The sequence below is a fragment of the Deinococcus sp. QL22 genome (genome assembly GCF_023370075.1).
Taxonomy (GTDB): Bacteria; Deinococcota; Deinococci; order Deinococcales; family Deinococcaceae; genus Deinococcus.
Genome location: NZ_CP097151.1, coordinates 342,259 through 561,215 on the forward strand (window position 1 = coordinate 342,259; position 218,957 = coordinate 561,215).

181 protein-coding genes, 15 pseudogenes and 1 riboswitch (1 of these 197 running past the window's edge) are annotated in these 218,957 nt (G+C 61.6%); of the genes and pseudogenes, 91 read left to right on the forward strand and 105 right to left on the reverse strand.

All coding sequences use genetic code 11. The features are described from left to right. Window positions 1-305, forward strand: partial view of a GGDEF domain-containing protein gene (locus M1R55_RS21045; RefSeq protein WP_249394923.1) — the 3' portion only. The gene continues 889 nt to the left of window position 1, outside the view; the window shows 305 of its 1,194 coding nt (coding positions 890-1,194); its start codon lies off the left edge, out of view; it ends in the stop codon at window positions 303-305. A gap of 8 nt (window positions 306-313) precedes the next feature. On the opposite strand, the gene M1R55_RS21050 is transcribed toward M1R55_RS21045, so the two are convergent. Both M1R55_RS21050 and M1R55_RS21055 read right to left on the reverse strand, forming a co-directional pair. After that, entirely contained in the window at window positions 314-616 is a 303-nt protein-coding gene (locus M1R55_RS21050) for a RusA family crossover junction endodeoxyribonuclease (RefSeq protein WP_249394924.1), read from the reverse strand. Next, window positions 609-908, reverse strand: coding sequence for a hypothetical protein (locus tag M1R55_RS21055; RefSeq protein ID WP_249394925.1), 300 nt, complete (start codon window positions 906-908; stop codon window positions 609-611). Before M1R55_RS21055 ends, M1R55_RS21050 begins: the two co-directional genes overlap by 8 nt. Before the next feature lie 80 nt (window positions 909-988). Between M1R55_RS21055 and M1R55_RS21060 the strand changes: the two genes are divergently transcribed. From M1R55_RS21060 to M1R55_RS21070, 3 genes are read left to right on the forward strand one after another with little or no spacing between them, the layout of a single operon-like run. Then, window positions 989-1,225 (forward strand): hypothetical protein, encoded by a 237-nt coding sequence (locus M1R55_RS21060; RefSeq protein ID WP_249394926.1) that lies wholly within the window; start codon window positions 989-991, stop codon window positions 1,223-1,225. A 31-nt stretch (window positions 1,226-1,256) separates the two neighbouring features. Beyond that, complete coding sequence (locus M1R55_RS21065) at window positions 1,257-1,730, forward strand: helix-turn-helix domain-containing protein (protein WP_249394927.1); 474 nt, start codon at window positions 1,257-1,259, stop codon at window positions 1,728-1,730. Further along, window positions 1,718-2,221: an IS630 family transposase gene (locus M1R55_RS21070; protein WP_249395313.1), complete on the forward strand. Its 504-nt coding sequence runs from the start codon at window positions 1,718-1,720 to the stop codon at window positions 2,219-2,221. The genes M1R55_RS21065 and M1R55_RS21070 overlap by 13 nt, the downstream gene beginning before the upstream one ends. A gap of 170 nt (window positions 2,222-2,391) precedes the next feature. On the opposite strand, the gene M1R55_RS21075 is transcribed toward M1R55_RS21070, so the two are convergent. Beyond that, window positions 2,392-3,219, reverse strand: coding sequence for a hypothetical protein (locus tag M1R55_RS21075; protein WP_249394928.1), 828 nt, complete (start codon window positions 3,217-3,219; stop codon window positions 2,392-2,394). Window positions 3,220-3,425: 206 nt separating this feature from the next. Here M1R55_RS21075 and M1R55_RS21080 point away from each other — a divergent pair, with 206 nt between their 5' ends. The 9 genes from M1R55_RS21080 (at window position 3,426) to M1R55_RS21120 (ending at window position 10,124) form a co-directional block, all read left to right on the forward strand. Next, window positions 3,426-4,196: a glycoside hydrolase family 19 protein gene (locus M1R55_RS21080; RefSeq protein ID WP_249394929.1), complete on the forward strand. Its 771-nt coding sequence runs from the start codon at window positions 3,426-3,428 to the stop codon at window positions 4,194-4,196. Between the two features lie 86 nt (window positions 4,197-4,282). Then, window positions 4,283-4,468, forward strand: coding sequence for a hypothetical protein (locus M1R55_RS21085; protein WP_249394930.1), 186 nt, complete (start codon window positions 4,283-4,285; stop codon window positions 4,466-4,468). 144 nt (window positions 4,469-4,612) lie between these two features. After that, the gene (locus M1R55_RS21090) at window positions 4,613-4,993 is read left to right on the forward strand and encodes a hypothetical protein (protein ID WP_249394931.1); all 381 of its coding nucleotides are present in this window, start codon (window positions 4,613-4,615) and stop codon (window positions 4,991-4,993) included. A 125-nt stretch (window positions 4,994-5,118) separates the two neighbouring features. Then, a complete protein-coding gene (locus M1R55_RS21095; RefSeq protein WP_249394932.1) occupies window positions 5,119-5,295 on the forward strand; it encodes a hypothetical protein in 177 nt (58 codons plus the stop codon). Between the two features lie 346 nt (window positions 5,296-5,641). After that, window positions 5,642-5,824 carry a hypothetical protein gene (locus tag M1R55_RS21100; protein WP_249394933.1) on the forward strand — a complete coding sequence of 61 codons (183 nt, stop codon included), beginning with the start codon at window positions 5,642-5,644 and terminating at the stop codon, window positions 5,822-5,824. Between the two features lie 418 nt (window positions 5,825-6,242). Next, entirely contained in the window at window positions 6,243-6,746 is a 504-nt protein-coding gene (locus tag M1R55_RS21105; protein ID WP_249394934.1) for a response regulator, read from the forward strand. 360 nt (window positions 6,747-7,106) lie between these two features. Next, complete coding sequence (locus M1R55_RS21110; protein ID WP_249394935.1) at window positions 7,107-7,277, forward strand: hypothetical protein; 171 nt, start codon at window positions 7,107-7,109, stop codon at window positions 7,275-7,277. Window positions 7,278-7,319: 42 nt separating this feature from the next. Next, complete coding sequence (locus tag M1R55_RS21115; RefSeq protein WP_249394936.1) at window positions 7,320-7,778, forward strand: response regulator; 459 nt, start codon at window positions 7,320-7,322, stop codon at window positions 7,776-7,778. A 480-nt stretch (window positions 7,779-8,258) separates the two neighbouring features. Next, on the forward strand, window positions 8,259-10,124 hold the full coding sequence (locus M1R55_RS21120; RefSeq protein ID WP_249394937.1) for an HD domain-containing phosphohydrolase: 1,866 nt from the start codon (window positions 8,259-8,261) through the stop codon (window positions 10,122-10,124). A 423-nt stretch (window positions 10,125-10,547) separates the two neighbouring features. Here the strand turns inward: M1R55_RS21120 and M1R55_RS21125 are convergent. Continuing rightward, window positions 10,548-11,320 (reverse strand): IS5 family transposase gene (locus tag M1R55_RS21125; RefSeq protein WP_249394938.1). Its coding sequence is split into 2 segments (ribosomal slippage): window positions 10,548-10,984 and window positions 10,984-11,320, totalling 774 coding nucleotides; the frame shifts between segments, so codons are not numbered across the junction. 114 nt (window positions 11,321-11,434) lie between these two features. On the opposite strand from M1R55_RS21125, the gene M1R55_RS21130 reads away from it, so the two are divergent. The 4 genes from M1R55_RS21130 (at window position 11,435) to M1R55_RS32310 (ending at window position 13,587) form a co-directional block, all read left to right on the forward strand. After that, entirely contained in the window at window positions 11,435-11,896 is a 462-nt protein-coding gene (locus M1R55_RS21130; RefSeq protein WP_249394939.1) for a hypothetical protein, read from the forward strand. An 80-nt stretch (window positions 11,897-11,976) separates the two neighbouring features. Continuing rightward, on the forward strand, window positions 11,977-12,147 hold the full coding sequence (locus M1R55_RS21135) for a hypothetical protein (RefSeq protein WP_249394940.1): 171 nt from the start codon (window positions 11,977-11,979) through the stop codon (window positions 12,145-12,147). A gap of 567 nt (window positions 12,148-12,714) precedes the next feature. Continuing rightward, window positions 12,715-13,263 carry a nucleotidyltransferase domain-containing protein gene (locus M1R55_RS21140; protein WP_249394941.1) on the forward strand — a complete coding sequence of 183 codons (549 nt, stop codon included), beginning with the start codon at window positions 12,715-12,717 and terminating at the stop codon, window positions 13,261-13,263. 78 nt (window positions 13,264-13,341) lie between these two features. Beyond that, complete coding sequence (locus M1R55_RS32310) at window positions 13,342-13,587, forward strand: transposase (protein WP_371827271.1); 246 nt, start codon at window positions 13,342-13,344, stop codon at window positions 13,585-13,587. A 615-nt stretch (window positions 13,588-14,202) separates the two neighbouring features. On the opposite strand, the gene M1R55_RS21145 is transcribed toward M1R55_RS32310, so the two are convergent. Continuing rightward, window positions 14,203-15,075 (reverse strand): alpha/beta fold hydrolase, encoded by an 873-nt coding sequence (locus tag M1R55_RS21145; RefSeq protein WP_249394942.1) that lies wholly within the window; start codon window positions 15,073-15,075, stop codon window positions 14,203-14,205. Between the two features lie 1,033 nt (window positions 15,076-16,108). Between M1R55_RS21145 and M1R55_RS21150 the strand changes: the two are divergent. After that, window positions 16,109-16,339, forward strand: a pseudogene (locus M1R55_RS21150) (EAL domain-containing protein); the annotation flags it as partial. A 256-nt stretch (window positions 16,340-16,595) separates the two neighbouring features. On the opposite strand, the gene M1R55_RS21155 reads toward M1R55_RS21150, so the two are convergent. The 5 genes from M1R55_RS21155 to M1R55_RS21175 form a co-directional block, all read right to left on the reverse strand. Next, window positions 16,596-19,214 carry an EAL domain-containing protein gene (locus tag M1R55_RS21155; protein WP_249394943.1) on the reverse strand — a complete coding sequence of 873 codons (2,619 nt, stop codon included), beginning with the start codon at window positions 19,212-19,214 and terminating at the stop codon, window positions 16,596-16,598. Window position 19,215: 1 nt separating this feature from the next. Next, window positions 19,216-20,484 (reverse strand): S8 family serine peptidase, encoded by a 1,269-nt coding sequence (locus tag M1R55_RS21160; RefSeq protein WP_249394944.1) that lies wholly within the window; start codon window positions 20,482-20,484, stop codon window positions 19,216-19,218. Window positions 20,485-20,889: 405 nt separating this feature from the next. Further along, window positions 20,890-21,159: a hypothetical protein gene (locus M1R55_RS21165; protein ID WP_249394945.1), complete on the reverse strand. Its 270-nt coding sequence runs from the start codon at window positions 21,157-21,159 to the stop codon at window positions 20,890-20,892. A gap of 500 nt (window positions 21,160-21,659) precedes the next feature. Then, the gene (locus tag M1R55_RS21170) at window positions 21,660-22,169 is read right to left on the reverse strand and encodes a DinB family protein (RefSeq protein WP_249394946.1); all 510 of its coding nucleotides are present in this window, start codon (window positions 22,167-22,169) and stop codon (window positions 21,660-21,662) included. A gap of 69 nt (window positions 22,170-22,238) precedes the next feature. Next, window positions 22,239-22,718: a DinB family protein gene (locus M1R55_RS21175; protein ID WP_249394947.1), complete on the reverse strand. Its 480-nt coding sequence runs from the start codon at window positions 22,716-22,718 to the stop codon at window positions 22,239-22,241. A 110-nt stretch (window positions 22,719-22,828) separates the two neighbouring features. Here M1R55_RS21175 and M1R55_RS21180 point away from each other — a divergent pair, with 110 nt between their 5' ends. The 9 genes from M1R55_RS21180 (at window position 22,829) to M1R55_RS21220 (ending at window position 31,310) form a co-directional block, all read left to right on the forward strand. After that, complete coding sequence (locus M1R55_RS21180; RefSeq protein ID WP_249394948.1) at window positions 22,829-23,791, forward strand: YafY family protein; 963 nt, start codon at window positions 22,829-22,831, stop codon at window positions 23,789-23,791. 661 nt (window positions 23,792-24,452) lie between these two features. Continuing rightward, the gene (locus tag M1R55_RS21185) at window positions 24,453-24,818 is read left to right on the forward strand and encodes a hypothetical protein (RefSeq protein WP_249394949.1); all 366 of its coding nucleotides are present in this window, start codon (window positions 24,453-24,455) and stop codon (window positions 24,816-24,818) included. A 78-nt stretch (window positions 24,819-24,896) separates the two neighbouring features. Further along, a complete protein-coding gene (locus M1R55_RS21190; RefSeq protein WP_249394950.1) occupies window positions 24,897-25,238 on the forward strand; it encodes a hypothetical protein in 342 nt (113 codons plus the stop codon). A 176-nt stretch (window positions 25,239-25,414) separates the two neighbouring features. Beyond that, window positions 25,415-26,650 (forward strand): 3-dehydroquinate synthase, encoded by a 1,236-nt coding sequence (locus M1R55_RS21195; protein ID WP_249394951.1) that lies wholly within the window; start codon window positions 25,415-25,417, stop codon window positions 26,648-26,650. Further along, window positions 26,620-26,958: a hypothetical protein gene (locus tag M1R55_RS21200; RefSeq protein WP_249394952.1), complete on the forward strand. Its 339-nt coding sequence runs from the start codon at window positions 26,620-26,622 to the stop codon at window positions 26,956-26,958. Before M1R55_RS21195 ends, M1R55_RS21200 begins: the two co-directional genes overlap by 31 nt. Beyond that, window positions 26,955-27,785: a TatD family hydrolase gene (locus tag M1R55_RS21205; RefSeq protein ID WP_249394953.1), complete on the forward strand. Its 831-nt coding sequence runs from the start codon at window positions 26,955-26,957 to the stop codon at window positions 27,783-27,785. Before M1R55_RS21200 ends, M1R55_RS21205 begins: the two co-directional genes overlap by 4 nt. Window positions 27,786-27,787: 2 nt before the next feature. Next, on the forward strand, window positions 27,788-28,999 hold the full coding sequence (eboE, locus tag M1R55_RS21210) for a metabolite traffic protein EboE (RefSeq protein ID WP_249394954.1): 1,212 nt from the start codon (window positions 27,788-27,790) through the stop codon (window positions 28,997-28,999). Continuing rightward, window positions 28,989-29,882 (forward strand): UbiA family prenyltransferase, encoded by an 894-nt coding sequence (locus M1R55_RS21215; RefSeq protein ID WP_249394955.1) that lies wholly within the window; start codon window positions 28,989-28,991, stop codon window positions 29,880-29,882. Before eboE ends, M1R55_RS21215 begins: the two co-directional genes overlap by 11 nt. 3 nt (window positions 29,883-29,885) lie before the next feature. Continuing rightward, window positions 29,886-31,310 (forward strand): alkaline phosphatase family protein, encoded by a 1,425-nt coding sequence (locus M1R55_RS21220; protein WP_249394956.1) that lies wholly within the window; start codon window positions 29,886-29,888, stop codon window positions 31,308-31,310. Window positions 31,311-31,557: 247 nt separating this feature from the next. Here the strand turns inward: M1R55_RS21220 and M1R55_RS21225 are convergent, their stop codons facing one another. The 3 genes from M1R55_RS21225 to M1R55_RS21235 form a co-directional block, all read right to left on the reverse strand. After that, window positions 31,558-32,958 carry a TldD/PmbA family protein gene (locus M1R55_RS21225; protein ID WP_249394957.1) on the reverse strand — a complete coding sequence of 467 codons (1,401 nt, stop codon included), beginning with the start codon at window positions 32,956-32,958 and terminating at the stop codon, window positions 31,558-31,560. Beyond that, the gene (locus M1R55_RS21230; RefSeq protein ID WP_249394958.1) at window positions 32,958-34,346 is read right to left on the reverse strand and encodes a TldD/PmbA family protein; all 1,389 of its coding nucleotides are present in this window, start codon (window positions 34,344-34,346) and stop codon (window positions 32,958-32,960) included. The genes M1R55_RS21225 and M1R55_RS21230 overlap by 1 nt, the downstream gene beginning before the upstream one ends. A gap of 1,030 nt (window positions 34,347-35,376) precedes the next feature. Then, on the reverse strand, window positions 35,377-35,883 hold the full coding sequence (locus tag M1R55_RS21235) for a hypothetical protein (protein WP_249394959.1): 507 nt from the start codon (window positions 35,881-35,883) through the stop codon (window positions 35,377-35,379). 441 nt (window positions 35,884-36,324) lie between these two features. Here M1R55_RS21235 and M1R55_RS31815 point away from each other — a divergent pair, with 441 nt between their 5' ends. Further along, entirely contained in the window at window positions 36,325-36,447 is a 123-nt protein-coding gene (locus tag M1R55_RS31815) for a hypothetical protein (RefSeq protein WP_256566024.1), read from the forward strand. 252 nt (window positions 36,448-36,699) lie between these two features. Here M1R55_RS31815 and M1R55_RS21240 read toward each other — a convergent pair whose 3' ends face one another. Further along, on the reverse strand, window positions 36,700-37,878 hold the full coding sequence (locus M1R55_RS21240; RefSeq protein ID WP_249394960.1) for a branched-chain amino acid ABC transporter substrate-binding protein: 1,179 nt from the start codon (window positions 37,876-37,878) through the stop codon (window positions 36,700-36,702). 401 nt (window positions 37,879-38,279) lie between these two features. On the opposite strand from M1R55_RS21240, the pseudogene M1R55_RS32315 reads away from it, so the two are divergent. Further along, window positions 38,280-38,600: pseudogene (locus M1R55_RS32315) on the forward strand (DDE-type integrase/transposase/recombinase); the annotation flags it as partial. 470 nt (window positions 38,601-39,070) lie between these two features. Here the strand turns inward: M1R55_RS32315 and M1R55_RS21245 are convergent. From M1R55_RS21245 to M1R55_RS21265, 5 genes are all read right to left on the reverse strand, one after another. After that, on the reverse strand, window positions 39,071-39,379 hold the full coding sequence (locus M1R55_RS21245) for a hypothetical protein (protein WP_249394961.1): 309 nt from the start codon (window positions 39,377-39,379) through the stop codon (window positions 39,071-39,073). Then, entirely contained in the window at window positions 39,379-39,744 is a 366-nt protein-coding gene (locus M1R55_RS21250) for a hypothetical protein (protein ID WP_249394962.1), read from the reverse strand. Before M1R55_RS21250 ends, M1R55_RS21245 begins: the two co-directional genes overlap by 1 nt. Before the next feature lie 281 nt (window positions 39,745-40,025). Beyond that, a complete protein-coding gene (locus M1R55_RS21255) occupies window positions 40,026-40,460 on the reverse strand; it encodes a hypothetical protein (protein ID WP_249391324.1) in 435 nt (144 codons plus the stop codon). After that, window positions 40,450-40,680 carry a hypothetical protein gene (locus tag M1R55_RS21260; protein ID WP_249394963.1) on the reverse strand — a complete coding sequence of 77 codons (231 nt, stop codon included), beginning with the start codon at window positions 40,678-40,680 and terminating at the stop codon, window positions 40,450-40,452. Before M1R55_RS21260 ends, M1R55_RS21255 begins: the two co-directional genes overlap by 11 nt. Window positions 40,681-40,911: 231 nt before the next feature. Next, window positions 40,912-41,214, reverse strand: a complete 303-nt coding sequence (locus M1R55_RS21265) for a hypothetical protein (protein ID WP_249394964.1) — start codon at window positions 41,212-41,214, stop codon at window positions 40,912-40,914. A 247-nt stretch (window positions 41,215-41,461) separates the two neighbouring features. Here M1R55_RS21265 and M1R55_RS21270 point away from each other — a divergent pair, with 247 nt between their 5' ends. After that, window positions 41,462-43,780, forward strand: coding sequence for a bifunctional diguanylate cyclase/phosphodiesterase (locus tag M1R55_RS21270; RefSeq protein WP_249394965.1), 2,319 nt, complete (start codon window positions 41,462-41,464; stop codon window positions 43,778-43,780). A gap of 190 nt (window positions 43,781-43,970) precedes the next feature. On the opposite strand, the gene M1R55_RS21275 is transcribed toward M1R55_RS21270, so the two are convergent. Further along, window positions 43,971-44,114 (reverse strand): hypothetical protein, encoded by a 144-nt coding sequence (locus M1R55_RS21275; protein WP_249394966.1) that lies wholly within the window; start codon window positions 44,112-44,114, stop codon window positions 43,971-43,973. Between the two features lie 614 nt (window positions 44,115-44,728). Between M1R55_RS21275 and M1R55_RS21280 the strand changes: the two genes are divergently transcribed. Continuing rightward, on the forward strand, window positions 44,729-47,716 hold the full coding sequence (locus tag M1R55_RS21280; RefSeq protein ID WP_249394967.1) for an EAL domain-containing protein: 2,988 nt from the start codon (window positions 44,729-44,731) through the stop codon (window positions 47,714-47,716). 34 nt (window positions 47,717-47,750) lie between these two features. Here the strand turns inward: M1R55_RS21280 and M1R55_RS32320 are convergent, their stop codons facing one another. Both M1R55_RS32320 and M1R55_RS32325 read right to left on the reverse strand, forming a co-directional pair. Continuing rightward, complete coding sequence (locus M1R55_RS32320; RefSeq protein ID WP_371827252.1) at window positions 47,751-47,924, reverse strand: hypothetical protein; 174 nt, start codon at window positions 47,922-47,924, stop codon at window positions 47,751-47,753. A gap of 28 nt (window positions 47,925-47,952) precedes the next feature. Further along, window positions 47,953-48,507 carry a DDE-type integrase/transposase/recombinase gene (locus M1R55_RS32325; RefSeq protein WP_371827272.1) on the reverse strand — a complete coding sequence of 185 codons (555 nt, stop codon included), beginning with the start codon at window positions 48,505-48,507 and terminating at the stop codon, window positions 47,953-47,955. A 309-nt stretch (window positions 48,508-48,816) separates the two neighbouring features. Here M1R55_RS32325 and M1R55_RS21285 point away from each other — a divergent pair, with 309 nt between their 5' ends. Continuing rightward, window positions 48,817-49,197 (forward strand): IS110 family transposase, encoded by a 381-nt coding sequence (locus M1R55_RS21285; protein ID WP_249394968.1) that lies wholly within the window; start codon window positions 48,817-48,819, stop codon window positions 49,195-49,197. 6 nt (window positions 49,198-49,203) lie between these two features. Further along, window positions 49,204-49,845: a transposase gene (locus M1R55_RS21290; protein WP_249394969.1), complete on the forward strand. Its 642-nt coding sequence runs from the start codon at window positions 49,204-49,206 to the stop codon at window positions 49,843-49,845. A gap of 17 nt (window positions 49,846-49,862) precedes the next feature. Here M1R55_RS21290 and M1R55_RS21295 read toward each other — a convergent pair. After that, window positions 49,863-50,115: pseudogene (locus M1R55_RS21295) on the reverse strand (transposase); the annotation flags it as partial. Between the two features lie 311 nt (window positions 50,116-50,426). Here M1R55_RS21295 and M1R55_RS21300 point away from each other — a divergent pair. After that, a complete protein-coding gene (locus M1R55_RS21300) occupies window positions 50,427-52,217 on the forward strand; it encodes a GON domain-containing protein (RefSeq protein ID WP_249395315.1) in 1,791 nt (596 codons plus the stop codon). Window positions 52,218-52,779: 562 nt separating this feature from the next. On the opposite strand, the gene M1R55_RS32330 is transcribed toward M1R55_RS21300, so the two are convergent. Further along, window positions 52,780-52,926, reverse strand: a complete 147-nt coding sequence (locus M1R55_RS32330; RefSeq protein ID WP_371827253.1) for a hypothetical protein — start codon at window positions 52,924-52,926, stop codon at window positions 52,780-52,782. 808 nt (window positions 52,927-53,734) lie between these two features. On the opposite strand from M1R55_RS32330, the gene M1R55_RS31820 reads away from it, so the two are divergent. Together M1R55_RS31820 and M1R55_RS21310 are read left to right on the forward strand one after the other, a co-directional pair. Continuing rightward, the gene (locus M1R55_RS31820) at window positions 53,735-53,863 is read left to right on the forward strand and encodes a hypothetical protein (RefSeq protein ID WP_256566026.1); all 129 of its coding nucleotides are present in this window, start codon (window positions 53,735-53,737) and stop codon (window positions 53,861-53,863) included. A 48-nt stretch (window positions 53,864-53,911) separates the two neighbouring features. After that, complete coding sequence (locus M1R55_RS21310) at window positions 53,912-54,817, forward strand: GGDEF domain-containing protein (RefSeq protein WP_371827273.1); 906 nt, start codon at window positions 53,912-53,914, stop codon at window positions 54,815-54,817. A 110-nt stretch (window positions 54,818-54,927) separates the two neighbouring features. On the opposite strand, the gene M1R55_RS21315 is transcribed toward M1R55_RS21310, so the two are convergent. The 4 genes from M1R55_RS21315 to M1R55_RS21330 all read right to left on the reverse strand — a co-directional run bounded on the left by M1R55_RS21315 (window position 54,928) and on the right by M1R55_RS21330 (window position 58,556). Further along, a complete protein-coding gene (locus tag M1R55_RS21315) occupies window positions 54,928-55,380 on the reverse strand; it encodes a DinB family protein (RefSeq protein ID WP_249394971.1) in 453 nt (150 codons plus the stop codon). 237 nt (window positions 55,381-55,617) lie between these two features. Continuing rightward, window positions 55,618-55,830 (reverse strand): DUF4326 domain-containing protein, encoded by a 213-nt coding sequence (locus M1R55_RS21320; RefSeq protein ID WP_249394972.1) that lies wholly within the window; start codon window positions 55,828-55,830, stop codon window positions 55,618-55,620. A gap of 53 nt (window positions 55,831-55,883) precedes the next feature. Continuing rightward, the gene (locus M1R55_RS21325) at window positions 55,884-57,038 is read right to left on the reverse strand and encodes a glycosyltransferase (protein WP_249394973.1); all 1,155 of its coding nucleotides are present in this window, start codon (window positions 57,036-57,038) and stop codon (window positions 55,884-55,886) included. Between the two features lie 1,077 nt (window positions 57,039-58,115). Beyond that, complete coding sequence (locus M1R55_RS21330) at window positions 58,116-58,556, reverse strand: response regulator (RefSeq protein ID WP_256566027.1); 441 nt, start codon at window positions 58,554-58,556, stop codon at window positions 58,116-58,118. Window positions 58,557-58,966: 410 nt separating this feature from the next. On the opposite strand from M1R55_RS21330, the gene M1R55_RS21335 reads away from it, so the two are divergent. Genes M1R55_RS21335 through M1R55_RS21345 form a run of 3 tightly spaced genes read left to right on the forward strand, consistent with a single transcriptional unit; the run spans window position 58,967 to window position 62,186 of the window. Further along, on the forward strand, window positions 58,967-59,512 hold the full coding sequence (locus M1R55_RS21335) for a biliverdin-producing heme oxygenase (protein ID WP_249394975.1): 546 nt from the start codon (window positions 58,967-58,969) through the stop codon (window positions 59,510-59,512). Beyond that, window positions 59,509-61,755 (forward strand): ATP-binding protein, encoded by a 2,247-nt coding sequence (locus M1R55_RS21340; protein ID WP_249394976.1) that lies wholly within the window; start codon window positions 59,509-59,511, stop codon window positions 61,753-61,755. The genes M1R55_RS21335 and M1R55_RS21340 overlap by 4 nt, the downstream gene beginning before the upstream one ends. Then, the gene (locus tag M1R55_RS21345; RefSeq protein WP_249394977.1) at window positions 61,752-62,186 is read left to right on the forward strand and encodes a response regulator; all 435 of its coding nucleotides are present in this window, start codon (window positions 61,752-61,754) and stop codon (window positions 62,184-62,186) included. The genes M1R55_RS21340 and M1R55_RS21345 overlap by 4 nt, the downstream gene beginning before the upstream one ends. Window positions 62,187-62,472: 286 nt before the next feature. Here the strand turns inward: M1R55_RS21345 and M1R55_RS21350 are convergent, their stop codons facing one another. Further along, window positions 62,473-63,858: a serine hydrolase gene (locus tag M1R55_RS21350; RefSeq protein ID WP_249394978.1), complete on the reverse strand. Its 1,386-nt coding sequence runs from the start codon at window positions 63,856-63,858 to the stop codon at window positions 62,473-62,475. 336 nt (window positions 63,859-64,194) lie between these two features. Here M1R55_RS21350 and M1R55_RS31825 point away from each other — a divergent pair. Next, a pseudogene (locus M1R55_RS31825) lies at window positions 64,195-64,359 on the forward strand (transposase); the annotation flags it as partial. Between the two features lie 20 nt (window positions 64,360-64,379). Here the strand turns inward: M1R55_RS31825 and M1R55_RS21360 are convergent. Next, window positions 64,380-65,073, reverse strand: a pseudogene (locus M1R55_RS21360) (chemotaxis protein CheB). A 316-nt stretch (window positions 65,074-65,389) separates the two neighbouring features. On the opposite strand from M1R55_RS21360, the gene M1R55_RS21365 reads away from it, so the two are divergent. Further along, window positions 65,390-65,614 (forward strand): hypothetical protein, encoded by a 225-nt coding sequence (locus M1R55_RS21365; protein WP_249394979.1) that lies wholly within the window; start codon window positions 65,390-65,392, stop codon window positions 65,612-65,614. A 143-nt stretch (window positions 65,615-65,757) separates the two neighbouring features. Here M1R55_RS21365 and M1R55_RS21370 read toward each other — a convergent pair whose 3' ends face one another. The 9 genes and pseudogenes from M1R55_RS21370 to M1R55_RS21410 form a co-directional block, all read right to left on the reverse strand. Next, window positions 65,758-66,804, reverse strand: a complete 1,047-nt coding sequence (locus tag M1R55_RS21370) for an Atu2307/SP_0267 family LLM class monooxygenase (RefSeq protein WP_249394980.1) — start codon at window positions 66,802-66,804, stop codon at window positions 65,758-65,760. A gap of 19 nt (window positions 66,805-66,823) precedes the next feature. Then, window positions 66,824-67,153: a recombinase family protein gene (locus M1R55_RS21375; RefSeq protein ID WP_249394981.1), complete on the reverse strand. Its 330-nt coding sequence runs from the start codon at window positions 67,151-67,153 to the stop codon at window positions 66,824-66,826. Window positions 67,154-67,234: 81 nt separating this feature from the next. Then, entirely contained in the window at window positions 67,235-67,549 is a 315-nt protein-coding gene (locus tag M1R55_RS21380) for a hypothetical protein (RefSeq protein ID WP_371827254.1), read from the reverse strand. 1,048 nt (window positions 67,550-68,597) lie between these two features. After that, window positions 68,598-69,827 carry a tail fiber domain-containing protein gene (locus tag M1R55_RS21385; RefSeq protein WP_249394982.1) on the reverse strand — a complete coding sequence of 410 codons (1,230 nt, stop codon included), beginning with the start codon at window positions 69,825-69,827 and terminating at the stop codon, window positions 68,598-68,600. Window positions 69,828-69,868: 41 nt separating this feature from the next. After that, a complete protein-coding gene (locus M1R55_RS21390) occupies window positions 69,869-70,945 on the reverse strand; it encodes a hypothetical protein (protein WP_249394983.1) in 1,077 nt (358 codons plus the stop codon). Window positions 70,946-71,351: 406 nt separating this feature from the next. Then, window positions 71,352-71,984 carry a hypothetical protein gene (locus M1R55_RS21395; RefSeq protein ID WP_249394984.1) on the reverse strand — a complete coding sequence of 211 codons (633 nt, stop codon included), beginning with the start codon at window positions 71,982-71,984 and terminating at the stop codon, window positions 71,352-71,354. Window positions 71,985-72,025: 41 nt separating this feature from the next. Next, a complete protein-coding gene (locus M1R55_RS21400; RefSeq protein ID WP_249394985.1) occupies window positions 72,026-72,529 on the reverse strand; it encodes a hypothetical protein in 504 nt (167 codons plus the stop codon). A gap of 963 nt (window positions 72,530-73,492) precedes the next feature. After that, window positions 73,493-73,722 (reverse strand): annotated as a pseudogene (locus tag M1R55_RS21405) (IS6 family transposase); the annotation flags it as partial. Between the two features lie 1,085 nt (window positions 73,723-74,807). Beyond that, the gene (locus M1R55_RS21410) at window positions 74,808-77,789 is read right to left on the reverse strand and encodes a helix-turn-helix transcriptional regulator (protein WP_249394986.1); all 2,982 of its coding nucleotides are present in this window, start codon (window positions 77,787-77,789) and stop codon (window positions 74,808-74,810) included. Between the two features lie 187 nt (window positions 77,790-77,976). Here M1R55_RS21410 and M1R55_RS21415 point away from each other — a divergent pair, with 187 nt between their 5' ends. Then, window positions 77,977-78,849, forward strand: coding sequence for a class I SAM-dependent methyltransferase (locus M1R55_RS21415; protein ID WP_249394987.1), 873 nt, complete (start codon window positions 77,977-77,979; stop codon window positions 78,847-78,849). A gap of 387 nt (window positions 78,850-79,236) precedes the next feature. Here the strand turns inward: M1R55_RS21415 and M1R55_RS21420 are convergent, their stop codons facing one another. After that, entirely contained in the window at window positions 79,237-79,515 is a 279-nt protein-coding gene (locus M1R55_RS21420) for a hypothetical protein (protein ID WP_249394988.1), read from the reverse strand. Window positions 79,516-79,828: 313 nt separating this feature from the next. Continuing rightward, on the reverse strand, window positions 79,829-80,188 hold the full coding sequence (locus M1R55_RS21425) for a hypothetical protein (protein ID WP_249394989.1): 360 nt from the start codon (window positions 80,186-80,188) through the stop codon (window positions 79,829-79,831). 745 nt (window positions 80,189-80,933) lie between these two features. Here M1R55_RS21425 and M1R55_RS21430 point away from each other — a divergent pair. Next, window positions 80,934-83,138, forward strand: coding sequence for a family 1 glycosylhydrolase (locus M1R55_RS21430; RefSeq protein WP_249394990.1), 2,205 nt, complete (start codon window positions 80,934-80,936; stop codon window positions 83,136-83,138). A 189-nt stretch (window positions 83,139-83,327) separates the two neighbouring features. Here M1R55_RS21430 and M1R55_RS21435 read toward each other — a convergent pair whose 3' ends face one another. The 6 genes from M1R55_RS21435 to M1R55_RS21460 all read right to left on the reverse strand — a co-directional run bounded on the left by M1R55_RS21435 (window position 83,328) and on the right by M1R55_RS21460 (window position 89,772). Next, window positions 83,328-84,374, reverse strand: a complete 1,047-nt coding sequence (locus M1R55_RS21435) for a Gfo/Idh/MocA family protein (RefSeq protein ID WP_249394991.1) — start codon at window positions 84,372-84,374, stop codon at window positions 83,328-83,330. Beyond that, window positions 84,371-85,348 carry a Gfo/Idh/MocA family protein gene (locus M1R55_RS21440; RefSeq protein WP_249394992.1) on the reverse strand — a complete coding sequence of 326 codons (978 nt, stop codon included), beginning with the start codon at window positions 85,346-85,348 and terminating at the stop codon, window positions 84,371-84,373. Before M1R55_RS21440 ends, M1R55_RS21435 begins: the two co-directional genes overlap by 4 nt. Before the next feature lie 10 nt (window positions 85,349-85,358). Then, entirely contained in the window at window positions 85,359-86,102 is a 744-nt protein-coding gene (locus M1R55_RS21445; protein ID WP_249395316.1) for a carbohydrate ABC transporter permease, read from the reverse strand. A 211-nt stretch (window positions 86,103-86,313) separates the two neighbouring features. Continuing rightward, window positions 86,314-87,222 (reverse strand): carbohydrate ABC transporter permease, encoded by a 909-nt coding sequence (locus M1R55_RS21450; protein WP_249394993.1) that lies wholly within the window; start codon window positions 87,220-87,222, stop codon window positions 86,314-86,316. Between the two features lie 41 nt (window positions 87,223-87,263). Then, window positions 87,264-88,499 carry an ABC transporter substrate-binding protein gene (locus tag M1R55_RS21455; RefSeq protein ID WP_371827255.1) on the reverse strand — a complete coding sequence of 412 codons (1,236 nt, stop codon included), beginning with the start codon at window positions 88,497-88,499 and terminating at the stop codon, window positions 87,264-87,266. Between the two features lie 124 nt (window positions 88,500-88,623). After that, a complete protein-coding gene (locus tag M1R55_RS21460) occupies window positions 88,624-89,772 on the reverse strand; it encodes an ROK family transcriptional regulator (protein WP_249394995.1) in 1,149 nt (382 codons plus the stop codon). A gap of 255 nt (window positions 89,773-90,027) precedes the next feature. On the opposite strand from M1R55_RS21460, the pseudogene M1R55_RS21465 reads away from it, so the two are divergent. After that, window positions 90,028-90,730, forward strand: a pseudogene (locus tag M1R55_RS21465) (IS6 family transposase). A 168-nt stretch (window positions 90,731-90,898) separates the two neighbouring features. Next, entirely contained in the window at window positions 90,899-91,759 is an 861-nt protein-coding gene (locus M1R55_RS21470; RefSeq protein ID WP_249394996.1) for an SDR family NAD(P)-dependent oxidoreductase, read from the forward strand. A 1,263-nt stretch (window positions 91,760-93,022) separates the two neighbouring features. Here M1R55_RS21470 and M1R55_RS21475 read toward each other — a convergent pair. From M1R55_RS21475 to M1R55_RS21490, 4 genes are all read right to left on the reverse strand, one after another. Next, complete coding sequence (locus M1R55_RS21475; protein WP_249394997.1) at window positions 93,023-93,718, reverse strand: hypothetical protein; 696 nt, start codon at window positions 93,716-93,718, stop codon at window positions 93,023-93,025. Between the two features lie 173 nt (window positions 93,719-93,891). Beyond that, window positions 93,892-94,146, reverse strand: a complete 255-nt coding sequence (locus M1R55_RS21480; RefSeq protein ID WP_249394998.1) for a zinc ribbon domain-containing protein — start codon at window positions 94,144-94,146, stop codon at window positions 93,892-93,894. Window positions 94,147-94,179: 33 nt separating this feature from the next. Beyond that, window positions 94,180-94,686, reverse strand: coding sequence for an RICIN domain-containing protein (locus M1R55_RS21485; protein WP_249394999.1), 507 nt, complete (start codon window positions 94,684-94,686; stop codon window positions 94,180-94,182). Between the two features lie 197 nt (window positions 94,687-94,883). Then, complete coding sequence (locus M1R55_RS21490) at window positions 94,884-98,033, reverse strand: AAA family ATPase (protein WP_249395000.1); 3,150 nt, start codon at window positions 98,031-98,033, stop codon at window positions 94,884-94,886. A gap of 767 nt (window positions 98,034-98,800) precedes the next feature. On the opposite strand from M1R55_RS21490, the gene M1R55_RS21495 reads away from it, so the two are divergent. Then, window positions 98,801-100,498: a C1 family peptidase gene (locus tag M1R55_RS21495; RefSeq protein ID WP_249395001.1), complete on the forward strand. Its 1,698-nt coding sequence runs from the start codon at window positions 98,801-98,803 to the stop codon at window positions 100,496-100,498. A gap of 184 nt (window positions 100,499-100,682) precedes the next feature. Here the strand turns inward: M1R55_RS21495 and M1R55_RS21500 are convergent, their stop codons facing one another. Together M1R55_RS21500 and M1R55_RS21505 are read right to left on the reverse strand one after the other, a co-directional pair. Further along, window positions 100,683-101,534, reverse strand: a complete 852-nt coding sequence (locus M1R55_RS21500) for an NADP-dependent oxidoreductase (protein WP_249395002.1) — start codon at window positions 101,532-101,534, stop codon at window positions 100,683-100,685. 131 nt (window positions 101,535-101,665) lie between these two features. Next, window positions 101,666-102,526: an SDR family oxidoreductase gene (locus M1R55_RS21505; protein ID WP_249395003.1), complete on the reverse strand. Its 861-nt coding sequence runs from the start codon at window positions 102,524-102,526 to the stop codon at window positions 101,666-101,668. Window positions 102,527-102,821: 295 nt separating this feature from the next. Here M1R55_RS21505 and M1R55_RS21510 point away from each other — a divergent pair, with 295 nt between their 5' ends. From M1R55_RS21510 to M1R55_RS21525, 4 genes and pseudogenes are all read left to right on the forward strand, one after another. Then, on the forward strand, window positions 102,822-103,535 hold the full coding sequence (locus M1R55_RS21510) for a TetR/AcrR family transcriptional regulator (RefSeq protein WP_249395004.1): 714 nt from the start codon (window positions 102,822-102,824) through the stop codon (window positions 103,533-103,535). 183 nt (window positions 103,536-103,718) lie between these two features. Next, on the forward strand, window positions 103,719-104,195 hold the full coding sequence (locus tag M1R55_RS21515; protein WP_249395005.1) for an Rrf2 family transcriptional regulator: 477 nt from the start codon (window positions 103,719-103,721) through the stop codon (window positions 104,193-104,195). Continuing rightward, window positions 104,185-105,156: an NAD(P)/FAD-dependent oxidoreductase gene (locus M1R55_RS21520; protein WP_249395006.1), complete on the forward strand. Its 972-nt coding sequence runs from the start codon at window positions 104,185-104,187 to the stop codon at window positions 105,154-105,156. The genes M1R55_RS21515 and M1R55_RS21520 overlap by 11 nt, the downstream gene beginning before the upstream one ends. 127 nt (window positions 105,157-105,283) lie before the next feature. Next, window positions 105,284-105,868, forward strand: a pseudogene (locus M1R55_RS21525) (class I SAM-dependent methyltransferase); the annotation flags it as partial. 92 nt (window positions 105,869-105,960) lie between these two features. On the opposite strand, the gene M1R55_RS21530 reads toward M1R55_RS21525, so the two are convergent. Continuing rightward, complete coding sequence (locus M1R55_RS21530) at window positions 105,961-106,683, reverse strand: SDR family oxidoreductase (protein ID WP_249395007.1); 723 nt, start codon at window positions 106,681-106,683, stop codon at window positions 105,961-105,963. Window positions 106,684-106,925: 242 nt separating this feature from the next. On the opposite strand from M1R55_RS21530, the gene M1R55_RS21535 reads away from it, so the two are divergent. Beyond that, the gene (locus M1R55_RS21535; RefSeq protein ID WP_249395008.1) at window positions 106,926-107,516 is read left to right on the forward strand and encodes a TetR/AcrR family transcriptional regulator; all 591 of its coding nucleotides are present in this window, start codon (window positions 106,926-106,928) and stop codon (window positions 107,514-107,516) included. 115 nt (window positions 107,517-107,631) lie between these two features. Here the strand turns inward: M1R55_RS21535 and M1R55_RS21540 are convergent, their stop codons facing one another. Then, window positions 107,632-108,153, reverse strand: coding sequence for a serine hydrolase domain-containing protein (locus tag M1R55_RS21540; protein WP_249395009.1), 522 nt, complete (start codon window positions 108,151-108,153; stop codon window positions 107,632-107,634). A 23-nt stretch (window positions 108,154-108,176) separates the two neighbouring features. Between M1R55_RS21540 and M1R55_RS21545 the strand changes: the two genes are divergently transcribed. Beyond that, on the forward strand, window positions 108,177-108,635 hold the full coding sequence (locus tag M1R55_RS21545) for an IS110 family transposase (protein ID WP_249395010.1): 459 nt from the start codon (window positions 108,177-108,179) through the stop codon (window positions 108,633-108,635). On the opposite strand, the gene budA is transcribed toward M1R55_RS21545, so the two are convergent. After that, window positions 108,636-109,379, reverse strand: coding sequence for an acetolactate decarboxylase (gene budA / locus M1R55_RS21550; protein WP_249395011.1), 744 nt, complete (start codon window positions 109,377-109,379; stop codon window positions 108,636-108,638). A gap of 614 nt (window positions 109,380-109,993) precedes the next feature. Next, window positions 109,994-111,058: a spore photoproduct lyase family protein gene (locus tag M1R55_RS21555; RefSeq protein WP_249395012.1), complete on the reverse strand. Its 1,065-nt coding sequence runs from the start codon at window positions 111,056-111,058 to the stop codon at window positions 109,994-109,996. Between the two features lie 87 nt (window positions 111,059-111,145). Between M1R55_RS21555 and dinB the strand changes: the two genes are divergently transcribed. Beyond that, window positions 111,146-112,198: a DNA polymerase IV gene (gene dinB / locus M1R55_RS21560; RefSeq protein WP_249395013.1), complete on the forward strand. Its 1,053-nt coding sequence runs from the start codon at window positions 111,146-111,148 to the stop codon at window positions 112,196-112,198. A 16-nt stretch (window positions 112,199-112,214) separates the two neighbouring features. Here the strand turns inward: dinB and M1R55_RS21565 are convergent, their stop codons facing one another. Beyond that, window positions 112,215-114,494, reverse strand: coding sequence for a uracil-DNA glycosylase (locus M1R55_RS21565; RefSeq protein ID WP_249395014.1), 2,280 nt, complete (start codon window positions 114,492-114,494; stop codon window positions 112,215-112,217). A gap of 276 nt (window positions 114,495-114,770) precedes the next feature. Here M1R55_RS21565 and M1R55_RS21570 point away from each other — a divergent pair. Next, window positions 114,771-115,429, forward strand: a pseudogene (locus tag M1R55_RS21570) (IS6 family transposase). 183 nt (window positions 115,430-115,612) lie between these two features. Here the strand turns inward: M1R55_RS21570 and M1R55_RS21575 are convergent. Further along, a complete protein-coding gene (locus tag M1R55_RS21575) occupies window positions 115,613-116,866 on the reverse strand; it encodes an AAA family ATPase (RefSeq protein ID WP_249395015.1) in 1,254 nt (417 codons plus the stop codon). Then, window positions 116,863-117,504: an RNA ligase family protein gene (locus M1R55_RS21580; RefSeq protein WP_249395016.1), complete on the reverse strand. Its 642-nt coding sequence runs from the start codon at window positions 117,502-117,504 to the stop codon at window positions 116,863-116,865. The genes M1R55_RS21575 and M1R55_RS21580 overlap by 4 nt, the downstream gene beginning before the upstream one ends. 118 nt (window positions 117,505-117,622) lie before the next feature. On the opposite strand from M1R55_RS21580, the gene M1R55_RS21585 reads away from it, so the two are divergent. Both M1R55_RS21585 and M1R55_RS21590 read left to right on the forward strand, forming a co-directional pair. Further along, entirely contained in the window at window positions 117,623-118,303 is a 681-nt protein-coding gene (locus M1R55_RS21585; RefSeq protein WP_249395017.1) for a hypothetical protein, read from the forward strand. 80 nt (window positions 118,304-118,383) lie between these two features. Then, complete coding sequence (locus M1R55_RS21590) at window positions 118,384-121,689, forward strand: hypothetical protein (protein WP_249395018.1); 3,306 nt, start codon at window positions 118,384-118,386, stop codon at window positions 121,687-121,689. Between the two features lie 399 nt (window positions 121,690-122,088). On the opposite strand, the gene M1R55_RS21595 is transcribed toward M1R55_RS21590, so the two are convergent. The 5 genes and pseudogenes from M1R55_RS21595 to M1R55_RS21615 all read right to left on the reverse strand — a co-directional run bounded on the left by M1R55_RS21595 (window position 122,089) and on the right by M1R55_RS21615 (window position 126,529). Continuing rightward, window positions 122,089-123,435 carry a hypothetical protein gene (locus tag M1R55_RS21595; protein ID WP_249395019.1) on the reverse strand — a complete coding sequence of 449 codons (1,347 nt, stop codon included), beginning with the start codon at window positions 123,433-123,435 and terminating at the stop codon, window positions 122,089-122,091. Between the two features lie 109 nt (window positions 123,436-123,544). Further along, window positions 123,545-123,700, reverse strand: coding sequence for a hypothetical protein (locus tag M1R55_RS21600; protein ID WP_249395020.1), 156 nt, complete (start codon window positions 123,698-123,700; stop codon window positions 123,545-123,547). Between the two features lie 16 nt (window positions 123,701-123,716). Then, window positions 123,717-124,214 (reverse strand): annotated as a pseudogene (locus M1R55_RS21605) (WYL domain-containing protein). A 60-nt stretch (window positions 124,215-124,274) separates the two neighbouring features. Then, a pseudogene (locus M1R55_RS21610) lies at window positions 124,275-124,522 on the reverse strand (transposase); the annotation flags it as partial. Between the two features lie 102 nt (window positions 124,523-124,624). After that, window positions 124,625-126,529: a potassium transporter TrkA gene (locus M1R55_RS21615; protein WP_249395021.1), complete on the reverse strand. Its 1,905-nt coding sequence runs from the start codon at window positions 126,527-126,529 to the stop codon at window positions 124,625-124,627. A gap of 682 nt (window positions 126,530-127,211) precedes the next feature. On the opposite strand from M1R55_RS21615, the gene M1R55_RS21620 reads away from it, so the two are divergent. Beyond that, the gene (locus M1R55_RS21620; protein ID WP_249395022.1) at window positions 127,212-129,083 is read left to right on the forward strand and encodes an NPCBM/NEW2 domain-containing protein; all 1,872 of its coding nucleotides are present in this window, start codon (window positions 127,212-127,214) and stop codon (window positions 129,081-129,083) included. A gap of 435 nt (window positions 129,084-129,518) precedes the next feature. Here M1R55_RS21620 and M1R55_RS21625 read toward each other — a convergent pair whose 3' ends face one another. Continuing rightward, on the reverse strand, window positions 129,519-129,710 hold the full coding sequence (locus tag M1R55_RS21625) for a type II toxin-antitoxin system VapC family toxin (RefSeq protein WP_249395023.1): 192 nt from the start codon (window positions 129,708-129,710) through the stop codon (window positions 129,519-129,521). 202 nt (window positions 129,711-129,912) lie between these two features. Here M1R55_RS21625 and M1R55_RS21630 point away from each other — a divergent pair, with 202 nt between their 5' ends. Continuing rightward, the gene (locus M1R55_RS21630; RefSeq protein WP_249395024.1) at window positions 129,913-130,755 is read left to right on the forward strand and encodes a GNAT family N-acetyltransferase; all 843 of its coding nucleotides are present in this window, start codon (window positions 129,913-129,915) and stop codon (window positions 130,753-130,755) included. Window positions 130,756-130,864: 109 nt separating this feature from the next. Here the strand turns inward: M1R55_RS21630 and M1R55_RS21635 are convergent. Then, window positions 130,865-130,996, reverse strand: a pseudogene (locus M1R55_RS21635) (tyrosine-type recombinase/integrase); the annotation flags it as partial. Between the two features lie 615 nt (window positions 130,997-131,611). Between M1R55_RS21635 and M1R55_RS21640 the strand changes: the two are divergent. The 7 genes from M1R55_RS21640 to M1R55_RS21665 all read left to right on the forward strand — a co-directional run bounded on the left by M1R55_RS21640 (window position 131,612) and on the right by M1R55_RS21665 (window position 138,436). Further along, window positions 131,612-133,120 (forward strand): family 10 glycosylhydrolase, encoded by a 1,509-nt coding sequence (locus M1R55_RS21640; protein ID WP_249395025.1) that lies wholly within the window; start codon window positions 131,612-131,614, stop codon window positions 133,118-133,120. Window positions 133,121-133,302: 182 nt separating this feature from the next. Continuing rightward, the gene (locus M1R55_RS32335) at window positions 133,303-133,710 is read left to right on the forward strand and encodes a DDE-type integrase/transposase/recombinase (protein WP_371827274.1); all 408 of its coding nucleotides are present in this window, start codon (window positions 133,303-133,305) and stop codon (window positions 133,708-133,710) included. A gap of 424 nt (window positions 133,711-134,134) precedes the next feature. Next, a complete protein-coding gene (locus tag M1R55_RS21645; RefSeq protein ID WP_249395026.1) occupies window positions 134,135-134,671 on the forward strand; it encodes a helix-turn-helix domain-containing protein in 537 nt (178 codons plus the stop codon). 58 nt (window positions 134,672-134,729) lie between these two features. Beyond that, window positions 134,730-135,014 carry a cupin domain-containing protein gene (locus M1R55_RS21650; protein WP_249395027.1) on the forward strand — a complete coding sequence of 95 codons (285 nt, stop codon included), beginning with the start codon at window positions 134,730-134,732 and terminating at the stop codon, window positions 135,012-135,014. Continuing rightward, the gene (locus tag M1R55_RS21655; RefSeq protein ID WP_249395028.1) at window positions 135,011-135,964 is read left to right on the forward strand and encodes an ABC transporter permease; all 954 of its coding nucleotides are present in this window, start codon (window positions 135,011-135,013) and stop codon (window positions 135,962-135,964) included. The genes M1R55_RS21650 and M1R55_RS21655 overlap by 4 nt, the downstream gene beginning before the upstream one ends. Beyond that, entirely contained in the window at window positions 135,961-136,839 is an 879-nt protein-coding gene (locus tag M1R55_RS21660; protein WP_249395029.1) for an ABC transporter permease, read from the forward strand. Before M1R55_RS21655 ends, M1R55_RS21660 begins: the two co-directional genes overlap by 4 nt. Window positions 136,840-136,891: 52 nt before the next feature. Next, window positions 136,892-138,436 (forward strand): ABC transporter substrate-binding protein, encoded by a 1,545-nt coding sequence (locus M1R55_RS21665; RefSeq protein ID WP_249395030.1) that lies wholly within the window; start codon window positions 136,892-136,894, stop codon window positions 138,434-138,436. 222 nt (window positions 138,437-138,658) lie between these two features. On the opposite strand, the gene M1R55_RS21670 is transcribed toward M1R55_RS21665, so the two are convergent. Then, window positions 138,659-138,796 carry a hypothetical protein gene (locus M1R55_RS21670; RefSeq protein WP_249395031.1) on the reverse strand — a complete coding sequence of 46 codons (138 nt, stop codon included), beginning with the start codon at window positions 138,794-138,796 and terminating at the stop codon, window positions 138,659-138,661. 55 nt (window positions 138,797-138,851) lie between these two features. Between M1R55_RS21670 and M1R55_RS21675 the strand changes: the two genes are divergently transcribed. Beyond that, window positions 138,852-139,196: a helix-turn-helix domain-containing protein gene (locus tag M1R55_RS21675; RefSeq protein ID WP_249395032.1), complete on the forward strand. Its 345-nt coding sequence runs from the start codon at window positions 138,852-138,854 to the stop codon at window positions 139,194-139,196. A gap of 41 nt (window positions 139,197-139,237) precedes the next feature. Here M1R55_RS21675 and dnaE read toward each other — a convergent pair whose 3' ends face one another. The 5 genes from dnaE to M1R55_RS21700 form a co-directional block, all read right to left on the reverse strand. Continuing rightward, window positions 139,238-142,402: a DNA polymerase III subunit alpha gene (gene dnaE, locus M1R55_RS21680; RefSeq protein WP_249395033.1), complete on the reverse strand. Its 3,165-nt coding sequence runs from the start codon at window positions 142,400-142,402 to the stop codon at window positions 139,238-139,240. Further along, complete coding sequence (locus tag M1R55_RS21685) at window positions 142,378-142,623, reverse strand: DUF6504 family protein (protein WP_249395034.1); 246 nt, start codon at window positions 142,621-142,623, stop codon at window positions 142,378-142,380. Before M1R55_RS21685 ends, dnaE begins: the two co-directional genes overlap by 25 nt. Continuing rightward, window positions 142,620-143,855, reverse strand: a complete 1,236-nt coding sequence (locus M1R55_RS21690; RefSeq protein WP_249395035.1) for a Y-family DNA polymerase — start codon at window positions 143,853-143,855, stop codon at window positions 142,620-142,622. The genes M1R55_RS21685 and M1R55_RS21690 overlap by 4 nt, the downstream gene beginning before the upstream one ends. 2 nt (window positions 143,856-143,857) lie before the next feature. After that, on the reverse strand, window positions 143,858-144,496 hold the full coding sequence (gene lexA, locus M1R55_RS21695) for a transcriptional repressor LexA (protein ID WP_249395036.1): 639 nt from the start codon (window positions 144,494-144,496) through the stop codon (window positions 143,858-143,860). Window positions 144,497-144,641: 145 nt separating this feature from the next. Beyond that, entirely contained in the window at window positions 144,642-145,625 is a 984-nt protein-coding gene (locus M1R55_RS21700; RefSeq protein WP_249395037.1) for an NAD-dependent epimerase/dehydratase family protein, read from the reverse strand. A 167-nt stretch (window positions 145,626-145,792) separates the two neighbouring features. Here M1R55_RS21700 and M1R55_RS21705 point away from each other — a divergent pair, with 167 nt between their 5' ends. Further along, window positions 145,793-146,137, forward strand: coding sequence for a hypothetical protein (locus M1R55_RS21705; protein ID WP_249395038.1), 345 nt, complete (start codon window positions 145,793-145,795; stop codon window positions 146,135-146,137). Further along, complete coding sequence (locus M1R55_RS21710) at window positions 146,134-146,619, forward strand: hypothetical protein (RefSeq protein WP_249395039.1); 486 nt, start codon at window positions 146,134-146,136, stop codon at window positions 146,617-146,619. The genes M1R55_RS21705 and M1R55_RS21710 overlap by 4 nt, the downstream gene beginning before the upstream one ends. A 792-nt stretch (window positions 146,620-147,411) precedes the next feature. Here the strand turns inward: M1R55_RS21710 and M1R55_RS21715 are convergent. The 4 genes from M1R55_RS21715 to M1R55_RS21730 form a co-directional block, all read right to left on the reverse strand. Then, a complete protein-coding gene (locus tag M1R55_RS21715) occupies window positions 147,412-148,449 on the reverse strand; it encodes a Gfo/Idh/MocA family protein (protein WP_249395040.1) in 1,038 nt (345 codons plus the stop codon). Next, window positions 148,446-149,192, reverse strand: coding sequence for a ThuA domain-containing protein (locus tag M1R55_RS21720; RefSeq protein WP_249395041.1), 747 nt, complete (start codon window positions 149,190-149,192; stop codon window positions 148,446-148,448). Before M1R55_RS21720 ends, M1R55_RS21715 begins: the two co-directional genes overlap by 4 nt. Window positions 149,193-149,360: 168 nt before the next feature. Further along, window positions 149,361-150,170 carry a 2,5-didehydrogluconate reductase DkgB gene (dkgB, locus tag M1R55_RS21725; protein WP_249395042.1) on the reverse strand — a complete coding sequence of 270 codons (810 nt, stop codon included), beginning with the start codon at window positions 150,168-150,170 and terminating at the stop codon, window positions 149,361-149,363. Window positions 150,171-150,596: 426 nt separating this feature from the next. Next, entirely contained in the window at window positions 150,597-151,049 is a 453-nt protein-coding gene (locus M1R55_RS21730; RefSeq protein ID WP_249395043.1) for a helix-turn-helix domain-containing protein, read from the reverse strand. A gap of 138 nt (window positions 151,050-151,187) precedes the next feature. Here M1R55_RS21730 and M1R55_RS21735 point away from each other — a divergent pair, with 138 nt between their 5' ends. Next, window positions 151,188-151,997: an SDR family NAD(P)-dependent oxidoreductase gene (locus tag M1R55_RS21735; RefSeq protein ID WP_249395044.1), complete on the forward strand. Its 810-nt coding sequence runs from the start codon at window positions 151,188-151,190 to the stop codon at window positions 151,995-151,997. Window positions 151,998-152,025: 28 nt separating this feature from the next. Here M1R55_RS21735 and M1R55_RS32340 read toward each other — a convergent pair whose 3' ends face one another. From M1R55_RS32340 to M1R55_RS21760, 6 genes are all read right to left on the reverse strand, one after another. After that, window positions 152,026-152,439, reverse strand: coding sequence for an IS3 family transposase (locus tag M1R55_RS32340; protein ID WP_371827256.1), 414 nt, complete (start codon window positions 152,437-152,439; stop codon window positions 152,026-152,028). A 337-nt stretch (window positions 152,440-152,776) separates the two neighbouring features. Then, window positions 152,777-153,823, reverse strand: coding sequence for a LacI family DNA-binding transcriptional regulator (locus tag M1R55_RS21740; protein WP_371827257.1), 1,047 nt, complete (start codon window positions 153,821-153,823; stop codon window positions 152,777-152,779). Between the two features lie 62 nt (window positions 153,824-153,885). Next, complete coding sequence (locus tag M1R55_RS21745; protein ID WP_249395046.1) at window positions 153,886-155,493, reverse strand: FAD-dependent oxidoreductase; 1,608 nt, start codon at window positions 155,491-155,493, stop codon at window positions 153,886-153,888. A 1-nt stretch (window position 155,494) separates the two neighbouring features. Then, on the reverse strand, window positions 155,495-156,385 hold the full coding sequence (locus tag M1R55_RS21750) for a carbohydrate ABC transporter permease (protein ID WP_249395047.1): 891 nt from the start codon (window positions 156,383-156,385) through the stop codon (window positions 155,495-155,497). After that, entirely contained in the window at window positions 156,375-157,298 is a 924-nt protein-coding gene (locus tag M1R55_RS21755) for a carbohydrate ABC transporter permease (RefSeq protein WP_249395048.1), read from the reverse strand. Before M1R55_RS21755 ends, M1R55_RS21750 begins: the two co-directional genes overlap by 11 nt. Further along, window positions 157,295-158,527, reverse strand: coding sequence for a sugar ABC transporter substrate-binding protein (locus M1R55_RS21760; RefSeq protein ID WP_249395049.1), 1,233 nt, complete (start codon window positions 158,525-158,527; stop codon window positions 157,295-157,297). The genes M1R55_RS21755 and M1R55_RS21760 overlap by 4 nt, the downstream gene beginning before the upstream one ends. Before the next feature lie 91 nt (window positions 158,528-158,618). Here M1R55_RS21760 and M1R55_RS21765 point away from each other — a divergent pair, with 91 nt between their 5' ends. Continuing rightward, window positions 158,619-159,341, forward strand: coding sequence for a hypothetical protein (locus M1R55_RS21765; protein WP_249395050.1), 723 nt, complete (start codon window positions 158,619-158,621; stop codon window positions 159,339-159,341). Window positions 159,342-160,044: 703 nt separating this feature from the next. On the opposite strand, the gene M1R55_RS21770 is transcribed toward M1R55_RS21765, so the two are convergent. Further along, window positions 160,045-160,776, reverse strand: a complete 732-nt coding sequence (locus tag M1R55_RS21770; protein WP_249395051.1) for an IclR family transcriptional regulator — start codon at window positions 160,774-160,776, stop codon at window positions 160,045-160,047. Window positions 160,777-160,928: 152 nt separating this feature from the next. On the opposite strand from M1R55_RS21770, the gene M1R55_RS21775 reads away from it, so the two are divergent. Genes M1R55_RS21775 through M1R55_RS21795 form a run of 5 tightly spaced genes read left to right on the forward strand, consistent with a single transcriptional unit; the run spans window position 160,929 to window position 167,277 of the window. After that, the gene (locus tag M1R55_RS21775) at window positions 160,929-162,686 is read left to right on the forward strand and encodes a M28 family peptidase (RefSeq protein ID WP_249395052.1); all 1,758 of its coding nucleotides are present in this window, start codon (window positions 160,929-160,931) and stop codon (window positions 162,684-162,686) included. 11 nt (window positions 162,687-162,697) lie between these two features. Continuing rightward, the gene (locus M1R55_RS21780) at window positions 162,698-164,236 is read left to right on the forward strand and encodes an ABC transporter substrate-binding protein (protein WP_249395053.1); all 1,539 of its coding nucleotides are present in this window, start codon (window positions 162,698-162,700) and stop codon (window positions 164,234-164,236) included. Next, on the forward strand, window positions 164,236-165,192 hold the full coding sequence (locus M1R55_RS21785) for an ABC transporter permease (protein WP_249395054.1): 957 nt from the start codon (window positions 164,236-164,238) through the stop codon (window positions 165,190-165,192). Before M1R55_RS21780 ends, M1R55_RS21785 begins: the two co-directional genes overlap by 1 nt. Before the next feature lies 1 nt (window position 165,193). Further along, a complete protein-coding gene (locus M1R55_RS21790) occupies window positions 165,194-166,054 on the forward strand; it encodes an ABC transporter permease (protein WP_249395055.1) in 861 nt (286 codons plus the stop codon). A gap of 20 nt (window positions 166,055-166,074) precedes the next feature. Continuing rightward, the gene (locus tag M1R55_RS21795) at window positions 166,075-167,277 is read left to right on the forward strand and encodes a dipeptidase (protein ID WP_249395056.1); all 1,203 of its coding nucleotides are present in this window, start codon (window positions 166,075-166,077) and stop codon (window positions 167,275-167,277) included. Window positions 167,278-167,774: 497 nt separating this feature from the next. Here M1R55_RS21795 and M1R55_RS21800 read toward each other — a convergent pair whose 3' ends face one another. Then, entirely contained in the window at window positions 167,775-168,122 is a 348-nt protein-coding gene (locus tag M1R55_RS21800) for a type II toxin-antitoxin system PemK/MazF family toxin (protein ID WP_249395057.1), read from the reverse strand. Between the two features lie 146 nt (window positions 168,123-168,268). Between M1R55_RS21800 and M1R55_RS21805 the strand changes: the two genes are divergently transcribed. Then, window positions 168,269-169,408: an NADH-dependent flavin oxidoreductase gene (locus M1R55_RS21805; RefSeq protein ID WP_249395058.1), complete on the forward strand. Its 1,140-nt coding sequence runs from the start codon at window positions 168,269-168,271 to the stop codon at window positions 169,406-169,408. A 315-nt stretch (window positions 169,409-169,723) separates the two neighbouring features. Here M1R55_RS21805 and M1R55_RS21810 read toward each other — a convergent pair whose 3' ends face one another. Beyond that, on the reverse strand, window positions 169,724-169,903 hold the full coding sequence (locus tag M1R55_RS21810) for a hypothetical protein (RefSeq protein WP_249395059.1): 180 nt from the start codon (window positions 169,901-169,903) through the stop codon (window positions 169,724-169,726). Window positions 169,904-170,807: 904 nt separating this feature from the next. Here M1R55_RS21810 and ligA point away from each other — a divergent pair. Beyond that, entirely contained in the window at window positions 170,808-172,859 is a 2,052-nt protein-coding gene (ligA, locus tag M1R55_RS21815; RefSeq protein ID WP_249395060.1) for an NAD-dependent DNA ligase LigA, read from the forward strand. Window positions 172,860-173,337: 478 nt separating this feature from the next. Here the strand turns inward: ligA and M1R55_RS31835 are convergent, their stop codons facing one another. From M1R55_RS31835 to M1R55_RS21825, 3 genes and pseudogenes are all read right to left on the reverse strand, one after another. Then, entirely contained in the window at window positions 173,338-173,763 is a 426-nt protein-coding gene (locus tag M1R55_RS31835; RefSeq protein ID WP_371827258.1) for a DUF429 domain-containing protein, read from the reverse strand. 50 nt (window positions 173,764-173,813) lie between these two features. Next, a pseudogene (locus tag M1R55_RS32345) lies at window positions 173,814-174,110 on the reverse strand (hypothetical protein); the annotation flags it as partial. 562 nt (window positions 174,111-174,672) lie between these two features. Beyond that, entirely contained in the window at window positions 174,673-175,095 is a 423-nt protein-coding gene (locus M1R55_RS21825; protein ID WP_249395061.1) for a hypothetical protein, read from the reverse strand. A gap of 986 nt (window positions 175,096-176,081) precedes the next feature. After that, window positions 176,082-176,165: riboswitch (cyclic di-GMP riboswitch) on the forward strand. Between the two features lie 68 nt (window positions 176,166-176,233). On the opposite strand from M1R55_RS21825, the gene M1R55_RS21830 reads away from it, so the two are divergent. Together M1R55_RS21830 and M1R55_RS21835 are read left to right on the forward strand one after the other, a co-directional pair. Next, on the forward strand, window positions 176,234-176,725 hold the full coding sequence (locus tag M1R55_RS21830) for a hypothetical protein (protein WP_249395062.1): 492 nt from the start codon (window positions 176,234-176,236) through the stop codon (window positions 176,723-176,725). Window positions 176,726-176,781: 56 nt separating this feature from the next. Next, window positions 176,782-177,369, forward strand: coding sequence for a hypothetical protein (locus M1R55_RS21835; protein WP_249395063.1), 588 nt, complete (start codon window positions 176,782-176,784; stop codon window positions 177,367-177,369). A gap of 83 nt (window positions 177,370-177,452) precedes the next feature. Here M1R55_RS21835 and M1R55_RS21840 read toward each other — a convergent pair. Together M1R55_RS21840 and M1R55_RS21845 are read right to left on the reverse strand one after the other, a co-directional pair. Continuing rightward, a pseudogene (locus tag M1R55_RS21840) lies at window positions 177,453-178,362 on the reverse strand (transposase); the annotation flags it as partial. Between the two features lie 324 nt (window positions 178,363-178,686). Next, on the reverse strand, window positions 178,687-181,461 hold the full coding sequence (locus M1R55_RS21845; protein WP_249395064.1) for a VIT domain-containing protein: 2,775 nt from the start codon (window positions 181,459-181,461) through the stop codon (window positions 178,687-178,689). A gap of 728 nt (window positions 181,462-182,189) precedes the next feature. Here M1R55_RS21845 and M1R55_RS21850 point away from each other — a divergent pair. Next, window positions 182,190-183,182, forward strand: a complete 993-nt coding sequence (locus M1R55_RS21850; protein WP_249395065.1) for a GGDEF domain-containing protein — start codon at window positions 182,190-182,192, stop codon at window positions 183,180-183,182. A 280-nt stretch (window positions 183,183-183,462) separates the two neighbouring features. On the opposite strand, the gene M1R55_RS21855 is transcribed toward M1R55_RS21850, so the two are convergent. After that, window positions 183,463-183,825, reverse strand: a complete 363-nt coding sequence (locus tag M1R55_RS21855; RefSeq protein WP_249395066.1) for a hypothetical protein — start codon at window positions 183,823-183,825, stop codon at window positions 183,463-183,465. 91 nt (window positions 183,826-183,916) lie between these two features. Further along, window positions 183,917-184,594: a DUF4291 domain-containing protein gene (locus tag M1R55_RS21860; protein ID WP_249395067.1), complete on the reverse strand. Its 678-nt coding sequence runs from the start codon at window positions 184,592-184,594 to the stop codon at window positions 183,917-183,919. A 382-nt stretch (window positions 184,595-184,976) separates the two neighbouring features. Between M1R55_RS21860 and M1R55_RS21865 the strand changes: the two genes are divergently transcribed. The 3 genes from M1R55_RS21865 (at window position 184,977) to M1R55_RS21870 (ending at window position 187,338) form a co-directional block, all read left to right on the forward strand. After that, window positions 184,977-185,645, forward strand: a complete 669-nt coding sequence (locus M1R55_RS21865) for a hypothetical protein (protein ID WP_249395068.1) — start codon at window positions 184,977-184,979, stop codon at window positions 185,643-185,645. Between the two features lie 848 nt (window positions 185,646-186,493). Next, entirely contained in the window at window positions 186,494-186,616 is a 123-nt protein-coding gene (locus tag M1R55_RS31840; protein WP_256566031.1) for a hypothetical protein, read from the forward strand. Between the two features lie 104 nt (window positions 186,617-186,720). Further along, on the forward strand, window positions 186,721-187,338 hold the full coding sequence (locus M1R55_RS21870) for a hypothetical protein (protein WP_249395069.1): 618 nt from the start codon (window positions 186,721-186,723) through the stop codon (window positions 187,336-187,338). 263 nt (window positions 187,339-187,601) lie between these two features. Here M1R55_RS21870 and M1R55_RS21875 read toward each other — a convergent pair whose 3' ends face one another. Next, on the reverse strand, window positions 187,602-189,929 hold the full coding sequence (locus M1R55_RS21875; protein WP_249395070.1) for a PAS domain S-box protein: 2,328 nt from the start codon (window positions 189,927-189,929) through the stop codon (window positions 187,602-187,604). A 1,031-nt stretch (window positions 189,930-190,960) separates the two neighbouring features. Between M1R55_RS21875 and M1R55_RS21880 the strand changes: the two genes are divergently transcribed. The 6 genes from M1R55_RS21880 (at window position 190,961) to M1R55_RS21905 (ending at window position 195,783) form a co-directional block, all read left to right on the forward strand. Next, window positions 190,961-191,239: a hypothetical protein gene (locus tag M1R55_RS21880; protein ID WP_249395071.1), complete on the forward strand. Its 279-nt coding sequence runs from the start codon at window positions 190,961-190,963 to the stop codon at window positions 191,237-191,239. 293 nt (window positions 191,240-191,532) lie between these two features. Further along, a complete protein-coding gene (locus M1R55_RS21885; protein ID WP_249395072.1) occupies window positions 191,533-192,057 on the forward strand; it encodes a hypothetical protein in 525 nt (174 codons plus the stop codon). A gap of 636 nt (window positions 192,058-192,693) precedes the next feature. After that, entirely contained in the window at window positions 192,694-193,314 is a 621-nt protein-coding gene (locus M1R55_RS21890; RefSeq protein WP_249395073.1) for a hypothetical protein, read from the forward strand. A gap of 89 nt (window positions 193,315-193,403) precedes the next feature. After that, complete coding sequence (locus M1R55_RS21895) at window positions 193,404-193,967, forward strand: hypothetical protein (RefSeq protein ID WP_249395074.1); 564 nt, start codon at window positions 193,404-193,406, stop codon at window positions 193,965-193,967. Between the two features lie 711 nt (window positions 193,968-194,678). Beyond that, window positions 194,679-194,975: a hypothetical protein gene (locus M1R55_RS21900; RefSeq protein ID WP_249395075.1), complete on the forward strand. Its 297-nt coding sequence runs from the start codon at window positions 194,679-194,681 to the stop codon at window positions 194,973-194,975. 358 nt (window positions 194,976-195,333) lie between these two features. Further along, a complete protein-coding gene (locus tag M1R55_RS21905) occupies window positions 195,334-195,783 on the forward strand; it encodes a DUF2384 domain-containing protein (RefSeq protein ID WP_249395076.1) in 450 nt (149 codons plus the stop codon). Between the two features lie 961 nt (window positions 195,784-196,744). Here M1R55_RS21905 and M1R55_RS21910 read toward each other — a convergent pair. Together M1R55_RS21910 and M1R55_RS21915 are read right to left on the reverse strand one after the other, a co-directional pair. Then, window positions 196,745-197,035 carry a hypothetical protein gene (locus M1R55_RS21910; protein ID WP_249394270.1) on the reverse strand — a complete coding sequence of 97 codons (291 nt, stop codon included), beginning with the start codon at window positions 197,033-197,035 and terminating at the stop codon, window positions 196,745-196,747. A 77-nt stretch (window positions 197,036-197,112) separates the two neighbouring features. Continuing rightward, window positions 197,113-198,484: pseudogene (locus tag M1R55_RS21915) on the reverse strand (IS66 family transposase). Between the two features lie 315 nt (window positions 198,485-198,799). Between M1R55_RS21915 and M1R55_RS21920 the strand changes: the two are divergent. Next, window positions 198,800-199,153, forward strand: a complete 354-nt coding sequence (locus M1R55_RS21920; protein WP_249395077.1) for a hypothetical protein — start codon at window positions 198,800-198,802, stop codon at window positions 199,151-199,153. A 207-nt stretch (window positions 199,154-199,360) separates the two neighbouring features. After that, a complete protein-coding gene (locus tag M1R55_RS21925) occupies window positions 199,361-200,455 on the forward strand; it encodes a transposase (RefSeq protein ID WP_249395078.1) in 1,095 nt (364 codons plus the stop codon). 479 nt (window positions 200,456-200,934) lie between these two features. Here the strand turns inward: M1R55_RS21925 and M1R55_RS21930 are convergent, their stop codons facing one another. From M1R55_RS21930 to M1R55_RS21970, 9 genes are all read right to left on the reverse strand, one after another. Beyond that, a complete protein-coding gene (locus tag M1R55_RS21930) occupies window positions 200,935-203,637 on the reverse strand; it encodes a right-handed parallel beta-helix repeat-containing protein (protein ID WP_249395079.1) in 2,703 nt (900 codons plus the stop codon). Further along, window positions 203,634-206,276: a DUF2336 domain-containing protein gene (locus tag M1R55_RS21935; RefSeq protein WP_249395080.1), complete on the reverse strand. Its 2,643-nt coding sequence runs from the start codon at window positions 206,274-206,276 to the stop codon at window positions 203,634-203,636. Before M1R55_RS21935 ends, M1R55_RS21930 begins: the two co-directional genes overlap by 4 nt. Before the next feature lies 1 nt (window position 206,277). Continuing rightward, window positions 206,278-206,883 (reverse strand): OmpA family protein, encoded by a 606-nt coding sequence (locus M1R55_RS21940; RefSeq protein WP_249395081.1) that lies wholly within the window; start codon window positions 206,881-206,883, stop codon window positions 206,278-206,280. 34 nt (window positions 206,884-206,917) lie between these two features. After that, window positions 206,918-208,129 (reverse strand): MotA/TolQ/ExbB proton channel family protein, encoded by a 1,212-nt coding sequence (locus M1R55_RS21945; RefSeq protein WP_249395082.1) that lies wholly within the window; start codon window positions 208,127-208,129, stop codon window positions 206,918-206,920. A gap of 51 nt (window positions 208,130-208,180) precedes the next feature. Next, complete coding sequence (locus tag M1R55_RS21950; RefSeq protein ID WP_249395083.1) at window positions 208,181-211,393, reverse strand: tubulin-like doman-containing protein; 3,213 nt, start codon at window positions 211,391-211,393, stop codon at window positions 208,181-208,183. 3 nt (window positions 211,394-211,396) lie between these two features. Further along, window positions 211,397-211,726, reverse strand: coding sequence for a hypothetical protein (locus tag M1R55_RS21955; RefSeq protein ID WP_249395084.1), 330 nt, complete (start codon window positions 211,724-211,726; stop codon window positions 211,397-211,399). Next, the gene (locus M1R55_RS21960) at window positions 211,726-213,075 is read right to left on the reverse strand and encodes a hypothetical protein (protein ID WP_249395318.1); all 1,350 of its coding nucleotides are present in this window, start codon (window positions 213,073-213,075) and stop codon (window positions 211,726-211,728) included. The genes M1R55_RS21955 and M1R55_RS21960 overlap by 1 nt, the downstream gene beginning before the upstream one ends. Before the next feature lie 373 nt (window positions 213,076-213,448). After that, complete coding sequence (locus M1R55_RS21965) at window positions 213,449-215,110, reverse strand: DUF2357 domain-containing protein (RefSeq protein ID WP_249395085.1); 1,662 nt, start codon at window positions 215,108-215,110, stop codon at window positions 213,449-213,451. Continuing rightward, window positions 215,088-218,615, reverse strand: coding sequence for an AAA family ATPase (locus M1R55_RS21970; protein ID WP_249395086.1), 3,528 nt, complete (start codon window positions 218,613-218,615; stop codon window positions 215,088-215,090). The genes M1R55_RS21965 and M1R55_RS21970 overlap by 23 nt, the downstream gene beginning before the upstream one ends. Window positions 218,616-218,957: the final 342 nt, after the last annotated feature.

A 218,957-nucleotide genomic window follows, 5' to 3' on the forward strand; every position in this document is an offset into this window, starting at 1 on the left:
AGTTGGCTGGGACACTGCGAACCATTGCTCAGCCGGGGGATCTGGCCAGTCGGGTGGGCGGGGATGAATTTGCATTGCTGCTCACTGGGCCTGAAGAACAGCGCATACAGCAAATCAAAGCGCTGGAAGTGCACCTGGCCAAAGACCAGCAAGGCACGTTGGGCTTCACGGTGAGTTTCGGAAGCACCGAGGTCGTTGCCGGAGAAGACTTGGCGAAAGCCATGAACCGAGCGGATCAGGGGATGTACCGGGCTAAGGCGCGTGGCATGCATGTGCAACAGCCCAGGCAGACCAACAACCCTTAGAGTAGATTTCAAGGCACACCTCCAAACAGCGTCTCAGTCAATGGCATGATCTGCACGACAACCTGCCCGCCGGGATGCACCGGGGCACGGCGCACGGTCAGCACATCGATCAGCGAGTCATCCGCCCAGCCCCCCGCATGGGTCAGGGCATCTTCCAGCGCCTTAGGAATATTGCTGAGGTCGCGTTTCCGTAGGTTCGGCGGCGAGACGATCAGCAGGGCCAGCCGTGCACCGCGTGGGGTTTTCGGTTGGCCGTAGGTCTGGATGCACGAGATGACGGCCCTGCGGTAGTTGCGCCACTCTTCACTCAACAGGACTTTGACCTGGTACGGGATGGTCTTCGGTTTCTTCGGCGTAAAGCACACCAGGATTGAGCGCCAGATGCTGTTCAGCGACGGCGGTAAAGGTCAGGGTTCCGGGTGGACTCGTTTTGGCTTCCAGCGGCTCAGTAGACCACTCGGGCTGGTTTTCCTGTACTAGGCGCGGCTGCACAGGTGGACTCGTTTCGACTATTGCCTGTGGCGCTTCTACCAGGCCCAATCTCTGCCGGGTGTCGGCCCGCACGTCAGGGTCAGCAATCGTGGTCCAAATACCGCTCAACATGCGCGAGGCTCGGAAAGGGTGCCAGCCAGGCATGAGAGGGAGTACAGTTACTAGCCCACCCGCTGAATCAAACTGTGCAGATGACCTGCCGCGATGAAATCCTGGCGACCGTCAACGCGTTGGTAAAAGACCGTACGCCCAAAACGTTTCATCTCAGTGAATTGCTGGATGCGGTGCACGCCAAGAATACGAGATATTTGGATTCGACCATTCGGACACATGTGGCTTCGCGGATGTGTCAGAACACTCCCAAAATTCACCAGACAACCTACGACGATTTTGAACGGATAGGCCTGGCTCTCTACCGCCTGCTCTAGTACAGCGTTTTGCAATTTAGTAGAGTTAGTTATGCCTCGCCCTCTGCTGTACAAAGTGGAATTGAGCCCTGAGCAGGAACAGACTCTCAAAGCCATCACAACGAAAGGGACCCACAAGGCGCGGGTCATGACCCGCGCTCAGATCTTGCTGATGGCCCATCGGCAGATGGGTGATCTCGCGATCAAGGAAGCCCTGGGGATCAGTGTGCAGATGGCGCAGTCGATCCGAAAACACTTCGTGCTCGGAGGGCTGGACGCGGCGCTCTATGATGCCCCACATACGGGTCGACCCGCGAAATTCACTGGCCAGGATCGGGCGGCGATCACGGCACTGGCGTGCCGTGAGGCTCCCACAGGCCATGCCCAGTGGAGCGTTCGCCTGCTCGCCGAAAAAGCCGTGGAATTGAACGTGGTAGACGGCATTGCGCCGTCCACGGTGTTCTACATCCTGAAAAAAACGCGCTCCAGCCGCACCGCAAAAGGCAGTGGTGCATCGCGCAACTGACGGCAAAGTTCCTGTGTGAGATGGAGCGTGTCCTGGACGTGTATGCCCGGCCCTATGATGAACGCTTCCCCGTGTTGTGCTTCGATGAGCAGCCTTGTTTCCTGATCGGCGACGTGATGGCCCCGGTTCCGATGGAACCGGGACGAGTCGCCAAGCAAGACTATGAATACGAGCGATTTGGAAGTGGCGCGGTGCTGCTCGCGGTTGAACCCCAGACTGGTCGTCGGTTTGTGAACGTGTGTGCCCGACGAACGGCCGAGGAATACACGGCATTCATGGAGGAGCTGGAACGGGCCTACCCAGCAGCGGTACAGATCACCCTGGTGCAGGACAACCTCAATACCCATCATGGGGGCAGCTTCTACAAGTGGATGTCCCCAGAACAGGCCCACCGGTTGGTGGGCCGATTCGAGTGGATCTACACGCCGAAACACGCCTCTTGGTTAAACATGGCGGAGTTGGAATTCAGCGCTCTTCAGCGGCAGTGTTGACATCGGCGGATTCCTTCGCTGGAACGACTTCGTTCCGAAGTCGAGGCCTGGGTGGCCGCGCGTTCACGCGCGGCCATCACACTCAACTGGCAGTTCTCGACTCAGGCCGCCCGACGAACCCTCGGACGCCACTATGAAACCATTCGTATTAATTGAACGCTGTACTAGCCTCACCCCTTGACCTCTTCGACCAATTTCATCACGGCTTTATTGAGGTAAGGGGCGGTGTCACCGTAAGCCACCGTGGCATGTGATTCCGAATCAACGATCAAGCCCTGCACCTGGGCGTTGCCGCTGGCATCCCGCTTCACCACGATCCGAAGCTCTTGGGTGTCTGTCAGCTGCTGCTGGGCATAGTTCAGGCACCAATCCGCCCAGCCTCCTTTCCCGGTGCTGTTCTGCTGAATTCTGGTCTGGATGTGGTGCTCTTGCCGCTTCAGCCGCTCATAGGTTCCGGTGGTGACGTTCTCAGCCAACGCTGTCGCCCGCTGCTCACCGGTCAAGGCATGGAAGGGCACTTCGGTTCCCGTATCTGGGTGTGCCACCGTGCCGTGCGCATCGATGGCCGCTGCTACCTCTGCCGCCGCTTTCACTTGACTTGTGCTGGGCCGCTCACTGCCGGTGGCCGTCTTCAAGTATGTGGCGACAGCAACTTGCATTTCCGGTTCCAGAGTCGCCATCACTTTGGCGGCCTCTTTGTACTTGCGGGCTTGCCGTTCGTTCTCTGGATGTAAACCAATGGTTGTCAGCGTGTGGCTGGTTTCCACCGCGTCTATCAACTGCTGCGCCCGCTGGCGAGACCAACCCCACACGCGCTCGCAGTAGTCACCAAAGGTTTTGTGGGCTTCGCGGTAGAGGCGAGCATCCCGGATGCTCAGCAGGGCTTCTCCGACACTGACAAACCCTGCCCAGCCGTGCCGCATGACAGCTTCAAGCCGCATGAGGGTCTCTTGTTCTTCCGGGGCCAGTGGCGTCACGCCTTGCTCAGTCATCGTCATAGGGATCTCCAACAGGGCAAGCCCGAAGGCCCGCCCCGGTTTGTTCAAGCGCTAGGTCGGGGGCCGAAGTCGTCGCCGGCGTCCGTTGGGAAAGGCATGTCGTCATCCAGATCCGGGCCAAGCGGGATATTTGGGACTGACGTCGGCTCAACCTTTTTGCCACTTACAAACAACTCCGCCCTGACCAATCCCCACAGAAAGCAGCGGTGGCCGCTGAGAAACTGGCGTGGGCCTTGCCGAAGTATCAAATTGATACATCGCTGCGGGTGGCGCACATGCTCGCGCAACTGGCTCACGAATCGGGCTTCATACCGATTGCGGAGAATCTGAACTACAGCGCCAAGCGGCTGCCTCAGGTGTGGCCGACCCGCTTCCCGACGCTGGCCAGTGCCCAGCGCTGCGCCAACAACCCGGAAGCACTGAGCAATACGGTCTACGCGGGCCGCTTGGGCAACGGTAGCCCGGAGTCTGGCGACGGCTACTGCTACCGGGGCCGGGGCATGATCCAACTCACAGGCCGCGAGCACTACCGCACTTACGGCAAGGTCATCGGCCATGACCTGGAGCGCGATCCAGACTTGCTCTTGCAATACGGCGTGTCTTCGCTGGCGGCGGGGGCGTTCTGGAAGGCACGCGGCCTGAACCGTTGGGCGGACATCAATGACGTGACCAGCGTGACCCGGATCATCAACGGTGAGTTGAATGGCCTGCAAGAGCGTATCGAGTACCTGCACCGGGCGAAACGCGCTCTGGGCATCTCGACCCATGGACTCACGAATGATAAAAACGGCCAGATGCAATCGTATAAAACTTGGCAAGGGTTTGTCGTCGGTGTTGGCACTGCGGTGGCCTCTATTTTCGTTGGCTGTGGCCTGTTTGTCCAAGGCGCGTCTGTGGATTGGGCCTTTGGCGGCGGCATCGTCGCAGGCTTGTTGATCTTTGAGCTGTTGTGGCACTTGGGTTTGACCTATGAGTGACTATCGTCGCAAGAGAACCACGTACTGACAATCCGCTTTTTTCCGGCCCTGCCTTCACAGTGGGGCTGCGCCCTTGGAGACCCACCATGAGTAATGCACTGAAGCGCCACCTGAAGCTGCTCGCCCTACGTGTCATTCCCGAGATGGAGCGCAAAGCCATCGAGTGGTACCTCAAGACCGGTGGGAAAATTGTTGGCAAGGCCAAAGACGGCCAGGCTCTTGATGCGACCATGGCGGCCTACAAACTGGCCACCAGCAGCATCCCGGTTTGAACGCGACAACCATTGACGACAGCTGATACGCAAGGCCGCCCGCGAGGCGCTGGACTGGACGTGGGGCGAGATTGGTAACAGTATTAATGACGCCACCCAACCGCCCATCATCGACGACGCCACCCTACCCGCTGGAGGTGTGCAGTGAACAAGATTCTCTTTCTCACGGCCTTGGCCCTGACCGCCTGTACACCGACCGTCCAAGGGTTCAGCAGTGTCGGTCGGTCGATCAATCCTTCCGACTCAGGACAAGCGACATTGACCCTGACCGACGTGGAAGGCTTCAAGACGGTTGCCTTTGCAGCGGGCAAGCAAGCTGCCGACCAGGTCGTGCTGACCCTCACCGGCCTCAATCTTGCGGTGAATGATCCAACGTGCTTTTCCAATGCCTCGGCGCAACTGGTGTGCGCCGTCGGGGGGTTGCCTGAGGGCCGCACGTATGTCCTGCCTGCGCGGGGCGTGCTGATGGTAGAGGCGGAGTACCGCAGGCAGGACGGGAAGACGTACACCCTCGCTACCGACTGATTCCCGGACAACTCAAGCAATGTAAAACCCTTGCCCCGTGCCTCAACTCTCAAGACCGCTTTACGGGGTTTGCACCGTTTGACGAGGTGAACAGAGGACATTCGAAGTCTCAGAGGAGGTCACAGATGACGCGTCATGACGAAGAAGAGCAGCGCACAAAGACCAGTCAGCCTCAAGCCGTGCCCGAAGAGCACGGTCAACCTGAGCCCACAGATCACCAGGGTCAGGAACGCCCGAATCCCAGCACAGGGACAGGCATGCATGGTCGGCCTTCGGACGATGCAGATCCCGGCCACAGCTGAGGAGCGCTTCCCTCCTGCGAATGTACCCCTGCCCCAGCTTCGGCTGTGGGCGGGGCCGTCTCCCGTTGACCCCTACCTCAATTCAATTTGGTAATTGATCACACATAAACTCGACCTTTGACGAATCTGCACGGAGCAGGTGTCTGGCAGTGTTGAACTAAACTGTGGAACGGCCCTATCTCACTTACTCCAATGAAGGTTTGTACCGCTATGCCCAGCGAGCTCAGATCCAGCACGCCTCTCTGCGTCAACGCCTCATCGACTTCGCTTCACAGGAACTCGAGCGGGAGGCAGTGCGAGCTGAACACCGTTGGCGAGAATATCGGCGCCAACAAGAAGCAACAGCGTGGGTAAATCTATGACTGGAGACGAAGTGTTGCGCACCGCTCAAGAATTGCTCGAACGTTCTGAGGTTCTTCAACGAGAGTTGGAACTGTTTTACCTGCAGCAAGCCGAGCAAGGCCTCGAGCCTCTCTCAAGCGTCGATCACGCCCCCGAAAACGCGGTCACCGGAGACGACGGATCATAAAGGTATTGAATGCGGCGCGGAGTCAACAAACGCGGGCGATCCAAGAGGTCGTCTTCAGTGATGTGCTCCAAGGCAAGTGGAATCTCAACTTAAAGAGACACCACGACTGGAACGGATCTGCGCTCGACAGCGTAAAATGTCCCGCTCTAAAGCCACCCAGAGAGGGGCTGCCTGCACCGCCGAAACCCGCCCGACATTCACGGCTACCTATAAGTTAATAAACGTGCGTCGAAGACAAGCCATCTCCGCTTCCCCTTCCGGCGTGGGGTGCTGCCTGAGGTCGTAGGTGGTTAGGGCCATCAAGCGACACCATCGGCCGGCAGGTTCCGCAGCCATACCAAGCTCAACCGTACTGCACAGAGCGAGCCACGGATGTTCTGGATTCTTACAGTTGGCGAAGGTGGGATGATCTGTGCCTGTGTCGGATCAGGGAAAAGAGCAGAATAGAGGCGATGAGACAGCGATGACCCGGCTTTTGCAGATCTCTGTGGTGGATGACAATATCTCTGATTTGATGCTGGCTGAAGAGGTCTTTACGAGCTTCAGCGACCAAGTGACGATCACGACCTATCAGAGCGGCAAAGCGGTCCTACAAGCCATGCGGCCTGCGGATGCCATCCTTCCGGATGTGCTCTTGCTGGATATCAACATGCCTCAGATGAACGGCTTTGACGTGCTCAAAGCAATGAAAGCGGATGAGCGACTCAAACTCATTCCAGTAGTGATGCTGACCAGTTCAGCCGTGGCTCAAGACGTGACGCAGGCGTATTCGCTGTTTGCCAGTTCGTATGTGGTCAAGTCGGTGGATTTTGAAAACTTCATTGAACAGATTGAGAGTTTGGTGGCGTTCTGGACGAAAAACCGGTTATTGAATTGGCCCACGCCGATTGAGGTCACCTCCGCTGTGAGGCTCAGCGATTAAGTTCAAACTGGTGTGTTGAGTCGTCTTGTTCGAGCACAAACAAGGCCCCCGCTCCAGCTTCGACTGGAGAGTGGGGACCTTGTTTGTGCTGCCTTCCTGTGCTTCGCGAAGGTACCCACGCTTTACAACTGCCGCTTTCGTTGCAGTCATCCCAGAGTGAAGTGAGGCGGGAGTCCCTGAGTCCCCTCTGGTCAACCCAAGAAAAGTGGCAACCGTTTGAGCTGCCCTTAATGTTGTCGCTTTCTCTGGATCAAGAATTGACAGTCACTGCTGTCTCAATCTTGTTGAAAATAAAGGTAAGCTTCAGATCAATTCTCATCCTGCAACAGTTGCCGCCTTCCCCCTCCCCTAGGTTGGCGTATGAATTCCCATGAAGATGTCCTGCTCAGGGCGCACCGCCTCTTGGCAGAGTCTGTTGAACTCGGACGGCAATGTGCCGAGTTTTATGAACGGGAGCATAAACCAGACGGCCTGATGGACGAGGCCACTGCACATGCTGCTCTGTTCGTCGCCCAACTGGCCACCGAGTGAGCGGAGCGGGCAAGAGCGCAGGGTGGACGCCATGAGACCTCAATGACCCCTCTCCTCCAATTCGTTGTGATTGATGACAATCTCGCCGAACTCTTCTTAATCACAGAGGTGTTTGCCACCTTCAGCACTCAAGTGACGCTGGTCACCTATCAGAGCGGTGAAGCGGCTCTGAAGGCGATGCAAATGCCACGAGCGGTCTGCCCAGATATCTTACTGCTCGATATCAATATGCCGGGTATAAGCGGCTTCGAGGTTCTGAAAACCATAAAAGCCGATGAGCACCTGAAGCTTATTCCAGTGGTGATGCTGACGACCTCTGTGGCCGCGGAGGACATTGTGCAGGCCTACTCGCTATTGGCTAATTCGTATCTGGTGAAGTCCACCCATTTTTCCAGCTTCGTCCAGCAAATAGAGAGCTTGGTAAATTACTGGACAACGACCCGGTTGCCTACTTGGCCTGCGCCAGTGGAGGTCACGACCACCCTGAGCATCAAAGATTAACTCTGGGGCGCTGGCCAGAGACCCAAAGAGGAAAGGCGACCCTCCTGGGTCGCCTTTGATGTTGAACATGATTGCACGGGATGCAGGCGGCGTCTAATGCACGACCACAGGCATGTCTGGGCCTACTATTTATGAATGATGAGAGTAATCAGTGTCATTTCAGGAGCGAGAGATCCGCAGCCGGCGGAGATGATTTTTCATCAGACACGCCTGTGGCTGCCCACGGGTTGGCGACTGGCTTAAGAAAAGCTGTTCAGGACTTGCAACACGCAACTGCGCTGGATCGATACCAGTTTCTTTCAGAATTTGGTGAGTGACTGGTCCAAACTCTGTCTAGCAGTACTGGGGTTGAACTCGGCGCTGTCAACCTTGTGGTGGGTCGGTGTCCACTGTAGGTCGTGTGAATTCTATTCCCCTGCACTGATGCAAAGCCACGTGCACCGTGAGACTTCTGTGAGTACCAAGGGCTTAAGATGTCGTATGAGTCTGAGCTTCCTGCAGGGCAGCATGCACCCCTTTGACCGGGTGCAAGACCTCATCTATGCCCTTGACGCTAACGAATGTTTCACGTTTGCAAATGCTTTCGCCCTGACTGCCTGGAACAAACACCTTCACGAACTGGTCGGCAAAAATTTTCAGGAAACGTTCCCGTTCAAGGCCAAGCCCGAGCTCATGACTGCCTTCAAGCAAGTCTTGGACACCCAAGAGCGGATAGAACTCGAAATGTTCGGTGATCGCCACCAAGGATGGATTGGTGTCATCGTCTACCCGGATCACGGCGGCCTGATCGTCCACGTCCGGCGACTCTCCATGAGTGCTGGAAGGAGTGCATCCACAGAACACGACGCACTCACCGGCTGCCTGACGCGCGCATCCTTTCTGGAAACGCAACCCGCTCTTAGCTTCCCTCAGGTGCTGGCCATCGTTGACCTGAACCTCCTGAAAAGCGTCAATGCTCTCCGTGGGCACAGCGGAGGCGACGGCCACATTCGCACCACCGCATACGCCCTACGAGAAGCTCTTCCGCCCGAGGGACTGATCTGCCGGTGGGGTGGAGATGAATTTGTGATTCTCGTGTCTGGCTACGACCCGAGTCCGCTCCACGCGCTCCTCAGTGAGGTCAACCGGGCCCTGCCGGGTCCACTGGCAGGCATTGATACGTTCACTATCGGCATGGCTGTTCGGGGCGCCGAGACCCCATTTGAACGCGCGTTTGCCATCGCTGACGAGCAGTTGCAACTTCGCAAGGAAGAGCTCAGGGAGACCATCCCGGGCCAACACGAAGCCGACTCCTTCGTAACGTTTTCTCAGGAACTCCAAGCCCTCCGGAACCCTCCCGACTTGGTTCAGCATGCCCTGAACCGACTCCTGAGGGTACTCGACTTCGATCATGCGGCCTACGCCACCATTGATGGCGATGAAGCCTTCTTCTCCTATCAAGCACTCCGCGAGGGCGTCCCGCCTCCACAACCCGCCCTGAACGTTCGGGTAGCCCTCCCGGAGACTGGCCTGGTCAATACGGTTCACCGCACGCGGACGACAGCGTGGAGTACCGATTATCCGAGTACCCCGGACCTGATGCCTCTGATGGTTCAACAGGGCGTCAAGAGCGCCATTGTTACCCCAGTCTTCAGTCAGGGTCAGGTGGCCGCTGCCATTGTGCTGCGAGTGGTGAACCGCTGGCAGACCATTACCCCTCAGATGCGTAAGGTGGTAGAACTGACCGCGCTGCGCTTAGAGCATGCCCTCGAGCTGCGCCGCACGGTGGATGAAGTCCGGTCAACCTTTGAGGCAGGCATGCTCACGCTCGGCATCGTGCTTGAGGCGCGCGATTTTGAGACGCACGGCCACACCACGCGCACGGCCACCATGGCCGTGCGGTTGGGCGAGCAGCTCGGACTGATGACCACCGACCTGCATCACTTGCGGCAAGGCGCCTATCTGCACGACCTTGGGAAGCTCTGCATTCCGGATGAAATCCTCAGGAAACCGGGCCGTTTCACTTCAGAGGAATGGGCCGTCATGCAGGGCCACGTCCTGCAAGGGTATGACCTTGCTACTCGGATCCCCGGACTCTCTGCGGAAACGCTTGAGGTTATCCGCTCACACCATGAACACTGGAACGGGCGCGGCTACCCAGATGGACTCGCCGGAACTGACATTCCCCTCAACGCGCGCATCTTCGCGGTCTGTGATGTATACGACGCGTTAATCAGTGAGCGGCCGTATAAGAAAGCCTGGACTCACGAGGCCGCACTTCTGGAAATTGAGCAAGAGGCTGGGCAGCACTTTGATCCGGATGTGGTGCGCGCCTTTTTGACCCTGATGGGGCCAATTCAGGATTGATGCAAGGAGTCCCACGAGAATCAGCAACCAGCGCACCCCTGAGACAAATTGGGCATCAACCCTCCCTTCTGAAGCAGCGGGCGTTGCGATCCTCCAAGCGAGCCCTGAACCGTAGCCTATGTTCAGCCACCTTCCTTGAGCTGCGTGCCTCTCTACCAGTGGGGAAAAGCTCTCCCTGCGTGCCTCCTTCCCTCTTCGGGTTTACCTTGCCCAAGAACAGTTGGCCCAGAACAGAGTTGCCCCAGCAGTTGTAGAAGGCGTCACTGTTGGATGAGTCCTAAGTACATCGGCTGTCATCCCGAGGTACAGGCTCAAGCGTGGGCGGCTCGACAAGAACTTATAGTCGAAGGCGGTGACATCAAGGAAGATGAAGCAAGCTACTGGTTGGACGTGGACTCCGTGGAGCCGTGTCATCAGTAGAGATCATCCGGAAATTCGGCGCAGCAGGATGAGGATGCAGGCCAGCTGGACGAAGCTGGGGAAGTTCTGGGCTTTGCGCTCGTCGCGAGTTCGGACACGGCGGAACGATGGCAACCAAGCGATGGTTCGCTCAACTTTCCAGCGCCGCTTATAGCGGCGCAGCGGTCGTCCATCTTGCGTTTTGTGTTTCCGGTTCTTGCGATTCGGCGCAATCATCTCCATTTTCAGCGTGGCCAGTTCTGCATCCAGAGGGTCGCTGTCGTACGCCTTGTCTCCAATCAAGTGCGCTGGGAAGTCCAGGCCGAAGGACGCCTCTAAGGTGTCGTGAACCAGCGTCACTTCAGCGGGGCTGGCTGACACGGTGTGGACAGCGAGCGGTCTGCCGCTCGCGTCCACCATCAGCATGATTTTGGTGCCTTTGCCCTTCTTGGTGGGACCGACATCCGAGCCCCCTTTTTTGCGGCACTGAACGTGCCGTCAATGAAGGCTTCCCGGAGATCCAGCAATTCCTGTTCCTCCAGCAGCGCGTAGAGCTGCCCCAAAACATGCGGAAACACAGCGTGCTCATTCCACTCTTGAAAACGCTCGAAACAGGTGGACTTGGGCGGATAGTCCGGCCGCGGGAGTCGCTCCCACTGCGCACCAGTACGCAGCACCCACAGGATGCCTTCAAGCAGCTCTTTGTCACCCCGCCGCGGACGTCCGCGGCGGGTCTGCTTCTGAGGGGGAGGAAGGAGGGGGGCGAGGATGGCCCATTGCTCGTCCGTCAACCGCATTCATTCAGGATGCCAGTCGTCCTGGCCCCGCTACCGTAACCAATTTCCGGATGATCTCTAGGAGTGACGAACTCTCCTTCTGGTAAAAAAGCAGAACAAATGTAACTATGGGATATGAAAAAACTGTTGGTCTGTTTGTTGCTGGTGAGTTCTCCCGCTCTTGCAGGCAACTCTGGGCCTGACAATCTGAGGAACATCAATCTATGTTTTGGCCCTGATTCTGTGCAGATTGCCCCAGTGCTAAAGACAGCAGCTCCAGGCCTGAATGCCGCTATCTACGAAAAAATAAATACGAAATTACGCGCTCACCGAATTCCCTTCTTAGCTTGTCAGGGAACGTCAACAGAGCTCTATATTCAAATGGACAGTTTTGAAGCGTTCTCCGGAAACCATGTCTACATGATTGCTCTTGAAATTACTGCCTACGACATTCTGCCTCAAGTGGTTGTCACGTGGTCAGCAGGTCATTTGGGTTCAAGCGGTCAACGAGGGAAGAAGCTGACAACTGATTTCACAACTATTGTTTCTGGACTGCTAGATCAATTTGCAGCCGATTACGCGACAGCGAATCCCTAAACGGCAATAAAACCCCGCCCTGTTCAGAGCGGGGCGCCGCAGCTGGTGGGGAGATCTACTCCCGCCGAAGCGTAAGCAAAGTGTATCGGAGCTGGACGCCGCTGGAGTCCCAGACAGGTGAGGCGTTGTCAGGAACCTATTACAAGATCAGGCGCACGCTGGGCCATGACCCCACCGCCCAAGCCGCCACCACCGCCGCCCCGACCCCCGCCTACAGTCATTTACCCGAGCCCGTCAACTTAAGCGAATGACAAGCCCTTACCTGCGCTGATGCGTGGGCAAGGGCTTTTTTGCGTATTACCCTCCGCGCACATCGCTATTCTTTTCGAATGAACGATGTCTCCTGTCCTTGTAGCCGAGTCTGGCGGTTTCGTGCCTCCCCTCGCGGTCTAATCGTGTATCAGAAAAAAGGCGAGAGTTGGTCGCCATGGCCGTCTAATCCGTGGTCATCGACCATTGAAAAATTCTGCTGTCAGTGCGGCAAAAATCTTCGTTTGGAGACTTTGAGCTGACCAAGAGGCAACCGCCAACCCCTTATTGGTACTCCGTTGACTTCTGGGAAGAAAGTGCCCTACACGTGGTTCTGGGGTATTCAGATGGGGGCTGTGCTTGCGTGCTGGACATCTTTTTGTACAAGAGTCAACGGAGTACCATTATTGAGGACGGCAAAAGTAGGAGTTGGCTTCAGAGGTGGGCCGGATGCCGGGGTTAGCCCCATACTTTGAGGATCAAGCGAACAGGTGAATGGGGACAGAATGACGCCAGCCGGACTCCAGCGTTCTGATCGCCCATCGCCGTGATGACGAGAAGGAGCCCCCGTGAACCAAGCCCACCTGAACCTGATGAGCCAAGTGGTTTTTGCTGCAGCCCGCCTGGATCTGCCTGTCTGGATTGGTGGCGGATGGGCGATCGACGCTCGCTTAGGACGAATCACTCGCGAGCATGACGACATTGATCTGACGTTTCCTGTTGAACGTCGGGGTGAGTTTGAAACGCTCATCGTCGACCTCCAGGGACGGATCACGGCAGAACTGGACTACGGCTTTCTCGCTGAGGCGCAGGGTGTCCTGCTGGACTGCGAACCTGCTCACTGGAACGGCGTTTCATACGAAATAGACGATGCACCTCCGGGCTCTTGCCCGGAGCAGATTGAAGGGCATCTTGAGGGCCTCGCGCTGAGGTGTAACAGCTGGGAAGCCCTCATGTGGGATTACTTCTTCTACGCTGACGAGGTGCCCAGACTACAGTGGCCCGCAAAGCATACGCACTCGTATGCGTTGGCTCGCTCAGCGTTAGGCGAGGAAGCCATGCACCGCCTACGCGCCGCGTTCAAGCTCCGGCACTGCGGAATGGGGCGACTGATGTGATCAGCGAACCTTAGGTTCGCTGTAAAATGCCGCAGATGGGCGCACTCCAAGCATTTGCATCCTGTAGCCGAGAACATCTTGGATCGTGATGTTCGTGCGTCCGAACCAAACCAGAAATGGGTCACGGACCTCACCTCTTTGCCGTGTCCTGACGGCTGGCTGCGCCTGGCGACAGTCATGGATCTCTATTCGCGGAGCATTGTGGGGTGGGCGATGCATGATCGTCTGGAAACTCTCCTGGTCGTGGAGGCTCTGCAGATGGCCCTGAATCAACGTCAACCAAGAGCAGGGCTGGTGCACCACTCGGACAGGAGCAGCCAGTAGGCCAGTGCGGGGTACCGGCAGGTCTTGCAGCGCTTAGAGGCTGTGCAGCGCATGAGCAGGAAAGGAGAGTGCTGGGACAACAGCGTACAGGAAAGCTTTTCCGCGACACTGAAGACGAAACTGGAATGGAGTGAGGCGCGGTTTCTTCGTGCCCAGACGAGACCAGAGGTGTTTGAAGTGAAGTGTTTGATAACCGCCAACGCTGTCACTCATTCCTGGGCTATCGGTCGCCTTTGAGGAGCAAGCCCCCCCATCCAGAAGGAACCTTCCACCGAAGTGTTGCAATTTCACTTGTAGACCGAATGCTGGTCTAGAAGTGTGGTTGCCTGACTGTCTAAGAACGGGGAAAGGTTAGAGGCTGCGGCCCAGACCGAGTCTCGACTCGAAGTCGTCCAAACATTGGGGCCAGCCCAGTACCAAACTGTCAACCCTGGACGCATCCAGACTGGCGCAAAGCTCAACCTCGCCTTTTCCACCCCCGGTCTCGTCTATGAAGAGGGCCGCACCGTTCAGGGCATCGGGGACGAATTGATCCCAACAGACTCAAGGCAACACGGCCGATTGGGGCTCTTCCTTCTCGCCTCAGGCGCTGCAGTGCATGGCCCAGCAGACCGTTCAGGACGAGAAAAAATCGATGATGAACTTGTTGACCCGGAGTGGATCGTCGCGCATGATCCAGTGGCTCGCCTGTGCAAAGCGCACCACCCGCAGATCGGGCACCCAGCGTTCCAGTCCGTCGGCCATTTCCGGCAGCAGTGCTGCGTCCAGGTTCCCCCACAGCACCAGGGTGGGTACCCTCACCTGAAGTGACTCGTCACGCACTTCCTCCCGCTTTTGGAACGGCTTTAATGCGCGGTAGTAGTTGATCATCGCCGTCGCTGCGCCCGGCTGATTCCACGCCTGACGGTAGAGGTTGCGGTTGTTCTCGGTATAGGCGTCAGGATTGACGCCACGCAGCACCTTCTCCGCGAAGCGGAGAAGGACGCGCTCAGGCAACCAGGGCAACTGGAAGAAGAAGATGTACCATGACCGCTTCCATTGGGCCGGCTTCCGAAAGGCTCGGCGACTCGCGCCTGGATGAGGTGCATTCAGAATAACGAGTTTCTGGACGATCTCCGGCTGTCGGATCGCCAGTGCCCAGGCGATAATGCCGCCCCAGTCATGACCGACCACATGCGCCCGTTCGTATCCGAGCGCCCGGATCAGGTTGGAGACGTCTTGCTGTAAAGTTTGAAGGCGGTACGCTTCGACGCCCAGGGGCTTTTCGCTGAGATTGTAGCCGCGCAGATCGGGCGCGATGACCCGGAAGCCGGCATCTGCCAGTGGCCCGATCTGGCGCTCCCAGGCCCGCCAGAATTCAGGAAAGCCGTGAAGGAGGACAACAAGGGAACCCTGTGCTGGTCCCGCGGCCACGTAGTGAAGCCGCACGCCACCTGCGGCGATCTGGTGGTGGGTGACCGTGGCATCTTCCTGGGATGGTGTGTTCATCTCGTCTCCTATGCACGTGCATGAAAGGCGTGTTCCTGATGCAGAGTGTGAAGGGAGGGCCCTGTGAGGTCTGATCCATTTCTGGCGGTCTTCCCCTGAAAAAGACCTGGATATTGCGGCGCTCGCGCGCTTTCGCTGCCAGCAGAGCCCACTTCCCTTCTGGGTGCTCACTGACCGCACACTGATTGGGTGAGAACCGGCTCGTCTCTCCCTTCCGGAATAGAGGTGCGTCTCACCCGCAGACAGTGTACGCATTGAGGGTCGTTGTGACCGGCTAAAAAGTAGGCTCCAGACCTTGCAGCTTGGGGCTACCTGAGGTGAGCTGTGCTGGGAAGCAGCTGCGAGAGCCGCAGGCTTCCTCATGATTTTCCATCCTGAGCGACGGTAGATGGGATTTCCGGCGGTGCCAACCAGACGTGGAGTGCGCTCCAGACCCGAGCACAGGCATCCTTATCCTTGACGCCCAAACGGTGCGCTGTGCCCCTCAAGTGGGAAGTTAAGAGCCAAGGACACCGACGGCTGCAAGCGGCGCGTCTAGGTGGGTTCTTTGGGCCTGTGCCCTGGTCTGATCAGCTGACCCGCAATGGGAACCAGACGCGGCCGGTACCTCGGTGATTATCACCGGTTGCGCCGTCTTGACTCCCCCCTCTAACGACGCTCCGACAAGACCCCCTTGCTCACAGGCGGACAAATCCGTGAGGGCGTGAAAATTCAAGCGCTGCACACGTTCATCCCCTCCATCTGCCACAACTGCCGGGGCCCGAGAGACTTCTGTCAGACGGCAAAGCGCTGGATCTCCTTGACAACCGAGTCACTGTCCCAACCCGATGGGCTTCAGCCATGCACTGGAGTGCAAGTCTTTCAGGTGGTGGGGTTGGCCGCGCCCCTGCCCTGCACGGCCACCCGTTGATGGTCTCGACCAGTGTAGGTGGCCCGCGCCCAGGGCAGGGAGGCCCGCGCTGCTCAAGCATGCTGATCTGGCCATATACGCGGCCAGAGCTGAACGGGCGGGCGTGCGGTTCTACGCGCCGCCGTCCAAATCGGCGGACTTGAGGTGCACGATCAGCCGATCGTGGCGTTGCAGTCCGGGGAGGTGGTGGGACCCGAGGCCTCGTCGCGCGGGGTTCATCCGGTATGGGATCAGGTGTCGCCCCTCAAATGGATGGCGCTGGCCGAAGAGGGCGACCTGATGACGCAGCTGGACGCCGGCGTGGTGCACGCCCGGCGGGCCGGCGCGCACCACGTCATTACGGTTCAGCTCTGAGCAAGGTTTTTGTTTGGGGCCGCCCAGGCCCGGCCCGAGCGGGTTCGCGCCGCCCACTGAAGAAACGAACCCGTGCGGGCCCGGCAAACCGCTGCTGGGCTGACCGCCGGCAGGCCGACGCCTCCCGCCAGGTCCGCGCCGTGGAAGAGGGGGCTGGCTACTCCTGGCACACGATCCTGTCTGCCTCTAAAGGGACGCCCGGTGACCACTCCTGCCGCAACAGGGGAGACCTCGCTTTTGCGCTTTTTGCCGGGGGTCAGTCGGGAGACGTCCAGCCCACCGGCGTCCAGTCGGCGCTGGGGCGGGCGTAGTGGTAACCCTGCAAGAGGTTGACGCCGAGGTGGCGCAGCACGGCGCCCTCATCGGCGTGTTCGACGCCTTCAGCCACCACATCCAGGTCGAGCGCCTGACTGAGGCCCACCACCGAGCGGATGATGGCCTGCGCCTTGAGGTTGCCCCCGCGCTCCAGGGCCGCCACAAAGGAGCGGTCAAGCTTGATGCCGGACACCGCTAGCGTGCGCAGAATGCTCAGGCTGGAATAGCCGGTGCCGAAGTCGTCGAGCATCACCCGCACGCCCAGGGTGTTCAGGGCCGTTAGCAGGTGGGTGACCCGCTCCGGTGACTGAATCAGCATGCTCTCCGTAATTTCGAGTTCCAAGCGCTCTGGAGGCAAACCGCTCAGTGCGAGGGCCTGCAGCACGTCGGCCATCAGGTCACCTTCTTGAAATTGCCGTGCCGAGAGGTTGACCGCCACCCGCACACCGTTCCAGGTGGCGGCCCGCTTGCAGGCTTCTTTGAGCACCCAGGCGCCGAGCGCGATGATGCCGCCGCTGCGCTCCAGGGCAGGAATAAATTCGGCCGGACTCTTGCGCCCCAGCGTGGCGCTGTTCCAGCGCACGAGGGCTTCCGCGCACACCGGGAGGCGCGAGTGGGCGTCGATCAGCGGTTGAAAGTGCAGTTCAAACTCGCCCAATTCCAGCGCCCTGGACAGGGCCGCGTCGAGCGCGACGGCTTGGACACGCAGTTGGTCTCCGCCGCTGTAGACCCGCAGGCGCCGGCCGTCTCTGCGGGCGTCGTCCAGCGCTATATGGGCGGCACGGTGCAGGTCTTCAGCCTCTAAACCGTGCTCAGGATGATGAGCCAAGCCCGCGCTGGCCGAAACGTAGAGGTCTTGTCCCATCACCGAGAAATTGCGCTGCAAACCGCGCAGCAAAGCGTCGGCCTGCGCTTCCCGGTCTTTCGGGGTCTGACCGAACAGCACCATCAAAAATTCGTTGCTGCCAGCGCGGGCGAGAATGTCGTGTGGCTTGAGGCTCTCTTTGAAGCGGCTGGCCACCTCGCGCAGCACCTGGTCGCCGCCGGCTGAACCCAGCGCGTCGTTGAACTGCTTGAAGCGGTCGAGGTCGACCACCAACAGGCTCAGGTCGCCGTCGTACGGCCCGCCCGTGCTTAGGGCGTTGGTCAACAGGGCGTGCAGCATCACCCGGTTGGGCAGGCCCGTCAGGTCGTCGGACAACTTGCCGTTCTCCAACGCAGTCAGGGCTTCGGTGCGGGCGGCGTCAGCCGTGCGGCGCAGGTCACGTTCATACTGAATTTCGCGCCGAGTGGAGTGGAGTTCGGCTTCGCGGGTCAGGTCACGGGCCTGTTGACTGAGCGCCACGTCCCGCAGCGTGTTGCTCAGCGCCGCCGCCTGCTTGAGATGCCTGATGGCCCGGCGAGGATCGTCCCCCTCATACAGGCGGGCCAGTAGATTGTGAATGGTGAGGGCCTGGGCGGGCCGCACCGCCTGTTCGCTGAGCGTCAGGGCGCGGTGCAAGAGGGGTGCGGCCCGCTGGGGGGCGGGGGAGCCGAGGTACTGCTCTGCAGTCACCTGCAGCAGCTCCAGTTGGGTGTCGATGTCGCTGCTGTGCTCACTGAGCGCGGCGGCGTCTGCAAAGGCGCGATCCGCCGCCTCCGGATGGCCTGTCTCCGCATAGAGCAGGCCCAAGCTCTGCAGGGCGGCAGTGAGAACTTGGGTGTTGCTCAGGGCACGGGCGACGTGAAGCGCATCGCCGAGCAGCACCCCCGCCTCTATAAACTTGCCGCATTGCCGGGCCATTTCGCCGCTGTTCAGGGTCATCAAGCATTCTGCGGCCTGGTTGCCGGCGCGGGCCGCCACGTCTTTGGCCCGCATAAATTGTTCATAGGCCTCCTCATACTGGTGGGTGGTTTCATGCACCAAGCCCAAGCCGGAAGACACGTGCAGGGCGGATTCGAGCGGCTCTGCGCAGCGCGGCAACAGCAATTGGGCCTGGGTCAGTGCCTCGACCGCTTCGGGGAGCCGCGCCTGCGCGTTAAAAATCAGCGCGGTGTTGCACAGCGCCCGGATCTCGCCGTCCACGTCGCCAAGCTGCTGGCGCAGCAGGAGCGCCTGGGCGATCAGGCCCAGCGCCTCCTCACTGTTCCCAGTGCGGTGGCGAACTTGGGCCAGAAATGATGTGGCGGCGGCCTGATGTGCAGTGAGCTGCGCAGTCGCCGCTTCGCCCAAGGCCACCCGGAAATGACGTTCGGCCTCGTGCAGCCGCCCAGTGCGGGTGTCGGCTTGGCCGAGCAGCAGCGCGTGACGGACACGCTGCTCGGCGGTCTGAGGTGAGCAGGCGTCAAGCTGCACCTGAAGCCGATCCAGCGCACCGACTTGCAGCAGGATGTCGGCGGCCATCAGCCGCAGTTCCGGCCGGCACGTCGGGTCGGGCCAGTGCTCTTCGATCAGCGCGGCCAAGCGCTCGAGGGCCTGTTCGGGGTGTGCCGTGCTCAACGTCCGCAGCTCGCTCTGGGCAGCGGCATGCAGGCAACCCCGTTCGTCTCCGCTGGCGGGAACTGGAACAGGCCTGGTCACGCTAGCGGGTCAAGGCATCGAGATCGATGCGCCCCACCCCCAGTTTTCCAGTGTAGTTGGCATTGCCGCTCACACCGCCCATATTTTGCGCGGTGCCTTTGAGGCGCTCCGCGCTGTCGGCTGCCGAGCGGGCCAACCCGTGGGTCATCGCCAGCGCGACGCTGCCAGCCACCAAGGGGGTGCTCATCGAGGTACCGCTCCAGGCCGCGGCCTGATTCTGGGGCGCCGGGCCGACCAAGCCCTCGCCGGGGGCCAGCAGGGTCAGGGGGCCGTACTGCGAGAACGCACTCTTGCTTCCGGCGTGATTGACGCTGCCCACCGCGAGATTGTTCGAGGTCAGCCCAAATTCGGCGGCAGGGTAATCCAGCCCCTCATGGCCCCCGTTGCCCGCGCTGGCCACCACCACCGCGCCCAGCGAGTTGGCGTAGGCAATGGCCTGCGTGACTGCTTCGACTGCCTCTCCTGCGCCCAGCGAGAGGTTGATAATGTTTGCGCCGTGGTCGGCGGCCCAGACGATGGCCTGCGTCAGGTCATCGACGTCGCCCCCACCCTGCTCGTCGAGCACCCGCAGCGGCATGACCCGTGCGCCGGGCGCCACGGTCAAGCTCAGGCCCGCCACTTCAGAGCCGTGCCCGACCGCGCCGGTGCCCATCTGGCCCTGATCCTGCGGCAGAGCGTCGTTGTCCACGAAGTCTTTCCAGGTGTTGGCGGGACTGAGGCGTCCGGCAAAGGCCGGATGGTTGAGATCCACTCCAGTGTCGATCACGGCAAGGGTCACGCCCGCGCCGGGTGTGCGGTTCTGCGCCGTGATGCGGGCCTGCGCGGCATCCAGTCCAATGGAGGTGTACTCCGCATAGTTGGCCGTATTTGCCGCAGACGCGCCGCTGCCACTGCCCCACAGTCCGACTGTCCCGCTGCCCCACAGGCCGACGGTTCCACTGCCCCACAACCCCACCGTACCGCTGCTGCTGAAGTTGGGCACCCGGAAGACGTCTGTATTGCGCTCCACCGTGACGTCCGGGGCGCGTTCAAGCGCCGCGCTCCTCAGGGGTCTACCGGTGACCCGCAGCAAGGCAAAGCGGGGAGTACGGATCACCAGTGCTCCGCCGTAACGCGCAGACAGTTGAGCGTCACTGAGAGCGGGGTCAGGAGTCCCTACCGTCATGACGTACTCGCCGGAGGCCGCAGGCGCCTGCGGCGCCGTTGGGGCAGCGCAACCGGCCAAAAGTAGAGCGGTAAATAGGGGAAAAGCAGAGCGGGTGAGGCGCATCAGACACTCCTTGAGGACAGTGAGAAGTTGAACGGGGGATGAAAATCCCCATCAAAGGAAGGAGGCGTGCATCCCTGCTGTTCGGAGAAGACACCGTGGAGTCGCTTTATCGTAGCCTGTGACAGGGTGAAGGAGCGTGAAGTGTGCTGCTCATCCTCGACTCAACTGACGAATATCCCTCGGCAGGGCCTGAGCACAGCCTCATGCATGGGGGGGGTTCCCCCCCCATGCATGAGGCTGTGAACCACGGCCTCATTCTGTCAGCTTGTTCCAATCTGCCTCAAGTTGGGCGAGGCAGGTTTGGAGCGTTCGCCGAAACTGTGACTGCAGCCGACGGGTTTCCTGACGGCGTTGCAGTTCTTGACGGACTGCACGCTACTGCTCCACCCTCGTCGGCTGAAGGTCTTACGGACAAATCATGCTCTTGCCGGTCGCAGCGGCGGCCAGGCGCACCTGTCCACGAATAACCAGACTCGGTGAAGCTGATTTCTGGCCGCTGATACAGCATTTATACCGCTTGGCCGAGCCAAAATACTGCTCCAGTGCATTGTCGGTTTGGGGCAACCCTGGAACACGGTAGCAGTGGAAGAGCCAGACCTGCTGAGCCGTCAACACCTTGATGAAGTGCGCCGGCGCAGTCGAGACCTTAGGCAGACTCTGCTGCTGACGTTCCACGTGGAAGAACAGGCGTTGAAACCGCTGCTAGACGATGTGCGACACCACACGAGTTCGAGCGCCAAGTTTGGCTGGCCTGATCAGGCGTCCGCAAGACCGACTCAAGCCCACCTTCACCATCATGCCCGAACGAGCGTTTCCGCCTTGACCAGAAGAAAACATCAGAAGCAAGCGTCCAGACGTGGTCAGCCGCCGCGGGAGGGGTGGCCTGAAGCTCAGGCCACCCCTCCGCCCCCCATACCCAGCCCCGAATTAAGGCAATACAACCCCCTCGACTCCTCTTTGTCGACCACAACTTGCTAGAACCCATGACGGGATTCAACTCGAGCGGAGCGAGTAGGAAAAAGTACGGACTGAAGGGAGACGGACGAACAGGCGGGGCTTTCCCACCAGTCCGGGAATCAAACGGAATTCGTGTCCGTCGATTCTTTGCCGCTCGATTGTCGGCAGAGCTTTTGCAGTCCGCCCTTGATCAGGCTACGACGTAATGCCAGTGGGAATTACTCGCGCCAGATGGCCCAATGATTGTCTAGGGCGTCCATCTGTTCAGGCGTATGGCCCCCCAAACGCAGGAGTGCCATGATCTGCCCCCGGTGGTGGCTGTCATGCACCACCGTATGCATCAGGAAATGCACCGGATTCGACTGGTAGGTGCTCTCATTCCACGGATCCGCGAAAGGCTGGTTCTTTTCCAGAGCGCCCTGCACGGCCCTGAGCGCCGCCTCGTCACTGAGGGCGAAGGCTTCCCCGAGGTCGGCAGGGTCTTGACCTTCCCAGCGCCACACGAACGTATCGTCTACCACTCGGAACAGCGGCTCGGCGTGCGCCGGAGAGATGTTTGAGAGCCAATCGGCGCGGAATCCAGCCATATGGGCCAGGTGCTTGCCTACCGTCCAGCCGCCGCGCTCATCGCTGAGGCCAAAATCCGTGGGGGTCAGGGCGGTCAGGAGGACTGCGTTCACGCGGGCGTTGCGGCGAAAAGTTTCCAGTGGCAGGGTCAGATCGGGCATACATTCATTCTCCGGATGTGGGGCAGTTCTGGGCGGGTGGCGGGCCAGGCGAAGATCGCCCGCAGGCACTCAGCGCTCGTAGAAAGCGGGCGGCTCGGTGCCCAGGGCCCGCAGATACACATAGGCCTGAGCGCGGTGATGAATCTCGTTGTCAATGGCATAGATGGCCGCGACCCAGCCAGTCATTTCTCCCCAGGGAAGCTGATGGAGGCGCATAAAGAACGCCAAATCAGCAGTCGGAGCCTCGGCAGCGATGCGCCCACTCAGGGCGTCCCAGGTACTCAGCAATTCAGATTTGCTGCGGGGGCCAGCAGTCCAGTCTGGTTCGCTCCAGTCGCTCCCGGTCAGGCCGCCGAGCGTCATCTCGCTGACCATGTGAATCTCGGTAGCCATCACGCCGAAGGGACGCATGGGCGGGGCCGCAGTGAAGGTGAACAGCTGGTCTTCCGGAAAGGCCTCGATCACGCGGCGGGTGAGGGCGCGGTGGCCCTGCCAGTGGCTTACGAAGTCTTCCAGAGACAGGATGGACGGGCGGGTGGTGGTCGTCATGTTTGAGCCTCCTGAGATGAACAGCCTGGGGCTGAATCTGTCCTCAGCGTAATGCCAATTCCCGTCAGAACGTGTCGCTTTTCACGGTCTGTTCGAATTAGACTCAGGCCATGTACGATCCGTCGATGCGCGTGCTGACTGTGCTGGAACTGCTTCAGTCCCGCGAGGAAGTCAGCGGCGCGGAGTTGGCCCGCCGCCTGGAAGTCAGTCCCCGCACTGTGCAGCGCTATGTGGCCCGGCTGCAGGACCTGGGAATTCCTGTCGAGGGTCGCCGGGGCGTGGGGGGAGCGTACCGCCTGAAACCCGGATTCCGCCTGCCACCCCTGATGTTTACGCCCGAGGAAGCGCTGGCCGCCGCACTGGGCCTGAGAACGCTCCGGCACCTGGGGCTGCACGCGCTGGCCCCCGCCGCCGAGGCCGCCAGCGCCAAACTGGCCCGCACGCTGCCAGCTGCCCTTAAAGATGACGTGCAGGCGCTAGAAGACAGTGTCCAACTGGACGCCTCGCCCTGGGTCGTCACCACCGACGCGCGGCTGTTGGCGACATTGCTGCAAGCGGTGCATACGACCTGCCGTGTGGCGTTTATGTACGCCGCTCCCGCCACCCCGCCGATTCTCCGCCAGGCCGACGTGTACCGCGTCGTCCACCTGGATGGGCGCTGGTACGCGGTAGGCCACTGTCATCTGCGTGCCGCGCTCCGCTCCTTTCGACTTGACCGCATGAGTGATCTGAGCGTCCTGAGGGATCCGTTCACGCCCCCACCCGGTTTTGACGCTGCCGCCTACCTCCGCTCCACCCTACACGCCGCACCGACCGCCTTCGAAGTCAGTGTGTGGCTAGACTGCCCTCTGGAAGACCTGCGGGGCCGAGTGGCCGTCTGGGGCACTGACCTGACCGCAGAAGGCGCCGGCACACGCCTGCGCGCCCAGCGCGAGAATCTGGGCAGTTTCGCGGCATTCTTGTTGGGTGTGGGCTGCGCCTTTCGGGTCGAGAGTCCCCCAGAACTGCACGCAGAGTTCCGGGCACTGGCCGAAAGATGTGCGGCGCAACTGCAGGCCTACCGACAAGCGTAAGCCGGGGCGAGCGCGTGTCGACGCGGTTCTGGCAAGTCGTTGTCGGTAAAGAGGAGGAGAGGGGCACCTGCTGCCCACCTGTCAGGGCGCAGGCCCCAGCGGTCACCATCCAGCAGTACGCTTCGGACACACGCATCTGCTTGACGTTCTGGAGGATGCGGGCGAAAGGCAGCTTGAGCGGGTCGCCCACCCAGCCCCGTGCGGCCTGATCGGCGGCGCTGCGCTGGAAGGGAGGGTAGACCGCCGAAGTGCCTCGCTGCCGGATCGAGGCGGCTTCAGGCAACAGGGTCGAACTGACTCAGGAAGTGCGCCGCGTGCGGGTGGATTTTGCTGCCTTTGGTGACCGCTCGCTAGCTTACGCTACAGATATTCAGCCGGAAAATTGAGAGATTCGGGGCCTCATCGCCGTGGACGCCGTGCGGTTTGCCCAAGCCCTTCAGCACGCCATGGCCACCCACACCTCGCGCAAGCTCGGGGCAGTGCTGGGGGACGAGTCGTATCTGCTGGCGCCGATTGAATGGCACGTCACCCACAGCCAGGGCGATTCGTGGTCGTAGGCCTGTACCGCTCACCACCTCACCCGAAAGTTCGCCGCCAGATGGGCAAACGGTGTACAGAGCCCTGGGTGTTTTTCAGAACGGAGAGCACTACCGTAGCCCGCATGTACCGCATCCACCGCACGGACTTCCCCAAAGGCCAAACCGTTGAGTTGCCCCGCTACCGGATCGACGTCTTCAACGACCACTCCGTGGAGTTGAGTCCAGACCAATCTTTCCTCGAGGTGGATTTGGCGGCGTTCGATTCCCGTTCTCTGATCGCTGCTATGGGAGTGCAGCGTGAGGGGCGAGAGGTTCGGGGCTTGATCGCTGTGAATGCGGTGCCCTTTGCGAACGCCCGCCGACAAGCTTTGGCGCAGGGGCAGGAGTTTGGTGCTGTTTTAGAAGACGTCTGGTATGTGTTGGCTCCCATAAACTTGTACTTCACCCCCCGCGCAGGTGAAGACGTGGTCGTGGGTCTGTACCGCTAGACGAGTGCTGCCGCACCCTGCCAACGGAAGAGGTCGGTGTGCGTTCGTCTCGCAGAGGAACGCGCGAGCGTAGGCCGCATGCTGTCCACCATCCGCACCACGTTCCCCAAGGGTCTGAAAGTCAACGTGCCCTGCTACCACATGGATCACTTCAACGGCAAGAACTTGGAACTGACGCCTGAAGGACAGCAGCTTGAGGTTGATTTTGCTCGCTTCAATGCACTTTCCATCGCCAACGCGACCGCCATCTACCGCAACGGCTGGGAGATTCGGGGCTTGATCTCCGTGGAGTCTTGGCCGTTCGCCCACGCCCTCCACGCAGCCTCGATGGACGGCAACACCCACCGCTTCGGAAGCGTCTTTAACGACGTGTGGTATCAGGCAGCTCCGATCGACCCACGATTCACCCTGAGTGCGTGACTCCACCCAGAATGCACTGGGTTGAGGGTTACTTTAATCAATAAATAATGATTCGCAGTTCTGGGCTGGGGTTACGAAGCTGTAACGGGACAAGCCCTAGGGTGGCCAAGTCTTTGCGGCGGGCCCGGTTGAGTTGGGCTCCCCCGTTCTGTTTTTTGTGCTGTCTAGGAGGTTCTATGGCCCGTACGCTTGAGCAGTCGTTTCAGGTGCGCTTTCACTATGCTGTTGAGTTCACTTCACACCTTTTCGACACGTCCAATGCCGTCTTCGCAACAACGGTCGGCCAACAACGTTCGGCCTGCAAAGTTCTGGTGGTGATGGACGATGGACTGGTCGCTCACCATCCAGAGCTTCCGCTCGCTGTTACCGAGTACTGTCAGGTTCACCGCCTCAACCTGGTGGCCCCCGTCATGATTCTTCCGGGGGGCGAGGCCGTGAAACAAGATCCGGTTAACGTCACTCTGGTGCAGGACGCGATCAATATGTACGGCATCGACCGGCACTCTTTTGTGGTCGTGGTCGGTGGGGGGGCGCTGATCGATCTGGTCGGCTACGCTGCGGCGACCGCCCACCGGGGCGTACGTCTGATCCGGGTTCCAACCACCGTGCTGTCTCAAAACGACAGCGCCGTCGGCGTGAAGAACAGCGTCAACGCTTACGGGAAGAAAAACTGGCTGGGAACGTTTGCGCCGCCTTTTGCCGTCCTGAACGATCTTCATCTGATCGAAACCCTGGAGAACCGCGACTGGCTGGGCGGTCTTTCGGAGGCGGTCAAGGTCGCCCTGCTCAAAGACGAAGAGTTCTTCGCCTTCCTGGAAGCCCATGCTGACGCGCTGCGTACCCGCAACCTCCAGTCGATGGAACATGCCATTTACCGCTGCGCGCAGCTCCATCTCGACCACATTGCCACCAGTGGCGACGCCTTCGAACAGGGTTCGTCCCGGCCGTTGGATTTTGGTCACTGGGCCGCCCACAAGCTGGAGGCCCTGACAGGCTATACGTTGCGGCACGGTGAGGCAGTGGCCATGGGAATCGCGCTCGACAGCACCTACGCCCACCTGCAGGGATGGTTGCCCGAGAACGACTGGCAGCGAATTCTCACTCTCTTTGAGCGGCTGGGCTTGGCTGCATTCCATCCGCTGATGCTGCAGTCGCTTGACGATGCCAGCGATCCCCACAGTCTGCTGCACGGCCTGCAGGAATTCCGTGAACACCTGGGAGGGCAGCTGACCATCATGTTGCTTGACAGCATCGGAAGAGGGCGGGAAGTCCATGAGATGGATCTCGATCTGGTGGCCCGCAGCGTGCAGATCCTGGCCACCCGTTCGCCCTACTCCAGCTCAGGCCCGAACCCATCCGCTCAATCTCCGGAGGAACCCGCATGGACGACTACCGCAATACCTGCCCCCTAAGTCAGACGCAGCTTCTTGATGACTCTTTTATGGATCACCGTGCCCAGCTCCTGGCACTGGCCGCCTTCCTAGACCGTTTCGAGCGCTCTGCCCTGCGAAACGCTGAGACTGATTTCCGAATGGAGGCCTTTAAAGAAGCGCTTCAGCTCTTGGTGGAGCCTGGGCCTGAGCGGGCCCGCCGCGTGCAGCTGGTCATGAGTGACCACAACTCGGCGCTGCTGGACGTTCGGGATGGCCAAAGCGCTTACGGCGCCTCGGTTCACCCGGCTCAGATGAGTCCTCACGACGACCAGGGGGCGGCCCAGTGAAGTACATCGATTTGCACGCCCACATGATTTCTCGAACCACCGACGATTATCACCGGATGGCGCTGACAGGCTGTGTGGCGGTGACCGAACCTGCCTTCTGGTCTGGCCGTGACCGTCTTGGGCCGCTGGCCTTTGCCGATTATTTCGATCATCTCACGTCCTTTGAGCCAGCCCGGGCCGAGCAGTACGGTATCGCGCACTACACTTGGCTGTGCCTCAATCCTAAAGAAGGAGAAGACCGGGAACTGGCCCGGCAGGTTCTGGCCCTGATTCCTGACTTTCTGGATCGCCCGAATGTGCTGGGGATCGGCGAGATTGGACTCAACCGCGTGACCCGCAATGAGATGGCCACGTTCCTTGACCACGTCGAACTGGCCCTTGAGCATCACCAGTTGATTCACATCCACACGCCGCACCTGGAAGACAAGTACAAGGGAACCAAAGCGATTGTCGAGGCGCTGGCACGAGATCCACGCATTGACCCAGCCCGCGTGATGGTCGATCATGCCGAAGAGCACACCGCACCCATGATCCTGGAGCACGGCTTCTGGACGGGATTTACGCTCTACCCCCGAACCAAAGCCTCGCCGGCCCGGGCACTCGACATGATCGAAATGTACGGTGCTGAGCGCCTGTGCGTCGCCTCTGCTTGCGACTGGGGTGAAAGCGACCCCCTTGCCATTCCTGAATTCATCTTGCAGGCCCGCCGCCGTGGACACGGTGAGCGGCTCATCGAGCAGATGGTGTACGGCAATCCTACCCTGTTCCTCAGCCAATCGCCCAAATTCAAGCTGCTCCAGTCCGGCGTGACTGTGTCTACGGACTAAAGATGGTCATTCCGGGACGAACCCTGCAGCTGACGTATTGCACCAACATTCATCCTTCCAACACCCTGCGTGAGGTGATGGAGAATCTGGATCGGTACGCTGTGCCGTTGCGGGCCCAACTTTCGCCTCAGCAGCCTTTCGGAATTGGGCTCCGGCTGTCAGGGAACGAGAGCCGCGAACTTGCTGAGCCCCACCGACTGCGCGCCTTCCGAGAGTTTCTGGATCAACGTGGGCTGTACGTGTTCACCATGAACGGCTTTCCGTATGGCCCTTTCCACCACCAGGCAGTGAAGGCGCAGGTGCATGCCCCAGACTGGCTCGATCCAGAACGGGTGGCCTACACCCTTCGGCTGATCGACATCCTGAGCGCCTTGTTACCGGAAGGTCTGGACGGCGGCATCTCCACCAGCCCACTGACCTACCGGGCCTGGGTCAATGAACAAGATGCCGGCCTCTGGACACAGCTGACCCTCCATGTCACCGAGGTGGTGGCCGCGCTCGTTCGCCTGCGAGAACGAACTGGGCAGCTTATTCACCTTGATATCGAGCCGGAGCCAGACGGACTCCTGGAGCGAAGTGAGCAACTTGCCGCCTTCTTTACGGATCACCTGATGACGGCGGGCGCCTCACACCTGGCCGCTGAACTCGGCCTGACGCTGGCACAGGCAAAAGCTGCCTTTCAGGATCATCTTCAGGTGTGCTTTGACACCTGTCACCTCGCCGTCGCCTATGAGTCGCCGCGCACTGCCCTGGAATGTTACCAGCGGGCGGGGATGCGGATCGGGAAGGTGCAGCTCAGTTCAGCTCTTCGGCTGATGCTGCCCTCCTCGCCCCAGGAGCGGCGGCACGCGCTTGCCCTGCTGCGCCCTTTTGTCGACTCGACCTACCTTCATCAAGTCATTGCCCGGGGCGTCGACGGCCAACTCCAGCAGTTTCCGGATCTCCCAGAGGCGCTTTCCGCTCTAGAAGACCCCACCTTCACCGAAGCCCGGATTCATTTTCACGTTCCCGTGTTCCTGGATGAGTTTGCACAGTCCACGCTCGGTTCGACTCAGGCTGAAATCATCGAGACCCTTCAAGTGCTGCGGGAGCAGTCCTTTACCACTCACCTTGAGATCGAAACCTACACCTGGGACGTCTTGCCACCCGCTTTGAAACGGCCTCTTCTGGACATGGTTGAACGGGAATTTCGCTGGGTGCAAGATGTCCTCTGACGCTGTTGGCACGCCGGTGGTGATCCGGCGCCTGCGCGGCCACCTGCAACTGGCACGCATTTCGAACAGCCCTACTGTGGCGTCCAATGTCTTGGCCGGAGCCGCGCTGGGAGGATCATTGACTCTCGGTGGCGCGACAGGGTTTGTGGTGCTGGCCATGGTGCTGCTCTACACCGCTGGGATGTACCTCAACGACATCCTTGATTACACCCTTGATGTTCGGGAGCGCCCTGGACGGCCCTTGCCCTCTGGAGTGGTTCCACGCGCCGAGGCCGCGGTCGTCACGACGCTGCTGTTCGCGGCAGGCCTGGGCCTGTTGGCCACCGTGTCCAGCGCTGCCCTGCTGGGAGGAACAGCACTGGCGATCTTAATCGTGGTCTATGATCTGTGGCACAAAACCAACCCCATCAGTCCATTGCTGATGGCTGGAACCCGGATGTTGGTGTATCTGATCGCCAGCTGGGCGTTTGCACCTGCCGTGGGAAATGCGCTGCTGGTCTGGACGGTGTTGCTGGGGGCTTACATCGTGGGCCTCACGTATATCGCAAAAACCGAGCGCCAAACCCACCTTGCACGGTACTGGCCCGTGGCCCTGTTGGCGCTGCCGGCGATCTATTTTGCCTTGACGCTGAGCGCCGCACCGAGCCTGCCTGGATACGGTTTGCTGGCAGGCTTCCTGCTGTGGGTGGCCTACAGTCTCACCTCGCTCTACAACCCCAGACACCGAAATGTGGGCCGAACCGTCGGCAATCTGATCGCTGGCGTGTCTTTACTGGACGCCCTGGTGCTGTTTCATCAGCGCGCTCCATATGAACTGCTCCTCCTCGCACTCAGCGCGTTCGTCCTGACTCTGTTCTGGCAGCGCTTTATCAAAGGAACTTGACCCATGGCGGACACCACGCACACCCCCACCCTCCACCGCACAGTCGTCCTGAATGTCGTGGGCTTGAGCCCTGATTTGATTGGGCCGAACACGCCGCATCTGAAGCGGTTCGCCGATAAGGGGAAGTTGGTTCCCGTCGAAGCCCTTCTCCCTGCCGTCACGTGTAGCGTCCAAGCCACCTACCTGACGGGAACCTGGCCGTCTCAGCACGGCGTGGTTGGTAACGGGTGGTATTTCCGCGACGAGTGTGAAGTCAAATTCTGGCGGCAATCGAACCGGCTGGTTCAACAACCTAAGCTGTGGGAAGAGGCCCGTACGTTGGATCCTGACTTTACCTGTGCGAACTTATTTTGGTGGTACAACATGTATTCCAGCGTGGATTACGCGGTGACGCCCAGGCCGATGTATCCGGCCGATGGACTAAAGTTGCCCGACATCTACACCCAGCCCGCCACATGGCGGGCAACCCTAAACGCTGATCTGGGGGAGTTTCCGCTCTTCGAGTACTGGGGGCCGAACGCTTCTATTCGTTCGAGTCAGTGGATTTCCAAAAGCGCCCGCTGGACGGAAGAGCACCACGCGCCCACCCTGTCTCTGGTGTACCTGCCCCACCTGGATTACGGCTTGCAAAAATACGGACCGGACGCGCCGGAGATGGCAGCTGAATTGCAAGCGATCGATGCCGTGGTCGGGGAACTGATTGACTTTTACGAAGCGCGGGACGTCCGGGTCGTCGTGCTGTCCGAATACGGCATCGATCGAGCTTGGCGGCCGGTGCACATCAACCGGACGCTGCGTGCCGCTGGCCTCATTGCCGTGCGCGAAGAACGCGGCCTGGAACTTCTGGATGCAGGAATGAGCGCCGCGTTTGCCGTGGCAGACCATCAAGTCGCTCACGTGTATATCAGTGATCCGGGGCGGATCGCACAGGTCAAAGCACTCCTGGAAGCCCTGCCGGGGGTGGCGGAAGTGTTGGATACCGCTGGAAAGCAACGACACCACTTGGATCACGACCGCAGCGGAGAGTTGGTGGTCATCGCGGAACCGGGCGCCTGGTTTACCTACTATTACTGGCTGGATGATGCCAAAGCGCCGGACTTCGCGCGCACTGTCGATATCCACCGCAAGCCCGGGTACGATCCTGCAGAGCTGTTTATGGATCCGCATTCCCCAGCCAAGCTCAAGGCTGTACGTGCACTGGCCAAGAAGAAGCTCGGGTTCCGTTATCTCATGGACGTCATCGGTCTGGATCCCACTGTGGTTCGTGGCTCGCATGGTCGAGCCGACTCTTCGCCTGCACGTGGGCCGCTGTTGATGGTGGGCCATGCCGAACTGCTGCCTGAAGTCAGGCTCCAACCTACGGAGGTTTACGCCGTTTTACTGCGGCATTTGACGCAGCTGAGTCCGGCCGCGCGCCCTTCGAGCTGAGTCCACTCTGCCCAGTGGGGATGGCCGACGGCCCGGTGACGCCGTATAGAACCGCCCAAGGTGCTGGCAAGTTGTTGCTGGCCAGGGGTAACCGAGGAGCAACGGTAGCAGGTGACCTTAACTTCAAGCCACCTGCTGCACGGCGGCCTTCCAACGACGCAAGGCGATACTCAGACGAGATCGCCGGTCATTTGCAAGGGTGGTCGAGCGGGTAGAGCCGTGAAGATGGGTGATTCTGTCGTGGAGGTCAAGAACCCCCAGTGCCCGTTTGACCTGCACGCTGTGCGGGGTCAGCCGATCCCCCGACCGAGAGGCCGTCGATGAGGACGCTCGGCGCGCCGGCCGCATAGGCCGAGAAGGTCAGGTCGTCGGCCACGGCCTGCACACCTGAGAGCACCTCCACCAGATTGCCCGCGACCGTGAAGACTTCCAGCGGATACGCCACCACGCCGTTCTCGATCCAAAATCCCTCGGCCTGAAGGCTGAAATCACCCGTGATCAGGTTGGCTCCGGCGTGTGCCCCCTTGACATCGGTCAGCAGCAGGCCCCGGCCCAGCCGGGCCAGCAGATCGGCGCGGCTGCCCTGTCCAGCAAGCATATAGAGGTTGCTGGGCGCCACCGACAGCACGCCTTGATAAGACCACCGGCTGGCATGCCCCGTGCTGTGAACGCCGTCCTGCGCGGCCGTTTGGCTGTTGTGCAAGAAGCTCTGGAGGACGCCGCCCCGAATCAGGGTCAGCGGCGCACTCGGACAGCCTTCCGCATCAAAGGGGCGCGAGTCCATGCCGGTGGGCAGCGTGGCATCGTCGATCAGCGTGACCAGCGAACTGCCAATCGACTGGCCCAAGCGTCCGGCCAGCGTGCTTTTGCCCTCCTGCACCTGCCGGGCACTGAACGCCCCCGCATAGACCGCGAGCAGAAGCGCCATGCACTCCGCGTCAATCACAACGGGAAACTGCCCCGTCGGTGCCGGTCGCGCGCCCAGCAGGGCCAGCGCCTTGCGGGTGGCCTCCAGCGCCGTCTGACCGGGATCAAGTTGGGTAAATTCGCGGGTGAATTGAAAGGCGCTCTTCATCTGGCTCTGCCCGTCCTCGGTCACCAGGGGCGCGGCGTACACAAAGGCTCCCAACGTCTGATAGCTGCGCTCGAGGCCCCCAGTGTGCTCCACGCTGATCTGGCCCTCGCTGTCATTGTAGGCACTGTAGGGAACGCTTTGAACGCGGGGATCGGCGTCCCGCGCGGCTTGGTCAAGGCCCAGCGCCAGGCCCACTTTCTGTTCCACCGTGACCCCGCTCAGGCCCTCACCGTGCAGGTCAAGGGTAGGCGGCGTACCCCAAGCGTGCAGCGCGGCATGCGGGACGGGCGCACTCAGGCCCGCGTTTTCAAGGGCGTTGTCCAGGGCCCGGTCAAGGGCAGGCGGGGCCAGATTCTCGGTAAATGAGGCACCCCAGGCGCCGTTCACCAGCGCCCGCAGGCCCAGTCCTTGGCGGCTGGACAGCTTGAAGTCGCTGACGGCTCCGCCGAAGGCCTGAATGGTGGTGGCCGTGCTGCGCTCGGCATAGACTTCCAGCGCCACGCCGCGTTTCCGGGCCTGCGCCATCAGGTACGCCCGCGCCGATTCTAAGGTCAGGTGCTCTGGCCGGTTCATCATCGCCCTCCCACCGTCAACTCTGAAATAAGGAGATGCGGCTGCCCCACATCGGTGGGAATACTGCCGGAAATACTGCCGCACATCCCCTGCCCACAGGCCAAGTCGCCCGCGACCCCGGTGATGTTCAGCAGGTCTTGTGCGCCGTTCCCCACCAACGCTGCCCCGCGCACCGGCTCCATGATCTGTCCGTTGCGGATCAGGTAGCCCTCGTTGACCGTGAAGTTGTAGTCGCCCGTGCCGGGGGTCACGCTGCCGCCGCCCATCGTGCGGGCATACAGCCCGAATTCGACCTGTGAAATCAGGTGTTCCGGCGTATCCTCTCCGGCCAAAATGAAGGTATTGCGCATTCGGCTGGCCGGGGCGAAGGTGTAATTCTGACGGCGGCCACTGCCCGTGCGGCGGTACCCGGTTTGCCGTTCGCCCACCCGGTCGACCATAAACGAGGTCAGCACGCCCCGGTCGATCAGGAGGGTGCGCTCACTGGGCGTAGCCTCGTCATCGGTATGAAGACTGCCCCAGGCCCCCGGTACGGTGCCGTCGTCGACGGCGGACACACACGTCCCCGCGATCTTTTGGCCCAGCTTGTCAGCGAAGACGCTGGCATTTTTGGCAACAGCGGTCGTTTCTAGAATATGGCCGCAGGCTTCGTGGAAAATGACGCCGCCAAACCCGTTGCCGATGACCACCGGCATCTTTCCAGCCGGGGCATATCCGGCGTGCAGCATGGCGTTGGCGAGCCGGGCCGCTTCCGCGCCGGTGTGTTCTGGCAGCTCACCCTCAAAAAATTCGAGGCCTTGCGACGCGCCCGGCCCCGCATAGCCGTCGGCGCGGGCGGTGCCGTCTTCAGCAATGGCCCGCACCATCAGCCGCGAACGCACGCGCTCATCTTCAGCCCAATCGCCATCGGTGTTGGCCACTAGCACGCGCTGGCTCACGTCCAAGTAGGTCACGTCGGTGGTCTTGACATGGCCCGTTTGCGCCGCAGCGTGGGCACGCCGGGCAATGTCGAGCTTGCGCGACTTGCTGACCTGTTCGGGGTGATCCCGCACAGCCCAGAGCCGCTGGGCTTCTGGGCGGCGGAAATTCAGCCCGCCGCTGCCGTCTGCGCCGGTGACGCCCGCCGTGCCCTGCGACTTGGCCAACGCCTGTGCCACGTCAAGCAGGCTCCGGCGCGAAGTGTCGTTGGTGTAGCCGTACACGACTTTGGTTCCGTACAGCAGCCGGAGACCCGCGCCGTACAGATTGCCGCCGCCTGCCTCCTTGACCGAGCCTTGCAGCAGCGTCAGGTTGGTCTGCCACGTGTCTTCGACAAAGAGCTCGGCCCATTCCGCGCCACCTGACCGCGCCGCATGCAGCACGTCCGCCACCAGTTCAGGTTCCAACATGCTGAAGAGTAGATCAGAAATTCACAGGCCACCGTGCCGGAATTGCCGGGGGCGCAGACCAGAGGGGGAGACCTTGCCTGATCTTGACCTGCGCCTCCAGTGCTCTACTGTAGGAATAACACTGGCTGTACTGCAGGTGACCCACAACAAGACACTTCAGCACCCACTTGTGGCAGCACATCCGCCAATGGGAGAACCACACTCGCCACCGTAGGCTGGTGTACTTCAGCCTGTCCCTCTGCTTCGACAGAGGAAGGGAAGACGGAGCACGCACCCTAGTCTGAAGGGTGCACAGCGGAGAGAACAGGCCTTTAAGCCGAGGTAAAGGTGGACTCAGGGGGAGTTGGGGGATACGTCAGCCACGAGACTTTCTGCAAGTGGTATGTCAAGTTCGGCTCGCCGCTCGTTAAAGGATTGCGAGAGCGAGAAACGCCTTGGGGGTTCTCGCTGGTTTCTGGACGAGTTTTGTACGAGCAGCAACGGCATCCGGCCCTGACTGTGACGGGCGGTGGACGGGCATGGCTCCGTACAGGTGTGTTCTTCTGATGTCACCCACGCGCCACAGGTGCCGAGGGCTGGCTTGATGCGGCGCTTGGGTGGTCATGACGTCTCAGAGGTCATCTCCATGGATCAACTGCGGAGTTACGCCTCCGCTCTTCTTGACCTGTTCAGTCTGGATGGGTCTGACCACCAGTAGGTGAGTCCTCCTGAGGGCTGCAGCACGACCGTCGAGCTCTCCTCGCGACCCACACGGCGTCAAGGGAGACAACAGCAGGGAAGCGGATGCAAGAGGAGAAAAGGAACGCAGGCCTTTCTAAGCCTGCATTCCCAAGATCCGCATCCTTACAACTGAACCAGCGTCTCTGCGACGATCAGAATGAGCATTCACAAACAAGGGTTCCAGATGTGGTCGACGGTCAACCCTCCCCTTGGCCGACCAGGACGGCAGGTGAGGCGACGCGACCCTGTTAACAGATGCCGCCCTATCCTGGCCGTCGTGTCCTCAAGCCTGAGTCGGTTCTGTCAGACCTTACGGTCGAGGCAGCCGGGTATTCACAATCTGCTGGATCAAATTCTTCAGCGACGTGTTAATCGCGGGGCCAGATTGTCCAAGTTCAGCAAAAACTCTGGTGTCCTGGATGGTCGTGAGGTAGACCTGTGTCCGGAGATCCGTCTTATAAGCGTTCCCAGAGTAGGTTGCTGCCTGCGTGACGCGAGCATTTGGAATAACCACGTGCAGCATGGTTGTCAAGACATTCACGTTCCCAGCGCGCACGTGGGTTCCCTGGATGTGCGTCACGAGCTTACAGCCGCGGGGGTCAATAGGACGCAAGTTCAAAGCCTGAGCCAGCTGGACAAACGATTCCCTTCCGTATTGAGTGGCCACCTGATCCGCCCTTCCCGCACTGAAATAGCTCACAATTGGGGTCAGGCATAAGCCTTGCAGGGTTGCTGCGCTGTACGCGGGCGCCAGACTCTGAGCCCCAGCCACACCCAGAATCGTGAGTGAGGCAAATAAGTGTCCTTTCCAGTTCATAGTCAACCTCCGGCCCGCAGCTTAGCTGTCTTGGCTGGGCATCCGGCTCCAGCTAAGTATCCTCATAAGGGGGAGTGAGTTGTGGAAGGCATCAACTCAACAGTTTCTCCGGTCGACCTCGCCAAACCCATAGCGTGGCGTCTCGATGGTATAGATCAGATTGCGCGGTGATCACGCCATTTCCACTGCTGCTATGCCCCGGCCTCCTTTGCCGCTGCTCGGGTGGAAGGGCCCAGACAACAATCCGGCTCCCACTGCACAGGCCCATGAAGTGCTGCTGCAGTGGCCCGCCGTCCCGGGTGGCTGCCTTTCACCCCAGTACCGCCCTGCTGGACGGATACTGCGGTGAACACCGGGGAGTGATTCCACTTGACCTGGCCCAGCACGACCTGCAGATCTGTTTAGACGCTTCCTCTGTGGAAGTGCTTGCGGTGGGGGCGCTTGGTCATCAGCGATTTGCTGTTTCCTGCTGAGCCGATTCAGGAAGTGACCATACGGGCCAGTGGCTTTGACGCTGCGTCCATTCGGGCCGAGAACTGGGCCTTGACCTCCAGCTCGCTGTGAACAGGAGTCCGGCAGACTGCATTCTCAAGTGCGGCGAACCAGAAGTGCGCTTTCATTGGAACCGAGTGAGCTTGACCTCACCCGTGGTCATGGGGGTTCAACAACCCTGTTCCTTGGCTGCGCAAAAGCCTTGACTCTCCAACTGACCTGAGTCTCCACCGTTGGCAGAATGCGCCCGACCTAGATGTTGCCCTGTGATTGGTCCCCTGCTTGGCAGCAACCAAACCCCTCCCCAAGAGGTCTGACACATTGTTACTTCAGGTCGTTGGCATCAATGGCCTGGAACTTCGTCAGCTTGGTCTGCAGCATCTCGTCGTACTTCATCACCAGCACGGCCGATTTCTGCCGCTCTCCGGTCGCGCTAAAGGCCAACGCCCCTGTGATGGTCTGGCAGCCCGTCCGCTCCGCCGTAAAGCAAGACGGCAGATTGACCTTTCGTACCGCTGCACTGATTTGGGCACGCGTCGGGACGCTGCCTGCTTCTACCACGGCGGCTTTCAATCCGGCCAGCAGCGCTTCGGTCGCGTCGTAAGCATAGGCGGCCAGGCCGCTGGCAGGCGCTTTGTAAGTCGCCTTGTATTTTTCTGCAAAGCTGTTGCTGTTCGTAAACAAGCTGACGGGACCAAACACGGTGGTGTAGGTAATGTTTTCGGCCAGACCCGTGACCTGACGAATAAAATTCGGAGAATCGATACCGTCGCTGCCCACCAAGCCGACCTTCACCTGAGCTGCATTGAAGGCTTTGACCAAGCGGCCGCCCACATCATCCGTTCCCCCGAAATACACCATCGTTGCTCCGCTGGCCTTCACCTTCTGGATCATGCGGCTGATCTCTGGATCCGTGCTGACTCCACCGTAGCCCACCACCTTGACGGCGCTGCTCTTAAGCTGGCTCAGCACACTTCTGGTCAGGCCGTTGCCATAGGTAGTGTTGTCAGAGATGACATACACCGCTTTGGGCCGCGCGTTGATGACGTACCGGCCAGCCGCCACACTCTGAGCGCCGTCAGGCGCCACCACCCGGTTAAAATGCGACCAGCTGTTTTTGGTGAGTTGGTCGTTGGTGCTGACGGAAACGATGGCCAACTTGGTGGGTGCAAACGCCCCGGCCAGCACGTTGGATACGCTGGAGTTGTATGCACCCACGACGCCGAGAATGCTCTTGTCGGCAGCCAACCGTTGGGCCAAGGGCTTGGCCGCGACAGGCGAACCCTGATCGTCAAAAGACGCCAGGCTGAGCTCGTACCCCAGTGCTTTGAACTCTTGGAGGTGCAGGCTCACGGACAGCTCTGCGCCGCGTTTGAGTTCGGTGCCGCTGCCCGTCAGACCGCCGCTCAGGGGACTCACCGAAGCGATCTTGAGGGGCACTGCGGCGGCCACGCTCAGGAGGGTAAGGGTCAGTAGGGCAGCACTGCGGTTGCGAAGCGACATACCACAGTCTGCATCGTTTCCTATCACATGCTCCTGACAAGTCTTTTCGTCTTTTCCCTTTCATATAACAAGGCAGGTGGACTCTTTCAAGTCAAGTGCACTGCTGGAGAGTAGGGTGCCAGGTTGGCCTGAACTTTTGGAAGGGTTTTGGTTAGTCGGTAGGGTGGGGACAGGACTTGCCCCAACGCCCTACCGCCATCGCTTCCCAATCATCATCCAGCATGCAGTTTGGCCTTCCCGCTCGGTGACCAGGAGGTGCAAGAACTCCGCCAAGAGCGCGGCATTGCGGTCAGCTCGGCACGCTGCGCAAGGAAAACTTCAGATCCTCGCCACTCATCGCTGAAGAGCTGCGTCACTGGGAACCTCGTCGGTGTGCCCGGTGACGCAGAGACGAGGGGTGTACAACCGTCGGCAGTGCCCTCCACGGGTTGTGGCGGGCCGTAGACGAGCACGGAAGTGTGCCCGATGTTTGGCTGCAACACCACCAAGATACCGAAGCGGCGAGAACGTCCTTGACTCGGCTGATGGATGAATTCCACGTTCCAGAGACGATTTGTACCGGCGAGTTGGCCAGTTATGGTGCCGTGGCGTCTGCTGTCGGCCCTGCCGCAGCTTATCTTGCCGCTCTGGTGTCTGCCGGCCCTGGTCGGCCCCTTCGTGAACCGCTGCGGTGGTCAGGTCAGAGTTCAGTGGCTGGAGCGCGGCCTAAGCCAACGGCTTAGGCCCCCTATCGATAACGGTAGAAATTGAGGTTCGTTACAGATGAAGGCGCTACGGTAGGACACGTGGAGTACAAGGCCCGCTTTTGTCCTCCCACTCAGATTTACGCCGTTATCAATAGACTCTGAAGCAGTCCGAGTGAGGGAAGACGTCGCGGGTCAGTGGTCGCTGTGCTGGCCGAATGGCCGAGGGATGAGAGCAAGCAGTCCGACCGTACAAACGCTGAGGCAGGCTGGACTGCTCCATTCGGCTTGACCTGCGGCACAGGGCTGGAGACGGGGCCGTGCGCACTCACAGGGCGGCGCGTAACGCCTCGGCTCCTCCGCCAACTTTCCCTCCTCCATTCCTTTGTGGAAAGACTCCTCCCAAGACCTACAGAATGATCCGCCAGAAGAAGCGGCCAGCAGCTGGACAGTCACACCACTTGACCGCTCACCGCGTTTCATTCAGAAGTTGGACACGGCGGAGTCGGTTAGGTGATGCTGATATTTTTGGTCAGCGCTTTGATTTTGTAGTGCGACAACGCCAGGTTGGTCTTGTCTTTGGCCAGCGCCAAGTACAAAAACAGCGGCAGATGGGGCACGGTGTAGATGATGTGATACTGGGTTTGCAGGGTGATCAGGATGTCTTCGATCTCGCCCTGAATGCCCAACATCTTCATGGTCTTCATCTTGGCCCGCACCACATCGCTGTTCTCAGCGGCGGCCAATTCGAGATCCACGCCGGAACCGACGGTGCCGAGGGCCATGCCACTGCCGTAATCCACCAGGGCGGCGGCCATCAATCTCTTTCATCGCGGCATTGCAAGGTGTCTTTCCCATTAGTCATCAGAGTTTCCTGGTGTGCCCACGACGGAGCAAAGAGAGTAAAGGCGGAACCAGGTGAGGGCGGTGCCCCCCGGGTTTGTTCAGCTGTGTGGTGGAGTGTTTGGGCCGGGCGGAACATCAGGGTCTTCTCAAGTTCGTTGGAGGGCTGTGGTGTGGGTCGTGCGGGTTGTGCCTGAAGGGCTTCACCCTTGCGCTGCATCGCTTCCATCAGCAGAATGGTCAGGGGGCGCTGAATCACGGCGGCGTTGTGATAGGAGCGTTCCAGACTGAGTTCAGGTCCGTCCCAGCCCATGATTTCGAGCGCGGCGGCCTCGCCCACTGCACCCGAAGGCTGGGCGTCCTCCGTAAAGCGAGACGCCGGGGCTGCTTACACCTGTATTTCGTGGTGGGTGCGAAGGCTGGAGGAGTGGCAGTGGTGCAGTGACGCCCAGGGGTGAGGCACGAGCACTGCAATCTCGTTGAGCAACGCCGTTCTCAACGGGAGCGGCAGGCGAGCCGGGTGCGCAATGCAGCAACCACAGCCTGACCGTTGCCCTGGTAGAGCGCCACATCCCTCGGCCAAGTGATTCTGTGTCCACAGCCCTGACGGCCTGACACAATTTATGAGGGAGAGCGAAATCTGAGCACCCAGCCGCCTTCTAAAGCGTCCACAGAACTGACATGCGATTTCTTGCGACGTCCGGGAGGCGCCGGATCGGCGCCTCCTTGGAGCGTCAGGCGGTTGAGTACTGCCTGCCCCCGGCTCAGCGCGAAGTGGACGCCGCGTAAACCAAGTTTCAAATAGCTCAGGGCGCGGTTCCAATGGGGATCAATGGTTCTGCGCACACCCTGCTGCACGAGCTGGAGTCCTTCGGAGACGAGCAGGAGCGTGGCCACAGAGATCACCAGGATCAGGCGTTCGAGGCTGGCGGCATCACGCAGTTTGGAGTCCTCCAGACCGAAGAGGCCACTCTTATCATCCAAGAATCCTTCCTCTATTTGGAAGCGCTCGCCGTACTCAGCAAACGTTGCACGACTGGTGGGTTCATCGCTCACCACTGCCACTGCTCTGGGCCGTCCGTGGACGGCCCAGAGCCACATGCACCGGCCCAAATCGGTGTCCGGTGATCGTGACGTTGTGGAAGCAGCGCGTTTCGCGCGCTGCGAGTTTGATTTCCCCGATGGTGCAGACCCGTTGCCCGTCTGGAGCGGCCAGAATCAGGCTCGATTTGATGCGGATGCGGAAGTGCCATCCGCAGACGCGGAGCCAGCCCATCAAGGCCGTGTCGCAAAACCCCGATCCGCCAGGAGTCGAACATCGTGCAGCCCAAGAAAATCCAGCAGGCCTTTGACCTCGGCGAGGACAGGCAGGAGTTGTTCGGTGCCGACCTGAGCACTGGCATGCTCTAGGACGCGGAGACGAGCGGTACCGCGCGTCCCCGGTAGAGGACGGCCACCCGGATCAGACAGAAGCGTCCGAACAGGATGCTGGTGTCCAGCGCCAGCGTCAGGAATGCGGGCCCCAATCCCGCAAGGCTCGGGTAATCAGGGGCCATACACTGCCAGGGGCGATGGCTGGATTCTCCAGCCACCGTCGGCAGCGACGTTCGGTGCTCTGGGCGACCGTGGCCTGGGAGTGGATGTGCGGCAGCCAGGAGGGAATGGAAACGCTCTGGGACAGCACCAAGCCGCTGACCATCCAGGCCAGCGTACGGGCGTTGCGGACGTCGTTCCACAGGGCGGGGTGGAGGTGGGGCAGGATCGCTTGGTACAGTCGGGGGGCGTCCCCGGTGGCATTTTCGGTCTTCACAAACAGAAAGTGTCCCCTACCGGGGACGCTTTCTCATAAATTGTGTCAGGCCATCAGGTCCACAGCCTCTGCGCCCTCAGCAACATCATTTCCCAGAACGGGAAGGGGCTCCTGTGACATCGTTCAGAAGGGGTGCCGTTAAGCCGGAGTTCGGTTGTCAGGCTAATGTTAGACCGAGTCCTTTAGCCTGCACGAACCCGCTGGTAACAAACTTCTTCCCAGCTGATTGGTGTGGGGTTCTTTCTTGATGTCCAGCCTGGTTTTTACATTCATGCGCCGCTTTGGGGGGTTGATCGCCTTGCTGGGTGCGGCCCTTGTTCAGTTGGCCGGGCTGATCTGGCCCTGGGGCACGCCAGCGCAGGCCGTGTGGTACGCCGACCTGACCTATCTCTCGGTGATTTATCTGAGTACCGCGCTCAGTATGACGGTCTGGCGCAGTGCGCCCAACGACCGTAAGGGTGCGCTTTGGTTGCTGATGATGGGCCTCGTCGCCCTCAGCGTCGGGGAAAGTATCTGGGTGTACTTCGAGTTGTTCACCACGACCCCCCCGAATGTCTCCCCCGCCGATTTAAGTTATTACGCCTTCTATAGTTTGCTCGGCCTGGCTTTGCTCCGGCAATCCCAGATCGCTCTACATTCTCTGAAAACGCTCGGCCTTCTCCTGGACAGCGCCATCATTGTCGGCATGGTCGGCCTCTATGCCTGGTGGCTCTTTTTGGCAGAGGTGGCCCTCGATTCTGGGAGCGCGCTCATGAACAGAGCCGTCACGCTGTCGTATCCGGCGCTTGACCTGGGTCTCCTGGCCTTGGTGCTGCTCGCCCTCCAGGGCAAAGGGCTGCGTCTTCCAACGGTTCTGTTCTCGTGCGGGTTGCTGATGTACATTGCCGCTGATCTCCGGTACGTCTTTTTAAGCAGTCAAGAAGCTTATGTCTCCGGCTCGTGGATTGACTGTTTGTGGAGTTGGGGCACGGTCTCCCTCGCCCTGGCGGGTTGGAGCGATCAGCATGCCAAAGGGTCAAGCACCGTTGTGCCAACGCCCCGAACGGTTCAGCGTGGGCTATCGGTGCTGCCTTATGTGGCGGTGCTGATGTCCTGTGTCTTGCTTATCTTTCTCCAACAGCACCCCACCCCCGCCACGCCTGGCGTGCTCTGGGGCACCGTGGGCTTGTTCGGCATCGTGATGCTCAGACAAGCGCTGACGTTTACTGAGAATGCACGTCTGACACGGACACTGCTCCTGTTCACTGAGCAACTTGAGCAGGGCCGCACCTTGCTGACCCATCAGGCCTTCCATGATGGGCTGACCGGGTTGCCCAACCGCGCGCTCTTCTTTGATCGCCTGGGGCAGACTCTGGCGCTCTCGGAGCGTCAGGGCCATGCCATCGGCGTGATGTTCATCGATTTGGACGGCTTCAAACAGATCAATGACCGCTTTGGACACGCCGCTGGAGACCGCCTGCTCATCCAAGCGGCCGAGCGAATGAGGACGACGCTTCGTGAGGGCGACACCCTGGCCCGTGTGGGTGGAGACGAGTTCAATGTCATCCTGACCAATCTCTTTGCTTCAGAACAAGCGGAACAGGTTGCCCACCGACTCAACCTCGCTTTCGCTGCGCCGTTCTTCATCGCAGAAGAAGCGGTTCACGTCACAGCATCTATCGGGATCAGCACGCTCACGCACGTCGGCGAGAACGCCGACGTGTTGCAACGTCAAGCGGATCTGGCGCTCTATCAGGCCAAGTTCAAAGGCAGAAATACCTTCCATACCTTTACAGAAGATCTTTTGCTGAGCGTTCACGCCCGGGAACACACCAAACAGGCACTTCAGTTTGCCCTAGAGCACGACGAATTTGAGTTGTATTACCAACCCCAGCTCCAGGGCGACCAGCTGGTGGGGGTCGAAGCACTCCTGCGGTGGCACAGCGCTTCCCTTGGGCTGGTGCGTCCGGACGAATTTATCGCTGTGGCCGAAGATACCGGCTTCATCTTGCCAATTGGGCACTGGGTGCTCAAGCAGGCTTGTCGGCAAGCGGCCCTCTGGAGAGACGCGGGCAGACCGCTGCGGATTGCGGTCAATATTTCCCCCCGTCAATTTGCGCACCCTGACTTCCTCCCTCAGGTGCTGAACTGCTTGAAGACGAACCAGTTGCCGGGCAGCTTGCTGGAGATCGAACTCACAGAGCGGCTGGTCATTCAAGACCTCCCAAGTGCCGCAGTGAAGATGGAACAGCTGCGGCACCTGGGGGTGCAGGTTTCATTGGACGACTTTGGAGCGGGCCATTCGTCCATCAGCTACCTGATGACGCTTCCGGTCAGTGCGCTGAAGCTCGACCGAAATTTCGTGCGCAATGCCGAGCGCAGCGTGAGTGGCCAGCAGATGATTCAGGCCATCGCGTCCATTGCCCAGGCGATGAACGTTCATGTGGTGGCCGAAGGGGTCGAAACGCAGGCGCAATGGGCGCTGGTTTCATCCCTGGGCTGCGAAGTCGTGCAGGGATTTTTATTGAGTGAGCCTCTGCCGGTGGAGCAGTTCGAACGGTGGAGACTGCAGAACGCCCAATGGTAAGGCCAGAACTCGCCTCCTCTTCAAGGGTTGAGACGCGGGCGCAGCAAGTCTTGAGTGTTGCGCCCGCTCAGGGAACGTAAGGGCACGGCCGTCTGGGCGGAGTGGAGGAGGGTCACCGTGGATCGGTGGCAGTGGCCTGGAGGTCAGTCACGGACGGTCAGCTTACCCTGAGCGCGTCAAAGCCACCAGATCAGGAGTCTGGAACGAGTGAGGGGGCCACTGGAGTGGGTTCTGGCACGTTGTTCTTGCCCACCTGTTTGGCACGGTACATCGCCACGTCGGCCTGCTTTTGCAGGGTCATGACGTCCTCGCCGTCCCGCGGAGCGACGGCCACGCCGATGGACGTTCATCTGAACCCACACAAGCCCGGGCTGATCCAATTCTCGGAGCATGACCGGATCATCGTCTTGTCGGAGAGCTGAGCCCCACTCTTCGTAAACTCCTCAGCACTGAACAGTCTAATTGTCGTGCGGCGCTGCTCTGGAAGATCAAGATGACTGTTTCAGCTCCGCCGCTCTGCCCCCCCCCGGCCCTGTGACCGCACAGCCACAGCCGGTGCTTGCCGTTTTGCGCGCTTTGCTCCTGACCAAGCTGTTTCCGGCCGTGTTGCTGACCCGGCAAGCCAGCGCGCTCCGCACTCAGCCTCCACAGCGGCTTCGTTTTGCGGCCGCCGGAGTGCCGACGGCAATGGTCAAAATGCTCGATCGAGGCGAGGGAAAAGCTCTCAAAATACAGGTATAGAGATATCAGTTACTCATTACTGAGTTCAACAGGACTGTTGGGGGCATTGCCTCACCTGCCTGCCCCTACGCCGATAGACGTTCACACACTGTTCCCGCCATGACGCTCAACAGGAGTGGGCGGCTTATGTACCGCCAACCCTCATCATGTCTGAACGGCATTCCGTGGTAAGAGGCCTGAAAGAGCCGATTCCGCACCATAGAATAAATGTCTGAAACGCCGCTGCTCCCGCTCCACTCTGTGCCCGTCAACCAGCAGAGTTTGGAGAGCAGGCCACAAGGCCCACTGGCCTCTTCGGTGGCCGATCATCCCCTCGAGCGCATTCGCGCAGTGGTGGAACAGCTCGCAGATGCACTCGTCGTCTACGATCCCGCGTGGCGCTGCGTGTATGTCAATCCGGCCGCCAAGCGGGCGTTTCAAATCGTTGGACTACCTGCTGACCTGTGGGGCAAAACCGTGTGGGACATGTTCCCGGACTTGGTCGGGAGCACCTTGGAGCAGCGTCTTCTTGAAGGGGTGCAGCAGCAAGAGTACCGGTCTTGTGAAATGCTCTTTGCTGCCCTTGGTGTCTGGGTGCAGGTCGATGTGTACCCTTCTGCACAGGGGGCTTCCGTGTTTTTCCGCACGATCACCCAGCGTCACACCGCGCAGCAGCAGTTGCAGGCCAGCGAGGAGCGGTACCGTCACCTGATTGAAACCATGCGCGAAGGGATGGCGCTGGTCACGGCAGACTTCCGGATTGAATACCTCAACCCGCAATTGGTGCGTCTGCTGGGGTACCAGGAACCGGGCGAAGTGTTGGGGCGCTCGGCCCTGGACTTCATTGATCCGGCCTACCAGGCCGAAGCGCGCCGGCAGATGGAGGGGCGCCGGCAGGGGGTCGTCGAGCCATTGGAACTGCCCTTGACCCGCCAGGATGGAACAACCCTGTGGGTTGAAGTTTCCGCGACCTCCCTGATTGATCAGCGGAGGGAGGTCACGGGCATCATCGGTCTGTTGACCGATATCACGGAACGCAAACGCGTCGAACGTGCGCTTCTGGAACGGCAGACGTTCGCGCACGAACTCTTGGAGAGCATCACGGACGCGTTCTGTGCCTGTGATGCGGACTGGAACTTTATCTACGTCAATGCTCAAGCCGCCCGGCTGCTGGGCTGCCGGGCAACAGACCTGCTTGGACGTCGGGGCTGGGACGTTTTTCCAGAAGCGTGGGGCGGCGTGATGGAGCACAATCTCAAGGTCACCATGGATGAGCGCCGCAGCATGGAATTTGAAGTGTACTCCGCCCAGCACGGCGTATGGTTTCAACTGCATTCCTATCCGTCGGGGGACGGGATTGCCGTGTGTTTCCGCGACGTCAGTGTCCGCAAAGCAGCCGAGCAGCTTGAGCAAGCCCGCAACCAAATTCTGGAGCGCACGCTTCGCAATGAACCGCTCGGCACCATCCTGAGCGAGATTGCCCTTCTGGTAGAAGGCCACAACCCTGGACTGCTGAGTTACGTCATGCTGCGTCAAGGAGACGTGTTGTACAACGCTGCCGCGCCGAGCCTGCCCGCCGGGTTCACGGACGCCGTCAGCAGCGTCCGAATTGAACCAGAGGCCGGTCCTTGCGGCGCGGCGGCGTTCTTGGGCGTTTCCATCACCGTCGAGAGCTTTTTCTCAAATTCGAGCTGGGGAGAACTTCGGGAACTGGCGTTGGTGCATGGCCTGCGTGCCTGTCTGTCCGCGCCGATCCTTAGCGGAACCGGCGAGGTGTTGGGCACCTTGTGCGCCTACAGCCGGAGCACCGGTACATTTCCAGCGGTGACGGTTGACCTGCTGCAGCAGGCCCGTCACCTCGCGGCGGTCGCTATCGAGCATCACCGCCTTAGGGACAGCCTCGCGTATCAGACGCAGCATGACGCCCTCACGGGTCTGCCCAACCGCACCCTCTTCAACACCCGGCTCGAAGGTGCCGCGCAACAGGCCAAGGCCCACCAGACTCCCGTCGCTCTGGCGCACATCGACCTCGACGATTTCAAGAGCATCAACGATGTCCACGGGAACCAAGTGGGGGACGAGGTGCTGCGGGAGATCACGCGCCGCCTCCTGCAGCTCACCCGCTTCGGCGATACCCTGGCGCGGGTAGGCGGGGACGAGTTCACGGTCGTCTTGCCGCACACCACACAGGAAGCAGCCGAAACAATCATGCGGCAGATACTGCGGAGCCTCACGGCGCCGATTCTTGTGGGTGAACAGGAGCTGCTGATCAGTGCTTCGATCGGCATCTCTATGCTCACGAACGGCGTTGACGTCACGCACCTGCAACGGCACGCGGATTTGGCGATGCAGTCCGCCAAAATCCACAAGGCAGGGATCGCTTTCTATCAGCCAGAAATGAACCGCCGCGCGGCAGAGCGCATGCACCTCGCGCAGTACCTGCGCCGCGCGGTTGAACTCGATGAACTCGAACTTCACTATCAACCGCAAGTCAATTTGATCGACGGCACGCTCACCGGTATGGAGGCGCTGCTGCGCTGGCGGCATCCCCTCTTGGGCCACGTTGCACCGCTCCGCTTCATTCCGGTGGCGGAAGAGACTGGGCTGATTGTTCCCATTGGGGAATGGGTGCTCCGGGAGGCTTGCCGGCAAACCGCAGTTTGGAGACGCCAGGGGTATGAGGCCCTGCGCATAGCCGTCAACGTCTCAGTGCTGCAGTTTGAACGGGACGGCTTCGTTCAGATGGTCGCGCAGGTGCTGGAGGACACTGGGCTGTGTCCTGAAGCGCTCGAGCTGGAGCTGACGGAAAGTGCGGTGATGCGGAACGTCGAGGAATCTGCGCGGCGGATGAACCAGTTGCGGGCCCTCGGCGTCTCCCTGGCCGTCGACGATTTTGGGACGGGGTATTCCAGCCTGAGTTACCTCTCGCGCCTGCCCCTCAACGTCTTGAAGATTGACCGTTCTTTTGTGACCCATCTTCACCAGGATTCGTTCGCCTTGCCCGTGGTTCGGGCCATCACGAGTCTGGCCCACAACTTGGGCCTGACCACCATTGCGGAAGGAATCGAAACGCAGCAGGAATGCGACCTGCTCCGTGAACTGGGCTGCCACCAAGGCCAAGGGTATCTGATCGCCCGGCCTCTGCCGGCCTCAGAAGCGTTGCCCGCTCAAAAGGGGCTGTTTGGGCTTGAGTCGGTGTTGCGCACGTCTGGTTAAGCCACCCCTGCTTGGCGCTCGAACTCGTGTGGTGTCAAGTCAGCCAATGTCGAATGACGGCGTTGTCGGTTGTATCAATGTATTCGAAGATGGCCTGCCGAGCTACAACTCGGCTTTCGAAGAGAACGGTGTCCAGCAGCCGCCGTTTCAGGGAGCTGCAGAAGCTCTCCAGAACGCTGTTGTCCCAGCAATGTGCCGTGCGGCTCATGCTCCCTTGTGCACCTATGCGCGTTAATTCAGCCTGAACAATTTTGCTGACCTATTGATTGCCTCGGCCCTGCGTGATGGAGGAGGCCGGGAAGCGGGTTTCGTGGGTTCACCGTCATTTTCGAGGTTCCGAGCGGTAGGGTGGCCGCCATCTGGGCTTCCATGGCATATCCCACGACGGCTTGTGAATGCAGGTCGAGGGTGACCGCCAAATACAACCAGCCCTCTTCGGCCTTGATAAACGTCAGATCAGAGTCCCATACCGTATTGGCGTGTTGGACGGTGGATTCTCGGTTGAGTACGTTGGGACAGACCGCACCGCCATGGTCACTGTCGGTCGTACGCACGAATCGTCGCTTTCCTTTGGCCCGGAGGCCACTCACCCGCCAAGGGCGCGAAATCCGCTCGCGGGAAATGTGTTGTCCCTCAGCCCGCAGGTCAGCTTGAAGACGCGGTGCACCGTAGCGCCTCCTGCTTAGCTTGTGATGAGGTAGGCTTTCTATGCCAGCTGTAGAACGCACTGGTGGACACGTCCAGCACAAGACTTTCAACGAGTACTGACTGCGCCACTGTTGGATAAACACGTATCTCAACGCGGGGTCTCTCTGGCAAAGAAGCGGGCAGGCCCCATACGGGTGCCGCTCTGCCCAAGACAGGCCACGGCTTTTTTTGTGTGTTGGGCCAGATCCGTCATACTCCGGATGGTCAGGTCTATCCCAGGTCAACAAGCCAGTGCTTTTTTCCAGCCTTCCAAGGCCGCATTCTACATCTGGCCGACCTGGGCTCTTTCTCGGCAACGCTGAACCCTATCCGAGGCCCCAGAGCCTGTACCACAAGAACAGTGCCGAGAAAGACTGTCCCTGACACGCTTAGCCCACCTCAGGAGGTGCAGCATGTTAGTGCTGGGCATTGATATCGGAAAACGAGAGTTCTTCGTTCACGTGCAGGACACCGCCGGACACTCGCTCGGTCAACGTGGCCCTCTGGCCAACACACCCGCCGGACTTCAACAGTTGAGCGACTGGGTTCGCACGTGGACTGAACCTGCAGAGCTTCACGTGGTGATGGAGGCGACCAATGTCTACTGGGAGCGTTTTGCACACTATTTTCAATCTTTAGGCTGCGTCGTGAGTGTGGTCAACCCGGCACAAATCAAGTATTTTGCTCGTTCTATCCTGCGCCGGGGGAAAACCGACGCGATGGATGCGGAGCTGATCGCGCGGTACGGGGTGGTGATGCATCCGAGCAGCTGGACGCCGCCCAGCACCGCGTAGAGCGACTTGAAACAGCTCACTCGAGAACGGGAAGCCGTTCTCGTGCGCCGAACTCAGGAACAGAACCACCTGCAAGCCTTGCAAGACGCCCATCGTGCTTCGGAGACCGTCGTGAAGCTCACCCAGCAGCGGTTAACCCTCATGGTTGGGCAAGTCGTGGAGATTGAGGCCGCGATGCGTGCGCTGATCGAGGCCGATGAGACGTTGTCGCAGCAACTGAAGTTGCTGCTGAGTGTGCCAGGGTTTGCCTTCGTGTCTGCGGCGACGATCGTGGCCGAAACCGTAGGATTTGCCCATCTGGACACCGGACGGGAGATTTCTGCGGCTGCAGGCATGGCGCCCTCCCCGCACCAATCGGGCGCCAAGCGCGGTCAAGGACGGATTTCAAAGACCGGCAATGCCCGCCTGCGGCGGATCGCGTATCTCTCGGCCTTGGGCGCGTCAAAATCACACAGCCGAATGCGAACGTACTACCGCCATTTACGGGACACGGGCAAGCCAGCCAAAGTAGCGTTAGTCGCGCTGGAACGTAAATTATTAACCACCGGATTGGCGGTGGTGAAATCCGGGCAACCCTACCAAGATGATTTTTGTCGTGCTCAAGACGGAGCTGGCCCAACACCGACAACCGCCCAGCCAAAGACTTGACAACCCATCAGCGACACCCTATCTAGAATTCCACGCTCCTCACGCAAGATTTGTTTTCTTTCCGCAGGCGTTTGATCGGGTGTCAAGAGCTGACGGCCCTGACCAGGAAAGGCCAAATCCCCGTTGTGCTGGTCGGCTTTCATCCACGTTCTCAAGGCTGAAAGTCCAATGCCGAGGTCGCGAGCGGTGCCCGCGCTAGTTTCGGTGGACTGCGCGAGTTGAACAGCCGTAACGCTTGAATTCGGCGGTGTAGGTTTTGCGCTGGGTCATGGGGTGCCTCCGCGTAAATCGGGGCTTAACTCCATGTGTGCAAAAGCGACTCACCCTCAGTCGGGAGGTGACATGGTTCACCAGATGGCCTGCGTGCACTGAAACCAATGCGCTTTCGCCCAGCGGCGGCCCTTGAGCTGGCGCGGTGACGGCGCCGCCGAGTTGACGGAAAGGCTAAACCTCCCCACGTGTGATGAGAATGTTAGAGAAAGATGTCCAAAATGAGCACTGCTTCACTAGAGGGGGATCAGATGACGAAGAGTCTAAGAGGAAGTTCGGCCACAGCCGTCCTGAGCACGCTGTTGTTGAGTGTGGTGCTCTCGGCGTGCGGGGATCAACCGCAGCAGCCCGTTCTCCCGCCGGCCCCGGTTACTCCTAAGCCGCACCTGGGGGCGGCGCCGCCTTTGGTGGTTGACTGGTACAGTCCCTCGGGCATGACGTTCGGCAAAGGGTACAGCTCTTTGTCCGGAGAACTGGAAGGCACCTGCGTGAAAGGTACCGTCGATGCGAAGTCGATTGGAACGCTTTCTGCAAATTACGACATCAAAATCGTCTCAAGCACGCAGGCGCTGGCGTCTTCACTCGGAATCACTGCCGAGGCGTCTGTGGGTTTTGGGCTGTTCTCGGCCTCTGCCAAGTCAAGTTACCTGCAGAGCCAGGCCTCCAATTCGTACTCGGTGTACGTCATCGTGTACTCCGAGATCGTGGGGCCATCCATCGTGCTCTCGGGGGCCCACATCATGAAGGGCGACGAAGACCCCGGTGGGCAGGACAACTACGCAGACTTCATCAACAATTACCTTAATTTCTACGCCAAGTGCGGCGACAAGTATCTCGCGGCGGCCACCACCGGGGCGACGTACCGCGGCATCATCCGGCTCGACACGGCCAGCAGCTCCGAAAAGACTGAGCTCGAGAATGAATTGAAGGTGAAGTACGGATCGGCTTCCGGTTCAGTGGACGTCAAGCAGGCCGTCAGCCAGATTTCAAGTCAGTACAACGTTCACATCAATGAATTTTACGACGGCGTCATCCCGACAAAATTTGCGACGGACTACCAGACACTGCTCGACAATTCACAGAATTTCCCGGCACTCTTTACCGCCCAGTGCTCTGGGCAGGCGGTGGGCAGCGCTCAGCTCGTCTGCTTGAAGTCGGCCAATTTCCAGGATTATCAGACCCTGGCGCTGGAAAAGGCCAACACCACTGTGCTGGATCAGGCGCGGAGCAACGCCGAGACATTGACCAGCTACGCCATCGGCTACCAGAACAAGCTCAACGACTCCTTGACAGCGCAGCTCAATCCCTTCCTCTTCACGGACACGCAGAGCGCCATCAACGCGCTGGTCAGCCGCAACTCCCAGCTGCTGGCTACGGCCAAGGGCGTCATCAAGCAATGTGCCCGAGACGCCCGTGACTGCGTCGCGCCCTCAACCGTCAACCCGCCCCTCACCGATCCCAGCACCCTGCCGTCTCCGCACCAGATTGATCTGGGCAAACCCACCACCTGTTTGGATTATAAAAATAAATACATGGCCTTCGGAGACATTCAGAAAAATCATCCTCTGCAAGACGCCAATTACAGACTGTATGTGGGCAATCAAACCGCCCGGGTCGCCAACATCTGGTGTGCCGACATGAATTCCGCCGCGCCCCAGGAATACATTTCCCTGGCGCAGCCAAACAACTCGCGAACTCGCTTTGGGACGCCCGCGAGCGCGTCCACCACGCTCTGGAGCAAGATCAAGCTTGATCCGGCGACGCTGAACATTTTCCCATTTGATTTCCGCTATGCCCTGGTCACCGCAGGCAATGCGCAGTCGCCCTTCGGTTATGCCAGCGATACGCCGGGCGGCGGCGTCAAGTTCAATGACGACATCGTGGCCAACAGTGATCTTCGCGGCACCAACTTCCAGTTTCCCAACAGCTTGTACGTGTGGCAGGCATTTATGCCCGGCGCGACGGGTGGAGGGATTTCGCGTCCGAATACCCAGCAGGTTGACATGGTCGCGCCGCACAACGGCATGACTGCGTTTTCGGTCAATTCCACCAGTGGGATTCAGGAAAAAATTCAGCTGGAGTTTCTGAACCCCAACAACTGAGCACCCGTGTGCACAGCGCCCAGGACCTTCCTGGGCGCTCTTGCTGTAACCGGATGAACGTGCGTGTCAGGCGGCGTGCGGGGGCTGAATGATGCAGAGCAAGAAGCGCTGGACAGCTGGCTCAAGAAGATGTCGCCCCTGCTTGCAGAGCGGCTCAAAGAACTCGACTCGATGTCTCTCCCCCTGAAACAGCTCGGTCAACCCTGAGGCCGGGCGCAGGATCGGGCTGCCTACCGAGTGTGAGCTGCTCTGCGGGCCGATAATCCTCGTGCCGCTGCCGGAGGGCCAAGACAACCGCGCCGAGCGCGAGCACCAGCGGCAGTTTTCGAGATGCTGGACGTCTTAGCCGTAGGCTTTTGTACGGCGGCAAAGGCAGGCATCGGGGTGCTGATCCGGGTGGCGGCGGCCTAGCGCCACACAGTGCCGCAGGGGGGGGCCGAGAGGCTCCCTTTTACCGTGGGCACGGCTCCACAAACTCTACGTTCAGCCAGTACTGGGCTTTGTCTTCTTCCACGTCGCCACCGTCGGCCATCAACTCTTGCCGGGCCGCCCACGCTCCGGCCTACATGTCCGGATGGCAGCCGAGGAAGTCGGCTGGCTCCATCCGCAACTCCAGATCCGGCCCTTCGCGGGTGAGGCCCCGATCTTGGCGGTAGGCGGCATCGAGCAGGTCAGCGAGTTCGACAGGCGTCAGGTCACGCGGATGCATGGGACGAGGGTAAAGCATCAATGCCCCACCCACAGCCGAAGCTGGAGCAGGGGCGTTTCGCCGGAGTAGTCCGGTACTCAGGGAAAGAGACGCTTGAACGCCATCCCGAGCAGTCACAGCGCCCCGTCCTTCAGTGGACGGGTTGTTATTGGCGGCACAAAACCTTGCCAATGAAGGCAAGGGCGGGGCTTCGTGGATGAGGTGATTAGGTCGCCGGGCCCGGATAGATACGCACTTCGGGCGGTCGGGGCGGCCTAGGCGGTGGGGCCATGGCCCCACCGCGTGCGCCGGATCTTGTGACAGCTTCCTGACAACGCCTCACGTGTCCAGGACTTGGGCGGTGTCCAGCTCCGTTACACTTTGCCCACGCTTCGGGGGGAGCAGGCCTCCCCAACTGCCACGGCGCCCCGCTCTGAATAGGGCGTGTTTTTGATGGCGAAAGAAAATCCACCGTCCCGAGTGGACTCTTATTGGTACTCCGTTGACTTCTGGGAAGAAAGTGCCCTACACGTGGTTCTGGGGTATTCAGATGGGGGCTGTGCTTGCGTGCTGGACATCTTTTTGTACAAGAGTCAACGGAGTACCATTATTGATAACGGCGTAAATCTGAGTGGAAGGACAACAGTGGGCCTTGCACTCCGCGTGTCCTACCGTAGCGCCTTTATCTGTAACCAACCTCAATTTCTACCGTTATCAATAGGGATTGAAACAGCGAGACCTGGCAACGCGTGTTGAAGCAGGGACACTCGCTTCAACAGCCTGGCTTGCGCGCAGAGTCCTGGCAGACGCCCCGCGCACAATAGAGGGTATGATTCTGACCCTCCTCGACAACGTGCTGGTGAATCTGGCTGTCTTGATCGCGGGGTTGTTCCTGGTCAGCCTGACCTACTTCCACTTTGGTGCCGTCGACCACTGGCCGGCCCTGGTGGCCCGGTAGCTGGCTCTGGTCGGCACGTCTTTTTTTGCGCTGGCCCACACCGCTCCGCTGACCCCAGGCATCCTGTTCGACTTCCGGATGGTGCCGGTTGCACTCGCCGCCCAACGTCACGGCCGTCTCGCCGGGCTCGCTGTCGCCCTCCCGGTTGGGATCTACCGCTATTCCCTAGGTGGCGTCGGGGCGATTCCTTCCCTCATACAAATGGTTGTAGTGACGTGGTTTGCCGCTCCATCTGGCATCTGGCTACACCTGCCGACCAAGCAAGGTCTGCCACTGAACCGCGTCCCTGGGTTGGCCTTGCGGTTGTTCGCGTTAGCCAACGTGGCTCTGTTCGTGAGTTTTGCCCTGACCAACGCACCTTGGACGACTGCCGTGAGTGCGTACATTGCTCTGACTGTGCTGAGTGCTGTCGGGATGCTGCTCGGGCATATCGCCGTGCAGACTCGTCTGACCAACTTGGCCCGCACGCAGCATTACCAGGGCCTCGCGTTCACCGACGCCCTGACAGGCGCGTACAATCGGCGGCAATTTGAGGCGGACTTGAAAACAGCACTGCCCAGCACGCATCTGCTGCTGTTGGATCTGGATCATTTCAAGCGTGTCAATGATACGTACGGCCATGACATGGGCGACCAGGTGTTGCAGACGTTCGTGATCGTGGCACAGCGCTGCGTGCGCCCAAGTGACCGCCTTTACCGACTGGGCGGCGAAGAGTTTGGGGTGCTGCTGCCCGTCTGCCCGCCAGACATCCTGAACAACGTCGCCGAGCGCATCCGCGCTCAGGTGGAGCGTTCACTCGCGGCAGAGGCGGGCCTCAGTGGAGGGGCGCTGACCGTTTCAGGCGGCCTGGCCCTCATGGGTGACGACGTCATGGCCCGCGCTGATGAAAAGCTCTACTTAGCCAAAGCCCAGGGCCGTAACCGGATCGAATCGGATCTGCTTTTGGATAAATAAGCGATTGAGATCGAAAAAGAGAAACGCCCGCGCTGAGGCGGGCAGAGGGGCGGGAGATCAGTGACAGGATCGTTGAAGAGGAGCGGGCTGACCACGGAGACGGGCAGAGGTCACACCATGTGAGTAAAGAACGGAGGCTCAATCCCCATGACCCGTGCCATCACCCACAGCTGGCCTTTGTGGTGAATCTCGTGCTCGCGGTGGAAATCTACGAGGCGGTAGGCGGGCCACCGTGCTCCACCAAAGACCGTCAATTCATGATTCAACTCTTCATCACTGAGTGCAGATAACTTGTCAATTACCAGCTCTGTGCTCGCGCCGAGGCGAGCCGTCGCCTCTGGTAAAGCGGCTGAGGGAACTTGATCGCCCCAACTGCCCCCAGAGAGCATATCCACCACCCCAACGCCAGCACTGAGCAGATGATCGACCGTCTGGGTGATGCTCCTTCCTCCTTCCCAAATGGTGGTGTCGCCGTGTTCAGGCGGGATCCGGTCAAGCAGTTCCAGCAGGGCAGCGCGGTGCTGTTGAAAGGACTGGACGTAAACATGGGCAGGATAGGCCATGAAGTACACCTCCAAGACCTACCTTAAACCTCTGATAGACTGAATTCCACAGTGTCAGCAGACAGGTGAACTCCGAAGCACGTTTTGGGCGATTCACTCGTCCGGTGAGCTTGTGATCAACCGTTCCAGTTCCTCTTTGATCACGTCGGCATAGCAGTCCAGTGGCGCACACCAGCAGATGAGCAGCAGGCTCTCTCCTGCCCGCACGCGTTCAACTAGACCCTGCAAAGCACGGGCTTAAGGGGTGTTCGCTTGAAGGCGGGTCGGAAGCCACTGGCGGTAGAGGATGACCGTTTCCCTTCGGGCGGCCCGTTGATTGATGACAAACGGGTTGCCGAGGATGCTGAAGTCTGCGCCAAATCCCGGTTGATAGGTGGTCTTGCGGGCCACATAGATCGGCGTATACCCCTCTGGAAGGGGCTTACGGGCGTTGTGAGTAGTGATGGTCATGGGATGACCTTACACGGGCAGCTGTCAGCAGAGTGCGGCCCAGAGAATCAGCTTCACACTCGCTGCAGGCGGCGCAGGATTTCGCCCGCTACCCGGTCAGCGGCGTCGGGCACACTCAGCGCCCGGGCATTGGCTGACAAGCGGGCGTGTGCACCAGGATCCAACGCCCGCAGGATCGCGGGGCGCAGTTCTCTCAGTTCGCGCGCCCACAGCGCTGCCCCGCCGCGCTCCAAGTATGAGGCGTTGTACTCCTCCTGGCCCGGAATGGGAGCGTGGACGATCATGGGCACGCCGAGCGCAGATGATTCGGCCACGGTGAGTCCGCCCGCTTTGCCCACCACCAGATCAGCCGCAGCCATAAGTTCTGGGAAAGCCGTGGTAAAGCCGAAACGATATACAGTCGCGCCCCCCAGCTGCTCTACGCCCGGTTCGGCGGCACCCGCCAGCATCAACACCTGCACGGGCCGCCCCAAATTGCCCAGTTCATGGAGTACCCGCGTTTGAGCCAGGTAACTGCCGGTGCCTCCGGTCGACAGCAAGATCAGGGGCTGATCGGTTCTCAGGCCGTGCTTGCGCCGCAGCGCCGCGCGGTCAGCACCGAGGAGGTCACGGTACCTGCGGGCAATTGGAATGCCCGTGACGACAAGGGTGTCAGGGTCAGCGCCGCGCTCCAGCATCTGGTTTGCCGTTTCCTGCGAGGCTACCATAATCAATTCCGCCTCTGGCCGGATCCAGTGCCGATGTGCGCGGTAATCCGTGACAATCAGGGCGTTGAGGAACGTTTGCTTGCGGCGGCGCACCGTGTGGGCCAGCGGTACCGACGACCAGTAGGAGTGAACCACCACCTCTGGCTGCACCTGCGCCAGATCCCGCCGCATGCCGCCCAGGCCCACCCAACGGCAGCACGTGCCGATGATGCTGAAGGGCCGGTCGTGGTCTGTCGTGCGGTAGAACCAAGCGTACAGCCAGGGCGCGTAACGAAGTTCGAACGCATACAGGCCCACCGTCCACCAGCGGTCTGCTGGCGTCAGGTACTCCGTGGCATCGCTCTCGCGCGACTGGATGGGCACCCCACGAGCTAGTAAGGCTTCCTGAACCGCCAGTTGCACCTGATGGTGCCCGGAGCCGATAGAGGCCGTCACAAACAGCACCTGAACAGGGGGGCGTTCGCCGGAGTGCACTGGCACCAGTGCGCGCTTGGTATCCATGCGGCCAAAGACTACCACTGCCAAGAGCGGCACCTCGATCGTAGTGCTGGAGATCTGAACGGCAAACGGCGCCCTGGCCCACCCACACCTCTCTTTCCGCTGAGCGTGCGGATCATCTATAATAAGCTGCTCCTGCCTGCAGCTTCAGCCAGGAGCGGCGGCGCTATTCTTATGGCCTATCCACCTTTGCCGCCACTGTGGTCTGGTTGAGGCACTGGGAACGGCGGGATCGGTTTCTCTGCCTTGGACATGCTGCAGACAGCGCCTGAGGACATGTCAAGAACCTGACGGCAGCTCACGGCAAAGCGACTGAACAGAACAAGACTCAGCCTGTTAAGGCACTTTCCTGGCGGAGCTTTTCATGTTCTGGGGGTAGACCAAACTCCCTATAGACTTGCGCCCGTCTGGACGGGCATGGTGATTTCACCTAGGCCGGTTGGGTGGAACCACTCTCCTGGGCAAGCCCCCCGTGGTGGGGGTTTTTTCTTGCCTCCGGTGGAGGAAACGAACGTGTTGGTTCTCCCTGAGAGCACGGCGCCACACATTCTACATCCAGCCAGGAGCCTGCCTCGTCATCGTCCACGTCGCCGCCTTCAGCCAGGAGGGTTGACCACGCGGCCCAGGCTTCGGCGGCACAAGCGGTGAGGCGTCCCGAAGGAATACCCCTGGGCAGGACAGACTGGGAACAGCGCTTTCGCCAAGACACGTCCTCAAGGCTTGCCGAGCTGTGATACGGACTCCGCTTCATTCCGCCACAACCTTAAACCCCAGCGCTTGCGGCTCCATATCGCGTAGCCCGTCCTCTTTCTTACTCGCTCACTTCGTGCTGTGCCAGTCCGCTCGGATTGAATCCTAAAAAGAGCAGGATTCAATCGGAATCCGTATGACTCGATTTTGCACACACCAAGTCGAGTTCTAATGATGAGGAAGCACCCCATAGCCCTGTGAAGAACACACCCCGCCGAATTCAAGCGGGCCGCTGCTGGGCTCCCAACTGGCCGAAAATAGTGCGGGCACCGCCTACGACCTTAGAATTGGCCACTTCGCCTTGAGATAGAGCGTTAGGGTCGATCGACACTACGGGGAACAGGCGTTCGCTGGTGAACTCAGGGCAGGCCAAGTGAGCAACCGGGTGCTGATCCAGAACGTCACCAAACTCTCGACCTCCTGGAGAAAGGTGGAGAAATCCACCGATTTCACCAGATACGAACTGGCAGACATCGAGTAGGCCTCTTGAATATCTGCCGCCGCCACCGAGGTCGTCAGCATCACCACCGGAATAAGCGTCAGTCGGGCGTCGGCCTTCAGGAGTTTCAAGACGTCAAAGCCGTTCATTTGCGGCGTGTTGATCTCGAGCAGCAGGACATCGGGGCAGACCGAATCGGGAAGCTGCAGGGCGTCTAACACGGCTTGACCGGTCTGATACAGGGTGACAGTCACCTGGTCACTGAATTTGGCAAACACCGCTTGAGTCAGAAAGAGATCTGAGAGATTGTCGTCAAGTACAAAGATTTGCAATGGACGAGTTATTGGGGTCTTATGACGACTACTGTGCTCCTTTTCGGAGGCTCATACAGGTCTGACGCTTCTTTAGTAGCCTGTTAAGGCTTAATGAATTACAAGTCCATTTTTGGCCCACCTCCCCTGGAGGGCAAGCTGAGCTACTGCACACTGGCGACCGCCTGGAGGTTAAGCAGAAAGCCGTTTAGCTTGTTTCGACCTGAGGCAGGAAGGATGCGGGGATGGCAGATGTTTTCTATGCTGCGCCCGGTTTATACCCAGAGCAAAGCCGAGCGGCAAGCGGCGAAGTATCTACCCGAGCTTCATGACCAGAGTCTCCAGCAGCTCACGCCGGTTCTAAGCTCAATAGTTCTGTTTGCCTGCCCGCCAGCACAGGGGCATGCTACGTTCACGGCCGAGTCATGATCATGCTCCAGCTCAGACAGGCGACACTTCAGCACCATCAAGAGGTTGAAGCCTTCATGCCGGTGATGCAGCCTCATCTGCGCCTCGAGACTTATCAGCACCTGCTGGGCCAGCTCTATACGGTGGTTGCTCCCCTGGAAGGCCAACTGCTGGCACTCCCCCTGCCAGAGCAGTTTGAAGTGGGGGCCCGCCAAAAAGCCGGCCTTCTGCGCCGCGATCTCAGCGTGCTCGGTGTGACCTCACTTCCTCTGGGCCTCTCTTTGCCCCCTCTCAGTCTGCCTCAGGCCCTGGGAGCCCTGTACGTGCTGGAAGGGGCCACACTCGGCGGCCAGATGATTGAGCGGCATCTGCACGCCTGTTTAGGTCTCACGGCAGCCCGTGGCAGTGCCTATTTCACTGCATATGGGCCAGCCACCGGGCAGATGTGGCGGCGATTTGGGGCGGCCATGGCCTGTAGCGTGTTGCCCGAGGATGAGCCTGCTGTGATTGCGGGCGCGCAGACCACCTTCGCCGCTTTTCGGAGCGCCCTGGCACCGTGTCCAGTGTGACCACCGATGCTGGCCTCCTGCTTCCCACCTCCTTAGGGGGGCCAGTGATCACCTCAGACAACTGCGCGCGCGAACCCATTCAGATTCCAGGGAGCATCCAGCCCCACGGCGCGCTGTTGACGGTGGACGCCCGGACGCTTGAGATTTTGCAGGTCAGCGCCAACAGTGAAGCGTTTTTAGGCGCTCCTCCTGCGGCGCTCCGAGGAACTCTGGTGGGAGCGCTGTTGCCGGACAGCGTTCTTGCACCCCTGTTCACTGCCCTCCCCGAAGGCTCGCCTGATCACTTGCAGTACCGTACCCTGTTGCCCCTGCTCGGGACTCACACCGCCCTGACCGCCCACCGGGTTGCGGACTTGTTGGTGTTGGAATTCGAGGCCAGTCAGGGCCATGACCCCACCGGATCACAGGAGCTGCGAAACGCGGTCTTCGCGCTGGAGAGTGCGCCCTCGCTGGCCCGCCTGACCCAGGTCGCGGCAGAGTCAGTGCGCCAACTGACGGGCTTTGACCGAGTGATGGTGTACCGCTTTGCGGAGGACGCCAGTGGTGAGGTGGTGGCTGAGGCCCGCCGAGTCACCCTGCCCGCCTTCTTGGGGCACCGTTTTCCAGAATCGGATATTCCCTCGCAGGCCCGGGCACTCTACGTGCGCCATCTGCTGCGTCTGACCGCAGATACCGAAGCGGAGTCCAGTCCACTGGAACCCCGTCTCAATCCCCAAACGGGCCAGCCGACACCCCTGGGCGGCGCGGTGCTGCGCGTCACCTCTCCCATGCATCTCCAGTACCTGCGCAACATGGGTGTGACCTCCAGCCTGTCGGTCTCGATTGTGGTAGACGGACAGCTCTGGGGACTGATGGCCTGCCATCACGAAACCGCGCTGGTGGTGCCGCCGGACACACGTACCGCGCTGGAATATTTGGGCCGTCTGCTCAACCTTCAGGTGCAGCTGAAGGCCCGCGCCGATACTGACGCGTTTCGGGCCAGGGTGCAGCAGCAGCACGCCCATATCCTGGAGGCCACCGCGCACTCGGTAGCGCCGCTGGAGACCTTCGCCGATGAGCGCCTGGATCTGGAAGGCCTCATGCGGGCCACCGGGGTGATCATGTTTTTCGAGGGGCGCTGGCAAGCCCGGGGACGCACCCCTACGCCCGGTCAGGTGGAGGCCTTGCTCGCCTGGCTGCGCACTCAGGAGGGCACGATCTTTCAAACGGACTCGCTGCTGACCCACTGGCCGCCCGCCGCAGACTGCACAGCCGTAGCCAGCGGCCTGCTGGCCATCAGTGTGGGGCGTGGCTGGGCAGAGGGCATCATCTGGCTTCGCCCGGCCATCTCAGTCCCAATAGTGTGGGGCGGCGCTACACCGGAACAGGCCAAAGATGGCTTGGGGCCGCGCCGCTCGTTTGAGACGTATATACAGACAGTGCAGGGGCGGGCCGAAGCTTGGCACGCTGGAGAGCGGCAAGAAGCGCACGACCTGCAGGTGGCGTTGACCACCGCCCTGGGTGCCCGCCTAAGTGTGGTGCGTGGGCTGAATGCGGCACTAGAACGCTCCAACGCAGAGTGGCGGCAATACGCATTTGTCATTGCGCACGACATGCAAGAACCGGTGCGCCTGATCTCGCAATTCGTGGAATTGTTCCACCTGCGGTACCACGGTCAAGTCGACGCCCACGCCGAACAAATCTTTCACTTCCTGATAACCGAAACGGCACGCCTGCGGAGTCTGACCCACGATTTGCACCGCTACACGGCACTGCTCTCGGCACCGCCTCTCATCCGCAAAGATGTGGAGCTTGGACAGGTCGTCCAGAGCGTGCTGGGCACTTTGGCTCCCCAGATTCTAATGAGCGGCGCACAGATGAGCGTGGCCGAGCCCCTCCCCGTGTTGTTCGCCGATCCCGTCACGCTCCGTGACCTGTTGCAGCAACTGGTACACAACGCCCTTGTCTTTGGAGGGCCAAACCCTCAAGTGCGGATTGAAGCAGTGCGCGTGCTCCAGGCTTGGGAGATCACGGTACGCGATCAGGGAGTGGGCATTGCCCCGGAATATCAGGAGAAGATCTTTGGGCTGTTCCAACGTTTAGGCCGCCGAGAAGACTCGCCGGGCAACGGCATTGGGTTGGCCTTGGGCCGTAAGATCGCCGAGCACCACGGCGGAACGCTGCGGCTGACGTCTACGCTTGGCCTAGGCAGCATCCTGACCTTCCATCTCCCCGATGTCCCTGTCTTGCAGGAGCGGTCATGAAGGCGGATCCTGTGCGGCTGATGCTGGTAGAGGACAATCCGGCTGACGTGTTTTTGATTCAGACTGCACTGGAACTCTCAGACGTGGCGATTCAGTTGTCAGTGGCGTGGAACGGCCAGGACGCCTTAGAGCAGCTTTGGAAGTTGCCTGAGGAACAGCAACCGAACCTGATCTTGTTGGATCTGAATATGCCGCGGATGAACGGCTTTGAACTGTTGGCAGCGGTGCGGGCCGATCCGGCGCTCGCGCACCTGGCGGTGGTGATGCTGACCACCTCGAATGCCGCCGCCGATGTTGAACGGGCCTACGCTTTACAGGTCAACTCCTACATCAGCAAACCAGCCAATTTAGAGGAATTTTTGCAGTTGATTGAGTTGCTCAAAGTCTACTGGTTCAAAGCGGTCAGCCTTCCCGTGACTTACGTTCCCTGACAGTGGCGGAGCGCAGACCGCCTGCCGTTGTTTGCCTGTTCAGGTGGAGGGTTCTGGCAAGCTAATCAGCGAAGGGACAAGTCGGGCGTCTCAGATGATGCTCAGCGGAAATCGGTGGCGGTCGGGCTCGGTGTCAGACACAGACGATCAGCCCACCGCGATTGGCAGACCAGAACCTTGGGAGGACAGTTGACCATGGATGCTGCGTCCGTCAAATTGCGCCTCCTATGTCTAGCGATTTATTCCCCCATCGCGACCTACACAACCGGTTCATTCACCTGACGGCTCAGGACAGTGAATCGAGGCCCACTCGCTGCCGGTAGGCCGCAATGGGCCAGGCCCGCCCACCGCCCTGGCGCACCCACTCGATGTCGCCTCCCGCTGTACGCCGAACCTGAAACGGCTCACCGACCGCACCAAAACCAGCCTCCGGTTTGGGTCTCAGGGTGTTGCCGTCTACCACAGTCAATTCCGTGACACTCAGCGCTGGGTCGCCCTGTGGGATCAGGGACACCAGGCGGCCTCCCAGATTGACCAGGTCGAACACGCCCCAGTCGGTGGCAAAGCGGCCGGTATAGGTGTCCAGATTGAGGCCCGGCGCGTCGGTGGTCTTCTTCTCGGGTACCTTCATCGCCAGATCGATCAGCTTGATGAGATTCGTCGCCCATTCGGTTGCGGGGCCGCCCAGGCAGTTGGTGAGGACGGACACCGCCAGCCCCAATTCCGGATCGAGCCACGACTGCGTGATGTGCCCAGGAAAGCCGCCCGAATGACCGACGACCGTGCGGTTCCCAATCTTCTCCACGATGAAGCCCAGCCCGTACCAACGCCTGACCGGTCGACTGATCTCGGATTCCTGGCGTTGCATCAGGCGCTTGGACGCGTCCGTGAGCAGTTCGGCACGTCCCAAAGCGTGCGCGCCCAGGTAAGCCGTGACATCTTCAGCCGTGCCGTAAAACCCTGTGGCAGCCGCCATCGCCCGCGTGTTCGAAGACGGCAGAACCCGCCGGGTATCGTTGCCTGCCAGCCGCCCGCTGTGCCCGGCCGCCAACTCGGACTCGCGAGCTTGCGGCAGTTCCGGCCCCAGGTTGCTCAGCGCGAGCGGCCCGGTCATGTGGGCCGCGACATAGTCCTCATAGGTTTGGCCGCTGGCTGCCTCAATGATCAGCCCCAGCAGTGAGTAGCCCATGTTCGAGTACTTGAAGAACTGATCCGGTGGGAACACGGCCTCGGCCCGGCACAGTGCGATCAGAGCGTCGCGGCCCGGGAAATCGTGGAGCTGCTGCCAGTAGTCGCTGTCGGCCCCATCGCGGTTGATGCCGGACTGGTGCCCCAGCAGGGCCCGCACCGTCAGCCCCGCTGCGGGCGATCCGGCCAGTTCGGGCAGCCAGCGGCCCGCCAGATCGTCCAGACGCAGCCTTCCGGTCTCGGCCAGTTGGAACAGAGCGGTGGCGGTGAAGGTCTTGGAGTGTGAGGCGATCCGGAAGAGGTGGCGTGGGGTGAGCGGCTGCCCGGTGGCCTCACTCGCCACGCCCAGAGCAAACGAAGCCGCCAACTCACCGTTCACCCGAACCGCCACCTGTACGCCCGGCACCCGCGCCAGATCCCGCTGGTATTCCAGCCAGGACTGCAGGTAGGGGGCCAGGCGGCGTACGGTGTCGGCAAGGGGCATGAAGACAGGGTAGCGCCTGGAATACCAGCCGGTGATGCAGGCCGGTGTCCGGGAGTGATGCGTGGTTTGGCAGACTTCAACAGGAGGATGAGGCCTTACTTTCAGCAGGGAGTCTGTTGCCGCTTGGCCCTCAGACGGATGCCCGTGAAAAGCGCCAGAATCAGCGCGGCGATCAGGAGCAAAAGCCTCACTGTCAGGCTGTCTTGGGCGCTGTCCTCCCCCTGGCATGTGCCACGACTGCGCATAGGGTTTCTGTTCCTCGGCAAATCCCGGTAATGCTCCAGCAATGACTTCCAGACCCTGTTGAAGCGAGGGACGAGCACACTGGAGAGCATCATGGGGAAACAACGGAAAACCTGGACGACCGACGTCAAAGAAGCCATGGTCTTGAGCGTTTTGCGCGGAGAACTGGGCGTGGCAGAAGCCGCCCGACAGCATGATGTCAATGAAAGCCTGATCCACAGTTGGAAAGCCCAGTTCCTGGAGGCGGGCCGTGCTCGCCTCGACGGAGATCGTCCAGATCAGGGCGTGAGTCTGTTGGAGTCATCGGCGAAGGCTCGCAACGCCGCTTGGAGAATTTCTTGGAGCATTACCAGTAGGGCGGCCAGGCCAGCGCCCGTTACGGTGTGTTCCACTTTCACCTGGGTGGCGGCACTCAGGGGCATCGAACCGTATTCCGCATCCTCTTGGGCCTGCACGATGGCCGTGCCCCCAAACCGCCCAATCGTCCAGAAGCCCGGTGTGCCGTCATCCAGCAGCCCCGACAGCACCACACCGATCACGTTTGGCTCCTCGCTGTAAGCCGCCGACCGAAACAGCGTATCGATGGCAGGGCGCATCCGGTTTTCTTTGGGGCCCTGGGTCACGCTGAACTGCCCGTTCTCGACCAGCAGATGAGGGTCAGGAGAGGCGCAGTAGATGTGGCCCGGCAAGATCGCTTCACCGTCTACCGGATGCGAGGCGGGCCGCCCGGTTCAGAATCTCGGCGAGGTGGCTGGGCATGGAGGCTGGGATGTGCGTGACAATGCAGATGGCGGCGGGAAAATCAGCAGGCAAACCTGCGGCCAAGAGAAGCAGGGGGGGCCAGGCCACCGGCAGAAGGAGCCGATAATCACCAGGGGGTGCAGGGGCGTAGGGTATTGTCTCGTGGCTCCAGGTGCTGAGCGGGTGCGCCGCTCTGGAGTACAGGACGGCGCAGCGTTCATCTGGGCCCACTTTGAATGGCGCAGGCCAAACGCCCCTCCATCCCGGCGCTCCTGATCGTGCCCCCTTTCAGTGGAAAAGACTGCAGGCGAGAGGAAGCAGAAGAACCCGTCCGTCTTGGGGGCTACTGGATGTCGCGGCGGCTTCCAGAATTCACTTGAGGAAAAAGCCTTTCCTTTCGCGTGACCCTGGGAAGGCTCCACCGGGCTGGCGCATCTACCGCTCGTTTTACCTTTTAGCGCAGGCCTGTGCTTATCCTCACTTCGGCCTGTCCACCCCTGGTCTGCCTTCTTAAGATTGACCCTGCAGAGGAATTTGTTAATTCCCTATGTACATTCCTAAAGCCGTTCAGGACTATGCCGAGCGGGGGTTGAAGCGGCGCAAAGAACACGGTTCCGGCGGCACCAAAGTCGGCGAAACGGTCGCCAAACTGCTGGCCGCAGGCGGCACCGTTACGGCCCGCAAAGCACGGCACATGGCCCGCTACTTTCCACGTCATGCCCACGGCAACTTAAATCAGACCAGCAGGCCCTCACGCGGCTGCATTGCTTGACTCCTGTGAGGAGACCGTATCGGTGGCAGGTCATGGCCCAACTCGTCACCACAGTTCAAGGGAGGGCAGCGCTTCGTCAAGCCGCTCACGGCTGAGCGAGGCTTGGTGCTGTGCGCCCCACTGAGCGAACCCAGCGTTTCACCTCAGCGTCCGAGCTGCGCCAACCGCTCGCGAACACGGGGCGCCACCTCGCCTCCAAGCAGGTCGATGGCCCGCAGCATACGGTCATGCGCCAGCGCCACATTCGTCATCTGAAAAGTCAGGCGCGACACTCCTCCCAACACCTCGTGCACATGCACGGCTTTGTCGACTACCTCCTGCACGCTCCCGATCAGGTACGCCCCAGACGGGCCACACTCGGCCTCGAACTGGGCGCGTGAGGCCGGCGGCCAGCCGCGCTCACGGCCAATCGTGTCGACCATGCGTGCGTAGCCCGGGTAAAACGCGGCGCGGGCCGCCTGTGACGTCTGCGCCACGAAACCGAACGCGTGCACGCTCACCCGCAGCGCCTCTTCGGGGTGTCCCGCCGCCGCACCCGCACGGCGGTACAAGTCCACCAGAGGCCGGAACCGCCGGAACTCACCGCCAATGATGGCCACCATCAGCGGCAGACCGAGCGTTCCCGCACGAATGAACGACGCGGGCGTGCCGCCGACCCCGACCCAGATGGGCAGCCGCTCCTGGTGCGGGCGTGGATACACGCCCTGTCCGGTCAGCGGCGCGCGGAATCGCCCCTGCCACCGCACGTGCGTCTGATCGCGCAGTTGCAGGAGCAGGTCAAGCTTTTCGGCAAACAGCGCGTCGTAGTCTTCCAGGTGCAGGCCGAACAGCGGGTAAGCTTCCACAAACGAACCTCGTCCCACCACGATCTCCGCGCGGCCACGGGACAGCAGGTCGAGGGTGGCGTACTGCTGGAACACCCGCACCGGATCGTCGGCGCTGAGGACGGTCACGGCGCTGTTGAGACGAATGCGTGTGGTGCGGGCAGCGGCGGCGGCGAGGATGATGGCGGGCGCGGCATCGAGATATTCGCGGCGGTGGTGTTCACCGACCCCAAAGGAATCGAGGCCCGCCTCGTCGGCACGTTCAATTTCTTCGATCAGATGGTTGAGGCGGTCGGCACCCGGGAGCGTGATTCCGGTGTCCGGGTCAGTGATGGTGGCGGCGAAACTATCGATGCCTATCTGCATGCGGGTCTCCTTGGGCGGTTCACGGTGGGGGAGACCGTGTGGCCGACCCCCGCACCAGAACGAGTTCGTCTTCAAAGCTCAGGACATTCAGGCTGGCGTGACGCTCTTCCAGGCGCCGCAAGACGATTTTGAGGTGCAGTGGATTGCTGCTCAGCCGGTCTAGATCCTCAACCACCAACACGTCGCCGGAGCGTAAGAGGTCGATGGTGCGGTGCAGAACCGGTCGGCTGAGGTGATCCCCGCCGCTGATTTCCACAAAGAGAGCCTGGCAGCCTGCGGCGATCAGCCGGGCGGCTTGGGGGAAGGGTGAATCGAGGACATGGCCGGAGCGAACATAACCTATCAACATGGCATCTCCCTCATGAGCAACAAGGGCACAGGGAGGACGAAAGCCTCTGCCCCCTGCGAACCATTCTAGAGACGGATCTCCTCAGCAGCGGAAAGGTATAGCCGTGCTTGGAACATCGCGAGTCCGCTTACAACTGGTCAGAAGGCAGAGCGGATCGTGCAATAGGGCAGTTCCCGCCGCAACCGTGCCGTGAAGCGCTCCACCGCTTACTCCCTCAACCCCCAGTGGTGGCGCAGATTGATCTCCCCTATACAGCAACCCCACTGCTTTGGGATGCCAGCCGAGATCGACCTCATGCAGGCCCGCGTTGTGGGTCAGGAGAGTCGCTTTCGCCACCAGCTGAGCTTTGGCCTGCGGCGAGAAATTCAGCTGCACCTCGTACGGGTAACAACCCATTTCGCCGGGAACGTCCGTTGAGGAGGAATTGCCGTCTGGACCAAATTAAGCCCTTTGCACACACTGCGAACTCTCCCCTCTGAACTACTCCGCAATCCCGCCCAAATCAACGCGCCAATCAGCTGAAGTCCGTGATCAGTCCCTGAATCTCCCAACAGTGTCGGTTGCATGGCACCGCCCCCTTGCTGAGCGCGGGTTCCCTCCTGACCGCTGACCACGCCTCTTTACCGCCGATATTAGGTGTTGACGAAAGCTATCCCTTAGACTTCTCTAATGAAGTCTGAAACGACTCCTGCGCCTACGGATCAGTCACCAGCGCCGCACGCCCCGTACACTCCACCCCATATTCAGGATTTAGGACGCTGGGAGGTCATCACCCTACAGAAGAGTGTCGTCGTCAACGGCCTTGGCCTTTTTAACCCCTCCCACGACCAGAACTACTCAAGCGCCCTGCAGCCGCATGGGTTGTGTTGCCTGAGCCGGTTCGGGTGGGCTGACCGTCCGTGACCGACGCCAAAGCCTAGTGCCACCGTTTCCCGATGACAATGATCCGACATGCGATCTGGCTGAACCAGCACGTCCCGCTTAGCGTCTCAGATGTCCAAGACCTGTTGTACGGCGCGGCCTACAGGTCAGCCGTGAAACGCTCCGAGAATGGCGTATCAAGTTCGTGACCCTCTTCACCGAAAAGGTTCGCCACCGGGAACCCTGCCCCTATTCCCGTTGGCATCAGGCACGGGTTCTGGAGATCAGTGGACGAACACGGCTTCGTGCTTTGCGGTGCCGCGTCTGTACATCAGGTATGGGTCGCTTGTTTTTTATTTTCTCTTCTGGTTGGCCAGAAACGCTGGTCTGGGAGCAATGCTAGAAGTCAGGGCCTGGGCGTGCATGCCCAACAACACTGGAGCGGTTTGAGGCAAGTTTGTACTGAACTGAGTCATGGATTGCTCGGTTCAGTACAAACTTGCCGCACTTTTGGGCCCTGGCACCAGTACAAAGGTGCGAATTCAGAAGGCTGTCCAGAGTATTGCGGTCAATGTCAGCCGCTTCAGTTCGCCTGCAGTTGATCCAGCCGCTTGAGAATCTCTGCCTGCTGCGCCTTCAGCGTGGCGACTTCTTTCTTCAACTGCTCGGTTTCTGCCGTCTTCTCATCCAATTTCTGATTCAGGCCCTGAATGGCCGCCAGTGCCACGCCACCTTCATCCAGAACGCCTATGGACGTGTCCCCTGTTCCCAGGCCGAAGGCGGCCTTAAAGTCTTGTGACATCGGCCCCAGGTGCCGGACGCCGGTGGTTTCCTCTTTGTACTTCCAGGTGGTGATGGGCAGCCCGGCCACCTTGTTCAGGATGGCCACGGGATCCACGGCCTTGAAGTCCTGCTTCTCGTCCCGGCTGCTCGTACAGTTGAGACTGGCACCACCAGCAGCGATATCGCAGCCAGTGCTCAGCGTGGCATTCGTCCGGAAGCGGAAGCCCCCTCTCGCGCGGGCCACAAACTGATTGGTGCCGGTGCTCCTGACAAAGTCGGTGGTGCTGGCATCGCCCCACACGAACGACCCCGTATAACCGTCTACGTCTGCCCTTTGGCCCAGCGCCAGGCCGTAGTCCGCATCGGCCGTGTTGCGGTACCCGATGGCAGTTGCCCCCTGACCGTCCACCACATTGAAGTACCCAATGGAGGTGCAGACGAACCCGGCGCAGCTGTTCTGCGAGCCAGCCGAGAAGCCGAAGTTGCCGTCCACCGTGTTGTTGGCGCCGAACCCGGTAGCGCTGGCACCCGTGACCGTGACCTGATCTCCGAAGGCAAAGGAGGCATAGTCGTTGGCAATCGTGCGGTTGCCGCCCGCCCAGGAATAAAAGCCGATGTTACCTTCGTTGAATTCACCCGCAGCTGAAGCCTGACCCGCACGGAACGCGCCCTTGTAGGGGTGCCACATCATACGCAGACCTTCTCCACTGGCGGGAATCTGACCGTACCCTATGACTCCGCCAGCCACGACGCCACCCCCCCGCTGCACCCGGAACGCCGTGATCGGAATGGGTGGTGTGCTTGTTTCGATAGAAGGATGCGTGAGGGAGTTGCCGTTGCTCCCCGGATCACTCACACCGAGTTTGCCGTTCATGGCGTCAATCATGGCCTGAAAGTTCGCCGTGAGTTCTGAAGCTCTGGCCGGTGCGCCAGAGACGAATGGGTAGGGCAGGCTCAGGGTCTGGGCCAGAGCGGCCGTACTTCCCAGAGCAACGAGTCCAATAACAACGTTCAGGTGGGGACGTTTCATAACAACCTCAAGGACAGCTCTATAGAGATGGCGGACGCGCGTTACTGCCAGTGGAATTCGTCTAACAAGCTGACGTCGTACAGACTCTTGCAGCGGTTCGAGGTCGTCTCGTATCCCAGAAAGACGGACGGGGCATCCACCGGCCCAGCCACACGCCAGCCACACTGGTAGGTGATGGTGGTGGCGCCACTTCCATACGTGCTGTCGCCGAAGGTCACGACCTGACTTGCACCCAGGGCCAGCGCACGGGTGGTGACGGCCGCGTTGTCCTGCTGCTCATCGAGGCTCTGCGTGACGCGGGTTTCACTGTCGAGTACCACCTCAAACAGCATGCTGAAGGTGTAGGGCTCCTCCCGGTTCTCTACCGGCTTCGGGAAGCGCAGCGCCACAGTGACCTGACCGTCGTACTGATCCGGCGCCGGATTGGCACTCAGTGTCCGCGAACCAGCCACGCAGTTCGTCACGCACTGCACCACAAAACCGTACGGCAGCAGGTTCAAATCAGGATGGGTCAGGGTCGTCTGCAGGTCGGCGACTTCTGTTTCCGGCAGGATCTGAAAGTCCATCTGGCTGGCGTTAATCACGACTTTCGAGCCCTGCAGGCTGCGGCCATGAAGGGGCATCACGCTCTGTGCGAGCGCCGCCGGGTCTGCCAGCGGGCTGCCGTCAAAGCGTTTCATGTCTCGCACAGCCGTGCCGCTGTAGGTTGGGTGACCCGAAGCGGCGCCCCCGGCCACAGCGAGCAAGGTGATGTTCTGCTGCGCCGTGCTGTAGGGCGTGCCGTCCAACTGGGCATTTCGGATGTTGAACGTGGCCCAGAGGTGGCGTGTCCCTCGGCCCAAGCCCACCGGCGTGGGAACGTCGAAGCTGCCGTTGACGGCGGGCTTCATCTGAAGGCCCGCGGTGCGGTCTGTCAGGGCTTGACCCTCCAGGCCCGGGGGCAGCGCCCGTACCGCAACACTCTGCGGCTGTGCGGTACCAACGCCGACGAAGGTAATTTCGACCAGGCCCAGGGATCTGGGGCCAGCAGGACGGGTGGGGCCAGGAACCGGTTCAGGCAACGGGGCGGGTGTGGGGGCGGTGCAGCCCACCAGCACGGCGCAGAGCGACCACAGCATCCAGGGCAATCTCACGCGAACCGTCGGCTCGAGCGGGAAAAGAAGGGAATGTAGGGTACGGCAGAGCGCCTCTCGGGGCAATTCGGCATTGATGAGCCTCCTGAGAAAAGTATAAAGGCTGGAATGTCAAGAAACTGCACGCGCTGAGGATATCAATCGCTGACGGCGCCTTCTAAGCTCATGATTGGTTAATATCAAATGTTGATTCGGTTAAGTTTTACATACCAGGAGGGTTGTGTTGCTTTAACCGAGTCAGGGGAGACTGACCCGCCGTAACCGGCGCCAAACCCCACCGCCACCACGATCATCCAGCACACCCAGACGGCTGTACCACCGTTCTCCCTGAGCTCTGGGCGAGCGGCTCAACCTGCTCGGATTGTTTCTGATGTTCCCTAGTGCAGTCACTCTAATGATTCTGGTGGCCGGAGAACTGGGGATGCAGATTCAAGTTTGCCCGGAGGATGACTACTGCAGCGGATTGCATGGGCAGGCTTACAGGCCGTATCAACGGAGGTGTGACCTTAACTGGCCCCAAAGCAGACAGAGGGTGGGGTGGCCTGAATCTCAGATCACCCCCGCTGCGACCGCCGACCATGTCTAAAACGCTGGTCTCTGATGGTTTCTTCTGGTCAAGGCGGAAACGCTGGTACGGGAATGATGAAGAGGCTTCAGGGTTCAGGCCTGCAGATTCAGCAACTCCTGCGCTCGTTTCCGCCGTTTGAACCCCTGTTGTTGCCGTCTGTGCCGTAGCCGTTGGGTTGGGCTGTGGTGTTGCTGGCACGGGATCGGCAACGACCAGAGCAGTGGCGTTGGCGGTACCGCTGTTCAGGTAACTCACCCGGTATTCCAGCACGTCCCCAGGTTTGCCCAGGCCGCTCAAGCTCCAGACTGCCGATCCGGGGCAGATCGCTGCAGGTAGGATCAGCCCACAGCTGCGCACCTCTTTGGTCAGGATCAGATTGATCACCCGGGTCGTGGCGGCGGCTGCATTGTTACTGCCGTTCAACTCTGGCAGCGTGTTCGGAACAGTGATGGTCACGCCGTTGACGATGGTGCCCGTGCCCCCAGTGCCGGTCACGGTCAGCAGCAGGGAAGGTCAGGGTACTGATTGATGGTCAAGCTCGCTGGGCAGGCCGCACCTCCAGTCGCCGTGCAGGTGATGCCCATGGGTGTGAAGTTAGCCACCGACGGATCACGCAGCGTGGCCCCATTCGCGCCCCGCAGACCTGCGTTGGTGACGGTGAGCGTGTAGGAGATAGACCGGCCCGCCGACGCGAACTGCGGGCCGGTTTTGGTGATGACCAGATCGGTGCTGATGCCCGTGGTTGCCGGGGGAGTGTTCAGGCCGCCGGACGGGCCGCCGCTGTAGGTGGCGGTAGCGGTGTTGCTCACGCCCGCCGCCCCGTCTGGATACGGCGTGTAGACTCTGACCTGAAAGGTGACGGTGACGGCTGTGCCCGCACCCACCGTGATCACACTGGGAAAGCTGCCGGCACTGCCGATGGGGGCACCGGCGGCGTACGGCATGGTGCTGCCCGTAGCGTCGGGGATTGCCACGCCATTGGTGGTGGTGCTGCCCGCCACGTACGTGGTGTTGGGAATCAGGCTCAGGCTGAAGCTGAAGTGGCTCGGTGCTTCTTCAGCCTGAGCAAACGGTCAGTCAGGCAACTGGTTCAGGAGAATATTCACGCTCCTGGCCCCCGCCGAACAGGGGGTAGTAAAGGCAGGGGGACGGCCTCGCAGGGGTCTTCTCGTGGCTCCTGTGGCGCCACCGGTTTTTCACTGTGCCAGACACCTCTTTTGGGAAGAGATTTATAGCTTTGACCGATCAGGTGAGCGTATTCTGTTCTGAACGTAATGACGAGCTGAGTCCAGATCAGGATTTTTCTACCGACCGCACGAGTAGGGGAGCCTGTTTCGATTTTTCGTACTAACTACGATTAGTGCGAAAAATGAGTCACTCAAATCCACTGTCACGTTCCTCTCCCTCCGCCTTTCACTTTCAGGCGCAGACTCTTCGCTGTGAGGCTCACGACGTGAGCCTTGGCACACCAGCAGGGAACGCCCCTGAGCCGCGTGCCTTGAGGGAAAAACAGATCACGCCGCGGGTCAAGCCCGAACGGCTTGTTTCTTGGTGGGTCTTCCTCAACTCTCATGGCACAACGGGACTGAACGGATGTTGGGGGAACCTCACCAACAACACGCCCCCGCTGAACAGGCGAACCAGAGGCGGTGGTGGAGTCTGTCTGGTGCCGAAACTGACTCGTCGTTTGTCGTGCCAGCCGTGGCGATGTGCAGGAGCCATTCCCGGCCTAAACGACTGAACTTACATCACGATGAAGTATCGCCGACTCACCCCAGCTGACTGTTAATAAAGAGGGGGAAACTCTGGATACCCATAGCGGCTCGCTTCAAGCGTTAACCAACTTTTTCGCGTCCAACATGAGCTTCACTGAAGGTTCAAAGGCTCATCCTCTTTGCCCTGTATTTCCTTGCGCACGACTGTGATAACCCTTTGATCTCTTGAAAGGGTTGTGTTGCCTTCGGGTGCCACCGGGAACCCCGACGGGGTTCCCGGTGGCACAGTTCCTCAGTGAAGGGGGCGCTGAATGGGATACACCATTCGCGGAGGGTCTCGTGGCTGACCTATTGGGCCGCGCTGGTGCAGTCATTCTTGGACATCCCGGCCACTCAGGGGAAAGTGGCGGTACAGCCAGATGGCGTGCTGGATGATGGTCACGGGGAAACGGTGGCCGCAGCGGTTTCGGGTCGGTCACGGCGGGTCAGCTGACAGTTGAGGCTGGGAGTGCTGATGAAGCCCCGGACAAGTGAGGTGTTGTCAGGTTCCTGTCACAGGATCAGGCGCACGCTGGCGTATGCCCAAAGCAGACAAGCCGACACCTCCGCCACCAGCCCCTAAACCAGACTCGGCAGGCGGTGCAGCCGGGTAATCCAGAGAGCACCAGGCCTGGCCCTCCCCTGTGCTGATGCGTGGGCGAGGGGTTTTTGGGTTTTCCCTCACCGGCTGGATCGTTCGCGTGTCCCGGCTTCTGGCGTTTCACCGACCCGGTGACCAAGCACGCGCACCCGACCAGGAATCCCAGTGGGAGCGTCACTAAGCCGAACCAGCCCATCATGGCCAGGGTATTGAGCTGCAGCGCAGGTGTCCCACCCTAGGATCAGGCAGGCTTGAACGCCTGCGCTGCTGAGCAGGCAACCGGGGGCGCTGACGGCGAGTCATGCGCTCCTCTTCTGCGCTCAGGCGTGGGCAGGCGCTTGGGTCGTCAACCAAATCCACGGGCGCAGTATCCATTTCGGAGGGGCGGACGAACACTGGTCAGTTACAGCCCACGGCGGCAGGTCTTGAAAACGGCGGTACAGCAACAAGAGGGTGGCGGGAAACAGAGAGGAAGGGGTCCAACGCTGGTTTATTGAAGGAATAACAGTGCTAGGATTAGGATAGAGAGTACAAAACCTGAGCAGCGTTTCTACCTCAGCACTCAGGTTCTCGGGCAAACCAGGCAATGACCTCTAAACTGGTCTGAAAGCTGGACAGCACAACTCATCCCTTTGCCTCAGCCCAGGCCTCTGCCGGTAATGCGTAAGCGGAACAGAGCAGGGGTTGAACTGGGAGGAAGCGCTAAGCGTGTATCCTAAGAGAACAGTGTTCACTATTCCTAGACTCCCAGTCTCTTGAACTGTTATTCCTATATAATTCCTAGAGTCTAACTGCGTCTGTCTCTCCCGTCAAAAGCGGCTTTGGTCGCTGCGCCATAAACAGCATCAGCCCACGACCAAGACCGGTGGCACTGATGACCACAAAAGGACGGGCAGCCAATGGATACCGAGCAGCAACGCGCCTTTACGTGCGGATGGACTGCTCCCCGCGGCGCAGCAGTCCCATCTCAGCGGCTTTCCCCACTGCTTCGGCCCGCGAATGGCTGTCCAGGCTTGCCAAGATACGGCCCACATGCATTTCTACAGTTCTGGGGCTCAACATCAAGACTTGGGCAATGGCCTTGTCGGTGCGGCCCAGCGCCACCAACCGCAGCACTTCCAGTTGCCGCTGCGTCAGTCCGGCGACCAGCTGATCTGCTGGAGTCCGGGCACCGCGGCGCTCTGGCCGTTGGCCCAATTCCTGAAGGGTGTGGGCGGCGCGGCCCACCAACGCCACCGCATTCAGGTTCCGCGCAGTGCGGTGTGCGGCCACAACGTGGGCCACTGCTGCACCATGCTGTCCCAGCGCCGCCAGAACCTGCCCAGCCCGCAGGCGGGTCGACGCTTCCTCAAAGGGCGTCCGGGCATCGTTGAGCAGTTGCGCCGCAATCCCGAACTGGTTGGCCGCAAGGTCTGGCTGGCCTTCTGCCCACGCCACCTCTGCCAGCGCGTGTGCCAAGGCCGAATATCCGGTGGGGCCGCCGCTCAGATGGGCGGCGCGGCCCAGCGCATCGGCGGCGCGCCGCAGGTCGTCGGTGCCTCCAGTAGACGCAAATAAAGTTGAGGCCCAGCGCATGGGAAACAGAATGTGATAATGGTCTTCTATTCCCTCCCAAACGTCCAGCAGATCGCGTGCCCAGCCCGCCGCCGCCATTGGACGCCCCGCCACCTCGTCAGCCAGTGCCAGCCCCCACAGCGCACGCATCTGCACGGGCGAACTGCCCGTTTGCCTGCCCAATGCCAGTGCTTCCAGGAGCAGGGGCCGGGCACGGCTGGGCTGACCCCGGTGCGCCAGTACCGTACCTAACATGGCCCCGGCGACGGCGCGTGGCCCCAGCGGAGCCGCCACCGAATCCAGCACCAGGCGGCATTCGGTTGCCGCTCTGTCCCACGCGCCCGTCTGGTACAGAGGCACGGCGACGCACGCCCGGCAGGCATAGGCCGCCGCAGAGCCGCTCGCCTCACACAGTTCCAGCGCCTCGGCGTAGGTGTCGCGGGCCGCCGCGTAATCTCCGGCATGTTCTAATGCATCGGCCATGCGGTGAAGCACCTCCGCGGTGGCATGCACAAAACCGCCGTGCAGCGCGAGGTTCAGAGCGTCACGGGTCACTTGCAGGCCAAGTTCAATCTTCCCGGTGCGGGCCAGAGCATTCCCCTGCTGACCCAGAATACGGGCCTCCAGGTCAGGGCGATTGGCTGTGCGGGCTTCCTCCAGAGCGCGGGCCAGGCTGGCCAGGGCGGCGGTGCAGCTTCCGCCCGCCCGCAGAGCCGCGCCCACGGCCAGGCGTTCCTCGGCGGCCTGCCCCAGCCAGCCGCCCGTACAGAAGGCGTCGGCAGCCACGCGGCGGGCCTCCAGGGCCTGTTCCCATAACCCCTGAAGTTCCAGCGACCCGGCCAGGTGCCGTTGAGACTCGGCCCAGCCGTGCAGGTCGCCCGCGTCTCGGCGTGCCCCAGCCGCCTCCCGCCACGCCCGGCTGGCTTCGGGCAACAGGCCGCAGGTCTGGGCGCAGTGTCCCAGCTGATCCAGCACTTCCAGGCGGCGGGCTTCTTCCACTCCGGCAGGCCACAGTTCCAGGGCGCGGCCTGCGGCTTCGGCGGCGTCCCGGTAGGCATGCAGGCGGCACGAGGCCTGTGCCGAGGCCACCAACGCGGCCCGCGCCCGCTCTGGTTCGTGCCCGGCCAGCCAGTGTTCTGCGGTGTGGCTGGGCGGCGCACCCGCGGCTTCCAGCTGTGCGGCCACCTGCCGGTGCAGGGTGCGGCGGCGTGCCCACGGAATGCCCGCGCAGATCGCGTCTCGGATCAGGGCGTGCCGAAACGCAGCCTGTTCTCCTTCCCAGACCAGCAGGCCGCGTTCAGTCAGCGTGTCGAACGTCGAATCGTCGGCCAGCAAGTCCCGCAGCACATTGGCCTCAAACGAGAGACCCAGGACAGCAGCAGTTTCGGCGGCGGCGCGGGCTTCGGGCGGAAAACGGTCGAGGCCCAGCAAGATGGCGTCGCGCAGGGTCTGGGGCACAAGGGTCTGGGGCACAGCCGCGATGCCCGCAGCCGTTCCTGGGGCAAGGAGGCCCAGTTGCCCAGTCTGGTCGGGCGCCAACCGCCCGCCCGACCACAGCGCCCCCACCAGTTCGCGCACAAACAGCGGCACGCCTTCGGTGCGCTGATACAGCAGTTCGGCCAACGGTGGGGCCAGCGGTGCGCCCAGAACGGCGCTCGCCAAGTCCGCCGTTTCCACCCTTCCCAGCGGCTCCAGGCCCAGTTCTTCCAAGCGGCCCGTGCGCCGAAGCTCCAACCGGGCGCGCCGAAGTGGGTGAGCGCGGGGCAATTCTTCAGTGCGGAACGTGCCGATCAGCAGCGCGGGGCTGTCCGTCAGCCACTCGGCCACCAGGGGCAGCAACTGCAGGGTGGCGTGGTCGGCCCACTGCAAATCTTCTAGCACCAGGGCCAGCGGCCCAGCCTGCATCAATGCTTCCAGTGCGCTGCGGACGGCCTGCTGCAAGGCCAGTGGGGTCGTCTGAGCCTTAGCTCCCTTGCTGGCCAGAGCTGGGCTGACTGGAGGTGGGTTGCCAGAAAGGGTCGCGCCGAGTTCGGGCAACAGGAGGGCCAGATGCTCTCGCAGCGGCAGTTGGTCAAGGACACCCGGAACCAGCGCCATTCCGGCACGCAACAGAGCCGCGATGGGTGAAAAGGGCGCAGCCGTGCGGGTTTGCCGCGACGAACCCCGCAAGGCCGGAAGGCGTTCGGCCAGCAATACTGTTTCCAGCAACTGGGTTTTGCCGATCCCCGCCTCACCCGAAATCAGCAGGACACCGCCGCGACCCTCACGGCAACGCCTGACGGCGTGGGCCAGGGCTGCCTGCTCCGGAACGCGGCCGATCAGAACCAACGTGCTTGCGGGCAATGGGTTCATCGCCCCATGAGCGTACTCCCTGCCAGTGCTGTACTGGCCCAAGCTGCACTCACTCAAGCTGCGCTGGCCCATTACCGTAGAACCCCGTACCACTGCTGATCGGCGGCCGCTTAGGCTGCGGGCAGGTCGCCCACCTGGAACGGAAGAGGCAGGAATAAGTGCCAGCGGGCGGCCAAGGAGCGACCCTATGACCGCAACCGATTCGGTGCCGGGTTCACAGCAGACTTCACACGCCCAGGCTTCAGAGGCTCCGACCCCAGAAATGCAGGCCTTCAAAGCCCGCCTGAAGGCCACCTGGGAAAGTGGAGACTACGGCGTGTTCGCGCAGTACCTCGAACCCGGCGCACTGGTGTTCCTGCGCGGCCTGAACCTGAAGGCTCCAGAACGCCTGCTGGATGTGGCGTGTGGCGCGGGCCAACTTGTCATTCCGGCGTCGCGGGAAGGGATAGACGCGGTGGGGGTAGACATCGCCTCGAACCTGATCGCGCAGGCCCGCCACCGTGCCGAAGCCGAGGGCCTGAGCGCCCGGTTCGATGAGGGCGACGCTGAAGACTTGCCGTATCCAGACGCGAGTTTCGAGGTGATCAGCAGTTTATTCGGCGCGATGTTCGCCCCCCGTCCGAATCTGGTGGCCGCCGAACTGGTGCGGGTCTGCACTCACGGCGGGCGAATCGTGCTGGGCAACTGGACACCTGCCAGCTTTATCGGCGGCATGTTCAAGGTCATGGGCCGCCACGTTCCGCCCCCCACGCTGATGCCGTCGCCCATGCTGTGGGGAGACGAATCGGTGGTGCGCGAGCGCCTCAGCAGTGGGCTGCGGGAACTCAGCGTAGAGCGCACGCCCTATCCCTTCGCCTACCCATTTGACCCGGCCAGAGTCGTGGAATTCTTCCGCACCTTCTATGGCCCCACCAACCGGGCCTTCGCGGCGCTGGATGACGCCGGGCAAGCGGCGCTGCGGGCCGACCTCGAAGCCCACTGGACAGAACACAATCAGGCCACCGACGGCACGACCCGCCTGGAATCCGAACTGTTGGTGGTGCGGGGCGTTCGCGCTTAAGCTGTGCCTCACAGGCCTCCGGTCCAGGGCAACTTGCAAAGCTACGCACTAGAGCAAGGGCAGAAAGGAACGAACTCTGTATGACACTGCACTCGCCGCGTCCCTGGAGGAGGTCACCAAGAATAGAAATACACCGGCCACAACAGCTGCAGTGGGGCCTGTCCGGTTGACATGGATGGTATAAGGTGCTTGACCTCTCCCCTGCGGTGACGGAGAAGACATTGGCGATTCCCGGCTAAATTGAAATTGTGATTGTAGGCCAGAGATGAGTGCCGCCCCAGCGCCGCAATGAGCTGGGGTAGCGGGCGCGTGAGCTGAGACCGTGAGCTGAGGCGACGAGGTGCTGTCCGTTCTGGTTTCGCTGCCTTCCGTGACACGCTCACCCGGTCAGGCGCGGCGCTGTCGGCTGGCCCCCGCCAGTCCCGCCAACCCGGCCAGTCCGGCCAGACCTAAAATGCTCCAGGGAAACGGGTTACCGGTCATACCAGGCGGCACGGTGGACGCTTCCGGATCAAGGCTGGGGCCTTCCCCTGTGCCAGTCACACCTGTATCTGCGGCAGCAGTGTCTGTAGAAACGGCGGCATCCACCATGAGGGCAGAGGTCTTGGGTGCCTGTGCAGCAGCGACGGGGAACACAAGCATCCAGACGAGCAAGAGGGTTTTCATGGGGTTACCTTCCTGTGTTGGGGTATTGAGAGTGGCGTGGCCCCTGAGATGAAGGGCAGGTCAATCTGCGGTGGAGGGAAATGAGCGGCTGCCCTCTCTGGTCGGGGCGGGGTTCATTCTGCCCACTTGCAAGGTCTACAGCTTTGTTCCCCGGGATTCAGCCCCTCTGACTGGGTATGACCAAGGTGGCCGCCGCACCTCCGCCTGCACTGAGGGAAAACCCTTTTGCCACACGGCGACTTGCCCAGTGACTGAAGGGACTTGTAGAGCTGCTCAACAGGGCCGACTGTACGGGAATCCTACGGAAGCCGTATCACTGGCGATTGGCCGCGGAGATCCTGGCCGCGCGCCCTCCCCACTGAAGCAGGTGGTTCATGTATCTGTGGGAGAGACCTTGAACGAGCAGTTCGGCCACCTGCCTGTGGTCTGTTCCCACAGGATGCGTGAAAGATTCGGGGACATTGAACTCATTGATCTGCGCGCCTTGCAAGAGCAGGATATTGCTGTAAGTCACGACGAGTGGAAGCTGCACCTTGAAGCTGGGATTTTTCAATCCATCCAGCGGGAGTTGCATCAGAATCAGCAGGGTGACAGCTCCCGCGACCTCTGAACCCGGTGAGAGGGCGCAGAGCCGTTGAAAGCGGATATTTTGATATCCCTGCTGTTCCAGCACCCTCTGGATCTGGCTCTGCAGTTCAGCCAGGTATGCTTGGGCGCGTTGTTCTACCTCCTCCCGCGCTTGAAGAATCTGGGCGAAATCGAAGGCGCAGGGTGTTGGCTCGGTCAGAGAAGGCGTAGGAACGTTCTTGCTGTCGGCACTGAACAGGTGTGAGGTCGGCATGGTATGCCCAGCATGCCCGAGGTGGGAACGGCGCGTCGTGCTGACGGCTTGAAGGTGGATTGGCAGGTTTTGAAGAGTGTTCCCCAGTTGTCTCAACGTGCCTTTAAGAAAACCAGGAATGAAGGAACGTGTCCTGGGCGGAAAGCTGGTTCAAGCCCGTAACAATGGGTCTCAGAACGTCTTGATCAGGAGCTGAGGAAGTGCCCGAACGAACGGCTTGAGCGGAGCAGTCCGTTCGCCTTGCCCGTCCGAATCAACCGCACTGCCCGTGCTGACGTTGGGGGGGGCTTCATCCGACTCACACCCCTCTGCAAAGAGATGAAAAATTTGCTTCATAGAAGCGAGGGCCAAACGGCTTGTTCCTTGGCCAGACTTCCAGGCATGCTCCTTCTCCGCCATCTACGCCATCTACGCCAAGTCCTGAAGCACCTGAATCATTGGTTTGAACGTCAGTCTATTCTTGGACAACCCGCAGTTCTTCAGCCCTGCTTCGCGGTTGTCCGTGTCTCCGGGTGTGGACGAGTCACGCCCCCCCGTGTGGACAGAAACAACGAACTTCATTCGGCCTGGAGGCGTGATGAGTGACCTCTCGTCTGCCGCCGGGCATCCTTTCCCCCGCCCTCTGGAACTGTGGATTGGGGTGGAATGCACGCTGAACCGGGTGGGCGACACCTTCCTTGACCAGCTCAGCGTCAATGGTCACGCCGAGCGGCCCCAGGACCTCGATCTGCTTGCGGGGCTGGGTGCCCGGCGCATCCGCTACCCGGTGCTGTGGGAGGCGGTGGCTCCCGAGGATCCGCAGATCTTGGATTGGCGCTGGACTGACGAACGGCTCTCACGGCTGCGCGAGCTGGACTTGATGCCCATTGCCACGCTGCTGCACCACGGCAGTGGCCCCCACTACACCAACCTGCTTGATCCAGAATTTCCGGAGAAGCTGGCGGCCTACGCCCGACAGGTCGCCGAACGTTACCCCTGGCTGCGGGCCTATACCCCCGTCAACGAGCCGCTGACCACCGCGCGTTTCAGCGCCCTGTACGGCATCTGGTATCCCCACCACACCTCGGATACGAGTTTCGTGCGGGCGCTGCTGAACGAGTGCCGGGGGACGGTTCTCGCCATGCAGGCGATCCGGGAGGTTCGGCCAGACGCCGAGCTGATCCAGACCGACGACCTGGGCAAGGCGCACGCCACGCCAGCAATGCAGCCCGAGGCAGACTTCCAGAACGAGCGGCGCTGGCTGGCCTACGACCTGCTGTGCGGACGAGTGGACGAGGGGCACGCCCTCTGGGACTACCTGCTGTCTTCCGGCGCGGGGGTGGCGGAACTGCGCTGGTTGGCCGAGCATCCCTGCCCGCCCGACGTGATCGGGGTGGACTACTACGTGACGAGCGAGCGCTTCCTCGACGAGCGGCGCGAGCGGTACGGGGAGCGTCACTGCAATGCCACCCACGCGGACATCGAGGCCGTGCGGGTGTACCACGAGACGGCGGGTATCAGCGAGCTTCTGCGCGAGACCTGGGAGCGTTACCACCTGCCCGTCGCGATCACCGAGACGCACCTGGGAAGCACCCGCGAGGAACAGATTCGCTGGTTCGAGGAGTTCTGGCAGGCGGCTGAGGGGGCGCGGGCCCAGGGGGCGGACATCCGGGCCGTGACCTCGTGGGCGATTCTGGGAAGCTTCGACTGGAACCAGCTGCACACGGGCTTTCACGGCCACTACGAGCCGGGGGCCTTTGACGTGCGCTCGCCCACCCCTCGCCCCACGGCACTCGCGGGCGTGCTGCGCGCCCGGGCGACAGGGGCAGTTCCGGCTCACCCTACACTGTTGTCCCCCGGCTTCTGGAACCGGCCCGACCGCTTCCACTACCCGCCCGTAGGCACCGCCTCACGGGGAACCGTGCTGCGGCGCAGAGCCCGGCCCCTGCTGATTCTCGGTGTGGGAGAACTGGGGCAAGCTGTGGTGCGGCTATGCCAGGAGCGCGGGCTTGACTACCGCCTCCTGTCCTCAGCACTGGATGCCGCCACGTTGGACGGAGCCTTGGGCCTCCTGGAGGCCGAGCAGCCCTGGGCGATCGTCAATACTGCCGGGTACGGCTGCATCGACGAGGCCGAGCGCCACCGCCAGCAGTTCCGGCAGACGCACCTGGACGGCCTGGCAACGTGGGCCAGGGCGTGTGCGGCCCGGGGAACCGGATTCCTGACCTACTCGTCGGATCAGGTTTTCGCCGGGGAAGGTCAGACTCCCTTTCAGGAACACGACCTGCCCTCACCCATCAACGCCTACGGCCAGGCGCGGCTGGAGGCCGAGCAGCAGGTGCTGGCCGCTCATCCAGGCGCGCTGATCGTCCGCAGCGCCGCCCTTTTCGGCTCCGGCACGACCAAGGATCCCCTGAGCAGCGCCCTGCACAGGCTCCACGCGGGAAACACCGTCTCTCTTGACCAGGATCACCGCTTTTCCCCCACCTACCTGCCGGATCTGGTGCACACCAGCCTCGACCTCCTGATCGACGGCGAACAGGGGGTCTGGCACCTCGTCAACCGGGGGGAAAGCACCTGGGCCGAAATGGTTCGCACGCTTGCAGGAGTGGTGGGCCTGCCAGAATCCCGTGTCCGATCTGTTCCCGGCCATGAGCTGGGGTGGGTCGCGCTCCGTCCCCGCTACAGCACCCTGGGCAGCCACCGCGCCCAACTGCTGCCCAGCCTGGAAAACGCCCTTGAACGCTACCTCGCTGATTCGGCAGTTCGGCGGGCCAGCTGGTTAGAACAGAGCGCCTCCTGACCTCTGGAATGAATCCAACGTGCCGAACCAGCAAGTGGGATTGACCTGGTATGGCGCGGGTAGAGATCATCCTCACTCTGGGAAGTAGGCTCATGACCACACGCAAGGTTCAGAGGAGGACGTTCAGCCCGTTCAGGCCGCTCGTCCCGGCCATCAGAACGTCCCTGACTGAGCCTGCTGGGTGGGACGTCACGACCCCTGCCCGTCTCCCGGATCCTCGGTGGACTCACAACGTGCAGGGCGGAGCCGGACAGGTCGACCCTGCTGAGCAGAAGTGTAGGCCGCGAGCACAACCCGCGTGGCTTCGTAACCGTCCTGCCAGGACACGGGTGGGGGTTGCCGCCTTTGGACAGCATCCAGGAAGGCCGTGAGCATGGCCTGATTCGGGTCGACCCCAAACCCAAGCCACTGCACCGGGCGGGTGAGGTCAGGGGGATAAACGGTCAGGTGGTCTGCAAAGGCATCAATGACCATCAGGCTGTCCGTGCCGATCACGTCCAACTTCAAGTGCCCCCATCTGGGGTACGTCGCTGGGCGACTCCAGCTGCAGTCAATGCTCGCCTGAACACCATTTGTCAGGGTCAGCAGCACGATGCCCGCCGTGTCGAGCGCCGTCCCGTTTTCCCCGGCGCCGTCAGTCCACTGAAGCGCCGCGTACACTTCCGCCACCTCGCAGGCAAAACACCACCGCAGCAGGTCTGTCAGGTGAACCACATGATCCATGACCGCGCCGCCACCAGACAGCGCAGGATTTGCGAACCATGACCGGTGAACCGACGGGTTCTCACTATGGTTGACGCCGTTGACTCCCAGGATGCTGCCCAGCTGTCCGCTGTGCACCGCCTGACGCAACTCGCCGCAGGAGGGGTCAAACCGCATGGGAAAAGCAGTCATAAAGGTGACGCCGTGCTGCGCACAGACGTCGCGCATGGCCTCAGCATCCTCAAGGGTACAAGCGATGGGCTTTTCACACAGGACATGAACGCCTGCCCGGGCACTGAGTTCCACAACTTCGCGGTGCCTGGAGGTTTCCGAACAGACGATGACAGCGTCCAGGGCCTGAGCGAGCAGCAGCTGCGGCGTGAGGTACTGCTTCAGGGCGTACCGCTCCGCGTAGCTCTGCGCGTGAACGCTGTCATCCCAAAAGCCCACCAGTTCCACACCCGGCATGGAGCGGAGAAGAGCCTGGTAGTGTTCGGCGTGCACGTGAGCAAAGCTCAGAAGACCTATTCTCATGTCGCCGCCTCCAGGGTGACGGCCCGGCCACTGCGCGCAGAATCGCGCACCGCCAGCGCCACCCGCAGGGCGCCGAGGGCTTCTCCTGGAGTGACGTCGAATGGTACTTCACGCTGCAGCGCGTCCAGCACGTGATTGAACTGCAGAACAAAGGGATCGGCAGCTGCGGAGATCACGGGCAGGCTCACTCCTGGCGTGGCGTGCCGCTGTTTGCCGTGAACTATTCGAATGGTCGGAGCGGCATCGGAGTTCCATTCGATCAGGCCTGACGATCCAGCCAGGTCGATCGCCGTGCGGAACAGGCCGTCTGGATACGCCCAGCCCGATTCAATCAGGCTGAGCGCGCCGGAGACGTGCGTCAGGGCCGCCTGAGCGTAGTGCCGGGTTCCGACCCTGGTCTCCCGTGCGTACACCTGCTGCACGTCCCCTGCCGTCCATAGGGCGTAGTCGATGTCATGCAGCATCAGGTCAAGGATCATCCCGCCTGATTTTGTTTCGTCCGCGAACCAGGAATGCCCGCCGTAGGGAGGAGAGGAGACGCGCCTGAGCCGCAGCACCCGCGGCGTGCCAATTCGGCCCGCCTGCACGAGGTCACGCGCAAAACGGTACTGCGGAAAGAAGCGCACGACCATGGCAACGAACAGGCGCACGCCTGCCGCCTCGCACGCGGCGACCATGGCCGCCGCGTCCTCATTGCTCAGTGCCAGGGGTTTTTCGCAAACGACGTGACGGCCTGCTCTGGCGGCCGCCTCGACAGTCTCGCGGTGCAGAAAGGTCGGAAGGCAGACGTCTGCGAGCGTCACGTCTGCGAGGAGCGTGCCGAGATCAGGATAGGTGTCCCCGCCATGCTCCGCAGCGAGTTGAGCGGCCCGCGGCGCGTCGCGGCTGTAGATGCCGAAGTCAACGCCGAGGGCCCGCCAGGCACGGGCGTGCGCGTGGCCCATGCTCCCCGAGCCGATTATGCCGACGCGCATGCCTGCCCCTTCACTTGATGGCTCCTTCGGTGATGCCGCTGATCAGTTGACGGGAAAACAGGACGTACAGCACCACGGCGGGCAAAATGGCCAGGGTCAGGGCAGCCAGAACAGCGCTGTAGTCGTTGACGTATTGACCCAGGAATACAGAGGCGCCCAGCACAATGGTCTTGGTGCCTTCGCCCGGCGCCAGAATCAGGGGAAACCACAGATCATTCCACACAGGAATGAGGGAGATGGCCATGACGGCGCCGACAGCTGGGCGGATCAGGGGCAGCGTCATGCCGTAAACCCGGTATTCACTGGCCCCGTCTAGGCGGGCGGCCTCTTTGAGGTCTTTGGGAAGTTGCCGCATGAACGACGTCAGCACGAACACCGCCAGCGGAAGCCCCTGAGCGGTATAGACGAAGATCAGGGCCCAGAGGGTGTTCACGAGGTTGAGGTTCACGGCCAGGCTGAGAATGCCGATCGTCCCCAGGCGGATCGGCACCATGATGCCCAGCGACAGGTAGAGGGCCGTCAGTGCATTGAGCCGGAACCGGTACTCCGAAAGTGCAAAAGCAGCCATTGAACCGGTGATCAGGATCAGGGCCAGCGACGTCACGGTCACGGTGAGACTGTTGATCACGTACCCGCCGAAGTTTGACCCTTCAAACAGGGTTTTGTAGCCGTCCAGGGTGAAGGTTTCAGCGTTTGGAAGGGCAAAGGGCGCGCTAAAGATCGAAAGTTGGTCTTTAAAGGAATTGATGATCATCAGCACGATGGGAAACAGCGCCAACGCACAGTAAAGAATCAGAAAGGTGTGGCTGGCCAGGAGGGCCGGCCAGGTTCGTCGCCGTGGGAGACGCGGCGCGGCCCGGGAGAAGGCGGAACGATGTTGCACAGTAGTCCTCCAGGAAGCAGGCACAATTGGGCGGACACGTGATGGGCCGAAAGCAGAGCGTACGCCCCAGGGAAACTGCTCCCTAGTACTGCACGTCCTGCAGACGGCGTTGCCACAGGCCGAAAAGCAACACGCCCACCAGAATAATCAGCAGCATGACGCCTGCCACAGCTGAACCCATATACGGATCACCAGGTTGCAGCTGATAGCCGAAGAAGGTGCGGTAGAAGAAGGTGCCGAGGATATCGGAGGCGAAATTCGGGCCGGCGAGGGCACCTTGCGTCGCGTACACCAGGTCGAACGTGTTGAAGTTTCCAACGAAGGTCAACACCGCGACGATGCCGAGCGTCGGAAGGATCAACGGGAACTGAATGCGCCAGAAAATCGTCCAGGCGCTCGCGCCGTCCACGCGGGCCGCTTCGAACAGTTCTGTGGGAACGCGCAGCAGCGCCGCCGTGAACAGCATCATCGGAATGCCGATGTTCTGCCACACCGAGATCAGGGCCAGGGTCACCAGGGCGGTGCTCTCGAGCCCCAACCACGGCTGGTACAGCCCTTCGAGGTGCAGGGCCCGCAGCAGGCCAGGAGCAATGCCCCAGGAGGGGTTGAGAATCAGCTTCCAGATGAAGCCGATGATGACGACGGACAGGATGGTGGGTGTGAAGATGATCGCGCGGTAGACAGCTGTTCCGGCCAACTTGCGGGTGAGCAGGACGGCCAACAGCAACCCGATGGGGTTTTGCAGCACCATGTGGATCAGGAAAAAGATGATGTTGTTCTTCACTGCGTTCCACAGGGGGCCGGCAAATTCTGGTGCGGTGAACAGCCGGACGTAGTTGGCCAACCCCACGAACACCGGACTGTCCGCCGCAGACTTGTTGCTCAGAGACATCCACAGGGAGCTCAGCAGCGGGTAGATCATAAAGAGCGTGTAGATGGCGACGGCCGGCAGCAAGAACACCAGAATGTGAACCGGAAAACGCCTCTTCATAACGGGAAGCAGGTTGTGGGCCTGAACAAGCCGCTCACCGCCTATTTGCCTTTCTGCGGTGCGTACCAGGACGCCAGATTCTTCTGCACGAAGTCAGCGGCCTGCTTCGGGGTCATCTTGCCGTTGAGCAGTTGGGAGGAGGCGTTCCAGAGATCATTTTCGTTGTTCGGATTGGCATTGCGCGACAGCAGCTGGTACGAGGAACGGAATGAAGCGCTGCAGGTTTTGCGCCAATCGAGGAACTGCTGCGCCACCGGATCCTGCACCTTATAGTTGACGTTCGCCAGCGGATAGAAGCCTGGGAGGGCGTTGGCATACAGCCGCGCGAACTCAGGGCCGGCCATCCAGCTCAGGAAGGTTTTGGCTGCAGCCTGGTTTTTGCTGGCGGCATTGAGACCGAAGCCGATGTCGGGATGATCGTCAATGACGCACTTCTGGCCTGAAGTGAAGGTGTACGGGGCAAAAGCCCCCAGATCCAGCTTGGGATTCATGGTGCGGAACGTTGCAATATCCCAGGATCCCGCCGGGTAGATCGCTCCTCGCCCCTGCGCGAAGGTGTTCTGCGCATCCGGGTAGGCCAGGGCCTGATACCCGGACTGCAGGTAGGGCTTCCAGCGGCCGAGCGCCTCAAAGGCCTGCAGGAAGCCTCCTTTGTTGTATTGGGCGGTTCCTTTGAGCAGGCCGAGACGGCCCTTCTCACCGCCCCAGAGGGTGGGGCCGATGTTCTGGTAGCCCATGGTGGCCGACTCCCACTGATCCTTGGTGCCCATGACCAGGGGGACATATTTGCGCCCGGCCTTAAACTTCTCCAGAACAGCCAGAAATTCCTTTTCCGTTTTTGGAACGCTGACGCCCGCTTCCTTGAAGGCCGCCTTGTTGTAGAGGAAGCCGTGAATCACCGCGGCGGTCGGGATACAGAAGGTGACTTTGCCGTCGTCCGTACTCCAGGCTGCTTTGGCCACCGAACTGAAGTTCTTCAGCCCGGCCAGGCCGTTCAGGGACGTGAGGTACTTGGCCTTGTACAGCGACAGGCTGGCGTCGAATGGGCGGCAGGCCAGGATGTCTCCGGCGGTGCCCCCCTTGAGCTTGGCTTCGACCACCGCGTTGTACTCGGTGGGCGCCGTCGGAGAAAACACGACGTGAATATTGGGGTACTGCTTTTCGAAGGTGGGAATGATGCTGTCGCGCCAGATTTTGAGGTCGTCGTTGCGCCAGCTCTCGATGGTGAGCGTTACCTTCTGGGCCTGGGCCTGTCCGGTGGCGAGTGCAGCAAGCATGTAGAGTCCTGCGGTCAGGCGTCCTATGTTTGTCATGTCTCTTCTCTCTTTTGGGTCAAACCCTGGCGCGACTGGCGTGCAGGGCGGCGAGGACGGGGCAGGGAGACGCGGCGCGGCAAGTCATTCAGGGTGGTCTGGCCACGTCACCTCCAGTGGTCTGCACGGCAGAAGCGAAGAAGCGTTCAATGGCGACGCTCGCCGCGCCGCGGGCCCACATGTCTTCCGATTCATTCAGGAAGCGCAGGGTAGTCGCCGTGCGGCACAGCGGCATCACTGCTGACTGGAAGGCGGTTGCGGCGGCCAGCTGGAAAGCAGGCAGGTTGATGTGGTGTTCAGGGGCGACGTAGAGGGCGTCAGGGTCAAAAACGGTCGCGAGGACAGCCAGCACGGCGCCGAGCCGCGTCCCAGCGTGATCCAGTACCTCCTGGGCGATGTCTGGCTCGTTGTGAAGCGTCTCCCGCAGGTGTTCAAGCGCAATGGGCACACCAAGCCGTTCACTCACCGCGCAGGCAATGGCCCTGCTGGAAGCGGTGGCCTCCAGACAGTCGGTTTTCCCGCAGGAGCAGGTGTAGCTTGAAGGAGCCGAGACGCTGATATGCCCGATCTCACCCGCGATGCCGTTGCGGCCGCGGTAGAGTTTGCGGTCAATGATGATGCCGGCACCGATCCCTGTGCCCAGCGTCACAACAATGAACGAGTTGTCGTGCTTGGCCGCGCCGAAGAGCAGTTCCGCCAGGGCGAGGGCGTTCGCATCGTTCTCGACAGACGTAGGGATACCGGTGCGTTCCGCGACGACCGGCCCGATGGGCACGTCCTGCCAGCCCACTGTGGTCGCAGAATCCAGACAGACGCCGCGTTCCGCGTCGATGATCCCGGACACGGCCAGGCCAATTCCCACAATCCGGTGTCCGCCGACCTCAGCGATAAAGCGCGCCACATCCTCGGCGATCTGGGTGGGGATGTGGCTGGAATGGCTGAACTGGGCCCTGTGAACGACTTTTCCGCAGAGGTTGGACAAGACGATGTGGCTCTGCTGGACGTTGAGCTGGACGCCGACGGTGTACGCATAGTCGGCATTGAGGCTGAGCAGGGTGCGGGGTCGGCCCATGGCTTCCTGAAGACTTCCCACCTCCTGTATCAGGCCTATGCTCTGCACGCGCCTCACTGCACTGGAAATAGCTGAAGCGCTCAGACCGGTCTGGATCCGGAGTTCAGATTGACTGATCTCATGCTGCTGGCGAATATGCTGCAGCACTCTGGCCTGGATGGACATAGTTCTCCTGGCACGCGACTTATTTTCTTCAGAGTAAAAAGTAGGGCAAGCTTAGGGTCGGAGTATTCTTTTGTCAAGGTGAGTGTTGGGATCAAGAGTTTCCGATCAGGGAAAAATCGCTACAGCAACGAAGGCCCGTGACTTGGGGGGTGAACTTCCCTGGCCTCATGGGCCTTTATGCGGAGGACCTCTGCCCCGCTCCTCCAGCTCCCGCTCAGGGGTTCTGGCCAGTGAAGCGCGGTAGCCTGAACGTCCGTGTCTGATCGCAAGCCCTACCGCCACCGTTTTGCCCTGAGCATCGTCCAGTACGCTCTGTGGCTCTGTCACCGCTTCTCCTTGAGCCAACGTGACGTTCAAGAATTGCTTCAGAAGCGCGGCACCCTGGTCAGTCACGAGACCCTGCGCCAGTGGAACATCCCGTTCGCACCGCTCCTGACTGAAAACCTGCGTCACCGGGAACCCCGGCGGGATTCCCGGTGGTTCTTGGCCGAAGTGTGCATCGAGATCGGTGGCAGGAAACACAGGTTGTGGCGGGCCATCGACGAATCCGGTGCTGTTCTCAACCTCCTTGTCCAAGCTCGGCGAGCTACCCCGGCAGCAAAGGCCTCCCTCCGAAGACTCTTGATGAATGACGACGTGCCAGACGTGATCCACACTGACAAGCTCCGGAGCAGCACTCAAGGAACTCCCGGTGCTCCACGCTGTGGAGCACGTCCAAGTCATCTCGACGGCGCGCGGCAACAATCTGACCCTGCAATCCCATCGCCCGACCCGACAACAGGAACGAAGCCAGATCGGCTTCAAGAACCCAGGGCGAGTACCGGAATTCTTGGCCCTTCACGCCCGTGTTTCAAACCTCCACCAGCACACCCGAACCCCTGTTCGCACCAACCTTCGAAGATCAAACCAGAACCAGGCTCATTTGGCATGGCGAGCTGCAGTCGAAGTGGCCATCTGAAGTTCAGATGGCCACTGACCTCATTCGGCCCTTCCCTGATGAACTTGCCAGAACCCGTTTCAGAGAGGGGGCTGTGCTGCTGGCCTGTGGTGCCCGCCGCCTTCGTCCCCTCACTCGCTGCGCGCTGGTTGGGCAAGATCCACTCTTACCCATCCACTATCTTGACGTATGACACCCGCTCTTCAGGATCACGTGGCTCTGGTCACCGGCGCTTCACGGGGCATTGGCCGGGGCATTGCCCTCGGACTCGGGGAAGCGGGCGCGACCGTGTACGTGACAGGCCGCACGCTGTCCGGACGCCCGGCCCACTTGCCCTCGCTGGCGGGAAACTTAGAAGACACAGCGCGTGAAGTCACCCGGCTGGGCGGGGTCGGCATTCCGGTGCACTGTGACCACACCGACGATGCCCAAACGCAGGGCGTGATTGACCGGATTGAGGCGGAGGCCGGACGGCTTGATGTTCTGGTGAACAATGTCTGGGGCGGCTATGAGGGCCTGCATCTGTGGGACGAGCGCGGGGCGGCGTGGAGCGCGCCATTCTGGGAGCAACCGACCTCCATTTGGGACGACATGTTCGCGGCGGGCGTGCGCGCCCACTACGTCACCAGCCAACGGGCCGCGCCGCTCCTGATCCGGTCGCGGGGCCTGCTGGTGGGGATCTCGTTCTTTGCGGCGACGCGCCACCAGAACACGGACAACCTGCCGTACTTTCTGGCGAAGGGGGCCACCGACCGCATGGCCCTGGCGATGGCAAACCACCTGCGGCCACACGGGGTCACGAGCCTGAGCCTGTATCCAGGCCTTGTGCGAACCGAAGCGGTCTTGCAAGCGCCAGCGGGCACCTTCGACTTCTCGAATTCAGAGTCACCTCAGTTCATCGGACGCGCGGTGGCGGCCCTGGCGAGCGACCCCGCCATCTTTGCCCACACCGGCCAAGTGCTGGTGGCGGCTGAACTGGGTGAGAAGTACGGCTTCACAGACATTGACGGCACTCGGCCCAGGTCCCTGCGTGCCGCGTGGGCAGGCTGACAAAACAGGAAGACGCGGCCACGCCCGGAAGCAGCCAGCCATGATGACTGCGGCATTTGCCCCCATCGTGCGGGGAAGCCAGAATCAGGGTGGGAACGTCGCTGCCCTGGAGATCCCGCTTCATCGCGCCTGCTCACCGTGCTGGTGGCCCTGGAAAGACAGCACCCGCTAGCACTGGGACCGGGTGGGTGACCGTTAAGCGAGTGTGTGAGCGGTTGGGTGGCCACGTGTGGGCGGAAGGAAAGGTCGATCAGGGGGCGACGTTCCGGTTTGCTTGGCCGAAACAGCCCACCCTACTGTCATGAAAACCGTGCTGCCATGAGAGGGCACAGAAAGGGGGAAGTCTCCAAGACATTCTTCCAGCGGCGTGGCGAGCCCTGGCCGATGAGGTGAGTGCAGAACATTACGCTGTGCAGGGCATTCTCCTTCAGCGGCATCGGGACTGAACGGCTGCGAAAACCTTTTGAACAGGCTGTTCACGCAATACGATGTTCTAGAGATCATTCAGACTGACCGCCTCCGGAGCTGCGGCGTTGTCATCCGGCAGATCCCGAGCCTGGCGGACGGTGACCACCAGGCTCGGGATCTCCACATCGCGCTGTCACAACATTGTCGAGCAGTCCCACCGTTCCAGACGTGGGCGGCGGTTGCAGCAGAGCTGGCCTGAGGATCAGGTTGCCTCTGCAGTCAGGCTGCGGTGACACCAGTTCAGGCGACACCCAAGGAAAGAGCGGTGAGACAAGGACCAGTCCCACGCCTCTCTATAAGGTCAGAGCGGGTTCAGACAACCTCTTCTGAAGGAAAGATATGAAAGAACAAGGAAACAAACATTCAGCGTGCAGGACGGCATATCCTGCCTCTTTTCCACAACGGTATCGCTCGTTTTGAACCCTATCCCGCAAAGGTATGGCTGGTGGGGTGAAATCGGCGCTTTTGAGGCCAAAAATTGGGACGGAGCTGTGTGGGTCATCTGTTGAGCCAGCATCCTACACTCCTATTTTGTTTCCGAGGTGCGTCGCCAAGCACTCCTCCCCGAATTGGCTGCCCTCGATGCCTTCCAGCACGCAGAAACCCGCCTTAAAATTTGAGGTGCAGAAAGTCAGTTGAGCCCTGGAGGTGATGTTGCGCCAGTCGGGCGTGACCGTGGCGCGTCTGGTCTCGCCTGCTGGAAGGCGTCCAGACCGGGTGTCGCAAGGTCTGCGGTTCCCCGGATACCGCCGAGTGACGACGGGTGGGGCTCTTGGCAATCTCAGGGAGGCGGGATTACCGCTGACAGGTCAGCCCCACGCGGAAACTGGGGTTCGGCGTGGTATAGGCGACTTTGGCCGCTATCAGGTAGCCAGCCGTCAGGCGCTTGGGGTTCAGTTGCACGATCAGTTTGGCCGGGCGCGGTACCTCGCTGGCGGGTGTCCGGGCATTGGGGGTATGGAAGCGCAGCTGATAGGTCACGCCGCCTGCCTGCGAGATCTCTTTGTACAGCAGGCGTTCCTCGGCTTCACGAACCTCGAAGGCCAGGGTATTGCCGTCGGGCTGCACAAGCTCCACCGATTCCAGCCCGGTGTCGTGCAACGAGGTGCGCGTGGTGGTGCCATTGCGGAGTTCCACGGTCACGCCCCAGCCGGGGCCAAGGCCCACATCCGGCCCAATCGCCTCCACCTTTTTCACGGTCATCCGCCAGATGCCGTTAAAGAGCGTGTCGCCCACGCACCCTTCCAGCGAGACGCGCTGGTTGGCTCCTCCGGGGGCAGCGGCGGTCTGCGCGCCGAGATTCAGGGTCGTTCCCTGAAGCGTGGCGGGAACGCCCAGGGTTTTGAGGGCCGAGAGCGGCACATAGGTCTTGCCGTTGACCACGATGGCCGGATCGGGGGTAGGCCGCCCATTGACCGACACGTTGTATTTCAGGTCTGCGGCGAGGGCGAACGAGGCCAGCAGGGTCAGGCCGAGAACAATCCGTTTCATAGAAGACTCCCAAGTGAGACCGAGGAATGAGACAGGGGGAATGAGACAGAGGAAGAGGGGCAAGGCGGCTGGAACGGACTTCAGGGCACGCTGAGGTGGGGCCGGGTGGGAGGGGCCAAAGCCGCTGCTGGACAACTGACCCACATTCACTCTGGCCTGCGGGCGGGGCGGCTTCATGGCGCGGCAGAAAACGGGTGGCCGCATCCCGCGCAAAAGAGGGCGTAGGGCGAGAGGATGGCGGCCTGACAGACTGGACAGGCGCTGAGCAGCTTGGTGCCGTCGTTGACGCAGTAGTGCTCGGGTGAGTGCCCTGGCACGGCCCGCAGACAGCGGGGGCACAGCCGGTAGGTCAGCGGCCTGAAGTCCTGCTCGCGCCGGTCTGCCGCCCCTGTGTTCTGGCCTCCTTTCCAGTTCAGGTCATGGTTCACTGGGAACGCTCCTTGAGACGGCCAAAGCGGGGTTCAGGGCTGAACGGCCACCAACCGCCACAGTTGGCAAGCGCCGCCCGCGTAGGTCGAGCCGGGATTCAGGCCCAGGGTCGCGGTGCAGTTCACGGCGTCCAGATAGCGCCCGTCTGATTTCAGTTGCAAGCGGCTCCAGCCGTCGCCTGCCGGAACGAGTCGCCACAGTTGGCAGGCCCCGCCCGCATAGGTCGAGCCGGGATTCAGGCGAATGGGGGCGGAGCAGTAACTGGCATCCAGAAACTGTCCGCCCGACTTGAGCTGAATGCGGTACCAGCCGCCCCCCGCCCGCAGAAAGCGCCACGCCTGGCAGGCCCCGTCCGCGTAGCTGGAACCCGGATTGAGGGTCACGTTGGCCGTGCAGTTGGCGGCGTCGAGATACTGACCGTCCGATTTGAGTTGCAGCCGGTAATAGCTCGGCGTCTGGGCACTGGCCGACGTGGCGCTGGTCAAGAGGGCGGCAAGGAGGGCAGTGCGGCTGACGGTGCGGTGTGAGGTGAGGCTCATGGCTGCTCCCGGTTTCCCTGAGGCAAAGGGCCGCAGGCTCAGGGAAAGCGCCCGCAGCAGGGAGCGGCGTTGCCGTCTGGCCCGCAGGCAACCTCCCTGTTCTGTACAGTGCGCCCAGCCCAGTTACGCGCCGATCAGGAAAACGCCAGATTGTGCCGATCCTGTCTGACCAGCGGGCCTGGGTGTGGGGGCCGCCTTCAAATGGGCTGCGCCAAGAAGTCAGCCCAGCGTGGGGGCAAGCGCTCGCCCACGTCACGCAGGCGGGCACAGGCCTCGGCGTACACCCGGCCCAGACTGCGGTGGTTGCCCGAGGCCCGCAACGCCTGCAAGGTCAGGCGCAGCGCCGCGAGGTCGTAAGGCTCGGCCTCCAGCAACAGGCGGGCGCTTCGGGCCGCTTCGTGCGGGTCGGTGGGCAGGGCTGCCTCGATCCGGGCACGCAGGGCCAGGCACAGCGCCTCGGCAACCGTCTCGTCCTGGCGTTCGGGGGCCGCGTCCTGAAGGTAGACCCCGCGCCACAGCTGGGTGCCCGCGCCTGTCAAGAAAGCGTGCGCATCGGACGCGACATTGCCCAGGGCGTAGCCCGATGAGGTGGTCTGAATGACGCCGCTGCCCAACGCAGTTCGGGTGGTGTGTACCAGTTCCCGCAGGGCGGCGGCGGCCTGAAGCTCATCGGTGGTGGGATACAGCAGGTCGAGGAGATCGGTGCGGGCGAGGTCGGGCCGGCCCCGCAATCGGGCGTCAAGGAGCGCGGCGAGGAGTTCGCGGCGTTTGCGGCCTTTCACGGGCGTCACCTGACCCGGCGGGCCGCAGCGCATCGGCCCCAGTACCTCTAACCGCAGTCCCTCCGATTGCAGCCCATCTAACCCCAGTCCATCTGACCGCTGTACCGCGCCGGACTCAGGCGGGTCGGCGGGCTGCCGCTGGAGCCCTGGAAAATAGCGGCCTGCCACGCTCGCCAAATTGAGCATTTCGTGCTGCCGGAACCAGGCCACCCGTTCGGCGGCCCGGTCTGCCCGTCCCGCCACCCGGTCGGCTTCCAGTCCCACTTCCTGCGCGGCGTCGGTGATGCCCTGCGCGTTCAGGTCGGCTTCCAGCTGTTCGAAGGCCTGCAAAGCGGCCCCGCGTGCGCCAGCGGCTTCCAGAGCGTGGGCCTGAGCAAAGCGGGCCATGCCCAGCACGCCGGGCGACCCCAGGCGCTGCCCCAGGGCCAACGCTTCTGTGGCCAGCGCTTCCGCCTGCTGGGCGCGGCCCATTCCCGCCTCTGCCAGCGACGCGTAGGCCAGGCTCCAGGCCTCTTTGCGCGGGTTGGCCAACGAACGGGCATAGGCCAGCGCCGCCTGCGCGTGCTTGACCGACAGCAGCCCGCCGTGTGGCGGTGCCCAGTGGCGGTACAGCACACTCAGGCGGTATTCACACTCGATCAGGTGATCGGAGGCCGGCAGCCGCGAGAGCGCGGCGCGGCATTCCAGCAGCACTTCTTCGGCCTGCTCGTACTGCGCCAGATCGAGGTAGGCATCGGCCACCGCGACCTGGGTACGGCTGAACGCCAGCAGGTGTCCGGACGCGGCGTGCAGCCGCAAACTGGCTTCCAAATCCAGCATGCGCTCGTGGTGGCGGCCCAACTCCCCCAGGGCCAGGGCACGGTTAGAGAGAAACAGGGCCTCCAACCGGACATTGCCGACCTCCTGCGCTGCCAGCACGGCGCGGCGGTGGTGTTCGGCTGCACCCACAAAATCGTTGACGGCGTAACACGCGACGCCCAACACATTGATCAACTCGCAGCGCGTCGCCGCCTCAAGTTTCGGGTGCCCGAGGGTCTGGAGGGCCAGCAGGGAAGCGGCGCGGGGTTCGCCCTGCACGGCCAACGCAAAAGCCACTGCACAGGCCAGCTTGGGTTCAGGATCGGTGTGCAGCTCTGGGGTTGTGTGCCAGAGCGTCAGGACGCCCGTGGTGTCCCGCGCAGAGGCACGCAGGCGAATCAGGTGGCCCGCTCCACCTGTGCCGGTGCGCTGCACAGCAGGCAGCCGCTCCATCACCCGTTCGGCCTCCGCCAGGCGGCCCTGTTCAGCCAGGAGTTCCGCCCAGAACCAGAGCATGCCGGCATCCTGAGGCACCGCCGCACAGGCGATTTCGGCCAACTGGAGCGCGGAAGCCGGGTCGACATCCCGCAGTCCACGGGCCGCCGCCTGAGCCAGGGCCGCCCGCTGCGCTCCCTGGGCGTACTGCGTCGCCTGCGCCGTCAAGCGGGCCGCCTGACCCGTGTTCTCGGCGGCAGCGGCGGCGCGCATACACCAGGCCAGAGCCTCGGCGGGGGCCAGATCAGCGCTTTCGACGAGGGCCGCCGTCCGCTGTGGATCGCCGTGCAGGGCCACCAAGGCCCGGCGGGCCAGCCCTTGCCGCTCCGGAGCCACCAGGCGGCGCAGGGCCACCTCACGGTACAGCGGGTGCGAAAACCGTTGCCCCGACCATACCCTCACGCTTTCCAGGGCTGCTTTTGCCTGTGCAAGTTCGGCAGCCGACAGCCCCGCGACTTCGGCCCACACCTCGTCAGTGAGCGGCTCGCCCAGCAGAGCAGCGGTGTTGAGGGCAGGCGGCACCGCAGGCACATGGGCCGCCGCAAACAGGAGTTGTTCTATGACCGCCTCGACCGTCAGCGGCATGACTTCCGGCAGAGGGGGCCGCCAGTGCCAGCGCTGGGTGTTGTTCCACAGGTGACCTTGGCGCGCCAACAGGCGGAAGTATTCCAGGGAAAAAAGGGGATTTCCCGCCGCCCGCTCAAAGATCCACGCGAGCGCCGGTTCAGGCAGGGCGGAGCCTGCTTCGGCTTCCAGCAACCGCGCAGCAGCCAGCGGAAGAAGGGGCCGGAGTTGAACGCCTTCAAACTCCTCCAGAGGCGGGGTGCGGCTGGTGGCCAGCAGGCCGACGCCCCGCGTGCGCCCCACCAGCTGAGCCAGCGCCGCTGCCTGTTCACGCCCGTGTGGGTCAGCCTCGTGCAGATCTTCGAGGTGCAGCACAAAAGGGGCCAGTCCAGCCAGCACTGCGCCGAGGGTCTTGAGACTGGTGGCCGCGTCTACCCCTGCTCCAGCCTGAAGCCGCGCCAGTACCTGGGCCGCCCAGGTGGGCAAGGGGAGGGGGCGCGGCTCGGCCTGCACCAAGACCTGAATCCAAGCCGCCCCGGTCAGGCGGGCCGAAACGCTGAGGCTGCGGCAGGGGGTGGCCCGCAGCAGTGCGTGAACGGCGTGGCTCTTGCCGATGCCCGCTTCCCCCCACACGCAGACGGCCAGGCCAGTTCGGCGCGCCGTGAGGGCGCGGAGCCGAAGCGCCAGTGCTTCAAGCGGCTCGCTCATTCGCACCCTTGCTGAACGTCTCGGGACACAGCGTCACCCTGACCCGGAGGAAACCCGTCCATCCGTACAGGCCACGGGCTGCAGACACAGACCGGCGCCGGGCCAGAGGCCCGGGGGGTGTGGCGGAGTCCTGTTCATCCTGCCTATGGTAGACCGTCGCCACGGCCCACACCAAGCGTTCAGCTTCCCGCCGTCACCGCGCCGACATTGACTCTGGGGCAGGCCCGGCGTGGGCTCGGAGCGGTGGTGCGCACAACTGATTCGGCCTCCTGCTTGGTACCCGAACTCGTGTGATGTGGGGAAGCAGAGCGCCGAATGACAGCCACCAAACGGCGCAATCGCCCCTTTTCCTGACCGCCACGTAACCGGGGGCGCTTCAGTCTAGGGGAACGGAGAGGGCCAGACGAGCGGCCCCACCGCAGAAAGGTCGGTTCCGCGTTCACCCACCCCGCCTTACCGGGAAGAAGGCCGTCCCTGCCCTCTTCAGCGGCAATGAGCCACAGGGACAGGAGAAGCATGGTCAGGAAGCTCTGGCAGTCCATGCCGGAACCAGTTCGCATCGACTGAGCCGGCCCTGCGGCACCGTTCAGGCCAGCGGCACTGCGGGACACTGGCCCGACGACAGCACGCGGGCGCTGGAGGTCTGCCCAAAAAGTGCCGCGCCTCTCGGTGACGCGCCTCTGGCATCGGACTACACCCGCTCCATCCTGCCGTACCCCCGCCCCCTCACGGCTGATCCCAGCCCGCCGATCCGCAGGGAGACCCTCATGTCCACACTGCTCATGTCCAAGCTGAATCCCCTTTTGCTCCTGCTTACCCTCACGCTGGCCGCCTGCGGATCATCCGGCGGGGGCGGCACTCCTCCACCCGGTGGCGACCCGGCGCAGGCTGCCTTCTTCAGTGCACAGCCGGAATTCGGCGGGGACGCGCCTGCGGGCAGCGACATGGTGACGCCCGCGAAGTTCATGGAGGCGGTCAGGAACGGCGGCAAAATCGTCACGGCCCAGAATCTTGCCGACGAACAGGCCATTCAGGAGCGGCAGGACGCCCAGGACGACGCCGACGCCCGCGCCTACATCAACACGCACCCGCAGTTCAGCACCATCCTCCAGCCTTCCCCGGCAGACGCCATCAATGCCGACGGCGACCATCTGGCGAGTGTGCCGACGGCCAGCGGTGGCAAGAGCGTCGTGCTGATGGGCAATACCTTCGGCAAGGCCGTCCTGGCCAATCACGCCCGCACTTTTCCCAGTCAGGCCAACCAATACAGCCTCTACAGCACGCTGTATACCGATCTGGACATCACACTCAGGAAACTGAACAACAGTGTCCAGCAGTTTGGTCTGCCCGCCCCGGCGGAGGTCAGGAATTACAGCGCCGAACGCCTGATCGTCCTGAACAGGCGGGCCAGCGACGTGATCCGCGAGTACGGAGCCGAGATCCTGAACCTCGTCTTCTTGCTGGATCCGGCCAGCTTGGAGACAGGCGCGAAAGACCAGCTTGACCGCACCCAAAAGGGAGCCTGCAAGCCGCCCGCCGCCGGGGGCATCGCCCAGAACTTCGACTGGCCGCTGAAGAATCTGACCACCACCGTTAAGGATCAGGGGCAGCGCGGCACCTGCTGGGCTTTTGCCACCGTGGCCGTCCTGGAGGCCGAAATCGCGCGGCGTGATCACAAGGCGGTCAACCTGTCCGAGGAGGATTACGCGGGCCACCGCTTCCTGGAATGGGCACCCCGGCGGTTTGGAGAGGGAGGCGATCCCATCGGCATTGCTCAGAAGGCGAGTGCGGCGGGTTACACCTTCGCCTACGAATCGCAGTGGCAATACAACAAGAGCCTCAGCCGCATAGACAATAGAAGTACACAGACCTACACCCAGTCGTGCAACAGCTATCAGGACGGCAGCGTCAATTACGGCCCCTGCTCCAATACCACCGACCAGAGCGACTGGTACGTCACGCTGGTGGGCGGCAAGCTGTACATGATGAGAAGGCTGCCCGACACCGGAGCAGGCAGCGGCTACCGCATGGGATCGCCAACCGACTTCTGGAACCAAGCCGACCTGGATCAGAGCATGGTGATCTTGCTGCTGCGCTCGGTGCTGGGCCACCCCACCACCCTCACCATGGACGCCCGGTACATGAAGCCCACCGCGAACGCCGCTCCGTCTATGGCCAATATGACGCCGGATGCCAACGGCTTTGTCGCCGCCCAGACCAAAACGACTTTGCCCAACGGACAGGCGGACTGGGAACTGAATCACGTCATGACCGTCACGGGCTTTATTTCCAGCCAGAACCTGCAGAAGAAACTGCCGAATCAGCCTGTGGCCGACGACTTCGGGTACTTCATCGTGAAGAACTCCTGGGGCGACTGCTGGGGCGATCAGGGCTACGTCTACCTGCCCTGGACGTGGGTCAAGTCCTTCACGGGTCAGGCCAGTACCGGCCTGCTGCCCCAATAGCCAGCTCGGGCGCTGGCCGCACTCGCCTCAGCAGCACAGCAACCCTGCACATTGCTCTAAGGGACCGGGTCAAGCGAATGGTGGTCACTGGCTGGAGGCTTCCTTTAGCGCCGCAGTGACGCGACCTGTCTCGGCTTGGTGCTCAGGGAATCAGCACAATTTTGCCGTGGGTGTGCCGTTTTTCTCACTCGGGGTAGGCCTCACACACCGGTGCCAGCGGAGAGGACGCAGGCACGGGAATCACGACCTCCCCGCTCGCCACCATCTCGGCGATCTCAGACACGGTGGGCGAGCTGCTCGCCTGAGCACTGGCCTCGGCCTTGACCCCAAGCTTCTGGGCTGCTGCAAAGTCAGCAACGGTGTTGATGCGCTGCGGACTGATCCCCAGGTCGACGGCCAACTGGCAGTAGCCGTCACCGAAACAGTTGATAAATGCGTCCATGCCCTGCGGCGCAGTCTCACGCAGCCGCCCTTCCAGGCCCTTGCCATGCAGGACGGGTGTGGCCCCCACGGAGCGCAGCCAGGCGTGATTGGCTTCCGAGGCAATCCCGATTACATGCGCTCCGAGTCGCCGCAGCACCTGCACCACCACGCTGCCTGCTGCTGCCGAGACGGCCACGGTGTCACCCGCCTGAACGGCGGCGTAGGCGGTCGTGCCCACGAGGTACAACGGGCCGGCCACCTCCCAGGGCACGGCAGGCGGCCGGCGAACCACCTGTCCAGCACTCAGCGCGACCTGTTCGGCCTGACTGGCATGTTGGGGGCCCCAGCACGCCACCTGGTCACCCACAGCCACGCTGTCCACGCCTGGGCCAAGAGCCGAGACGACCCCCGCAGCGTCCCAGCCCTGGCCAGACGGAAAGGTCAGCGGAAACCTTGCCTTCAGCGCGCCGCTGCGAATGGAGGACCCGCCCCTGTTGATGCCCGCCGCGCGAACATCCACGGCGACCTGGCCCGCACCAGCGCTTGGCGCTGGAAGCTCGCCGAGATAGAGCACGTCAAGGTCGCCGTACTGATCAAATTGGACTGCCTTCATGGTGCACTCCTCTGCTACGGAACCCTCGCCACTCAGCTTGGGGGAAGACAAAGATGATGACGGTCAATTTTTGCATGAGCAGCGGCGACGCTCTCCCCTCCCCGTGACGTGGCCTCTGCGGAGCGCGCGTTCTAGAGCTTGAACAGCACTTTCAGACCTTCTGTGAGTGACGCTGGCGTGCGCCCCAGGAAATGCGCCAGGTCGGTGCTCACGTGGTCTTCCTGGCCGTTTTTGATATCGGTCAGGAAGCCAGCGATCCTCTCTGCCAGAAAGGCCGGCACGCCGCGCCCCGTGAGCTGCGCCCCGAACACTGATTTTTCTGTAGCAGTGTAACGAACCTCCTGGCCTGACAGTTGGGTCAAAGCCGAGGCGACGTCCGCGAAGGAATAAGACTGACTGCCCGTGAAGTGGTATGTCCTGTTGTTCCAATCGCTGTCTACGAGCGCACGGGCCATCGCCTCGGCCAGCTCGCTGCGAAGGGCGTAGGCGACTCTGCCCTCACCGGCGGGGAGGTGAATGCCTGTCTCAACAACGTTTTCGCCCACGACACCCGCAATAAAGTCCATGTACAGGATGTTGCGGAAGATGATGTAGTTCAGTCCGCTCTCTTTGATCAGGTCTTCTGTCTGAAAGTGACCCAGCATGAGCTGATTGACCAGGGTGTCCCGGTTCTTCAGATCCCGGCTGGTATAGGCGATACACCGGACTCCCGCCTTTTTCGCAGCGTCCACGACATTCTGGTGCTGCTGAACCCGTTTGTGCTCATCTGTCCCAGCGATCAGCAGCACCTTCTCGACGCCCTGCATCGCTCTCTCGAGTGCGGCTGAATCATCATAGTCACCGATCCGAATGTCGATGCCCTGTACTTTCAATGGGGCGGCTTTGTCCTCGTCGCGCGCTAACCCGGCCACCTGGTCGACCGGAATCTTTTTGAGCAAGCTCTGGATGATCAATGTGCCCATCTGTCCGGTGGCCCCTGTAATCAGCATCATAATTCGTCTCCTTAAAGCAGGCTCGACGCTTTCGCCAGCATCGTCGAAGCAAGTTGTTGGCGGTCAGGCGGCCCATGCAGGGCTGGGCAACGCCTGTGCTCCTGCTGTGTGCCTCAAGAACCGTCCAGGCGATCAGCGGATCGACGCCCCGCGGGGAGCAGAGCGGCCTCCCCGGTAGGCTTCAGTCGTGTGAAAGTGCTGGCCGCGCTGGGGGGCCGCCGTGTTCACAGTGATAACATAGACTGGTAATCACCGCTAAGTCAAGCTGATAACGCCAATCTGCTATCGTTGATACGTGACCACAGATGCCGTTTCTCTCCCTCAGGAACGCATTCTTCAGGCGGCCCTCAAGCTGCTGGAGGCTGGGGGCGTAGAAGCCGTGTCCACCCGTGCGGTCAGCGCCGCCGCTGATGTTCAGCCCCCGACCATCTACCGCCATTTCGGCGATATGCAGGGCCTGCTGGACGCTGTGGCCGTAGCCGGGTTCACGGCATACCTGCAGGTCAAGGGGGCGCGGGCCAGCCTGAGCGACCCGGTAGAAGAGTTGCGGGCGGGCTGGAACCTGCACCTGGAGTTCGGTCTGACGCACCCGCACCTGTACACGGCGATGCACCGCACGCCCGAGCTCAGCGCGGCGTCGCCTGCTGCCCTGGAGGGAGCCGCCATGCTGCGGAGTCTGATGCAGCGCGTAGCGGAGGTGGGCCGGCTCGGCGTGAGCGTAGACCGCGCCGCCGCCATGTTCCATGCAGCCTGCAAAGGAGTGACGCTGAGTTTGCTGGGCAGTACAGAACAAGACCACGGGCTCTCTGAACAGATGCGCGAGGCGGTACTCAAGGCCGTACTCGTCCCTGAGGTGGATTCAGAACCTACTTCTGGCAGTTCCAGTTCTGCCCGGCAGCAAGCAGCGGCCCACGCCGTTTCTCTCGTTGCCCTGTTGCCAAGCGTCCCGTCTCCCCTCAGTGAGGCGGAACAGGCGCTCCTGATCGAGTGGCTGGGGCGGCTGACCTAGGCGGCAGGACGGCGCTCGGCTCTGACTGAGGAGCGCGGTCATCTCAGCGACGGGGACGGCGAATCCTGGTCTGTCTCAGGAGTGGTTCAGAGGGAATCTGGGATCTGACCAGAGCCAGTTTTCCTTCACACTCCTGTTGATCGGCTTGACAGCGCCGCCCCATCATGTAACAGTGCAGGTGTCATGAGTCTCGACAGCCGACTTTCCAGTGTGCTTCATCTGCTCCTTCATCTGATGGAGGCCCAACAGGCCATTCCCTCTGATCGCCTTGCCACCGCCCTGAACAGCAACCCGGTGGTCGTCCGCCGCACGATGGCCGGGCTGCGGGGCGCGGGACTCGTTTCCTCTGAAAAGGGGCACGGAGGCGGCTGGCGGCTGGCCTGTGATCCGGCCCACACGACCCTGCTCGACGTGTACCTGGCGCTGGGTTCCCCCACGCTCTTTGCTATCGGCAACCGCTCCGAACGCCCGACCTGTCTGGTCGAACAGGCGGTCAATGCCGCGCTGGACGACACCTTGCAGCAGGCCGAGGCGCTGATGACCTCGCGGCTCCAGACCCTGACCCTGACAGCCCTGGCGAGCGACTTCCAGTTCCGATTTCAGCAGGCGCAGTCTCAACAGGCGCTTTGCGCTCCACAGGAGACCAATCATGCTCTATGACGCCCTGATCATTGGCGGCAGCTACGCTGGACTGTCCGGCGCAGTGCAGATCGCCCGCAGTGGCCGCCCCATCTGTGTTCTCGACGGCGGCCAGCCCCGCAACCGCTTTGCCACCCACTCACACGGCTTTTTTGGTCAGGATGGTCAGACTCCACGCGCGATGATTGCCCAGGCCCGCGCTGATCTGGCCGCGTATCCCAACGTGACCTTTATAGCTACTCCGGCAACACAGGCGCGGCGGGAAGGAGACCACTTCAGCATCACGCTTGCGTCGGGCGACACCCTGCACGCTCAGAAACTGCTGCTGGCTTACGGCGTCATAGACTTGCTGCCGGAGACCCCCGGCGTGGCCGAGCGCTGGGGGCAAACGGTGTTGCACTGCCCGTACTGCCACGGCTACGAGGTGCGGGGCAAACGCCTGGGCGTGCTGAGCGCCCTGCCGCACTCCACCCACCAGGCGCTCCTGATTTCAGACTGGGGCCGCGTGACCTTTTTCCTGAATGGGCAGCCGCTGCCGGACGCGACGATGCTGGCAAAATTCGCCGAACGTGGGATTGAGGTAGAGCCTGAAACGGTGGTCGGGCTGGAAGGCGAGGCTCCGGGTTTAGACGGCGTTCGCTTGGCCGATGGTCGCTTCTTTCCACTGGACGCCCTGTTCGTGGCCTCGCGCATCCGTCCGGCGAGTGACCTGGCCGAGCAACTGGGATGCGCCTCCGAGGAAGGCCCGCAGGGGCAACTGCTGCACACCGACGCGACCAAACAGACCAGCGTGCCGGGCGTCTACGCGGCGGGCGATCTGACGGCGCGGGGTGGGAACGCTTCTCTGGCTGCCGCCGATGGGGTCTGGGCGGGCGTCTCGCTGCACCAATCCCTGATCTTCGGGCCCCTCTCGAAGCTGGAGCAGGTCATTCCAGCCCCAGTGCAGGCCGCAGCGCCCAGCAGCGTTCCCCTGAGAACCTGATCGAAGCTGCGTTGCCCTGTCCACCACCTCGGCACATCAGCCCGGAGAAACCAAAATGAATCAGCGAACAGATGACCCATCCCATTCATCCACTGCCCAGCAGTACTGAGAGGAGCGCTATCAGAACAACCCACGGCCCTGGACGGGGCGGCCCAACGCCATCCTGGCACGGTGGGCGGAACCGCTGACGCCGGGGAGCGCTCTGGATCTCGGTTGTAGCGAGGGCAACAGCGCCGTCTGGATGGCCCAGCGGGGCTGGCAGGTCACTGGCGCCGATATCTCGGCCACCGCCCTGGAACGCGCTGCACAGCACGCCGCCGATGCGGGCGTCAGCACACGCACCCGCTTTGAACAGCACGATCTGGAAAAAAGCTTCCCAGTGGGGCAGTTTGATCTGGTGTACGCGCTCTATCTGCAGTCCCCAGTGGCATTTCCCCGCGACCTGGTGCTGCGGCAAGCTGCTGACGCCGTCGCTGTCGGCGGCCTGCTGCTGGTGATCGAGCACGCCTCGGCCCCTTCCTGGGTAAAAGACTCGGAGGTTCAGTACCCCAGCGCCCAGGAAGCGCTTGGCACGGTTGGCCTGAACCTTGACCAGTGGGAGACTGTTTTTGTGGGAACCCCGGAACGCGAAGTGACTGAAACGTCCAGCCCCGACGGTCAGGTCGGCACCATCAAGGACAACATCCTTGCGCTGAGGCGGCTGAACTCATGACAGCTGAAAGGGCATAAGTCCAGCCGCGTTTCGCTGCCCGGCTTTGCTGCACGTCAAGCTCCCGGATCGTCCAGTTCCATCGCGTCAAAGCCTCAGCTCCGCGGCATCTCCAGTTCGGCGGGTTCGGTGCGGGCGGCTTCCAAAATGGTGTGGGCCACCGCTTCTGCCGAGTCGGGTGCCGGCATCGGCTGATTGCCGCCGGGACGCCAGTTGCCCATATCCGCCGGGCGCAGGGCATTTTTGCCAAAGTTGGTGATGGTCTGACCCGGATGGAACAGCACGACCCGGATGTTGTCGGCTGCCAGCTCAGCGCGGGCCGTGAGGCTCAGCCCGTTCAGGGCGTATTTGGTGGAGGCATACGCGCCAATGCCCGGAATCGCCATTTTGCTCACGCTCGAACTGATGTTGATGATCACGCCCCCACCCTGCGCCCTCATTTTCGGGACGACGGCCTGAAGGGCGTGGAGCGGCCCGAATATGTTGAGTTCAATGATCTGGCGGTAGACCTCAGGATCAATGGTGGAGACTGGACCAATCGCCGATTGCCCGGCATTGTTGATCAGGATGTCAATCCGCCCAAAACGCTCATGGGCTTTCTCGATGAGGGCTTTGACCTGCACGGGATCAGTCATGTCGGTTGGAACGATCAGTGTCTCGGCCCCGCTGGGCAGACTCTGGGCGACGGCGGCCAATTTGTCGGCAGACCGGGCGGCAAGAACGAGTTTCGCGCCTGCCCCTGCAAAAGCGCGTGCGGTGGCCTCGCCGATGCCCATCGAAGCTCCAGTGATGATGACTACGCTGCCTTGTACATTCATGTTTTTTCCTCCCAGGGAAGTGGTGGGGTGACCTGCCTGCCTGAACATCGACATCCGGGTTCAAGACCAGTGACTTGACTCACCCAGAGGGCAACCAAGCGGCCGTGCCGCAGTTGAGGATCGAGACGGCCCACGGTTGCCTCGCCACCAGACGTCCAATCCGCTAGACTCTCTAAACGGAACGCTGTTCCCATATCATACGGAACATGATTCCGTTTGTCAACACAGCAGGAGGCAGGAGGATGAACGCACAGAATGAAGCGGGCAAAACAACCGCCTTACCCAAGCGAACCGACGCACGGCGCAACGAGCAGACGTTGCTGGACACTGCCGCCGCCCTCTTCGTCACGTCCGGCGTCGAGGTGCCCGTGCGTGACATCGCGGTCAAAGCAGGCGTCGGGGTCGGCACGATTTACCGCCACTTTCCGACGCGGGCGGATCTGATCATTGCGGTGTACCGTCATCAGATCGACACCTGTGCCGAGGCGGGGCCTGTACTGCTGGCCAGCAGCGTCAGTCCGTCCGCGGCGTTGGGACAGTGGATCGATCTGTTCGTGGACTTCCTGACCACCAAGCATGGCCTCGCTGCGGTGCTGCGGCCCGACAACGCCGACTTCAAGGCGCTGCACGCCGCCTTTCTTGACCGCCTGGTGCCCGTATGTGCGGGCCTGCTCACCGCCGCTGCCGAAGCCGGGGAGATTCGCCCAGACATCGAGGCCCGCGAATTGATGCGGGGCATTGGCAATCTCTGCATCGGGACCAACGACCCTCAGTACAACGCCCGCCGCTTGATCAAGCTGCTGATGGCCGGACTGCGCCACACTTCAAGGTGACGGACCAGAGTGGAGTCCAGAGTTTACGCACTGACCGGAGCGGCCCGCTTGCGCTTCCCTCTTAGCAATTGCAAGCGTCAGAGGGTCATTTCGTCATCTCGTGTGACTCGGCCCGTCAGCGCAGCCACAACGCACACAGCCCCAGTCCCACTATTCCCAGCGCCATACCCGCCACCCGCAGGAAAATTACACTGTCCCAGCGGGTTTGCAGGGCACGCGCCGCCGGAGGAGTGATCCCCTGCCGGGCCGCCGCAGTCTGGGCACGGTTGACGGGCTGCGCCGCCCTCAGGTGAGCCGTCAGTCGGGTGGCCAGCCCAATCAGGGCAGGTCCAGCGAACAGGCTGGGGGGCGACCCAAATCCAGTTGTGGGCTCGCGCATCTGAGCGGTCGCCACGCTGTGGGTGTCTTTCAGGCCCAGCGGGGCAAGGATGTTCTCACGTAGGAGGGTTGCGAGGGACTTGCCCGTGATCTTCTCGAGTGCTTGGCCGAGGATCACGTAGTTCGTGTGCGAGTAGGCCCAGTTGGTGCCGGGCGCGAAGACTCGAGGTTGGCTCGTGCCGATGGCGATGAGTTCTCGGGAGGTCCACTGCCGGAACGTGTCGGCGAAGAACGCACTGACAAGTCGCTCGTCGGGCACATAGTCGAGGTAACCCGGCCGTCATGTTGGCGTTGCGGGGGATCGGCGTGGTGCTCGCAGGCACCGTAGGGGCTGAAATCGGTGATATCAAGCGGTTTGAGAATGTTGATCACTTCGCCAGTTATTGCGGTGCTGCACCAATAGAACGGGGCAGTGGGAAGAACACGCGTTGGTGCGTGAACGGGAGTGGCAACCGGCAACAGAGCAGGGTGCTTCACCTGATGGCACTCACCCGACTGCGTTGCGAAGAGCGCCCGAGGACATTTGTAGCGAAGAAGGAGCGCGAGGGAAAAACGAAACGGGCGGCACTCCGCACGCTCAAGTCCCACCTGGTTCGGAAGTTGTACCCAGCGTTGCAGGCCAGTCACGTTGACGGCCGCCGCCCAGCCCCCTCTGAGGGTTTTTTTCTCAGCCGACTTGACATACCAGGTTCAGGCCGTCAGGCGATGAACCTCAATTCAACCGCAGTACCGATTAAATAGTCACTTGGTGAACGGAGGAAGTGACGTTTTTTGAAAGGAGGAAGTGTGCGGCAGTTCCAGCGTGGCTCGCCGGATTTCCTGAATCTGCAGCGTGGCTTGGTCGACGTGGAGATCTAGAGCATGCCCACCAAAGGTCAGGTCCTCAGAAATGAAGTGGTAGTGATTGCCCGCGACATTAAGATTCGACACGTACTGCGGCGAGCGCAGGACGACGGCCGTTCCCGGAAAATCAGCGCGGTTGAACGTCACCTGCTGTTGCACTGCCTGTGCGAGCGTGGGGTAAGGCAGGCTGAGCTTGGCAATGGCGCGGTTCGTGACGGAGAAGAAGGTGCCCTGAATACGGATGGCATAAAAGTAATTTTCGCTGGAGATCAGCGACGCGATATACGCGTCGAGCTGCTTCATGGTCATGTTGCGAATGCTGTATTGCCGCTCAGGAATAAAGTCGACGACCGCAGCGAAGGAAGCAAGCTCGTCATCCCGAGATTCGGTGACTGAGCCGTCGGCACGGGCATGGTACACGTGTCCGTCGAGAACGATCATTTCTCCGTCGATGCCATCATAGGTACCGAGGCCGAAATTCCCTTCACGCTTGAGCAGCCCGATGGGGAGCGCACCTTGGAACAGCCCCACGGACAGGGCGTTTAAGCTTGACACCTGATAGAGCGTCGCGCTTTTGTCTGCAGATGCCGTCGAGAGGAGGAGGGTTGCTGTCAATGCGAAGTAGAGGGTTTTCTTTACCATAAAGCTCCTTCAATAAGGCTGAGGGGCGTCAATAAACAGAGGTCAGTGCCCCTGCGCCGACCTCGCGCCACAGCTGAACTGCCCAATGTTGGTGGCTTCTTCTGATGTGGACGGGAATTGTCGTTCTCGTCTGGCGGTGAAGGTGGGTGATCCGGGCGTGGAGATTGGGGAACTCCTGGGTTCGCTTGATCTTCCTGAAGCCAAGTTGGCTACGCTCTTGTTGCCGTGTGGGACGGTGGGACTGTAGGGTCAGATGGTGACAACGTGCAGTCGAGATGACTTGCTGGTGGTCGACCGCCTGTCGGGCTGAGAGGGCCGCACCGTAACTGGCCAGTTTGTCGGTGCAGAACCGGTCGGCTGAGGTGATCGCCGCCGCTGATTTCGGCAAAGAAAGCCTGACAGCCTGCAGCGATCAGTCGGGAGGCCTGGGGGAAGGGTGAATCGAAAACGTGACCGGAGCGAACATAACCTACCAACATGGCATCTCCCACATGAGCAACAAGGGCACAGGGTCGAGTCCTCCCTGTGCCCCCTGCGAACCATTCTAGACCCGGATCTTTTCAGCAGCTGAAGTATGGCCATGCTTGGAACATTGCGAGTCCGCTTACGACCGATCAGAACGCATACCGGATCCGGCAATACGGCAGCTCCTTCTGAAGCAAGGCCGTGAAGCGCTCCACTGCCTTCCCCTTCAGTCCCCGGCGGTAGCGCAGATTGATCCCTCCATACTCCGACCGTTTGGTCTCCTGCCACTGCGGTGTCCACAGCAGCCCCTCCGCTTTGGGATGCCAGCCGAGGTTGACCTCATGCAGGCCCGCGTTGTGGGTCAGGAAGATCACTTCCGCCGCCAGCTGCGCTTTGGCCTGCGGCGATAAGACCGCGTCCACCTGCCGGAACAGCTCGGTGTACCCCGCCGTCCAGCCTTCAAAGATGATCACCGGCGAGAAGTTCAGATGCACCTCGTAGCCGGCTTCTACAAAGTCGTTGATGGCCGCCAGGCGCTCCGGAATGGAAGACGTGCCAAGATCCACCACCCGCGCCACCGACGCAGGCATCAGGGAAAAGCGCAGCCGGGTGCGCCCCTGCGGGTCATAGGTCAGCAGGTGACGGTTGACGTATTTGGTGGCAAACGAGGCCTTGGCGTTCGGCAGCTCCCGGAACAGCGTGATCTGATCTCGCACGTTGTCTGAAATCAGGGCATCGACACTGAGGTCACTGTTTTCTCCTACATCGTAGACCCAGGCGTGCGGGTCGACCGAGTTGGCTTCTCGCTTTGGGCCGAGCCCCTGAGCATGCTTCCGGAGCGCCTTGAGGACGTCGTCAATGTTGGCGAAGGTCGTGATGGGGTTGGCATAGCCCTTGTGGCGGGGGACATAACAGTAGGCACATGAGAGGGCGCAGCCGTTGGCCATGCCTGGGGCAATGAAGTCAGCACTGCGGCCATTGGGCCGCAGCGTCAGGGTTTTGCGGGTACCCAGCACCAAGACTTGGCGCTTGATGCGCAGCCAGTCTTTGACCAGTCCGGCATTGCCATGTAGGCCAGGAATGTTCCAGTGCGAGGCAACCTCGATGCGTTCGGCGTCGGGGAAGCGGTTCAGGATGTCTTGACCGCGGGGCAGCTGGGCAGCACGGGGCTCGACATAGATCTGCCGGAGATCGAGAGGAAAGCGCGCAGCCATGCCTCAGTAAAACGCTTGTGGCGTCCACAGAAGGCAACGAGGAAGACGATGAGCACGGTGCCTTTGACAATGCGGCAGACTGCAGGTATGACCCGGTTGATCGTGCATGTGGATATGGACGCCTTCTACGCCTCCATTGAGATTCGCGACCAACCTGATTTGGCGGCCTTCCCTGTGGCCGTCATCGCCACCGCACGCAGAGGCGCGGTGATGACCGCCAACTACGTGGCCAGGCGCTTCGGTGTGCGCAGCGCGATGCCGGTGCATGTCGCCCTGCAGCGCTGTCCCGACCTGGTACTGATTCCCCAGCGTATGGAAGTCTACCGCGCCGTTTCCGTCCAGCTTCAGGAGGTGTGCTCCAGATACACCGATCTCGTCGAACCCCTCGCCCTGGACGAGGCCTACCTCGATGTAACACAGCAAAGCCGCACCCTCATCGACGCCGAGCAGCTCGCCCGCGCCATTCAAACCGACATTTTGACCGAGACGCGCCTGACCTCTTCTGCGGGCGTCTCGGTTAATAAATTCCTGGCCAAACTCGCCAGCGGACTCCACAAGCCCAGTGGACTGACCGTGATTCCACCCGAAGAGGTAAACACGCTGCTCGCTCGTTTGGCCATTGAGGACTTCTACGGGATCGGCCCGGTGATCGCGGGCAAGTTGCGTGCCCAAGGCATCCAGACCGGAGCCCAGTTGCGCTCGCAGTCCTTGGCTGGGCTGCAAGCTGTGCTGGGGGCGGGCAAGCTGGCTCCCCGCCTGTACGGTCTGGCACGAGGGGTGGATGAGCGGGCCGTCGAGGCCCACCGGGAGGCGCAGTCCGTTGGGGTAGAACGCACTTTCGATCAGGATCTGACGACCCGGGAAGCGCTGTTGGCCGAGCTGCCGGGGATCACTGCGGAGGTGGTTGCCCGGCTGACGCAACGGGGGTATATGGGGCGGACGGTGGTCGTGAAGCTGCGGTATGCCGACTGGCGGCCCGTGACGCGCCGCCACACTTGGACACAACCTTTAACGACAGCAGAGGAATTGACAGAGGCCGCAGCGGGCTTACTGAGCCCGGAGCTATCGGTGGAGCAGGGCGTGCGCCTGTTGGGGGTCAGTGTGGTCAACCTCAGCCGGCAGGAAACCTCTCAGTTGTAGAGAGATTCGTCCCTGTTCAGGGACTGGCTGGCAACTGCCAGTCGATAGGCGCAATGCCCGCGTCCTCTAAGGCCGTATTCACCCGCGAGAACGGCCGAGTCCCAGCGAAGTGGGCCACGCTCAGCGGCGAGGGATGCCCGGACTGAATGACCACATGCTGCGGCCCGGTGATCAGCCGAGCCTTCTTGCGGGCATAGGCACCCCAGAGCACGAACACCACCCGCTCGGGCTTGGCATTGACCGCACGGATCACCGCGTCGGTCAGAGGTTCCCAGCCCAGCCCAGCATGACTGTTCGGTTGCCCCGCCCGCACCGTTAGCACCGCATTGAGGAGCAATACGCCCTGCTGCGCCCAGGTGCTCAGGTCGCCGTGCCGGGGAGGAATAAATCCCGGCAGATCGGTCTGCAATTCCTGAAAGATGTTCTGTAAGCTGGGTGGAATCCGTACCCCGGGCCGCACGCTGAACGATAGGCCCTGTGCTTGCCCGGCGCCGTGGTAGGGGTCTTGTCCGAGGATCAGGACCTTGACTCCCTCCAGCGGCGTCCAGCGCAGGGCACTAAACACATCTGGTGCGGGCGGGTAAATCTGGTGGTTGCGGCGCTCCTCAACCAGGAAGTCTTTGAGCCGATGAAATGAAGGCGCGGCGAACTCACTGGCCAGGGCTTGACACCAGGACTCCGGCAGACCGGCAGGCACGATGGGGGACAAGGGGGCAGCGCCGCTTTCAAACAGGGTGGGGTGTCCAGCCATCGCGAGAACAGCCTGGACGCGCCGTGCAGGTCGCTGCACCTTCTCTGGAAGCCCCTGTGCCCGCCGTTCCGCCCGCATCACCGCCTTCTTCCGGCTGCCATGCACCTCATACACCCGCCGGGCTTCCTCCTCAAAGAATCCCGTCTGGCGCACCGCCATGATTTTGGCTTTGGCTGCCCGCATGGCCTGCTCTGCATTCACGATCGGGGCCGCATACTTCAGGCGGCCCGCTCCACTCCACATCCAGGGTGCGTGAATAAAGTCCGTGGGCACCTCAGCCAGTTCCGGCACCCAGCGCCGAATAAATTCCCCAGTGGGATCCTGATCGCGGGCCTGTTTGGTCGGGTTGTAGATCCGCACCTGATTGATGCCCACCGTGCTGCTCTGCATCTGCACCTGCGCCCAGTGGATGCCCGGTTCGTTGTCCAGCCAGTGGTGGGCCAGGTATTCACCCGGAACGCGCCAGTGCAGCCACAGCAGTTGGCTGGAAAACGAGATGGTCATGGCCCGCATCCGGAAGTTCAGCCAGCCGGTTTCATTCAGCATGCGCATGCAGGCGTCCTGCAGGGGATAGCCGGTCTGGCCGGCGGCCCAGCGGTCAAAGGCATCTTGAGACCACTCCGGGCGCAGATCGTCGAAGGCACGGTTGAGGTTGCGAAACTCCATGGCCGGTTCGGTTTCCAGACGCTGCATGAAGTGGCAGTGCCAGTGCAGCCGGCTCTCGAAAGAACGCAGGGAGCGCACCCAGCGCGGGTCGGCGTCCGGGTCGCCTTTCACTGCCGCGAGCCGCTGGCGGGTGGCCTGCACGACTTCGCGCAAACTGACCGTTCCGAACGCCAGGGGCGCACTGAGGCGGGAGCAGCTGTCCTCGGCGGTGAGGGGACTGCTCATTTCCCGCATGTAATCCACGCCGCGAACGGTCAGGAAGCTGTCGAGGGTACGCTCGGCAACTGATCGACCACCGGGCGGCAGGTGTTTGCGGTTGGGGGCCACCGGCGCGTCGGCGTGACCCAGCAGACCTATACCTATGGACGGAGCAGCGCTTCCGGTGAGCTGCACGGGGGGCTTCAGTGTGTCGGCCCCCATCCGTTCTTCCCACAGCTCAGCCCACCCGTCTCGGCTGTGCAGGCGGCGAACGACTCCGTGTTGCGGCAATTCGGTGAACTGGACGCCCTGAGCGCTGCACCACGCACGGACGCGGCGATCACGGTCATAACTCACGCCGTTGCCGGTCTCCTCGTGTGCCCAGAGGGCACCGACACCCACCTCAGCCTGAAGCGCGCTCAGCACCTCTACGGCTTCCCCAACGCGGCAGACCAGCGGCGTTCCCAGGCCCGACACAGCCGTGTTCAGTTCTTTCAGGCACTCATTCAGGTACTGAAGGTGGTGGCCACCGAAGTCAGGGTGGTGAAGTTGCTCGGGTTCATAGATGTACAGGGGCAACACCGGGCCACGGGCGGCGGCCTCCAGGAGGGGCTGGTGGTCGTGGACGCGCAGGTCTTTCTTGAACCAGACCACCTGCAGCGGAGCGTGGGAGGCGGACATCAGCAGCCACTTTAGGGTGCAGCCTGCTGACGGACTGGATGATGGGTTAGAGAAGAACAGAATGGCCTTTGCCAACTCCCGTGCCATCCGGTCTGGCCACATCCGCTTACGAACAGATTCAGTTTCAGACAACATCTAGCTGACTGCCGACAACTGTGATGGACAGGAGAGTGAGGCCCTGCTTCAAAACTTGATGCAGGGTTGTGTTGCCTTCACTGGGTTGGAGTTGGCTGACTCTCCAGGACTGACCCAAAACCGTATCGTCATCGGTTCCGGGTGGCCATCATCGGGTACGCGGTTTGGCGCTCCCGCCGCGTTCCGCTCAGTGACCGGGACGTTCAAGAATTGATCCACCACCGTGGCCCAACAGGTCAGTCATGAGACCCTCCGCGAGTGGTGCATCAAGTTCGGCCCCCTCTTTGCAAAGGAACTGCGTCACCCCGAACCCCGTCGGGGTTCGGGGTGGCCTCTGGATGAGGTCTGTACCACCGTTGATGGGATTTGCCCCTGGCTCTGGAGGGCCGTGGACGAGCACGGCTTCGTGCAGGCTTCCCTCCATTCAACGCCACCGCGCTCCCGACGCTGCACAAACCGTTCTGACGAGGTTGCGGGGTGAAGACGCTGTCTCGGAGGTCATTCATACGGATGGGCTGCGGAGCGAGGGAGCCGCAATTCAAGAGGTTCCGAGCCGGGTGAACGTTGACCACCACCCGGGGATTCGTGACGCCGGATGCAACCACATGACCTGGCAAGACCATCGTTGAACACGGCGACACGAGCGACGTCAGCAAGGAGTGGGGCGGCAAAAACGCGCGCAGGACTGTCTGAGTCTGCACGCCCGAATTGAGAATCGTCACCCTCCCTCCCCCACCAGAAGAAACCATCAGCAGCACGCCTTCCAGACAGGGGGAAGGGTTGCGGTAGGGGTGGCCTGATCCTCAGGCCACCCCTGTGCCGTACGCCAAGTGAAGGCAACACCGCCGTTGAGGCTCCTGACACCAGACGAGAGACCTCCGTCATGAGTCCTTGGCCGTAGGCTCGGGCATTACCGGGGCTTCACTCGCAGCCCGCCCTTTGCCTGTGGTGTCGATGCCACCAACTGGCCACCTCAATTCTCCTCATTCCGTCCATCCTGCACGCCCAGTCTCTCTGTGAAACTCGTCCAGCCAGAGGGTGCGGTGGGCTTCGGGGAGGTACGGAAACTCGGCGTTTTCGATCTGCTGGGCCAGCACCGAGGCGGGCACCGTGTGTTGGCGGGCCGGGTTGCGCCCGAACACCGTGCTGACGGGCGGCTGAAAGACCACCAGTGTGGTCAACGCGCCATAATCGAGGCCCAAGCCCAACGGCACGCGCCTAAAATCGCGGCGGGTGTTGGTGGCGTCCCAGACGACTTTTCCATTCCGTCGCAGCGCCACCCGCAGCCGCTCTTTGGCCGCTTGCAGCACCTGACCGTTCAGCGATTGGTCGGCCCGCTTGCCCGCCAGTTCGTCGCGGATGGCGTCCAGCGACACCACCTGATGATCCGGCAACCGCTCGGCAATCCAACTGCTCTTGCCCGACCCGCTGGGGCCGCAAGTTACGACCAAGTGCGGAAATCCGGCGCGGGCGGCATATGAACGCGACACGGCTTCCTGCGGCACCTGAATGAGGCCCGCTTCGTGATCGAGGATGCCGCCCTGCACGGTCAAGTCGAGGAAATCCGGAGGAAATCCAGCCAGCGTGCTGCTGATCTCGGCCTGCCATTCGCCGTAAGAATCGGTGTTCCACACGCCGTACTCCTGCGCTTGCAGGCGGAAATACTCCAGATCATCGAGCCGCGCGGCCTGATCTGCCGTGACGCGCCCGCGCACATCGGCCACCTCCAGCAGATACAGCAGCGGCAGATTCACCTGACGGGCCAAGCGGCGATAAGCGGCCAGCGTGCCCGTTTGAAGCGTGCGGGCGAGGTCATGATGGTGGCCTACCAACGCCAGAACACCGTGCAGAACGGCGGCAGGCAACCCCAATTCCGGCAATCGGTAGGCCAGATACGAGCGGCCCCGGTCGGCGTGGCGGGGCGAGATCACGCGCTGATGTTCATTGTCATCTCGGGCGCGGCGGGTGGTCAGTGCTTTGCCAAGGTCGTGCAGAGCGGCGGCGAGGATCAGTATCTGACGCAGGTCGTCTGCAAGTCCCTCCTGATCGGCCAACCTGTACGCTTCGTTCAGTACCAACCCGGTATGCGCTCCCACATCCCCCTCGGCATGCCACTCCGGGTCTTGCTCGGTGGCGGGCAAACTGTCCAGCAGCGGGAACACGTGGCCTAAATTCTGTTGGAAGGCCCGGAAATCCGGGGTTCCACTCTCCCTCAAGCTGTTCAGGAAAGCCTTCATGACTCCCGCTCCGCCTGCCTCAGTCCATTCGGCGTGACCGCCCCATGCATCCAGTGGGTGTCCGTCTGAACGTGCCCCCGGCGCACATATTTGGCGACATGTTCTTGAAACTGGGTGGAGGAGAAGCCCTGCACGGTTCGCACCACATAACCCTCGGTCTGGTCAGGATCAACCTCAAGGGCGCGAATGTGGGCTTCATTCCACAGGCCCCGCGCCAGTTGCCGGGGCGTCGGCACACCCAACGTTTCGGCCCAGCTCAGGGTGTCGTCCCAGCTCAAACAGGTATTGGTCTCGTCCCAGACGCTGAACAGGTAAAAGTAGCTCTCCAGGTTCGCGTAGGCCAGCGAATGCCGGGCAAACAGGTTCTCGCCGCAGACGCGCCACCCTTCCGGAATCAGGTAGCCCACGCGCCCTTGCAGGCCCTTGACCCAGTCACGGGACGGGTGGGGCCGGGAATCGAGTGAGCGGGCGTGCAGGCCCGTGCGGTACAGCGTTGTGTTTTCGCCGTCCAGCTTTTCGGTGACCACGACCTCTTGCCCCACGAACCTCTGGGCGTGGCTCCAGACCGCGTCGTCTTGCCCGGCCCCCGGAGACCAGGGCAGGTGGGGCGTGCAGGGGTATTTTCGGCGGTCACTCATGGCGAATCTTGCCGCAGACTAGCGGGTTTTCTCCCGATTGGGCAGGGCTGTATGGCGCACTCTGCCTGAGCCAGATCACCTATAGGGCAGGCCGATCAAGCCCGCTAAGCTCGGTGCTATGACGGCGCAGCAGCCCATCCTGGAAGCCCTCTTCTCACAGGCCAGAGCGCGGCTGTTGGCCCAATCGGTGCTGCCCCAGGTATTCGCCGGGCGCGGGTTCACGCCGGACGCTCTACGGCAGTTGGAACTGGGGCTGGACGCCGCCGAAAACGCCGTGATCGCCCGACGGAATCTGGCGGGCGAGTTGATCGGCCTAAAAATTCGTTTGTTGCACCCGGATCGCCGCAACTACCTGGAGATTCCGCAGGACACTGGCAATCCGCCCTGGTTCGCGCCGGGATCGGGGCAGGTATCGGCGGCCACGCACCGGGGCGTGCTGTGCGTGGCCGCCGAATTCAATGCCATGCTGACCCATTTGGCGCTGTCTGGAACGGATGCACGGCATGAACGCTGGGCTGTCGTCGGCCTCGGCAGCACCTTCGGGCCGGTGCCGTGGGCGTGGCTGGCATCGCTCGGTCTGCCCGTGGTCTTTTCCCTCGATCCGGGGCGTTTGGCCGACAAGCAGTTCCCGCTTGGGCAGGCGCAGGCGCAGAGGCTGGGTTTGAAGATCCACCGTGCCGCGCCGCTCCTGGGCGACTGGGCGCGGGTGAGTATGCCGAGGCGTGCGGTTTGGAAGCATTGCGGGCACGCTGGCTTGGGGTCTTGCGCTTCGTTGAGAGGGTCTGCATGGCAGCTCTAGAGAGCTGCCGTGCCAAGCTGAGCGTCGGTTTCACGGCACCTCCCACCCTTCCCACCTCGCTGCGATACAGGAGCCACACCATGACCGCTGCCCCACTGCTCGCTGAATTTGAAGCCTTGACCCACCGCGCCCGGATGCGGCGCATGGTGGAGCTCGGCCGCCTGCCCGAAGCGCAACGCGAACCCGTCCTGGAGAGTCTCCGCAGCGGCAGCGTGTACGAACGCCGTTTGGCGCTGTGGGCCTGTCACGGGAGCCGGGACGGAGAGCAGGCGTACCGGGCGGCCCTCGATCCATCCGGGCACGTGGCTGGCCCGGCGCTGCGGTTGGTGGCCTTGCTGTGCAGTGAGGCGCAGCTCCTCGGCCTCCTGGAAGCCTTGCCCACGTCGCGGCATTTCGCGCTGGTGGGGCGCTGGAAGATCGCGGGCCGCCCCGCAACGCCTGTAGACGCCTGGATAGAGCAGCTGCTGTCTACGGGCCGCCGGGGCGAAGTCTGGGCGTTGCTGTCGTTTGCTCATTCCGAATTGGCCAGAACACTCCTATTGGCCGCGCTGGATGAGGGCAATGAACGAGACTGGAAACGTTTGGCCCGCCGTTTTCCCCGGCTGGTGGCAGAGGAATTGCAGCGGCGGGCCACAGCAGCCACTGAACTCGATTACCGTCTGACGTCGCAGGCTATGGGGGTACGCGCAGAGTTGCTGGCGCAGGAACGCGGCCCCGCACTGGCCTTGACCCAGGAACTGGAGCGCACGGCCCCGCTGGGCCACCTGAATTTGTGGTCACTGGTGCGCGCCGCGCCTGAGCAAGTATCCGCCCTGCTGCTGAATTCACCGGATCCGGTGTACCTCGACCTGACTCCTGCGCTGCGCCGCCTCTCTGCAGAAGACATAGAGCGGCTCTTGCTTCAGCGCCCCGCTAATTTTCCCGGAGCGGAAGGGGCTTTTGGTCGCCTGAGTCCCCAGCGCCGCCGCACATTGGCTCCAGCTTTTCTGGCCGCGTTCACCTCGCCGCAGGGCGTCGTTCCGCTGGGATTGGCCGCCCACTTGCCCTCTGAACTGCGCGCACCAGAGGCGCGGCGTCACTTGGCCCTGCCCGCCCTGCAAACCCAGCCCCTCCAGCGCTTGCCATATGCAGGCCTGTTGCCCTGGGAAGAAGCCCGCGCCGCTGTGGACGCCGCGTTGCGGCATCCCGACGCCGAGTTGCGCGGTCAGGCCGTCGCCAGCCTGCTGTCTGCACTGCGCTACGAGCGGACGCGGCAGGCCCAGGCACTGCAACTGGTCACCGCCCGGCGCCATGAGCAAGACCCGGTGCGCGGCCAGATGCTGGGGGCGTTGGCCGACCTGCCGCCCGGATTGTGGCAGGCGGGCAGCTTGGCCGCGCTGGGGCAGGTCATTCAGGACGCCCTGAACGCCGCCGACCTGTCCTACGTCACGGCGCAGTCGGCAGAGCGGCTCTTGGTGGGTCTGCTGCCGTTCCATCCGAATTGGGGCGCAGAGTGGCTGGGCAAGCTGGTGCAGGCGCGGGGTCAGGTCAATTTGGGACACCTGGAACAGCGGCTCACATCTGCCACGGCGTCGGTGCTGATCGCGGCCCTGCTCCCCGTGCTGCGCGGCTGGGAAACGCGGGAACGAGAAGGCCAATTGCTGGGGGGCATCCGCAGCTTCGGGCGGTACGTGGGCCAGTCGCCGGACTTGCAAGACCTTCTGGAACGCCTGGTTCAGCAGTCGGCAGAGGCGTGGACTTCAGTGGGCGCACTGGGTGTGTTGGCCGAACACAGCTGGGAACGCTTCGCGGCGCTGGTGCCCCGCTTGCTGGCCCGCGACGCCAGTTGGGGCACGCAGCCCCTGGTCTACAGCTACGTGCACCGTCACCGTCAAGACCTGCTCACGCCGCTCCTGGGGCGGCAAGCCTACCGGGGGCGTTTTAGCACCGGCAAGACGCGCTTCGTGTTGCCGCTGTCGGCGGGCTCCTACCGCTGGACACTCACGCAGCAGCACCTGTTTGCTCAGACACTGTTGGAAGTGTCTCAGGACACGGGCCGCGATCTGCCCGGCGTGATCCGGGCGATGCACCACCTGGCCGCGCTGCCCTCACCCGTGCGCCCGCCGGCCCGCACCTCCCTGCTGTCCCGCCTGACTGGAGTGCCCCGCCCCGCCGAAGACCTCCCGCTGCGCCGCCTGACCGAGTTGGCCCGCCTTGACCATCCCCATCTGGCCCTGCGAGACACCGCCGTGCGGATGCTGGGCCGCCTGGACGCTGGGCGCGGCTTGCCTGCGCTCCTGGACACTCTGGAGGATGACCGCGCCCGCACCGCCATCTATACCCTGCGCCGCCCGCTGCTGAACTTGCCGCCTGCCGACGCCCTGAAGCTGCTGGGGCAAGTGCCGCGTGAGCGGGTCACGGTGGTCAAGGAAGTGCTGCGCCTGATCGGAGACTTGCCCGGAGAGGCTGCCTATCAAGCCTTGTTGAATTTTGGCCGTGACGATCTGCACCGCGACGCGCGGGTGGCGCTGCTGCGGGGACTCTGGAATCACCTGAATCGCCCAGAAACGTGGCCGCTGCTGCTCTCGGCGGCCCAGTCTGGCGACGCGGGCCTGTCGAGCGGCCTGGTGCGGCTGCCCGCGCAACAGGTCACCGCCGCCTACAGGCCGCAGTATTTGACCCTGTTGTCGGCCCTGCTCCGTCATGCTGATGCGGTGGTGCGCCTCGAAACGTTACGCTTTCACGCTGCCGTGACTGACCCCGAACGCCAACTGTTGGGCGTCCTGCTAGCAACGATGGCCTCGCCGCACACAGAAGAAGCGCAGGCATCGGCCCGCTTGGTGTTCGCCTCCTATTCGGGCCGGGACGTACCCGCACTGTCAGCTGCTTTTACAGACCTGCTGCCCCGGCGCCGCGCCCTCGTACAGGCCACCCACGCGCTGCTCGGGGCCGCCAGCGCCGCCCCGCAGAAGGCCGCAGCTACCGTGGAAGCCGTACTGGAGGCTTTGGCCGCCGATCCCCTCACGCTGCACCTGCAGGTGCGGCTGGCGGTGGCCACGCTGCTTTGGCCCGATTTGGCCGCACGCCTGCTGCGCTGGGCTGAGGCCGGGCAGCTTCACCCGGAAGTCTTGATGGACGCTGTGAATGCTGTGCTGGGCGCAGGGGCACGCACTGACCTTTCACAGATCAGCACGTTAGAAGAACTGTTGGCAGGCGGCCCACCCGAAACCCGCCGCATTGCACTGGCTGCGCTGACCGTGGCGGCGCAGGCTCCGGGAGCTTGGACTCCACAGCGGCTGGAGCGGTTGCGAACCTACCGGGCCGACCCTTCAGCCCTGGTGGCGAGCGCCGCCCAGTTCACCCTGCCAGCCACGGAGGTCGTGACAGAAGCCAACGAAGAACACTGACACGGATTCTGGATGAGTACAGCGTTCGACTAGCTCTTATCGCCTTACGCCTTGTGGGACTCCCAGAGCTGCCGAGCAGATGGGGCTATGAAGCAAACTCAGGCTTGAAAACGTACGAAACGCTGTAATGATTCCTAAACTGTCGGCCCTTTAAGTGAGTACAGCCACCACTGAGCTTGCCTCGCTTTTGCGTAAAAATGAGGGATCCCCAAAATGATGATGGTGACAAAGTCCATTGGGCTGCAGTATCTCCTCTCATCGGCGAAGGCGGGACAGATGGTTGCCAGGTGTGGCCTGGTGATGCCGCTGCCTCAGGCAGGTCAATTTCAGGCCTGTAGATCGCCACTGAGCGGCTGACACTTCAGCAGATGCCCCTTCCCGGGCCCAACATCCCCCTGCTTACGGACTAGAACAGGCCGGCACACTGCTGAAGGTCAGCCCGTCTGCGCCGAGGGCCAGCAGGGTTCCCTTCTTCACCGTCAACTGGGCTTCAGGGGTCAGGGTCTTGTCCCCCACCTTCCAGCGCAGCACCTGCATTGCTGTTCCCCCGTCTGGCGCAGACGAGGAGATCAGGGCCAGCACCTCATCGGGATGCGGGCTGGGAAGCAGTTGGGCACTGGCAGCACTGCCCAGGCTGATGCTGAACGCGCCCTTTTGACTGAAGCCCGGCGCGTTCCCGGTGGTGCGGAACGCTTCGAGGACGCCTCTGGTGCTGAACGTTACCAACCACTCGCCGCTGGAAGTCAGGAGATGATCGGCAACCCCGATGGAATACACCGTCAGTGTGGTTTTGCCGGTGCGGGCATCGATCACCTTGATCGGCGAGGTAAAGCCGCTGGCCTCACTGAACAGGTCTGCCCCTCCACCCTGCAAGCGGGCGGCTGGGCGAGATCCACTGCTCCAGTGAAAGAGGGCTTGACCGCTGGCGAGGTCAAAGCGGGTATACACGCCTGCTGCGTCCTGCACCAGCAGGGTGCGCCCGTCTCCAGAGAACGCGGTGATGTGGACGCCCCGGCCCAGCGGCAAGCGCTGAAGCACCTGGCCCGTTTGGGCGTCGATCACCTTCACCGCCGGGGCCGCGTCCCAACCGGCGACCGCCAGCAGCCGTCCATCGAGGGACAGACGGAGATCGAGTGCGCTGCCTGTAAAGAGCCGCATGGGACGCTCAGTCCCTGCGGCCGTGCACCAGCGCAGGCGCCCAGCGGTATCCGCCATGGGGCGGGTCAGAACCAGCCCCACCGAGGGAGCAGTACTCCCCACAAACCAGGTGGCGCGGGCCGGCGTGCGGGTGGCCTCGCAGGTGCTCAGAGCGATCACGCCGCTGCTGTAGTTCAGCCGAGCAAACGTGCCCTGACCGGCGAAGGTGAGCTGCCAGCGCTCGTCGCTCAGGCCAAACACACCGGGCAGGGCCAGGAGCCGCGCCCGCAGACTCAGGGCGTCGTCTTCGGTGCCGGGCAGCAAAATTCGCTCCAAGTCGCTGCAGCTGTAGCCGAAGACGGCTGGGGTGTCTTCAAAGGCCCGCTGGAGGTCGGCGGAACGTTGGCTGGCGAGCGGGCGCAGACGCAGGCTGGCCGGAGGCAGGGGCAACGGCAAGCGCACCGAGGTGAGCGCCGGTTCGTACGCCGAGGGAACCAACTTCAGAGACTCGGCGAAACGGGTCGCCGCAGCCTCAGGGGGCAGCGCTTGGGACTGTGCGCCGCAGAACACACCAGTGAGCAGCAGGAGGGCCGTGAACAGACGCTTCATCTCGCCGCACTCTGCCAGACCGCGTCTTCCACCGTTCTGTCGTGTGTGGTGCGAATGCTGCTCGTCCGCCCTCGCCGCAGGGCCGCGCGGTGTGTTTGCTCTCCCATTGCTAGGGGCTTCTGGGGAACACCGGGGAGGCGAATGGACTGATCAGCACCGCCGCGTTGAGGTCAATAGTGCTGAGGTGCAGGGTCGCTCCGCCTTCTAGGGCGATGGGCGGCAGGCGAGGCTGTTCCTCAGGAGTGAGGGGGCAGAAAGGATGCACGGCGGCTCTTGGGCACTCAGGTTTGCTCAGAGGCCCACAGGGACAAGGGATCTGGTGCAGAAGCCATCACTTGCCCCTTTCCGTGTGCCTGTGCCACGTGAGAACGCAACTCCGGTGGCCTCAGGACTTCGACCTCGCCGCCCCAGCCCAGAATCCAGGGCACGAGTTCCTTCCACCCGCCCGCCCACCTGCAGGCACACCCGCGTGTGACCGCTGCTCAGCACGGCGACTTCGGCGGCTGGCCCCAGATCTCGCGCACCAGGTCGCCGGCCATGATGCCCCATGCGCCTGACAGATAGTTCAAGGGATGGAAGTCTTCCGGGATCTGACAGTCCTTGTCCAGCAGCGTGACGCTGTGCATCCGGGCCACCCGGAACACGGAGGGCCGGTCTCCACCTTTCAGACGATTTACGCCGATGGCATAGGCCTGACGGTTCTGCGGATTGAGTTCGATGAAATAAATTACCAGCTCGACCTGCGACGCTTTGGTGGGTGAGTGATAGGTACTTTTCAGGACTCACCCTTCCAGCCACGGGCGTGGCACCAACTCGAAGGTGCGCGTCGTCGCCGGATCGCTGGAGGCTTTTTCTAGTATTTCACTCTCCTGACGCAGAGTTCCGTTCTCGCTGCGGAGTCATCGGATTTTCTGCTGCTCGAGGGTCAGGCTCTGCTTGCCTTTATCTGCTCAGCGTTCATCCATTGGCGCAGCAGAGACACGTTGATGCCCAGATCGCGGGCGGTGCTCGAAAGGTTGCCGCTGGTTCGGGCGAGGTGTAGAACATCTCGCTTGAACTCAGCGGTCTGGATTCTGCGGTTGATCATGATGGTGCCTCCTCGCTTCGAGGCCTATCTCCCCCTTCGCCATATCGGGTCACCCTTAAAGGCGGGCAACCCCAACCCTGAGGAGTCCAGGAAGAGTGGGGCTCAGCTCTCCGACAAGACGATGATGCGGTCATGCTCCGAGAACTGGATCAGCCCGGGCTTGTGTGGATTCAGATGAACGCCGTAGGAGAAGTTCGGGCTGTCCGCTTCGCTTTTCAGGCGGTAGCCGATGGCGACCTCCTGGCGTCGCCGCGCCGCTTCCAGCACGGTGTAAAAGGTCAGGGGTTGGCCCAGGGCCACATAGTCGCCCGCAGGTTTCAGGTAGATTTCAGACCCTTCTGCCCGGAACAGGTCGTCGAACACGGCTTTTAACCCCGCGTTTTCGGAAATTTGCGACATCAGCAGGCTCACCAGTCGGTCGGACACGATAAAATCGTCGGCCTGCGTGACCTGGGCCAGCTCGCGGTTGCGCACGTCCAGCATCTCCGACACGATCGAAAAGTCCTGCCCGGAACGGCTGGCCATGTCGCGCAGGTGCAGCAGCGTGACGAGGGTGCGCCCATCGGCCTGCTGAATGTCAGGCGCGTCGGACGAAGACAGCGTGATGATGTGGTCGTAGCGGCCCGGCTCAAGGGCTTCCAGAATGCGGCGGTCGGTGGCGTCGCCTGCGGACAGCTCAAGGGTCTGATGGATCAGGGTCGGCCTGATGTCGTTCAGGGTTTCCTCTGCCCCCGGCACAGTGGTCACGACGGTCAGGCTGGAACCAGGCGCGACATAGTGGTCGAGTTCGCTGATGACCGTCCGAATGCGGTCGTTCCAGCCCAGCACCAGCGTGCGCTCAGGCCGTTGGGCTCGGGGCACGGTTTGCCGAAGAGCCGCCTCGTCAATGTCGGGCTGGATGGGCATGGCCCGCACGGTGTCGTCATCGGCAGAAATCGCAATGACCTGTGTGCCTGCCGCAATCGGTGTCTCCATCGGCGGATTCAGCAGGATGCGGCCATCCGGCAGGCGCAGCCCCATCAGGCTGGAATGCTCGAAGGCCGCCAGCGCGTCACCGAACTGCAGGCCCACCAGAGCGGGCAGGTCTGCAAAATAAATCTCGTCGCCGCCAAAGTCGAGCAGTTCGGTGTACACCACCGACAGCCCGGACTGCCGACACGTTTGCACCATGATCCGGGAAATCAGGTCGTCCACCAACACGAGGCTCGCCTCTTCCCGGCCCACCAGACGCGCCGCCTCGATGTTCTGCGAATCTCGGATTTCGGCCACGATGTGGTAAGGCTCGGCCCGCCGGTTGGGGTTGTTGGTGATCGCCAAAATGGCCTTGATCACAGTCGAATCGGCATTGTCGTCTTCTGGGGCCAGCACAATGATCGAGCGGGCAGCGTGGGGATTGGCGATCTCCAGATCGGCCAGATCAATCGGGTTTCCGGTGCGGCACACGATGCGGGTGCGGCCCGTAGAACCGAGCCGGGCCCGCAGTTCGTCGTCCATTTCGACCTTATCTTTGTCGGCCAAAATCACGATGCAGGGGCGGCGCTGGTTGGCGTTGGCCAGCATCAGCTCAGACAGGATCGTGAAAACGTGGGGCGACCAGCCCAGAATCAGGGTATGGCCTTCCTCGGCCACAAACGAGCGGCCCTTGCGCAGTTCTTCTAACCGGGCTTCGATGCCGCTGGTGACCACACCGATCAGCATACTGACGACGAAAATACCGCCAAGGGTCATGGCAAACATGGTGCCCAGAAACAGCGGTGTGCCGCTGTCGCCGCCCACGGCCCCGGAATCGAGGGCACGCATCAGGTTCCACCACAGCAGACTGCCGAAGCCGAGAGGCTTTTCATCGGTTCCCGCGGGCACTTGTTGGGTCACCTGCACAAATACGCTGATCATGAGAATCAGCAGGGCTGAAATCACGAAGAGCCACCCGATCATGGCCGCTGGTCCCCGAGACATGGAATTGTCGAAGCGGTACCGAAGATGCTCACCAAATGTTGCTTTTCTCATGGATAATTGCCTTTCGGGAGCTGAGCCCGCATGGCTCCAACCGCAGCCAATGGAAAAAGAGGGTTGAAGGCAGCATCTTTGCGCGTTGCTTAATCGTTCGGACGAAAAATCAAAATCCCAATCATGTTTCAAAATGAGAATATGGTTTGTTTTCTTTAATTTATCTTACGGGCGCAGCGGATGGCTGGACGACGACCTGAGCGGCGATTTGACCGGCACTTGTAAAGAGGTGTTTCTCGGTCCCCCCTCTGAATCCAGTCAGGGAAGCCATCGGTACAGCGCTGAAGGTAGCGGGCCTCAGGCAGGCCGAATTAGACCGCCGGATCGGCACCAGCCGGAGCGCCGTCAACCGCAGGGTGAACCCGTTCTACTGTGGGGCACAGTGGCAGAGGCCGTGGGGCGAGACCTGAACGTGTCTCTTACGGCTCAAACTTCGTAACTCCATGCAAGAACAAGGGAGCGCCCCGGCCTGCCCGCCCAAGCTGGGGCGGGGACGTCTCGCCGGAGGGGCAGACTCAGCTTTACCCTACGAACCACACACGCTCTCGGTGTCCTTTCTGCCCTTCTCTACAACTAAGTTTTCATGAACTGAAGTTGAAGAAAACTAAAGCTAGTGGGGGTACCCTTTGAGCAGCCGCCCCTCACAACCCTCACATCTCACCGTGGCTAGAGGCTCTTCGGAATGCATCCACGACTCACCCGTTCCCTGCTGGTCGGAAGCGCCCTCATCCTCTGGCTGACCGCCTGCGGTCAGTCTCCCTCATCTGGTACCGCCAATCCGTATGCAGGTGGAGCGAGTTACCCCTGGTCATACACCGCCTCTCCACACCAGCTCACGCCACTGAGCCTGACCGCAGGAGAAAACAACCTGTACTACGAGCCGATCCTCGCTGCCCACAATAGTTGGGGCCCCATCGAGATCGACCGCTCCAACGGCGAGCAACAGGCTGGAGACGGCAAGACGCTCACCCTCAACGAGGTCACCTACGCCCGTGGATACGGCACCCACGCGGGCAGCGAGTTGCGCTTCAGCCTCAAAGGCACAGACGCGACCTGTACCCGCTTCACCAGCCAGATCGGCCTAGACGATGAGGTGGGCAGCAAAGGCAGCGTGGTGTTCCAAGTCTATTTGGATGGCCAGCAAGCGTATGACAGCGGCACCATGACCGGAGCGAGCGTGACCAAAACGGTGAGCCTCGATATTACGGGGAAACAGGAATTGCGCCTGGTGGTCACCGATGCGGGCGACGGCATCGACTACGACCACGCCGACTGGGCCAAACCCCTGATCTTTTGCGTGGCCACCACGCCCCCCAACCCCACGCCTGGCAATGGCAGCCTCGACGTGAGCTTTCAGCGCCTTCCAGATTACCCCTATGGATTCGACGGCGCCTTAGCACCGGATGGCAAGATCCTGATCCGGGGCAGTGACCGGACAACCCGGCAAAACCCCGATGGCACTCTCAGCTTCGGGAGTGACGAGGTGACACGGTACACCTCCGATGGCACTGTTGACGCCACCTTTGGGCAGGGTGGACGCATCGTGTTGGAGCCGCGTTACGAGACTTTCAGTGACCAAAAACTGCTGGTTCAGCCTGATGGCAAAGTGCTGATCAACGTCAGGCCAGCCAGCCAGAACAGCCAGGTCAGCTTTGTCGAGATCAAACGCTACCGGGCCGATGGCTCACTTGATCCAGGCTATGGACAACAGGGTACCGTCGCGACGAACTTTTTTGTGCGCACAATGGCCCTCCAAGCCGACGGAAAGTTGATCATCGCCGGGTCTGAACTCGGAGGTGGATGGCTCGTCCAGCGCTTGAACACCAACGGCACGCTGGACACCGGCTTTGGCGTGAACGGACGCGTCACCTCGGTCTTCCCCGACACCAGTGGACGCCTTTCCTACGGTGCAACACCTTGGGAAAGTGTGGTGCAGGCAAACGGCAAGATCCTCGTGGTGGGAGACGCCGCCTTCGAGCAGGTCAGCGGCGGCCGCAACACTTTCAGTCAAAGAGAGCTTGCTCTGGCGCGCTACAACCCGGACGGCACGCCGGACGTGACCTTCAGTGGCGACGGCCTGCTCAGGGACGCGTTCATTCGGTCGAGCGAGAACTACCTGAATCACCCGTACGCCGTGGCCATCCAAGCGAACGGAAACATTCTGGTCGGCGGTCTGGCACTTGTGGAAAGCAGTGTGGAACAGGAACGCTTCTTCGGCGGTGCGCTCGTCCGCTACACGCCGGGCGGCACGCGCGACTCCGCCTTTGCCTCTGGGGGAGTGGCACTGTTCCTCAATGACGGGCCGGCGCCCTGCCGCACCATTGAGGCGGTCGCCCTTCAGCAGGATGGCAAGATCCTGGTCACTGGACCCTATTCCAGTGGCACACCCAATAACTCGTATCAAGCGTGTGCAAAACGTCTGCAGCCCACCGGGGCGCAGGACACCAGCTTTGATCCGACGGCTGCTCAGACCAGTAGTGGACAGGCCACTCTGGTGCAGCCTGACGGCCGCGTCCTGTTCGGCCTGCACAACATGGTTCGTGTTTGGCCCTGAAGACCGGTCTCCGCGGGTCTGGAGACACTGGGCTGGGTGATGCTGCCTGAACTTGACCCACGGCAAGTCCAGGCTCAGGCGGACTGGAAGCTGAGGTCAGCCCTGCTGCAACTGTTGACCAAGGAAAGCTGCGGGTTCCTGCCAGGAGGCAAGCGCAAGAAAGCGCCCCCGCCATCCGGCCAAAGCTGAGGTGGGGGCTGTTTTTGGGGTGAGGAAAATAGGAAGAAGAGGTCGTCAGAGCAAGTCTTCTCTCCACTCTCCTGCTCCCATTTGCGCACGCTTCGGCGGGAGTAGCGCTCTCCAACATCTGCCGCGCCCCGCTCTTGATGGGGGTTGTCGGGAAGAGAAAGCAAGTTCGATGGTTGTGTTGCCTTAAGTGAACCGAGGTACGCTGACCGTCCGTGACTGCCGCCAAGCCCTATGGCAGGACGCGTTTCAGACGTGGTGTGCGGTTGCCCTCAGCTTGCTGTGACGCCAATTCAGGCAACACAACCGTTTGCCCTCCAACTCGGTGAAGGTCACGCTGCTGACGAAACACGGACGGCTGGCGATCACCTGCAGACTCTGGTCTCGCCCGTCCTCATTGAGCAGATAAGCCATCAGGGCACTGGCATCGAAGAGCAGCACTCTTTACCAACCCTTCTGTGCCGGTTCGGTTGGCCGGTCGGAGGGCAGTTCGGCAGTGAGGTCAGTTGCCTTCGTCTCTTCCTTTTGCAATGAACCAAGCAATGCAGGCAGAAGGATCGTTTAATCCTCGCCAGGATGGGATTCGTCCGGGATCATGGCCCAGAAGAATTGCAGCCTGTAGACCATGTGGATAAGATGGACTATGACGCACTTCTCCACATCCGAGTGGCCGACTCCACAGGCTCTGGAATTGCTGGAACGGCAAATCCTGACTGAGTTGGCTGAGGGATTATCTGTCGCTGACCGGGATGAATTGGGCGTGGGAGTCTACGATTTGCCTGGCGCGTCTCTGGTGACGCTCACCCGGTATCCGCAAGTGCTGGATTTCAACCGCACGATCAACTTGGGCGTAACCGAGCCGGCGACAGATGAGACCTTGAAGAGCTTGCGGGCTCGGGCACGGGCCCTCGGACTGCCGAATGTCATGGTCGGGGTGGTGCCAGGCGCGCAGCCGGACGATTTGAAAGACCGGCTTCTGGCGCTCGGAGCACAACCAGCTCGCGCGTGGATGCAGGTCTGGAGGGAGGCGGTGGAAGTGCCGCAGGACACTCCAGAGGTAGAGGTTCGGCCAGTCATGCCGGATGAATACGGCACATTCGGGACGGTCATGTTGCGCGGGTTCTCCATGCCACCTGACCTTGAGCCAATGACCCGTGCCCTCAATGGGCGACCGGGATGGACAAACTATCTGGCGAGGCTTGGCGGGCAGGCGGTGGCCTGTGGCAGCCTCTATGTGAAGGGAGGGTACGGCTGGCTTGGCAACGCCACCACGCTGCCTGAGTTCCGGCGGCACGGAGCCCAGGCAGCGCTGATCGCCCGCCGGATTACGGATGCAGCGCGTCAGGGTGCCCATACGGTGTTCACGCAAGTGGCCGAGGATTTGCCCGATAAGCCCAATCCGAGCGAGCACAACATGCGCAAGGCCCGATTCCTGACGGCATACCGACGGGAACATCTGGTTCTACCCACCGACATATCCGACTGACAAAGCAAATTTTCCTCAGTTCAACGCCACAGGAACGCCTACCGGGGCTGGCGGCACCGTACCGAAGAGTGTCAACCACCAGCGACCGCCGCTCACTGTCCAGCACATGCCGGTACACGTCTAGGGTGATCGACACCCGCGCATGTCCCGGCGTCTTGGACACCACTTCCGCCGGCACTCCCCGCCGCAGGGCCAGCGTGGCAGAGGTGTGCCGCAGGTCGTGGGGAGAGATGCCGGGCAGCCTGTCTCCGGCTCAGCTGCCTGCGGGTGGGGGGAGGGCAAGAAGAAACCAAGCCGGGTCCGGATCTTGGCTCATGGCCGGAAAGCCATGAGCCTGGTGCGGTACGGATGGGAACACTGGTGCAACGTCCTACGATGGGTTCCAGACAAACGAACTGAGATCATTCGGGTGCTGGTGAGGCCTTTTTCCTCGCTGGGATGGCCAGAAAGTGAAGTTGTCGGCTACTGAGCTTGGCCACAATCCCTCATGTTCTCTCTCCATTATCCGCAAGCTTAAATGACCGACTCATTCGCTCGGTGGCGGAGGAGGACGTTGAAGAGCGTGACAGTCAGACGTACGCTGCCGACCCTCTGACTGGCTGCCTGCAGAATGCTGTCAAGTTCCCCGGGAATCATGTGAAACTGAGGTTCAAGGGTACAGATTAGCTGGATACCACCGAGGACGTCAGCCCGAGCAAGCCCAGTGTTACGCACAACCGCAAATCTCATGCACAGTGTTTACTGTGCAGCTGTACACAGACAGTGACGTCGCCTCTCAACACTCCACCTGACAGAACCAGCGCTGCGCAGATTCCGACTGACGCCGCCTTTTTGCATCCACCTGGGAGTCCGATACATGACCCACAAGCTCACCGCTGCTCTGCTGACTTCTCTCCTCCTTGCCGCCTGTAGCCCCACTTCTGAGCCGACTGAACCTTCACAGCCGCAGGAATTGCGCGGGCTGTGGATCGATGCCTTCGGGCCCGGAATTAAAACCTCGGCGGAAATCGACTCGCTGGTCTCTACCGCCAAGGCCATGAAGGTTAACGTGCTGTTCGCGCAGATTGGCCGCCGGGGCGACTGCTACTGCAACAACGCTGCCATGCCCCGCACCGACGATCCTGCCGTTCCAGCCGAGTTTGATCCCCTGGCCGACCTGATTACCAAGGCCCATGCCCAGGGCATTCAGGTTCATGCCTGGATCATCACCACTGCCATCTGGAACAGCACGACGCCGCCGTCCGATCCGGCTCACGCCTTCAACGCCCACGGCCTGGGAACAACTGGCCGGGATAACTGGCTGATGGTCAAAAACGACGGCACGACACGCGGCGGCAACGACTGGCTGCTGGATCCCGGGCACCCGGACGCGGCGGAATACATCCGCAACATGTACGTTTCTGTGGTCAATAACTATGACGTGGACGGCATTCAGTTCGACCGCGTCCGCTACACCGACTTCAACCCGGTGGGCGGTCCCAGCACCTGGGGCTACAACCTCACCGCGCTGGAGCGCTACCGTGCCGAGACCGGTGCAACTGGCACGCCGCTGCCAGAAGACGCGGGTTGGAGTGCCTGGCGCATGCAGCAGGTGACCAACTTGGTGCGCGAAACAGCCCTGGCCGTCAAGGCTGTCAAGCCCGATGTCAGCGTGAACGCCGCGACCATTACCTATGGTGCCGGGCCTGCCAGCCAGGCCGAGTGGCTCGAAAGCCGCCCCTACACCGAGGTGCTGCAGGACTGGGTCACCTGGGTCAAGGAAGGGTACCTGGACGTGAACGTCATGATGAACTACAAGCGTGATTTTGTCGCAGACCAGGCCCTGTGGTACGACCAGTGGAACCAATTCGCTGCCTCACTCAAGCCGGAAGCGCCGGAAGTTCATCAGGTCAGCGGCACCGCCATCTACCTCAACGATCAGGCCAGCACAGTCAGCCAGATCAACAAGGCACGTCTGGCCGGGCTGAGCGGATGGGCCGGGTACTCCTACCGTACCCCGGACAAGGACGTGAATGCTGGAACCCGAACCAAAGAAGAGGTGCTGCCGGAACTGACGGCCAGGCTGTCTGGCGCAGGTGGGCCCTTCGAGCGTGAGGCCCACTGGAACCGTCCCAGTGCAGCAAAACTCCGTGCAGTCAGCGGACAGGTGACGGTCGCCAGCGGCCCACTGGGTGGCCGGGTGGTGCGGTTGCTCGACGAGAGTGGTCAGGAAGTGGCCCGAACGCAGACCGACGGGCAGGGCCGCTACGGATTCATGCGGCTGCCGCTGGGTGTGGTTCAGATCGAAGTTGACGGCGTCACTGGCCTGAAGGTCACGCCCCCGTCCGGAAAGGTCACCCTGCTCTCTCCCACCGCTTTGCCCTGAGTTCCTCCTGTCTCGGCTTCTCCTGTTCGCACGCCTCGGTTTGCAGTCACGGGTTGTAATGTGCACACGGAATTCGGGGGCCAGACAGTGGTGGTGTTGCCTTCACTCGCCACTGGCAGACATGAGGCAGGGGAGGCTGACTCGCCGTGGCCAATCTGAAACCGCGCCGCCACCGCCTCCCCATGAGTGTCATTCAGCATGCGGTTTGGCTGTCGTACCGCTTTCCTCTCCGTGATTGGAACGGTCAAGACCTGCTCCGTCCGCGCGGCACACTGGTCAGCCACCAAACCCTGTGCGAGTGGTGCATCACTCAGTTCTTCTCTCAAGGACGCCGCCAACGGGAACCCCGACGTGGTTGCCGATGGCCCGTGGACGAACTCTGCATAACGGTGGAAGGCAGTAGGACACTGGCGTGGCGAGCTGTTGACGAGCAGGGCTTCATCCTCGATAGCTTGCTGCAACGGCACCGCGATACTGACGCCGCAATACCCGTTCTGACCAAGCTCCTGGGTGAATATTCTGTTCCAGAGGTCATTCATACTGATCACCTGCGGAGCGACGGAGCCGCGATTCGAAAAGGTTCAAGTTGAGCGCGCATCAACTGCCAGCAGGTGCTTTCCACCATGCGCTGCACCAAGAGTATTGAACAATCCCAATGTCCTACACGGCGTCAGGAACGAAGGCGGCAACGCGGCGCGCTGAAGAATTTCTGAGTCTGCACGCCCGCATTGAGAACCGTCACCACCGCTTCCGAAGGGGCGTTCCCCCGCATCATAAAAAGCAACCGGAAGCAGGCCTTCCACACGTATTGAACAGTCGCGGCAACATAACCCTTGGAGACCGTGCGGCCGCGACAAGCTGTGAAAGCGCCCGCTGGGTAGGCGTTGATCAGGCCCTTCTTTGGGCTGCTCCAGCGGCCCTGAACCGGCTTCCAATGGCCACGCCGAATGATCAGAATAGTTTTGACATATCAGAATAATTCTGATAAGGTTTGATCACACGGGAGGCGAAAACATGCAGTTGGGATCGCGAATCCGTGCGCGTCGGCGACACCTCGGGTTGACCCTCAAGGCTGTCAGTGAAACCAGTGGGCTGTCTGTCCCCTACCTCTCGCAGATCGAGCGGCATCAAGCCAACCCTACCGTCACGTCGCTCGCCAGTATTGCCCGCGCTCTGGGCGTGAATCTGACTTTTTTCGTGCCAGAAGAGCGGCATGAAACCGTCGTGACCCGCCGCGACGCGCACACGTTTCTGCACTTGCAGGAGCTGCCCTACCGGGTCAGCAGCTTGGCTGGCCGGGGCACCGATCTTCAGTTAGAGCCGCTGCTGATTCATATTCAGCCCCGCTTCGAATCGCCGCCCAACAGCCATCTTGGCGAAGAGTTTTTGCATGTGTTGCAGGGCCATCTGATCCTCACGGTTGGAGCAGAGCGCTTTGAACTCGGCCCTGGCGACAGCGCTCACCATCCCAGCACCACGCCCCACGCCTGGGCCAATCCCAGTGAGATCCAAACGCTTCTCCTCTGGATTGGAACGCCCCGGTTGTTTTAGGCGTTCCGCTGCGCCCCGTCTTCACAGTCTTCAATCTTCCCGGCGTTTGGAGGTTCTCATGGAACGGCTCACCCTTACGGCTCAGGCGTCCACCGGCACGTTCCAACGCCTGCCTGCCCACACCGGCCAGTTGTTCTTGCCTGCGGGCACCGTGCTGCCGCCCACAAGCCACCCACAAGACGAGATCTCGTTCATCCTCTCCGGCTCGCTGCGGGCGGTCAGCGGCGATCACGACTATCTGCTGCGCGGCGGCGACGTGACCCTGATCCCGGCGGGCGAGGTGCATTCGGGCGAAGTACTTGAAGACCTGACGCTCTGTTACGTCCTCTTGGAACGACCATGAGCCTGGGCTGGCTGATCCGGCGCATTCTGCTGGCTCTCCTGGCTGCACTGGGGGTCAGTGTGCTGGTGTTTACCCTGTTGCGGCTGGTGCCCGGCGACGTGGTCACGCAGCTGATCGGCCTTGAGGGAAATGTCAGTGCCGAACAGCAAACAGAAATGCGGCGCATGTTTGGGCTGGATCAGCCGATCTGGATGCAGTTCGGGACGTGGTTTGCCGCCCTGCTGCAGGGAGATCTGGGCGTCAGCCTGCGAACTGACCGACCTGTATTTCAAGACCTGTTGCTGCGCTTTCCCGTGACCCTGCAACTTACGGCGATGGCCCTGTTCTTCGCCGTGCTCGTGGGGTTGCCGCTGGGCATTCTCGCGGCGCTGCGGCGTGGTCAGGCGGCTGACCTGCTGTCCAGCGGCTTTGTCCTGATCGGCCTGGCCGCTCCCGAATTCTGGTTGGCCATTCTGATGATTCTCCTGTTCAGCCTGAATCTGGGCTGGTTTCCGCCCAACGGCTACGTGTCGCCCACCGAATCCGTGGGGGGCAATCTCCGCAGCATGTTCTTGCCTGCGCTGGCCCTCAGTTTCAGTTTGGCTGCCGCCACCACCCGGATCGTGCGTGCCAGTCTGCTGGACGTGCTGTCGCAGGACTACATCCGAACAGCCCGGGCCAAGGGGCTGCGGGCGGGTACGGTCATCATGCGCCACGCCCTGCGCAATGCCATGATTCCCGTCGTCACGGTCATCGGCTTGCAGGTCGGCAATTTGTTGGGCGGCGCAGTCATCATCGAACAACTGTTCGGGCTGCCCGGCGTGGGGCGGTTTGCCCTTGAGGGCATCAATCTGCGCGACTATCCGGTGGTGCAGGGCGCGGTGCTGTGGATCGCCATGAGCTTCGTGTTGGTGAATGTGGTCGTGGATCTGCTGTACAGCGTCATAGACCGCCGGGTGGTGTATTCGTGACAGTTGTGGCTGGATCCGGCGCGGGACTGGCTCCCCTCTCCCCCACTCGGCGGGCCGTGCGGCTCTTTTTCCGCACGCCCAGCGGAGTGGCAGGGCTGGTGTTGGTCTTGATCGTCGTGGCCGCCGCCCTCTTGGCCCCTGTGCTGGCCCCCTATGACCCGGTTCAGTACGCGCCCATTGACCGGATGCAGGGGCCATCGCTGCGGCACCTGCTGGGCACCGACCTGTATGGCCGCGATCTCCTTTCGCGGGTCATCTTCGGCAGCCGCATTAGCCTCTCGGTCAGCCTGATCAGCGTCACGCTGGCCTTGTTGGTCGGCGGGTTGTTGGGGGCGCTGGCAGGGTATTACCTGCGCTGGGTCGACACCCTGATCATGCGCGTGACCGATGTGCTGCTGGCCTTTCCCGCGATCTTGCTGGCGATCGCGCTGCTGGCCTTTTTGGGAGGTGGATTCTGGAACTTGACCCTCGCCATCGCGGTGGCCTACATCGCGCCCTTTGCCCGAGTCGTGCGGGCCGCCGTGCTGCGAACCCGCGACACGATGTATGTCGAAGCCAGCACGGCGCTGGGCGCTTCCGACCCCCGGCTGCTGTGGCGGCACGTGCTCCCCAATTCAACGGGGCCGGTACTGGTCGAAGTGAGCTTGCGGCTCGCCTACGCCATTCTCGGCGAAGCGGCACTCAGCTTTCTGGGCCTGGGCACCCAACCGCCTGCTCCCGCTTGGGGCCAGATGATTGCCGATGGCCGCCCTTTTCTGGAGACCAACCCCTGGATTTCTATCGCGCCCGGCCTCGCCATCATGGTCACGGTCCTGGGCTTCAATCTGCTGGGCGACGCGCTGCGTGACGCCCTCGACCCCCGGCTAAGCCGTTAACCCCACCTTTCCGTTCTGACCCCACTGCCCGTTGCCCCTACAGGAGGGAGCCATGCCTATCCAACACCGAGCTGTCCGTCCCCTGACCGTCACACTGCTCTTGGCCCTCTCTGGCGCGGTGGTCAGCACAGCCCACGCCCAAACCTCCGGCGGGATTCTGCGGGCAGGCATGCAGGCCGATCCAGTGGGCTTAGACCCGCACGTCACCGAGGCCACGTCCACCCGCAACCAATTGGAAAACGTCTATGACACCCTGGTGGCCTTTGATGCCAGCGGAAAAATTGTGCCGTCGCTGGCGACCCGCTGGACAGCCAGCAAAGATGGCCTGACCTGGACGTTTACCCTCCGAAGTGGGGTCAAGTTTCACAACGGACGGGCGCTGGAGGCCAGCGACGTGGCCTACTCCATCAACCGGATCAAGAATCCGGCCACCAAGTCCCCCCGCATCGGAGACTTTGAACTGGTCAAGAGCGTGACGGCCCCGAGCAAATCCAGCGTCGTGATCACCCTGAGCAAGCCGTTCTCACCGTTGCTGAGCAAGTTGGCCTTTACGCTGAATGTCATTGTGCCCCGTGAGGCCGCCGCAACACTCAACACTCGCCCCATTGGGACTGGGCCCTTCCGTTTTATGGAGTATGTGCCCCAGACCCGCATGGTGCTCCGGAAAAACCCAGATTTTTGGGGCAAAGACGCCAAGGGCAACAAGCTGCCGTACCTCGACGGCATTACCTATAGCTATCTGCCTGATCCCACGGCCCGCGTCACGGCGCTGCGCACCGGGACGGTGGACTGGATCGAGTACGTGCCGTCCACGGATATCACCAGCCTGAAGGCCAATGCGGCCGTCAATGTGCTGGGTGGCCCCGCCGCCAACTACCGCGCGCTGTTCTTAAATGTGAACGAAAAGCCGCTGAACGATCCCCGCGTGCGGCGGGCCATCGCGTATGCCATCAACAACCAGGAGATCGTGGACGTGGCCCTGTTGGGCGTGGGCGGCATCGCTTCGGCGGGTACCACGTTCCCCACAGGCAGCTATTACGCCAAGCCCGACCCCAGCTACGGCAAGCCCAATCTGGACAGAGCCCGCGCCCTCCTCAAAGAAGCAGGACTTCCGAACGGTTTTACCCTCAACCTCAAGGTGACCAGCACCTACGATTTCCTCCGGATCCCCGCCGAAATCTTGCAGGCGCAGTTGGCCCCTATCGGCATCAAGGTCAACATTACGGCTCTGGAGTGGAGCGTGTACTTGCCCGATATTCTGAAGAAGAACTACATGGCCACCATTTTGGGCGAGAGTGGGCAAGGCGATCCTGACGACTACCTGTATACGCCCTTCGCTTCAGACAGCGGCGGCAACCTGACCAATTTCAAGGACGCCACCATCGACGGCTGGCTGGATCAGGGCCGTCAGATTGCGGACGCGGCGGCACGCAAGGCGCTGTATGCCAAGGTGCAGCAACGCCTCGTAACGCTGAGTCCGATGGTGTTCCTCTATTCTAGCACCCAGTACGAAGCGGCCAGGAAAACTGTGCAGGGCTACCAGCACTTCCCCAATACCAGTTATATCGGCCTGCGCAGCGCTTGGCTGAGGCGCTGAGGAAATTCAGGTAACAGCAGCATGGGCGGCTGAAAGGCCGCCCTGTCCTGTGTGGTGTGAACGCAGGGACGGCAAATAGCTTGGACAGTCCCCTTAAACGGGGAGAAGTTCCCACAGCCCTCTGGCTGCTCTCCGCTTGGACAGTCCCCGCAGCAGATCTAGGCGGTGTTTGCTCTGACACGGGCGCGCCTGATGAGCGGTGGCGGAAACGCTCAGGGTCATTCAAGCCAAGGTGACGCCGTCAAAGGCGGCCCGGACTTCACTGCCGTCCAGTTCGGCATAGCTGGCGGCGGTGTCGAGCTGGGCATGGTGCAAGTATTGGGCAACGGCCCGCAGGTTCTTGGTGCGGGGGTACATCAAAGTACCGGCGGTGTGCCGCAGTCCGTGGACTTCCCGGCCCTCGTGGCGGATGCTTATGCGGTCACACAGCGCCTTCAGCCGCCCAAGTCGGAACCACCGTGACCGTGGGATTGATGAGCTGTCCGTCGAGGCCAGTGGCCAGCAGCAAATCAGGCGGCAGAAGGCCAGAAAACCCAGCCGGGCCGCCAGCACCCTCAGGACGGTGTTCGGGGCCAACTTGCGGGCGGTGCGGCATGCCCAGGCACTGTCTATTTTCGACGTGTCGCAGGCCACCCAGGTGAACCCGTCGTCTCTGGCACAGATTGAGCGCAGCGTGGGTTTGGACGTGCTGCATGCGCTGGCACAGGTGGTCGAGACGCCTCATACATGGCTTGCTCAATCCTGCCGTACAGTTCCCTGAGGACGAACACACGAGAGAGACGGGCTAGGGGAAAGGCCCCCTCAATCTGCCGCCGTCGCCCAACTTCCTAGAGGCAATTCACTGAGCCTCGCTACCTTCACCGTCACCGCTTGCCCAGTCACGGTGGCCTGTCCCTGCACGATCAGGGCGCGGGCGTCTCGGAGTAAGACTCGGTGCGCTTCCCACAGGTCTGGAGGGATGATGGCCTGAATACGGGCGCTGGCGTCTTCCAGCACGTAGAAGGCGAATCCTTTGGCCGTGGGCGGGCGCTGCTTGGCGACGATCAGCCCTGCTGTCCAGACTTGTTGGCCGTGTTTTAAGTGGCCCAGCGACACACAGCCCATGTCGCGTAGGCGGGTGCGGTGGGCGTCAAGGGGATGGCGGCCACTGGCAGACAGGCCGGTGGTGTGCAGATCCAGAAACAGCAGTTGGTCTTCGGTCATCCCGGATAACTCCGGCGGTTCGGTGATGAGTCCCAGCAGGGCGCGGGTTCCAGAAGGGCGAGCATGAGCCAAAGTGCTCAGTTGATACGTCGCCTCACGTCGGTGCTGACCAAGACTGTCAAGCGCTCCCGCTTGAATCAGCGTCTCCAAGGTGTCCCGCTTGACCTGCACGCGGTCATAAAAATCTTCAGCACTTTGAAACTTGCCCCCCGTGAGGCGTTCTTGCACGATCTGGCGGGCAGTCTCCAGACTCAGGCCATCGACAGCAGTGAGGGGGATGCGGACGGTTTGGGTGGATTCGGCCCGGTACGACACACCTGAGCGATTCATGCACACCGGAGCCAAGTGAACGCCCCAACGCCTGGCCTCGGTGCTGATCGTACTGGCAGGCCACATGCCCGGCGCTTCGGTGAGCACTCCAGCCAAAAATGCGGCGGGATGGTGCTGGCGCATCCAGGCTGAAGCGTAGGAATGTTGAGCAAAAGCGTGAGCATGTGATTCCGCAAATCCATAGCCCCGGAAGGCTGCACAGGTGTCGAACAGAGACTCGGCTTCCCACGGAAAGGCCCCAGTCGTCAGCGCAGCCCCGTCCAAGAAAGCGGTCTTGAGTTGTGCGAGTTCTGCTGCATCCTCGGTTTTGCTGAGTCTGCTCCTAAAGCGATCTGCATCCGGCCAAGAAAATCCCGCGTACTGCACCGCGATCCTCAGAATCTGCTCCTGAAACATCAGCGTGCCGTGCGTTGGGGCCAGAATCGTTTTCAAGGGTTCGGGGAAATCAGGGACAGCTTCTTCCCCTCTGGCCCGCCGCACATAGGGATGCACGGTGCCGCTCTGAATCGGCCCCGGCCTGACGAGTGCGATCTGATGGGCAAGTTGGGTCATGGTCTTCGGTTGCAACCGAGCCGTCATCTGCACCTGCGCCGGGCTTTCGATCTGGAACAGGGCCATCGTGTCACCGCTGGCAATACGCTTCCAGACTTGTGCATCGTCGGGCAAGTCGCCGTAGTTGATCCATTCCCCGGTGAGGCGCAGGACTTCTTCTCTGGCCCGTTCGAGTGCGGCTAACATTCGCAATCCTAGGAGATCAAGCTTGATCAGGCCCAGCTTTTCCACATCGTCCTTGTCGAAGGTCAACATGCGAATGCCGCCCGAACTGCGGGTGAGCGGGCTAAAGTGGGTTAAAGGCTGGCTGCTCAGCACCACGCCGCCGGAGTGTGGGGCCAGGTGCCGGACAAAGCGGGGTTCGATCCGGTCAAGCAGTCTGAGCAACGCCTCTTTGACTGGGGCATCGCCGAGCACTTCAGTGAACACGACTTCAGCTTCCCTCGCCCGGTGGGGACGGTGATGGCGGAAATCGCGGCCCAGTGCCCGACTCAATCTGTCCCGCAACTCTGGTGGCAGCCCTAAAGCGCGGCCCAAATCCTGTACGGCTGAGGGCAACCGATACGTGATGCGGTTGGCGACCATCGCTTCCCCTGCTCCCCCGTTGCCCCAGCGTTCTTCCACCCAACTCAAGACTTGATCCCGTCTGCTGCTCGCAATATCGATGTCCACATCCGGCATGGAGGCCCGCCCAGTGTGGAGGAAGCGTTCAAAGAGCAGATTGTGTTTGATGGGATCAGACAGGGTGATGCCAAGCAGATAGCACAGGACTGATCCTGCTGCCGAACCCCTTCCGGCGGCTAAAATCCCGTGACTGCGGCAGTAGTCGGTGACTTCAGCAGCGGTGAGGAAGAATCCAGCCATCTCCAAGGTAGCGACAGTCGCGAGTTCGGAAGTCAGGCGTTCTTGAGCTTGGGGCCGGGTGTCTGCCGGGTAACGGGAGAGGGCCGCACACGCCCGGTCTTCCAAAGCAGCTTGTGGCGTTTGTCCGGGTGGAAGCCGTGTCTCCGGTGAAGCCAAACGTTCGGGGAGCAGGTCAAAGGTGCAAGCATCGGCGAGTTTGCCAGAATTGAGGAGTGCGTCTGGGAAAGGCAACGACACCGCCCAACTCTCTGGTGTCCCGACATGCCGGGCATCATTGCGGGGCCGCTCGGCGTGCGGCGTGTCCACATCTATACCCAGTCGCGCACAGCTCAGGGCGTCCAGCAGAGGATAATCGGCGGCTTCGGCCATACACACTTCCGGGGCAGCAACGGTGGGCAAGTTCAAATCCCGCGCCAAGCCACGCAAGTAATCCAAGCGGCGGCGTTCATTAGGGGCGTGTTGGTGGCCCAGTTGCAGGTAGAGATCAAAAGGGAAACTGGCGCGGAACAGCCGCAGGAATTCAGTGGCCCTAGCGATCTCTTTGCGCTCGCCCAGCACGGTGGGAAATCCGTTTCTGCCCCCGGTCAAGCAGGCCAGGTGTTCGCGGCCCCGTTCAGCAGTCGCTTGCAAGGCAGAGAGGGGCAAGCCATCTGGTGTGTTGAGCTTGATCTCCGTCACGAGTTCGCAGAGCAGGCCATATCCAGCACGCGATTTAGCAAGCAGCACCAGAGGGAAGACTTCGTGGGGCTGGGCTGATCGGGGCACACTGGGAAACAGGACGGGTAAGGTCACGCCGATGACGGCCTTGATCCCTTTTTCTTTTGCCGTCTCGAACAGTTCCACCGCCCCGGCCACGCTGCACCAATCGGCCAGGCCCACCGCCCCAAAGCTCCGTTCCGCCGCCACTTCTACTAATCTGGCCGGACTGACCGTGCTGCGGCCCTCGGAGAAGTAGCTCTGGCAGGCAAGCAGAGCAGGCAACGTCTTGGGCGTCAGTCCTGAAGGCGGGCCAGCCACCAGCGCCCCCCCGGTATGTCCTCATGGTGCAGTTCGGCCACGAGGTTGCCTGCTTGAACGAGGTAGCAGTCACGGGGTTGCTCGTCCAACCACCAGCGCCCTCCAAATCGCCACTGATCCAAGAGGATGCTCACGGGATAGGTGCGGCCCTGCCAGTACAGCAAATGCGGGCAGCCCCCCTCGCGGATTGTGACCCCAATCTCTTGCTGCACGGCTTTCATGGGGCCATCCCCTCAAAAAAGGCCAGCACTTGTTGTATGGCTGTTTCCCGGCGTTGACTGCGCGTGACCGGACTTTGCTGGGGCGTCATCATCGTCTGCCGCAGCGTCCCGGTTTGCCAATCCACCCATTGGTATTGCGCATCGGTGGAATAGGCCCACGGATCAAGCCACTGCACGCGCACCAACGCCTCTGGGAAGCGGTCAAGCAGCGTCTTCGTCACTTCCAGTTCAGCAATGCCTGCCCAGAGGCCCACCATCCGGGCGGGTTGTTGAAGGCCCGACAATTGGGCAGTCATGGCATCTACACCCAGCGGCAAAGCGTCCGTGTCTTGCAGGGTCAGCAGGGCCATTCTGAGCAGTCCAGCGTCATCCAGCGGCCATTTCAGCGGACGGGTGGCACTGAGTCTGCCGCCCACCGTATCGGCATGGAGGGTCAGGTAGGCAGCGGTGCGGCCCCGCAATTCAGGCAGGAGGGAAGAGAGCAGGTCCGTCAACGCGGCTTCGGCTTCTCCCAGTTCTAGCAGAGGCGCGTCCACACTCAGGTGCGCCTCAATGCTCTGTCCTGGCACATATTTTGCCACTCCCCCACTGCGTTCGCCCTTCAGAAAACGGTTGACTTTCTTCCCGACATCCACGCCCAAAAACGCTTCCCGCTGCGCCGCGCTCCACTTGACCAGGTCGGCCAAGCCCCGAAGCCCCAGAAACGCTAATTTCTGGAGTTGGGCATCCGGCACACCCAAGACCTGCAAATGCTCAATGGGCATCAAGCTCAGGAAGGATTTCTCTTGCCCGCCTGTGACGTCTCGTACTTCCCCTGACCTGGTCCGCAAAGCCGCCAAATGCGCCACTTCTCGACTGTCTGCCAGCCCAACGGGAGCGTGCAAAGCTGCGGCGAGGTCACGGGCCGCGTTCAGGCTGACTTTCAAGAAGGCAATTCCCGCCTGCCGTCCCTCTACTCGGTCGCTGTAGCGGGCGTACAAGGCTTCCAAGAGTTCTGCCCACGCTGCACTCGCTGCCGGGCCAGCAACGACTTCGGCGTGCAGATCAGGGCAACGGCTCAGCGCCGCCATCTCCCGCATACCCGTCTGTACGCCCTGAAGTTGGGCCTCTGGACAGGGAAAGAGGACTCTTCGGCTCTCGCTCAGCACGGCGACAGGCACGCCGGGACGTGAGCGGCTCAGCAGGGTCAACGGCCACGGCGCAAGGAGGACACAAGCGACGTGGGCGGCCATGCTCAGTCCCGCCCCTTGCTCACCCTCGGCCCCGCCACACCCAGGCGGGCCACCATCCGGCCCTGCACCCGCACCTGATCAGCCGGAAAGGTCATGCGCGGATGGTGGGGGTTTTCACTCATCAGCGTCACTTCGTCGCCAAAGTGGTACAGGCGTTTGAGGGTGGCCGCGTTGTCGCCCGGAATCAGCACCACCGCCACTTCGCCGTCCAGCACTTCAGCCGCAGGCCGCACCAACACATAATCGCCGTCCATCACGCCGATACCAGTCATCGAGTCGCCCCGGATCTGAAGCAGGAAATCGCCTTCCCGCACGCCCAAGAGGGCATCGACACTCGGCGTGGTCTGTTCCGGCACCTGTTCGGCCAGAATCGGCGGCCCAGCGGCGATCTGGCCGTAGATGGGCAGTCCCATGCCAATCAAGGCGCGGGTCTTCTCCGTCAGATTCAGTCGGCCACGCGCCCCGCTGCGCCCGATATAGCCCAAGTCCCGCAGGGTCTTGAGATGAAACGAGATGGTGCCTTCGGTCAGGCCGCACGCACGGGCCAAGTCGGCCGCGCTGGGCGGGCCGTCGTTCTCGGCGGTCAGGCGGGCAATCGTCCGCAGCAATTGAATCCGCAGGGGGGTGAGGCGCGGGGGCAAGAGAATCTCCTTTAACTATCAAAGGATTCTTTGATAGCTGAGGCCATAGTGAGGCACGTTGCCTTTGCGCGTCAATCCCCCAACTCTTCAGGTCGCTTCAGAGGTCAAGGATTCGATGATCTCCTTTGGTGGCGCTGTTCAGAGATCAGGTGGCCGGCGTCCGGTGAAAGGTGGCCATGTCTTCGGCCACTGCCTGCCGAACCGCCGTATAGACCAGCCCCAGGTCCCGCTCCGCCTTATCACTGCCGAACCGGAAGCCAGCCGCCAGATGGTTCATGCTGCTGCGGGACACGTCCCAGAGCGGGGAAGTGCGGGTCAGCCCGGCAAAAGTGCCCAGCACCACGCCGCTGACCTGCGCCAGCACGTCCGGCAGCACCAGCACTGGGCGCGGCACACCGGACAAGGTCGACACCAGCGCCACGAACTCTCCGTTGGTCAGGTATTCCCGGCCGATCAGATACCGCTCTCCCTCGTTGCCCTTCGTCTCCGCCGCCCGCACGATGGCTTCGGCGACATCGTCGACGGCAACCCAGGTGAAGCCGCGAGACTCGAAGGCCCGCACCGGTTGTTGGCGGCGCACCAGACGCCGAATCCACTGGCCCGTGGCATTGGGGTCACCGGCTCCCACAACGGCCCCGGGATACACCACCACCACCGGGAGGCCTTGCTGGGCCAACTGCCACACCACCTGGTCTCCGGCATGTTTGGTGCGCCAGTACGCGGTGGGGTGCGGGCCCACCCGGCTGCCCTCCTGCAGGGGCTGATCCGGAGACGCGCCATAACTCACGCCTGAGCTGACGTGAACGACCTTGCGTACCCCCGCGCCGAGGGCCGCCTGCATGACGTGGCGGTTGCCTTCCACATTGACCCGCTCGTACACCCGCTCATCGTGCTCGTGGAGCGAGTAATGGTTGGCCAGATGCAGCAGCCACTCGGTGCCGCGCAGCGCGTCCTGCAGGCCCTCGGGGCGGGTGACGTCACCGGGCACCAGCTTGACACCAAGGGCCTGCAGATGAAAGGCCCGCTCTGGACGGCGAACGAGCGCCGTGACCGTGTGACCCCGCTGCAGCAGCTTGGGAACGAGGCGACGGCCAATGAATCCGCTGGCTCCAGTCACAAAGACACGCATGTCCCAGTGTAAACAGTTCACGGCGGTGCGAAATCAGGCTGTTATGGGGCGTGGAGAGACCTGAGAACCGTCTGTGTGTGCCAGTACGCCTTTCGGCAGTGAGGCACGGCCCAGATCCACGGGTGTGCCATCTGGAAAGTTCCACGCGGGCCACCTGACCCCGCCGCGTGCAGGGCGCGTTGCAGGCGCTGGCAGTGGGTCTCCTGGAACCCGCTGAATCCGCACACCCGGCCGCTCCTGTCCCCGCCACCTCTGGTCCCTGCCCGCACGTTCTGGATCAGAGCCTCTCCGGACTCCCCGGAGGCGATACTCTGGTCGAAGTCCGGCGCGGCTTGGCCCAGCGCGCCGAGGTTCACGACCTGCGCTGGCGGGTCGACAGCCTGCCGATCCGGTCTGAGCGAAAAGCCCTGGCGGCCGATGAAGCACACCCTCCGGCCCCTACCGGACGTGCGCCCGCTTCTCGCTTCTACATCCCCTTTTTCCTGCCTGACCTCCAGAGGAGACCTCCATGAACTTAGACACCCTAAAAGCCCAGCACCTCAGCGCCCGCAAGCAAAAAGACGCGGCCCACACCGCCGTACTGGGCCGCGTGATCGGAGACGTGGAAACGCTGGCCAAGAACAAGCCCGGCACCGACCCAGCCGTACTGATTGCGGGCGTGCTGACGGATCAACTGACTGCCCTGGTTCGGGAGCGCGAGCAGTTGGCCGGGCTGGGCCGCGACACCGCCTCCATTGATCTGGAACTGCCTGTGTTGCAGCAGTTGCACGCACAGGCCACCGAAGCCCAGCGTCAGGCACAGGCCGACCTGAGTGCGCGGCAGCTTTCCCCGGAGGCGTTGGAAACAGCCATTCGAATCGCCGTGACGCAGGGGGCCGGGAGTATCGGCGCGGTCATGCAGTTCCTCAAAACGCAGCATGAGGGAGCCTACGACGGCAAGCTCGCCAGCGACACGACCCGGCGCGTGCTGGCGGAAGCGAACGCCGCTGAATAAGGCTCAACAAGGACAGCAAGGGCTTTGGGTCACTGGCAAGAGCTTGACCCACCTCCCCTGCCCCTCCACCTGACCCTGGCCAGACGCTGTGAGCTTCAGCGCAGGCGGGCCGATTCCATCCCAACACAGGTGATCAGGCCCGCTTCTGGTGTGACTTCGGCGTCAATGCTGTTGGTCAGGGCAAAGGAGCCGGCTTGTTTGGATGTGACCGACACTCGCCAGGAGAAACCAACGGCCATCCCGCTTTTCCCAGGCCTGCACAGCGTACCCCTGCTTTTGCAGTGCGGTGCGCCACAGTGCACGCACCTGAGCATGGTTGATCAGAGAAGGCAGAACAGCGCGCCAACGGCCGGCTGCCGGGCCGCGACTTCATCAGATCCGGAAACATCCATTGCCGGGCCAAAGGGGCAACCCAGGGTTCACAGTCTTGGCCCCGCTCCACCGTGAATTGAGTGTGCAGGGCCTGCTGATCAGCAGACAACGTTCTCGCTGCCGTGAGTCCCTACACCAGCGTAACCAACACCAGACCAAAGCTGAAGGATGGGTTCATAGCTCTTCTTCAAGCCTGCACGAACCCGTGCTCGTTCACCGCGCGCCAGACCCCATGCCAGACACCATCTACCGCCGTACAGACCTCATCCAGGAACCACTGGGAACAAGGCACTGGACTTGATGCACCATTCGCAAAGGGTCTCGTGGCTGACCTCAAAGCTGCACTTGTGGGGTTTACTTTCGATCACCTACGGTCACCATCCCGCGACCGAGTAAAGGCAACACAACCGCCGGAATAGATCAGACGTTCACTGGAAGTTTGGTGCGGGCGCTTTCATATCCGCCCAGAACCAGGCGAACGCTCTCGCGGCCATCTTCACCGCTGCATACGACGGGCAGGCCCTGGGTAATCGACGCCAGGAAGTGCTGGATGCTCCGGACGTGTCCATTGGCCGGCGTCGCAAAGTCGTACCACGTCTCGTCGCCCTTGTCCCAGGTGCCGAAGCCGTATTCGCGCGTCAGCAGCCGCAGCCGAGGCGGCCCCAGCCGGTTGCTGCATTCCAGCGACCCGAGCGTGCCGTACACGGCGAAACTCTCCTCCCAGCCGGTCGCACTCCAACTGTTTTCCACACTGCCCTGAGCGCCGCTTTCAAATTCCAGGCTCGCCAGACTCACGTCTTCTACTTCTATGTCGAACTTGAGAGTACTGACCCGGGCGAAAATACTGCTCACATCGCCGCCAAAGTGCCGGGCCAGGTCCATCATGTGACAGCCGTTGTCGAGCAGGGTTCCGCCGCCGCTGGCCGATTTGCTGCCGAACACGCCACGCACCGCGGCCGCGCCGCCCCAGTCGTGCGCCTGCCGCAGGCGCATAAAAGTCACCTGCCCAATGCGCCCCTCATCGATCAGGCGTTTGGCCGTCTCGACCTGTGGGCTGGAGCGCAGGTGATGTCCAGTTTGCAGCACTGCCCCGCTCAGCCGCGCCGCCTCAATCATCTCGCCGCAGGCGGTCAGGTCAAGGGACAACGGTTTTTCGCACAGCACATGAATGCCCCGGCGCAGGCACTCTATAGCGGCGGGCGCATGAAAGGCGTTCGGTGAGCAGATACTGACCGCTTGCAGCGATTCGCGGTCGAGCATGTCCCCCAAGCTGGCGTAGCCCCGAGCCTGCCACTCCTGTTCACGCTGCTTGCGGGTGCTCTCGCTGACATCCGCAAATGCGGCTACGGTGGCCCCGCCCAGCCTGTACCCCTCAAAATGGCGCTGAGAGATGCCGCCTGCACCGATGATGCCCACATTCAGCGGCTGGCTCAGGGGCTGGCTGGTGGGCTGACTCACGAACGGCGCTCCGGCAAAGCTTCCAGCGGCTGGCGGTTGCCGAAAGACCGGGGCGCGCCCAAAGTCGGGGCGGCCCAGCGTGCGGCGTTGGCAATAATTCTCTGAATGCCCTCGTGGTGGTAGGTCGGGTAGGTTTCGTGGCCAGGACGGAAATAAAAGATTTTGCCGCTGCCCCGGGTATACGTACACCCGCTGCGGAACACCTCGCCGCCGCTGAACCAGCTGACGAAAATCAGTTCGTCAGGCGCGGGAATATCAAAATGCTCGCCGTACATTTCTTCCGCCTCAAGTTCCAGGTACTCACCGACCCCCGCGCTGATCGGGTGGCCGGGCTGCACGACCCACAGCCGCTCGCGGTCATTGGCCTCGCGCCATTTCAGGTCGCAACTGGTGCCCATCAGGCGTTTAAACACTTTGCTGAAGTGGCCCGAATGAAGCACGATCAGGCCCATGCCGTCCAGCACCCGCTCCACCACCCGGTTCACAATTTCGTCGGACACCTCGTCATGGGCTTTGTGCCCCCACCACAGCAGTACGTCCGTGTTGTCCAACACTTCAGTGCTCAGCCCATGCTCAGGCTCATCCAGAGTCGCCAGTTGCAGCTCTGTCAGGCCCTGGTTCCGCAGGCCAGCGGCAATGGCCTGATGGATTCCGTCCGGATAGACAGCGCGCACCTTGGGATTTTCTAGTTCGTGGCGAAATTCATTCCAGATGGTCAGACGAGGCGCGCTTGGCTGGGTCATGTTTCTCCATAACAACAGGGTGAGCTGCAAAAAATCGGTGCAGAGGAGAGCGTGGGGGAGGAACCTCTTCCGGTACTCTATCGATCAATCCTATATCGATATAGTACCGGGGCGAGGGCTGGGAAGAGTGAGTTTGGATCTGCAGCTCTAAAGGGCTGTCTCCGGTTCTTAATCCCAGTCGGGGGCTGCTGTGGCGGGACTGGCAATGCGCTCTGCGCCGCCCCGGTCTAGCGCAGCGATGCGGGCCATGTCCTCTTCGGTCAGGGTCAGGTTCTGGGCCTCGAGATTGCTTCCGAGATTCGCCCGCTTCGTGGAAGACGGAATCACCGAAAAGCCCTGCTGCATCGCCCAGGCCAGGGCCACCTGTGCGGGGGTGGCTCCGTGGATGTGGGCGATGTCTTGCAGTACCTCGTCGCCCATGACCTTCCCGACCGCCAACGTCATGTAGGACGTCAGGTGAAGTCCTTCCTTGTGGGCAAACTCGACCAACTTGCGGTTTTGCAGGTAAGGGTGAATTTCGACCTGGTTGGTCGCAATGGGAGTGTCGCCCAGAATTTCGCGGGCCTCACGAAGTCCGGCAATGTTGAAGTTCGATACGCCTATCTGCTTGGTCAGCCCCCGCGACTGGGCTTCTTTCAGGGCGCTGAGATACTCCTCAGGCTTTACCTCGCCGTTCGGGACGGGCCAATGAATCAACGTCAGATCAACCTGATCGACCCGCAGCCTGTCCACGCTCTCCTGAAGGCTGGAGAGCAGCGCCTCACGGCGGAAATGTGCGGGTTTGATCTTGGTCGTGAGAAAAACCTCGGCTCTGGGCAGCCCGGACTCCTGCAAGACATCGCCGATCTCTGCTTCGTTCTCGTACCCCTGCGCGGTGTCGATGGCGCGGTAGCCCAGTTCCAGACTTATGCGGACAACGTCGCGGACGACGTCACCCTTGAGACGGAAGGTGCCCAAACCAAATCGTGGAACGGTCATATCAAGATCCTCCTGTGGTTGCCGCACTGCAGAGTAGCGCCGCCGGCAGCCGGGCACCAGCCGGGCCTCAGCGCCGAAGCGGGTGCTTTCACTGAGCCGCAGACCACCGTAGGAAGAGTGTGAAGTTCACGCACTACAGCAGCCCCAGTCACCGACCAGGAACCACCGACCAAGCCAACTGGGGGAGGCACTCTGGGCTGTCAGTCACTGCTTCCAGAGGCCCTTGGCCGATTCTCCCGACTGCCGTTTGACGGTGCGCACTGGGTGCTCAAAGGAACCTCATCTTGCTTTCCCCGAGGCGGAATCCGGGATGCAATGAGGGGAATTCGGGCCGGGAGGGCGCAGAGAAGGGAACGTGTCCTGGCTTCGGCCAAAGCCGACCTAGGCGGACGGTCGTGCGGCTTTCGTGTGCGGTGTCAATGCTGTTCAGGAGCGGGCAGTGTGTTCACCGGGACGCTCCACTGCCAGAGAATCTGGGGTCAAGTGCGCTGCACGCACCTTCGCCATCTCCTGCGCCCAAGCCGCCGGAAGCTGCGGCTCAGGAGGGGGGCTGGCCGGACGGTACGCCTCACCGACGGGACGGTAGCGGTGACTCCACTCGCTGATCGCCATCAGCACCGGCAGCAAGGCAATGCCCTTCTCGGTCAAGCTGTAGACCACTTTTTGCTGATGACTGGGGTCTTCCGATTTCCGGATGATGCCCTCGGCCAGCAGCATTTTCAACCGGTCGGCCAGAATGTTGGAGGAAATATGCTCGTCCGAGGCCAGCATTTCGCGGTAATGACGCTTGCCGCTGAACATCAGGTCGCGGACGATCAACAGCGTCCAGCGATCCCCAAAAATGTCCAATCCGAGACTGACTGGACAGCCGGATCTCACAGCCTCTGATTCACGTGGATGGTTCAATGCGGCTTTCACTGGTTGCATTATCGTACCAGTTCGGTTAACGTGCAACTGGTTGCAAAATGCAACCGCTTTGAGCAGACGGCGTGTCGTCTGTTCCCAGGAGGATTCACCATGCACACCTTACAAACCAATTCAGCACTCCTCGCGTCTCTGCCCACTGACCGCCGTCTCACGGGCAAAACTGCCCTGGTCACTGGTTCCACCAGCGGTATCGGCGAGGCCATTGCCCTGGTTCTGGCGGCTTCAGGGGCAGCAGTGGTCGTCAGTGGACGCGACACTGCCCGCGCCCAGCAGGTGGTGGACACCATCGTTCAGGCTGGTGGGCAGGCATTCGCGGTGGCCGCCGATCTGGTGGGTTCGCCGGACAGTATCCGCACCTTTGCGCAGAAAGCCACGGCGGCCCTTGGCGGCCAGGTCGATATCGTGGTCAACAATGCTGGCGTCTATCCAGTTACGGCCACCGAGGATCTGCCCGACGCCGATCTGGAGGCGATGCTCAACATCAACATCCGTGCCCCGCACGTGCTGGTCGGTGCTCTTGCGCCGGGAATGGTCGAACGCGGCACGGGTCACATCGTCAATATCGGCTCGTGGATGGGCCGGATCGGCACGTCCAGCGGCGCCATGTACACCGCCTCGAAAGCCGCCATCGAACAGCTGACCCGCAACTGGGCGGCGGAATACGGCCCGCGTGGCGTCCGCGTGAATACGGTCGCTCCTGGCGCCACCCTGACGCCCGGCAACGCCGCCTACAGCTCGGCCCTGGACGCGATGACCGCTGGAACCGTGGCCGGTCGCCCGGTTCGCCCGGTTGACATTGCCTATGCGGTACGCTTTCTGGTCTCCGATGAGGCCGCCTTCGTGCACGGCAGCATCATTGATGTCGATGGCGGCATGGACAGCACCCGCCTGAAGTTCTAGGGAGGGCGCACTGGCAATGGCGAGGTTCTTAACCCAACGGAGTGAGCTTGCCTCGATCTTGCCTATTTGCAGTTACGCCACGGCGTGAACGCTGATGGAATTCTAGCGGGGTTTTATCACTCAGAGTCGAATGCCGCCGCTGGCGGTTATAGAAGACCTCCAGATGCTCGAAACCCTGGCTGCGTCCCTCCTGGCGCGTGTGAAACACCTCGCCTAACGGCAACTCCCGTTTCAAGGTCGAAAAAAACGATTCCACCACCGCGTTGTCACAGCAGTCTCCTTTCTTCCCCATGCTGGGCACGGCACCACCCACCTGGACGCAGGCCACTCGTGTATGGCGACCCGCGATCCGAATGATGAATGACTCCTGGGGGTGGATTCCCTCCCGCAAAGGCCATCTGTTGAAGTACCCACTTCTTGTGACGTCCAACACGCGGTACATCACCTCCAGGCGGAACTTCTGTCGGTGCGCTTGGGTACAACGGAAAGCGCATCGATGTTCCTTTCGCCAAGCAGCGGGCAGGCGTGCTCGTGCGGAGGAGCGGCGTTCTCATGGGCGTATCGAGCTCAACGGACGCCCACGGCTCCCTGAGCACGTTCCGCTCCTGGCGGGCGATGTCCAATTCGCGCTGGAGGCGGAGGCGTTTAATCTCCAATGACTCCGGGGGCAGGCCTGCTTTTTCATGACCAGGAAATGCTGCCGCGCCTTGGGCACCCAGCTCGCGGGCCCAGCGGTACAACACCTAAGCGCTGATCCCCAAGATCTCGGCGCCTGAAGGTCAAGCCCATTCCAGCGCACCTACACTCCGTCCCTCCACCCATTCGCAGGGCAGGCTGACGGATGCGGGCGGCTGTCCAGCCAACAAAGCAGTTAACAGGCTCACCGACGCACGGCCCATAGCGAGCCGGGGAATCCGGAAGTGTGCCCACTCTGCCGGCAACTCGCCCGAATAGATCGGATCGCCCAACACAGCAAAGCTGTACTGCGCTGGCCAGTGGTGACCCTGCGCCGCTGCGGCTTCGATCCATGCTTTGGCAAGCCGCTCGTTTTCCATCAGCAGGCCAGTCACGCCTGCAGCCAACTGCTGGGCCACAAAGGAGCTATTGATTTCGGCAGGCCGCGCCACCTCGCCCCCCGTTCCCGAAGCCTCCAGCCCTTCCCGGTAACCTTGCTCCCGGTCGAGGGCCGATTCGTGCCCCACCGGTGCGCCCAGATACAGCGTGCGGCGGTGGCCCCTGGCGACCAGGTCGGCCAATACCTGCCCCGTGGCCGCCGCGTAATCGGCGGTAACGTAGCTCAGCTGCGCGCCCGGCACATTTCGGCGGCCGATAAAGACCACTGGGTGCCCTTCGCCCAGCAGCCGGAGCAGGTCGTCTCGCCGGGCGCTGTCCAACTGACCCAGCATCACGGTGCCGTCGGCCAGGCGCAGGCGGCTGGTGCCTCCCCGGTAGAGCGGGCGGGGGCCGCCAGACGCGGCTGGCCGGGTGTGCAGCAGCAGGTCGTAATCCTGTTCAGCCGCCGTTTCCTCGATGCCCTGCAAAAAGGGTGTAAAAAAATCGCGGGTGCTGGACGGAAAGACCGGTTCATAGGTAAACACGCCCAGAATGCGGTTGTGCCCCCCGGCCAGGCGGCGGGCGGCCACGTTGGGCACGTAACCGAGATCGGCCATGACCTGCAAGACGCGCTGCCGGGTAGAGTCGGGAATCCGCACCTGCCCGCCGCCCCCATTGAGCACCTGCGACACAGCCGCTTGAGAGACCCCTGCTCGCTCGGCGACCTCGCGCTGGGTGGGACGTTTGCGGCGGGCCGGAGTCACGGAAGCCATTCTAGAGAAGAAAGGCGTCCACAGAGGCCTGTGCCCCGTGCCGTCCCCTGTGCACCATGGCCCTAAAAGCCCGGTGAGGGCGTCAGTCGCTGGGCTTCGGGCCACTGCAGCTCGACCCCCAACGAATCGGCCAGCAACGCCTGAAAGTCGGCCAGCAATGACGGAGTGCCGCGTACCTGCCGGGGCGTGCGGCCCGTGTTCAGGGCGTGCGCGGCCAACGCGCCCGCGACCTCACCAATGTTCCACTCCACCGGATGGAGGCGGTAGCACCCGTTGGTGATGTGCGTGACGCCCAGGTTTTTGGCGGCAGGCAGCAGATTTTCCATGCGCACGGGGATCAGCGCTCCCAGGGGAATCTGAAACGGCCAAGACGCGATGTCGACGTAATTGCGTCCCCGTGTGGAGGGATGCAGGTCGATGCGGTACTGGCCGATGCCCACCGAATCGGCAAAGGTCTGTGCGCCTTGCAGCGGCCCCCGTGCCTCGACGCCCACCATCTGTTCGAGCACCGTGAATTCCGCCTGAATGCGCCGAGATTCCCGCACGTAGATGGCTTTGGCCAGCCCATGCCGGGTGCCGGTCACGTCGCCGCGCAGCCGCAGACCGGGGTAGCCGTGGCCAGGGCCGTCGTGCCGGGGCGCTTCGGTTTGCATCCAGTACAGCAGGCTCAGGCTCAAGTCCCGCGCTCCGGCCAAGTGCCGCTCGCGCTCGGCGGGGTCGACTCCCAGGACTGGCCCCAACCAGTAGTCGATCTGCGGCCAGTTCACCAGCGTCACGTCGCTGCGGTAGCGCCCCTCCGGGTAATGGCGGCGGGCCAGAATGCGCCGGAAGTGCCACAGGTCTCCGCCGTGCGGGGTCTCGTCGGGGTTGCCGAACAGGTCGCGGAAGACCGCCCGGTGCGTGATCGGATGGCACAGCGTCCAGCTGAGCTGTTTTCCGGGCCAGAAATCGGCCTGATAGCTGCGCCAGAAGTCGTAGCCCGCAGGCCGGTCGATGGTGTGGTCTTCGCCCCCGAGGTGATCCATGGCAAAGCACCAGCTGATGGCCTGCTGGTTCAGGGGATCGGCCTGAGCCAAGGCGTGCGGCTCGCCGGTCTGGTCTTGCCCTTCGGCGCCGATGACGCTCTCCACGCCGCCCAGTTCCAGCAGTTCCCCCAGTTCCGTGGCGTCCAGCACGTACTGGGCGGTCACCACCTGCTGCTCACCAGACGGGCCATGTTCGACCGTGACGGCGGTCACGCGGTCGCCGTCCACTTCTACGGCCACAGGGCGGGTATCGAGCCAGATCTCCAGCTGACGGTTGGCGCGGTAGGGGGCCAGCAATCCCTCCAGCACCGCCAGCGCCACCCGTGGTTCGTGGCACAGACGGCTCACTGTGCCTGCTCCAGGATTGAGGTGCACTTCGGCCCGCGATTCAGGGCGCAGGGGATAGTGCTCGTGGTAATAGGCCCGCACGCCGTTGCGGAAGGCCCGGTAACTGGCGGTGCACCCGACCTCTTCAATCCAGACGCCCTCATCAGGCGGCACGGCCTGAGAGGTGAGTTGCCCACCGATCCAGTCGGTTTCTTCGGTCAGGAGGACGCGGCGGCCCAGGCGCAGGGCCGCGAGCGCGGCAGCGACCCCGCCTGTGCCGCCGCCCACGATCAGGATGTCGTAAGAGTGTTCTTGCATATCAGCCTTTGGTACCGCTGGCCGCCAGGCTCTCGATGAACTGCCGCTGCGCCAGCATAAAAGCCAGCAGCACCGGCAGCGCCACCAGGACGCCCGCCGCGAGAGTGAGATTCCAGTACACGCCGCCGAGGGGGTCAGTAAATCGCTGAAGGGCCAGGGGCAGGGTCAGCAGGCCCTCCCGGCTCAGGTAGATCAAGGGATTGAAGTAGTCGTTCCAGGAGTTCAGCACGGCAAAAATGGCGGCAGTCGCCAGCGCCGGACGCGACAGCGGCAGCAGGATAAACCAGAACACGCCGAGGGTGCCCAGGCCGTCGACCCGGCCCGCGTCTTCAAGCTCGCGCGGCAGGGTAATAAAATGCTGGCGCATCAAGAACACCGCAAATGCCCCGGTGGCACTGAAGATTTGCAGGACGATCACCGGCAGGTGGCTGTTGGTCAGGCCGAGGCGACTGAACAACACGAACTGCGGCACGGCGGTGAGTTCGCTGGGCACCATCATCGCCAGCAGACTGAGGATAAAGACCAGGTCGCGTCCCGGAAACTGCAACCGGGCAAAGGCGTATCCGGCCGTGGCCGCCATCGCTGCCGTGAGCGGCACCACCAGCGCGGCGATATAGAGGCTGTTGAAATACTGCCGGGCAAAGGGGTAGTCCGCGAACACCTGCGCAAAATTGGTCATGGTCAGGGCCGACACCTTCAGGTCAAAGGGGCTGCCAAAAATGGCCGAGGTGGACTTGAAGGCCGAGACGAAGAGCCACAGCAGCGGCAGAAGAAAGGGCAACGAAACCAGGGCCAGCACGAGGTACAGCAGCCAACTCCACCGAACCGGACGACGTGCAGGGGCCGCTTCAGGGGCCGTCCACCGGCCTGCACCCACTCCCTCAGTCTTCATAAAACACCAGCCGCCGGCGCAGCGCCCACTGGGCCAAGGTCAGCCCCAACACCGCCACAAACAGCACCGTGGCGACGGCACTGGCATACCCAAATTCAAAAAACTGGAAGCCCTGCTTGAACATATACAGGATCAGGGTAGTCGTGGCGTCGGCGGGGCCACCACCTGTCAGCACATACACGGGCGTAAAGAGCTTAAGCGCCCCGATCAGCGTGACGATAAACACCAGAAAGAAGGTGGGAGAGATCAGCGGCAGCGTGATGCGCCAAAACGCCTGCCAGGGGGACGCGCCGTCGAGCCGGGCCGCCTCGTGCAGTTCGGGAGGCACGCCCTGTAAGGCACTCAAGAAGATGACGGTGTTGAGGCCCACCGCCTTGAGCACCTCGATCAGGATAACCGCCCACAGCGCCGTGGCCGGGTCAAACAGCAGGTTGGCCCCGCCAAAGCCCAGGCCGGCCAGACCGCTGTTCACCGGGCCTTCCGGTTGCAGCAAGAACTTCCAGATCAGGGCCCAGGCCACCACTGGCATGACCACCGGAGAAAAAATCAGGGTGCGGAACAGGCCGATGCCGCGCAGCCGCACATTGAGCAGCGAGGCCAGGGCCAGGGCCACGCTGATGTTGATCGCCAGAATACCCAGCGTAAAGACTCCGGTCACGGCGGCGCTGCGCCCAAAAGCGGGGTCGGTGGCCAGGCGGGCGTAGTTGCCGAGGCCCACCCAGCGTGGCGCGTCCAGCAGCGACCACTGCGTCAGCGACACGCCCAACACCGCCACCAATGGCCCGATCACGAAGATCAGCATGCCCAGCACGTAGGGCGCGACCAGCAGCCACCCAGCCCAGCCTTCGCGCCCGCGCCGGTTCAGGACGCGCCGACCCAGTCCAGGCCGGGGAGGGCGCGTACCCGACGTCACAGCCCGTCCACCTGCTTGCACAGGTCATTCAGAACGGCACTGACATTGGCCCCCGGCTGGTAGAGGCGCTCGATCCCGCCGGCGATCACGTCGTTGGCCCGGAGGAAATTGTCTCCGGTGCGGAAGACGCGGGCACTGGGGAGCTGATTCACGAGCGCGGTTTTGAGGTCGGCGGCAGGAATGGCGGGGTTGCTGGTGAGGTAGGCCCGGCTGGTCAGGACACTCTTGCGGGGCGGCGGGAAGAATTTGGCCGTCCGGGCCATAACCGTGGGCGAGGCCAGGTACTGCAAGAACGCCTGCGCTTCCCTGGGATAGGCCGAGCGAGCAAAGACCACGTATCCGGCCTGGCCCAGCTGCGTCACGCGGCCAGCCGGGCCTTTGGGCAGCGGCGCGATGCCCCACTTGAAGGGCGCGTCTTTGAGTTGGGCGCTGAAGCTGACGTTGTCGATGTACATGCCGAGCCGCCCGCCCTGAAAGGTCGTCTGATCGCCGGGGCGTGGGAGCGACTGGTCTTTGAAGGTCATATCGTGCATCAGCTGAAACGCCCGCACGCTGCCGGGCGAGTTCAGCGCGCACTTGAGGGTGCTGTCAAAGGCGTTGCCGCCGTGTGACCACAGCACACCGAGGGTGCCGCTGTTCCAGGCCTTGACGTCGAGGCGCATGATCCGGCCCCCGAAGGCGTCGGTCTTGTCGGTGATGGCTTTGGCAGCGGCGCGGAAGGCGGCGTAGTCCCACGTTCCTTTGCTGTACTGCTGAAGGGGAGTGACCACTGCAGCGGTTTTGAACAGGTCTTTGTTGTAAAACAGCACCTGCGGCGAGTTGGAAAACGGCACGCCGTACACGCCCTTCCCCTGCTTCCAGAGGCTCAGGGCACTCACCGGAAAGTCAGCCACATTAAACGCGCGGTTTGCCGTGAGGCTGCTGAGGTCGAGCAGGGAGCGGCTGGCCAGGAAGGTCGGCACGCTCTGTTCCGCCAGCCAACCCACATCTGGACTGTCGCCGGAAGCGATCTGCACCGCGACTTTGCGGGCGTAGTCGGCAAAAGGCGTGACCTCTACGCTGACCTGAACGCCTGCATTCTGCGCGGCGTACTCCTGCGCCAACTGCTGCAGGAGGGCCAGGCCGTCTCCGCCGGCCCAGGTGGAGAAGCGCAGGTTGACCTTCTGCGCTCCTGCAAACGAAGTGGCGAGCAGGGCGGACACACTGAGGATCAGACCGAATCGGTTCATATGCAACCTCCGGAGAACTTTGATTATGCGTATTATCATTATTGGAGTCGGCGCCCCCTCTGTCAATGCCGCGCTCTCCCAGGAGGATGAAATGCCTACCCGTTCGGTTTCGTCTCAGCGTCTCAGCGCGGTGATCTTGGCCGCCAAAGCGCGGCAGGAACTGGCCCTGATCGCCAGCTTGCCCGTCAACGACCTGGCTTACGCGCAGGCGGCCCTGCGGGGCGGGGCACATGCCCTTAAGCTGCACTTTGGCCTGACGCACCGTGCCAGTCAGCAGGTAGCGCCGACCCTGGCAGACCAACCCGGGCTCATCGCCCGGCTTCGCGACCTGGCCCCGGACGTGCCGCTGGGGGCGGTGCTGGGAGATCAGCCCGGTACTGTAGACGCGGCACTCGACCTGGCTGCCGAGTGCGGGCTGGACTTTATCAGCGGTTACGCGCACGCCCTCCCCGCGCGGGCGTTTGAGGCTGGCCCTGAACTCCTGGTGGCGTTGGACGACCGCTCGCCCCCGAATTGGGCTGGACTGCTGCCGCCCGGCGCACTGCTGGAAGCATCGGTCATTCAGCACACCGAATACGGCGGGCCGCTGACGGTGGCCGACCTGCTCAAGTACGCCGATTTGCGCCGCCGCACAGGGGCGCTGCTGATTGTGCCGACCCAAAAGCACATCCGGCCTGCCGACCTGGCAGCGCTGCGGGCGGCGGGCGCGGACGCCCTGATGTACGGCGTGATCGTTACTGGCCCGGACGCCGCCGGGTTTGAAACAGCAGCGGCTCAGTACCGGGCCGGGGAGAGGCTGACCGACCGTCCGTGAACGACGCCAGACCCCATCCTTTCCCGGTGAGGCTCATCGGGCAGGCCCAGGGGGCTATACCCCCGCTTCCTACTGAGTGATCGGGAGGTCCAGGGAATGCTCCACCAACGTGGGCACTGAGGTTAACCACGGAACCCTCCGCGAATAGCGCATTTCAAGCGCTTGTCTCTTGGCTCAGCAACCCCGTCCCTGTCGCCCCTGGCATTTGATTGACGTCTGTACGGCCCTGAATGGGAGTTGTCACTGACCCCGGACGACCGTAGACAAGCCACGGGTTCGTGCAGCGCCTCCTGGTCAAGACGACGTTCCAGAGGTTATTTCTACTGATCACCTGGGAGCTCTGGAGCCGCGATTCGGGAGATTCCAGGTGAACGCTGATCACGTGCTGGTGATCCAGGCTGCCCGCTGTCGCACCGTCACCGGGCAAAAATACCGCTTAACACGGTGACACGGGCGAAGCGGGCAACGATTGGGGCGGCGGAAACGCGCTCAAGACTGCCTAAGCCGACATGCCCGCAGAGAGACCCTTCATCATGACGCCACACAAGCGTTTCCGCTTCCCCTAGAACAAGCAATCAGAAGCATGCGTTCCGGAGGTCAACACTCACGGGAGGGACGGCCTGAGGTTCGGTTTGCTGCGGGCCAGGTCAAGGAAAACCCGGCCGCCAGCGATGATGGAACGACCTACGACGTGGCCGCTGGTTTAGAAACGGTCCTGCCTGTCTGAAGTCATTCCCAGCTTCATGGAGAGCTGCCGGCTGGCCTCCTGCACGCCGTCCAGATACTGCCTCTGCTTTTCTGCGTTGAGCCGCATCAGGGGGCCAGCCACGCTGAGTGAGGCGACCACCTGGCCCTGGAAATCGAAGATCGGGGCGGCGATCGAGAAGGTCTCTTCTTCGAGATCCGAGATGGCGACGTGGGCGCCGTCCTCCCGGATCTGCCGCAACTCCTGTTCCAGAGTCGCTGGCTCCGTGATGGTGCGGGCGGTGAACCGCTCGAGCGGCGTACGGAGCAGGGCAGCGAGCACCTCGCTTGGTGCATACGCCAGCAGCACCTTGGACGAGCCCCCAGCGTGCAGGGGCCCGATCCGGCCGACCCGGGCGAACATCCGGACAGGATGAGGGGAGGTGCGGACATCGATCACCAGGGAATGGTGCCCCTCGCGCACCACGAGGTGGACATTCTCACCTGTCTGCTGCGCCAATTCATCGAGCACCGGTCGCGCGGTCTGGGTCAGCGAGTGCTGCTCCTGAGCTTGCTGACCCAGGATCAACGCGGCAGAGCCCAAGTGGGCGGCGTGGTCGTCGTCGAGCCTCACGTAGCCCAGATGAACCAGTGTCTGAAGAATGCGGTAGACCTTACTTTTGGTCATGCCGGCTTGGGCGGCAAGCTGCGGAATTTTGAGTTCCGGAACCTGTCCAACCAGTTCAAGCACCCGGAGGCCGTCCTCCAATGCAGAAATGGTGTACTCGGGCGGTGAATCGGGTGCTGGACTTGACTTTCCCATACGCTGACCTCACACTATACGCTAACTGAATTCCATTGAGTGAACCGATAATTCATCTGGTGAATCATAGGGAGAAAGGTATGCTGCTCGCTGAAGAACGTCAGCTTCTCGATGCCGTCACACTCGACCGACCGTGGGAACTGATCACGGCGTTCTCCACTCTCAAGCGGGAACATCCGAACGACGTGCGGCGCGCCGCAGAGCACATTGAACGTCACCTGCGTGAATTGGGCATTCCCGTCGAAGTGCATGTCCCGGAATTGTTCCTGAGCCTGCCTGGTCAGGCCCGCGTGTCTGCCGGCGGCTTGACCTTCGCGGCCAAACCCATGGCCATGAGCGCGGTCTTCCCGGAGGGACTGACGGCCCCGCTGGTGTATCAGCCCAGCCAGTACGCGGCGAACGCCGATGACATGTTTTCCAGCGCCCTGCTGGACGGCGAGGTCGATGTGGCCGGAAAAATCGTGGTCACCGAGGGCTTTGGGATGCCCGGCAAGATTCGGGAGCTGGAACGGCGCGGCGCACTTGGGGTGATCGCCATCAATCCCGGCGCCCGCGCGCACTGGGGGATCTGCACCAGCATCTGGGGAACGCCTGACCTGCACGATCTGCCGCGTAAACCCCGGGTGGCCGTCGCCAATGTCAACCGGGCCGATGGCGACCAACTGATCGAGTTGGCCCGCTCGGGCGCCCAGGCGGTCCTGGTCACCGAACTCGAGGAGGGCTGGTTTGCGTCGCCAGTGCCGGTGGTGACCATTCCTGGGAGCGAGGATCCCGAGGCCTTCGTGCTGCTGCATGGCCACTACGACTCTTGGGATTACGGCGTCGGAGACAACGCGGTGGGCGACGCCACCCTGCTGGAGGTGGCCCGGAACCTGTGGAACAACCGCGCCGGTCTGCGCCGGTCGGTGCGTATCGCCTGGTGGCCTGGGCATTCGACCGGCCGCTACGCCGGCAGCACCTGGTATGCCGATCACTTTGCCCTGGAACTGTACCGAAACTGCGTTGCCCAGATCAACTGCGACTCGCCGGGCTGCCGCTGGGCCACCGAGTACAAGGACGTCAGCGTGATGGCCGAGGCCACCGCCTGGGCGGCCGATATCATCCGCGACGTGACCGGCCAGGAGATGCAGGCCGAGCGGCCCGTGCGGGCGGGTGATTACTCGTTTAACAACATCGGCCTCAGCGGTTTTTTCATGCTGCTCTCCACCATGCCGGATGATCTGCGTGCCGAAAAAGGGTACTACGCCGTCGGTGGCTGCGGCGGCAACATCGCCTGGCATACCGAGGACGACACGCTGGACGTCGCCGACCGCGACATTCTCCTCAAAGACATCAAAATCTACTTGCTGTCGGCCTACCGCACGGCAAACCAGACCATCATCCCGTTCGATTACGTCCAGATCCTCAACGAGTTCGATCAGACGCTCGCGGAGTATGGTGCGGGGGTGGGGACAGCCTTCGACCTCAGCCGGGCGCAGGACGCCGTCGAGGCGCTCAGATCCGATCTGCGTGAATTGATGCGGGCGGCAGGAAGCCTCACGGGCGAGTCCCTGACCTCCCCGCAGGTACGGCGCGTGAATGCCGCGCTGATCACCCTGGCCCGTCACCTCGTTCAGGCCAACTACACGCAGTCACCGGCCTTCTTCCACGACCCGGCTGAGCATGTGCCCCCACTGCCCGATCTCGCCGTACTCCAGACCCTGCTGGACGCAGACGTCTCTCAGCGCGGCTTCATCCTGACCCACGCCACCCGGGGACTCAACCGGCTGCTCGCGCACCTCGGTGACGCCCAGATCGCTGTCCGGGACGCCCTGAACCACCTCAAGCTTTCGGTTTAAGGAGGAACGTCATGAAACGTACGCTGATGACTCTGGGCCTCGCTCTCGCCGGTGGGCTGGCCGGCGCGCAGAGCAACATCTTGCAGTTGCCGCTGATCAACGACCCGATCCTGAACCCGTTGATCGCGCCGGATCTGGGCAGCATCCTGGTCAACAAGGTGCTCTTCCCTGGACTGGTTCGGCCCGACGAGAACCTCCAGCCGGTGCCGGATCTGGCCAAGAGCTGGACGGTCACGAACGGCGGCTTGGTCTATACCTTCGCCCTGCGCGACGACGTTCGCTGGCACGACGGCAAGCCGTTTACGGCCGATGACGTCGTCTACACCTTCAAGACGGCCGCCGATCCCAAGAGCGGTTCCCGGCTGGCGTCCGACTTCAGCAGCATCAAATCTGTAGAAGCCCGGGGCAAGTACACCGTGAGATTTACCCTCTCCCGCCCCTTCGCGCCGTTCCTGATTCTCCTCGGACACAACGCCGGGATTTTGCCGAAACACCTGCTGGACGGCAAAGATCTCAATGCCAATACGGCCTTCAACCGTCAGCTGCCCATCGGCACCGGCCCCTTCAAGGTTTCGCGCGTCGTTCCGGGCGCCAGCGTGACACTCGAGGTGAACAAGGACTACTACGGGGCGGCTCCGAAGCTCGCCGGCATCACCTTCAAGGTCGTCCCGGACCTGAACACGCAGGTGGCCCAGCTCCGCTCGGGTCAGCTGGACTGGGTCACCCTGGAACCGAGCAACCTGGCCAGCGTGCAGAACGTTCCGAATATTGCCATCAAGCAGGCCAACGCCGTCCAGCACTTCCTGGTGTTCTTTAACCTGAAAAATCCCCTGTTCACGGCGCCCAAGGTGCGTGAGGCCATGCAGTATGCGGTCAACCGCAAGGCCATCATCGACGGCATCCTGAAGGGCTACGCGGATTACCCTACTGGAACCATCCCCACCGCGCTGCGCACCTACTACGACAAATCCATCAAGCCCATCACCTACAATCCGGCGCAGGCCCTCAAGCTGCTCGCTCAGGCCGGCTGGAAGCCCAATGCGCGGGGCACGCTGGTGAACTCGAAAGGGGAACCTTTCAAATTTACACTGATCGTCGACAAGGGCAACGCGACCCGTGAGCAGTCGGCGCTGGCCGTGCAGCAAGATCTCAAGAAGATCGGGATGGACGTGACCCTGCAGACCCTGGAATTCGGCACCCTGGTGCGCGATTACCTGATCCCTGGCAAATACGACGCCAACCTGATCTGGTGGACGACGCCGCCCGATCCCGACCAATATTCCTTCTACGCCACTGGGCAGGACAACAACGAAGCGGCCTGGAGCAACGCGCGGGCCGACTCATTGCTCAGGCGCGGGCGTGAGACGGTGGATCCGGTGGCCCGCAAGAATATCTACAACGCCTACCAGCGCCTCACCATGCAGGATCCACCGGTGCTGGTCTTGTACTATCCCAAAGAACTCCAGGCGATCAGCAAGGACTTGACCGGCGTTCCAGATCTGGGCATCCGCGACGCCCTCCGCTACACCGAGCGCTTCCAGCTGCGCTGATGCTCAGCCCCGGGTACGTTGCCCGCCGCGTCCTCCACGCGCTGGTCGTTCTCGCTGTGGTGGCGGTCGTGACGTTTTTCATCGTCCGGCTCGCCCCCGGCGGGCCAGCCGCCCTGGCCGACCCGGCCCTGCGGGACGCCGAACGGGCGGTCATCGAGGCGCGGCTGGGACTCAACGACCCCCTGCCGATTCAGTTTCTGAAATTTGTGGGCAACGCCGTCCGCGGCGACCTCGGCCAGAGCTTTTTGTTTGGGACACCCACCACCCAGGTCATCGCCTCGCGCCTCGGCAATACGCTGATTCTGGCAGGCGCTGCCCTCACGCTCACGCTGCTCGTCGCCGTTCCCCTGGGGACACTGAGCGGTCTCCGGCCCCATTCCTGGCTCGACCGAATTGTCAGTTTCGTCAGTGTGGTGGTGCTGGCCGTTCCCGTGTTCTGGTTGGGACTGATCCTGATCATTGCCCTCGCCGTTTTGCGTCCAGTGCTGCCCGCGGGCGGCATGTACACCACGGGCATGGAGGGCAATCTGCTGGACTTGCTGCGGCATCTCCTGCTGCCGGCCGTCGTGCTGGCGAGCGCGTCCATCGCAGAACTGCTGCGCTACACCCGGTCCAGCGTCCGCAGCGCCGCCAAGTTGGATCATGTCCGGACGGCCCGGGCCAAGGGGCTTCCGCAGCGAACTGTTCACGTGCGCCACGTCCTCAAAAACGCCCTGATTCCCGTGGTCACCGTGATCGGCCTTCAGTTGCCGCGTCTGGTCGGGGGAGCCGCCGTCACAGAGACGATCTTCGCCTGGCCCGGCATGGGCCGCCTGAGTGTCGAGGCCGCCCTGGGGCGGGATTACCCCCTGATCCTGGGCGTGACCCTGGTGGTCGCCGCCGCCGTCGTGCTCTTCAATCTGCTGATTGACCTCGTGTACCCCCTCATCGATCCCCGGATTCGCACCGATGGCTGAGATGGCGTCCACGCGCACTTATCTGGCTCAGGCTCCTGCTCAGCGCTCCTGGCGGCGGCTGCGCCGCGATCCAGTCGCTTTGGGCTCCGCTGCCACCCTGATCCTGGTGGTGCTCTTCGCCTTCGTGGGACCGGTCGTGCGGCCCGTTGACCCAGACGTTCTTGATCTCGCTCGCCCGCTGGCCCCCAGCACCCTGGCCCAGCCCCTCGGCACCGACGAGAGCGGCCGGGACGTCCTCGTGCGGTTGATGCTGGGCGGGCGGGTCAGTTTGATGGTCGGCCTGTTCGCCGTGCTCGTCTCCGTCAGTGTCGGAACGCTGGTGGGCGCGCTGGCGGGCTTTTATGGGGGCTGGCTCGCGGGCCTGCTGATGCGGGTCACCGACGGCATCTTGGCCCTCCCCGCCTTTTTCCTCAGCGTCTTGACCCTCACCTTTTTTGGCCCTGGACTCGTCCCCCTGGTGCTGGTCATCGGACTGACGTCCTGGATGGGTCTAGCCCGGCTCGTGCGCGGGGAAGTGCTGAAGTACCGCGAGGAGCAGTACGTCGAGGCGGCCCGGGCCCTGGGCAGTCACGATAGCCGGGTGCTCTTCCGGCACGTGCTTCCGCAGATCCTGCCCACCCTGATCGTCAATGCCAGTGTGGGGATCAGCACCGCGATTTTGGCAGAGTCGGCCCTGTCTTTCCTGGGCCTGGGCATCCAGCCTCCCAATGCCAGTTGGGGCAACATGCTCAGCGGCGCACAAAATTACTTCTACACGGCGCCCCGCCTGGCCCTGTATCCCGGTGTCCTGATCCTCATCACGGTGCTCGCCACGAACCTGTTGGGCGACGCTGTCCGGGACGCCACTGACCCCACCGACTGACCAGATCGCCTGGAGGCCCTATGCAACCGAAACGCTACAGCGGCTACAAGTCTTTTTCCTACCTCACGCCCGGCGAGGACTACAAAGAGTTCCGGCTCAGCCCTGAGCTTCAGCGGGTCGACAGCCGTCCGGTGGCGGTGACTGGGGAGCAGGAGGAGCGGGTCAAGCGGATTTTTCAGGAGAGGCTGATCATTTCGCTCCACGATCACTGCTTCATCGCGCCTGAAAACCTGGACGAATTTATGGAATTCCGTCGCTGGGGGCGTGATTTTACTGGGTACGAGGGCCTGAGTCTGTCCGGGCTGGACGCGGTCTTCGACAACCTGATGAACGGCACGGCGATGATCACCTCGCGCGGCGGATGGAAGTGGACGGACATCATCCACGACCTGGGGATCCGGCTGTCAGACATCGACCATCAGGACATGGTGGTGCTCTGCCGCACCACCGAGGACATTGTCAACGCCAAGAACAATGGGCAGATCGCCTTCGTCGTCTCACTCGAAGGTGCGGCGATGATCGAGAACGAACTCGACCGCATCGACGTTCTCTACGGCTTGGGCGTGCGGTGCCTGGGCATTGCCTACAGCGAGGGCAACCAACTCGGAGGCGGTCTCAAGGAGCCGCGTGATGGTGGGCTCACGACCTTCGGACGGCAGGCAGTCAGGAGGATGAACCGCCTGGGCATGGCGATCGACGTGAGCCACTCCGGCGACCAGACCTCTCTGGATACCATCGAGGTCAGTGACCAGCCCATCTTCATTACCCATGCCGGTGCCCGGCAACTGTGGAATTCCAACCGCCTGAAACCCGACGACGTGATCCGTGCCTGCGCCGAGAAAGGCGGCGTCATCGGGATCGAGGCGGCCCCGCACACGACCATCACCGCGCGGCATCCACGCCACACCATCGAGTCATTTATGGAGCACTACGAGTACTGCGTGGATCTGGTCGGCATTGACCACGTGGCCTTCGGGCCAGACGTCTTGTTTGGAGACCACGTGGGCCTGCATACCGCGCTGAGTGACGCTCTGTCCATTGGCGCGTCGCGCGGTCACCTGGAGTATGAGAAGGTGCCGTTCGTGGATGGACTTGAAAGCCCTGCAGAGGCGTTTCCGAATATCGTGCGCTGGCTGGTGACTCACGGATACAGCGACGATGACATCGCCAAGGCCGTTGGAGGCAATGTCATGCGGGTATTGAAAGAGGTCTGGTGCCGGTAAAGCCGAGCTTCGCGGTGGTGCCGGGCCTCAGCTTTCTCCCCCTTGATGTCGCGGTTTAAGCCCTCAGGCCGTGCGCGAGATCGGCGGGCGGCCTCTGTGCCGAACCACCGGCTTTCGCACCTGAGGTCTGCTGCTTTCGCCTGAGCTGCCGCAAGGTGTTCCCAAGTGGTAAACGCCAGCATTGAGCTAGTCCACTTGGCCCGCCCGTATTCCCGTGCCGAACTGACCCGGGGATGCGGTGGCTTGAGCCACCGTGACGGAGGCTCCTGCTGAAGGGCAGCACAGGTGAGCTTGGGTACAAGGGTCACCACAGCAGACGTACCGTGTTCCAAAGTGGAGGACTGAAGGGAAGGCTTCCCTCGAGTTTGGAACAAGAAAACGAGGGTTCACCAAAGCTCCTCCGATCAGAAATCGACTCCTCATACAAGTTGGGTACCTCCGCAGCACCAAGGGAAAAGATGAGATGGCCTCAGCCTATGCTTCAAGCCGAACCGCCCTCAGAGGGCCAGGTGCAGGCGCAACGCGGCATCCAGCTTCTGCATCAGCGCTGCCGGCAGGTGGCCGAGGGGTTCCCGTCCCAGCCGGCTGAAACTGACCATGCGAATCTGTTCGGCTTGGGCCTTGCTGTCTTCCTCCAGCCCCGTCTCTGCCGCAGGCAGCAGCACCTGAAAATCGAAGACCCGGCTGACATTGCTGGTGAGCGGCACGGCAATGATGGCCCCCCCACCGAGGCGGTTCACCGTCCGGTTCAGACTGTCCGCACTGACCATGGCTGCCGGGCGGCGTGTGTTGGCTTCACTGGAGCGGGCCGGATTCAGAGGCGTAAACAATGCAACGCGTCCCACGCGTGTGACGCCGGTCGTCTGGTCTGACCGCTTGCTTCCATAGCGCGGCTCTCGCCCCTGTCCAAGACGACCCACCTCTCCATGGATGAATGCTTTAAAAAACAATTTGCTTTACTTCCTCAAAAAAGGCGCTTAAGCTCTCTGGTATGTCTGATGTCTCTCCTCTCTTTGAGCCTTACACGTTCCGCAGCGGCGTACAGGTCAGCAACCGTTTGGTGCTGGCTCCTATGACCACCTGGTCCGCTGACCCGGATGACTCCGTCTCTCTGGCCGAATTGGATTATGTTGCCCGGCGCTCTACGGGCGTGGGACTGGGCCTGACCGCCGTGGCGTACGTCACCACTGGGGGCAAAGGCTTTCATGGTCAGTTCGGCGCCGAGCATGATGGCCGCCTGGAGAGCTTGCGTTCCTTGGCGCACGCCATCAAGGGTGGAGGGGCGAGAGCGGTGCTGCAGATCTTCCACGCTGGGCATCAGGCGCCACCTGAACTGGTCAACCATGACGTCACCTCGGCGAGTGACGTGCCCCCGCCCTCCCGGCCCGGGCGGCCGAACGATGTTCAGGTGCGGGCCTTGACCTCAAAAGAAGTCGAGTCCATCGTGCTGGACTTCGGCCAGGCAACCCGGCGGGCCATTGAGGCTGGCTTCGATGGAGTAGAAATTCACGGCGCCAACGGCTACCTGATTCAGCAATTCGTGTCCGGTCACAGCAACCGGCGCACCGACGACTGGGGCGGCAGCCTGGAGCGCCGCCTGCGCTTTCCCCTGGCGATCATCGATGAGGTCAAGCGCGTTGTGGCCCACCATGCCCAGGGGCCGTTTCTGGTCGGGTACCGCTTCTCCCCTGAGGAACCCCACGAGCAGGGCCTGACCATGCACGATACCTTTGGCCTGATCGATGCTCTGAGGGACAAAGAGCTGGACTACGTGCACGTGTCGCTGATGGAGTATGCCGGGAACCCTCGCCGGGGCGGGGATGAAGACCGCAGCCGCCTGGAACAGATTGCCGAGCGGCTGAGCGCGCGGACGCCGCTGATTGGCGTGGGCAATGTCTGGACCCCTGAGGACGCCGTGCGGGTGCTGGACCTCGGAGCGACGTTCGTGGCGCTGGGCCGGGCACTGCTGCTTGAGCCGGAATGGGTGCAGAAAGTGCAGTCCGGCCGCAGCAACGAGCTCCGGAGTACGCTCTCGATTCATGACCGCGAGGCGTTGACCTTGCCGCAACCACTGTGGCAGATGCTCACGGACTTCATGGTCAAAGACCGCCTGACGGACGCCGCAGATTGACGCCTGAGTCTGAACGCTCCTGAGGAGACTCATAGGAAAAAGCCCAGGGACCTTCGCACACAGGACCCACGGCGTTTGGTCTCGTCCTGGAGCACAGGAGGGGCACGGCAAGCGGCGTACCCTCGGCGCAGCCAGCGGTCGGAACGATCTCTAGCAAACCCGTCGTCATTTACTCAGACGCCGGTGAAGCAACGACCCTGTGACTCCCAGAGCGCGGTGACGGTCCGGTAAGCACCACAACAGGTGACCTCTGATGGATCACGGCGCAGCTGTCCCATCATGTCTGCAACGTCACCGCGTTCCCCGCCCTTGCGTTCATTCCTCACCGCGCCCCTGAAGAGCTTTCGACTTCGTTCGCAGCCACACGGCCAGAGCCAGTGCCAGCACGGCCAGGGCAAGCATGGCATTGGGGATCACGCGCTCACCGAAGGCCCCCACAGCCTGACCGATCAGTGCCGGAAACAGGGTGCCGCCCAGCAGTGCACCGGCGATCATCAGCGCCGTTGCACCTCGGGCTGCAGGCAACGTCCGCGCCAGCCAGGTAAAGGTGTTGGGGAAGTTGATTCGGATTTGTCTGTTGCAAGGGCAGCCGAAGATCGTGTCGTCTTATCTGACCAATTTTGACCGAACCTTTGCTTACAGCGGTGGTGAGAATGTGGGCGAGACGCTGCCAGACCCGTGTTAAGCGCATTTTCCGCAATACCGCATCAACATATGCGCGGATAGTTGTAGCTGTTCAGGGGCGCAGACATCGTCCCGACTAAACGGCCCTGCGCAGAAAGTACAGAAATTAGGGAGTGACTCAAGTCGCGTCGACGCCGTAGATCTCGTGCTGCGCTTCCAGTCGCCGGTTATGCCGGCTCTATTGCTGGGGAGTTTGTCTCTTCTCCGCTGAGATGCCTGATCGCACAGCCACTTGACCGTGCTGCTATCGCTCCAATGCTGTGTGGAATGATGCGGTTGCTCAACTCCACGGTGGCGGTGCGCTGTAGAGATGATCGACTGGCAATCTAAGCCCCGCTGGCACGCGCCTCTGTCACTCCAGAACCCACAGGTAGGAATGACATCCAGGACGTGAGATTCACTCAGGAGCTGGGTCCGTCAGTCCGGTGACGTCCCTGAAAACTATTCACTTGGGGTTTCGTGGCTGACCCTTTACCGCGCTGGTGCGGCAAATCCTGCACGTCCCGGTTGCTCTAAGGGAACCGAACCAGGTCACATGCCCAATGATGACCCTTGGGAATCCGGAGCATTAGGGACGCGCTAAGCAGCATCCTGCCAAGCCGATCTTTGAAGTTGGTCCCCCTAAGCTCTACCCTGAGCCTCGCTCGTGCTCTGCACCTGACCACAGGGGCTTTGCGCTGCCGCCCACCTTCTCCTGCTCACCGAGGTTCGCCCCATGACACTTCCTTCGGACCGTTATGTCCGCCTCACCACCGAAGTCGCTGCCCATAATCAGGCGTATTACGAACAGGACGCGCCCACCATCTCCGATGCGGAATACGACGCGCTCGTCCGAGAATTACGTGCGCTCGAAGCTCAGTTCCCGGAGTGGGCCACCTCTGATTCGCCTGCGCAGACGGTGGGCGGCCGACCCAGCACCCTTTTCGAGAAGATCCGTCACCCTACGCCGATGACCAGCCTCGACAACGCCTTCACCGATGAGGAACTCGCCCACTTCGATGACAAGGTGGCCCGTGCGCTGAACCTCCCTGTAGGCAGCCAGACGTTCACCTATACCTGCGAACTGAAAATCGACGGCTTGAGTATCAATCTGTATTACGTCGACGGTGTGCTGCAATGGGCCGCCACCCGGGGAGACGGAGAAGTCGGAGAGAAGGTCACGGCCAATATCGCCAGCATTCCGGGCATTCCTGTGCGTCTGGAAGGTCTGTCTGGGGAATTGGAAGTGAGGGGCGAGGTCTACATGAGCAAGGCCGCCTTCCTGGCGTACAACACACGCGCTGAAGAGGAAGGGCGCGCACTGCTCAAGAACCCGCGGAACGGTGCCGCGGGCGCACTGCGACAAAAAGACCCAGAGGAAACCCGGCGACGCGAGCTGAGCGTCATCCTGTACAGCCTGGGCAAACGCGACGGGGTACCCGCACGCACGCAATGGGAAGTCCTGGCCTGGTTGCAGGCTCAGGGGTTTGCGACCAGTTCCTATACCCGGCGGGTGGAAGGAAGTGCGGCGGCAGCGGCCTATCACGCGGAGATGACGGCGCAGCGGGCGGCCCTGCCCTTCGATGCGGACGGGAGTGTGGTCAAGCTCAATGACCTGCACCTGCAGGGAGAGGCAGGCTTCACGAGCCGGGCGCCGAAGTGGGCAGTGGCGTACAAGTTCCCGGCCGACATCGCGCAGACGGTGATCGAGGCCATCACGATTCAGACGGGCCGGACGGGAAAACTCACGCCAGTCGCAGAACTGCGGGCGGTCCAACTGGAAGGCACGACGGTGAGCCGGGCCACCCTGCACAATGAGGACTTCATTCGGGGGCTTGATCTTCGGGTGGGCGATACCGTGCGGGTGCACAAGTCGGGAGGCATCATCCCGGAAGTCTTGAGCGTCGTGCTCGAGCAGCGTCCAGACCACAGCGCGCCGTATGCGTTTCCGACGCACTGTCCGGTGTGTGGGCACTCGGCCGTGCGGCAGGAGGGGACGGCGGGCACGTTCTGTACGAATCCTCTGTGTGCAGCTAAGGCGACCCTCCGGGTGCGGTACTTCGCCTCGCGGGACGTAATGGATATCAAGGGGCTCGGGGAACGTCTGGTGGAGCAGCTCGTCGCGAGTGGGCTCGTGAAAGACCCCGCGGATCTGTATACCCTGACGGCGGAGCAACTGGAACACTTGGAGATGGGAGAAACCAGCACTGGTGGGACGCGCAAGGTGGGACGCAAGAATGCCGAGAAGCTGATTGCGGAGTTGGACGCCAGCCGGTCACGGGAGCTGTGGCGGGTGATTCGGGCGCTGGGCTTGCCCTTCGTTGGAGAGGGCACAGCGACCCGAATCGCGCGCGTGTACGGGACGTTGGCAGAGGTACAAGCCGCGTCGGTAGACGATCTGGCGAAGATTCCGGATGTGGGCCGGCCGACCGCGCAGAGCATCGTAGCGGGCTTAGCTGAGCCGGAGATGCAGGCCTTCATCGGCCGGTTGATGGTAGCTGGTCTCCAGCCGACTCCGAGTACGGGAGTACAGGTTGGCACGCAACTGGCGGGATTGACCTTCGTCATCACCGGGACGCTGAGTCGATCTCGGGACGAAATCAAGGCACATCTGGAGGCCTATGGGGCGCGGGTCAGTGGCGGAGTGACAAAGAAGACGAGTTACCTGGTGGCGGGAGAGGACGCGGGCGGAAAATTGGAGAAGGCGCAGGAGCTGAAGGTGGCCGTGCTGGGTGAGGGAGAATTGCAGGCACTGTTGTTGGAGCGAGGTGCTCCGCCCCTGACGTGAAGCGGGACCGGGCCCGCTTGTGCAGGCATGCAAATCATCAGGTCGGGGGGGTTGAGCAAGTGGACCGCAGTCAGCGGAGGGTCCATGATTGACCTCAATGCTGCCCTTTCCGTGTAGAGGAGCATCTCTGGGAAGCTCTGTGGCTCTCCCAGCCTGCGTCCCTCAGCGAGCGTGATGTTCAAAAAAGATGGCCTCCTTGCAGCATGGCCGTCAGGCACAACACTTTCCGGCAGTAGAACGTCAAGTTTGGGTCGTTGTGTAGCTTTAAACGGGTCGAATTGAGCTGACCGTTCGTGATCAACCTCAACTCTGCTAGCCCCGCTTTCCAATGGCTAGCATTCAACATGCCCAAACAACCGTACTACTGCTTCTCGTTAACCTGCTCAAAAAGAAGGCAACGCCCCAAATGTTCCGGGGCTGAATAGCCTTCGCGTGGCACGCCTCCAGCTTAAGTACAAGTGGGTGACCTACCAACAGATCAATTCGTTGACTCTTGGGACTGTCGTGGGGCGAGTCCTTCCGTCAGGGCGTCTCCCAGCGGGCGGATGATCCAGCCTTCCACTCGTGCCAGGTCCTGCATCTCCAGCGGGATAGGATCCACCAGGCCGCGGGCGGCAGCCAAGCCCGTGAGGGCGGAGATCAGGGCGTCGAGCAGGTGATCGCTGGCCACCAGAAGGTCCTGCTGCTCAGACGAGCATCGTAGCCAGGGAGCCTGAAGCTTCAGGGCGTCCAGGATGTGTTGCCGAGCTTCGGCGTCCGCCTTATAACTTTTTCCCCCGGCCTTACCACTGGCGTCCACCAGCCCCCACCGGCGTAGACTTGCCTGTGGATAGACCTCGATGACGCCCTGCGCCCCACTGCGGTCCGTGACGCCCAGTGCCTGCAACAACCCCGCGCAGCGCATCGTGGGCAGGGCAATCTTGTCGGTGGACGCAGACCATCTTGGATCAGGTGTCGCTCAGTCTGCCGGTACATCAGCTGGTCCCGGAGGGCATTCGGCCACCCGGGAGGATGCGGCCAGGCGAAGGTCGCCGCCCCTCTCACTGCGTCCACGAAGGCGAGCGGCCAGCCGAATGGCGCGTCAATCGCCACCACCTGCGCCTGCCGGGCAAGCGGAAGCAGTGAAGCGTCGCTCATGTTGGCCGTCAACAGCTGAAGCTCGCTGCCCCCCTCGGTCCACTCTAGGAGTGCCGCGGCGGTATTCAGGGGTTGTGAGGCCAGGTCCACACCCAGGCTGAGGAGGGCAGTCATCCACGCAGTTTAGGGTTCCCGGTCCAGGACAGTCGGGCGTCCTGGACACGCCAACAGCTCAGGAGTCGGATTCTCGCCGCACGCCTGACGCCATCGGCGACGTCGAGCAGCAAAAGGTCTGCCCGGAATCCATGTGGATCACCTGGCTGGCCGTCAGAACTGATCTGAACCATCATCCTCTGCCCACCGAACGAGAGCGGTTTGCAAGACCCGCTCCGTGGTCACTGGATCAAACCCCTCCAAGACCAACGAGGCCTGTACCTCAGCCTGAAGTTGGGCAACTCGTGCCGGGCCCACAGTGGTCAATATTCCACGCATGGACACCTTGAGAGGGTGAGCAGGAGGCAGGGGCGGGGTAAGGCGTTTGGCCATAGAACAACCTCGAAGCAGAAGGCAGGGGACCGGAACAGAGATAGAGGCGAAGTGATGCGGCCCAGAACACCGGAGATAGGTGACGCACTGTGGTTGTAGCAGCAGTACTGTTAGACAGCACCCTTCTATCTATCGATTTCTGCTCTGTCTCTCCTGAGCATAGGGAAGGCCACATCGCATTCCGACGAGCTCATCCGCTCCCGTGCACAGGCTGGCGCTCTCTATCACGCATCCGGGTGTACAAGTCGAGGAGTGCTCGTGCAGCCGGCATCAATTCAGCGCGCTCAGCCAGCTTCAGCTCGTTCGGCTTCAGTTTGTCTGCAACACGCAACCCTTCCGCGAGAATCAGGTAATCCAGCTTTTCCCGCGTGAGGGGGCGCAGGCAGAAACTCCCCGTCTCGAACTGAGGCTGTCCTGTGGCCAGGTCATAGATATACCCGCCTCCCGTGGTCACTGAAGTCGGTGTGACCTCAATCAGGGCCTCAATGCGCCAGGGCCGGCCCCGACGCTCCACGCAGACCAGGCCACCCACGAAAGCCCCCGCGACTTCTTCGAGGTTCGCCGCCACCGCAAGGAGATCGTATTCTCGGGAAAGGGCTACTTTACTGGGCATGAACACGTCCTCTGATGCGGATTCTGCAAAAGGCTGAGTTGTGGCCTGAGGCGCTGGAGAATTGAGCTCGCCACCATCATCCAAGGTTACGTTATGCACGACTGGATGAACGGCAACGTTCAGAACAAGCTTTTATCCGCTGTGCACCTCAAGGATAGCCAGCCCTTTGGCTATCTCTGCGTTCACGATCTTACCGGCAGCATCCACCAGTTGAAAATTGTACACGCAGGGAGAGAGCTCTGGAAGAGCAAATTTACAGCACCACCGTGCGGGCCTGAATGATCGCCAAGACCAAAGCACAGCCAAAAGGCGGGCGTCCAGCACAAACGCAGACCGTAGAACGGTCTGTAGGCTATCGTGAGGCGGTCGGCTCTGGGTGCTTTCATCGCAGAAACACCCTATAGAAGCTACCTCTTCCGTCCATTTCGCCTGTTTTGAGGAGTAGCTGGCCTCTGCCCTTACAGAAATAAATTGGTATTCGAGATTAAAGATACGGGCCCTTGCTCTCAACGAACTGAGAGCCCGTTACTTAGTGACTGTTGCACGGCCCCTTAGAGCGTGCAGGACGTGATCTATGCTCTACGCCTGCTAGGAGAGACCCACCTATCTAAACGCAGTGAGCTGGTCAGGATGCTGGCCGGCGCCCTCGCCCATGCTCTGATGACCTACATTCCCAGCCCTGGTATTGCCGCCTAATATGGAACGCTTGGACGGCAGAAGTAGAAGGCTGTGCAGGAACACAAACACTGGCAGCATAGCTGGCCCGACTGGACACAGACCGCCGCAAGTGGGAAGACCTACGTAACCCCGCTGCTAGCCACCCGAATGCGGTAATAGCAGCCGTGCTGCCAGTACCTTTCACGACTAATGCAAAAGACCACAAAGGGCCAAAAGTAGTCTTTCCATTAATTAAATCGCTTGTGAGTTTTGTAAGAGCTTCGTATGGTTCCTAAAGTAATCTATGGGCACTTCGAACAGAGAACCCTCTGCCGAAGAGATGCAAAGATTCACACGCCATATTCGGGCACCTGGTGTGTGAGGAGCGAGTGGTGCGACCGACTTTTCGTCCAGCGCGACCCTTACATGGGGTTATAGCCGCAGATTTATAGAAGGCACCTGCCTCCATAGGAGTTCTCCCATGCGTAACTTTAAAAGCATTGCCCTGATCGCCGCCCTCGCCTTGAGCAGCGCTGCCTACGCCATAGGCAGCAATTCTGTCAGCGAGAACGAAGCGACCATGACGGTCTCCGCCAACGGTCAGAGTTTGGATTCCGTGAAATTTAGCGTAGGCAGCGGCTCGTTCACCATCCCTACAGCTAACATCCGCTCTGGCGCATCATTTACTATCACCATCCCCGTCAGGAACGACACCAACCGCGCAATCACTGTGACCTCGGCCCACGCGCTGGGTGGCTCACTCGCCAGCGAGTATGTTGCAGTCACAAGTGATAACGCTTCTGGTGTAGCTGTTGCGGCTGGTGCGACTGGATCCGTCCTCTACACGATTACCTTCGACACCCTTGCTAGTGAAGCTGATCGTCTAGCCTTCTCCAATAAAACGATGTCGGTCGCTTTTGACTTGACTGGCACGTCCGCCGACCCCGTCGGGCCAGTAGACCAGAGCTTCTAAACTCTCTCTCTTTTAGGCGAGAAGATTGATCAATCTTCTCGCCTCTGGTCGTTTATATGAAGAGAATCCTCAGTACAATATTTCTTCTTGCCTCATACGCTTCCGCGCAGGTTCCTAACTTCAATATCCAGATTACGCCAGCTCCTCCTCCTCCTCAAGTAGCTGTAGCGCAGAAAATACTTGTTCAACCACAACGAATTGAGAGTCGCCTCAATTCTGGATACACTACTGGTGGGCTGACGTTCACACTTTTCAGCGAGATTGCAACAGAGGTCAGGATTACCTCAAGTGACCCGAGACTCGTTTTCCGATATACGAATAACAAAGTAATATTACCAGCTTACGTTCTACAAAATATTAATGCGGTAGTTCTCGAAGCCCACAGTGGCCATATAACTGTCACTAACAGTGAAGAAAGAGTGCTCGCTGTAGTTCCCTATACCGTTGAACCTGCTAAGAAATTTTCCCAGGGTGCTTACATTAATTATAGTCCATTGGCTAATACTGCTGGACTTACCTATTCAATAGGCTCTGCTGGCACATCGCCACTGCAGCCGAATTGGTCATTGAATGTGGGTATTGGCGTTGGCCTCACCTCACCTTCAATTGATAGCGCTAATATCGGAGTGAGTGTCCGCTGGTAGAAATTCCGGCTCACGGCACGACCTCAGCACCTGACACTTAGAGGAATTGACGTCCCAGTAGGTAGGAGCTGAAGGCAGCTCTAAAAGGCGTCTCTACCCCACCGTACGGCCTCACTCAGGGCCATCCACCCGGTGCGCACCTGACTTCGGATGGCTCGCCCCCGATTGTCAGACCTCGTCAAGGTCTGACGCTGATCTTGCGCCCCGACCCGGGCGATCCAGGCCAAGGCGATGCACAGCAACCCGAGCAGCCTCGAAATCTGGTCGGCGGCGGTCATATGCGTGACTTCCAGGTTCAGTCCCCTCGATTTGAGGGCCGAGAACGCACACTCGATGCCCCACCTGAGCCGGTACGTTTGAAGAACGTCCCTGACAGGCAAATCCGAAGCGACGATCACCCTATCCCCCACAGGGGACAGGGTGATGGCCACCTGCATCCAGCCACCGTACACCCAGGTCCGCTCAAAGAGCGTCCGCACTTCACCGGGTTTCAGGTAGGTGAACACGTCACGGACAAGTTCATCTTCAATGCGGGTGTTTTCCCGGATGCGCAGACACTGCCGGATCTGTTTCCAGCGCAGGAAACAGCACCATTCTTGCCCAATGAACTCTCGGTTGGCGATCAAGACCGCCCAGCGTTTGGCAGGGAACACTTTGAGCAGTCGAGCCACCAAAAGAATGCGGGCTGCGGTGCAGCTGTTCCCCTGGTGAGGGAGGACTGTCCACACCAGCGGGATCACGGCGCCCCCGAGGAGGGCGCCCAAGACAAGAATATGGAGAGGGGCCTGACTGTCATGCCAGGTCGTGCGGTCCATCATCAAGGTGAGCTTACGGTCGGGGAGCAAGGGAAGTAGGACGTCACAGACGTCCTGCAGGGTGATCTGAGCATCGTGGCACGATGCGAGTTCTGGACTTCAGAGGAGCGTCCCGGGGCAGATGGAGAGCGATCTTGCGGTGGAAGGTGGATTCGGCCTGGAGAAGTGCCAGGAGCACTTCAGCCAGCCGCTTCAGGCATCCATTCGGCGGTGTGGGAGACGGGTTTTGAGATGGGCGGCGAGCGTGTCAGTATGCAGCAAGGCGGTTTCGGTGTTCGTCACAGACTCTGATGTTGCCCTTTGCCATGTGGCACTGCGTCTAAGACGCCATTTGCCTCAAAGTGTCAGGGGCTGAGAGGTACGCAGAATTAAGGTATCCCAGTACGTCCGATTAAGACAACACACCCTTTTAGAAAAGGCGCCTGAACTTGAGGCAACTGCCGATTACACCGACCCAACCGCAGGTGCGTTCCCAAAACCCTTTGCTGTTGAGGAGAAAGATTCACTTCACTGTGAACTCGCCGACGAGCAACTGGTCTTTTTTGTCCTTCAGGCGCAAGGTAATAAGTTGCTCGCGCTCGCCCGAAGTTCCGAAGCCTGTGATGACCTTGACTTGCAGGGTAACGGTGCCAGACAGCAGCTGCTGATTCTCTCCAAAATAATCCATCTCAATGGTATATCTTCCCGGCTTCGCATCGCGCAGGGAAAAAACCTCTGGGCCGTACCCACCCGTAAAATCCTTGGAAAGCTGTCCACCTTGGGTGCTCAGAGGCGCACCGTAATAGACGCGGTCACCGTTCGGGTCGGTCACCCACATGTCCAAGTCGGTGTTGTCCGCGTCCCAGGTCGCCACCACCCGGACGTCCAGTGGGTGTGCACCTTTCAGACGAGGATCCATGAAGGTCGTCGAGACGGCTTTTCGGCCACGGCTGACAATGGCGTTGAGTTCATTGAGTGCCAGCAGCTCGACTTCCGGGAAGCGCCCATCCCAGCTGCGGCGCACGACCGTGTAGAGCGTTTCGATGGCGCGCTGCTCGTTGCCTGCTGCGGCATAGGCCAGCCCCAGGTCACGGTAACTCTGCGGCTCGTTCGGCGCGAGGCGCTCCACCGTCTGGAAGACAGGGATGGCGAGTTCCGGGTGTCCCGCCTGCATATACCGGTAGGCAAGGATCCTCAGCACCGCGCGGTTCTCCAGCTCAAGCTCGGCAAGGTTACTCAGCACCCGCAGGCCCAGGTCATGCAGGCCGCGCTCCAGGAGAAGGTCCGCCACGTCAAGGTAGAACGCAGGACTGAGCTCATAGCTGGGCCGTTCATCCAGATAAATCCGGTAGAGATCTGCTGTCGCTGCCGCCCGCAGGCGTTCGGCATACGGTGCGTCAGGCCTCCACTTCTGAAGCTGGACAGTGACGGCCCCGGTCTCCGCCGGCGCTGGGGAAGAACTCGGGCTGGGCGCTGCGGAAGGAGCTGGCGCCGCGCGACTGTTCTGCGGCACCACCGGAGCGGGCATCATGGGGGGGACCGCACCGGTGGGAGACTCACTGGCCGCTGATCCTGAGAGGGGCAGGCCCTGTGCTTCGGGCACAGGCTTCGATTCAGGTGCTGTTTTCGGGAAAGGCCGCTTCCACCACGCGTCGTACCCACTCAGCATCCGCTGAACCGCTGACAGATGTTCCGCCGCCGTCTGGGCGTTCCGGGCATCGCGGGCCTGTTTCAAGGTCTGATATTCGGCCCGCAGCTGCGCAGGTGGCGTGACGTCATATCTCAGGTAATCTTCCACGCGGTCAAGCACCAGCAGGGACGTGCCGGGCGTGACCAGGCGAAAACGGTCTCCCAGACGGCGGATCTCCGCGCGGTTGAGGTGTTCATCTGCACGGAGATCCTCCACCGTCCACGCAGCCCAGAGCGGCGCGACGAAAGGGCCCTGCGCCGCAGGCGTGAGGGCCAGCTGGGTCACTGTGCCATTCGGGAGACGGGCGTGAAGTGTGGCCTCTGCAGAGGTGAGCCTGCCGGAGATGTACCAGTAGCGCAGATCCTCGCGCAGGGTGATCTGGGCCGCGCCAGTGGCATCAACTTCCAACAGGCGCTGCGGCGCGCCGATCAACTGGGTGGCGGCGGCTCCTGCGGGCTGCCCAAGCAGGTTTAAGCTGACCCCGTTGGAGCGGCCAGCCAGCGCGTTCAACCGGGCGGGGTCGCTGCTGACAGCCGCATTGACGATATGGAGCGGCACCGGTGAGCGGCCAGGTGAGGCACTTCCCAACGTGTCCAGGCCGTCAGTGAACAGCAACCGTTCCGTGACCTTTGCGCAGAGCTCCTGGACTGAGCACGCCAGTGCGTCAAAGTTGGTCCCGCCGTCATATACCGTTGCCTGCAGTTCGCGGCGCAGCTCGCGCCAGTCTCCCCGCACCACCGAAAAGCCGGTGGAGGGCTCCATCACGTCACGCAAGCGGAAAAGTCGGACCTCGACATCTGGGAATGCCCTGAAGTACGCGTCCAGCACAGCCAGTTCTTCCGTGTGATTGCGCCGCGCTCCAGACCCGGAGGAGTCCCAGATCAGGTCAACCGACTGGACGGAACGGGGGGCAACAGGAGCGGCGCTCGGCTTCGGCAGGACCGTCAGGAAATACTGATCTGTGCCTTGACGCCCGATCAGTGTCTGCGGCCTGGACAGCAGAGGTACGCGGATGTCCAGATGCCCGCTGCCCGCGTACTTCGTCCGGATGGTTTGGGCCCCATACGATCCATCGGGCTTACGGGTCAGCGCCACAGGCCCGAGCCCTGAAAAGCTCGTCACAGAGATCTGTGAAACAGAGCTTACGGCCAGGTGCAACCGAGGCCGATCTGGGAACTGCAGGGGGAGACGCAGGGTGCCGTCTGCACGCAGGGGTTCAGTGACTTCAAGACGGACCCGGCGGTTTCCGCGAGGGGCAAGCGGGTACACCCGCACCCGGTAGTTGTTGCCGCGGGTGACTTCCAACAGTGCTGGATCGACCTGGGCCCGGGTGACATCTTCGAACACCTGCTGCCCAAGCGCTTTCTCAACCGGCACGGCGTCGCGCCACGTGCCGTTCAGGTCAAGCGCAAAGCCGGTGATGACCTGACCTTCCAGCAGCGGGAACTCCAGGTTGCCCTCAAGTATGCGGGCGTTGGGATTGTGAAATGCAAACTCGTAAGTCGTCCGGGCAAAGCCAGAGGTCAGCTCTACCGTGACGTTCACTGCTTGGAGACGCACCGGTTGTTGCGCACCGGATACGGTCAGGCGCGGCGGGACCAGGGGCATATTCCGTACGTCCATGGCTACGACAGATTGCTCCAGGGGTGTGACAGGTGATGTCGCAGGCCCTGTCTGTGCGCGCGTGATCTCCGCGGGAGACGAGGCCATCAGCAGAGTCACCAATAACAGCAGTCTCTTCGGCACATCCTGATTGTAGGTGTTCTGTGATCTCCCACAAGCAAATTTGCTCGCTTCAGCAAAGTCTGGTGGGAATCATGGAGTACGCGTACAGTACGAACCGCACATTGAAATGAAGATATTGTCCTCGACAACTGGATGTTCCAGACGTCGCAACCCTCTGCCAGAAGATGAAGCTCTCTGCTTCTGCTATCAAGTGACTGTTGTGTTGCTCCTGCCTGGCAGAGCAACCCATGCCGAGTCATTACGGCTTATCTATGGCTACTCGGACAAAATTTCTACATTTTTTTGCTTCAATGACAATCAGGTCAGATGAATCTAAAAGGTTTACCCGATTAAGATCAACCCTTACTAAGGTGATCTTCACGGCATTGAAACGTACCTAACAAAAGATACAGGCAGAATTGGGCACTTACCCCGAATGGGGTCTAGATTCCGACATCGTTTTGCCCATTGAGACTTACCCGCGCGCCTGCGGTAGGAGGGGCTCCATTCCGATGTAAGTGAGGTGTCATATGAGGGCCTTTCCGGCCCCCTTTACTGCTGTTTCCTCTCAGGGTCCCCGGGCTCAATGGCAACGTTACACCGTCCTTCTCATGGCCGCCATTCCTCTGTTGGCTGCTTTCCTGCAACTGGTCCTCGGAGACACCCACAACTTCGTTTACGACCTGATCTTCCTGGCAATCGTCCTGATCGCACATTCCGTGAACCAGAGGCCCTGGCCCCTGGGGAGCCTGCTGTTTCTACTGGTCCTGCCCCCCTTCCTGGTGTGGTTTGAGCCTCCCTCTGGTGTGGACTCCCTGTTTATCTCTGGCTTCACGGCCTACAGCGTCCTGCTGGTCTTGCCCACTGTACTGGCAGCGGTTTCTCTGGGTATTCAGGGCGTCTTGCTGTTCACGTTGTATGGCCTGATGGTCGGCGGACTCTCTTTCGAAGTGATGCCCCGGGAAGGGATCACCATTGCCCTGAGTACCGTTACGGGTCTGGTGGCTGGGACCATGCTGGCATGGCTCCTGACCTTTACGGAAGAGGCGTTGAAGCAGACGGAAGAGGCTCTGAAGCAGGCGAAACACTCCGCGCTGGCGGACGCGCTGACGAACCTGGGAAACCGGCGTGCCTTTGAGGCCGCCTTGCTGCAGGCGTGGCAGGCAGGCCCTGAGCACGTTGGTCTGGCTTTCCTCGATCTGGATGGTCTGAAAGGAGTGAACGATCAGCACGGCCATGAAATGGGTGATGCGTTATTACAGGCGCTGGCTCAGGCGGTGCAGGCGCAACTTCAGGTGGGTCAGGCGGTGTTCCGTCTGGCTGGAGACGAATTCGTGGTGCTGTGCACGCACTGTGAGCTCTCACAGGTCTGGCATCAGATCCGGGAAGCCGTGGTGCAGGTTCGCCAGCAAGGTTTCCCGGAAATGGACGTCAGTGTGGGCCTGGCCAGCGGAACCACGGCTGGAAGTATCCCTTCACTGATGCAGCAAGCGGATTCAAGGATGTACGCGGAGAAGCGCCGCAAAGCTGATCGCCGTGTGCAGGTGGACCCTAGGGGAACAGTACTTTCCTGGAATGGCGCCGAGCGACGAAAGATCAGGTAAGGCAGGAACTCCAGACAGAAGGGACTGCGCACTTTGAACCCCAGCAAATACACTCATTTGGCAGACGAAGGACCGTAGGACAGTTTGAACGCCCTGGGTGCCGCACGCCACACAGCTCTTGAGCAGTGGCAGCGGGGTCGTACCGTGAGAGTGGGCCTGTTAAGGCGCTGGCAGACGCATTTTCTCTTACTGCAAATGGCGGTTAACCTGAGCGGGAACCCACAGGGAAGGGACAGTCCTTGGTTGTCCTCTGGTCAGGGTAAGGCTCTTTGAGAGCAACTCAACGCGCGGGAAACGGTGCTGATCTGTGGTGCTCCGGCAAGAGGTTGCGGCGGGTGATGTGCACCTCCAGCAGTCGAGTGGAGCCCGTAGCATCCTGCCAAGCAATCCCGGCGTGTGCGGCCTGCGGTGCGAACCTCATCTGCAAGAGGGTTCGCAACGCGGAGGCGTGATCGGCGGCTGTCCAGCGGCCGGGGGGAATGTTGATCCCAGTGTCCTCGCGCTGCACCCAGAGGGTAAGGTGCGTGAGGGTGCCTGGCACAGGCAGGGTCATCGCCGGATGCAGGTTCGGGCCGAGCTGGAGAGGAGTCAGAAGCCTATGGTGCGTCAAGACGTTGTGGGAAACCGCTGGGGCTGAATCCATGATCCACAGTATCTCTGCCTCAGGTGGCCTGGTGGGGGGTTTCGGGTCAGGCAACACCACCCTCCAGTATTGTCCAGCTCTTGGCGTCACATCAATCAAGGGTGGCCGACTGTACAGACGATATCCCTCCTGCCGCAGCTGTGTCCATTCCAAGCCACGCGGCTGTTCGCTCGTCCTTAGGCTGAAATGGCCGCTCCAACGGAATCTGAAGATGCTCAAGGGTGCCGATATGCTGGCGTTGCACAGTGACGAAATCGCTGATGTCCGTCACCGCCACCAGCCACTCGTTGTTCAGCAGCTGTAACGTGTGACCCCGCAGGCCGAGCTGCACGGCACGCCTGGCAACGCGCTGTCCGGCAGGGTCATGGTCTGGGTCCCACTGAAGGCGGACATCGGAAGCCTGCAGCGCTTCTTTCCAGGCGGCGATGCTCACGTAGTGTTCTGGGGAGTACGACGAGGGCACCGCCTGTGCGAGCAGCGTCTCGAAGCCGTCGCGGCGGAGGTGGAGCGCGAGCGTGACCTCCTGATCGGGCTTGGTGCCCCAGCCAGAGCGGTACATCATCCACAAGAAGTTGGGTTTGATCCAGCTCATGCGGCTGAAACTGTACTCCCCACCAAAGTGTCCGTGCTGCGCGGCGTAGTGGCCAATAGAGGGCCGGTAAGCCTGGTAGACCACCACGAGGTCGTCGTCGTGCTGTGCCAGGATATGGCGTCCCTGGGCAGGCCAACGTCCGCGCTGTTCGAGGTAGGGGGCGATCTGAAGAGGCATACACCATGTTGACGGGCACACGTTGAGAAAGCGTCCGCCAAACTGCCGATGCAGGAGGGATCGGCATTGCGCTGCTCAAGCGTCCGGCTCCGGCTGGGCTCAGATGGGTTGTACCCATTCAAGGCGGGCGTCAGGCATGCCTTCTGGATCCACCTTCAGCTCCTGAACACACCTCCCTTCCCCGGGAAGGTCAATTCCTCGGAGTGTCCTGTACGGAGGGAAACTGAATGGACAGCCCAACTGGCAAGCCCAGAGGGTGGGCGGCAACCGGGTGGAGACGTCCATGCCTTTCAAATTCAGTCAAGGGTTCTGGAGCCGTTTCACCAAGAGAACCCGTTGTATCTCGTCATCTGACCTGAATAGCCCTAGGTAAAATAAATTTGTGCGCTCCACCTTGCCTGTCCCACCTGCCTGGCTCACCACCTTAGCCCAGGCCCTGAGCGGCTGGCTGTCTCAACATCCCCTGTTCGCGCAGCACCCGGGATCCACGAGCTTGCACGCTCACCTTGCTGGAGTGTTCGATCCTCAGCTCTGGCCAGCTCAGATCGCGCAGGTGCAACAGGACCTGCTGCACTTGCAGGTCGCGTTTCACGAGGCCGGCCACGCGGCGGCCAGTTACGCCCTGACTTCTGAAGAGGAAGTCTGGGGAATCCGCCTGTGGTTTCCGACGGACCTGACCAATGAGGAGCATGCCGGGCGGGCTTACATGATGGAACGCTGGGATTGGCCCTCCACCCGGGAGGAGATTTGCATCAAGCTCGCTGTGGTGCTGGCGGGCGCGTTGTTTCACCCGGAGATCCCGCAGGTGCAGTTCAGCGGGGGGACGGAAGGAGACGAGGCGACCGCCACTGCCCTGGCTCAACATCTGGACTGGAGTTTGGAGGAAGCGTACGCCGACGCGCGCCAGAAACTGGACCAGCCTGATCTGCGCGCTGCGGTCGAGGTATTGGCAGCCGAAGCCTTCGGGCGCCTCGCCCAGGGGAAGGGTGACTTGGACGAAGGCACCACTGCTCAGATTCTGGGCCAATACCTGATCCGGCCAGACGCATGACCCTGGTTCAGGACAACAGTGATCTGCTGGCGTAGAGCCGCGAGAGGATCAACCTGCGTGGCGATGAGCTCCATTGGCTCGGCGTTTGATCCCTTGCAGTACAGGATATTCCACCGCCAATAGAGCTGACCACGGCAGATCCGGTCCTGGTGCTTCATTCAGAACGCACATATGCCGGCACGAGAACGAGGGAGACCGGGCGAGTCGCCGCCTACCTGAATCGGCGGACACCACCTGCAGCTCTGCCCAGCTTGGCCACAGACCACCTGAAAATGATTTCTAGGCTGGTGATTTGGGGGGTACCCGCCAGCCCCTTGCTGGCTTTCGAGGGGCCTTCTTGACCCTCCTGTGAGGTCGGTTTGATGAGCGCTGCCCAAATCGTGGGTGGATTGAGCTCAAGTGCTGAAATTGTGCGGTTGTCGGTTGTCGTCCAGCTCCCACAAGGCTAGGGGGTTGAGTTCAGTCTAACCGCCAGCACAGTGTCGTGCGGATGGGCTGCCGTGGCAGGCAGATGCGAGCGACTTGATCATGGGTGGGTGTCTGAACGTTGAGACAGGTGGATGAAGCAACCCGCGAGAGAGAACTGGAACATGGACATACACACTGCTATGACAGCGGACCCATACCGGTTGTCCTGACGTTTCCAACAGACATTCTAAGCAAATTTACAAATGCGGCGGGTGAGGCAGTGGCTTACCACCCTTGAGTGCACAGTGGATTCCGCCACTGGTTATGGATGCCGTGCCCTGTGAACCACAGCTCTTCCACGACTCGGATGTCGCTGTCCGATTTCTCCGAGGGTGGATCGTGTCTTATGGGCGATGATGCCGGGTTCACACCGGGACGGGATGACTGGCCAGCTACAACTGGGAGAGTACGGCAGCCGCACGGACGAGGGCGGACTCAGCCTGGGTCTGGCTGGAGAGCAACTGGTTCATGACTGGCATTTCTTTACCGTGTTCCCCGACTAAGCGGAGTACGCCGTCATGTCCGGGCTCAGCCAGATCGGCACGGCACGCTGACGCGCCTGCCCGCTCCGGGTCAGATCATCTCACTGGTCGGTCAGACCTGGCGCGTGACTGAACTCGACGAGAAGCGCCAGCAGGTCTTCGTCAGCTGGGAACGCCAGCGAACCAAAACGAGTTGGGACGGCTCCGGCGGCGAGCGGCATGACCGGGTCGTGCAGAAAATGCGCGAGGTCCTGAGCAGCGACAGCGACTTCCCTTCCCTGCAACCCGCCGCCCGCACCCGACTTGCTGCGGCGCGCACGCTCGCACGGAACACCGGTCTGCTCAGCCACGCGCTGCACGCAGTCAATGCGCGTAAGACGCTGCTCCTTCCGTGGCAGGGAACCCAGACCCACCAGACCCTGCGGGCGATCATGACCCTGCTGCTCGCCCGGCAGTCCACGCCGGGCGCCGCGGAGAACGACACGCCATTTGGCCTGATGCTTGGACTCGGCGCGGCTGAGGTAATGGACCTGTTACGGAAGCTTCCCTCGGAGGACGCCCTGCGCGAGGGGCTGCTCGAAGCGGCCCGCACTCAAGACGAACCTACCGGTCCCAATAAATTTGACCCGCCCGTTCCCCACGAGCTGCTCGCTGAAGCGCAGATCGCTGACGTCCTGAACCTGCCAGCGGCCACCGCGGTGCTGCAGTCCGCCGCAGCGTCCGGAGCCAAACTGCTGGGCTGAACCACTCGACCTGAACCGCTGAACTTCACGCAGGCGAAGCCAGAGGGCTTCGCCTGCGCTTGTCATGTTGTGCCGCATCGGCAGACCAATCACTACAGCCGCAGGTTCCCCGTTCAGCGCTCTCTCACTGGGCTACCGGACGGGTACAGATTTTTGCCGAACAGCCAGACGCGTGCGCCGTTCATCGAGACGAGTCAGCACACCCTGAATATTCTTCTTGACCCTAAAAGCTCACCTGCCAGAAAAGGCTGTAGCCTCACCGCTCAGGTCAAAGCCGGGACAGGGAAGTGAACCACGAACGTCGTGCCGACCCCCTGCTCAGTCTCCACGTCGATGTGGCCTTTGAAGTGGCCCTGGACGATGTCGTAAATAATGCTCAGCCCCAACCCGGTGCCCTTGCCCACCGCCTTGGTCGTGAACATCGGATCAAAAATTTTGGGCAACACGTCCGCTGGAATGCCTGTGCCCGTGTCCGCGACCCGCATCAACACCAGACCGTCCTCAGCTTCAAACGACACGGTCACGCTGCTCCCCGGACGTCCGCGCTCCTCACAGGCATGCAGGGCATTGACCACCAGATTGGTCACGACCTGACGGAACCGGCCCGCCTCGCCGCGCAGGGTCACGGGAATTTTGGGTTGCTCCAGGAACAGGGCGATCTTCGCATTGCGGGCTTGATGGGCCAGCATCGCCAGGGTGTCACCGGCCAACTTGACCCCGTCAAAATCCTGTACTCCGCTCACCGTGTCCCGGGTGTGGCTGCGCATGTTGCGGATGAACTCACCGATGCGCGCCGCCGACCCTTCCCCTTCCGAGATGACACGCAGCAGATCCGTGGCAATCTCGCGGTGGTCGTCCGGCGTCACGGTCGGCACGTCCACCGAGTCGCGGTACTCCTGTGCATAGTCCCGGGCTTCGCGCAGGGCGTTCATCACCGAGGCCAGGGGCGTGTTGATCTCATGCGCCAGCCCCGCGGTGAGGCGGCCCAGGCTCGCGAGCTTTTCTGAAGAGAGCAGCCGGCTTTGACTGGACGCCAGCGCTTCCTCGGCCGCCTTGCGTTCGGTGATGTCCCGCTCGATGCTCAGCATCATCTCGCGCCCGCCGATGGTCATCAGGGTGAGATGGATTTCGACCGGGAACACGCTGCCGTCCTTGCGTTTGTGCAACGTCTCCATGTGGACACTGCCGCCCGCCCGAACCAACGCACGGAACTCTTCATTGCCTTCCGGGTTGCCCAAAAATTCTTCGCCGTCCGGCAACGTGACGTAGGTGCTCTGCCCGATCATCTCCTCGCGGGTGTACCCGTTCATGCGGGCGGCCACCTCGTTACACTGCAAGATCGGCATGTCGCCCGCGAAGTCCACCAGCAAAATCGCGTCGGGCGAATGCTCGAACAGCGCCTCGAATGTTCGGCGACTTTCTTCAAGTGCCTGGTCTGACGTCACACGCTCAGTCACGTCGCGGGCATTCATGACCACGCCGCGCACATGCGGATCGGCTACCCGGTTGCTCGCGATCCACTCCATCCAGACGTAGTGTCCCTCCTGGTGAAGGAAGCGGTTGGTACAGGTGCGGATGGTTCCCGCGCCGCCTTCCACCACCTCGGCATAGACCCTCATAATTTCTGCGTGATCGCCCGGATGCATGAAGTCCATGATGTACTTGCCGACCAGTTCTTCAGGGGCATGGCCCAGAATGGTGTTCATCGACGGCGTGGTGTAGATCACGTACCCGCCCCGGTTGCCTACGGTCACGATGTCACTGGAATGCTGGATCAAAGCCTTGAAGCGGTTCTCGCTCAGTGCCTGAGCCGCCTCCGCTTCCTTGCGCGCCGTGATGTCCTGGGCCATCAGCAGCAAGACTTCTTCGCCGCCAAAGTCCAGCGTCTCGGCTGAAACCAGTAGTGAACGCGCCGTCATGGTCGGCAGGTGATAGTGCTGCGTCTCGAAATCTCGCAGCGGTCCATCCTGCATTTGGCGCAGCATCTCGGCGCGGTCGGCCGGGTTCACCCACGGGTTGAGCGTTGCATTGTCACTGCCGATCAACGCCTCCCGGGTCACGCCGAGCATCTTGAGGAACGCGTCGTTGCTCTCCATCACCCGGCCACTGTGCAGTCCAGTCAACACGATCCCCACTGGGCTGGCTGCGAACACTTTGGCGAACCGGTCCTGCGCGGCGCGCAGCGAAGCGTCATTCTTTTTTTGTTCCGTGACGTCCAACATCACGCCGCCGAGCTTGATCAGGCGGCCGTCTTCCATGACCGGCGTGATGTAATCGCGCAGCCAGATCCAGCGTCCGTCGGCGGTTTGAAAACGGTATTCGATTTCGTACGGGCGTCCCCGCGTGAGATGCTCTTCGGTTTCTGCCCGCACGCGCGGCAGGTCGGTGGGATGAACATGCGCATCCCAAAACTCCGGAATGCTGGTCCACTCCTCGGCGGTGTACCCCAGTACCGAACCGAGCTGGGCCGACACAAAGGTGTTGCGCCAGGTCGTCGGATCCGTTTCCCAGACCACGCCGTGAATCAGATCGAGGAGTCCGAGCACCTGCTCATGACTGCTCACCACACCAGAGGCCGAAGGCAAAGGCATACCTGAACTGTATCCGAGGACCGCCTGCAGAATCGGTGAAGCTTCCACGGTCTGCGGGTGGACATGACCTCCGGAGGTGAGCCTGTCAGGTCGGGGGCGCCGGCGATTTCAGGTCAGCGGGGCGAGCGGAACCCCCTTTTTAAAGCTGTCTAGACTGATTTTTTGGGGCTTCAAAATGTGTCTAGACGAATATTTTTCCTGGTGCCGCAGTGCACCGAGCTCCCGACAGAAATTCCTTGGCAACCTCAACTGGGCAGAGCAGTGCAGCCGAACCCGCCCCCGCGATCAACATGAGCCCGGCCCACCCTCTGCTCAGTTTCGCGGCAACCCCCACGGCTGCACGCCCGAATTTCATCCAGCCTACCAACCCCCACCGCCTCCCAACCGCCTGAAAACCCTCTCTCATAATCGTGATAAGTACAGATTTTGAGGTATGTACTGGTGCGCATCTGGAAATGAGGATTTTACCGATTTCCTACAGTCCTAAGCAGCGAGCTTTTCTCATCAACAGCCCTTCGCTTCCGTCCAGCACAGTCTTAACGCCTTTTCCCGTAAAAAGCATGTGTCCTTTCGCCCTGGGGGGGTGGTGCGCACCTCAGCGCAACACCCCATTTTGTTGTTTTTGGGGTTTTTGGCCTGAAATTGCTGCCGACTTTTGCTGCAGTGCGGCCTGCCGGCACGCACCGCAACACCAGATCACAGGGGGCCATTTGGGCGACAACGCAGAGGGCAAGGCGGACGACATGCCAGCTGCGCGGCCACCGCAACTCCTGCATTGCTGCTCAACGTCTCCTGCAGCGCGGCCTGTCGGCACGCACCGCAGCATCAGATCACAGGGCTCCTCTGGCGGATGGCCGCTCCCTCGCTCGCCCGCACGGTTAGCCTGGACTGCACGGTTGAACACCACTGGGCGTCAACTCACCGACCGTGACTGCACGCACAACTCGCCCGCTGTCGCACTGGGGCTAGGGTGGACGCATCCCGACGGTGGGTGGCGCTTGAGATGTTGGGCGAGACCAGGGGCCGGACGCGTGGATCTGTTCCTTCCGGAGAACCAGATCGGGCAGTTGCCGTCCCGGGTGACAGTGCACACCAGTGGCGGAGAGCGCCTCGGATCGGGCGCGTTCGTTCCCGCACTGTGGGGCGTGATGCTGCGGGTGGATGCCTGGCCGACGCTGGTCGGCGGTGGGTGCTGGCTGCTGGCCCGAGTCCCGGAGGGCGTTGGGATGGTGGACGTGCCGAGTGTCCGGAGGCGAGGCCACGCACCACCTGTGCCTCAGGCGATGCGGGCGGATCAGGTATGGGAGTGAGCGGCGCAGGAGCTCACCGGCCGGCGGGGTCTGCCACTTCGCACCGGCCGACAGGTCACGGCGTGACGGGGGCCACGGGCGACTCTTCGGCTGACGTCACTTCCCAACTCGCGGAGCAGGTGCGCAGGAGGGAAGATTGGAAGCGCAGGCGAGCGGGCTGATCTGAAACGATGCCTCTGGGCGCGGGGCCTCCAGAGTGAGACGGACGGGGAGTGAGGCGTGAAGCCTCGCTCTTTTTTTGCCTGGGGTCTCCCCGGTCGGCGGGGCCGGAGGCCCTCACCTCCCGCGACGGCATGACCAGACGCAAAACGTTAGGGCCAGCGGAAGCGGCGGCGGTACTCTTCGCAGCGGGGTGGGATGTTCAGCCGAACGGCCGGGTGCTGTGTCCAGTGCGTGGGGTGACGCCTCTGCTCTCGGTGGACCAGATCAAGCTGCTCCTTCCTCTGGGCACGGAGACCCGGTCGATCATCGAGGTGGGGCGTTGGTTCAGAATCGAGCGGCCGCCCTCCGTCCGGGTGAACGGGGTGACGCTGGTGTCGTTCGAGCGGGCTGACCTCAGAGACGCCGAGGTTGTCGAGCGGGCGGCGTTGGTCCAGAGTGTCGGTGCGAGCCGGGGTGTCGTGACAGGACAGAGTGATGACGACTACCGGGATCACGTGGCGGTTCGGGTGGACGGGATGACGATCATTGAAGAACGGGAACGGGTTTGGGGCCCGTCGGTGGTTCGACTGCAGGAAGACCCCAAGCCCAGGAAGGGCGTGAACGCTGGGACGCTCGTTGGGTTTGCTGCGATGTTGTGTGCGGTGACGTTGAGGTGAGACTGTGCTTGGTCTTCGCCTGACGCCTGGTGGAGCTTCTCTCGGCCGGGCCGGGTCAGTCGACCACGTCCGGCCGCGGGGGAGCGCATGAATCTTCAAGTGGCAATGGGGCCAACGGGTTGGGACGTGCAGGCGAACGGGCAGGTGTTGTGTCCTCACTCGGGCGTGCGTGCGGGCAGAGAGCGGCGTGAGTTTGCGGGGGATCTGTGCGCGTGACCTAAGAGACGAAGCCCAGGTGAGTGGAGCGGTGAATGCCCTGCGGGAATTCGGAAGCACGTCGGGTGTCCTGATCCCCTGCTCGTGGAACCGGGAGCGGTGGTAGGTTTACACTTAGGACAGCGCGGGTTCGTGGGTGGATTTCCGGAAGGTGTTGCGTGATCAGGCGGAGGCCAGGCGGGCGGCAGAGGACGAAGCTCAGCGGGCGGAGTAGGCGGCGAGTGGCCGGAAGGTGAGCACCTCGAGTTTCAGTTCCTTGCTTGCCAGGCGTGGATTGCTGATGGCGTTCGCACTGGCGAACATGGCGGAAGGTCAGCGGTAAAACTTTTGGAAGGCGGCCCCTTGGCTGCCTTCCATTTTTGTTGCGCTCCCTTCCACCACCCGGGGTCGGGCGACCCACGGGCGGTGGCACAAACGGGCATGACCACTCAGACTCAGCGGCGCTATCCGATTGACGTGATGAATGAAGTGCTGAGGCAGGAGCGCTCGTTCGGGGAGTTGGCTCCCGTGACCGTCCCGAGTTGGGTGGCGATGGAAGTTCTGAAATCGTTACGGCGCGAGACCCAGGCGTCCGGGCTCTCTGCGGAATTCAGTGGGCGAATAGATGCCGTTCGGCGGGTGCTCGGTGAATCGACTGTTGCCGCATTGCAGGAGGCAGGCTTCCCAGGTGAACTCGGAGACGTCCTGGGCCAGCCATGCACGGTGAGACTCTGGCCGGCGCTGGCAGACTGCAGTCCGCTTCGGCAGACCATGGGGAGCGTGCGTCCAATTCGGCTGGCGGGTGCGCACCGGTATGTGGCAGTGACGGTGCAGGCGGGTCAGCCTCCGCGGTTTATCGTGGATGGGCAGTGGACCGATGAGGCGGGAGCGGGCGAGGCGCATACCGGTTCGGTCACCCAGGTGCTGGGGACGCTCGGGAAAATGATGCAGCGCACTGGAGCGGCGACCTTTCTGAGCACGTCGAGTCTGCAAGCCAACAGTCAGTGGAAAGGCGGGAGTACCTACCTGGAGTACGCGGTCGTTCCGGCGGGACTGGGTTGACGAGAGGGCGGCCACGGGCCGTCTTCCTTTTTTTGTGTTGGGTCTCCAGGCCGGAACCTGGCGGCCCGCGTCCCGGAACAGGAGGGAGCATGTCTTCCATCTACGCGCAGCTGCTGGGTCTTCCGCAACTCCCGAGTCCCCGGACTCGGGAGAAGTCGCTAATGGTCCGGACGGTGAGGGCTGGTGCATCTCGGCTCGCGCCCGTGGGTCATTCGGTCCGGGTCAACCGCATGATGCTGGCCTGGAGCGTTCCCGGTGAGCAGCGCCACTTGCAGACGGCCTTCAGTTCGAACGGGCAGGCAGATGCGCAACTGCTGCGCCGGGCGTGGGAGGAGGGGGTGACACTTGGGCGAGCTGGAAGGCTGGGGCTGATCCCGGTTGCTGAGCGGACAGCGGGGGGCATCATCCTTGAAGCCTGTAGTCAGGCCTCGCGCGTTGAGTTGTACCGCCTGAGTGACGTTCACGCCAGCTGTCAGGTCACGGCGTACGCCAGCCTGACTGTGCCGGATCCCGCGCGGGGCTTTTGGAATCCGCTTCAACCCGGCCTGCGCGGAGCGCTGCGGCGCTTGAAGCTGCAGACCGGAGATCACTTGATGCTGATCACCCACACGGGAAGTGACAGCCTGCGGGTCTGGAGCGCACAGGTGAACTGAACACACCAGAGCAGCGGCTGCTGCCGAAGGCGGCAATGCAGTCTGCTCTACCCTCCGTCACTAGGGGAATGAGAAGCACTGGACTCCAAGGTTGCACTGGGAACCCGCACTTGGGGAGGATCACCGAAGCATCAACCGCACGCCGGAAGAGGAGGCCCCCGCGCGCAGGTATGAACGGGGAAGGTGGCCTCGGCTGCCTTCTCCTTTTCCCACCAAGCGTTCGCGCCGGACGGTTCGTTCTGTGGGGCTTACTCTCCGGACCAGGACCGGAGGCCCACGAGTTTGGAACGGAAGGTGGCAGGGTGGCCGGGCGGACCCACGTCTGAAGTTCTCCTCACGCTGCTGACGAGCGAGGCTGGCGCAGCTCTGTTGTTTCAATCGCACCGGGGTCTGAGGTCGGCGGTATCTAAAACCGAAGTCCTGACGAATCGCGCTAATTACACCTTATATATAGGGGGGTCTGAGGTGGGCCGTACTTAGAGGCCTTTGGCCTCGTTTTTCTCTATTGGTTGGGTAGGCCTCTCGGCCCATCTCCCTCGCTGTCATCGCACGTTGACGCAGGCTAGGATCTGGCAACCTGCAGGCTGCGGCGCAGAAAGGCATAACCCAAATCCACATCAGGTCTAAAGTCCTCGAACTCCCTGGCGCCTTGAGCACGTAGCTAGCCAGTTGGGCGCCGACCTTTCCTTCGTAGGGGAGGAGCGTCACGTGATGGACGTGCCGATCAGCCGCCTCGAAGCGCTGGCCAGACCCCACGCTCCGCTGAAACTTCAGTCCATCAGCAACGCCATACTGGCCGTCACGCTGGCCGCCGGCGCGCGCTTAAGTGACAGCCTGAGTCTCAGCGGCATGTTCGAAGTGCCCTTGACCGGGGAGGGTCTCGCAGCGTTCTGGACCGAATCAGGTTCCGGCCACAAGTGTGCCGTGCTGCGCCCGCTGCTGCTCTGGACGTCTGAACTGAACGCCGCCGCCTGGGCACAGATCCGCAGGCCGACAGGAACACAGTGAGAAAGACGTGAACACCGGGCCGCGGGAGCGGCCCGGAAACCCAGGGCATGTCACTACCACAACCGCGTGCACCACCACTCAACCTCACCGCCAAACAACTCCCCTCTTCCAAACAGCCTGGAGGCTGTCAGTTCTCGTTCTCTCCAAGAGCCCCATGTCCCGACGTCACCAGCCCGACCGCCACACCACACAGATCGATACTGCCAGCTATCCCACTATCGGTGACCTCTGCGCCGCGGGCTGAGCACTCCAGGCCACAGGTTATTGCTCCCAGAGGCCGTGAACCCTCGGCTGGAGTCCGCAGTCCTCCGCCTTTCACCTGTGCTGCACGCCCTCGAACCTTTTATCAGGAGCCCCTATGTCTGATGAGCCTCCTGCCTCTCCCCTGTCCCTGGCCACCCTGTCTCTCCTTCTTCCGCTGCTCGTGGCCTTCGGCCTGACCCCATCTCAGCAGGCCCGGTTGCTGGGTCTCAGTGTATCGGCGCTGCGGCGTGCTCACAGTAGGAGGCTGCCTGCCTCCCTCTCATGGGCGCAGCAGGACCGGTTGCGCCTGAGTGCCGAGATCGTCGCCGCGCTCTTCACGCTGTACAGCGACCAGACGGCCAGCAAGTGGTTCCATCGCCCGAACCGGCGACCACCCTTTCACGGCCAGCCACCGCTGAGCTTCATCCTTGACGGCGGGCAGCCGGCTCTCCTGGCCACCCACCGCCTGCTGACTGGCGATCTGAGCGGGCAATTCAGTGCGTCACCTGAGGCCCGCGCCCAGGCCAACACCCTCCCTCAATCTGACTTCGACCTAGGGGAATAGCTAAGTTCAAGGTAACTGCTCAGCACACAACGACCTGTTGTGCTAAGTAGTTACGACAATCTTTTGATCGCTTCACCAAAATTTCACTACGAGGTTTTGACATATAACTATCACTACGATAAAGGTCTGAATATTGAACCTATCGACCTTGAAAAAAGCAGTTGTGAAAACTACATCTAATTCGCGTACAGGAATTTTATTTTCGCTCTTGAAATGTAATAGATTGGAGTCCTATGGATAGGGAAAGAGCTCTCGTGCTGATTAGACATCTCTCGAATCCATCCTTTCTTAAGGACGCATCAGATAAAGAAGTTTATAAAATGTCTGTAGAACTAGGGTATATCACAGGACACCCAAAGCCTATAGACGTATTATTTCATACTTTTTTTGAAGAAGATCTAGAAGATGGATTGACTCTAACGCCGGAATTTCTACTTGATTTTATGGTAAAAACGGCTAGCACTAAAAATTAGCGGCAAATTACTAATACTTAAGAAGTGTTATACTAACACCGACTAATAGATGTTAAGTAACCACTCGTTACAAAGTTAAGTTTTGTAATGAGTGGTTACTAACAACAATTCAAAATGATTTCGTTTAACCACATTGTGTGTAGATATTCGATTCATCAATAGGGTGAATCCAAACCTGACCATCTCTTTCTCTCCATTTGACCACTACTCTCGGATTTTCCAGACAGTTACGATATGCTTGGTCAATCAACTTTAAGGGCGAGAATAATTTATTAAGTAAATATGCCAATTCCAACAATCACAATGGTTGCTAAGATAACTACTGCTTTTCGACTCACGCTGGCTTTCTAGGGTCAAAAGTCGGAAGTAGTCAGCAGAAGTCGGCTCTCATGGGGTGTTGTCTGCGATGAAAAATCTTTGGAACCAACTTACACCCTCAACAATACTGCAAATGCTCCCGGCTGGAGCCGGGAGCACCATGCTGTTAATTACACAGACTTATCAACGGTAACAGAGGAAATATAAGTCTCTATATAGGGCGTAATCAGTTCATCTACTTCGTTCTCCGAGAAGTGCAGAGGGCCAAAAGCTTGATTCCATTCACTTAGCTTCATTGTAACTGCGTTAGGTATTTTAAAAGCTTGCGACAACGTTCCTGCAAAGATAACAGGATTTGAACGGCTATATTCACCGCTTGCCAGATTTCTCAGGAGCTGCAGCGTCTCAATCCCAGCTAAAGCTTCTCTCCTAACATTTGCAACCAATTCGTTATTATTCATAACCAACTCCTGCGTCACTTCTAAAAACTAAAATTACTCGAAGATTACTCGTACCGTGCAGTAAATTTTGTGACCACTTAGCACACGAAGGTAGGCATAAGGACGTCATTGCGAAAGATACTGACCAGGCCGTGCCAGATATTCATCCCCTGCTTGTGAAGCGTGGAAGTATAGCTACGAATGCGGCAGAAATTCATGCCACCTCTCACTGAGCGAAACCCACCGGAGACTTTGCGTTTCACGCACGCCATCCGAATGTCCCGCTCCGCTTGATTGTTGTCAAACGGCACCTCTTCATAGTCAAGGAAGCGCAGAATTGCTTCGCGATGCCTCTGACACCGCAGTGCCAGGTTGCGTCCCGGGTCTGCTTCACCCGACCCCGCTGTCCAGGGATGGGTTCCGCTGCTGGGTTGGATGCCAACCCAGCTTGTACCAACGCGTCGAACCGCGCCAGGAACGCTGCTTTTCCCGCCAAGGTCAGGGTACCTGCTTTGTTCTCGTGGTAGACGCGTTGCATGGCGCGGCGTAGTTCCCCTGCCCAAGTTTGTCCATACCCTTCTGCCAAGTGCCGCCATTCCCTCAGAAGATGGGCGTTGCACAGGGCATGTTGTCCAGGAAGCTGGAAATAGATGCTCCAGGCGTCATGCATCAAGGTGCCCCTAAACCGGGGAAGGACGTCCATGTCCTTCAAAGCCGCGTACCCGCGCTGCTGGTGATGCCCGTACAACGTGAGCTGCTTGCAGCTCACCACATGCATCCACGCCAACGTCCCATTCACCTTGCTGCCGGTCTCATCCGCGTGCAGGACAGGTTCGCTGAGGAGCGCAGCTTTGAGTTCAGTCTCAAAAGCAGCCAGACGCCCAGCAGCCACATTCAGGTTGAGAGCAATGGTGCCATCACTGAGCTTTGCTCCACAGACGGCTTCAGAATGTTTGCTGTACGTTTGAGCGGAACGAAGTGCACCGCGTTGAGGTAAACCGCCAGTCCATGGATGCGGGGGCCATACTGCACTTGACCAGGAACGTGAGTTGGAAAAGAAGCCTGCTCGCGGTGATGACAGCTCGGACACACCTTGACCTGGGCGCGGTACTCCACGGCATGAAGTCGAATCTCTGGCAGGTCCAGAACCTGCCGCGCCAGTTCATCGCTGACGATCACCGTGTCCCAGGCTTGACCACAACCACAGTGCCCGGTGACAGGAAGCGTGACGATCTCGTCAGGGTGCTCGACTATCTTCAGCGTTTTGCCTGGGTGACCCGGTTGAGCGCCAGAAGACCGGCCGGTCTTCTGGCGCTCACTCTTCGGCGTCCAGGGCTTGTCCTGGCTCGGAGGTTGATGCGAGGTTGTGCTGTTTAGCCCCAGACGCGCTTTGATCTCCTGTAACTCAGCAAGCACTTTGGCCAGCTGAGCTTCCAATTTTTTGCAGTTCGGGCAGGCGTCGTCGGAGATGTCCCTACTCTACCTGCTCCACCCAGTCCAGGCCCCCTGCTGAGCAGTCACAGTTCAAGAGCATCGGGCTGCGGCACAGCAGATCAACCGGTATTTCGGCCGAGCACAAAAACCACGCTTCTGGCCACAGTCCCCGTCTCACGGTCGAGATTTCCAACCGACGGACAGGCAGCGATAAAAACGTGAAAACTGGGCCGCAAGCGGCCCTGAAACCATAGATATGTCACCAAAACCCAGAGAACCACCCGTCACCAAGCAACCCACCCAGTTCACCTCGGACAGCCTTGGGTTGTCACTTTTCTTCTAGGAGGCAGCTTGCTAGAGCCCGAACCCTTCTCCAATCCGGAAAAACCCACAATCCACATCATTCACTCCACCGCTGGCTGGACCGCCTTCACCCACGCCCGAGGACTACATCCACTCGAGAGTCACCGGCTGATTCTCGTCTTGACAGGTCAGGCGGTCACCCTGGTCTTTGACATCGACCAGTTGGAGCATCTGCACGATCTGACCGTGGCAGGCACCACCATCATCGTCACCGCGCGTGATTTTACCCACCCGCGGAGCACCCTGCCGGATTTGCCTCCCTGGATTCGCATCGTGGCCGATCTTCAAACCGCTCTGGAAGCGCTGGGGCTCTCGGTTCAGGACTGCAACCCCTGGCTGTGATTCACCTGAGGTGCAGTCCCCACCTCCTCCTTGTGGGCCAACCCAAGACTACTCTCCTCACGCGACTTCAGACTTGGCTTGTGTCCTCATTCTCCGTTCGCAGACGCCCTTAAGCCCGTGATGACCGCCCCTTTCGGGGCGGCATTTGAATTCACCAGCAGCGTTGCTGGTTTACCTACACCACTCACATCCCACCTAGGAGCCCACATGTCCAGACGCAACCAACCCGACCGCCACACCATGCAAATCGACCGCGCCAGCTATGACAGCTGCGAGCGCCTGGTCCGCTCTGGATCGCTCATCGTCCAGCCGCGCCCCGACTGCGAGGCAGATGATGCTCTGAAAGGGGTTAACGCTGCAGTCACCTACGCCGTGAGCCCCAACACCACCTTGCAGGTCTTGCATGATGAGGCCGTTCGCATCGGCAACGAACTGGTTAACGCCCGCCTGAGCCGTCTCCCCACTACAGCCTATCGTGCCATGGTGCGAGGAGCGCCGGCGTTCGCCCAGCATCCCGGTCTCCAGGCGCTGTATGGGCGCCTGCGCAGAGGTCAGATCTCAGAGCGGTGGTTTCAGCACGAACTCGAGATGATGGTCCGTCAGGAACGCCGTCCAAATTCCACGCCTAGTCTGGTCACCCTGCCCCGCACCCTTCAGTCGCATTGGCTGCCTCAGGAGGTGTTCCTGTTCAAAAACGCTGCGGGTGACTGGTTCATCAGCTTGAGCTTCCGGACCACCGCGCAGCCCCGCACGCCCAATCCGGCCCGCCGGCCCTTCGGCCTTGATCTCGGGCTGCGCCCAGTCACGGTGCTGTCCGACGGACAACAGGACTATTTCTTTACCCTGGTGGCTCTGCCTTTCCTGCGGCAGGAGAGCCTGTCTCCAGCGGCCCGGGCACTGTACAACCAGCTGATGTATGCCAGTGGCCGGGCCGACCTCGACCGGGTGCTGGGGGTCCTCCTGCACGAGGCCAGCGCGGTTTTTGCCGAAAAATTGACGCACCGGGGCATGTCTGCAGGATTCATTCACGGCGGACGGCGCCACGCAGTTCATGACTACCATTTTTCCTGGCTGCCGCAGTACGCCAACGCAGTGCGGCTTCCTTTTCATCGCCCTGGGGCCGCCTGGAGCAGTCAGACCTGCAGTGTGTGCGGCGCTCGGAGCCGCTGCAGCCGCAAGGGCGATCGGTTTGTGTGCCTCACAGTCTCGTGCCAGACCAGCCTCGACGCCCACGCCAACGCCGCCCGCGAGATGCTCCAGCGTGGTCTGGGGGTCCATGCGGCGCCAACGTTCGGCGCGTAACTGCACGCAAGTTGTCCCAGCACTCTGGGACTCTGCTCAGTCATCACTCTTTTGCCATCTCCCCGGGCAGCTTCGGCTGTCCGGCGCTCCCAAAAGGTCCCTATGATCCGTTCAACCGACACCCGTCCGCCACTGAAGAGCTCCAACCTGTACACTTCCTCCCTTTGTAGTGACACGGGTCAACTCGTCCAGAGTTGCCCGCTGCCCTGCGAAAGTAACTGTCAGGCCGTTCACCGGAGCAGTGCCCGCTTCATGCTGGCGGAAGGCCTGCGCCGCTGGGCCGAGGCCTCCGTCCCTTCGAATTCCTCAACCCTCGGTCCTACCTGAGCAGCGCCCCCACCTCTTGATCCTGTTGCATTCGGCTTACTCTGGAGCAGGCGCGGTTGCCCAGCCTCAGTCCATGGGGCACTCCGGGACGAGCTGATTCACAGGCTCCGAGAGAGTGACGGCCCTACTCTGAAGTTAGACGCCAAAAGACTCTAATACAGCAAGCAGTCATCCACCTCATACTGCGGCCCTGGACTGTCAGCCGTGAGCTCGGCACTGAAATCGCTGCCTCCGTTGCCTGAACAGCTGTTGCCAGAACCACTGCCCGTCGCATCTTGCTTATAAAAGATGCCGCCCCTACCGTTTTGACTGACCTCATTGTCGTTGACTTGGGGCGCTGCTGACCCAGTAATGATCAGGCCATAAAGGGCATTGCCCGTAATGGTGTTGCCCGTAACTTGGGCGGCAGACCGCTCGGCGATCACGACACCACTTTGCTTGTTGCCTTCGACCGTATTGCCATTCAGGATTGGCTGAGCATCGCCCCACACAGAAATGCCGGGGTTACCGTTGTTGCTGATGGTGTTGCTGTTGGCCTCCCCCGAAGTAAAGTCGGCATAAGAGATGCCATTTTGACGGTTGCGCGTAATGATGTTGCGGCTCAAGGTAGGTTGGGCATATTCAGTCAGAGAAAACCCGCCTTTGGTATTGGCCTGCACGGTGTTGCCGCTGGCCTCTCCACCAGCATTGTCAAAGTAAGCGACTCCACTCTGGCGGTTCCCCTGAACCACGTTGTCCGTCATAGTGGGCTGTGCACTACCCTGCACACCAATACCTTGAAGGGTGTTTTCTTCGATGGTGTTGTTGTTAAGCGAGGGTGCAGCGTCACCGTAGACGGTCACTCCCCTGCCCTTGTTGGTCTGAATCTGGTTGTTGGTGAGGGTCACATCGGTTTGTCCAAACAAATGAACTCCGTGTGCGCCATTACTTGCAAACGTACTGCTCCGCACTTCACCACCCGCTGAATCTTTAAACAGGGCACCGCCTTCACTATTGCCACTGAAGACCGAACGCTCCGCATCAATTTGAGCAGTTCCACTGACATAGAGGCCGTAAGCATTACCTGTGAAGGTCACTTCACGGAGGGTGGCCTGACCTGCTGCCTGTACCCAGAGACCACTGCCAAATTCTCCGGCTTCCTCATCTCGCACCGCACCACCCAAGAGTACGTTGGAAGCATTCAGGCTGCCGCCCTCCTGCAAGAGCGTGCGGGCAGGACGGCTTCCCACATGAACAATGCTGAGATTCGAAAGTGTCACCGTTGCTTCTTCTAAAATGAGAGTATCGGTGGCGGCATCGCTCAGCAGCAAGGTATCGGTTTCCCCTTGACCCGACAGCACCAGCTCTTGCGTGACCGTCAAGGGCACATCCAGCCGGTAGGCTCCGCGATCCAACGTCACGTCTCCACCCGCAGCTATAGCCAACAACGCCTCTGCCGTGACCTCTGGCGACATGAGCGGCAGGGTGTGTTTGGCACTCACCCAGCCCTCTTTCCCCTCTATCCCAACCCGCAACCACTCGGCCTGAATTTCAAGGACATCCAAGGGTTGTCCCCGCGTCAGAGTATCTAAGATAGGCGCTGTAGAGAGCGGTTCGGCCCTCAGGTTCAGAAGTGCAGCACTCACCAGATCCGTTCTGAGCACGGTCGGGGCCGGAGGCTCAGACGGCACAGCAGGAACAGAAAGCAGTTCGGCCGCATCCTCGGCCGGCGCCGGGTCGTTCAACGCAGTCTCCGTCACCGCAGAAGCATTCTCGCCAGAATCAGCCAGCAGTACAGGCTGGGGTTGGGCCTGCTCTTGCTGCGCCAACTGGGTAGCAGGGGGGCTCAGTGCTTGGATCGCCACGGCTCCAAGTCCCAACACCAGCACGGCTCCAATGCCGAGGGTCAGCCAAGGTACAGGCCGCTTGGCCGGGGCAGAGGGGGCAGGCGTTGCCGCTGGGTGAGGGGCAGATGGAGGCGCAATCGTGGGAGCAGATTCCGCGGAGAGGATGGAGGCTCCGACAGGCGGTGCAATTACAGGTTCAGGTGTTGCCACCGCCTCTACCGGAGTGGCTGGGGCACGGTTCATGGTTTCCAGCACCTCGCGCACACCGACGGCCCGCTCTGCCGGATGAGGGTGCAGGGCCAGCAGTAAGCCTGCCCGAACTGCAGGTGAAGCTTGGGTGGCGAAGGGAGGCAGCGGCACGCCTTGCAACCGGGCAGTACTTGGCGGCGGCGCACGCCCTGTCACTGCTTCGAGCAGTGTGGCGGCCAGTCCGTATACGTCAGTTTGTGGGGTAATGGCCCCGCCTGACAACAGCTCAGGAGCAGCGTAGCGAGGATCAGGCAAGGTTGCGGGCAGTACGGTTGAGTCTGTTGAATAGAGACCGAAGCCGGACAGCACTGGTTGGCCCTGTCCATCGAACCAAACGTGACCTGGCGTGATCTGTCCGTGGAAGAGGGCCTGTGCGTGTGCAGCGGCCAATCCTCCCAGGAGGGCGCGGCACAGCACCTCCTGATGTTCGGCGGGAACGGCTCCCAACCGGGTCAATCGCTCGGCTAGGGTTTGCTTCAACCGATCTTCCTGAACCACTGTGACCTGTTCAGGCGTGTCGATCAGATCAACGACAGCGGCTACAGCGAGGTGCTGCACTTGCATCAGCAAGCGGGCCTGGCGCACAAACACTTGCCGCGCCTTTGCCCCAGTGGGCGTGCTGGGATGAAGGGGCGTTGACACCGTCAAGATCACGCTTCCGCCCCATCTGGACTGGGCACGGTAAAGGCCGCCGTGCGCCGCCGAGTGCAGGCACGCGCCCACCACGTACCCGTCGCCAATGACGGTTTTGGGCGGGAGGGGATGTGAACCTTGACTCATACATTTTCTCCTGTGCCATTCTCTGAAGTTGATCTGTCGGGCAGGTTGCCTTGAGATTCGGTCTGATTGGTCATGGATTCTTGTTGCCGCAGCCGCCGTTCTTGCCGCGCTGCTCGGATACCCGGATGCTCCAAGCGCATGGCCCAGCGCACGGCTTGGTCAGTTGCAGCAGGGTGCTGAATCACGGCAATCAACAAATTGAGGTCCCGGAAAGCCCGTTGAGAATGCTGCCGCGCCGACCACTCGTGCCAACGTTGGAGGGGCGGCAACTCGCGCGCACGTGCGGGCAACCGCGACACAACGCGGCGCACTCTCAAGAAGCGGGCATAGCGGGCATCAAAGGCCAATCGCTCCAGCACTGACGCAGAAGCGGCGGGGTGTTTGGCCACTTGCAGCCGGCGGCGGGGTTGCACGGCCAACACTTCTAGGGCTTCGGAGGTGCAGGATGGATTGTGAAAGACCGCATCGGCCACCCGGTCTTGTGGATCAGATGCCAAGCGTACTTGCAAAGTGGTGGGCAAGCGGACGTGACGTGCAACGACTTCCCGAATATCGGCATCCGCATGCTGCGCCAAGCGGGCCAGCACCTCAGCCGTGATCTGTGGGTGGCGCGTCAGCGAGAGCAACAGACTCAGTTCTTCGTTGGGCCGACTGGCAAGGTCCACCATGGCCTGAACGTCCAGGTCTTCCCGCCGGACCAGGAGAGTGCGGACTACCAGGCTGCTGTCAATGCACAACAGTCGCTGCAGTCGGGCAGGCAACTCCGGACGGCTGGCGAGGGTGCGCCTGATCTCTTCTGATGGGTCCTGGGTCAAGAGGGTCAGGGTCGCTTCATCCGTGTTGGGATGCCGCACGACCTGCCTGCGGACCTTGGCGGAGTCACTCTGGGCCAATACGGACAGAGCTTCTGCCGAAGCAGTTGGCGCGGCAGCCTCTTCGTATTCCCGCTGCTGCAACTCATCGCGCACCCGCTCATAGAGAGGATGCTGCCGAATGACAGGGCGCAGCGGTTGTTCAGGCAAACGCCGCCGGATCGCGCCCTCTGGGGCTGCGGCATTTAACACTACCGAGAGTCGAACTTCCTGCAGGGCGTCATCGCTGAGACTGTTGAGGACATCTGCCGGAGAGGCCGGATTGCGGCTGAGGCCCCGGCGAATCCGGGCGTCATGGCGGGGCAGGGCGTCTAGCATTTCAGGTGAGGCCGTGGTATCGGTGGCCAGCGTTACCCGCGCGACGCTCAGGTCAGGATCGTCCAGCAGGCGGCCCCGCAACAATTCGGTCAGGTCAGGGTGGAGTCCGGCCTGTGCACGCACCTGCGGCGAGCGGTCCTGAGACAGCCGAACCAACACACCTTCAGGCAACTTGGTCCGGGCACTGATGGCCAGCTTGACATTGCGCCGCCGTGTGGCGAGCGCCTCGTTCAAGGTGTCTTCGTTGCCGTGCCCTACACGCAGCCGCGCCACCAAAGCCACTCGGTCATGTGGATCTGCAGTGAGGGCCACGACCGTTTCGGGCGGCGTCAACGGATGGGCGGCTACGGCTTCCCGTGTGGCGTAACGGTGGGAACTGGCCAGCAATGCCAGCGCTTCAGGCGGCGTACTGGGATTGCGGGCGACCTCCAGATGCACTGCTGGATCAGCCCCCTGCACCAGCCTCAGCAGCACAGCGTCTGGGGTGTGTGGATGCCGCGCCACGTGCTCCAACACTACGGCTTGCCCTTCATCAAGGGCTAGGCGCGTCAGGTCTTCGGGGGTGGCATTGGGGTTCTCAGCGACTGCGCCCCGGACCCAGGAATCCTGATCCTCTCTCAGCTGCGCCCGCAGCAGGTCAGGCAACGCTGGATTCCGCGCCACTGCCGCCCGCAATTCAGCGTCACTATCAGCAGCTATCTCTGTAAATGTGTCTTCTTCCAGTGCATTGCGTTCCAACTGCCGCAGTAAGGTCTCGCGGGCATGCCCGTAAGGATGGGTACGGTCCAGCCACAGCAATTGGGGCACGCTCAAAAGGGGGTGCCGGGCGGCCAGGCGTTGAAGCCTCGCATTGGCGGTTAACAACTTAGCTTCCTCGACGGTCAACACTGGGGGCGTGTGGCGGTCTAACAATTTAGCCCGCACCTGAGCCAGCAAGTCTGCGTCGGTATTCAGAGACGCATCAGCTGAGTCGGTGGGAACTGCTGCACTGGGCAACACCGACACCCGTTTGGCCGCTGTTCTCAACAGCAGCGGCACACTTCGATCAGTTTGAAGGTAATGGAGTGCGGCTAGATCGGTTTGGGCAGCGGCCACCAGCGTCGCCACGCTGCGTCCTCTGGCACCTGCCAGCAATAAGCGGGTATAGCCTTCCTGCATCATGCGGTTCAGGGTTGCTGCAGTAGTCGCTGGATGGTTGGCTGCAACTTGCCGTCCAAAAGCTCCTTTCCCCGCCAGCCAATCCAGTTGCACGGGCGTCAGCTCGGTGGGGCTCTGTTCGGCCAATTGCAGCACTTTGCGGAAGGGTGCAGCCAGGGCAGAATTGCCCTGAGCCACCCGCCGCACTTCAGCATCCATGCCACAAGCCAACTCGAACAGTCGGGCTTCGGAGGTCTGCTCGTTCAGTGCCTCTTGAATCGGTGTTTGTGGGATGGTCTGTTCCCGCGGCATATCAGTCGGTCTTCTGTGCGTACTCGACCACAATTTCCACCCGTTCGTTGCGAGGATCAAATTTTTGGCCGTCATAGGACGTTTGGCCGCCGCGTGCAGCGACCGCCAAGCGGTTGGGCGTGATGCCGCCGCTCAGATAAAAGGCTTCAGCTACAGCACTGGCCCGGCCTGCAGACAGCCCCCAACGTTCGGGAGTGTTGGGGCGTGAGGTCTGGGTATGGCCCTCGATTCGGATGCGTTTCCAGTGTTGGTCCTGCTCCCGCAAGACGCGGGCAAAGGCCACGAGCGCCGCCTGTCCTGTGGGAGTAAGCGCTGCCGTATCGCCCACAAACATTGTTTGGGTCGCAAATACGACCCAGCGCTGTGCACCAGGCGGATCGTTGCGCTGACCGGGCAGCAGCAGCAGTGGGCGGGCAGGTAAGCGGGCGTCGCGTACCGCCTGAGCCACCACATCCTGCGCCTTGCGGTAGCGCACTTGTTCCCAGCCCGCTTGCCCCACTGCCAAAATGCCGCCCACAAAGAAGATCAGCACGAACACCAGATTCAGCGTCAGGTCGCTGAAGGCAATGTAGGGATTGGTATCCGGCTGAAGGCGCGAGCGAATCAAGATTCACGCCTTCCCGGCAACATGGCCTGTCCCATCAGTCGCTGGCCACCGGAGGCGACGCGCTCTCCGTGCGCCCCACTGAACCCCCAGAAGCCAAGGTTCGGGTCAGGATTTCAAAGTTACGGTCAAGGCGGGCAGCGTAATTGCTCTGTTCAATCCGAATGGTTTCCCCAGCCTGCTCGAATTTGCCGCCCGCCCGTCCCAGCGCGTCGCTCACGCCCTCTACCCGTTCCATCAGGGTCAGGGTATTGCTGCCCACGCTCTCTTGTAGATCGGTAATGGCCTTAGCCTGTTTGGTCAGGTTATGCTCCATTTCGCGGCTCGTGGAGCGCAGTGAAGCGGCGGCTCCTTCTTGCGCCTGAACCAGATCGCTGACGCCCTGGTTTAATCCCTGCGTCAACTGCTGCACCGATTGGTCCATACTGCCAAACACTTTTTCGATCTGAGCACTGGTGCCTGACAACTGCTCCAGGCTCTGCCCCAAGGTTTCCCCGGCGCGGCCCAACACGTTTTCCAGTTGTCCAGCCACTTCTTGCAGGCGGGTGTGAATGTCTTGAAAGGTGCTGCCCGCATCGCGCAGATACCTCGCCATACGCTCCATCTGAGAGGTAATGGCACGTGGAAACACAGCAGGCACCAGTTCAGCATGCACGAAGGCGGCCAGTTCATCCTGAAACGCCTCGTGCTGTTTGGCCGCCAACGCATACACGATGCCCGTAATGAGGCTCAGCAGGATGCCCCACAAACTGGCTCCGAACGCGCCCTGCATCACTTCCATCGTGTTGCCCAGCGCCCGGGCAAGTTCGCCGGGTTCAGTGGCCTGCGCGGCATTGCGAATGGGGTCCACCAGTGAGCCGATGGATCCAGCCAGCCCCAGTACGGTCCCCAGCAGTCCAGCCAGCATCAGTAGGTTAGGAATGTTGCGAATAATCGACAGACGTGATTCGCTGGCGGTCACCACCGCATTCGTGGCTGCCTGTAGATCCGGGGTCGCGAGAGTTCTGGCGCGGCCCACTGCCACCACTGCCCGCCGAATGGCGCTGCTGGCCGGGAAATCCCGCACGGCATTCAGCGCGTCTTCGGCCATCTCATCCGATTCCGGAGCGTCTTCGGTATCGAGCGCCACAGCGATCCGCTCGCGGACCAAGCGCAGCCGCACTCGCTCCTGACGGCGTTCGCCAGCCGCCCCCAACAGATTGACGATGAAATAAACCGTCAATGGCAGCATCAGTCCTAACAGCGTCAACCAACCTTCAGGCCGCAGCTGAAACAAGGAAGAAACAAGTTCCTGCACGGCTCAGGCTCCTGGGAATGGGCTATATGCCATGCCGAAGGGATGTTTTTCAGCATCGGGGTGGAAGCTGCACCGCAAGCCATTTTTCACGACGTCGTCTTCATTGACCCCCACCAGACCGCCGCACTCCCGGCAGTAGTAGCCGTCGTGCTTGGCGATCAGGTTTTTGGGCAGGCGGTCGCCCTGCGTCTTATAGAGGCTGCGAATCAAGTTCTCATCGGGGGGGAAAGTTTCCAGCAGAGCCTGACGGAGTTCTTCACTGCCTGTCAGGTGGCGCAGCAAGGCTGTCTCCGCAGTCTTGTCATTCCAGTCGGACACAGCACGGGTGCTGCCAGTATGAAGCTGCTCAATCAACCATTTGACGTAATTTTGGCGGCCCAATTGAGGCGTGTCTCCACGCGCCATCACGGCGCGGGTGCGGGCGTCCATTTCACTTTTCATGAAGGTCGCGGCGTTGGTCAGGTTTTTGCCGAACATGTCTTTGGGCTCAAAGGCCAGCTTACGGGCAGCCTTGCCGAACCGCGCAGGCAGGCGGCGGCGGCGTTTTTCGGATTCGGCAGGTTCTCCCGCCTGATGCGGCCACTCCATCACCAAGTGTCCGCCGTCCAGCTGCATCACGCCGTGCATGGCCGACAGGAACACCAGCCGTTCGGCTTCTTCCAGCTTGTCAATTTCAGCGTCGTTAATGGGCGTCCAGTCGATGTCGCTGCGTTTGCGGGAGAAGTAGGTATTGAAGCGGGCGGGCGCAGCAAACGACAATTCGCGCACCTCGTCGGCTCCGCGCAGGGCAAAACGGTACCACTCTTCGAGCATCACCACGCGGTAAGGATCAATGCCCTCGACCTCTTTGGCGGCCGGATTCTTGTTGATCCATGGCTGAATGGCCCGCCGGAAATCGCTGGTCAGTTGTGTGCCCACCAGCACCTTGCGTCGCGGCAGCGGACTCATGGGATCGACCTGCCCCAGCGGCTCGTTGAGGTGCAGGAACAGAGAGGCATTCGAGGCCGCGCCCATGGCCTGCCGGTCGGGATCGAAGCTGGGGCTTTTGCGGTCATAAAGCCGCGTCACCACGTCTTTGCCCCCGCTTCTCAGCGTCTGCTCAAAGGGTTCAACTGCCATCTGTTCCAGCGCGTTGAGCTGTGAGCGCTCAAAGTTATCCTGGCCGACGGCCCAAGGCCCCAAGAGCCAATCAGGATCATTGACTCCCGGCAAAACGCCGCGCGTCAGGGCTTCCCATGAGCTGACCAGGCGGGCAGCGTGCGCTTCCTTGGCCCGGTCGTTGGTCGCCAGTTCCTCTTCCTTGTCGACCGTGCCGTTCGGAGAAGGTTCGAACAACGACAGGCCGTTGACGTCGGGGGTATCGTTTTCAAGGCGGGCACGTTTTTCACGCCAGCGATCGGTCTGGTTGGTCAACCTCTTGCGGAGGGCAGTCAGGCGTTTGGCGACCTTCTGCACGTCCTCCTCGATCAGGGTCAAGGTGCCTGCCTCGGCCTTGGTGCCGCTGCCTGTGTCGCGCAGCACCTCCTTGATCTTCTGGTTCACCCGCGCCTTGATTTCGTCGTCTAGGGCCCGGCTGAGAGCAGGCAGCTTCTGCTTGGCGGCCTTGTCTTTGAGGAAGAACATGCCCAGCAAGGTATTGGTGCGGATCGCTTCCATATCGTCGAGCACGCCGTTGGCCGCACTGGTTTTGCCTTCGCCGGGCTCCCAGCCTCGCAGTTCACCCAATCGGGGTTGGGCCGCCTGCATGATTTCCAAAAGGACATTTGGCCCCTGCTCGTAATCCAGCAGGCGGCTGGTCATCAAGCCCTGTACGGCGCTCAGCACGCTATCAGCAGCGCGGCGGCGGTTGCCCTGCACCGTGCTGGACACCAAGCCGCGCATGTTTTCGCCTCGCTCCTTGCCAAAGGCGCCCCGCAAATCTTCGAGAGCTTTCCGCGCGGCCTCTGGCTTGCCAGCGCGGGCCGCCCGCATGATTTCGCCCTTCTTGGCATCCAGGTTTGCCCGCACCGACGCGCCGCCCTCATCCAGCAGCAAGGTTTCGGTCAGGGCTGGAATGGTTAGCCCCAACACATCTAGGTTATCTTCGAGGTTGCCCTCAAACTTGCGGTCTTTCCAGCGGTCGACGGCATGCACGAGCGTGCGGTATTTCAGGGCTTCCAGAATTCGGCGCATCGGGTATTCGATGGTCGCCAACCCAAACGTCGAGAAGGCAAAGGCGCGGCCCTTTTGTACTGTCACTGGCCCCGCGTTGACCATGTAGGCCATCGGGTCAGTTTCGGGTACGAACACATTGAGGAACATGCGGTCGGCAATGGCCTGTGTAAGCCGCGCCAGATCCGCATTCTCGGTGCTGTTCGGGCGTAGCAGATACACCAGGTCGTAGGGCATGGCGTCGCTAGGCAACACCGGTACGCCGGGCGCTTTATCGGCAAACTTGACGGTGCGGTAACGCTCTTTGTCGGTGTGAATATGGTACTGGTTCAGCTCGGCCATGGCGTGATAGGCATTGGTCTTCCAGATCTCCGCATCGGGCTTTTGAGCAATGCTCATGCTGGGATGAGGCAGCGTGAACATCCCGATGGTTTTTTCCTCGTCATCCAAAATGGTTCTGAGCAAGATGCCGATATCGCTGACCGTCCCGCTACAGGTGCCGCCGCAGAGGGTACCCACCACGATCACGCGCACACCCGTTTGGTCGCTGGAAGCGTTCACAGCAAACTGCACATTCATCTCTAAGCCAGCATTGTTGGCGTTGAGCGCAGTCTTGGCCTGAGCCTCTGTCAGATTCCGCAACCGGGCCAGACGCTGAGAAATAGCGTTTTTGATCTCGCTGTAATTGGGTGGGTACAGAAGGGCCAAGCGCCCTACCATGCGGATGTGGCCCGCCCCTGATTCGATGCTAGCGGCAGGCAACTGCTCCAGCGTTTCTATGTCGGCCCAGGAAGTGAGCGCAATGCTGGAGTCATACAGCTCAGGCTGCCTTTTCATGTCGCGCCACACTGAAGCTGGAATGCTCAGCGTCTTAAAGTCATCGGTGCCGTTAAACCGGTTCTGCTTGGCAACATCGGTTTCGATGGCCAGGAATTCCAGCCAGGGTGCCCGCTCAAGTCCGCCCACTTCCCAGTCGATGCGCTCGGCTAGGGCCTCCAGAATCTCGGTACCGGTGCTGCCCATGCCAATGACTAACGTTTTGAAAACCCGCATATCTGTAGCCATGCTTTACTCCTTGCCCATGCGTGAAAAAATGAGTGATAGCACGACCGCAAGCAGCAGGAACGTAACTGTGATGGCCGACATATAGATCAGGTTGAGCGGTTGAAAGAGGAAGTAAACGCTGGCAGCCAGCGCCAATCCCATGATCAGCAAAGACAGCCACATGCCCTGACGGGCGCAGGCCACAGGTGTCTTACGGCCTGCCCCAAAGGTCAAGTGAGCAAATCCGAGGGCTACGACGTACCAGATCAACAAGGTGATGGCTACGGTGACATAAAAATTGGTTTGGCTATAAAGGGGCCAAATCTGGCTCAAAATATTATTGATCGCAATCATTACACTTCTCCTTGGGTCAGGCTCACGGAAACGGTACGGGTGATGTCACGCGGGACGCCACTGGGACCACGTACCTCGCCGTTAAATTCGAGGGGCCAGTCTGGTTGCTCGGCACGCAAAGTCAACAGGGCAAAGTCGCCGGCCACCACACGGCCAGCCACACTGCTCAATCGCAAGTCGTCGTGAACGCCACGCACCTTGATCTCTCGGCCCTGCCGACTCAGCTCGGCGACACGCTCAGGCGGAAATCCCTGTACGGGCACGACGGGAGTATCTCCCTCACTGATATAGCCAGGGCCGGCCAACACACAAAATGCACCTGTTTTGGGCAGGCCAGATACCGAAAAGGTCTGATCGGCCACGCGCAGGGTCGCGCCTCCGCCAGTACCTCCTGCACCGCCTGACAATTTGCGCCATAAGAAAAATCCGCCGCCCAGCAGCAGCAGTCCTATCAACAGAGGGACAGCGTTAAAACCACCTGAGGCAGCTTGTGGGCGACCAGACTCAGTGCGTGCAGCGAGCAGTTCAGTGCGCGTCCCACCGGTGAGGGGAACAGTCGTAAAGGTTTTGGGAGCGAAGACCACGGCCTGCAACTGGCCCTGGATATCGCCGGCAGGATTCGTCACCACATAAGGCACATTTAAAGTGGCTCCGTCCTGCGTGCCTTCTATCCGTGTCCAACGTTCCAGCATGGCCTGATAGCTGGGCGCATTGGATCCCAATAACCGCGCACCTGGAGCACCCACGCTCGCCGCCGTATTGGTCAGGAGAACCAGCACCGCACCTGCGTCCTGGGCAAATTCTGTGGCCAGTTCAGTGACCGCCTGCTCAGTATCGTGTCCCCCAATGCTGCCGACAGCTGGTGTGGTGGGCCACAGAGCCCGAATTCGCTCCTGATCCGCCTCTTTGTCTGTGCCGACCCGCAAGCTCAGACCTTCGGAATTGCGGTAGGGCCATAAGGTCATTTCCCAGGCGCGGGACGTGACCTGATCACCGGAAACCGTTAATCCCTGAACCAGCTGTGTGGCCAACTCGCGCGCAGCCTGGGCACCCAATGGATCGCTTTTGTAATGGCCCGTACTGAAAGCCAATACCAGATGGACGTTGTTGCGCTCAAGGTCACCACCTGCTGCCTCCACAGCACCTTTGACTGCCGCTATGAGTTGTTGTGTGCTGGGCTGCAAACTCGTGCGGCTGAGTTCGGATTTGCCCTGGTTGGATCTCTTGCCAGCATCTGGATTGGCTGGAGCTGTCGACTGTGCTAGAAGCACTTGACGCGGGGGTTCTGGGATCACTTGCCCAGAGGTGTTGCCCAGCAAACCCAGTGTTAAGACCGCTCCTTTGATCATCAAGTTTGGCCTTCGTGGTTTTTTTAACATTAGTTGAAATCTAAAAGGATCTCTTAAGCTCAGCATTACATTTATCATAATGGAACAAGAGAATCTCATTTGCCTCATTTCAGCAATCTGACATTTTTCTGAGGCTTCATGAAGCTTGGGCACGATATGACGAAACTTCCTGAAGGCAAAAAATGAACGGGGAACTGAAATGACCATCAACTGCATGGTCTGCAGCACACTGCCGGTGCCAGAACTTACCAGCACACCGGGGGCTTGTTGGAAGTACGCGATCTGCGGCCCCACCGGGACATTTCCTTAAACGTGCCAGCACATCCACCCATCTGGGTTGCCAGATTGATGATTGTGCAGCAGCCCGTTACGATCAAACCCCACGGGAATCAAACGCGGATTGGTGGCAACTGCTCAGCCTTGGAGCGCCGAGCAGTTGCACGAAGAGTGCCTGCAGTCGTTCGTGCAAGCTCCCAGAATAAGGTGGGCGGGCAGAGATCGCACAAATGCCTGGGCCATAGACTTGATCAGATCCAGGGTACAAAATGCCAGCGAGGCGCACAGCGCGTTGGTCTTCTGGGCCCCGAATGGCATCCCGGTAGGCATGCATCTTATCGATGTCTGCCTTCTTCGGCTGACCTCGGGGCGTGTCATCATCCGAACCGGCGAGACTGCCCTCACTCTCAAGTTTGTATTTCGGATCGAGCACCCACAATTCGGACGCGGCACCAGGCTGGCTCAACTCGATGACGAGATCGGGCCGCTGCTGAAAACTTATGGAGTGCCACTCTTTGCCTGTGGCTGCAAATGTTTTTTCTGACGTGAGCACGACCCGACGACCGTCTCCAGCATGCTCAAACTTGAGCAGCGGCTGTCCGTCCGGCAGAACCCGCAGCAGCAGGGTGCCCGGGTAGGAGACGGAGAGTCGCTCCTCAGTCAGGATAAATCCGGCAGCCGTGCAGGCGTCCGTCAGAGCACGGATCACGTGCAGGGTGCACCACATCTGATAGAGCGCAGGGGTATTTTGCAGGGGTTCGAGCAGACGCGGGTCGTCGAGCGTGACATGCAGGGACCGCTGGAGTTCCAGCAGGGTTTCGAGGGCAGCGCGGTACTCAGGCCGTTTGAGGAGCACCATGGTGAGCCGTGTCGGCGGGCCGGAAAGGTCACGCACTTCCCGGAGGAAAGGCGCTTGGCGAAAGCCTGCATTGACGTCACTGGTTAGTGCTTCAACCGGGGCGAGGAGAGCAGGATTTCGGACGGCAAGGTGACGCAGGACGCGGAGCCGCTGCCCAACCACCTGCACGCAGGTGCGGATCAGGCGATTTTCGTAGACATCAACGTTTGGGCGGACACGCTCATCAGGAAGGTGGGTCGCGCGCCCCCGGCCAGAGAGGTTTGGGGCTCGGGCAAGGGCCTGCACCAGCGCGGCTGGACGCGGGCGCTTGACCAGCTCGCTTCTCACAGACACGGCATACGCCTGCAACACCTCATGGGGACGGTGAGCGACCAGGGGCAGGAGGGCTGCCAGTCCTGGGCGTGTGGCTGTGCCGTTGACCGCCCGTCTCAGGCGCGCGAGTTCCTGCTCAGGCGTGGCCCGCTTGATGGTTGATACGCTCACACCCGCTAGTCCCCCTGCCCGCTTCACACTGAGCGCGACATCGGCCGGGAGGTGCACATGCAGGTCTTCGAGCATGGCGTCATGTCCGCCAAGAGGCAGTTTGCGTGACTCCACGGTAAGAGTCAGGGAAGTGGTGGCTGTGGCACTCCTGATGGTAAGCAGGTAGAGACCTGGGCCGGACATGGGCCACTCCACGGTGACCCGGATCTGGCCACCAAGATGACGCAACGTGACGGGCAGGGCCGCACCATTGCGAGTGACGGTGATGTCCTCCCAGGCACCGAGGGGCAAATCAAGCGTCAGGTAGGCAGCCTCCCACTCTCGAGGTTCGGGAAGAGGAGCTCCACTGGTTTTGAACCAAGTGAGTGACAGCTGGTGGCCGTGTTCCGTCATCTCAGTGGAAACTGACAATGCCATGTTGCGCTCCCAGGTCGCGCATCCGAACGGCCTTGGCGTGGCTCAGTGGCAATGGGCCTTCCGCAAGTTTGACAAACGCCTCCAGGGCACTGAGCATCCGCAGGTCTGTGCCGCGGAGTTTTGGCAGCACCTTCTGAAGCACGGCGTCATCCAGAGCTTCCAGGGCGTCGACCTCAAGGTCAGCGGCGGCCCGCTGGTAGTCGATGATCTCATCCATCACCCGGAAGGCAAACGGCGCGACCGGATGAATGACGTCCCAGATGCCGAGCAGCAGGGCGCTTTGGGCGTGCTCCCACAGGTGGGTGCCGAGCGCTTCCCGTGTAACAGGCAGCTCTATCAGCTGCGCGCGGTCGTAGATCTTGTCGGCGAAGTCGTGCGTGGTCTCATCGACGTTTACGGTGCCGATCACAAACACGTTGGGCCCCAGAAGAGCGCTCAGATCCGGGCTGAGAGTGATTTCGGTCTCCTGACCCCGGGCCCGGAGTTCCATCTTGGACAGGAACTGAGCGAAGTAGTACTCCACACGGGCGAGGTTCATCTCATCGAGAATCAGATGGTACGGCTTCGGCGTGTGGCCTGAGGCTTTGGCCGCGCGGTAGGACTGACCCGCTTCAAGGAGAAAACGGCTGAACGGCGTGTGGTGGTAGTGGCCGCCGTCTAGGGGACTGTAAAATCCGAGGAGATCCTCGTTGCTGGTCCAATTCGGCGCGACAGGAAACACGCCCACTTCCGCATGGGCTGCGCGAGCATAGGCCTCGGCCAGCCAGGTTTTGCCCGTGCCGCTCACGCCGGACAGGATCACGAACCCACGCGTCTGCAGGGCGAGGTGGTAGCGGCGCAGTGTGCGGTCGTCGATGCGCAGGCCACTGGACTGCACGCGCTCGCGGATCAGAGCGAACGGTACGGGTTCATGGTGCAGAGCGTCGCCCAGGCGGAGACGGTACTTGCCGTGTTCAAGCGCCTCAAATTCCTCCGGGTGGGCAGTGAGCAGGCCACCGACCTTGTGCTCGGGATTCAGGTGGGGTTCAAGGAGGCCACCCGACAAGACCTGAGCCGTGATGGTCTGCGGGTGCAGGGGCTCAGGGCTGGCGGCCAGGACACGGCGGATTTCGGTCAACCAGAGCGTGACTTCCAAGAGGCTCTGCACCGCTTCCCACTCTAGCCGCGTGAGTTTGAAGGTTGTCCCTTCCGCCATCTGCATGACGTGCAACTGTGACAGAACAGGGTGCTTGGCGATAACGTCCCTGGCAATGGGTACAGGAAGAAGTCGCGTGATCCGGAGCGGCACAGTGAGGCCACCCTGGTCATCGTTCTCGGGCATGTCCTGCCCCCCAGCCAGTAAATTGAGCTGCCCCTCCACCGGCCCAGCCACTTCCGTCAGCGCCACCACACCGCCATCCGGGCCAGGTGTCCACAGTACCACCGGATCGCCTGGCTGCAGTTCCTGTACGAACCGTGTGACCGGCCACTCCAGGCTCTCGCCAACCTGGGCGGCTTCCAGGCGGGCAGCGATGTCGGAATCTGCTGGATCCATCTGAAAAAGCCATGCCTGGTGAGGGTGGACAATCTGGTTGTAGATCTCCCGGCTCGCTGGAGACAGGTACACTTGACGGACGTTCCCGTTTTTATCGAATGGGCCGTGGTGAGGGATCCGCCATTTCATGTCCAGGGTTTTCAGGGACATGGGCTGCGGAAGAACCGTGTACTCCACCTCAGCCAGATACCCGAAACGCTTTTCAGGAATGGCGTCGGAGATCACCTCGTCCTGCACCTCAATGGGAGGAGCAATGACCACACTGGTCGCCTGAATCGCCTGACCAGCGTAATGCACAATGCGGTCTCCAGGTCTGAGACGAGCGACGTTCTCGTGATGCTGATAGGTTTTTTCACCTTCCTGACTGGCCCAGACATATCCGCCCTTCAGTTCCTCGGTGTACGTGTTGCCCTGGTTGACCCACCAGTAGCCACTGCGGGGCAGCCGGGTATACAAGAACCAGTCCAGTTCGGGAAACGTTTCGGCCCCAACCCGCTCCCTGAGTGTTCTTGCGGAGGTCTGGAAAACCTCCGCTGTAGAGACATCGAACCCGAGAGCAGCGAGCGCATCGCGGGCTGGTCGGTTGTTCAGTGCGAAGGCATCCGGATGGAAGAGCATCGTCAGGCCTGTAGTAATGTTCGGGCCGAAGCCCGGCAGAGCTTCGATCTGGTCGGCTTTTTCATGGGGCAGCAGACTCTCGTCGTTCAGGACACTGACGGCTTGCCGCACCAGGGCTAGTTTCTCGTCGTCTGTGAGTTTGAGGCTGGCGCCGTACACCGCCGCACCGCTGCCCCAGCAGTAATTCCCATGAAGTTCGATCTGGCCCTCTTGCAGAAGGGTCCCGAGCTCGGCCGCACGTTCTGGGGTCAGGTTGTCCGAATACACCTCGCCTTTGATGTTGACGCCGCCCACATTAGCGTTGGCCTCAAAGCGCCAGACGTCCCTGCTGAAAGCTGCCAGCGTGATGGTCTCCGGGTCGCGGAGCTGTTCCCGTATCTGTGCGGCTCGGGTGAGCCTCACCTCACAGCGGAAGGCCTGCACCGGGTCAGACCGGAAGGCCTCATACTCTGCCCGGAGTGGATCCACTGGGGCCACTGCCGACGCCCCTGGGCCCTCCGGGTACTGGTGGCTGAGGATGTACAACGCGCCCTGAAGATCCAGCATGTCCTGCAAAGGGACGCCCTGGGCCTGAAACTCCTTCAGCAGCACCTCGCAGCGGGATACGTAATCCTGAAGGAGATGCCCTGGAGACCGGCGGTCGAGCGGACGATCACTGTATAGCCACATGACGGCTTGTCCACCGAATGAGGGGCGGTAGAACGGATGTCCCACGGGATCCGCAAGGAACAGGAAGTAGCTTGCAATGCTTGCCCGCGTGCCGGTTCCCGCGAACGGTTTTCGGTCGGCTTCTGGAAGATCAGCGGCCACAGGATCCAGAATTGCCCAGAAGTCATTGGCGTGCAATGGGTCAACGGCGTCATGACGCAGCGCGTCGAGCGCTTCGCGGAACATCTGAGCATCGCGGTTCACGAGGGCATTGACGCCGCTGACCGTGCGCCAGCCCAACATGTTCAACTTGTTTCCGGGTTGAACGTTCAGTTTGCCCGTGGCACTGCCCTGGAGAGCAACGCTCAGGCGCAGGTGAATATCTTTTGCACCGCTGAGCTTATAGGCGCGTTCGTTGGTTTCGAGGTTCTGCGCCTGCGTTTTGAGCCATGCGGCGGCCGCTGCAACGCGAGATTCGTTGAGCGGAGGAACGGTGTCTGGTTTCACGCGCAGACACCAGTCACCGTATGTTTCCTCACGGCCATCTGGCAGGGTGTGCAACCAGGCAGATGAGGCAGGCGTTGCGACCTGCAGGATGATTGAGGCCGCGTCGCTCGCCGTCCGGAAGAGCGTGTCCTGTGCAAACTCGAGTTCTCGGTCCGCCACCTCGATGAGCTTGCCTTCCTCCAGCAGACGATCTTTCATCGCCTGTTGCTCCTGAGAGAGCATCGTTATCGAGGAGCGGCGCGCCTCACTCCCCCTTAACACCATGAATCCACCGCTGGCAGGGTGCCCAGTCGCGTGCACATCTTGTCCCTGAAGCTGGAAAACAGGAGGATCGAACTGCGCGTGAGTCATGGGTGCATTAGAACCCACCTGACCGTCAAGGCCTGACGGATGTGGGCGAGAATCACCGCGACATTCAATGACGCTGATCCCATATTAGAAGGCAAAGCCGTTGTGAAAGCGCTTTTTACCAGTCGGGCTCTTAAACTTCAGCTGTTGGGGTTCTCACCGCTTTACTAGCGCCAGCACGACTATTTTGGT

Excerpts from the sequence above, each read along its gene's own strand:
- M1R55_RS21055 (WP_249394925.1), bottom strand. The coding sequence starts at position 908 with ATGTTGAGCGGTATTTGGACCACGATTGCTGACCCTGACGTGCGGGCC.
- M1R55_RS21060 (WP_249394926.1), top strand. The coding sequence starts at position 989 with ATGACCTGCCGCGATGAAATCCTGGCGACCGTCAACGCGTTGGTAAAA.
- M1R55_RS21065 (WP_249394927.1), top strand. The coding sequence starts at position 1,257 with ATGCCTCGCCCTCTGCTGTACAAAGTGGAATTGAGCCCTGAGCAGGAA.
- M1R55_RS21075 (WP_249394928.1), bottom strand. The coding sequence starts at position 3,219 with ATGACGATGACTGAGCAAGGCGTGACGCCACTGGCCCCGGAAGAACAA.
- M1R55_RS21085 (WP_249394930.1), top strand. The coding sequence starts at position 4,283 with ATGAGTAATGCACTGAAGCGCCACCTGAAGCTGCTCGCCCTACGTGTC.
- M1R55_RS21095 (WP_249394932.1), top strand. The coding sequence starts at position 5,119 with ATGACGCGTCATGACGAAGAAGAGCAGCGCACAAAGACCAGTCAGCCT.
- M1R55_RS21110 (WP_249394935.1), top strand. The coding sequence starts at position 7,107 with ATGAATTCCCATGAAGATGTCCTGCTCAGGGCGCACCGCCTCTTGGCA.
- M1R55_RS21115 (WP_249394936.1), top strand. The coding sequence starts at position 7,320 with ATGACCCCTCTCCTCCAATTCGTTGTGATTGATGACAATCTCGCCGAA.
- M1R55_RS21120 (WP_249394937.1), top strand. The coding sequence starts at position 8,259 with ATGAGTCTGAGCTTCCTGCAGGGCAGCATGCACCCCTTTGACCGGGTG.
- M1R55_RS21130 (WP_249394939.1), top strand. The coding sequence starts at position 11,435 with ATGAAAAAACTGTTGGTCTGTTTGTTGCTGGTGAGTTCTCCCGCTCTT.
- M1R55_RS21145 (WP_249394942.1), bottom strand. The coding sequence starts at position 15,075 with ATGAACACACCATCCCAGGAAGATGCCACGGTCACCCACCACCAGATC.
- M1R55_RS21160 (WP_249394944.1), bottom strand. The coding sequence starts at position 20,484 with ATGCGCCTCACCCGCTCTGCTTTTCCCCTATTTACCGCTCTACTTTTG.
- M1R55_RS21170 (WP_249394946.1), bottom strand. The coding sequence starts at position 22,169 with ATGCCCGATCTGACCCTGCCACTGGAAACTTTTCGCCGCAACGCCCGC.
- M1R55_RS21175 (WP_249394947.1), bottom strand. The coding sequence starts at position 22,718 with ATGACGACCACCACCCGCCCGTCCATCCTGTCTCTGGAAGACTTCGTA.
- M1R55_RS21180 (WP_249394948.1), top strand. The coding sequence starts at position 22,829 with ATGTACGATCCGTCGATGCGCGTGCTGACTGTGCTGGAACTGCTTCAG.
- M1R55_RS21185 (WP_249394949.1), top strand. The coding sequence starts at position 24,453 with ATGTACCGCATCCACCGCACGGACTTCCCCAAAGGCCAAACCGTTGAG.
- M1R55_RS21190 (WP_249394950.1), top strand. The coding sequence starts at position 24,897 with ATGCTGTCCACCATCCGCACCACGTTCCCCAAGGGTCTGAAAGTCAAC.
- M1R55_RS21195 (WP_249394951.1), top strand. The coding sequence starts at position 25,415 with ATGGCCCGTACGCTTGAGCAGTCGTTTCAGGTGCGCTTTCACTATGCT.
- M1R55_RS21200 (WP_249394952.1), top strand. The coding sequence starts at position 26,620 with ATGGACGACTACCGCAATACCTGCCCCCTAAGTCAGACGCAGCTTCTT.
- eboE (WP_249394954.1), top strand. The coding sequence starts at position 27,788 with ATGGTCATTCCGGGACGAACCCTGCAGCTGACGTATTGCACCAACATT.
- M1R55_RS21215 (WP_249394955.1), top strand. The coding sequence starts at position 28,989 with ATGTCCTCTGACGCTGTTGGCACGCCGGTGGTGATCCGGCGCCTGCGC.
- M1R55_RS21220 (WP_249394956.1), top strand. The coding sequence starts at position 29,886 with ATGGCGGACACCACGCACACCCCCACCCTCCACCGCACAGTCGTCCTG.
- M1R55_RS21225 (WP_249394957.1), bottom strand. The coding sequence starts at position 32,958 with ATGAACCGGCCAGAGCACCTGACCTTAGAATCGGCGCGGGCGTACCTG.
- M1R55_RS21230 (WP_249394958.1), bottom strand. The coding sequence starts at position 34,346 with ATGTTGGAACCTGAACTGGTGGCGGACGTGCTGCATGCGGCGCGGTCA.
- M1R55_RS21235 (WP_249394959.1), bottom strand. The coding sequence starts at position 35,883 with ATGAACTGGAAAGGACACTTATTTGCCTCACTCACGATTCTGGGTGTG.
- M1R55_RS21240 (WP_249394960.1), bottom strand. The coding sequence starts at position 37,878 with ATGTCGCTTCGCAACCGCAGTGCTGCCCTACTGACCCTTACCCTCCTG.
- M1R55_RS21245 (WP_249394961.1), bottom strand. The coding sequence starts at position 39,379 with ATGGCCGCCGCCCTGGTGGATTACGGCAGTGGCATGGCCCTCGGCACC.
- M1R55_RS21260 (WP_249394963.1), bottom strand. The coding sequence starts at position 40,680 with ATGGGCTGGCTCCGCGTCTGCGGATGGCACTTCCGCATCCGCATCAAA.
- M1R55_RS21270 (WP_249394965.1), top strand. The coding sequence starts at position 41,462 with ATGTCCAGCCTGGTTTTTACATTCATGCGCCGCTTTGGGGGGTTGATC.
- M1R55_RS21280 (WP_249394967.1), top strand. The coding sequence starts at position 44,729 with ATGTCTGAAACGCCGCTGCTCCCGCTCCACTCTGTGCCCGTCAACCAG.
- M1R55_RS32320 (WP_371827252.1), bottom strand. The coding sequence starts at position 47,924 with ATGAGCCGCACGGCACATTGCTGGGACAACAGCGTTCTGGAGAGCTTC.
- M1R55_RS21285 (WP_249394968.1), top strand. The coding sequence starts at position 48,817 with ATGTTAGTGCTGGGCATTGATATCGGAAAACGAGAGTTCTTCGTTCAC.
- M1R55_RS32330 (WP_371827253.1), bottom strand. The coding sequence starts at position 52,926 with ATGCATCCGCGTGACCTGACGCCTGTCGAACTCGCTGACCTGCTCGAT.
- M1R55_RS31820 (WP_256566026.1), top strand. The coding sequence starts at position 53,735 with ATGATTCTGACCCTCCTCGACAACGTGCTGGTGAATCTGGCTGTCTTG.
- M1R55_RS21315 (WP_249394971.1), bottom strand. The coding sequence starts at position 55,380 with ATGGCCTATCCTGCCCATGTTTACGTCCAGTCCTTTCAACAGCACCGC.
- M1R55_RS21320 (WP_249394972.1), bottom strand. The coding sequence starts at position 55,830 with ATGACCATCACTACTCACAACGCCCGTAAGCCCCTTCCAGAGGGGTAT.
- M1R55_RS21325 (WP_249394973.1), bottom strand. The coding sequence starts at position 57,038 with ATGGATACCAAGCGCGCACTGGTGCCAGTGCACTCCGGCGAACGCCCC.
- M1R55_RS21335 (WP_249394975.1), top strand. The coding sequence starts at position 58,967 with ATGCTCCAGCTCAGACAGGCGACACTTCAGCACCATCAAGAGGTTGAA.
- M1R55_RS21345 (WP_249394977.1), top strand. The coding sequence starts at position 61,752 with ATGAAGGCGGATCCTGTGCGGCTGATGCTGGTAGAGGACAATCCGGCT.
- M1R55_RS21350 (WP_249394978.1), bottom strand. The coding sequence starts at position 63,858 with ATGCCCCTTGCCGACACCGTACGCCGCCTGGCCCCCTACCTGCAGTCC.
- M1R55_RS21365 (WP_249394979.1), top strand. The coding sequence starts at position 65,390 with ATGTACATTCCTAAAGCCGTTCAGGACTATGCCGAGCGGGGGTTGAAG.
- M1R55_RS21370 (WP_249394980.1), bottom strand. The coding sequence starts at position 66,804 with ATGCAGATAGGCATCGATAGTTTCGCCGCCACCATCACTGACCCGGAC.
- M1R55_RS21375 (WP_249394981.1), bottom strand. The coding sequence starts at position 67,153 with ATGTTGATAGGTTATGTTCGCTCCGGCCATGTCCTCGATTCACCCTTC.
- M1R55_RS21380 (WP_371827254.1), bottom strand. The coding sequence starts at position 67,549 with ATGGGTTGTTACCCGTACGAGGTGCAGCTGAATTTCTCGCCGCAGGCC.
- M1R55_RS21385 (WP_249394982.1), bottom strand. The coding sequence starts at position 69,827 with ATGAAACGTCCCCACCTGAACGTTGTTATTGGACTCGTTGCTCTGGGA.
- M1R55_RS21390 (WP_249394983.1), bottom strand. The coding sequence starts at position 70,945 with ATGCTGTGGTCGCTCTGCGCCGTGCTGGTGGGCTGCACCGCCCCCACA.
- M1R55_RS21410 (WP_249394986.1), bottom strand. The coding sequence starts at position 77,789 with ATGAACCCATTGCCCGCAAGCACGTTGGTTCTGATCGGCCGCGTTCCG.
- M1R55_RS21415 (WP_249394987.1), top strand. The coding sequence starts at position 77,977 with ATGACCGCAACCGATTCGGTGCCGGGTTCACAGCAGACTTCACACGCC.
- M1R55_RS21420 (WP_249394988.1), bottom strand. The coding sequence starts at position 79,515 with ATGAAAACCCTCTTGCTCGTCTGGATGCTTGTGTTCCCCGTCGCTGCT.
- M1R55_RS21430 (WP_249394990.1), top strand. The coding sequence starts at position 80,934 with ATGAGTGACCTCTCGTCTGCCGCCGGGCATCCTTTCCCCCGCCCTCTG.
- M1R55_RS21435 (WP_249394991.1), bottom strand. The coding sequence starts at position 84,374 with ATGAGAATAGGTCTTCTGAGCTTTGCTCACGTGCACGCCGAACACTAC.
- M1R55_RS21440 (WP_249394992.1), bottom strand. The coding sequence starts at position 85,348 with ATGCGCGTCGGCATAATCGGCTCGGGGAGCATGGGCCACGCGCACGCC.
- M1R55_RS21445 (WP_249395316.1), bottom strand. The coding sequence starts at position 86,102 with ATGATCATCAATTCCTTTAAAGACCAACTTTCGATCTTTAGCGCGCCC.
- M1R55_RS21450 (WP_249394993.1), bottom strand. The coding sequence starts at position 87,222 with ATGAAGAGGCGTTTTCCGGTTCACATTCTGGTGTTCTTGCTGCCGGCC.
- M1R55_RS21455 (WP_371827255.1), bottom strand. The coding sequence starts at position 88,499 with ATGCTTGCTGCACTCGCCACCGGACAGGCCCAGGCCCAGAAGGTAACG.
- M1R55_RS21460 (WP_249394995.1), bottom strand. The coding sequence starts at position 89,772 with ATGTCCATCCAGGCCAGAGTGCTGCAGCATATTCGCCAGCAGCATGAG.
- M1R55_RS21470 (WP_249394996.1), top strand. The coding sequence starts at position 90,899 with ATGACACCCGCTCTTCAGGATCACGTGGCTCTGGTCACCGGCGCTTCA.
- M1R55_RS21475 (WP_249394997.1), bottom strand. The coding sequence starts at position 93,718 with ATGAAACGGATTGTTCTCGGCCTGACCCTGCTGGCCTCGTTCGCCCTC.
- M1R55_RS21485 (WP_249394999.1), bottom strand. The coding sequence starts at position 94,686 with ATGAGCCTCACCTCACACCGCACCGTCAGCCGCACTGCCCTCCTTGCC.
- M1R55_RS21490 (WP_249395000.1), bottom strand. The coding sequence starts at position 98,033 with ATGAGCGAGCCGCTTGAAGCACTGGCGCTTCGGCTCCGCGCCCTCACG.
- M1R55_RS21495 (WP_249395001.1), top strand. The coding sequence starts at position 98,801 with ATGTCCACACTGCTCATGTCCAAGCTGAATCCCCTTTTGCTCCTGCTT.
- M1R55_RS21500 (WP_249395002.1), bottom strand. The coding sequence starts at position 101,534 with ATGAAGGCAGTCCAATTTGATCAGTACGGCGACCTTGACGTGCTCTAT.
- M1R55_RS21505 (WP_249395003.1), bottom strand. The coding sequence starts at position 102,526 with ATGATGCTGATTACAGGGGCCACCGGACAGATGGGCACATTGATCATC.
- M1R55_RS21515 (WP_249395005.1), top strand. The coding sequence starts at position 103,719 with ATGAGTCTCGACAGCCGACTTTCCAGTGTGCTTCATCTGCTCCTTCAT.
- M1R55_RS21520 (WP_249395006.1), top strand. The coding sequence starts at position 104,185 with ATGCTCTATGACGCCCTGATCATTGGCGGCAGCTACGCTGGACTGTCC.
- M1R55_RS21530 (WP_249395007.1), bottom strand. The coding sequence starts at position 106,683 with ATGAATGTACAAGGCAGCGTAGTCATCATCACTGGAGCTTCGATGGGC.
- M1R55_RS21535 (WP_249395008.1), top strand. The coding sequence starts at position 106,926 with ATGAACGCACAGAATGAAGCGGGCAAAACAACCGCCTTACCCAAGCGA.
- M1R55_RS21545 (WP_249395010.1), top strand. The coding sequence starts at position 108,177 with ATGTTGGCGTTGCGGGGGATCGGCGTGGTGCTCGCAGGCACCGTAGGG.
- budA (WP_249395011.1), bottom strand. The coding sequence starts at position 109,379 with ATGGTAAAGAAAACCCTCTACTTCGCATTGACAGCAACCCTCCTCCTC.
- M1R55_RS21555 (WP_249395012.1), bottom strand. The coding sequence starts at position 111,058 with ATGGCTGCGCGCTTTCCTCTCGATCTCCGGCAGATCTATGTCGAGCCC.
- dinB (WP_249395013.1), top strand. The coding sequence starts at position 111,146 with ATGACCCGGTTGATCGTGCATGTGGATATGGACGCCTTCTACGCCTCC.
- M1R55_RS21565 (WP_249395014.1), bottom strand. The coding sequence starts at position 114,494 with ATGTCCGCCTCCCACGCTCCGCTGCAGGTGGTCTGGTTCAAGAAAGAC.
- M1R55_RS21575 (WP_249395015.1), bottom strand. The coding sequence starts at position 116,866 with ATGAAGGCTTTCCTGAACAGCTTGAGGGAGAGTGGAACCCCGGATTTC.
- M1R55_RS21580 (WP_249395016.1), bottom strand. The coding sequence starts at position 117,504 with ATGAGTGACCGCCGAAAATACCCCTGCACGCCCCACCTGCCCTGGTCT.
- M1R55_RS21585 (WP_249395017.1), top strand. The coding sequence starts at position 117,623 with ATGACGGCGCAGCAGCCCATCCTGGAAGCCCTCTTCTCACAGGCCAGA.
- M1R55_RS21590 (WP_249395018.1), top strand. The coding sequence starts at position 118,384 with ATGACCGCTGCCCCACTGCTCGCTGAATTTGAAGCCTTGACCCACCGC.
- M1R55_RS21595 (WP_249395019.1), bottom strand. The coding sequence starts at position 123,435 with ATGAAGCGTCTGTTCACGGCCCTCCTGCTGCTCACTGGTGTGTTCTGC.
- M1R55_RS21615 (WP_249395021.1), bottom strand. The coding sequence starts at position 126,529 with ATGAGAAAAGCAACATTTGGTGAGCATCTTCGGTACCGCTTCGACAAT.
- M1R55_RS21620 (WP_249395022.1), top strand. The coding sequence starts at position 127,212 with ATGCATCCACGACTCACCCGTTCCCTGCTGGTCGGAAGCGCCCTCATC.
- M1R55_RS21630 (WP_249395024.1), top strand. The coding sequence starts at position 129,913 with ATGACGCACTTCTCCACATCCGAGTGGCCGACTCCACAGGCTCTGGAA.
- M1R55_RS21640 (WP_249395025.1), top strand. The coding sequence starts at position 131,612 with ATGACCCACAAGCTCACCGCTGCTCTGCTGACTTCTCTCCTCCTTGCC.
- M1R55_RS32335 (WP_371827274.1), top strand. The coding sequence starts at position 133,303 with ATGAGTGTCATTCAGCATGCGGTTTGGCTGTCGTACCGCTTTCCTCTC.
- M1R55_RS21645 (WP_249395026.1), top strand. The coding sequence starts at position 134,135 with ATGCAGTTGGGATCGCGAATCCGTGCGCGTCGGCGACACCTCGGGTTG.
- M1R55_RS21650 (WP_249395027.1), top strand. The coding sequence starts at position 134,730 with ATGGAACGGCTCACCCTTACGGCTCAGGCGTCCACCGGCACGTTCCAA.
- M1R55_RS21655 (WP_249395028.1), top strand. The coding sequence starts at position 135,011 with ATGAGCCTGGGCTGGCTGATCCGGCGCATTCTGCTGGCTCTCCTGGCT.
- M1R55_RS21665 (WP_249395030.1), top strand. The coding sequence starts at position 136,892 with ATGCCTATCCAACACCGAGCTGTCCGTCCCCTGACCGTCACACTGCTC.
- M1R55_RS21675 (WP_249395032.1), top strand. The coding sequence starts at position 138,852 with ATGCGGTCACACAGCGCCTTCAGCCGCCCAAGTCGGAACCACCGTGAC.
- M1R55_RS21685 (WP_249395034.1), bottom strand. The coding sequence starts at position 142,623 with ATGAAAGCCGTGCAGCAAGAGATTGGGGTCACAATCCGCGAGGGGGGC.
- M1R55_RS21690 (WP_249395035.1), bottom strand. The coding sequence starts at position 143,855 with ATGGCCGCCCACGTCGCTTGTGTCCTCCTTGCGCCGTGGCCGTTGACC.
- M1R55_RS21700 (WP_249395037.1), bottom strand. The coding sequence starts at position 145,625 with ATGCGTGTCTTTGTGACTGGAGCCAGCGGATTCATTGGCCGTCGCCTC.
- M1R55_RS21710 (WP_249395039.1), top strand. The coding sequence starts at position 146,134 with ATGAACTTAGACACCCTAAAAGCCCAGCACCTCAGCGCCCGCAAGCAA.
- M1R55_RS21720 (WP_249395041.1), bottom strand. The coding sequence starts at position 149,192 with ATGACCCAGCCAAGCGCGCCTCGTCTGACCATCTGGAATGAATTTCGC.
- dkgB (WP_249395042.1), bottom strand. The coding sequence starts at position 150,170 with ATGACCGTTCCACGATTTGGTTTGGGCACCTTCCGTCTCAAGGGTGAC.
- M1R55_RS21735 (WP_249395044.1), top strand. The coding sequence starts at position 151,188 with ATGCACACCTTACAAACCAATTCAGCACTCCTCGCGTCTCTGCCCACT.
- M1R55_RS32340 (WP_371827256.1), bottom strand. The coding sequence starts at position 152,439 with ATGTACCGCGTGTTGGACGTCACAAGAAGTGGGTACTTCAACAGATGG.
- M1R55_RS21740 (WP_371827257.1), bottom strand. The coding sequence starts at position 153,823 with ATGGCTTCCGTGACTCCGGCCCGCCGCAAACGTCCCACCCAGCGCGAG.
- M1R55_RS21745 (WP_249395046.1), bottom strand. The coding sequence starts at position 155,493 with ATGCAAGAACACTCTTACGACATCCTGATCGTGGGCGGCGGCACAGGC.
- M1R55_RS21750 (WP_249395047.1), bottom strand. The coding sequence starts at position 156,385 with ATGAAGACTGAGGGAGTGGGTGCAGGCCGGTGGACGGCCCCTGAAGCG.
- M1R55_RS21760 (WP_249395049.1), bottom strand. The coding sequence starts at position 158,527 with ATGAACCGATTCGGTCTGATCCTCAGTGTGTCCGCCCTGCTCGCCACT.
- M1R55_RS21765 (WP_249395050.1), top strand. The coding sequence starts at position 158,619 with ATGCCTACCCGTTCGGTTTCGTCTCAGCGTCTCAGCGCGGTGATCTTG.
- M1R55_RS21775 (WP_249395052.1), top strand. The coding sequence starts at position 160,929 with ATGCTGCTCGCTGAAGAACGTCAGCTTCTCGATGCCGTCACACTCGAC.
- M1R55_RS21780 (WP_249395053.1), top strand. The coding sequence starts at position 162,698 with ATGAAACGTACGCTGATGACTCTGGGCCTCGCTCTCGCCGGTGGGCTG.
- M1R55_RS21785 (WP_249395054.1), top strand. The coding sequence starts at position 164,236 with ATGCTCAGCCCCGGGTACGTTGCCCGCCGCGTCCTCCACGCGCTGGTC.
- M1R55_RS21790 (WP_249395055.1), top strand. The coding sequence starts at position 165,194 with ATGGCGTCCACGCGCACTTATCTGGCTCAGGCTCCTGCTCAGCGCTCC.
- M1R55_RS21795 (WP_249395056.1), top strand. The coding sequence starts at position 166,075 with ATGCAACCGAAACGCTACAGCGGCTACAAGTCTTTTTCCTACCTCACG.
- M1R55_RS21805 (WP_249395058.1), top strand. The coding sequence starts at position 168,269 with ATGTCTGATGTCTCTCCTCTCTTTGAGCCTTACACGTTCCGCAGCGGC.
- M1R55_RS21810 (WP_249395059.1), bottom strand. The coding sequence starts at position 169,903 with ATGATCGCCGGTGCACTGCTGGGCGGCACCCTGTTTCCGGCACTGATC.
- ligA (WP_249395060.1), top strand. The coding sequence starts at position 170,808 with ATGACACTTCCTTCGGACCGTTATGTCCGCCTCACCACCGAAGTCGCT.
- M1R55_RS31835 (WP_371827258.1), bottom strand. The coding sequence starts at position 173,763 with ATGCGCTGCGCGGGGTTGTTGCAGGCACTGGGCGTCACGGACCGCAGT.
- M1R55_RS21825 (WP_249395061.1), bottom strand. The coding sequence starts at position 175,095 with ATGCCCAGTAAAGTAGCCCTTTCCCGAGAATACGATCTCCTTGCGGTG.
- M1R55_RS21830 (WP_249395062.1), top strand. The coding sequence starts at position 176,234 with ATGCGTAACTTTAAAAGCATTGCCCTGATCGCCGCCCTCGCCTTGAGC.
- M1R55_RS21835 (WP_249395063.1), top strand. The coding sequence starts at position 176,782 with ATGAAGAGAATCCTCAGTACAATATTTCTTCTTGCCTCATACGCTTCC.
- M1R55_RS21845 (WP_249395064.1), bottom strand. The coding sequence starts at position 181,461 with ATGCCCCTGGTCCCGCCGCGCCTGACCGTATCCGGTGCGCAACAACCG.
- M1R55_RS21850 (WP_249395065.1), top strand. The coding sequence starts at position 182,190 with ATGGCCGCCATTCCTCTGTTGGCTGCTTTCCTGCAACTGGTCCTCGGA.
- M1R55_RS21855 (WP_249395066.1), bottom strand. The coding sequence starts at position 183,825 with ATGGATTCAGCCCCAGCGGTTTCCCACAACGTCTTGACGCACCATAGG.
- M1R55_RS21860 (WP_249395067.1), bottom strand. The coding sequence starts at position 184,594 with ATGCCTCTTCAGATCGCCCCCTACCTCGAACAGCGCGGACGTTGGCCT.
- M1R55_RS31840 (WP_256566031.1), top strand. The coding sequence starts at position 186,494 with ATGACTGGCCAGCTACAACTGGGAGAGTACGGCAGCCGCACGGACGAG.
- M1R55_RS21875 (WP_249395070.1), bottom strand. The coding sequence starts at position 189,929 with ATGCCTTTGCCTTCGGCCTCTGGTGTGGTGAGCAGTCATGAGCAGGTG.
- M1R55_RS21885 (WP_249395072.1), top strand. The coding sequence starts at position 191,533 with ATGACCAGACGCAAAACGTTAGGGCCAGCGGAAGCGGCGGCGGTACTC.
- M1R55_RS21890 (WP_249395073.1), top strand. The coding sequence starts at position 192,694 with ATGACCACTCAGACTCAGCGGCGCTATCCGATTGACGTGATGAATGAA.
- M1R55_RS21895 (WP_249395074.1), top strand. The coding sequence starts at position 193,404 with ATGTCTTCCATCTACGCGCAGCTGCTGGGTCTTCCGCAACTCCCGAGT.
- M1R55_RS21900 (WP_249395075.1), top strand. The coding sequence starts at position 194,679 with ATGGACGTGCCGATCAGCCGCCTCGAAGCGCTGGCCAGACCCCACGCT.
- M1R55_RS21905 (WP_249395076.1), top strand. The coding sequence starts at position 195,334 with ATGTCTGATGAGCCTCCTGCCTCTCCCCTGTCCCTGGCCACCCTGTCT.
- M1R55_RS21910 (WP_249394270.1), bottom strand. The coding sequence starts at position 197,035 with ATGAATAATAACGAATTGGTTGCAAATGTTAGGAGAGAAGCTTTAGCT.
- M1R55_RS21925 (WP_249395078.1), top strand. The coding sequence starts at position 199,361 with ATGTCCAGACGCAACCAACCCGACCGCCACACCATGCAAATCGACCGC.
- M1R55_RS21930 (WP_249395079.1), bottom strand. The coding sequence starts at position 203,637 with ATGAGTCAAGGTTCACATCCCCTCCCGCCCAAAACCGTCATTGGCGAC.
- M1R55_RS21935 (WP_249395080.1), bottom strand. The coding sequence starts at position 206,276 with ATGCCGCGGGAACAGACCATCCCACAAACACCGATTCAAGAGGCACTG.
- M1R55_RS21950 (WP_249395083.1), bottom strand. The coding sequence starts at position 211,393 with ATGGCTACAGATATGCGGGTTTTCAAAACGTTAGTCATTGGCATGGGC.
- M1R55_RS21955 (WP_249395084.1), bottom strand. The coding sequence starts at position 211,726 with ATGATTGCGATCAATAATATTTTGAGCCAGATTTGGCCCCTTTATAGC.
- M1R55_RS21960 (WP_249395318.1), bottom strand. The coding sequence starts at position 213,075 with ATGATCAAAGGAGCGGTCTTAACACTGGGTTTGCTGGGCAACACCTCT.
- M1R55_RS21965 (WP_249395085.1), bottom strand. The coding sequence starts at position 215,110 with ATGGCATTGTCAGTTTCCACTGAGATGACGGAACACGGCCACCAGCTG.
- M1R55_RS21970 (WP_249395086.1), bottom strand. The coding sequence starts at position 218,615 with ATGAAAGATCGTCTGCTGGAGGAAGGCAAGCTCATCGAGGTGGCGGAC.